Raw genomic sequence first — 228,421 nt, 5'->3', positions numbered from 1 at the left:
AATCCGGGCGTCCGGGGCCATTCCCAGTCGCCCGGATGCATGGGAGCACCGTCCAGCCGTCGCCATTCGCCGTCCTGCGCAAAGCGCGCGAACTCCGCCAGCCGCGCCGCGCGCCACGCTGCCAGTTTGAACGCGTGGGCTTCCAGATCGGTGTCCCGGCCTTCCCAGTCGATCCAAGTGATCGGATTGTCCTGGGCATAAGCGTTGTTGTTGCCGTGCTGGCTGCGGCCGAACTCGTCCCCGGCAGTCAGCATGATCGTACCGGTGGAAACGAACAGCGTGCCGAGCATGGCGCGGGCAAAGGCAGCCCGCCTTGCAAGGACTTCCGGATCGTCGGTCATGCCCTCTGCGCCGTTGTTCCAGCTGAAGTTTTCGCCGTGGCCGTCACGATTGTCCTCGCCGTTGGCCCGGTTGTGGCGGTGCTCGTAGGCGAGGGTGTCAGCCAGCGTGAAGCCATCGTGCGCGGCAAGGAAGTTCACCGAGCGGCAGTCCTTCCCGAAAAGGTCTGCCGAGCCGGCGATCCGCGTAGCCAGCACGTCAACGCCGGCATCGCCCTTCCAGAACCGCCGCACGTCATCGCGATACCTGTCGTTCCATTCGAGCCAGCCCGCCGGGAAATTCCCCAGTTGATACCCGCCCGGCCCGACGTCCCAAGGCTCGGCAATCATCATCCGGTCGGCCAACAGCGGATCGGCTGCAATCTCGGCAAAGATCGGTGCGTCACTCGCAAAGCCGGGGCTGCGTGCAAGGATCGGGGCGAGGTCGAAGCGGAAGCCGTCAACGCCGCAATGGCGGACAAAGTGCCGCAGCGTATCGAGCGCCAGTTGCCGCACGGCGGCATTGCTGAAGTCGAGCGTGTTGCCGCAGCCGGTGTCGTTGATCAGGCTGCCGTCAGGAGCTTTGGCATAGGCCGCGTCGTCCAGCCCGCGTAGCGACAGGACCGGGCCCAGCACATCGGATTCGCCGCTGTGGTTGAGCACGATGTCGAGGATCACGCCGATCCCTGCGGCGCGCAGTGCCGCCACGGCATCGCGCAGTTCCAAAACGCCGCCGGGGCACAGGCGCGGGTCCAGCGCCATCATCGCTACCGGGTTGTAGCCCCAGGCATTGCTCAGGCCGAGAGGGGGCAGGTGCCGTTCGTCGATCCACGCGACGACCGGCATGAGTTCCACGGCGGAAACGTGGAGGCGCTTGAGATGGGCGATAACCGCCGGATGGGCGAGCGCGGCGACGGTGCCGCGCAGGGCCTCCGGCACATCAGGATGCAGCTTGGTAAAGCCGCGCACGTTGAGTTCGTAGATCAGGCCGCCGTGCCGGAACCGCGGTGGGGCAGGGGAGACAGGCTCGTGAAGGCCAACCACCGCCTTGGGCACAATCGCCGCCGTATCCGCGCCGTAAGCGGGCAAACTGGCATCGAAAATGAACGGCTGGTCGAGCTCCATGGCGTAAGGATCGACCAGCAGCTTGGCCGGATCGAACCATAGTCCCGCCGCCGGATTCCAATCTCCCGAAGCGCGGAAGCCATAGCGGCTGCCGCGCAATTCACCGGGCAGTTCGACCGTCCAGTTCGCGCCCACGCGCGTCATCGCCACGTGCTGTTCGGCGTCGCCATCAAACAGGCAAAGCGTCAGAGCTTCGGCATGGGGCGAGCGGACGGTGAAGCGGGTCTTGCCGTCCGTTATCTCGACCCCCGGCTTCACGTCACCACGTCTGGCGCGGTCCGTCCGGTGTGCCGCGCAATCCCGGCGATGGCATCGGCGGCCGCGATCAGGTCGGCCAGCATGTCCGGTGTTTCGCGGTCCAGATCGCCGCCGACCGGTTCATAGCGTTCGAGATAGACGCGCAAGGTCGCGCCTTCGGTGCCGGTGCCGGAGAGGCGGAAGACTACGCGCGAGCCGCCCGCGAACATCACGCGGACGCCTTGATTGCTGCTTGTCGAACCGTCGACGGGGTCAAGGTAAGAGAAGTTGTCGGCCTTGGCGACTTCGAGCGATCCGAAGGTCTGGCCGGGAAGGCGGTCGAGTGCAGCCTTGAGTTCCGCCATCAGCGCATCCGCCTTGTCGGTCGGCAGCGCTTCGTAATCGTGGCGGGCGTAATAGTTGCGGCCGAACTTGGTCCAGTGCTCGCGGGCCAGCTGGTCGACGCTGATCTTGCGGACGGCGAGAATGTTGAGCCAAAGCAGCACGGCCCACAGGCCGTCCTTCTCGCGCACGTGATCGCTGCCGGTCCCGGCGCTTTCCTCGCCGCAGATCGTCGCCATGCCGGCATCGAGCAGGTTGCCGAAGAACTTCCACCCGGTCGGCGTCTCGAAGCAGGGCAGGCCAAGCGCTTCGGCCACGCGATCCGCAGCCGCGCTGGTCGGCATCGAGCGGGCAATGCCCTTGAGGCCCGCAGCATAGCCTGGCGCGAGGTGCGCGTTCGCCGCCAGCATGGCAAGGCTGTCCGAGGGCGTGATGAAGCGATGCCGTCCGACGATCAGGTTACGGTCGCCATCGCCGTCCGATGCCGCGCCGAAGTCCGGGGCGTCAGTGCCGAACATCGTCTCGAACAACTCATGTGCGTGGACCATGTTGGGGTCGGGGTGGTGTCCGCCAAAGTCCTCGAGCGGAACGCCATTGCGCACCGTGCCCTTGGGAAAACCCACGCGGTTCTCGAGGATTTCGGTGGCATAGGGGCCGGTCACCGCGCTCATTGCATCGAACGCCATGGTGAAACCGGCGGCGACGTTGGCGCGGATGGCGTCGAAATCGAACAGCGCTTCCATCAGCTCGGCATAGTCGGCCACGGAGTCGATCACTTCGACGGTGAGGCTTCCGACCTGTGTGCTGCCCAGCGTGTCGAGATCGACATCGGGCGCATCGACGGTCAGCCAGCGGTCGATGGTCTGGGTGCGGGCGTAGATCGCCTCCGTCACGCCTTCGGGCGCTGGGCCGCCGTTGGCGATGTTGTACTTGATGCCGAAGTCCTCGTCCGGCCCGCCGGGATTGTGGCTGGCCGAAAGGATCAGGCCACCGCTCGCGCCGTACTTGCGGATGACGTTCGAGGCGGCGGGGGTGGAGAGGATGCCGCCTTGGCCGACCAGCACCTTGCCATACCCGTTGGCCGCGGCGATGCGGATCGCCTGCTGGATCACCGTGCGATTGTGGAAGCGACCGTCGCCGCCAAGGACCAGCGTGCTGGCGGGCTCGCGCTCGACCACGTCGAACACTGCCTGAATGAAGTTCTCGGCGTAGTTAGCCTGCTGGAAAACCTTGACTTTCTTGCGCAGGCCGGAAGTGCCGGGCTTCTGGCCGGAATAGGGCGTCGACGGTACGGTACGGGTCATTGGTCCTCCGCGATGAGGGCGGCGTAGAGATCCGCATAGGCCTTGCCCGAGCGGTTCCACGAGAAGTCGGTCTTCATGCCGGCGCGCTGCATGGCACGCCAGGTATCGCCTTGCCAATAGAGCGTTACGGCACGGCTGATCGCATCGGCAAGGCTGGCATAGCTGACGCCGTCGAACTGCACCCCCGTCGCCACGCCGCCCATCACCGCCGCCAGATTTGCGTCGATCACGGTGTCCGCCAGCCCCCCGGTCCGCGCCACCACCGGCACGCAGCCATAGGCAAGGCCATAGAGTTGCGTGAGGCCGCAAGGCTCGAAGCGCGAGGGGACGAGGATCGCATCGCCGCCTCCCTGCATCCGATGCGAAAGGCCCTCGTCATAGCCGATGCGGACGCCCACCTTGCCGGGGTGGCGCATCGCTGCGGCGTGGAATGCGTTCTCCATCGCCTTGTCTCCCGAGCCGAGCAGGGCGAGCCGACCGCCGATGCCGACGAGGTGGTCGATGCACTCCAACAGGACGTCGATGCCCTTCTGCCAGGTGAGGCGAGTGATGACGACGAAGAGGGGGCCATCACCCTCATCGAGTCCGAACTCTGCCTCCAGCGCGCGCTTGTTAGTTACCCGTTTGCCTATGGAGAGTTGCCCGAATGCCTTCGAGAGTTGGATATCGGTTGCCGGGTTCCATTGCGCGGTGTCGATGCCGTTGACGATGCCCCGCACACGGTCGCCCCGACTTGTTATAAGTCCTTCCAATCCCATGCCAAATTGGGGTGTGCGGATCTCGCGCGCATAAGTCGGGCTGACCGTGGTGATCATGCTTGCGGCCTCAAGCCCGGCTTTGAGGAAGCCGACGCCGCCGTGGTATTCGACCCCGTCCATCGCCCATGCATGCGGGGGCAGACCGAGCGCCGGGAACACGTCCGCGCCGTAGTGTCCCTGGAACGCCATGTTGTGAATGGTCATCACCGATGGCACGCGCATGCCGCTTTCGGGCGGGGAAAAACGCAGGTATGCCAATGCCATGGCGGCCTGCCAGTCATGCGCGTGGACTAGGGCGAACGTCCGTCCCCTGACCGCGCCGCCGCCAACGTCCGCCGCTGCGCGCCCAAACGCCGCGAAGCGCCGCCAGTTGTCCGCCCAGTCACGCCCTGAGGAGTCGACGTAAGGATTGCCCTCGCGCTGGAAAAACGCCGGTGCATCAAGGACTAACAGGGGGTGGCCGTCGATCTTGCCGCTAACCAGCCGCGCCCTTTCGCCCAAAAGGCTGTCCCAGACGTGAAGCGCGCGGGGGCGGGAGAGCGCCTTCATCACCGCCGGATAGCCGGGCAGAAATGTCGTCATTTCAACGCCATGCGGCGCAACCGCCGCAGGCAGCGCTCCCGCCACATCAGCAAGGCCGCCGGTCTTGACCAGCGGCACCGCTTCCGAGGCGACGGACAGGACCCTGATCGTCATGCCAGCCGGTCGATCATCCGCTTGGTGATAAGGCACACCCCGCTTTCGGAGCGGCGGAAGCGGCGGGCATCGAGTTCCGGATCTTCGCCGACGACGAGGCCTTCGGGAATGCGCACGCCGGAATCGAGGATCACGCGGCTGAGCCGGGCGCCGCGCCCGATGTTGCAATAGGGCAGGATCACTGCTTCCTCGCATGAGGAGAACGAGCCCATTTTTACGCCTGTAAACAACAGGCTGCGTTTCGCGATGGCGCCCGAGACGATGCAATCCTGGCTGATCAGCGAGGAGATCGCCATGCCCCGACGGCCGTCTTCGTCATGCACGAACTTGGCCGGCGCGGCGATGATCTGGTCGGTCCAGATCGGCCAGTCACGATCGTACATGTTGAGCTTGGGCACGGTGTCGGTGAGATCGAGATTGGCTTCGAAATAGGCGTCGATCGTGCCGACATCGCGCCAGTATTCCTCGATTTCCTCGGCCGCGCGGATGCAGGAATTGGTGAAGCGATGCGCCACCGCCTTACCGTTCTTCACGATCTTGGGGATGATGTCGTTACCGAAATCGCGGCTCGAATTCGGGTCGTCAGCGTCTTCCTGCAGCATCTGGAACAGGAACTTCGTCTCGAAAACGTAGATGCCCATCGAGGCCAGCGCCATGCCTTCGTTGCCGGGAATGCCCGGAGGATCGGCAGGCTTTTCAATGAAATCGGTGATCGTGTCGGCCTTGTCGACCGCCATGACGCCGAAGCCGGTGGCCTCCATGCGCGGCACGACCAGGCAGCCGATGGTGACGTCCGCGCCGCTCTCCACGTGCTGGCGGAGCATCAGCTCGTAATCCATCTTGTAGATATGATCGCCCGCGAGGATGACCATGTACTTCGGCGCGTAGGAAGCGATGATGTCGATGTTCTGGAACACCGCATCGGCGGTGCCTTCGTACCAGTGATCTTCCGAAACGCGCTGCGAGGCGGGCAGAATGTCGAAGCTCTCGTTGCGTTCCGGGCGCATGAAGTTCCACGCGCGCTGCATGTGGCGGATCAGCGAATGCGCCTTGTACTGCGTGGCGACCCCGATGCGGCGGATGCCCGAGTTGATCGCGTTCGATAGCGCGAAGTCGATGATGCGCGACTTGCCGCCGAAGTAGACTGCGGGTTTGGCGCGGTTGTCGGTCAGTTCCTTGAGGCGGCTGCCACGGCCCCCGGCAAGGACGTAGGCCATCGCATCGCGGGCCAGTGGCTGAGAGTAAGTTTCGCGCATCCCCTAATCTCCGTTCTTATCCTTGAAATTCGAGTATCAACGTGGCCAGCGGCGGCAGGACCACGAAAGCCGCCCCGCCTTCCGCGTTTACTTGGCCAAGATTGCCGATGCCGCTGCCACCGTAGTCCTGCGCATCGCTGTTGAGCACTTCGCGCCATTCGCCGTCATGCGGCAGCGGCAGGCGATAGTGATCGTGCACCTGCGGCGTCATGTTGCTGATGACGGCCACCGGTTTCGCTCCCGGTGCCTTGCGCAACCAGGCGAAGACCGACCCTTGAGCATCGTCGACGACCAGCCATTCGAAGCCCTCCTGCTCGCAATCGCGCGCGTGCAGGGCAGGGCGGGTGGTATAGACCCGGTTGAGATCGCGGACCCAGCGGCGGACGCCTTCGTGGGCCGGGGCATCGAGCAGGTCCCAGTCAAGCGAGCGGGCCTCGCTCCATTCACGACGCTGGGCGAATTCCTGACCCATGAACAGCAGTTTCTTGCCGGGGTAACCCCACATCATGCCATAGTAGGCGCGCAGGTTGGCGAACTTCTGCCAGTCGTCGCCGCTCATCTTGTTCAGGAGCGAACCCTTGCCATGGACGACTTCGTCATGGCTGAGCGGAAGGACGAAGTTCTCGCTGAAGGCGTAGGTCAGTCCGAAGGTGATCTCGTTGTGGTGGTACTGCCGATGGATCGGGTCACGCGCCATGTACTGCAGCGTATCGTGCATGAAGCCCATGTTCCACTTGAAGCCGAAGCCGAGGTGCTCGCGCGGGGCTTCGTCGAACGCTGGCTTGCTGACGCCGGGCCATGAGGTTGATTCCTCGGCAATCGTCAGGAAGCCGGCGTGGCTGGCATAGACGGCGCGGTTCATCGCCTTGAGGAATTCGACCGCTTCCCAATTCTCGCGCCCGCCTTCGGCGTTGGGGATCCATTCGCCCGCCTTGCGTGAGTAGTCACGGTAGAGCATCGAGGCGACGGCATCGACGCGCAACCCGTCAACGTGGTAGCGCTCGGCCCAGAACAGCGCGTTGTTCACCAGGAAGCTGACCACTTCGCGGCGGCCGAAGTTGTAGATCAGCGTGTTCCAGTCAGGATGAAAGCCGAGGCGCGGATCTTCATGTTCGTAGAGCGCGGTGCCGTCGAAGCGGACGAGTCCGTGTTCGTCGGTGGGGAAGTGCGCGGGCACCCAGTCGATCAGGACAGAGATGCCGGCGCGGTGCGCGCCGTCTACGAAGCGCGCGAAGCCTTCGGGCGGGCCGAAGCGCGCGCTGGGAGCGTAGAGGCCGGTGGTCTGATACCCCCATGATGGATCGTAGGGGTGTTCGGAGACGGGCAGGAATTCAATGTGGGTGAAGCCCATTTCCGCGACATAGGGGATCAGCCGGTCGGCCAATTCGTCCCAGGTGTAGAAGCCCTCGTCATGCGGCTTCTGCCATGAGCCGGGGTGGACTTCGTAGATCGACATCGGCTGGCGGCGGGCATCGACGCTGGCCCAGTGGGCGCGATGTTCGGCATCGCCCCAGTCCATCTTGACCGGGTGTGCGGTGATCGAGGCGGTGCTGGGCCGAAATTCGGCGGCCTGCGCGAAAGGATCGGCTTTCAGCGGCAGGACTTTTCCGTCCGCGCCGACGATGTGGTACTTGTAGGCACGGTGTTCGCCGATGTCTGGGATGAACACTTCCCACACGCCGATGTCCACGCGGCGGCGCATCGGGTGGCGGCGCGCGTCCCAATCGTTGAAATCACCGACCACGCTGACGACTTGCGCATTGGGTGCCCAGACCGCGAAGTGGACGCCGGAGACGCCCTCATGCTCGATCAGGTGTGCGCCCAGCTTGTCGAACAGGCGGTGGTGCGTGCCCTCGGCAATCAGAAAGTCGTCGAGGGGCCCGAGGACCGGGCCGAACGAGTAAGGATCGGTCACCAGCCACTCGTGGGTGCCGGCCTTGCAGGCATAGCGCACCGGCTGGCGCGGGCCCTTGACCTTACCTTCGAACAGGCCGCGACCGTCAACGCGCGTCAGCTTGCCGAGCTTCTTGCCATCAAGCGACCATGCCACCGCTTCCTCGGCACCGGGCAGGACTGCGCGGGCGAACGCGCCTTCAGGCCCTTCGTGAATGCCGAGAAGCGAGAAAGGATCGGCGTGCGTCCCGTCAAGCAGGGCATCGATGGCGCTCGCCGGTGGCTTCATGCTGGCTTTGAGACCCCCCAGATATCGCGGGCATATTCGCCGATCGTGCGATCGGACGAGAACCAGCCTACGTTGGCAATGTTGCGGATTGCCGAAGCGCGCCAGGCTGCCTGCTGTTCCCAGCGGCGATCGATGTTGCGCTGCGCGGCGTGGTAGCTGTCGAAGTCGGCCGCGACCATGAACCAGTCGTGATCGTAGATGCCGCCCATCAGCCCGGCATAGCGCTGCGGATCGTCGGGCGAAAACACACCCGTGGCGATCGCCGCGATGGCCTGCTGCAACTCGCGCGAGGCTTCGATGACTTCGCGCGGGTTGTAGCCCTGCGCGCGCTTGTCCTCGACCTCTTGCGCGGTGAGACCGAAGATTTCGATGTTGGGATCGCCGACGCGGTCCTTGATTTCGATGTTCGCGCCATCGAGCGTGCCGATGGTCAGCGCACCGTTGAGCGCAAACTTCATGTTGCCGGTGCCAGACGCTTCCATGCCGGCGGTGGAGATCTGTTCGGACAGATCGGCGGCCGGGATGATCTTCTCGGCGAGGCTGACGTTGTAGTTCGGCACGAACACGACCTTCAGCAAGCCGCCGACCGAAGGATCGGAATTGACACGGCGGGCGATGTCGTTGGCCAGTTTGATGACGAGCTTGGCGTTGTGATAGCTTGAAGCCGCCTTGCCGCCGAAGATCTTCACGCGCGGCACCCAGTCACGCTCGGGGTGGCTGCGGATCTGGTCGTATAGGGCGACTGTCTCGATCAGGTTGAGCAGCTGGCGCTTGTATTCGTGGATGCGCTTGATCTGGACGTCGAACAGGGCGTCAGGATCGAGGCGGACGCCCATCAGGTCCTTGATGTGCTTGGCCAGCGCAATCTTGTTGCTGCGCTTGACCTCGGCAACGCGCTCGCCAAGCGCGGCATCGTCAGCCAGGGCATTAAGATCGGAGAGCTTTTCGGCATCGTCAAGGAAGGCCGGGCCGATCGCGTCCTTGAGGACCGAGGTGAGGCCCGGGTTGCACTGCTGCAGCCAGCGGCGTGGGGTGACGCCGTTGGTCTTGTTGTTGATGCGGGTGGGATAAAGCTTGTGCAGATCTGAGAAGACGGTGGTCTTCATCAGGTCGGTATGCAGCGCGGCCACCCCGTTGACGCTGTGCGCGCCGGTGAAGGCGAGGTTGGCCATGCGGACGCGACGCTCGCCACCCTCGTCAATCAAACTGATCGCGGCGATGGCTGCATCGTCCATCCCGGCCTTGCGCGCTTCCCGCAAGACGCGGCTGTTGATCGCGTAGACGATCTGCATGTGGCGCGGCAGCAGGCGTTCGAACAGCGGCAGCGGCCAGGATTCGAGCGCTTCGGGCAGGAGCGTGTGGTTGGTGTAGGCAACGGTGGCCTTGGTAACTTCCCACGCTTCGCTGAACTCGAGCCCGTGGACGTCGACCATCAGGCGCATGAGTTCGGCGACGGCAACCGCAGGGTGCGTGTCGTTCAGCTGGATCGCGGCCTTCTCGGGCAGGGTGCGGATGTCGCCATGATATTGGACATGGCGGCGCACGATGTCCTGGATCGAGGCGGAGGTGAAGAAGTACTCCTGCCGCAGACGCAGTTCCTGGCCGGCGGGCGTGGAGTCAGCGGGGTAGAGCACGCGCACGAGGCTGTCGGCACGGACCTGTTCAGCAAGGGCGCCGAAATGGTCGCCGGCGTTGAAGGCATCGAGCCGCAGGGGATCGAAGGCGTGGGCGGTCCACAGGCGCAGGGTGTTGACGCGCTTGCCGCGCCAGCCCACGACCGGCGTGTCGACCGCGCTGGCTTCGACCTTTTCAGCCGGGAGCCATTGGACGGCATCGCCATTGGCAACGACTTCGCCACCGAAGCCGATGATGTAGGCGCTTTCGCGGCGGTCGAATTCCCACGGGTTGCCGTGGCTGAGCCAGGTTTCCGGCAGTTCGACCTGCCAGCCATCGTCGATCCGCTGGCGGAACATGCCGTTCACGTAGCGGATGCCGTAGCCGTAAGCAGGGATGTCGAGGCTGGCGAGGCTCTCCATGAAGCAGGCGGCGAGACGGCCGAGACCGCCGTTGCCGAGCGCTGCGTCAGGTTCGAGGTTCTCGAGCGCCGAGAGGTCGAACCCGTGATCGCGCAGGGCTTTTTCCATTTCCCGCGTCAGGCCCATGTTCGACAGGGCATCGCGCAGCAGGCGGCCGATCAGGAATTCGAGGCTGAGGTAGTAGACCCGCTTGCCGCCCTGCTCATAGGTCTTGCGCGTGGAATCCATCCACTGGTCGATGATGGCATCGCGAAGGGTCAGGACAGTCGCGGTGTACCAGTCATGCGGCTTGGCGGCGCGTTCATCCTTGCCGACGCGGTGGCGCAGCACGTCGATGATCTTTGCGTCGATCTCGCTTGCGCCTGATTGTTTCATGATGCTCATCGCACAAGTCCCACCCTGATTGACGCCAGATGCGCGCTGCTGAGGACAGCGAGCGCCCGGCGTCTGTTGTACCGACCTGTCAGGACAGCGTGCCGCGCTCCACCTTGCCGCGGAGGATGACTGTCGCAGCGCCTTGCATCACACTCTCGAGCAGGACGGTAGGCGAGGCTTGGGCGCAAGGGCAAGCGTGGAGTGTGAGCCAAGTCAGTCATGGCAGAAATCCGTCGCCCCCCATGCACGTTTCGATGGGGCTAGTACGTGTTCTGCCTCGCTTTGTCGGTCAGAATACGTCTGCGCTTCAGAGCATGCGGCGCAAGACATTGTCCTTGATGACAAAATGATGATGAAGCGCCGCCGCAATATGCAGAATCACAAGGCCTGCCATCAGGAACCCAAGAACTTCGTGCCCTTCATGCGCAGCTTCGGCGAGGGCCGAACCCTTGGCAACCGGAAGCTTCGGCCAATCAAACAGGCCATAGATCGAAAGGGGATATTTGCCGGCCGAGGAAAAGATCCATCCGGTGAGCGGCACGACGATCATCAGGACGTAAAGTGCACCGTGCGTCAGGCGCGCCACGTTCTGTTGGAGCTTGCCCATCGTTGCGGGCCATGCCGGCATGGTCCAGGTAAAGCGCCAGCCGAGGCGGGCGAGCGACAGAAACAGAATCAGGATGCCGGTGGCCTTGTGTGCGGGGAAGGGCTGCCAGATATCTTCGATGGCCTCGCCCAAGATTCCGGTCAGGATATTGAACAGAACCAATGCTGCAATGCCGGCATGAAACAGGCGCGCAACTGCATTGTACCGGATGAAATCGTGCGTGCCAGATATCGTGGCCATGACCATTCCCCTCGACTTGAACTGGCTCCAGGATAGTGCGCAGATCTTCGCTCGTCACGTATCCGATTGTCGCAGGCTCTAACGCGTAGGGGCTTGTCAAAATATGACAGATGTCAAGTAATGGGATGCGGCAAATGACGTATGCCTGTTCGCCACTGCAAAAAATATGGTGTCGGCAGAAACCATAGTCCGTGAGGGAACATGCCAACGCCGCGTCTCACCCAAGTCGAGCCCGCTGTCGTCCACAAGATGGCGTCCGTCCTTAAGTGCCAGAAGCCGGAAGTGATCCAGAACCATTTCGGCATCGGGCTCAACACGTGGGTGAAGCTGCGCGAGGGCAAGGCCATCCGCCACTCCGTAGCGGTGCGCCTGTTGCAGCGCTTGCAGCGAGACCAGCTGATCTGACTGCACGGTTCGCCCTCCAAGGCGTCGCCTTACGGGGCTTGAGTTAAAGCTAGTTGCAGTGCACAATCGCCGCGTGCCTCAGACAACAACACAGGCACGCGGGGTCATTGAAATGCAAACTTCCCGGCGCGGCGGGAGCAGACAAGGGGCACAGGCGGGTCGACGGCCGCCCCGGCAGTCGCGAGTGGAAAAGCAGGATCAGGTGGCGGAGCTTCGTGCGCGCCTCGCCGCGGCGGAAGCTGCGAACGAGGCGAAAAGCCGGTTTCTTGCCAATGTCAGCCACGAAATCAGATCTCCACTCAATGCGATCTATGGCTATGCCCAGCTTGTGGAACGGGGCGCACAGGTCGATCCGTTGGCGGCTGCGCGTGTCATTCGCCGCAGCGCCGAACATCTGACAAACCTCGTCGAGGGCCTGCTCGATATTGCCTCGGTTGAACAGGGCGTGGTCCGGGTCGATAACGGCGTCATCCGGCTCGGAGCTCTGGTCGAGCAGGTAGCCGAGATGTTTGCGCCGCTGGCGGCGCATAAGGGGCTGTCGTTCGTCTGCAGCATACAGGGCCGGTTGCCCGAGTTCGTGCGGCTTGATGAACGGCGCGTGCGCCAGGCACTGATCAACCTGGTATCGAACGCGGTAAAGTTCACGCAGCGTGGGGAAATCCGGCTTGTGCTGCGATGGTCCGGCCAGATTGCCACGATCGAAGTTCACGACACCGGTCCCGGCATCGCGCTCGAGCGGCAGGAGCAGATCTTTGCACCTTACGAGCGCGCTGATGCTGCATCCGAGGCAGAGAGGACAGGGGCAGGCCTTGGTCTTGCCATAACGCGCGCTGTCGTGAGCATGCTGGGCGGCGACCTCAAGCTGGAAAGTGCGGTTGGCCGCGGCAGCTGCTTCTCGATCAAGCTTATGGCGCCGCAGGTTTCGGGCATGGTCGATCATGCGGCCGACAAGGTTCGCCCGACCGGCTACAGGGGGGACCGGCGCGCGATCCTGCTGGTCGACGATGACGCTGATCACCTTTGTGTCTTGCGGACCGTTCTTGCCGAGGCCGGCTTCGACGTTTCAGAGGCGGGCGATGGAGCCACGGCGCTGGCATTGGCTGATGCGCAAGCTTTCGACGCCGTGATATGCGATGTCAGCATGCCCGGCATGTCGGGCTGGGATGTCGCCGAACGTCTGCGCGCCAGCTGCGGGCGCGATCTCAAGATACTGATGTTGTCGGCCAATGCGTTCGAGCGCCACGGACTCTCCGGTCAGCAGGCCAGCCACGATGCGTTCCTGCTCAAGCCAGTGGATCTGGGGTCGCTTCTCGACGCATTGGGGCGCCATCTTCAGCTGGAATGGATCCTGCCCGAAGCGCGGGAGGGTGACACTGCCGCGCGTGACCGCGTCGAGGTTTCTGCCGCCACGCGTGAACACGTCGAGAAGTTGAAGGCGCTGGTCCAGATCGGCCACGTCAGGGCGCTCGAAGGAGAGATCAAGGCATTGGCAGCCGCTGATCCGGCTGCAGACAAGCTTGCCGTGCGCCTGTTCGATCATCTCGACCGCTTTGATCTCGCCGGGATCGGAAGGATACTGGAGGACCTGCCCGATGAGTGGCGATAACTTGCGTCGTGATACGGTTCTGGTCGTCGATGACGAGCCGGATTCGCTCCGCTTCCTGACCGACGCACTCGAAGGTGCGGGCATCACCGTGCTCGTCGCCATATCGGGTGCGGCCGCGCTGGACCTGCTGGAGCATGTCGTGCCGGACCTCATCCTGATGGATGCGGTGATGCCGGGTATCGACGGCTTTGCAGCAACCAGGCAGATCAAGGCACGCTCGCAACTTGCGCACGTGCCGGTGATGTTCATGACCGGGCTTACCGAAAGCGAGCACGTGATCGAAGGCTTCGAAGCTGGTGGCGTCGATTACCTCCGCAAACCGGTCAACGTGCATGAACTGCTGGCGCGGGTTCGGGTGCATCTAGGCAATGCGCGGGCAATGCAGGCGAGCGCTGCCGGCCTGGATGCAACCGGACGGCTGATGATGGCTGTCGATCCACAGGGCCGCTGTCTCTGGTGCACGCCGCTGGCTGAACGCGCGATCCTTCGAGCAAGTCCGGAATGGAGCCGGGAGAAGCGACAGCTGCCCGATGCGATCCGGCTGCCATTGCTTCGCGTGCTGGCGCGCAATGCCCCGGGGGCATCTGTGCGGATCGAGCAAGGGGAAAGCGCGCTCGAACTTGTGGTGATTGCACAGTACCGCGACAGCGAAGTGCTGATCCGGCTCAACGAGCTCAATCCCAAGGCCGACGTGGCGCAATTGCAGATCAAGCTGGGATTGACAGATCGCGAGGCCGAAGTGTTGCTCTGGATCAGCTACGGCAAGTCCAACGGGATGATCTCGGAGGTGCTCGCGATCAGCCCGCGCACGGTGCAGAAACACCTGGAACGCATCTACGAGAAGCTGGGTGTTGAAACGCGGGCTGCGGCGGCCGCAGTCGCGCTGAAGGTGCTCGGCACCTGAAGGCGATAACGCCGCCGGAAGGGGAAATGCTCCTCCAGGCGGCGTTGCGCTTCTGGCCAGGCTTCACGCCAACGCGAGGCTTGGCCCAAGATCGATCAGCGGCGCGCCATTTTCCCGCTGCGGGCAGCGAGGGCGAGTTCCTGCACCATCGGTTCGACGCTGGCGACTGCGGCGCGGCGGCACTGATAATCAGGCATCGGCGTCACGATCATGCGGTCAGCCGGATCGCAGGCTTCCGCAGCGGCATCGGCAATGCGGTTGCGAAGACGGCGCATGTCCGAAGGACGGGACAGGTCGAGACCATCGGCCGAGATGGCGATGTTGACGGTTTGGGGGGCAGGTGCGGCAAGAGCGATCTGCGGCGCAGACAGCAAGCCGACCGCCAGAGTGGCGGCGATAAGGGTCTTCATGAGCATTCTCCTGCGTACTGTCTTTTATGTGCGAGTGCCTTTGTGGCCCCGCTTATCATGGTGGACCGTGCGGTTTGCCCGGCTTGTTGATCCGTGCATAAAATAGGCCGAGGGCGCACGTCGGACAAGCCATATTCCCTGCAAAACCCTTGGATTTAAGGGGTTTTGGCTGTTGCCACGCAGCATCGATGCGGCGCGGAAAGGGCAGATTTCATGCATGCCATATCGGCCTAAGAAAGCTGACTTAGGACGATTGTTCAAAATTGTTGGCGGAAGTCAGCCATTTGCCGGAAGGGCTGGAGCAAGATTGCAAAAGGGACCTCCACCCGTGCGCGTCATGCCCTCTGCTTTGTGCGCCGCAGCAATGGCGCAAGAAATTTTTTTGATGATCGGTCAAGAAGTGGCTGTTGGAGTGCCTATCGGAATGCGTCACGCTCTGCCGGGGAGATGAAAATGACCAGAATGATGCGAGCGCTGCAGGTCCGGAATCTGAGTGCTGATCTGTCCGGTGTTGGCATTGTGGATGCAGCGATTCCGGAGCCGAAGCCGGACGAGGTTCTGATCCGGATCGAAGCCGCCGCGCTGGGTTTTCCCGATCTCCTGATGACCCGTGGGGAATATCAGGCAAAACCGGCCTTGCCATTCGTTCCGGGCATGGAGGCCGCGGGCATTGTGGTGCGTGCGCCAAGCGATGGACCTTGGCGTGAAGGCGACCGTGTGATTGCAGGGATGCTCACCGGCGGGGTCGCCCAATTCGGGTGTTTCCCTGAAGGGGCTCTCCTTAGGCTGCCTGAGCGACTCTCGATGGCCCAGGGCGCGGCCTTGCGGGCTGCTTATTTGACTGCCTGGGTGGCGCTGGTCTGTCGCGGAATGGCGCAGGCAGGCGAATGGTTGTTGGTGCACGGGGCCGCTGGCGGCGTGGGACTGGCTGCCGTCGATCTTGGAGTGGCTCTTGGCCTGAAGGTCATTGCCGTTGCCTCTACTCAGGAAAAGCGTGAGGCCATCAGCGACCTCTACAAACCCGCCCACGTGATCGACGGCAGTGCCGGTTTCCGCGAGCAGGTGCTGGCGATCACCGACGGCAAAGGAGCGGATCTTGTCTACGACCCCGTGGGAGGAGACGTTTTCGACGAATCGACTCGCTGTATTGCATTTGACGGTCGTCTGCTGGTCGTCGGCTTTGCAGGTGGGCGCATCCCGGAGGTTCGCGTGAACATGCCTCTGATCAAGGGGTTCTCGGTCGTCGGCGTGCGCGCCGGGGAGTATGGGCGCCGTTTCCCGGACCGGGGCAAGGAGAACGTCGCGCGCATCCTCGAATTGGCGGGGCAGGGCAGGATCCGCCCCCACTTGCACGCGACCTTCGCGCTTGATGACTGGAAGTGTGCGTTTGAGGCGATGGAGCAGCGCAGTGTCATCGGGCGCAGCGTGATCATGCCGCACACCTGAGACGGCCCTGAAGCGGCGAGCGCCTTCGATAGACAAAAAATGGGCCGCACCGTTGCCGGGGCGGCCCTGAAAAGTTTGGGAGAGGATGCCTGAAAGGCCCCTCCGAAATGGGGTAATTGCGCTTTGTGTGCAAGTGCGAAACCCACATGTCCGGTTGCATTTATTGCAATTAAGCAAGTGAGTGCGCGGGTCTGCTTCCAGGATGGCGCGGCGTCGAAAGCCAGAATTCCTGCGTATTTTTTCGATTGTCTCCCATCTGCGCATCCCGTCTGCCGAGCGGTAACGATGCATTCCCTGCACAAAAGGTCAGGTCCTCCACTTTGCAAATGACCTGTTGCGACGGCAATTATTGATTGCTATAACCCATAACAGAAATGGGAGAGAGCACATGCTGTTTGAGCGCATCAATCCAATGACTGGCGCGGTAGCTTCGACGGCCGAGGCCATGCAGGCGTCGGATATTCCTGCAATCGCCGCCCGTGCTGCGGCAGCATTTCCAGCTTGGGCGGCCATGGGGCCAAATGCCCGGCGCGCCGTGTTGATGAAGGCGGCTGCTGCGCTCGAAAGCCGTGCTGATGCCTTCGTCGAGGCCATGATGGGCGAGATCGGGGCAACCAGGGGCTGGGCGCTCTTCAACCTCGGGCTGGCCGCAAGCATGGTGCGGGAAGCTGCCGCGCTGACGACGCAGATATCGGGTGAGGTCATCCCTTCAGACAAGCCTGGTTGCGTGGCGATGGCTCTGCGCGAACCGGTCGGGGTGATCCTCGGCATTGCACCGTGGAATGCGCCGATCATTCTGGGCGTTCGGGCGATCGCCGTGCCACTCGCCTGCGGCAACGCCGTGATTCTCAAGGCATCGGAGCAGTGCCCGCGCACGCACGCCCTGATCATCGAAGCCTTTGCCGAGGCCGGCTTTCCTGAAGGCGTGGTCAATGTCGTCACCAATGCGCCTAAGGATGCTGCCGAGGTCGTTGGCGCACTGATCGACGCGCCGCAGGTAAAGCGTATCAATTTTACCGGCTCGACTGCCGTGGGCAGGATCATCGCGGTGCGGGCTGCACAACATCTCAAGCCCTGCCTGCTGGAGCTGGGCGGAAAGGCGCCGCTGATCGTTCTTGAGGACGCAGACCTTGACGAGGCGGTCAAGGCGGCTGCGTTCGGCGCGTTCATGAACCAGGGGCAGATCTGCATGTCGACCGAACGCATCATCGTGGTCGATGCCGTCGCCGATGCTTTTGCGGAGAAGTTCAAGGCGAAGGTAGCTGCCATGCCGGTAGGCGATCCGCGCGAGGGGACGACGCCGCTGGGTGCGGTGGTGGACGCAAAGACAGTCGCGCACTGCAAGAGCCTGATCGAAGATGCCCTTGCCAAGGGAGCGCAGCTGCTGACCGGGGGCGAGACCACGCACAACGTGTTGATGCCGGCGCATGTCGTCGCGGGCGTGACCCAGGACATGAAGCTGTTCCGCGACGAAAGCTTCGGTCCGGTCGTCGGCGTTATCCGAGCGCGCGACGAAGCCCATGCCATCGAACTGGCAAACGACACCGAGTATGGGTTGTCGGCCGCAGTCTTCACCCGCGACACGGCACGCGGACTGCGCGTGGCGCGCCAGATCAAGTCTGGCATCTGTCATGTGAACGGCCCCACTGTGCATGACGAGGCGCAGATGCCCTTCGGCGGCGTCGGGGCGTCTGGATACGGGCGCTTCGGCGGCAAAGCCGGCATCGACAGTTTCACCGAGCTGCGCTGGATCACGATGGAAACCCAGCCCGGCCATTATCCCATCTGAATTTGCACGATTGCCCTAGAGGAAAGACCATGACCGAACAGCAGAAGATCGAGCGCGCGGAAGAAGATACCGTCGCTTTCACCGTGGAAGACGGCATTGCCTGGGTGAAATTCAACCGCCCGGAAAAGCGCAACTGCATGAGCCCCAAGCTTAACCGCCGGATGAAGGCGGTGCTTGAGGAACTCGAATTCCGCGACGATGTGAAGGTTCTGGTGCTGACCGGCGAGGGTGACGCCTGGACCGCAGGAATGGATCTCAAGGAATACTTCCGCGAGACCGAGGCTCAGGGGCTTGGAGCGGTGCGCAAGTCACAGCGCGAGAGCTATGGCTGGTTCGAGCGTCTGCGCTGGTACGAGAAGCCGACCATCGCGATGATCAACGGCTGGTGCTTTGGCGGAGGTTACGGACCTCTGTTTGGCTGCGACATAGCGATCGCATCTGAAGATGCCCAGTTCGGTCTTTCCGAGATCAACTGGGGTATTCTGCCCGGTGGCGGAGCATCCAAGGTCGCCCAGGAACTGATGCCGTTCCGCAAGGCCATGTACCACGCCATGATGGGTGAGAATCTTACCGGCAAGCAGGCCGAAGATCAGGGCCTTGTCACCGAAGCCGTCCCGGCTGACAAGTTGAAGGCGCGCGTTCTGGAAATTTGCGAAGCGCTCAAGAAGAAGGACACGCATGCTCTGCGTGCAACCAAGTGGACGATGCGCCGCATGGTCGACATGACCTACGACAACGGTCTGGAGTACCAGATCCGTGCGCAGGAAGCGCTGCACAGCTTTGGCGGCGCCGCTGCTCGCAAGGAAGCCACGCGCCAGTTCCTGGATGAAAAGAGCTTCAAGCCCGGACTCGGCACGTTCGACACGAGCAAGGTCAAGGCCTGATCATCATCTAGACGGGCTTCGAAAGGCCCCGGACGCAATCGCGTCCGGGGCCTTTCTGATTTGATATGCCCAGTAAAAGCGGTTGCCTGTCGCTTCGTCAGAAGTCAGCTTGGCTGCAAAGGAGTCTTGTCCATGGTCGCTAAGTTCCGAGTTGTCCTTGCCGCTTCCCTCGTGTGCTCAATGCCTGCCACCGCGAAGGAGGCCGCCTATTCAAAGGCCGAGGCGCAGGTGCTTGACCTGTCGCAGAAGGCCATTGCCATTCGCTCGGTCAGGGGTGAGGGCAACAGGACCATTGATGTTGCCAGGCTCTTCGGTGACGCGCTGGTGGCGGGCGGCTGGAGCGCCTCGGACATCGAGATCACGCCGGTGGACGATACCGCCTACATCATCGCGACGTGGAAGGGCAGCAATCCGGCGCTCAAGCCGCTGGTGATCTCGGGCCACATGGACGTGGTTGAGGCCAAGCGCGAGGATTGGGAGCGCGATCCGTTCGTGCCGGTAGTGGAAGATGGTATCCTTTATGGTCGTGGCGCGAGCGACATGAAGTTCGACGGGGCGCTGGCTCTTTCGACGCTGATCGAGCTGCGCCGACAGGGCTTCAAGCCCAAGCGTACCATCGTCATCGAGTTTTCCGGTGACGAGGAAACGACGATGAAGACCAGCGCGATCATTGCCGAAAGGCTGAAGAACGCCGAATTGGTCATCAATGTCGATGGCGGTGGTGGCTTGCTTGACGAGGCGACTGCCAAGCCGCTGTTCTGGACGTGGCAGGGCGCGGAGAAGACCTATGCCGACTATCGGCTGGAGGTGACCAATCCCGGCGGGCACAGTTCCGCGCCCCGCCCTGACAATGCGATCGTGCAACTCTCGCAAGCATTGGTGAAAGTGGGTGCCTACAAGTTCAAGGCCGAGCAGAACGAAATCACCAAGGCCGCATTCGAGAAAGCAGCGCCGTTTACCGAAAAGCCGGAAGTGGCTGCGGCCATGCGCGCTTTCGCGGCCAATCCCGCCGATGAGAATGCGCTGGCTACCCTGCGCGCCGATCCTGCCATGGTCGGTCTGGTCGGCACGACTTGTGTTCCGACGATGCTTGGTGGTGGACACGCAGAGAACGCCCTGCCGCAGCGGGCCTTTGCCAACATCAACTGTCGCATTTTCCCCGGCCACTCCAAGGAGGAGATCATGGCGGAACTGGGCAAGGTCATTGACGATCCGGTGGTCAAGATCACCGACGTCACGGTCGGTTCGGTGGCTTCGTCGGCATCGCCGCTGCGGCCCGATCTGATGGCTGCCGTAACGAAGGCGATGGCCAAGGCTTATCCCGGCGTGCCGCTCGTTCCCTCGCAATCATCAGGGGCATCGGATTCGATGTGGTTCCGCGCGGTCGGCGTGCCCAGTTACGGCCTCAGCCCGACGTTCTCGAAGGATTCGGAGTCGTTCGCTCACGGCCTCAATGAGCGGACCCGCCTTTCCAACATCCGGCCGGGGATTACCTACTACCTGAGCCTAATCACCGACCTGACGAAGTGATCGAAGCGAGGAAGCCGCGGGCGATGTCCCGCGCTTCTTCGGGGGTGAAGCATCCGGGCGACAGGCACAGTTCGAGCCAGAGCCCGTCCACCAGCGCCGTAACCGCGATGGCATGCCGACGGCGTGCCGAGACCGGCACGCCGCAATCTCCAAGCAGGGCTTCGAGCCGGGCGCGGTAAAGGGCGTATTGCTCGTCATGTTGACGAGCAATGTCCTTGCGTGCCGTGACAAGGCTCCAGAACGCGATCCACGTGGCCAGCAGCGCCGTGTCTGCAATCGGCGGCGCAAAGGATGCCGTGACGAAAGCTTCCAGCCTGTCCTGAGGGGCGGGACCAGCAGCGGCGACTGCCAGGTCGAGCGCTTCGGCAACACGGCGATCGATATGATCGTAAGTCGCTGCAACAAGCGCATCGACACCGCCGAAGTAGTGACCCACCAGGCCGACCGAGGCACCTGCTTCCTGCGCAATGGCGCGTACACTGGCTCCGGCTGCCCCGCTACGGGCAAGCACGCGGGCGCAGGCTTCGATCAGGCTCAGTCGCCGGACGTCAGGTTCTGCACGGCGGAATGCGGGGGATGCTGATGCTTCGCTCATCTCTTGAACATTCTGCCCGTTGTTGTACGATTGTTCAATAAGCTATCTGGATTCGGGCATATGGGCGATCTATCTGGCGCATTCCGCCATATCTCATCGGACGAGGTCGATCCCGACGCGGACTGGAGCCTGCCGGGCTGGCTCTATACCAATCCGGAATACTTTTCCGTCGAGATGGAGCGGGTGATCCGGCCTTCGTGGCAGATCGTCTGCCACGAAAGCGACATTGCGGATGCCGGGGATTACCGGACGCTGGATTACCTGAATGAAAGTGTGATCGCGATCCGTGGCGACGATGGCACGATCCGCGCTTTCGCCAACGTCTGCCGCCATCGCGCCATGCGTCTTGTCGAAGGTCCGGCAGGTTGCGCGAAGAAGCTGGTCTGCCCCTACCACGCCTGGACATTCGAGCCTGACGGACGTCTATCGGGCGTGCCGATGAAGTCGGACTATCCCGCGCTCAAGCTTGAAGACAACGGCCTCGTGCCGGTTGCGGTCGAGATCTGGCGCGGCTTCGTGTTCGTGCGCCTTGTGGACGGAGGCTTCCCCAGTGTCGCCGAAATGATGGCGCCGTTCGAGGAGGAAGTTGCGCCCTATCGCTTTGAGGACATGCGCCGTATCGGCGACGTGCGCCTGCGCGAGCGGCAGGTGAACTGGAAGAATGTCGGCGACAACTATTCCGACAATCTGCACATCCCGGTAGCGCACGACGGCCTCACGCGAATTTTCGGCAAGTCCTACGAGATCTCAGACCACGGCTGGGCCGACCGGATGAAGGGCGACCTTGTTGACAAGCCCTCGGCGAATTTCTGGGAACGGTTCTATCAGACGCATTTGCCGGAGGTGCCGCATCTTCCGCAGCAATCGCAGCGCCGGTGGCTGTATTACAAGCTCTGGCCGAACATGGCGTTCGATATCTATGCGGATCAGATCGACTTCATGCAGTGGCTGCCGCTGACGCCGACGACTTCGTTGCTGCGCGAGATGTGCTTTGCGCTACCGGACGAACGCCGCGAGATGAAGCTGGTGCGATATGCCAACTGGCGGATCAATCGGGTGGTCAACGCGGAAGACACCTGGCTGATCGAACGGATCCAGCAAGGCATGGCGTCGAATTCCTACGGCGCCGGACCAATCGGCAAAAGCGAAGTGTGCCTGCGCAGCTTCGCCCGCAAGATCCGCGCGATCACGCCCGAGGCACGGCTGCACAAAGCGCCGCCGGCCGGCTGGTCGAAGCAGTAATCACAAAAGCTCCGGGGAATTATCGCATGTCCAACCGTTACGACGCATTGATCATCGGCGGCGGCCACAATGGCCTGGTCTGCGCATTCTATCTCGCCAAGGCGGGAATGAAGGTGCGCGTGCTGGAACGTCGTGACATTGTCGGAGGCGCAGCAGTAACCGAGGAATTCCATCCCGGCTTCCGCAACTCGACGGCGAGCTACACTGTCAGCCTGCTGCGACCAAAGGTGATTGCGGACATGAAGCTCCACGATCACGGCTATCGCGTGATCGAGCGGACGATCAGTAATTTCTTCCCCTTTCCCGACACTTACCTGAAACTGGGCGGCGGGCCAGGGCGTACCGAAGCAGAGTTCGCACGCTTTTCGAAGAAGGATGCCGAGGCTTACCCCAAGTATGATGCCGCGCTGGAAAAGGTCGCCAATGTGCTGCGCGACATTTCGCTGCAGACGCCGCCGAATGTCGGCGGCGGGATCTCCGCGCTCAAGTCTGCCGCAATGCAGGGCTGGCCGATCGCCAAGCTCGACATGGCAACGCAGCGTGACCTGCTGGACATCTTCACCAAGTCGGCGCGCGATTTCCTTGATGGCTGGTTCGAAGACGATCACGTGAAGTCGGCATTCGCGTTCGACGCGGTGGTGGGCAACTACGCGGGCGTTTCAACGCCGGGTTCTGCCTATGTCTTGCTCCACCACGTATTCGGCGAAGTGAATGGCAAGCTTGGCGCTTGGGGCCATTCTGTCGGCGGCATGGGGGCGATCACGCAGGCGATGGCCAAGGCATGCGCCGAAGTCGGCGTCGAGATCAGCCTTGAATCGCCGGTGGCGCGGGTTCTGGTGAACAACGGCAAGGCGGCGGGCGTGAAGCTCGAAGGGGGCGAGGAGCTTTATGCGCCGATCGTCGCCGCGAATGTCGGCCCGGCGCTGCTCTACCGGCAACTGGTCGATTCTGCGGATCTCGATGAGGACTTCAACCGCCGGATGAAGGGCTACAAGACAGGGTCCGGCACCTTCCGCATGAACGTCGCGCTATCCGAATTGCCGGACTTCACCGTGCTGCCGGGCAAGGAACAGGCTGAGCACCACACCGCCGGCATCATCATCGCGCCAGGCATGGATTACATGGATCAGGCCTTCATCGATGCCCAGCAGCATGGCTGGTCGAAGAAGCCGATCGTGGAGATCAAGATCCCGAGCACTGTCGACGACAGCCTTGCGCCTCCGGGCCAGCATGTGGCGAGCCTGTTCTGCCAGCAGTTCGATCCGACTATCGATTGGGATGCGCACCGCGAGCAAGTGGCGGATCTGATCATCGATACGGTCACTGACCATGCGCCCAACTTCAAGGGCGCAGTCATTGCGCGCCAGATCCATTCGCCCCTGGATCTTGAGCGCAAGTTCGGGCTTATCGGGGGCGACATCTTCCACGGCACGATGGGTCTCGATCAGCTTTGGGCTGCGCGTCCGGTGCTGGGCCACGGTGACTATCGCTCGCCGATCAAGGGGCTCTACATGTGCGGATCGGGGACCCATCCCGGTGGCGGCGTGACCGGAGCGCCCGGCCACAACGCGGCGCATGAGATCATCCGTGACCGCTCTGTACTGTGGAAGCTGCTGCATCGCGCCTGACCCATAGATAGACCGGCAAGCCGAGCGCGATGAACCCTGCGCCGTAGGTGAGGGCCTCTATCCCGAGGCCCCACGCGGCCCAGGCGATGAAGCCTGCACCCACCAGCGCTGCCGCAACCAGCACGCGCTCTGTCGGCAACAGACGCACCGCTGCGAGCATTGCGAGGAAGTACGAGAGCATCCCCGCAGCAAGGCTGACCGAGGCGATGAAGGCGAACAGGTCGCCCATGCCGCGCCCGTAGTTGAGCAGGGTGACGATGCTCAGCAGGATGCTCGACACGACATGCGAGCGCACCGGCGTTCCCCGGGCACCTTCCGTGGCGAACCAGCGGGGGAAGACGCCGCCTTTGGCCATCGCCCAAGGGACCTCGCCCTGAAGCAGGATGAACCCGTTCAAGGTGCCGAAAGCGCTGATCGCGGCAAAGACGGCCACAATCTGCCCCACGCCGGATCCGAAGAAACGCGCCAGAAAATCGGCTACGGGCGCAGGAGAAGCGGCAGCGGCTTGCATTGGCATGTAGAGCGCAAAGGCTGTGGAAATCCCGATGTAGACGAACCCGGTCAGGGCAACGCCGATCAGGGTCGCTCGCGGGACAACGCTCGCGGCATTTTCGACCTTGTCGGCCGGCACTGTCGCGGATTCGAGCCCAAGGAAGCCCCAGAATGTCAGCCCGGCCGCCGTTGCAACCACCGCGCCCGATAGCGGCACTGCTGGTTGCACGGCTTGCGGTGCGCCAGTCAGCAGCAGCCAGACTGTAAGGGCAATCAACCCCACCAGTGGCACCAGCTTCAGCGCCGTCGTCACAACCGAGACATCGCCCGCGGCGCGGACACCGCGAATGTTCACGGCAGTGAGCAGCCAGACGCAGGCCACCGAAAGCACTGCTGGCAGGCCGGGAATGCGGCCCATGGCCGGCACGATCAGGCTGAGGTTCGATACGACTGCGACAGCGACTGCCCCATTCCCCGCCCAGACCATCGTCCAGTAGGACCACGCGGTGACAAAGCCTCCCACCGGTCCGAGTGCGGCCTGCGCATAGGCATAGGGACCTCCCGCCAAGGGCAGGCGCGCGCCAAGGCGAGCGAATGTGAAAGCAAGGCACAACGCACCGCCAAGCGTCACCGCCCAGCCAATCAGCTGGTTGTGGCCCAGGGGAGCAAGCGTTGCCGGCAGGATATAGATCCCCGAACCGATCATGTTGCCCACGACCAGCGCCAGGGTCATCCAGAAGCCCAGCTTGCGCGTTGCTGTCATAGGCTGCGGGTTCCCTTCATTGCGGTTGGGTGAAGACTAGCGCTTGATCGCGAGGCGTCACCATGTTTGTGATGCTGCTGATGACCAATGTGACCACGTCTTCGCCCCGCATTGCTGCACCGGTCTACGATCCGCGGCTTGTCCGTGCGGCAATCGCCATGAACGAGAACGACTTGCCGACAGCCGAGCCGCTTCTGCGGTCCCTGCTGAAGGATGATCCCTTCGATGTACGTGCTATCCGTCTGTTTGCGGAACTTGCCGGGCGCATCGGGCGCTATAACGACGCGGAGAACCTGTTGCGGAGGGCAATCGAGCTTGCTCCGCAATTCACGGCAGCAAGGGCGAACCTCGCGCTGGTCCTCTACCGCACAAATCGGGCGCCAGAGGCGCTTGAAGAGTTGGCCAAAGTCACGGCAGACGATCCGGACAATGCCGGGCACGCCAACCTGCAGGCAGCAGCCTATGGGCGCATCGGTGAGTTCGACGAGGCGCTAGCACTTTACCAACAGGTGCTCAGGCAAGCGCCCAACCAGCCCCGCGTCTGGATGAGTTATGGCCATATGCTCAAGACCGTAGGGCGGCAGGCCGAGGGCATCGCGGCCTACCGCAAGGCCATCGAACTTCTGCCCGTGCTTGGTGAAGCATGGTGGAGCCTGGCGAACCTGAAGACCGTGAAGTTCACCGATGAGGACATCGCCGCCATGCAGCAGGCACTGGCGCGCACGGATTTGGCCGTAGAGGATCGCTGGCATCTGGATTTTGCACTCGGCAAAGCTTTCGAGGATCGAGGAGAGGCGGAGACGTCGTTTGCGCACTACGCGGCGGGCAATGAATTGCGTCGTCGTCGGATGCCATACCGGGCGGAAGACACGACCCAGAATGTGAACGCTGCGATTGCTGCATTTACGCCGGCAGTTGTCGCAGGTTTGCAAGGGAAGGGGTGTGCAGCGCCTGATCCCATCTTCGTCCTTGGCATGCCCCGCGCCGGCTCGACGCTCGTCGAGCAAATCCTGTCCAGTCACTCGCAGGTGGAAGGGACGAGCGAACTTTCCGACATCGGCTTCCTTGCGCGCAGTGTCGAAGGCTATCCCGAAGCCATTTCAGCTCTCGATGGAGAAGAATTGCGAAAGCTTGGCGAAGCCTACCTCGCGCGAACCCGGGTGCAACGGCATACGGGGCGGCCGATGTTCATCGACAAGATGCCTAACAATTGGCTGCATGTGCCGTTCATCCATGCAATCCTGCCGAACGCCAAGATCATCGATGCCCGTCGTCATCCGCTCGCGTGCTGCTTTTCGAACTTCAAGCAGCATTTCGCTCGGGGGCAGGGTTTCAGTTATTCACTGGACGACATGGGCCGCTATTACCGCGACTATGTGCGGGCGATGGCGCATTTCGATCAGGTGCTTCCGGGCGTCGTGCACAGAGTGATATACGAACGGATGGTAGAGCAGACGGAAGCCGAAGTTAGGGCTCTGCTGGCCCACTGCGGTCTGCCATTCGAGGAGTCTTGCCTGGCGTTTCATGAGACCGAACGTGCAGTGAGGACTGCAAGTTCGGAACAAGTGCGTCGCCCGATTTTTCGCGATGGAACAGAGGCATGGAAGCCTTTCGAGCAATGGCTGAAGCCTCTAAAGTCGGTGTTGGGAGAGGTTCTCGAGGCCTATCCGGACGCGCCGGCAGACTTCGGAACCGACATCGTTGTAAATTAGCCACGCCTGCAGGGTTAACGCTCGCTTCGTGCAGTATCCCGCTTGACGATACGGATCGCGGAAGAGCAGCATCGTCGCGCAAAACAGAAACATGAGGGTAAATTCTGCTATGCGCGAGTACACCAAGATCAATCGTCGTACGCAGTTGGCCAAGGTTCTCATGCTGGCGGGGGCAGCCTTAACTTTCCCTGCGATGGCGCAAGAGGCGCAGACAGATGCTGCGGAGTCTGACCCTAACGTCATCATCGTTACCGCGCAAAAACGCAGCGAAAACCTGCAGAACGTACCGATTTCGATCCAGGCGCTTGGTACGCAGAAGCTGGAGCAACTCGGCGTTGCCAGCTTTACCGACTATGCGCAGCAGTTGCCTTCGGTGACGTTCCAGGCCCTTGGCGGAACGCCAGGTACGAACGTCGTTTACATGCGCGGCGTCGCTTCGGGCGGTGATGGCAATCATTCTGGCTCACTGCCGTCGGTCGGTGTCTATCTCGACGAGCAACCGGTTACCACCATTGGCGGCAACCTTGACGTGCATGTCTATGACATTGCCCGCATCGAAAGCCTTTCTGGTCCGCAGGGCACGCTCTACGGCGCCTCGTCCGAGGCCGGGACGATCCGCATCATCACCAACAAGCCCGATACCAGCGGTTTCTACGGCAGCGTCGATGGAGAAGTGAACACCGTCAACAAGGGCGGGCAGGGCTACAAGCTCGAAGGCATGATCAACGCGCCGCTGTCCTCCAACGCGGCTTTGCGTGTGGTGGGCTGGTATCAGCGCGATGCCGGCTTCATCGATAATGTGCCTGGCACGCGCACGTTCTGCGGCACGCCGACCTTCGACGACGAAGATAACATTAACGGCTGCATCAAGGATGGCGTCAGCGTGAACAACGCGGCCTTCGTCAAGAAGGATTACAATTACACCGACATCTACGGCGGCCGCGCGGCGCTCAAGGTCGATCTGGACGAAAACTGGACCGTGACGCCGCAGTTCATGTACCAGGAAACCAAGAGCCGCGGGTCATATGGATATGATCCGTCGGTCGGCGACCTTCAGGTCCAGCACTTCTTCCCGGAGTTCCGCAACGACAAGTTCTGGCAGGCCGCGCTCACGATCGAAGGAAAGCTTGGTAATTGGGATGCGACCTATGCAGGTGCTTATCTTGATCGCAAGACCTTCCAGTCAAGCGATTACACGGACTATTCGGAAGCTTACGATTCGCTGTATGAATCCGTTGGTGGCCTGGCCAACTACTTCTATTATCAGGATTCTCTTGGCAACACGATTGATCCTCGGCAGAACGTGATTGGCACCGATCACTTCAAGAAATTCAGTCAGGAGTTTCGGGTCGCTTCCCCTTCGACAGAGGCCTTTCGTTTCGTTGGGGGCCTGTTCTATCAGTATCAGTCCAACCTCATTCATCAGGACTACAAGATCAACAATCTTGGTCCGCTTGTTTCGGTGAATGGCTTTCCGGGCACGCTCTGGCTCACGCAACAGAAGCGCGTCGACAAAGACTATGCGATGTTCGGGGAGTTCAGTCTGGACTTGTCACAGACAGTGACGCTGACAGCAGGTGGCCGCGCCTTTATCTATGACAACTCGTTGATCGGTTTCTTCGGCTTCGGCAGGAATCCCGGCAGCGACTTCAACGACACTCCGTTCAACGGTGCCGGCAGCTTCGCCACAGGCGTAGGTAGTTGCTTCACAAGCAACGGCGAACGCCTGTTCACCAAGGACGAGAACGGTGATTGGCAGCGTACCGGCTCGGGCACATTGTTGCCGGCTGTCGTTGCGGGTAGTCCCTGCAACAATCTCGGGCGCGTCATCAATGGTGAGGTCAAGCCGGTCAGGGCGATCGGTTCGGGCGGTACATACCGCTTCAATGCAACTTGGAAGCCGAACAGCGACGTGCTGGCTTACGCTACGGTGTCACGCGGATTTCGTCCGGGCGGCATCAACCGCAGAGGCGACTTCGGCGCTTATCAGCCCGATTACCTTACCAACTACGAACTTGGCTTCAAAACGACGCTGGCGAACGGCCTGCTACGCTTGAATGGTGCGGTTTATCAGCAGGACTGGAAGAATTTCCAGTTCTCTTACCTTGGTCCAAACAGCTTCACAATCATCACCAATGGTCCGAATGCGCGGATTCGTGGCTTTGACTTAGATGCAGCGATTTCGCTGGATCGCCTGAGCATCAATCTGTCCGGTGCCTATACCGACGCGAAAATCCGCAACAATCTTTGCGCCGCCATTGATCCTACCTTCACCTGCTCCGACCCCGATAATTCGCTGCAGGCGCCGGCAGGAACCCGTCTTCCGATCACTCCGCAGTGGAAGATGAGCGGGACCGCGCGCTACACCGTGCCGATGGGCGGGGGCAAGGTCTACGGACAAGTCAACGCGACGTACCAGAGTTCGGCAAGCTCGGACCTTCGCGTTGATTTTGCAGCGGCGCAGGGGCGGCTCGAAGGCTTCGGTCAGGTCAATCTTGCGATCGGGGGTGAGTGGTCGACGTATTCGATCGAAGCCTTCGTGCGGAACCTGACCGACGAGCGCGGCCAACTGTCGCGTTTCGTGCAGTGCGGCGCCTGCACGCAGCGACCCTACATTGTGCCCACAACACCGCGCATGTTCGGGCTGCGGGCCGGCGCTAAGTTCTGAGCTATTGGAGCCCGGTCTGGATCAAATCCGGCCGGGCTCGCCCATCCTGACAAGTTCGGCAAGCGTTTCGGTAACCGGGGCAGCAAGCCCTGCGCGTCTTGCCGCGGCGACGATCTCGCCGTTGATCGCCTCTATCTCTGTTGCGCGACCGGCTTGCCTGTCTTGCAGCATGGATGGCTTGTGCGCGCGGTGGTTGGTCAGCGCGAAATCTGTCTTGGCCAAAAGCCGGTCCCGGTCCATGCGGATACCCTGGGCGCGGGCCACTGCAATTGTTTCTTCTATCACTGCTGTGGCAATTTTTCGGCCTTCAGGGCAATCGAGGCCACCGACCGGGGAGCCGAGTATCGTCGCAAGAGCGTTCAACGCAGCATTGAACGCTGCTTTCTCCCAGATTGCTGCAAGGACAAAGGGATCATGCTGCGCTTCCATCGCTGCAGCATTTAGACATGCCACGGCCTCGAGCGCCGATTCTTCGCCATTTGGCACTAATGATCCCAGCCAGACGTGGCCTGTTCCATGCGCCGCCACGGCGTTGGGAGGCGACAGGTCTGCTGGCCAATCCGTAACGCCAACTAGCGTGCGGTCCGGTCTGAATACTTCCGAAATGGCTTCGGCATTGCCCAGGCCATTCTGAAGCGTCAAAGCGGAGCAGTGCCCATCGGCAAGGTGGGCAACGGATTGAATAGCAGCTCGGCTGTGCATGGCCTTTGTGAACAGCAGCAACAGATCTGCGTGGGGTGCATCGGCTGCCAGTGCAGTGCCGACAGCTACGACGTCTTTGCCGCGTTCGTCGTTCAGCTCGACGCCCCTCTCTGCGATCTGCCCGAGGCGGTCCGCATCAATGTCCACCATTGTGACGGTCCTTCCTGCACGGGCCAGACGTGCCGCGAAAAGGCATCCCATGGCTCCGGCACCCAGCACCACCACTCGTTCCATGCTTCCTCCATGCGTGGTTGGATTACGCCAGATGCCCAACTCCGTTTCACTTATGGGGTCCCGAGCGATATAACAATTGTGCGTATGCCAATCGCGCCGCAGACTTTGCACCCTGTGAACCTCGAGGAGCACGATGCCGACAGTTCGAGAAGTTTCGATAGGGGTGATGCGCGAACTCGGGATGACCACCGTTTTCGGAAATCCGGGTTCGACCGAGTTGCCCATGTTCCGCGATTTTCCGGCAGACTTTCGCTATGTGATGGGACTGCAGGAAAGCGTCGTCCTGGGCATGGCCGATGGATATGCGCAAGGAATGGGCCGCGCGGCGTTCGTCAATCTCCATAGCTCGGCCGGGGTCGGGCATGCTTTGGGAAACCTGTTTACCGCATTCAAGAACCAGACGCCGCTGGTGGTGACGGCGGGGCAACAGGCTCGCTCCATACTGCCATATGAGCCATTTCTTTTTGCAGAACGTGCCAGCGAGTTTCCTCGGCCATTTGTGAAATGGTCGTGCGAGCCGGCGCGCGCGGAAGATGTGCCCGCGGCCATTCATCGCGCGTGGCTGGTGGCAATGGAGCCGCCACGGGGGCCGACCTTTGTTTCGATACCGATTGACGACTGGGACCGCGAATGTGGGCCCTTCGCAGTGCGCAAGGTTCATGCCGCGTGCGCTCCAGACAATCTTGCGCTGGCAGAGTGCGCCAATGCTCTGGCGCGTTCCGATCGCCCTGCGCTGGTTGTTGGAGCAGGTGTTGCGCGCGACGGGGCATGGGACGAGGTCGTCGCGCTGGCGGAAAGGCATAATGCCGCGGTCTGGGTTGCGCCGATGTCCGCACGCTGCAGCTTTCCGGAAGATCACCCGCTCTTCGCAGGCTTTCTCACGGCGGCGCGCGAGGCCATAGTTTCGGCTCTTGCTCCATACGACTTCGTTCTGTCGCTCGGCGGCCCCATGAACTTGTATCATGTCGAAGGGACCGGCCCCCACGTTCCCGAGAACTGCGAAGTCTGGCTGATCGGCGACAATCATGTGCACGCAGCGTGGGGGCCTGCGGGAACGGCAATAGTTAGCAACTGCAAGTTGGCGATTGATGCGATGCTTGCCGAGGACGGCCTCGGGCAACGAGCGGCACCCTTGTCGCGATCGCTCCCCGAACTGCTTGATGGTAAGGTCATGTCCGACGCATTCGTACTGCAGCGGCTCGCCGCGCTGCGTGACCCGCACAGCATCATCGTCGAGGAGGCCCCCTCCAGCCGTGGGGCGATGCATGATCGCTTGCCGATCCTGCACAAGGATACCTTCTATACCACCGCCAGCGGCGGGTTGGGACATGGCCTGCCCGCTGCAGTTGGCATGGCGATGGCGCGCCCGGACGAGAAGGTCATCGCCGTGCTCGGAGATGGTTCTGCCATGTACGCGATCCAGGGATTGCATGCTGCGGTGCAGCATGGCCTTTCGGTCAGTTTCATCATCATCAAGAACAACCGCTACGAAGCACTGCATCATTTCGGACATCACTTCGGGATGCAGGAACTTGTCGGGACCAGGTTTCCGGAACTGGACTTCTGCAAGATCGCCGAAGGCCATGGGCTTTCGGCGCGTAGAGCCGATGATCCTGCGTCGCTTGATGCGGCGCTTGCATGGTCGCTGGCTTCAAGGGAGCCCACGCTTGTCGAGGCGGTCGTCCCATGAACCTGCGCCTGACAGACCTGATTGACGACAGGCCTGATGAAGGCGTGTTCCGGGTCAACCGTGCAATCTTTACCGAACAGCGCGTGTTTGATGCCGAGATCCACCGGTTGTTCGAAGGTGGCTGGATTTTCCTCGGCCTTGAAAGCCAGGCCGGTGAGGCACACGACTTCTTCACAACCTACGCTGGACGTGTGCCGATACTGGTCCAACGGGATGGCGAAGGCATCCTGCGAGGCTTCATCAACTCCTGTCCCCACAAGGGAGCACGCCTTGCGCAGGTCCGACAGGGCAACGCGCGCCTGCATGTCTGCCCCTACCATAGCTGGTCCTTCGACAGCGCGGGCAGGAACAGAGCGGTGAAATGGAAGGGGGCCGGGTGTTACGCGCAGGCTTTCGATCAAGACGATCACGGGCTTGCGCATTTGCCGCAGTTTGCCAACTACCGTGGTTTCCTGTTTGGCAGTCTGGCGGCTGACGTCCCGCCTCTCGCGGACTACCTTGGCGAAGCGGCCAAGTTGCTCGACCTCGTTGCGGACCAGAGCGCGGATGGCGTGGAACTCGTACCCGGTCAGGTTACCTTTACCTTCGAGGCCAACTGGAAGCTGCAACTGGAGAATTGTTCAGACGCTTATCATTTCACGTCTGCTCATCCGTCCTACATCCGGGTTCTGGAGCGACGGCAGAAGGAATTGAGTGCCGACGTGGTCGCTTCCGTCTGGGAAAACAGCGATTACTGGAAAGAGGATACGCAGGGCATCGGCGGTGGCAGTTTCAGCTTTGCCAATGGTCACGTGCTGAACTGGGGTGTGTTTGGCGTGACGCCGGCCATACCCTTGTATGAACGGGCGGAAGCGCTTGCTGCGCAGCATGGCGAGGCAAGGCGCGACTGGATGTTCAACATGCGCAACCTCACGATCTTTCCGAACCTGCAGATCGCAGAGAATGCTTCTAGTCAGCTGCGCGTGATACGTCCGCTCGGGCCGGGGCTTACGGAAATGCGAACCTGGTGCATCGCACCGAAAGGGGAGAGTGATGCAGCCAGGCGTCAACGCATTCGTCAGTACGAGGACTTCTTCAATCCCACTGGCATGGCCACGCCGGACGACACGGTATCGTACGAGAACTGCCAGATCGGCTTTGCTGCCGAAATCGAGCCATGGCTCCAGGGTTATGCACGAGGGATGACCGCGTCTGCCGCAGGGGGAAATCGCTTCTCGGACAGAATTGATCTCTATCCCGAACGCAGTGTGCTGGCGGATTCTCAGCTGTGCGACGAGACGCTGTATCACAGCTACTATCGTACGTGGGCAAAGCGCATGAGCGCGGAGTTTGCAGAGTGACGCCGGCAATGACGCGCAAGGAGGCCGAGGAACTTCTGTATCTGGAGGCCTTGCTGATCGATACAGGGCGCTTCGACGAGTGGCTGGACCTGTTTACTGCAGACGTGGAATTCTGGATGCCCGCGTGGCGTGATGAGACAACCCCAACCTCTGACCCGGATCGCGAGTTATCGCTGATCTACTACAAGGGGCGCCGCAACCTTGAGGATCGGGTCATGCGGCTTACGTCCGGTTTGTCGACTGCTTCCTCACCCTTGCCGCGCGTGGTTCACCAGGTCACGAACGTCCTGTTGTCAGGCGCGGGCGAGGGATGGGCCGAGGTGTCCGCAGCCTTTACCTGCCACCGCCATGACGTGCGGATGAACCGTTCGGACTGCTTCTTCGGACGTTACGAATACCGGCTGGTCAATTCCGACGGACCGTGGCGGATCGCGCGCAAGAAGATCTTCCTTCTCAACGACACGATCCCCACCGTGGTCGATATCAACGCCGTTTGATCAGGCGAGGACTTCCGCAACCGGAAGGTAATCATACCCGAGTTCGCGGGCGACCGCTTCATAGGTCACTTTGCCTTCGTGAACATTGAGGCCCTCGGCAAGGTTGGGGTCGGCCTTCAACGCTGCCTTCCAGCCCATGTTGGCAATACGCAGCGCGTGGGGCAGGGTGACGTTGTTTAACGCGTAGGTGCTGGTGCGTGCGACAGCGCCCGGCATGTTCGCGACGCAATAGTGAACGACCCCGTCGACGATGTAGGTCGGCTCGGCATGGGTGGTGGCCTTTGAGGTTTCGAAGCAGCCGCCCTGATCGATTGCGACGTCCACCAGCACGGCGCCCGGCTTCATGGTAGACAGCATGTCGCGCGTGACGAGCTTCGGCGCGGCGGCCCCGGGGATCAGCACGGCGCCGATGACCAGATCGGCATCGGCAATGAGAGAGGCAAGTGCAGCCTTGCCTGAATAGAGCGTGCGGGCGCGGCCTTCGAAGTGGTTGTCGAGGCGCTCAAGCACGTCAGGATCGCGATCAAGGATGGTGACGTCGGCGCCAAGGCCTACGGCCATTTGCGCCGCGTTGAAGCCGACAACGCCGCCGCCAATCACCACGACCTTTCCAGGCAGCACCCCGGGGACGCCGCCGAGCAGTACGCCGCGCCCGCCATTGGCTTTTTCCAGAGCTGTCGCGCCTGCCTGAATGGCCATGCGGCCAGCAACCTGGCTCATCGGCTTGAGAAGGGGGAGGGTGTTGCCCAAGCCCGTCACCGTCTCATAGGCAATGGCCGTCACGCCGGACTTCACAAGGTCTGCAGTCTGCTCGGGATCGGGAGCGAGGTGGAGATAGGTGTAGAGAATCTGGCCCTTGCGCAGCATTGCCCGTTCAACCGCCTGCGGTTCCTTGACCTTCACGATCATCTCGCAGCCGTCGAACACGGTCCTGGCGTCGGCCTTGATCAGTGCGCCCGCAGCTTCATAGTCCGCATCGTTGGCCCCAATGCCGTTGCCTGCGCCGGTTTCCACCCACACCTCGTGCCCATGAGCAGCCAATTCCCGAACGCTCTCAGGCGTCAGACCGACGCGATATTCGTGGTTCTTGATTTCCTTGACGGTGCCGACGCGCATTGGATCGTTCCCCTGAAACAGGTCTATTCAATGCTGGAAGAGTATCGCGGCGCAGGCGGCAGTTCTTGCCTATTTTTCACGTTGAACACGCTTCAGATGGTGATATTTTCGGCGAAGTACAGAATTATTGGGAAATTTGCCTTTGGACCGTGCAGATCTCGCCCTGCTTGAAGCTCTACAGAACGACTCGTCCTTGTCCGTGTCGGACCTTGCCGAGAAGGTGGCGCTGTCCCCATCCGCCTGCCATCGTCGCATCAAGGCGCTGGAGCAGAGCGGCGTAATTGCGCGTTACGGCGCGGTTTTGGATCCCCGCGCTCTTGGCCTGTCGGTTGAAGTGTTCGTGGAGATTACACTGACCAGCCAGAGCCGCGAGGCAATGGACCGCTTCGAACGCTCGGTCTGCGATTTCGACGAAATTCTTGAATGCCACCTGATGTCCGGTTCGGCGGACTATATCTTGCGCGTGGCGGCAAAAGATCTGGAGCAATACGATTGGGTGCACCGCGAGTGCCTTGCTCGCCTGCCCGGTGTCTCTGCGATGAGATCCAGCTTTTCCCTGCGCCGGATAAAGCAGATGCGGGGATATCCTGTCAGGATTGGCGGACTCAGGAGTGGCGCAGCCCCTTGATATCGCGTTCGCTGATGGTCTTGACCAACAGCACGAACGAATGCGCTGCAATGCGTTCGATCTGCGGCATCCGGGGTTCGAACGGCTTGTCGTGCCCAGCGAAGATGGTCATTCCCTCCATGGATCCGGAAATGAAAAGCGCCACCGTTTCCCGGCTGGCCTCATCCAGATCTGGACGCATTTCGGCGATGATCTCGAGAAGCGGCGCGCGCGCACGGACGTAGAGCTCCTGGATGCGTTCAAGGACGAACGTGTCGTGGTTCGACAGCGCCCAAAGCTCCGGAAAGAAATTGGTCGTCTTCTTCGATCGGATGTCGTCCAGGATAAGATTGCAAACCCGGCGCAGCCGTTCCTCTGCCGGTACGCCCGGCATGTGCACGATCTCGACGAACTCGACTTCGTAGCTGCGGATCACGGCTTCGAGCAGCTCCCGAACCAGGTCTTCGCGGCTTCTGTAGTGGTATGTCAGGTTGCCGAACTTCATGCCGCTAGCAGCCGCGACTCGGCGCATCGACATGGCCCGGTATCCCTCTTCGATCAGGATCGATAGCGCCGTGCGAAGAATGTGTTCGCGCGTTTCATGACCCTTGACGTAGCCACCTTCACGCTTCGGCATGACCATGTCCGTCACGTACTTCGGCGCATCATCAGCCTGATTCATCACAATAACCCTTCATCCTATTCACATCATATCGCCGCTTCGAAAACCTGTCATAAGCTAAATTTAGGTCACTTGACAGATTTGTTGCTCCTCTGAGACTATGGTCCCCAGCCGATGAGCAAGTTCGGCGGACAAGGGAGTGCCGGCATGAGAATTGTTGGGTTGACCATGGCTTTCACTCTGGCGATCAGTGCGGTCGCCGGGGCTGCTGCAGCTAACCCCGGCAAAGAGACATCTCCGTTTCCCAAGGCGCTGCCGGAAGAGCCCATTCCTTCAATCCAGAGTTTGCCAGCAGCCTGGCCCGCAGCATGGGTGCTGATCCACGACTTCCATTTCAGCTCGATCGTCGATGGTCGGGTGATGCTCGTGGACACTACGTCCGAAGACCAGCCTCTGAAGGGAATCGTGCGCGCTGCGCAGTTCGCCAACATGCTCGTCTCTCCTCGGCGCGGAGAGGTCTTGACGGCAGAGACCTTTTACTCGCGCTTGACGCGTGGTGATCGGACAGATGCGATTACCATTTGGGACATGGCCACGCTTCAGCCGAAAGGTGAAATTGTGTTGCCGGGCGGTAAGCGCCAGCAGTCAGTCACCTACCCACAGCTGTTCCAGTTCACCAATGCGGACAAGTGGGCACTTGTCGCAAATTTCACGCCTGCTCAGTCGGTTAGCGTTGTCGACCTCGACTCGCGGAAAGTACTGGCGGAGGTCGATCTGCCCGGCTGCGCGCAGATCTACCCCACCGGTGAGCGTGGGTTTTCAAGTTTCTGCGCTGATGGCTCTATCCTGAGCGTGGCCCTTGGGGCCGATGGGCAGGCGGTGTCCTCCAAGACCGTCGAGAAAGTCCAGGATATCGACAACCAGCCGCTGTTCAGCACTCCGGCATGGGCCGGGCGCACGGCCTGGTTTGTCAGCTATCGGGGGCAGATCAAGGCGTTCGATTTTTCAGGAGATGTTGCGCGCCCGCTGGGCGGCTCCTTCAACATCGGGACCGCCGAAGGTGGCGCGCCGGAATGGCGGCCGGGCGGCTGGCAAGTGATCGCCACCGATGGCGCAGGCAAGCTGTTTGTCCTGATGAGCCCCAATGGCCGCGAGGGTAGCCACAAGGATGGCGGGACCGAAGTCTGGGCCGTCGATACCGCGTCCAAGGCGCGTGTTGCCCGCATTCCCCTGCGCGCAATGGCCTCGGCGATTACGCTGACAAAGGAAAGCAAACCGCAACTTGTCGTCGCTCGCGGTGACGGAGTGATCGATATTCACGATGCCGCAACCGGCGCATTTGTGCGCTCGCTTGGCACTGCAGGTGGTGCCAACCCCATCCTGATCACGGCGCCCTGATATGGCTCCGGTCATTATCTTTCTCGCGATGCTGCTTGCCGGGTCCGCCGTGCACAAGGCAGTCTCTCACCGGCGAATGGCCATCGCAGCGGCACGATTGGTCGGCATGCCCTCGCATGGGCAGCTGTTCTTGATCATCGCGGGTACGCTCGAGGCTACTGCTGCCCTGTGCCTGCTTGCGGCGCCACTTCAGAGGACTGGGGCATTGCTGGGCTCGGTCATATGGCTGGCTTATGCAGCCACGCTCTTGCTGCGTCGTGGACAGAGCTTCGATTGCGGTTGCGATCTTGTGGCCCGTGAAAAGCCGATCGACTGGCCCGCAATTGCTCGTCCCGCGGTGCTCGCCCTGCTTGCCGTTATTGCTTCCACCCTGCCGGCGGCGCCGATCGGACTTGACGCTCCCTTCGCTGCCGCCGGCCTTTTGGCGCTTTATCTCGCAGCTTCTGAACTACTTGCCGTTCCCCATCCACGCTGGAGGAAATCGTGATGCTGACGTCCCAGATTCTCTTGTGGACCGCTGTGGTCGTGCAGGCCTTGTTGATCGCAGCCCTCGCTCGTCAGGTTGGTATCCTCCACGAACGCATTGCCCCAGCTGGTGCGTTGACGCTGCACCAGAAGGTAGAGGTCGGAGAAGTCGCCAGTCCGATGACCGTCACCACGATCGAGGGTGCGCCCATCGAGATCGGCGGCAAGCGGGAAGGGCGCAGCCAATTGCTGTTCTTCGCCTCGCCTGACTGCCCCGTGTGTAAGACCCTGCTACCTGTAGTCCGATCCGCGGCGAATGCCGAAGCCGATTGGCTTGACATTGTCGTCGCTGGGGATGGAACCAAAGCCGAATACCAGCGACTGCGTGACAATCATGGTCTCGATCGCGTGCCGATGGTCCTTTCCGAAGCGCTTGGCAGGGCATTTGGTGTCTCCAAGCTGCCTTATGCAGTCCTTCTGGATGAAAATGGCCGCGTTGCCTCGCTCGGTCTCGTCAACAGCCGCGAGCATCTGGAAAGCCTGTTCGAGGCGAAGGAGCGCGGCGTTGCCTCGATCCAGGAATTTCTCGCACGCCGGAAGGAGGCCTGATCAATGGCTGGCTTCGACAAGTGGACTGAGCGCCTGACCCGCACAATTGCGCGCGGAACATCGCGACGCAGCACTCTCGCCTGGCTGGGGGCGACGATTACCGGTGCGGCAGTGTTTCCGGTCCTGCCGGTCGCTCGCGCGGCAAGCGGATCATCACATGGCGGTGGCGGCAAGCACGCACCCATTTCATCGGGCAATCCGCAGGACCCGGGTGATCAGTCTTCGTGCGATTACTGGCGCTACTGCGCGATCGACGGGTTCTTGTGTTCGTGCTGCGGCGGGACTGTCAGTTCCTGCCCTCCCGGCACCGAGATGTCGCCGATTACGTGGATCGGCACGTGCACCAATCCGGCCGACAACCGCGCCTACGTGATCAGCTACAACGATTGCTGCGGCATTTCCTCGTGCGGACAGTGCTTGTGCAACCGTAACGAAGGGGACCGCCCACAAGTCCGACCGCAATCGAACAACGACTACAATTGGTGCCTGGGCACGGAAAGCAGCATCTACAACTGCTCGACCGCAGTGATCGTCGGCGTGGCGTTGGACGCACCGAAATGAGACTGCTTGTCGGACTGATCCCGGTCATGGCGATGGCGGCGCTGGCGCTGCCCGCCACGGCTGCCACCGACGGCGCGGCAGTGTTTCAGCGTTGCGCGGCGTGCCACACCAAGACTGGTGCGGGCGTGCCTGGTGCTTACCCCCCGCTCGGCGCCGATTTCCGGGCCTTGGCGGTCAAGCCGGCAGGGCGGCGCTATCTTGCGCTTGCAGTGCTGCGCGGTCTCTCAGGCCCGATCACGGTCGAGGGGAAACCCTATCGCGGTGTCATGCCTGCTCAAGTGCTGGACGATGCTGCGGTCGCGGCGGTGCTCAACCATATCGGTACGCAGGTGGCAAAGACCGGGCCGAAGTTCGCGCTGTTCACCGACAAGGAGGTCGCTGCGCATCGCCAATCCGGCGCTTCGCTCTCGGCAGCTGATGTCGCGAAGCTTCATGCAGGAGCCGGTGGCAAATGAAGCGCCTCGCACTCGCTCTGGCCGCCGTCCTCGTTGTGCTTGCAGCGGGTGTCGGCGTCGAGGCGGGTGAGCCGGGAATGCGTGGCGTCAGCAATCCGCAGCAGGCGCGGATCGATTACATGTTGAAGTGCCAAGGGTGCCATCGCCCCGATGGTGGCGGCGATGATCGCTCCAATCCGCCAATGAAGAATGTTGTCGCCCGATTTCTGAAGGTGCCCGGCGGCCGAGAATTTCTCGGTAGGGTGCCGGGTGTCTCGACCGTCGATCTCGACGACGTGCGCCTGGCAAATCTCTTGAACTGGACGCTCTACACTTACGACCCGGCGCACATGCCTGCCGATTTCAGGCCCTACACGGCTCAGGAAATCGGCAGGCTGCGGCGCCACCCCCTGAGGCTGGAAAGAGCGCCGATGAGGGCGCGGCTTGTCGCGGGGTTCGAGCAGGAAAGAACACAAACGCAATCACCCTGAACTTGGGAGCAAAGACAATGAGGGAACGTCTTTTTCGTGGGATCGCGCTGGCTGGGGTAGCCGCAACATGCGTTCTCGTCGCAACACCGGCTCTTGCACAGGATGCCAGGAACGAAGCAGCTGTACCAGAAGGGGAGATCGTCGTTACGGCGACAAAGCGCGCCGAAAGCCTGCAGTCCGTTCCGATTTCCGTGTCGGCAATCGGCGGTGATACGCTCTCCAAATCACGGGTTGTCAATGTTGACAGTCTCGTCACGAAGGTTGCCAATCTCCAGCTGACGTCGATCGTGGGCGACAACACGCCCATTTTCTCGCTGCGTGGCGTTTCTATGTCGGACTACAGCCTCAACCAGGCCAGCCCCGTCGCAACCTATTATGACGAAGTCTACAAGGGTAACTTCGCGTTCCTTGGCGTGGCCATGTATGATCTTGAGCGCGTCGAAGTCCTGCGTGGCCCCCAAGGCACGCTTTATGGCAAGAACACCACGGGCGGGGCGGTCAACATCATTGCCAATAGCGCCAAGCTTGGCGAAACCAGCGGTTACTTCAATGCCGGCTATGGCAATTACAACCGCGTAGACCTGAACGGTGCAGTCAACGTGCCGTTGGGGGAAAAGGCGGCGCTGCGCGTGGCCGGGACCTATGCCAAGGCCGATGGCTGGTTCAAGAACGTGGTGCCGGGAAAGCCGGACCTTGCCTCGACTGACGAGTACGCGATCAGGGCCACCTTGAATGTCGAGGCGAGCGAGACGGTCCGGTTCGTCCTGCGCGCATCGACCAGTCTGCAGAATCCGTACAATTACGGGATCTATGCTCAGCCCGAAGCAGCTAACCGTCCTGGCCTTGGTAAGCGCGAAATCGCTTCGAACATCGATGCCAAGCGTCGGGCGCGTACCTATTCGGTAGCCTTGACCAGCACATTCGACGTATCCGACACGCTGACCGTCACGAGCATCACCGCTTGGGACAAGGGCAGCCTGTTCTTCTACGAAGATACCGATGGCACGGCCGGTGAACTGCTGGAAATTCCCTACAACGACCGTGCGACCCAGTTCGCCCAGGACTTGCGGCTGACCAGCGACTTCGGCGGCCCGTTCGATTTCATCCTCGGTGGCTACTTCCACCGTGAGAAGGTGTTCAACGAAACGACATTCGAGATCGGCAAGGACATTGACTCTGATGGCGTCCCGGGAATCACCGCCGATGATTGTGCGGTCGGCCTTCCTCTCGCGTGCCTCTTCCGCAACCGCTTCGACCAGTTGAAGAAGAGCTATGCGATCTATTCGGACGTGAAATACGAACTGACGGATTCCGTCACGATGCGGGGTGGCCTGCGCTACACGCACGATACCGGCGTCCAGAGCGGCTTCCGATCTGACGCACTTGGCGTGGACGGCACATTGATTGCCAATCTGATCCCGCTTTCTTCGCTGCGCTATTCGCAGGACAATCTCTCGGGCAAGATCGGTTTCGATTACAAGCTTGCCGGCGGCAACCTGCTCTATGCAAGCGTCAGCCGGGGCTATCGTGCGCCCAGTTTCAACGCTCAGGCCTTCTTCGATCCGTCGGAGTTGTCGATCGCCAAGCCCGAGCAGGTGACGTCCTACGAGGTGGGGGCCAAGACCCAATTCCTCGACCGCAAGGTCACGCTCAATGTCGCCGGCTTCTATTACGACTATCGCAACCAGCAGTTCATCAACGTCGACCCGGTATCGGCGGCGCAAACGCTACTCAACATTCCGAAGTCGCGGATCTATGGCGGTGAGGCTGAACTGACGATCCGCGCGAGCGACCGGCTGACGCTTCATAGCGGCATGGGCGTGCTGGCGACAAAGATCCAGCGTGGCAGCGTAAGCGGCGTGAACGTGGCAGGCAACCGCCTGTCCAATGCGCCGACCTTTACCTTCAACGCCACCATCGACCTGACTGTCTTCGACGGCGAAATGGGCAAGTTCTCGCTGCACCCCGACATCGCCTATCAGTCAAGCCAGTTCTTCGAAGTGCTCAATGTTCCCCGCTTGCGCCAGTCCTCCTACGCCCTCGTGGGAGGGCATATCGACTGGGAAAGCGCGGACGGACGATTCAACGCCTCGATCTGGGGGAAGAACCTGACCGACAAGTTCTACTTCACCTCCCGCGTTGATCTGCTGGCAGGCTTCGGCTTCGACTACAACCACATCGGCAACCCTCGCATGTACGGGGTGACGGTTGGCGCAAAATTCTGACATTCTCGCAATATAAGGCGGCAAAGCCGTCAGGAGAGGACCATGGCTGACTACAAGCTGCTGATCGGCGGCAATCTCGTCGATGGCGACATGTCGATGGACGTGATCAATCCCGCAACCGGGGAGCCGTTCTGCACGGTTCCCCGGGCCTCCGTCGATCAGGCAGATGCTGCCATCGCAGCGGCCAAAATGGCCGTCCCTGCGTGGTCAGCTCTGCCTTGGGCAGACCGGCAGGCAAAGCTGCTTGAACTTGCTGACGCAATTGCCGCTCGCAAGGACGAACTGGCTCGGACCTTGACCATGGAACAAGGCAAGCCGCTGGCCGAGGCCATGGGCGAGCTGGCCATGACCGATGGCTACTTGCGCCATTATGCCACGCTGGAGCTTCCCGATCGTGTTATTCAGGACGATGAGGCGGGATACGTCGCAGTCAAGCACCGTCCGTTGGGAGTGGTGGTTGGAATCATCGCCTGGAATTTCCCGCTGCTCGTTGCTTGCTGGAAGATTGGACCTGCGGTTCTGGCGGGCAATGCCATCGTGCTCAAGCCCGCGCCGACAACGCCGGTCTGTGCGCTGATCCTTGGCGAGATCTGCCGGGACGTGTTCCCTGCAGGCGTGGTCAACATCATCACTGATGCCAATGACCTTGGGCCGCATCTGACGGCCCATCCGGACGTCGCCAAGGTCGGCTTCACCGGCTCCACGGCCACTGGCAAGCGTATCGCTGCCAGTGGGGCCGATACGCTGAAGCGCGTCACTCTCGAGCTTGGAGGCAACGACCCTGCCATCGTGCTGGAAGATGTTGACGTTCGCGAAACTGCCCAGGCGATCTTCGGCAATGCCTTTTTCAACAACGGCCAGGTCTGCCTTGCCGTGAAGCGCGCCTATGTCCACGCCGACATATATGACGCGATGTGTGGAGAGCTCGCCCGTCTTGCCGAGGCAGCCGTGGTGGACGATGGTCTGCAACAAGGGACACAGATCGGGCCGATCCAGAACGCGATGCAGTTCGAAAAGGTCAAGGACTTCCTCGCGACCGCGCGCGCAGATGGCACGATCGTTGCGGGCGGTGAAGTGATGGAGCGTGCCGGGTACTTCATCCGCCCGACCATCGTCCGCGACGTGACCGACGGCGACAGGATCGTCGACGAGGAGCAGTTTGGCCCGATCCTTCCCTTGATCGTATTCGATGATGTCGAAGATGTCATCGCACGCGCCAATGCATCGGACTATGGCCTTGGCGGTTCGGTCTGGTCAAAGGATGTGGCACGCGCCGCAGACATTGCATCGCGGATCGAAAGCGGACAGGTCTGGGTCAATCAGCACATCGCGATCGGTCCGCACATTCCGATGGCCGGTTTCAAGTCCAGTGGACTGGGTGTGGAACAATCCGTCGAAGGCCTAGCCGAGTATACCCAGACCCAGGTGGTGAATATCAAGCGATGACGCAGCTTTCCTACGCCAAGGGCGCAACCGATGAGCCGCTGCTGGAAAAAACCATAGGACAAGCCTTGCGCGATGCCGCGCAAGCCTGGGGAGGGGAGCTGGCGCTGGTTTCCCGTCATCAGGGGATCCGGTGGAGCTGGGCGCAACTGGACGCTGAAGTCGATCGGATTGCAACCGGCTTGCTCGATCGAGGAGTGGCAAAAGGCGATCGCGTCGGCATCTGGGCGCCCAACTGCGCCGAATGGACCGTGCTCCAGTTTGCCACGGCCCGGATCGGCGCGATCCTGGTCACCATCAATCCTGCCTACCGCACCAGTGAAGTGGAATATGCGCTGAACAAGGTCGGCTGCACCTTTCTCGTCACCGCCGCCAGCTTCAAGACCAGCGATTACATCGCGATGCTGCGCGAACTGGGGCGCGCCAAGTTGCCGATGCTGCGCGGGATGGTTGCTCTTGGCGATGCGGTCCATGAAGGCTTCGAGCCGTGGGACGCCCTGCGAGCCGAACCTGATCTGAACCGGCTCTTGGTTGTAGACAGGACGTTAAACCAGAATGATCCGATCAATATCCAGTTCACCAGCGGTACGACCGGCTTTCCCAAGGGCGCAACGCTTACCCATCGCAATATCCTGAACAATGGACATTTTACCGCCCGGACAATCAACCTCGCGGCCAGCGATCGCATCTGCATTCCGGTCCCGCTGTATCACTGCTTCGGTATGGTTCTGGGCAACCTCGCTGCGCTGACGAGTGGTGCAGCCATGGTCTATCCTGGTGAGGCATACGATCCCCGCCTGGCGCTTGAGGCGGTGCAGGCCGAAGGTTGCACGGCGCTTTATGGCGTCCCCACGATGTTCATCTCGATTCTGGCGCAGCCCGACCTTGACGCATACGACGTCAGCACATTGCGCACCGGAATCATGGCGGGTTCTCCCTGTCCGGTTACCACGATGCGCCAGGTGATGGATCGCCTCAACATGACCGAGGTCACCATTGGCTACGGCATGACCGAAACCAGTCCGCTGACCACCCAAACGGCAACCGACGATCCGATTGAGGAACGTGTTGGGACTGTGGGGCGCGTCCATCCACACGCGGAGGCCAAGATCGTGGGCCTTGACGGCGAAGTGCTGCCGATTGGCGAGCAGGGCGAATACTGTTCGCGCGGCTATGCCGTAATGCTTGGTTACTGGGATGAACCTGCCAAGACTGCTGAAGCCATCGATCCCGACGGATGGATGCATTCCGGCGATCTCGCAACCATGGACGAGAACGGGTACGTGAGGATTACCGGTCGCATAAAGGACATGATCATCCGCGGCGGAGAAAATATCTACCCGCGCGAGATCGAGGAATTTCTGCTGACACATCCCGCCGTGCAGGACGCGCAGGTCTTTGGTGTCGCCGACGAGAAATTCGGTGAGGAAGTCTGCGCATGGGTTATCGCTCGGGCTGGGGAAGAGCTCGGTCCAGATGATGTGCTTGCGCACTGCAAAGGCCGCATCGCGCATTACAAGGTTCCCCGACACGTCCGCATAGTCGAAAGTTTCGCCATGACCGTAACGGGCAAGGCCCAGAAGTTCGAGATGCGCAAGATGATGGAGGCAGAGCTTCAGTCGTATCGCTCATAAGCGGTGCGACTCGGAGTCTCGGAAGGACCGTTATCTCGAAAATATTGAGTGATTCTTGTCAAATCTCATCGCTGTAGTTCTGAAAGCGATTAACTATATCCAGTAATAATTTCAGACGGCTTCATTGTTTTGAAGGTAAAAAGACTTTTTGGATGTCCTTGGGGTAGACTTCCAAGTGACGAAATTTCAAGAGATTTTTCGATATTTCAGGTCTTCCCTGCTCTTGGAGTTAGCCGGAGGCCAGTCTTGTTAACTTTATTTGTTAAATCTCCAGATGCGACGCATCTGGGGCAAACTTTCTCGGATATGGATGCATCGTGAGTCACGGCAGGCGTTGTGTCGAGCGTAAAAGGTTACCCACAAGTTAACCAATTCAGGCGAATTGCCAGCGAAGACGAACACTGAAGCCAATTCATCCGCTCGGACATGCCGCCCGGCATTTCCGAGGCCGAAGAACTGCGCCCGCACAAGGGCAGGTGTTTTCATCGCAAGGCAAGCGCGCCGAGGTTGCCGCAAGGCAGCAGGGAGCAGTGCGCATGTTGATGCACAAGATCAGGATCGGCTTGACGGCGGTTGCGGCTGCTTGCCCGTCTGCTGTTCTGGCCCAGTCTACCATCGCGGGGCCGACGGCATACGCCGGTGGTACCCCCGTTTCGCTCACCCTGCCAGTTACGGCATCTGTTGGTGGCCGGTGTGGCTTCGCCATTGGCGGCGCACCGTCCGGCAGCTTCGATGCAGGGCAAATTGACCAGTCGGGTTGGTCCAACCAGTTTCCATTCACCCTGAACTGCAACGGCGCAGCGCGTGTGGCGGTTACCTCGGCGAATGGCGGATTGCGCAGCGCCACGCAGCCCTCTGACGCAGGTTATGCCGGCATTGCCCCTTATCAGGTCAAGCTCAACCTGGTCGGTGCCGGCGGGGGGAGCGTGACCGATCAGTGTGAGGCGGCCACTCTTGCCGTCACTGCGAGTGCGCCTTGCTCGTTCATCGGGCCTGCGACGCAAAGCCAAGGGCTGCGGGTTGCGCCCAGTTCGCAAAACCTGGCTGGCGCCTATCTCCAGGTAAGTGCCCCGGCATACACCGGCCCAGCCATTCTGGTTCAGGGCACATATTCCGACACCCTGACCGTGACCGTTTCCGCAGCCTTGTAACCTGACGCTTCCAGCCGGCCCGTTCCCGGCAACCCATCACGCCGCTTGTGGCGGTAACTGAAAGGCCGATTGCCATGAAGACCATGCTATCCCTGCTGGCCGCAACTACCGCAGTTGCAATGACAACAGCCCCTGCACAGGCGCAGACGGTGACGACCGGGACAGTCAATGTCACGGGCAGCGTCCTGGGAAGGTGCTCCGTGGTTGCACCGGGCGGCTCGGCGACCCAGGCATTTACCGGCACTATCGCCCTTGGCGCGCTGGACGCAGCGGACGGCACTTTGGCAACCGGCTTCACCAACACCACCAGCGCGGCCTCGGGCGGAACCCCGGTCGCCACGCGCGTGGTTTGCACTTCGGCCAGCGTCTCTCTTGCGATCGTGGCTGACCGTTTGAGCACGGCTGCCGCCGCCGTTTCAGGCTACTCCAACGAGATCGACTATACCGCCGAAATGCAGGTCGCGCTTGCGGCCGGCGGGAATGGCACCGTGACGTACAGCACCGCCGCTGGCGCCACCGCAGCCAATTCGGCGACTGTCGGCCGTCTCGCGGCTTCGGGCAACAACATAGCCGTGAAGGCCTATGGCTTCTCGACCAGGGGGGGCGCTTCGAACCTGCTCGTCGCCGGCAATTACACCTCCACCATCACCGTAAACATCCAACCCGTGGCCTGATTTGATCGAGCCTTTTTCCAGGAGAAATGAAATGCGTAAGCTTCTTCTCGCGGCGACCGCCGCAGCTGCCCTGTCGGCAGTGCCCGCTTCTGCTCAAAGCGTTACCGGCACCGTCAACATCACCGGCTCCGTCGCTGCCAAGTGCAAGTTCGTGACGTCATCGCAGGACCTGCCGCTGGGCGAACTGGCTGACGCAGACGGTGGCCTCGATACCACGAAGGTTGATGGTCAAACCCGCACGCTCACCGGATGGTGCAACAATTCGGCAGCCACACTCTCTGTCAAGGCGACCGCGTTGACCGGAGACCAGCCAGTCACGTCGGGCGCCGAGGCGGCGTTCACCGATACGGTCAATTACACTGCTTCGGTCTCGGCCAACGGCAAGAGCTTTTCTGACATCAGCACGGATGCTGTCGCCAGCACTGCCGCCAACGTCGACATGTTCTCCGGTAACATCGCCGTTACGTTGGGTTCATCGACGGCAGCCAGCAAGAAGCTCGTCGCGGGTGCTTACACCGGCAAGGTCGAGGTCTTCCTCTCGCCCACCGTCTGATCTGCATTGCGCATGAAGAGTTCATCCAGGAGCACGACGATGAAATCCGCACTGTTCAAGTCCAGCCTGCTTATGCTGCCCCTCTGCGGGATGGCCGCGCCTGCGTCGGCGCAAGAAACGGCTTCCGAAACAGCTTCGGGTCAGGTCGCGGTGACGGGTTCCGTCGCACGGTTGTGCATCTTGGGTGAACCTTCGCGTGCGGTGGTCGATCTCGGCCAGATGGTGCAGACCTCTGGTGCATCCGTCGGACGGATTGCCGCGCTGGCCACGCAATCTGTCTCGCTGCCCGCAAGCTTCTGCAACTTTGCCGGCTCGGTGCTCGGAGTAAGTGCAACTGCATTGCTTGGCGATTCAACAATTGCGCCACCAGCCGGATTTTCACGCGCCGTGAACTACACAGCCACGGCAACCGGCTGGGGTAGTAGCGGTACCGCTGCGACGACCAATGCAGCGGTAGATGGAACGTCTCCAGATTCGGCCGCCACGGGAAGCACGCAGCCTAGCCCGAAGCTGGGTGACATCGAAGTCGCGCTGTCCTCGTTCTCGGCGCCTCAGAACGCTCTGCTTGTTGCTGGAAACTATAGCGGTCTGGTCACTGTAACCCTCGGTCCCGTACCGGTCACGGAGTAAGCGGCCATGAACAGGCTTAGATTTTTCGCAGCTATCGCCGGCGTCGTAATTTCGGCTCCGGTGCAGGCCCAGAGCGCCAGTGACTCGGCCGACTTCGCGGTTGTCGGTAATGTTCCGGCAATTTGCGTCGGCGGCTCGGTTTCGGAAGCCGGTGGCATTTTCGACCTGGGCATTCTCGTCGATACGACCACTGGTTTCCTCCGCTCCGATCTCAGCGCACCCTCCCAGGTGCTGGCGGGGAGCTTCTGCTCGTCCCGCAGTTCGATTGCGGTTGCTGCCACGCCCGTAGTCGCACAGACATTCACGGCCACTGCGCCAACGGGTTTTTCACGTAGCGTTGATTTCACGGCGACGGCGGCGGGTTGGACAACCACTCCCGCCAGCTTCAGCACCGCGTCGGCAAGCAATCCTGCGGCGATCCAGCAACGCACGACTGCATTCAGCGGACCGATCACCGTCAACATTGGCGACTTTGCAACCACCGGAGGCACCGGCCTGCGCCTCGTTGCCGACACTTCCTATCGTGGCACGGTTACCGTGACGCTGACTCCGGAAAGCTGAAGCATGGCGCGCTCTTCTCCCATGTTCGCTCTGGCGTTTTTGCCGGTGTGCGCGATGCCAGCTGCCGCGCAGGAGGCCGCAAGTGCGACTGGGCTTCCCGTAACCGGTTCTGCGCCACAGGTCTGCACCCTTGCAGGTGGCGAACTGCAGGCAGGGCAGCTCGTGAACTTCAATGGCATTTCCGGTGACACTCTGCAGGTTACACAATTGCTGGACCAGCAGACGCTCGCCGCCCGCCCGGCGAGCGCTACTGTGTCATTCGCCGCCGTCTGCAACTACCCGCATCAGATCCGCATCCAGTCCGAAAACAATGGTTTGTGGCCCACCGATGGGCGGCAAGCCACTGATGCACCGGGATTTGCAACGGCTTTGCCTTACGACGCCAACCTCACTTGGGGCAGTTCCTCCGGTCAACTCCAAATGGATGCCCGCATCCGCAGCAATCGCGAGCAGCGCATCGACGTTGACCAGGCGACAGCGGGAACTGTCACCTTGCGCCTCGCCATTCTCGCCGGGGCATCGAATGGCGGGGTGAATGCGCCCGTGCTTGCCGGCGTTTATGGCGATACGCTGCGTATTACGCTGGAGCCAAAATGATGCGCTACATGCTCACAATCACGGCACTCGCGTTTGGCGCTTCGGCCAATGCCCAAGAGATTGATCGCGCGGCTCAAGTGCTCGAACTCAGTGCGACTGCTGGTTCGGCCTGCGTAATCAGCACACCGAGAGCCAGAGCAGTGACCAATGCCAACTTTCAGGCGACGGGCGACGGCAACGCCACGGTCGGGTTGACGCGCCTGGTTGATCCCAACACGGCGCTGCCGCGGGGCGCCAGCTTCGAGCTGGAGATCCCAGCCACTTGCAATGCCTCGCACCGGGTAACTGCCGCGTCGGGCAAGGGCGGATTGGGCAGGGTTGGGGCCGCCGGCCCTCAGGCGCAGGGCTTTGCCGATTTGCTGCCCTACACTCTGCGCCTTGACTGGGCCGGAGCCAGTCAGGAGCGAAGCAGCAATGCTGGCATGCTGGTGCTGGCGGTGGCGAATGGCGCAACGGGCAATCTCGCCCTGCTGGTCAACACACCCGATGGCGGCACGCCGCTGATTGCCGGTGATTATGACGACACGATCGTCATCCAGCTGCAGCCAACCGATTGAATCTATTGCCTGCGGGCAGGGGGAACTTCACGTGAAATCCATTGTCTCGTTTCTGTCTGCTGCTGCCGTTTCGCTGGTGCTGCCGGCTGCCTCGACCATGGCGATGACGGTGCAGCCGGTCGTGATCGATCTCAAGACCTCCGGGCGTGACATGTCGCAAGTCATCACGGTCGAGAACACGTTCGCCAGTCCGCTGCCGGTCGAGCTCACCGTGCAGGAACTCCGCCTGACCGACACCGGCGTTTCACCGACCGGCAAGGATCCCGGAGACCTTCTCGTATTCCCGCCGCAAGCGCTTATCGATCCCGGCCAGACCCAGACTTTCCGCGTCCAATACGTTGGCGACCCGGCTCTCGCCGGCAGCAGGCACTACTATGTGACAGTCGCACAGTTGCCGGTAAAGTTGCCCGAAGGCCAATCTGCGATTCAGATCCTCTACAATTTCCAGGTCCTCGCCAGCGTTGCGCCTGCAGGCGTAAAGCCGAAGCTGGAGGTCACAAGCGCCGAAGTCGGCAAGGACGGGGCCGGCAAGCCAGTGGCTGTCGTGACTGTTGGGAATGCTTCTGCGGTTCACGGTTACCTTAGCGGCAGCAAGTTGCGCATTGTCGAAAAGGATGCGGCGGGGAAGGAGCAATTCCGGCGCACACTTTCTGGTCCTGAAATCCAGCAGACAATCGGCTTCGGCCTCGTGGGCGGTAACCAGACCCGCAAGGTGACTATTCCTGTCGAACTGCCGCTTGCCGTTGGCACGGTTGAAGCGACGATCACACCGGAGGGCTGAGCTCATGCAGGGCCGGTCGCGGCAGATCTTCGCCATAGGAGCCAGCTTGCTTGTTGCGGGCAGGGCTCCTGCCGTATGGGCGGACACGCTCGAACCGGGTCGCGATGGCGCCGGAATGCGCGTTCCTCTTGCACCAGCGACAAAGCTTGCGGCGGCCAATCTGGCAGAGCAATTGCCTGCTCCGGCATTTCGTTCGCAGAAGCTTAATCCGACGGGACGCGCGGTGGTTCTGACGGTGCCTGCCAAGGACGGTGGTAGCTATCTCGGCGACGTCCCGGTGCAGATCGACGTCGACGACCGCCTGTCTTTTCCGGCCGCTCGCGTCGTACAGATCCTGTCCGAACTGCTTGCGCCTGACGTGCTGGAAGGCCTGCGGACGAGCTTTGGCGGCAAGACGCAAGTCAGTGCAGAAGATCTGGCCCCTGTTGGCATTGGCGTAGATTACGATCCGCGCACGCTGGAACTGCGTTTCAGCATTCCCACAGAGCGGCGTGCGTCGCGGGCCGTGTCGGTCTCGGCGCTCGATCGGTCGCGGGTTGGCGAACTGCTGAAGCCTGCAAACTTCAGTGCCTATCTCAATCTCCGCAGCTCGATGGACCTGGTCGAAGATGGGTTTGATCAGGGACTGCGCGAACCGGTCATGCTTGTTGATGGCGCGTTGCGTCTTGGCCCGATCGTCGCGGAAAGCGATGCGATCTGGCAGCCAGGAGCATTGGGCGGCGATTTCCAGAGGCTCGGCAGTCGCTTCGTGTTTGATGACACCCGGCATCTGGTGCGCATTTCTGCGGGCGACCTTGAATCGCAGGCGCGTGGTTTTCAGTCTGCGCCGGACATCGCCGGGATTTCGATCTTTCGTTCCTATAGTGTCCTCAATCCACAACAGGTCGTCCGTCCGCGTGGTGACCGCGCCTTTCGCCTCGACCGTGCATCCACGGTTGAGGTCGTCGTCAATGGTCAGCAGGTCCGTCGTCTGCAACTGGCTCCAGGCAACTACAATCTGCGAGACTTCCCCTTCACGCAGGGGGGCAACGATATTCGCCTGAATATTCTTGACGACACCGGTCGTACGGAAGTCGTCCAGTTCAACCTGTTTGTCGATCAAACGCAGCTCGCCAAGGGTCTGAGCGAATTTGGCCTCTACGCTGGCGTGAAGGCTCCACTCGGTTCGCGCGGCCCGCGGTACAGCGATGACTGGATCGCATCGGGCTATTACCGCCGAGGGCTGACCGATGCCTTGACCGTTGGAGTCAACTTTCAGGCCGACGCTGATAGCCGCATGGGCGGGGTCGAAGCCGTTGTCGGCACGCCGTTCGGCACGCTTGGGACGAATATCTCGTTCAGCAAGGTTGATGGCATCGGGTCGGGACATGCTTTCAACGCCACGTTCCAGCGCCTGATCCAGCGACCGAGCGGCCTCGGCGATACCTTTAACCTGTTCGTTGAACGGCGGAGCCGCCGCTTCGCTCCCGTCTCGTTCTTTCTGCCAGACAATCCCTACAAGTACGAGCTGGGTGGTGGTTACACCCATGCCTTTACCACAAGCTTCTTCGGTGGCGCCGATGTTCGGTTTTCGAAAGGCCGGACCGGCAGGCCCAATGTTCAGAACTACCGTCTGAGCGCGGGTTGGCGGTTTTCAGACCGCGCAACGCTTAACGCAGAGGCGCGTTATCAGGAAGACACGCTGGGCCGGGAGTTCAGCGGCTTTGTCTCGCTCATCGTCCGTCTGGGGCGCTATTCCACTGTCCGCTCCGACTTTGATACGCGCGACAATCGCTTCCGCGCATCGTACCAGACACTCAGCGGTAGCGGCGTTGGCAGCTATAACGTCACCGCCGATGTTGAACGCTCCGACAATGGGGCAGGCGTCTCGGTCAACGCCAATTATTTCGCCAATCGCGCAGAGCTTGGCTTCAGCCATTTCGGCACCTATTCGCGCGGCTTCGGTGACAGTCAGAACCAGCGCAGCACTTTCCGCTTGGGCACCTCGCTGGCGCTTGCCGATGGTGCGGTTTCGCTTGGCCGTCCCATCTTTGACAGCTTCGCCATCGTGCGGCCGCACCGAAGCCTAGGCAAGGCCGACATCGTGGTGGATGCGTCAACCTTCGGCAACGCTGCCAATAGCGGGAGCTTGCGCTCGGCCACGATGCCGAGCTTGCCTTCCTATTCCGAGCGCACTGTGCCTCTCGATGTTCGGGATGCGCCTCCGGGCACTGATATCGGCCAAGGTTCTTTCCGCGTGTTCCCGTCATACCGCAGCGGATACGTCGTTACCGTTGGCTCCGACTACAACGTCACAGCGCTCGGCGTCATGCTCGATCTTGACGGCCAGCCGGTGTCGCTGGTCAGCGGCACGGCCACGGAAGTCGCCCATCCGGAGCGGCCGGCGCAAACCGTGTTCACCAATCGCCAGGGCCGTTTTGGTGCGACCGGCCTTGCACCCGGAAAATGGCGTGTCGAAATGCTCGACGCTGCACGCTCCACATTCGAAATCGAAATCCCCCAGAAGGCAACGGGAGTTGTCCAGCTCGGGGAGATAAAGGCGGTAGAAAAGAAATGATCACTCGGACCGTCATGTCATGCCTGCGCAAGTTCCTGGCTATGGCCGCAGTTGTCCTGATGATTGCTGGTGCCAATGGCGCCTACGCCCAGTCGAACTGCGGCGTTACCGGAAGCGGCGGAAGCACATCCATCCAGTACGATCCGTTTGCGTCATCCGGGCTGCAATCGGTCGATATTCCGCTGACCCTTACGCGCGTTACGGCAGGCGGCGGAAAGAAGACGCAGGAAGCATACTTCGTATTGACGAAGCCCGCAGGAAGCCCCGCCTATCAGGTGCAGGCTACTGTGCCGGGCGGTGGCACCTACTTTGACGTACTGTATGATTCCAACGCGGTGCCAAGCAATCTCCCGGCCATTTCCAATATTCAGACGGGCCAGATTGCCGTGCAGTTCGGCGGGGCTGCCCAGCCGGACACGCTTCAGATCAACCTGCGGGTTACCGTGCCTGCCAACGTCGATCTGATCGCCGGTGGCCTGATTCAGTTCGGGATTCGCTACGTCTGCAAGGGCACTGGCGGCTTGAACGATGTCCTGACGCCAATCGACAGTGCGGCCGCCATCTCGATCAACGTGAATGTCCTGAGCGCACTTCGCGCAAGCTTCGTTGGGACTGCGCTCGATTTCGGCGAGCTTGCCCAAGTCTCGGATGCCCAGGCGTCAACTGTAAAGACTTCGCCGTCAAACCACGTTCGCGTGCAAAGCTCCGGACCTTACACGGTCTCGCTCGGCGTCATGCCGGGAGATGCCCAGCCGTTTGTCTTGACCCCAGGTGGCGCCTCGACGACGGACACGAGTCAGCAGATCCGCTATTCGGTCCGCTTCCTCGGGCAGACCCGGTCTCCCACGAGTACGTCGGCAATCACCCAAACCTGCGCCCGAGCCGGAATTGGCGATGCGATCGAAGACCGTTTGCCGGTGCAGAGCACTCTGATCGACGGCGGAGCGACCAAGGCGATCTCTCCGATCTACTCGGAGAACCTGGTCGTCACGATCACTCCGCTCGTTGCTGGATCAGTTGCGCCCACGGACTGCGGCAGCATCCCGCTGTGAAAGTCAGCGTGGCTCGATACGGAAGCGGATCGAGCCTGCTGCCTTGCCGTTGGCTTCAATCGCTATTGAGCGCGTTTTTGCGGCGGCGTGAGCCACGTCACTGATGAGGACTTCGCCCGAACCGTCGAGGGCAATCGCGCGGCCGTCCACGATCAGCCGGCCCGCAGCAAGCTGCTTGGAATAGGTCGCAACGACGCGATATCCCGCACCGTTATTGCAGAACTCGCGGAGTTCGCTCTTGTTGCCATTGGCGTTGAGCATTGCGCTGGCGCTGTTGTCCACCGAAACGCGGCACACCAGCGGCACTTGCCCGGTGATCGTGATCGAAGCTGATCCTTGCGATGCTTGCACCGCACCACCTGCGGCCACCGTACCCAACGTGGCGAGCGCCAGAGCTACCATCCTGCCAGAAATCATGATGCAATCTCCATTAACACTCAGGCATCATGCATTGGTGGCCGCCAACGTCCGGTTCCGGTTTCTGGTTAACAATTTCCGGGAAAGCTTTAGGAATGGCGGGATTTCGGCGTTTTTTCTCCGCAACGTCCCTAAGTCTGATTACCTAAGCCGTTCGAAAAGTCTGAACGTCCCTTCCTCGCCTGCGGGAACCGCAGCGGCCATTCGCGCATAGAGCCAGACGAAGCTGGCGCGATTTCGCGCGTCAGTCATGACCCGGAAGGAAGCCCGCCATGGCCGCTCGCGCATACTGGCAAGGGCAATTGCGCCTTGCCCTGGTTTCGATCCCGGTCGAAATCTATCCGGCCACGCGCAGCGGTGCGGCCATTTCCTTTCATCAGATCCACGAGCCCAGCGGCAAGCGCATTCGCTATGAGAAAGTGGCGCCCGGCGTAGGTCCCGTTGATCGCGAGGAGATCGTCAAGGGCTACGAGGTGTCCCGCGGCAACTACGTCCTGCTTGATGACGAGGAGATCGAGTCCGTTCGCATCGAAAGCCGCAAGACACTGGAGCTTGTCCAGTTCGTGGGGGCAGATGAAATCGATGCTCTCTATTACGAAAAGCCCTATTTCGTCGTGCCGGCCGATGACCTTGCCGAGGATGCCTACATCGTCCTGCGTGAGGCGCTCAGACAGACGAAAACCGTCGGGTTGGGACAGCTCTCGGTCCGCGGACGCGAACAGTTTGTTTCACTGAAACCATGCGGCCGGGGCCTTATCCTCGAGGTTCTGCGCTATGCCGATGAGGTCCAGCGCGCCCATAACTGGTTCCGCGACATTCCCGCGCGCGATGCAGACCCCGAACTACTCGATCTGGCCGCCAGCTTGATCGAGAAGAAGACCGCGAAGTTTGCACCCGACAAGTTCCATGATCGCTATGTCGACGCGCTCCACGCGCTGATCGACAAGAAGGTCAAGGCAAAGGGTGAGCGCATCATCGAGGACCCCGACGCTGACGAGGCTCCGCGCGGTGGCAACGTGATTGATCTGATGGCCGCGCTCAAGCAATCGCTCGGCCACGACGAAGATGCCGATGAGGGCAGGCCGCGAAAGCGCGCATCGCCGTCACGCCGGAAACGGGCTTGAGCGATGGCCGTCCGCGATCCCCTCGCAGCTTACAACGCCAAGCGCGATTTCACCCGCACCGGAGAACCTTCGGGCAAGAAGGCATCGAGCACGACGGGCAACCTCTTCATCGTCCAGAAGCACGACGCCACGCGGCTTCATTGGGACTTCCGCATCGAGGTTGACGGTGTGCTGAAAAGCTGGGCGGTGACGCGCGGACCCAGCCCTGATCCGGAAGACAAGCGCCTTGCGGTGCAGACCGAGGATCACCCGCTAAGCTACGCCGAGTTCGAAGGTACCATTCCCGAGGGCGAGTATGGTGGTGGGACCGTGATGCTGTGGGATCGCGGAACCTGGGAGCCGATTAAGGGCAAAAGCGCCAAGGACCTTTTAGACGGGCATCTGCACTTTCGTCTCGTCGGGCAGAGAATGAAGGGCGAATGGCTGCTCATCCGCTTGAAGAAGCGGGGCAACGAGAAGCGCGAAAACTGGTTGCTGCGCAAGATTGATGACGCATTTGCCGCGCAGGGAGATCTTCTCGTCGAACGTGCTCTCACCAGCGTGCTTACCGGCCGGACCATGGCCGAGATTGCCGCCGACAAGCGCTCCAGCCATTCGTTGAAGGGGAAGCGGGGAAAAGACTTTGCCGCCGAGATGCAAGCGGCAGCCAAGCACAATGCGCGGATGACGAAGGCGCAGGCACCAGGCAAGAAACGCGGTGCAGCACCACTGCCAGCGTTTCAACCCGTCCAGCTTGCAACTCTGGTCGACAGTGTTCCCGAAGGGCGCCAATGGCTTCATGAGATCAAGTTCGACGGGTATCGGGCGCTGATCGCTGCAAAGGGCAAGGACGTCAGGGTGTTTACCCGCAGTGGCCTCGATTGGTCCGAGAAGTTCTCTCCCCTGATCCGCCACTTCGCTAGCCTCGATCTGCCGTCATGCCTGATTGATGGCGAGATCACGGCATCGGACGCCGAGGGCAACCCGGATTTCTCGCGCCTGCAAGCCGTGCTGAAGCGAGGCCATGGCGAACAGGGCGAAGGCGATGCTCTTTCCTTCCATGCGTTCGATCTCCTTGAACTCGATGGCGAGGACCTGAAACCACTATCCAATGTGGAGCGCAAGCAGCGGCTGTCCGGCCTGTTGGCCGAAGCTTCTCCGCCAATCCATGTCGCCGATCACATCATTGGTGGGGGTGAGAAGCTGCTGGAGGCAATGTGCCGTGCCGGGCAGGAGGGCATCATCGCCAAGCGGGCCGATGCGCCTTATCTGCCAAAGCGGACGCAGAACTGGCTGAAGGTCAAATGCATCCTGCGCCAGGAATTCATCATTGTCGGCATGACAAAATCGAGTGCCCGCCGCCGCCCCTTCGCCTCGCTTCTGCTGGCACAGAGGGAAGGTGATGCGCTGGTATACAAGGGCAAGGTCGGCACGGGGTTCAATGAAGGGCTGCTTGACGAACTGGCCGCCCGGTTTGAACCGCTGCGGCGGGAAGACCGCGCACTCGAAGTGCCCAAGACTGAAGCCCGTGGCGCGTCATGGCTCGAGCCCGTGGTCGTCGCCGAGATCGCTTTTGCCGAGTTCACCGGTGAAGGAAGGGTCCGCCACGCCAGCTTCGTCGGTTTGCGTGAAGACAAGAAGGCCGAGGACGTGACGCCCGAGAAACCTGTGCGGATCGAGAACCCGAAGGAAATCATCAGCATCAGCAACCGTTCGCGCGTGATCTTTCCCGAAAGCGGTCAGACCAAGGGTGATCTGGCAGACTACTACGCACAGCTTGCTCCAGCGATGCTCCCGTTTCTTGCCAATCGCCCGCTAAGCCTCGTGCGGTGTCCGCAGGGCAGGGCGAAGCAGTGCTTTTTCCAGAAGCATGATAGCGGCTCGTTCGGCGAACATGTCCATCATGTCCCGATCCGCGAGAAGGACGGCGATAGCGAAGACTATCTCTATGTCGGCGATGCTGCGGGTATTCTCACGTGTGTCCAGATGGGGACGATTGAATTCCACGGTTGGTGCGCCCGGACTGACGATGTCGAAGCGCCAGACCGCATGGTCATCGATCTGGACCCTGACGAGGGGCTTGATTTTGCGGACGTGAAACGCGCAGCAAAGGATATCCGGTCGCGCCTGTCCGATCTCGGTCTGGTAAGCTTTGCGATGCTTTCGGGTGGGAAGGGCGTGCATGTCGTCATCCCCCTGCGCCGAGATCATTCCTGGCAAGCACACGCCAGCTTCGCCGAGCGTTTTGCCAAGGCCCTGGGGATGGCAGAGCCGGAGCGCTACGTTGCCAACATGAGCAAGGCCAAGCGCAAGGGGCGCATCTTTATCGACTGGTTGCGCAATCAGCGCGGCAGCACCGCAGTCATGCCCTATTCCGCCCGCGCACGCGCCAACGCCCCGGTTGCAGCGCCGATCGATTGGAACGAACTTGATGATTTCGAGAAGGCCAGCGCTTTCACCATTTCCGATGCAGCCGCCCTGTTGAAGCGCAGCGAGGGCAAACTGCTGCGGGGATGGGGTGTGGCAGAGCAGTCCCTGCCCGACGTCTAGGCCCAACCGGATCGTCGAAAAACCGTTGGGTCACACCATTTCTTGCGGACGGATCAGGCGATCAAACGTCGCTTCGTCTACAAGATTGAGCGCCAGCGCCGCCTGTCTCAAGCTCAGATCATGCTCATGGGCGTGCTTGGCGATCTTGGCGGCGTTGTCGTAGCCGATCTCGGGGGCGAGAGCGGTCACAAGCATGAGCGAGCGTTCGACAAGCTCTGCGATGCGCCGCCGATCGGGTTCGATCCCCTCGACACAGCGCTTTGCAAAGCTTTCCATCCCGACCGTCAGCAGGTGCATGGAGCGCAGCACTGCTGCCCCGATCATCGGCTTGAAAACATTGAGTTCAAGATGCCCCTGCATTCCTCCAACGGTCACGGCTTGGTGGTTCCCGATCACCTGCGCGCAAACCATCGTCAGCATCTCGGCCTGTGTCGGGTTGACCTTTCCGGGCATGATTGAGCTACCAGGCTCGTTGGCTGGCAACTCCAGTTCCCCGATGCCGGATCGGGGACCGGAGCCTAGCAGGCGGATGTCGTTGGCGATCTTCGTCAGCGCGACGGCCAGTGTGGCAAGCGTGGCCGACAGTTGCACCAGCGCGTCGTTCGAGGCGAGCGCCTCGAACTTGTTCGGCGCCGTGCTGAACGGTTTTCCCGTCAGAACCGCAATCTCCGCAGCAATGTCCTCAGCAAATCCTTCCGGTGCATTGAGGCCTGTGCCAACAGCGGTGCCGCCCTGCGCCAGGCGAAGCAGGTGAAGTTCGGCGTGCCGTAGATGATCGTGCGCATTGCGCAATTGCTGCGCGTAGCCTGAAAACTCCTGGCCAAGCGTCAAAGGCGTGGCATCCTGCAGGTGGGTGCGCCCGATCTTGACCAGGTCCTTCCAGGCAATCGCACAACCGGCAAGCGCACCGGAAAGCTTGTCCAGCGCCGGGATCAGCTCACTATTCAGCGCTTCCACCGCCGCCACATGCAGTGCGGTGGGAAAGGTGTCGTTCGAGGACTGCCCCATATTCACGTGATCGTTGGGGTGCACCGGACTTTTGCCGCCGCGTTCACCGCAAAGCATCTCGTTGGCGCGCCCGGCGATGACCTCGTTCGCGTTCATGTTCGTTTGCGTGCCGCTTCCGGTCTGCCAGATCACCAGTGGGAAGTGCTCATCAAGTTTTCCTGAGGCCACTTCGGTAGCAGCCTGCTCTATGGCGTTGGCGAGCCTGACATCCAGTCCATGCCGACGATTTACCCTGGCGGCTGCCTGCTTGATGATACCCAGCGCATGCACAATGCCCAAGGGCATCCGCTCCATGGAACCGAACGGAAAATTGTCGATGCTGCGTTGTGTTTGCGCACCCCAGTAGGCGTCGGCCGGGACCCGGACTTCGCCCAGACTGTCGCTCTCGATACGCTGCATACGCTTCTCCGGTCAGGTGCGGTCGAGCAGTCGCTCCACTGTCTCGTTTGCTGTACCCTGCTTGTCGGCTGATGCACCAACTTCGCGTTCAAGCGCGGATCGCAGTCGGCAGATTTCATCATCCGTCAGATGTTCGATGCCGACAAAGCCTTCGCGAGCCTTGTCGACAGCGCGGATAAGCTCGTCCAGCTTTGCCTGCATCGCGGCAGCGTCGCGGTTCTGGCTGTTCTGGATCAGGAAAACCATGAGGAATGTGATGATCGTGGTGCCGGTGTTGACGACGAGTTGCCAAGTGTCGCTCCACTGGAACAACGGGCCGCTCAATCCCCAGCCGATGATGATGGCGAGCGCGATGACGAAGGTTGCGGGGCGTCCGGCCCATCCGGAAACCCGGTTGGCGATGGCGGTGAAAGCCTGGTCCACCGGATCAGTCCTTGCGCACGTGCTCTGGCTTGCCCTTGCGACGTGTCGCGGCAAGCTCCTCCAACTCCTTCTCGGTCATAGATTTTTCCATTGATCGTGACGCCCCTTTGAGGTCATTCTTGTCCGTCTCCCCTCGCTTGGCCGATAGTGCGGCGCCGGCGGCCTTCTGCTGGGCTGCTGATTTGGCTGGCATCGTCATTCTCCGAATGGTTCCCGACGTGAACGTTCGGGCAGGTCCACCGTTCCGGATGCTTGGCCGGTAACTGCGCCAATTTGCGTAGCGCTCGCCGTCGCGCGTGAAGCTACTCTTCGGCAATGGCGGTGGGCACATCTTTGCGCGAGCTTCTGGGGGCAGGGCGAATTTCTGAGGCCTTGGCCAAGGCGGGAGAAGCGCTCCAGGTTGATCCCCGTGATGTGGAGGCGGGCTTTGTCGCCGCCGTCGCTCTGGCAGAGAGCGGGCGGATGGCCGACGCGCTCAAGGCCATTAGTGCAGTGCTCAAGGCCGAACCCGAAAATGCCGAGTATCTTGCTCAACAGGCACGGTTTTTTCTGCTGGCACGGCGAGAGGCCGATGCCCTTGCCGCGGCGCGGGGGGCTGTGGCCGCAGGAAGTTCAGATCCGCTGGTGCTGGATACCATCGGCTGCGTGTTTGCGCGGCTCGGGGCGCATGACGAGGCGTTGCCCCTATTCGAAACAGCCGTAAGATCTGCGCCGGATGTCATTGAATTCCAGTTCAATCTTGGCAGCACCTTGGGATTCTTCGGCCGGGTTGACGAGGCGGCGCGGGCCTATGAAGCCATACTCGCGCGCGAGCCGGGACATGGCCGGGCGCATCTTGCATTGGCGGGACTGCGCCGTACTTCCCCGGAGACAGGCCTCACCCGGATTGCCGCGGCCCTGTCGCAGAATCCCGACTCCGAAGAGGAAGTCAGGCTGCGCTACGCTGCTTTCCAACTCCACGAGGCAGAAGGGCAACTCGACGAGGCAAACGCGCAACTCTCCCTGGGCAACGCGAGGCACAGGGCCAACCTCGGCTACCAGTTCGAGACTGATCAGGCACTGTTCGAGATCATCCGCCGCACCTTCGTTCGCGACCTGCCCTTGATGTCCGACAGTCGCCTCGACGAAGCACCGATCTTCGTCGTCGGCCTGCCTCGCACCGGGACGACGCTGGTTGACAGGATCCTCTCGTCACATGCGGAGGTGACTTCGGCCGGGGAGCTTCAGGCCATGCCGCTGGCGGTGAAGCAGTTGTCCGGGACATCATCGCGGCTGGTGCTCGATCCGGCGACGGTGGAGGCGAGCCGAGGCGTTTCGGCACAGAAGCTGGGGGAGCTTTATCTCGCCCGGGCACGCCAGAACGCCGGGGCCGCCGGTCCGCGGTTCACCGACAAGTTTCCGCTGAATTTCCTGTATATCGGATACATCCTGCAGGCGCTGCCGCGCGCGAGCATCGTCTGCCTGCGACGTGGGGCGATGGACAGTGTTTGGAGCAACTACAAGCACTTGTTCGCGCTCGGCTCGCCCTACTATCGCTGGTCCTACGACCTGATGGACACGGCGCGCTATGTGCTGCTGTTCCAGCGCATGATGGGGTTCTGGCGTCAGCGTTTTCCGGGCCGAATTCATGAAGTTACCTATGAATGGCTGGTGGCGGACCAGGAGACGGAAACCCGCAAGCTCCTGAGCCATTGCGGGCTGGAGTGGGATGCCAACTGCCTGGAATTTCACCGGAATCGCGCTGCGGTTGCCACGCCGAGCGCGCAGCAGGTGCGCCAGCCGATGAATGCACGCTCCGTCGGTCGCTGGCGCGATTACGAGAAGCACCTTGGCGAGGTGAAGGACTACTTCCTCGTCAACGGCATTCCACTCGACTGATTTTCCTGAAGTGCACGAAAAAAGGGCCGCCGGTCTTTCGAGCGGCGGCCCAGTCTTCGCAGGAACTGGTGCCGGCCTGCCGCAGCAGGCCGGCGTAAACGTCAGAAGTTCTTGGTCATTTCGATGCCGACCTTGCGCGGGCTGAGCACCGAGTTGGCGTAATAGCGCGAGACGACGCCATCATTGACGATGCGGCGCGACAGGTCGTTCGAGACCGAGACCACGGCGTACTTGTCGAAGATGTTGTCGGCGTAGACGCGGAACTCGAGCGTCTCGTCGAGACGGTAGGCGATCGAGGCGCGGTGCGTGGTGTAGGAGGGCAGGATCTCGCCGCCGGCACGCGCTCCGACGCGGGTGAAGATGTTGCCGGTGAAGCTGGAGGTCCAGCTCAGCGTCATCTGGTCTTCGCCGACCGGGAACTCGTAATTGAGGCCGAGAGAGCCGGAAACCTTGGTCGAGCCGGGCAGGCGATCTCCGGGCAGGGCATCGAATTCGCCACCCCGGGTCTTGAGCAAGGCAGGTACTGCTTCCGTCAGGTAAGCATCGGTGTAGGACCAGTTGCCCTGAACGCTGAACCCTTCGAAGGGGCGGGCATTGAACGAGAACTCGACGCCCTTCGATACGGCCTTGCCGCCGTTGACGGTGATGCCAATGGCGCCGTTCTCGGTCAGGCCATCCAGCTGGATACCGTCCCAATCAATGTGGAACAGCGCAAGCGTGGTGCGCAGCTTGCCATCGAACAGGCTGGCGCGGATGCCGATTTCCTTGTTCTTGGTGGTATCTGGCTGGTAGGACAGCTCGTTCGGAAGAGCGCAGAGGTTCTGGCCCGGTGGCAGGGGCAGGACGCAAGGAGCGACGCGGTTGACGCCACCGATGCGATAGCCCTTGCTGTAGGTCGCGTAGACCATGAGATCAGGCGAGAACTTGTACGAACCGTTGAACTTCCAGACGCTGCCGCTCTTGCCGGTATCGCCTTCGCGTGAGCGGAAGTTGATATTGGGGAAAGGCTGGAACAGCGGGAGTGCCTGGCCACCGATCACGTAGGCGTCGTAGTTGAAGTAGCGACCGCCTGCAGTCAGCGTGAGGGCGTCGATCGGCTGGAAAGTGAGTTCACCAAATACAGCCTTTTCCTTGGTGTCGGTGCGGACGAAGGATGCGTATTCGACTTCGTCAGGACGGTTTATCCCGGCCCAGGCGGGATAGCCGGGGACGATTTCGCGGTAGTCTGAGTTGGTCTTCAAGCGATTGTAGAAGCCGCCGAGCACCCAGCTGAACGGACCGCCGTGGGTGGAGACCAGGCGGACTTCCTGGTTGAACTGCTCATTCTCGCCGTTCGAGCGGGTATAGCCCGAGAAGGAGGGGAACAGTTCGTAGTCGTAATCGAGATCGAGAAGCAGGTCGGTAACGTCGACCGAGCTCTTGAATTTCTGACGAGTGAAGGCGGTGGCGGAAACGAGCTGGGCGATGTCACCCAGTTCCGCTTCTATTTCAGCGGCATAGAGGTCAGTCGTGCGCTTGGCCGGTTCGAGATAGCGCCATGGAGCTTCGTACTTGCCGGTGCCGAATACCCCGCCGCCGTTCGCTTGCCGACCATTGGTGTCGGTCTGCTGGCGGACGTAGCTGAGCGTCACTTTCAGGCCATCGAAAGGATAGAGACCCAGCTGATTGCGGCTGGTGAAGGTGTGCTCGAAGTTGGCGTCGGCGTAAGTGTAGAAGTTGTCAGCGATCTGCTGCGGCGTGCCGATGGGGCCAAAGAAAGTGCCGGGCCGCGCAGGCTGGGGATTGGACACGCCCGGCTGCTTGAGCAGGTAGATGTAGTCCATGAAGCCCGGATCGTTGTAGTAGCCGGTGGCGGAGCGGAAGGCGACCTTGCCCGGAATGATCGGAACGTTGACCACGCCATCGACGACGAAGCCGGGATCCTTGGCATGGGCGACGTCATAGACGCGGGCGTGGAACAATCCTTCCCAGCGGTCCGGGTCAGGACGGTTGGGAATGTAGCGGATGGCGCCTGCGAGAGTGCCGAGGCCGTAGAGCGTGCCTTGCGGCCCGAGCTGGACTTCGACGCGGTTCATGTCGATGAACTTAAAGTCTTGGTAGAGCGGGATTTCACCAAGGTAGGTGGCGAGGGTGTTGTCACCATTGGCGCCGAAAGTGCTGCTGTCGCTGGCCGAAAGACCGCGCATGACGATGCTGCCGGTCGAACGCGGGCCGGTATCCTGGATCGTGACGCCTGGCGTGAAGGCCGCGAGCGATCGGACGTCGTCGACGCGCTGGTCCTTGAGGCTTTCCGCGGTGACGGCGGAGATGTTGATTGGCGCATTCTGAAGCGAGACCGCACGGCGCGTAGCGGTGACGATGATTTCGTTGCCGGCACCACCGGCCTCTGCGGCTTCCGCGCTGTCGGGGGCCGGTGCTTCCTGTGCGACAGCAGGAAGAGCCGCGATGCTGGCCAGTGCGCTGGCCGAGAGGAGCGCTGCGCGCTTCAGGGAAAACGTCATGAAACCCTCACTTTGTTGTTTTGTATCTTGTGGCTTCAGTCACCCTCATCATCGGTGGAGCGGTGGCTCTGACTTGAGCTCTGTTCACAGCGCCGATGCATTTCTCCCCGGTGGTCGATCCGGAATGGGGCGAAGCTAACCGCTGCATGCGGCGCGACTATGGGTCATTTGACGTACTGCCGCGGCCACCTATGGGAGTTCGCACCTTTGTACGTAGATCGGCCCATCCTCGGACGTCGCGGTCTTGGCCACTATCGCTCATATGGAACGAGCCAGGCTGGATTCTGCGGGGCGAGCGGCTGCATCGGGCATGTCGCGCTCCACCACGATCGTTCCCGAGCGCCGATCTTACAACCAGTGGGCGGCAGTCCAGACGCTTGATGACTTCGCGCATCGCCATACCGGCGCGGAAGCACGACAGGGGCCGGCCTCACGCGTGGTGGCTGCGGCGCTGGGGACGAGTTCGTCGCTGGTCTACGAGGCAATCGGGGCCGCGATCACCCTGCTCTACGGGCTCAAGGTCGGCATTGCGGCGATTGTCACCGGTTGCCTGATCCTGTTCCTGATTGGGCTTCCGATAACCCTGAATGCTGCGCGGCGAGGGATCGACGTCGATCTGATCTCGCGCGGGAACGGCTTTGGCTATCTCGGTTCGACCATCAGCACGCTGATCTACGCCACTTTCACTTTCCTGTTGCTCGCGCTTGAGGCGAGCATTCTGGCTAATGCGCTGCGGCAGGCGACGGGCTTGCCGCTCGAACTCGGGTACTTCGTTTCGACCTTTGTCGTGGTGCCGCTGGCCATCCAGGGCATGCGTTTCATCGCCCGCTTCCAGGCGTGGACGCAGCCCCTGTGGATTGCGCTGCAACTTGTGCCGGTTGCCTACATTGCCTGGAACATCGGCGACGTGGGCGAGGTGTGGAGCGGGTTCAACGGGGTCTACGCGCCACGCTCTGACCTTGTTTCATTCGGCTTTGCGCTTTCGGTCATGCTGTCGCTGCTGCCGCGGATCGGCGAGCAGGCCGGGCATCTTCGCTTCCTGCCCCCGCCGGAGCAGATCGGGGCGAAGCGGTGGTGGAGCGCGGTCCTGCTTGGCGGTTCGGGCTGGGTTGTCATTGGCGGCCTGAAAATGGCGATCGGCGGAGTGCTGGCGGCTTGGGCGGTTGGCCGGGGGATTGCGCCCGATGCTGCGGAATCAGTCAGCCGCATCCATGTGCAGGCCTTCGCCGCGATCGCAGGAAGCCGCGAGCTGGGAGTGCTGCTGGTGTTGCTGTTCGCAGTAGTCTGTCAGACGCGCGCCAACCTGACCAACGCCTTTGCCGGTTCGGTGGCATGGTCAAACCTGTTTGCGCGGCTGACGCAAGGGTACTCCTCGCGGCACGTCTGGCTGCTGTTCAATGTCGGACTTGCAGCCATGCTGCTGTTCTTCGGCATTACCCGTTCGTTCGACGTGGTGATGATCCTTTACGCAAGCCTTGCGGCGAGCTGGATCGGGCCACTTGGCGCGGACCTGGTGGTATCATGGGCTTTGCGGCTCAAGCCGGACCAACCGGAGTTTCAGCGGGCCTATCTTTATGACGTGAACCCGGTCGGCATCGGCGCCATGCTGCTTTCGCTGATCGCATCGGCGGTGTGCCAGCTGGGGTTTGCGGGGGAGGTGGCGCAGGCCTTTTCGCCGGTGATCGGGCTGGTCGTGGCTTGCCTTGCCGCGCCGCTGCTCGCTGCGCTTACGCATGGGCGCTATTACCTTGCTCGCAAGAGAGTGGCCGGGGCTCCGGCGCGGGTCGTCTGCGTGATTTGCGAGAATACTTTCGAGCGAGCCGATACCGCGCATTGTCCGTTCTATTCAGGCGCGATCTGTTCGCTTTGCTGCACTCTGGAGACGCGCTGCCACGACGCTTGCAAGCAGGGTTCCCGCGCCACGGAACAGTTCACCAACATCGCCGAGCGCCTGCTACCCCGCGTCCTGGCGCGCCATGTCCATACCACGACCGGGCATTTCGTGGGGGTGGCAGGCGCCTTCACGCTGGCCAACATGCTAGTGCTGGGGCTGATCGGGCGCGAGTATGCGCGATACTATCCGGCGCTTTCGACCCATGTCTGGTCGATCCTGTTTGCGGTGTTCCTGGTGTTCTTCTTCATGTCGGGCGTGGGCTCGTGGTTCATCGTGCTGGCGCATGAAAGCCGGCGTGCCGCGCTGGACGAGACGCGGCGGCATCTGGCGGAACTGGAGCAGGAAATCGTCGCGCATGAAGCGACCGACGCTGCGCTGCAGAAGGCGCGCGAGGTGGCCGAGAACGCCAATGCCGCCAAGAGCCGCTATCTCGTTTCGGTGAGCCATGAAATACGCTCGCCGCTCAATTCGATCTATGGCTATGCGCAATTGCTGGAGCGGGGGAGCGACCTCAACCCGGGCGAGGTGGGCAAGGTCATTTGCCGGTCGAGCGAGCACCTCTCGAACCTGGTCGACGGGCTGCTCGATATTGCGCAGGTCGAGGCGGGCGTGCTGCGGCTGTCGCGCGATACGATCCGGCTGCCGGCGTTCGTCGAGCAGATCGCCAACATGTTCCGCCCGCAGGCGCAGGCCAAGGGGCTGAAGTTCCGGCTGGAGACGCCCAAGCAGTTGCCCGAGTTCGTGCGGGGCGACCAGAAGCGGTTGCGGCAGGTGCTGATCAACCTGATCTCGAATGCGATCAAGTTCACGCCGGCAGGCGCGGTGACCTTCCGCATCGGCTGGCGCGGCGAGATCGCGACGTTCGAGGTGATCGACACCGGCATCGGCATTGCGCCCGAGGACATGGACCGCATCTTCGGCGCGTTCGAGCGGGGAAACAGCAATTCCGTGGCAGGGCAGCCGGGGATCGGTCTTGGCCTCGCGATCACCTCGACGCTGGTCCATGTGATGGGTGGGGACCTGACGGTCGACAGCACGCTCGGCAAGGGCACGCGGTTTGCGCTGCGGCTGATGCTCTCGCGGCCGGTGACGCAACCGGTGCAGAGCCATCGCGCGGACGTGATCACCGGGTATGAAGGCGAGCGGCGCCGGGTGCTGGTGGTGGACGACGATGCAGCGCAGGCCTCGGTCATCGAGAACCTGCTGCGCCCGCTGGGCTTCGTGGTGACCGGTGCGCGCGACGGGGACACGGCGATAGCGCTGGCGGCGGCGACGCGGCCGGACATCGTGTTCATGGACATTTCGATGCCCGGCAAGACTGGCTGGGAGACCGCCGCCGTGCTGCGGGCGGCGCATGGCGGCTCCTTGCGGATCGTCATGGTTTCGGCCGACGCGCACCAGTTCAGGCGGGGTGGCGATGGACACGATCCGCACGACATGTTCCTGACCAAGCCGATCGAGCTCGACAGTCTGCTCGATGCCCTGTCATGGCAGCTGGACCTTACCTGGACCGTGCAGGACGGCAGCCCGCGAAAATCGGCCCCCGCCTCGACGGTCGAGCTGCACCTGCCAGCTGCCGCGCTGCCCTTCGTACCTGAAATCGAGAGCCTCGCGCGGATTGGCAATGTCCGTGCGATCCAGACCCGTCTTTCCGAACTTGAGGATGCCGTCCCCGATGCAGCCCGCTTCGTCGCACACCTTCGTTCCAGTCTCGAATGCTTCGATTTCAAGGGCCTGCGCGAAGCCCTCCGACGAGGCGTCGTCCATGTTCAATGATGCGATTGCCGGGCAGGCAGGGCGCGACACGGTGCTGGTCGTCGATGACAATCCTGAGTCCCTGCATTTCCTGATCGACACGATCGAGCGTGCCGGAATGACCGTGCTGATCGCCACGAATGGCGAGAATGCGCTGGAACTGCTGGAACATGTCGCGCCGGACCTGATCCTCATCGACGCGATCATGCCGGGGTTGGATGGGTTCGACACGACGCGCGCGATCAAGAAGCAGCCGCGCCTGGCCGACATCCCGGTGATCTTCATGACCGGCCTTACCGAGACTGAGCATGCGGTTCGGGCGCTGGACGCAGGCGGCGTGGACTATGTCCGCAAACCCATCGCGATCGAGGAGCTGCTGGCACGGATGCGGGTGCATCTTGCGGGTGCGCGGGTTTCGCAGGCGGGGCGGTCCGCGCTCGATGCCACGGGGCGGCACCTGTTTGCCGTGGACCGTGCAGGGCAACTGCTCTGGGCAACGCCGCAGGTGGAGCACCTGATGTCCAGCATGGGCGGCGGAGACCGCCTGCCGCCGGACTTTGCCGGGCCGGTTGCCCGCCTGATTTCGCAGCGCGACAATCCGGATGCAACCCTGCGTTTCGAGGCGGGGGCGCAAGTCATCGAACTGGTTCTTGTCGGACCAGTGCGTCGCGACGACGGCGAGGGGCGCGAAGTGCTGGTGCGGTTGAACCTGATCCGCGAAGGGGCCGACCTGGAGCGCCTGCGCGACCGTTATGGCCTGACCCAGCGCGAGGCCGAGGTGCTGCTGTGGATCAGTTATGGCAAGCCCAACCGCGTGATCAGCGAGATCCTGGGGATCAGCCCGCGCACGGTGAACAAGCATCTTGAGCAGGTTTTCGAGAAGTTGGGCGTCGAGACACGCGCGGCGGCGGCGGCTTTCGCGGTGCGGACGATTGCCTGAGATATTGGGTGATAGCGAATTGGCGAAGGGTCCCGCTCTCTTCCTTCGCCATGCTGCGGGAAAGGCGCTAGGCTAGGCAGATGACCTTTGGAGCCCTTTCCCGCAGCGCCTTGCTGGCTTTGCTTGCGGTCGCTCGGCCTGCACTTGCAAGCAGCCATGACGTCACGATAACCCGCGACGATTGGGGTATCGCCCATGTCGAGGGCAGGACCGATGCCGACGCGGTATTCGGTGCAATCTACGCGCAGGCCGAGGACGATTTCCCGCGCATCGAAGCGAACCTGCTGACCGCGCTGGGGCGGCGGGCCGAGGCAGAGGGCGAAGACTTCCTGTGGCAGGACCTGCGACAGCGGTTGTGGATCGATCCGGACGCGCTCAAACGCGACTATGCCTCTTCACCGGACTGGCTGCGCAAGCTGATGGATGCCTGGGCGGCTGGGCTCAACCACTACATCGCGACCCACCCGGAAGACAGGCCGAAAGTCCTGACCCGGTTCGAGCCGTGGATGGCGCTTTCCTTTACCGAAGGATCGATCGGCGGGGACATCGAGAAGGCAGCACTCAAACCCCTGGCTGCGTTTTACGGCGGTGAAGCAAGCCCCTTGGCGCTGGCCAGGGAAATGGTCCGGGATGACGAGCCGCGCGGTTCGAACGGGATCGCGATAGCGCCCAAACGCACGGCCAACGGCAACGCATTGCTGCTGATCAACCCGCATACCTCGCTGTTCTTCCGGTCCGAGCTTGAAATGAAGAGCGGGGAAGGATTGCACGCCTATGGCGCCTCCACGTGGGGGCAATTCTTCATCTATCAGGGCTTCAACGAGAAACTCGGCTGGATGCACACGACCAGCGGGGCGGACAATGTCGACGAGTTTGTCGAACAGGTCTCGCGCAAGGGCGACACGTGGTTCTACAGGCGTGGCAATGCCCTGAAGCCGTTCGTCAAACGGCCCGTCACCCTGCGGTTTCGCAAGGGTGATGGCAGCTTCGGGGAGCGGACTTTCACGACTTATGCCAGCGAACATGGGCCGATCGTGCGAGCCGAATCCGGCGACAGCCCGGACTGGATCGCGCTGTCCCTCATGCACAGGCCGGTGGCCGCGCTCAGCCAGTCGTGGTTGCGCACCGAGGCGCGTGACCAGGCAGAGTTCCTCAAGATTGGGGAGTTTCGCGCCAATTCCTCGAACAACACGCTCTATGCCGATGGCAAGGGCAATATCGCGCTGCTCATGCCACAGTTTGCGCCACGCCGTGATGCGCGGTTCGACTATCGCGCGCCGGTGGACGGGAGCGACTTCCGCGCCGACTGGAAGGGTCTTTATGGTCCCAAAGAGCGGCCCGACGTGGTCAATCCGCAGTCAGGCTGGGTCTACAATTCCAACGATGCGCCGTGGCGTGCGGCAGGCGAGGGGACGTTCGACCCGGCGCGCTGGCCGGCGACGTTCGACCAGGTCGGGGCCAATCCGCGCGGCGACCATGCGCTAGAACTGCTGGGCAAGGCGCAGGGGCTCGATCTCGAAAGCCTGCGCGCGCTTGCTTACGATCCGCACATGCCGCTGTTCGACGACCTGATTGCAGGGTTGCCGCAGGTTGCTGCCACAGATCCGCTGAGCCGACCGGTTGCGCTGCTCAAGGGCTGGGACCGGCGGTGGTCGGCAGGTTCGCAGGCCATGAGCCTTGCGCACTATTGGGGCGACGAACTGGAGGCTGGGGTGCGCCGCACGCTGCCCCGCACAGGCAACGTCTTCGCCGCGATGCGCGCGACGACCGAGCAGCTGCGCACGGCGGCGCTGGCACGTGCTGTTGCGCGCTTGGAGGACGACTTTGGCGGGTGGCAAGTACCCTGGAGCGAGGTCAACCGCTATCAGCGTACCACGTCCGACATCATCCAGCCTTTTGCCGACAACAAGCCGAGCCTGCCGGTGGTGTTCTCCTCCGCGCGCTGGGGTTCGCTGGCATCGTTCGGGACGAAGCAATATCCGGGAACAAGGCGGTGGTACGGTACCAGCGGCAACAGCTTTGTCGCCGTGGTCGAGTTCGGCCCGAGGGTCAAGGCGCTGGCGGTCTCATCGGGCGGCGCAAGCGGACGCGAAGGGGCACCCCATTTCAACGATCAGGCCGAACTTTATGTGTCAGGACAGATGCGGGCGGTCTACTTCTACCCCGAAGACATCAAGGGGCATATCGAGAAGACCTATCGCCCCTGAATGATCGCTTCGGCTTGTGCAAGGTCTTCGGGCGTGTCGACATCAAGGGCAAGCTGTTGCTCCAGCGGGATGGCGGGCGCACCGAGAAGCAACCCTGCGGCTCCGCGATCACCTTGCAGCGAGAGCAAGGCCGGGAAATGCCGCGAGCCGAATATGGCAGGCACCATCGCCCGCTCGGCAACGCAGGTGGCTATGCGATCGCCATCGAACGCACGAACGAGATTTTCGATATGGCTGGTCGGTACGAGCGGCATGTCTGCCAAGGCGATCAACGCGGCGCATGCTTGAGGAATTTCGCCGATGCCGGTGGCGATCGAGCGGGAAAGGGGGGCGCCGGGGGGAGCGAGCGCAAGCCTTTCAAAGCCTTCGACTTCGGGCGTGGCCTCGCAGCAGATCATCAGCTTTCGCCTGAACGGCAAGGCGGCGAGACGGTCACCGAGATGCCGTGCCAATGGCCTGCCTGCCAGCGTCGCAGCAAGCTTGCCACCGCCGAAGCGACTCCCGCGCCCGGCAGCGAGGAAAATGACGACGATGTCAGCGGCTGTCATTGGTCTGCTTGGGCCAGGGATTCTCCTGTCCAGTAAGTCCAATGTGCGAGAGTGTTGTATTCGGCCACCAGTTCGGCGAGCAGCGATATGGCGAGGGTTGCCGGATCGCGGGTGGCCGGGATCAGCCCGACATGGCCTCGCAAACGCGCGATGTGCTCCTTGGGCACGCCGCTCGCCTGCAAGGCCTCAAGCCTTGCGCTGTGCGTGCGCCGACTGCCGATCGCGCCGTGGTAGAAGGCCGGTAGTGCAAGCGCCTGCGGCAGCAGATGTTCTTCCCAATCGCGCCCGTGAAACAGGAAGACGATGGCGGACCAGCGATCGGACGCGGTCAACGGGAGGGTCGTTCGCACCGGGATGTGGGTGGTCGCGATACCGAGAGCAGCAAGGTCCATGCAAGTGCCGATGTCTGGGCATAGTGCGTGAACTTGTGCGCCGAACGCATTGGCCAGTCTGGAAAAAGCCGTGAGATCCTCACCTTGGCCCAACGCATGAATCCGCAAGGCTGGCTGGTAGCAATGGGTCAGGCTCTCGCCATTCCATAGCACTTCCTCCACGTCGCCTGCGACGGTGACGCGATCGCATTCCAATCGGAGCGCAGCTGGCTGGCGCGCTTCCAGCAGATCGAGAGCCGTGCGGATCGACGCGGTGGCTGGGCGCGGCGTGAACAGAAGATCTATGCCGCCGCCACAAGGCAGGCGCAGATCGATATAGGGTGAACCGATTCCGTAGCGGACGACATGCCCCCAGCCGTCGGACAGCGTTTCCAATGCCTCCGCCACCACGGCGTCTTCGATACACCCACCCGAGAACGAGCCCAGCCGCCGACCGTCTGCCGCGACGGCCATTTGCGTGCCGATGCCGCGCGACGAACCGCCGATCACAGCGACCAGAGTGACGAGCACTGTTTCCACGCCTTCATCCGCACAAGCGGACAGAAAGCGAAGAATGTCTGAGGGAGTCGTCGCGACCATGCGTCGCGGGCTATATCAGCTCCAGAGGTAGGCGGCGATGCCGTTTTCCGGTGAGCGAGTAGATCGCGTTCGCCAGTGCCGGGATGACCGGGGGAAGCGCTGGTTCGCCAAGACCCGTCGGCGCGAAGTCGGTCTTTACGAACTCGACCGCGATTTCACGTGGCGCAGCATCAATCCGCATGAGCGGGAAATCACCGAAATTCTCGGCAGTGATCGCACCGTTCTCCTGCACGATCTTCTGGCCGACGAGCGCCTGGCCGATCCCGTCGATCACGCAGCCTTGCGCCTGGTTCAGCGCGTTGATCGGATTGATGACGTGTGCGCCGATATCGCCGGCCACCCAGACCTTGTCGATCTGGATAGCGCCGTCCTTCATGGAAAGATCGACGATCTCGGCGAAATAGCCAAGGTGGCTGAAGTAGAAGCCGAAGCCGCGGCCCTTCTTGCGGCCTTGCCATCCGGCGGACTTGCACACGGCGTCGATCACGCCGCGCGCGCGGCCGGTGTGGAACTTGACGCGTTCGCCCGGGATCTCGCGCGGCGCGCCGAGGGTGCGGCGCATGAATTCGGGGAGATCGAGCCCGGCGGCTTCGGCAACCTCATCCATGAACGACTGCCACACGAACGACATGGCGTTCGAGGTGGGGGCGCGCAGCCAGCCGGTGGCGAGGTTGGTAGCCATGTAACTGACGCCGAGGTCGACGTTGGGCACGACCGGAGCGGGAAACTCGCTCGGCGCCATCTGTGCGGCGCGGATAGGCTTGCCGTCCTTGCCGAAGGTGACGAAGTGGTCCTTGAGCGCGATCAGAGCGCCATTGGCATCGAGCCCGGCGGTGAAGCGGTGCCAGCCGGCGGGCCGGTAGAAGTCGTGGCGGAAATCGTCGGTGCGGTCGTAAAGGACCTTCACCGGCTTTCCGGGCATGGCCTTTGCGACCTGACCGGCTATGACCATGTAATCGTTCATCAGGCGACGACCGAAGCCACCGCCGATCCGGGTCATGTGGATAGTCAGATCGTCTGTGGTCAGGCCGCAGAGCTTGGCGGTTTCCTCAGCTCCACCTGCGGGGGCCTGGCTGGGTGCCCAGATCTCGAGCTTGCCGTTCTGGAACATCGCGGTGCAGTTCTGCGGTTCGAGCGATGCGTGGGCGAGGAACGGGTATTCGTAGTCCGCCTTGACGACCTTTGCCGCCTTGGCGAGCGTGGCGTCAGCATCGCCGGCCTTGAACAGGCTGGCTTGCGGCGCAGCGGCCACGATCCTGGCAGCGTCGGCTTCGTATTTTCCGGTAGAGAAGCCGGTGACGGCGGCATCGTCCCACTTCACGGCAAGCTTTTCGCGCGCCTTGCTGGCTTTCCACCAGCTGTCAGCGATCACGACCACCGTGTCGGACTTGCCCTGCGGAACGAAGCCGCTGTTGACGGCAACGACGCCGAGCACGCCGGGAATGGCCTTGACCGCCGCGTCATCGAACGAGGCGACCGTACCGCCGTGGGCGGGGCATTTGACGATGGCGGCGTGAACCATGCCCGGGAGGCTGGTGTCTATGCCGTAAAGCGGCTCACCCTTGACGATCTTCGGAACGTCGACGCCAGGCTTGGACTTGCCGATGATCGTGAAGGTCTTCTCATCCTTCAACTGGACCTTGGCGAGATCGGGCGGAGTTTCGGTGGCGGCTGCCTTGGCGAGCGAGGCGTAAGTCAGGCTCTTGCCGGAGGAGGCCTGGATCACGGCGCCCTTGGCCGTGGTGAGGGCGGCCGGATCGACGCCCCACTTCTTTGCTGCGGCAGATACGAGCATGGCGCGGGCGGCGGCGCCGACCTGGCGCATAGGCAGCCAATTGCGCGGCGTGGCGGTGCTGCCGCCAGCGGTCTGTACGCCGTAGATCTTTTCGTTCGCGTCGGTCTGCTCGATGCGCACCTGCTCCCACGCGAGGTCCATTTCCTCGGCGATGAGCATCGGCAGCATGACCTTCACGCCCTGGCCGATTTCCGGGTTCTTTGCGCCGATTGTCACGGTGTTATCGGCATTGATGCGCACGAAGGCGTTGAGGACGTCGGCGGGTGCAGTGGCCGTTGCAGCGGCGAGAACGACCGAAGCGTCAAGCGTCAGCGCCGTGCCGCCTGCCAGCGAGGCGGCGATGAAGGAGCGGCGGGAGAGGGCGATCTGGTCGCTCATGCTGCGGTCTCCTCGGCAGGGAGGCCTGCGGCGGTGCGGATGGCGGCGCGGATGCGCATGTAGGTGGCACAGCGGCAGATATTGCCGCTCATCCAGCCGTTAATGTCCTCGGACGTGGGCTTGGGATTCTGTTTGAGCAGTGCGGTGGCAGACATGATCTGCCCGGCCTGGCAATAGCCGCACTGCGGCACGTCGAGCGCGACCCATGCATCCTGCACCCGCTTGCCCAGTTCGTTGAGGCCGACGCCCTCGATCGTGGTGATCGACTTGCCGGCGGCATCGGCGATCGGCGTCTGGCAGGAGCGGACGGCATCGCCATCGAGGTGGACGGTGCAGGCGCCGCACAGCCCCGCGCCGCAGCCGAACTTGGTACCGGGCATGGCAAGGTCTTCGCGCAGGACCCAGAGCAGGGGTTTGTCGGCCTCCGCCTCCACCACGCGTTTGCGGCCGTTTACGGTGAGGGAAATGCTCATCGCCTGAAATCCTTGGAAATTCCGGAAAGACAAAGCGCGAAAGACAAGGCCATCGGCTCGTACCTCATCGAATCTGGACAGGCATCCGGAGATCGTCAAGCGCCTTGTTAATCAGGTCCAGGTTATACGGCGGGGTGACAACGGCATCCTTGGTGTTGGGCGCGGGTGGTGATATGCGCGAGGCAAGATGGCCGCGCTTCCCGAGACGTTTGATACTGATTTGCCTTCCGCACGGCGGCCGGGAACATACGTGCGTGGGACGGAAACGGTCGACGCGATCATCAAGGCGGCGCTCAGCGTCCTGATCGAAGAGGGCGCCGGAGCCTTCACGATCCGCCGCATCGCCGCGCAGTGCGGGATGAAGGTGGGGAACGTCAGCTATCATTTCCCGAAGAAGGAACTGCTGATCCAGACGCTGCTGGATGACATCATCGGCAATTACGACAAGCTGCTGGAGCGCACAGTGCGCCAGCCAGGGCTCGATGCCGAGGAGCGGTTGCGCCTGATCGTGGTGATGTGCCTTGATGACATTGCCGGCAAGCGCACCACGCGCCTGTTCACCGAACTGTGGGCGCTGGCCAACCACAACGAGTTCGTGGCCGATCGCGTGCGCCTGTTCTACCAGCGGGTGCATGAGTTCATTTCAGAATACGTTGCCGAGTTGAACCCCGCGCTAAGCCAGCAGGAAGTGCGGGACGTGGCGCTTTACATCAGCGCTTCGATGGAAGGGGCGACGCCGTTCCTCGGTTATGGCAAGCCGTGGGCCTCTCGGATGAGCACTTATACCGCAATTGCGACACACGCGCTGGTATCGCTTGCCAAGTCGATAACTTCGGCGGAAATTGCCGGTCTGGCCGACCGCAGGTAGCGCATCCTTTCGCACACGCAAAAAAAGCGTTGACCGAATCTGGACATGCGTCAAGTCTCTGCCCTGCGGACTGGCAAAGGGGGCCGAGATGACGCTTGAACGCAAAGTGGCGCGAGTTGTTCTGGGTTCATTGCTGGCCGGAACGCTGGCAAGCGTTCATGCCAAGCCGGCATTCGCCGAAACCGTGGTGCCGGAGGCCGAAGAGCCCGGTGTGATGACCCTGGAGCCGCCCAAGGCGAGCTGGTTCTATGTCCGCGGGGGCTGGGGATCGGCAGGTTCGAGCATCTTCGATGCCGGGACCGGCAAGATGGTCGGCATGGTCAACACCAGCCGCGATTCCGATATGGCGATCGATCCAGCGGGCAAGTTCTATTACGTCGCCGAGACGATCTGGTCGAAGGTCAACCGTGGCACGCGCCAGGATCTGGTTTCGGTCTACGACAGCAAGACGCTGAAGCTGATCAGCGAGATCCCGACGCCGGGGCGCCTGATCGTCGGCGGGTTCACGACCAACTTCGTGCTGACCGACGACGGCAAGACCGCCTACGACTACAACTTCGATCCGGCCTCGTCGGTGAACATCATCGACATGGTGAAGCGCAAGTTCGTGCGTGCGGTGGAACTGCCGGGATGCGCAGGGATGATCCCCAATCCGGGCGTGGGGTTCTCTTCGCTCTGCGCCGACGGCACGATCGCGACAGTGGCAATCAAGGGCGCAACGCAGGACATCACGCGGACCGAGCCGTTCTTCGACGCTGCGGCAGACCCGATCTTTTCGAACACCGTCTATGATCGCAAGAAGAAGCAGGTGGTGATGGTCAGCTACACCGGCCTGATCCGCACGGCTTCGATCGGTGGCAAGGTTGAGGTAAGCGCGCCGTTTTCTATCCAGGAAGCGGGCGGGATGAAGCCAGCTGACGTCAAGCCGCTCGACATTGCCTGGTATCCCGGCGGGATGCAGCCGGTTGCGCTGCACAGGCCGAGCGGTACGCTGTGGGTGCTGATGCACAAGGGCGAATACTGGAGTCACAAGGAAGGCGCCGAGGAAATCTGGGGCGTCGATCTGGCGACGAAGAAGCTGGTCAAGCGCATCCCGGTGGAAGGGGAGCCGGGCAATATCCAGATCACACAGGACGATGCGGCGATGATCATGGTCAACAGCTACAAGGGCAAGGCGCTTGTCATCGATTCCAAGACTGGAGAGGTGAAGCACGAGATCGAGAACGCCGGTGGCGGCTTGATCACCGTCGTGGAGCCGATGTGATCACAGGTGAAGCCTTGAGCATGACTGCGGCAATGGGGATCGCGGGCATGGCCGGCGCGATCGGCGTTGGCGCGGTGTTCGTCGGAGCGGGGATTGCGAAGTTGCGGAGCCGGCGGGTCTTTCCCGGTGTCGTCGCCAACTATCGTTTGCTGCCTGAGGCATTGGTCCCCGCGGTCGCGGCGACGCTGCCGGTTGCCGAAGTGGCGGTTGGGCTTGCGCTGATCGGCGGCGTTCGCTTTGCCGCTGTGCCCGCCGGTCTTTTGCTGCTGGTCTTTGCGGCGGCCATGGCGATCAACATTGGCAGGGGTCGTTCCAAAATTGATTGCGGTTGCGGCCGGTCGGAACTGCGCCAGCCCCTTAGCCGTGCGCTCGTGATGCGGAACATCGTGCTGGCTGGGCTGCTGGTGCCTGCACTGCTGCCGCAGCCGCCGTTCGCTTCGGCGCAATGGCTGATCGGACTTGCGGCCGGTGCAGCGCTTTATCTTCTGACCCTTCTGGCCAACGCACTGGCGGCGCTGGCGCAAGGGCCTCTCGCCATGGAAAGGAATTCGCGATGATGACGGCACTGATCGTTGGACAGGTCCTGTCATGGCTGGTGATCATCGCCTTGGTGGTGGCACTGCTGGCGCTGGCGCGGCAAGTGGGTGTGCTGCACATGCGGGTGGCTCCGGCGGGCGCCTTGCAGACGAGTGGCGGGCCGGCAGTCGGGGGCAAGGCTCCGGCGGTTCCGGCTCATACGCTTGAAGGCAAGGACGTGATCGTCGGCGGGCCTGCCAAGGATGTGCCGTTGCGACTGCTGATGTTCGTTTCAGCAACGTGCCCGCTGTGCAAGGGCCTGATCCCGGCGGCACGCTCCTTTGCCAAGGACGAGCGGGTGGAACTGACCTTCGTCGGCGACGATGACGCGCAGGTGCAGCGCGGACTGATCGCGGCGCAGGGGCTGGAAAACTACCGTTTCATCAACGGTCCCGAGGTGGGGCAGGCGTTCGAAGTGGGCAAGCTGCCGTACGCGGTGCTTTTGGATGCGGAAGGGACGATCCTTTCCAAGGGGCTGGTCAACAGTCGCGAACATCTCGAGAGCCTGGTGGTGGCGCACGAAATGGGGATTGCCACAGTGCAGGATTACATCGGCAAGCTGAAGACTGTTGCCGCAGCTTGACGGCGCGGGCGCATCAAGGATCATAGGGGGCATTCGATGAAGCGTTTCAATCCCGATGCGATGGGCGAGAAGCTGTTGCGGCGCTTTGCCGGTGGAACCTCGCGTCGTGGCATCCTTGCGCGGATGGGGGCGGCGCTGGTGGCGGCGCCGGTCTTCCCGCTGCTGCCGGTGAGCCGTGCCGAAGCGGCCAAGCCTGACCGGTCGCCCGAGGCCAAGACGGCCTTTGCCCGCAGCGCGCAGACGACCGACCAGACCAAGTGCAACTACTGGCGCTACTGTGCGATCGATGGCGCGTTGTGCACCTGCTGCGGTGGCGGCATCCACACTTGCCCGGCAGGCGCAGAGCCTTCGCCGGTTTCATGGGTGGGATCTTGCATCAATCCCGATGACGGCAAGGCCTACATGATCGCCTATCGCGACTGTTGCGGGAAGCCCGCCTGCGGTCAGTGCAATTGTGACAATATCGATCGCGAGACGCAGCTGTATCTGCCGCAGCTCAACAACAATATCATCTGGTGCTTCGGTACGAGCAGCATGGAGTATCACTGCTCTACCGCGATGATGATCGGCGCGGCCTGAGGATCGGGCGATGCGCCTCGTTGCTCTAGCCGGACTCGCTGCGACGCTGGCGCTTGCGGTGCCGGCTGTCTCGGCGGGTGATCCTCGGGCGGAGACCGTGGCGAAAGGGCTGGCGGCAATTGGCGATGCGGAACTGGCCAAGGCCGACTATGTCGAGCATTGTGCCGGGTGCCACGGCGTCCAGGGGCTTTCGGCACCGGCCAAGCTGCCCGAGCTGCGCGGACGCGTCGGTTACATGATGTGCACGGCAGACACGCGGGCCTACCTGCTGCGCCTGCCCAACATCGCCAAGAGCCGAATCAGCGACAACCAACAGCTGGCCGACATGCTCAACTTCATGGTGTTCGGCCTTGGCGGGACAAGCGTGCTGCCGGGGACAAAGCCGTTCACTGCCGCGGAAGTCGGCTACGAGCGCCGGTTTGCCTTGACCTCGGCCTCGCTGGTGCGCGAGCGAAAGCGGCACGTCGAGACGGCAATCGCCAAGTGTGGTGCGCCCGCTTCGTTCCGCAGCTTCTACGGCGGCAGCTGATCAGCGCGGGGCGAGGCCTGCGGTCAGGAAATCGACCAGCTTCTTCGCGATATCACGCTCTGACTGTTGGCCATCAGGACGATGCCAGCGCGAGGGGCCGTTCAATGCGCTGGCCAATGTGAGTGCAGCCAGTTTCGGCTCGCACGGCGAAACCGAACCATCGGCGATCCCTTCGGCCACCAGTTCACGCAAAGTCGCATCGATCCGACGCTTGCGCAGTCGGATGGACTCCCGGGCGTCTGGTGACAGTGCCTCGTTGGCGGTCAGGATGTTGCACCGCCCGAAGTCGTTCATGTTGATTTCGGCGTAGTCGGTCAGGAAGGCGCGGAGGCGGTCGAGGCCGCGTCCGTGATGAACGCGCGCCTCGTCTGCTGCAGCAAGCAACTGGTTCATGCCGATCGTCAGGCATTCGACCAGAACCTGCTCCTTGTTGCCAAGGTAGTGATAGATCGTCGGCTTGGAGATGCCGAGGCTCGCTGCGACGTCGTCGAGCGAGGTCTGGTGGTAGCCTCGGGCGTTGAACATCCGCACCGCGGCCTCGAGCACGGCCATGCGCTTGGCTTCGCGCTCCTCGCTGCGTTCGGCGGCGGTCTTGAAGGGAGATCGTGCGGCCAAGAGCGGTACCCTGCGTGTTCTGCCAGTTGGAAATTGCGCCAAGTCGGCGCTTCTGTCGCGCGCAGGGTAGGGCAATGCGGCGATTGACTCCATACCCTTTGGAACAATACTTACTCACGAGTAGATATTGTTCTGGTCGGTTCTGACTTGTGACAGAACTGATTGAAGGAAGGGATGCATAGGCTATGGAAATCAAGGGGCTGGCAGCAATCGTGACGGGTGGCGCCTCTGGTCTGGGTGGGGCAACAGCGGCTCGACTCGCTGAACTGGGTGCCAAGGTTGCGATCTTCGATCTGAACGTGGATCTGGGCCGCGCCCATGCAGAGGCCATCGGCGGCACGTTCTTCAAGGTCGACGTCACCGATGAGGATGCAGTGGACAACGCCATCCTCGAGGCCGAGGCGATGAACGGCAAGGCTCGGATCCTGGTGAATTGCGCCGGGATCGGGCCGCCCGCGAAGGTCATCGGGCGCGATGGCAAGGCGATACCGCTCAAGGACTTCTCGAAGATCATCCAGATCAACCTGATCGGCACCTTCAACGTGTTGTCGAAGTTTGCGGCCCGCATTTTCGATGCCGAGCAGGTTGGCGAAGAGCGCGGCGTGATCGTCAACACCGCCAGCGTTGCTGCGTTCGAAGGACAGATCGGGCAGGCGGCCTATGCGGCATCCAAGGGTGGTGTCGTCGGCATGGCGCTGCCGATTGCGCGCGAATTTGCCCGCTATGGCATCCGCGTGAACACCATCGCGCCGGGCCTGTTCCTGACGCCGCTGCTGCAATCGCTGCCGCAGGAAGCGCAGGACTCGCTTGGGAGCCAAGTCCCGTTCCCGAGCCGTCTCGGCAAGCCTGAAGAATACGCGCGCATGGTCGAGAGCATCGTGACCAACCCGATGCTCAACGCCGAAGTTATCCGCCTGGACGGCGCGATCCGCATGGCGCCGCGCTGAAAACTGTCAACCGATCCCGCGATTGAGGAGTAAAGCAGAATGGCAATTGGCATCGGCATGGACGCCGCATTGGAAATCGCGGATCGGGTAGAGCGGTTCGTTCGCGAGGAAGTGATCCCTTACGAAAGCGATCCGCGCCGTGACGATCACGGCGCGCCGCTTGACGAGATGGTCATGGAAATGCGCGAGAAGGCGCGCGCGGCGGGCGTGTTGACGCCGCATATCCTGGCCGATGGGCGCCACCTCAGCCAGCGCGAGACGGCGGTCGTGCTGATCCGCTCAGGGCTTTCGCCGCTGGGCATGCTGGCCGTGAACACGCAGGCGCCGGACGAAGGCAACATGTACCTGCTCGGCAAGGTCGGTAGTCCTGAATTGAAGGAGCGCTTCCTCAAGCCGCTGGTATCGGGCGAGGCGCGTTCGGCGTTCTTCATGACCGAGCCGGCAGAGACCGGCGGGGCGGGCTCCGACCCTTCGATGATGCAGACGACCTGCCGCCGCGATGGCAATCACTGGGTAATCAACGGCCGCAAGGCGTTCATCACCGGCGCCAAGGGCGCCAAGGTCGGCATCGTCATGGCCAAGGACGAGGAGGGCGGGGCATGCATGTTCCTCGTCGACCTGCCGGACCCGACGATCGAGATCGTGCGCGTGCCCAATACCATCGACAGCAACATGCCGGGCGGCCATGCGGTGATCGACATCAAGGACCTTCGCGTGTCGGCGGACCAGATGCTGGGCGAGCCGGGCGAGGGCTTCAAGTATGCGCAGGTGCGCCTGAGCCCGGCTCGGCTTTCGCACTGCATGCGTTGGCTGGGTGGGTGCATCCGCGCTCAGGAGATCGCCTCGGACTACGCCAACCGTCGCATGGCGTTCGGCAAGCAACTGATCGATCACGAAGGCGTCGGCTTCATGCTGGCCGAGAACATGATCGACCTGAAGCAGGCTGAACTGATGATCGACTGGTGCGCAGGCGTGCTCGATACCGGCTCGCTCGGTACTGTCGAAAGCTCGATGGCCAAGGTTGCAGTGTCCGAGGCGTTGATGCGCGTGGCGGACAAGTGCGTGCAGGTGATGGGTGGAACGGGCGTGACGACTGATACGATCGTCGAGCAGATGTTCCGCGAAGTGCGAGCGTTCCGCATCTATGACGGCCCGACAGAGGTTCACAAGTGGAGCCTTGCCAAGAAGATCCGCCGCGATTGGCGTCATGCGCAGGCAGGAGCGGCGCACTGATGAGCGGCACGGCGCAGGAGGCAAACGCGGGCACCACCCCGGTACGTGAGGGCTATCGCTTCGACGAGGCGGCGCTTGCGAAGTGGATGGAAGCCAATGTCGAGGGGTTCTCGGGGCCTCTTGAGGTGGAGCAGTTCAAGGGCGGGCAATCGAACCCGACCTACAAGCTGATCACGCCTGCCCGTGCCTATGTGCTGCGCCGCAAGCCACCTGGACCAGTGTTGAAAGGGGCGCACGCGGTCGAGCGGGAGGCGAAGGTGCTCTCGGCGCTCGGGTCTGTTGGCTTTCCGGTGGCGCATGTCCATGGGTTGTGCACCGATGAAAGCGTCATCGGCAGCTGGTTCTACGTGATGGAGATGGTCGAGGGCCGCATCTTCTGGGATGCGACTTTTCCTGATGTTTCCCGCGAGGAGCGTCCGGCCTATTTCGACGCTATGAACGCAACGATCGCGCAGTTGCACTCGATCGATCACGAAGCGGTGGGGCTGGGTGACTATGGCAAACCCGGCAACTACTTCGCGCGGCAGGTCGGCCGCTGGTCGAAGCAGTACCTCGAGGACGAACTTGCCGGCCGCGATCCGAACATGGATGCGCTGGTCGAGTGGTTGCCGACCGCCATTCCCGAAGGCGACGAGACAAGTGTCGTTCACGGCGACTTTCGCTGCGACAACATGATCTTTCACCCCACAGAGCCCCGCGTGATTGCCGTGCTCGACTGGGAGCTTTCGACGTTGGGGCATCCGCTGGCCGACTTTGCCTATCACGCGATGATGTACCACATGCCGCCGAACATCGTGGCCGGGCTGGAAGGGGCGGATCTGACTGCGTTGAATATCCCCAGCGAGGCCGAATACGTCGCTGCCTATTGCCGTCGGACAGGGCGAGACTCGATTGCCTCGTGGGATTTCTACGTGGCCTTCAACTATTTCCGGCTCGCCGCGATCTTCCATGGCATCAAGGGGCGCTACCTTCGGGGCACTGCCGCATCGGCGCATGCCAGGGACCGCGCAGAGGCATTTCCCGTTCTTGCGCGGCTGGCGAGGGAGGCCATGGCGCGCTGCCAGTAAGTGATTGGTTCGAATCCGAACCTTAACAGTTCTTGGTGATTTGCCAGCCGCGACGATTTTTGTGTCTGCCGAACGCGCGTTGCGTTTCGTCGTTTTGGCGAGGGAACTTGCCGCCGATTCGGCGACGGTAGGATACCGCGAGGCAGGCTCAAAAGTGCGCAGGCACTGGACTTGGCGATACTGCCAAAGTGGATGCGATTGATTCTGTCGGCGCTAGTGCGTCGGCATGCTGCAGCGCGAAGGCGTGGCCTGACTAACTGTCAGAGAGGTAAGTAAATCTCCGCGGCAAGCGTCTGCATCTGTCTCCACCCTGGTTTCCGGTTGTTCATTTCCGGTGCAATCTTCCCTTTCTGCGGGCGAATTCGCGGTTAGGAGTTGCCTGACAACAGGGTCCGTCAGGTTGTGCGGGGCAACAGGAACAGTCTACGCCATGCAAGTAGCAGCCAAGCCACTAGTCGAAGTCTTCGAAGCCTTGTCGACTGCGCTCGACGAACTCGACACGCACGGTGAAGCCATGGCCGCGCTCCATCTCGCCATGGCAGTGGAATGCCTCGCCCACAGGCTGGAGGACGACGTTCCGCAGGCTCCGCTGAAGCCCCGACCTGTTCTTCGCCTCATCAAGAACGACTGAGCCACCAAGGGCGCGTTGTCGAACAACGGTTGAACCTCGCCGCGAACTGTCGCGCGCTCGCGCCAATTCGTCGCAACTGCATTGTCTATCTTTGCGATAGAGATAATCGGTCCTGACGGCGCCAATTGCGCAACAGCCTCCTGCATCGACAAAAGGAAAGCTTTGCGCCGCAACAGACGAGGTTTAATGTCTACTAAAAAACTTGAGTATAGAAGCTGGGCAACGGCGGCGAGTCGCCGGACACTGCGCAAGAAAGGGGTATTGCAATCATGCGAGCACAATCGACGGGCACCCTTCGCGCTAACAGGATCGAACGGGGAATGACCGAACCGACCAAATCAGGGGCTGGCAATCAGGGTGAATCCGAAAGCCATCTCGAGGAAAGCATTGCCAGCGTGCGCGAAGCCCTGACCGGGCTGCGTTATGGGGCCGTGCAACTGACCGTCCACGAAGGACGTGTCGTCCAGATCGACGTGACCGAGAAGCGACGGCTCAAGCCGAACTGATCGTCCCACGCATCCAATACCAAAAACACACAGAACTACCGCACCGCTGACCGGACAACCGGAAGCATCGTTCGGGAACACATGAGGTCCTACGATGAATTTCCGCGTCCTTCTCGCGGGTGGCGTTGCGCCGCTCGCCCTGGCTTCGCACGGCGTCTACGCTGCCGAAGCGCCTGCCACCACCACCGCTGCAGTGCCCGCGCCCGAGGACGCCCAGACGACTTCCGTCGGCACGGGGGCCAGAGACAGCGGCGAGATCGTCGTCACAGCGCGTCGGCGCCAAGAAACGGCGCAGGACGTCCCGTTGGCGATCTCCGTCGTCGGCGGCGAGCATATCGACAATACCGGCGCCTTTAACGTCGGCCGTTTGCAGCAGTTGACGCCAACGCTGCAGTTCTACTCCTCGAACCCGCGCAACACCGCGGTGAACATTCGCGGCCTTGGCGCGCCGTTCGGCCTGACCAACGATGGCATCGAGCAGGGCGTCGGCATCTACATCGACGACGTCTATAACGCGCGCGTTGCCTCGGCGACGTTCGATTTTCTCGACGTGAAGCAGATCGAGGTCCTGCGCGGGCCGCAGGGCACGCTTTATGGCAAGAACACGACGGCCGGTGCGATCAACATCACCACCAACCAGCCGACCTTCGACTTCGAAGGCAAGGCTGAAGTCAGCATCGGCAACCTGAACTTCGTGCAGGCGAAGGCTGCCGTCTCTGGGCCAGTCACGGATACGCTGGCGGCGCGCCTGGCGGTGTCATCGACCAACCGCCGCGGCACGATCTATAATGTGACCTCCAAGCAGTGGATACAGGGGCAGGACAACCTTGGTCTTCGGGGCCAGTTGCTGTTCAAGCCTACCGAAGCGCTGAGCATCACGCTGGCTGGTGATTACAGCGAACAGGACGCCGCCTGCTGCGGTTCGGTCTATGTCCGGACAGGGACGACGCAGCGTGCTGCCAACCGCCAGTTTACAGCGCTTGCGGCGGCACAGGGCTACACCGTGCCAAGCGCCAATCCCTATGACCGGTTGACCGATCTGGACGCCACACTGCAGGCTGGCAACAAGATCGGCGGCGTGTCGCTCAAGGCCAAGTGGGACATCGGGCCGGGCACGCTGACTTCGGTCACGGCGTGGCGCTTCTGGGACTGGAAGCCACAGAACGACCGTGATTTTACCGGCCTGCCGATTGTCACCAAGTCGCAGAACCCTTCCCAGCAGGACCAGTACACGCAGGAATTGCGCTACAACTACAGCTCCGACCGCCTCGATTTCGTGCTTGGTGCCTTCGGGTTCTACCAGCGTATCGACACGCAGGGCACAGAGCAGCATGGCAGCGCATCGACGAAATGGAACCTTGCGCCGAGCAACGCCCTTTACAACTCGGACGTGCTGAACGGGCTGACCGCGCTCAACACGCAGTATCTCAAGAATACCAGCGTGGCGGTTTACGGGCAGGCGAGCTGGAAGGTGACGCCCGAGCTGACGCTGCAGCCGGGCGTGCGCGTGAATTACGACAAAAAGGACGGCTTCTACCAGCGGCGGGTGTTCACGGCCTCGGGCAGCGAAATCCTGATCGACGGCACGACCACTCCGGTGAAGACGGCGCAGCTGGGCATCTTCACCCCCCAGACGATCTCGCCCAAGTTCAGCGACTGGAACTTCAGTTACGACTTCACCGCCAGCTACAAGGTTGCGCCGGGCATCCTGTTCTACGCGACTTATGCCAAAACCTTCAAATCGGGCGGCATCAACCAGAACGGCGTGCCGACGGATGCGGCAAACAACCCGATTCTGGGCGCGGCCACGGTCAAGCCGGAATCGGTGCAGCACTACGAAGCGGGTCTCAAGACCGAGTTCTGGGACCGTCGTGCGATCCTCAACCTCTCGGCCTACCGCACGGACATCAAGGACTATCAGGCCAACGTTAACAATGGCCAGTTCGGGGTTCTGCGCGGCTATCTCGCCAATGCCGGTGCGGTGCGCTCGCAGGGTATCGAGGCCGACTTCTCAGTCCGGCCGAGCGAGCGCTTCAATGCCTACGTCAATGGGGCCTACACCGACGCCACGTACCGCAAGTTCGTCGATGCGCCGTGCCCGCCGGAGCTCTCGGGCGGCGCCACCAGCCCGGCCAATTGCGACATCTCCGGTCAGCGCCTGCCCGGCGTGTCGAAGTGGTCGCTGTCGTTCGGGCTCGAAGCCAATGCACCGGTCACCTTCCTCGAGGAGGATGGGCAAGTCTACTTCGGCTATGACGGGAGCTACCGGTCGAACTTCTCGTCGAACCCGACGCCTTCGATCTACACCTGGGTCGATGGCTATTCGCTGTCGAACTTCCGCGCCGGTTTCCGCACCGACAGCGGCTTCGACCTTTATGGCTGGGTACGCAATGCGTTCGATCAGAACTACATCGACCAGCTCTTCGTCGGCCCCGGCAATACCGGCTTGATCGCGGGCCTTCCGGGCGATCCGCGCACTTGGGGCGTCACCTTGCGCAAGAGCTTCTGAGGCTGAACCACCCCGCAGCGCATGCGGTACTCAAAGGCCGGTGGAGCGATCCACCGGCCTCTTTTCGTATCCTCAGTTGTTGCCGCCGATGAAATCACCCAGTTCGCCCAGGATCGAGCCTTCGCCGCGGTTCTGGCCGCCGCGGGAGCCGGCGGCGGCAAGCATCCGTCCGGCAAGCCGGGAGAAGGGCAGGGACTGGATCCAGACCTTGCCGGGACCGCGCAGGCGCGCGAAGAACAGCCCTTCGCCGCCGAACAGGACGGACTTCACGCCGCCTGCAGTTACCAGGTCGAAGTCAATGCCCGGCGTGTAAGCGGCAAGGCAGCCGGTATCGACGTGGAGTTCTTCGCCAGGGCGCAGTTCCTTTTCCACCAGCGTACCGCCCATCTGGACGAAGACCCAGCCGTCGCCATCAAGCTTCTGCATGATGAAGCCTTCGCCGCCGAACAGGCCGGTCATCACGCGGCGTTGGAAGGCAACGCCGATCGAAACACCGCGCGCGGCGGCGAGGAAGCTGTCCTTCTGGCAAATCAGCGTGCCGCCCACGTCCGACAGCTTGATCGGCAGGATGGCGCCCGGCGTGGGCGAGGCGAAAGCAACGCGGGCCTTGCCGTGGCCGTTGTGGGTGAACACTGTCGTGAACAGGCTCTCTCCTGTGACCAGTCGCTTGCCCGCACCGAGCAGCTTGCCCATGAAGCCGCCCTGCTGATCGGCGCTGCCATCGCCGAACACGGTGGTCATTCCGACTGAGCCGTCCTTCCAGACGAGGGCACCAGCTTCGGCGACAGCGCTTTCGCCGGGATCGAGTTCGATCTCGAGGAACTGCAATTCCTGCCCCTTGATTTCGAAATCGATGTCGTCGGCAATGCTTGCGCTGCGGTGATGGGCCCACGGACTATTGGACATTGAGGTCTCCCAAGGATTGATGCGCGCAGATGTAGCAATCCACTGCGCCGATACGAGGGGGCATATCATGTCTTCGTCGGCGCTGTTATGACGCTTGTCGGATCGAGGGGTATTTTCACTATGACGACGCTGCGGCCCGAACGGTATTCTGCGCTTGCCATCATCCTGCACTGGGCGATCGCCCTGTTGCTGCTGTTCCAGATCGGGCTTGGCTGGGCCTTGGAAGACTTGCCCAAGGGCGCGGTGCAGTTTTCGGGATACCAGTTCCACAAGTCGGTCGGCATCGCGATCCTGTTGTTGAGCCTTTTGCGGCTGCTGGTGCGACTGTTCAAGGTGCGACCCTTGCCGGTGCAGGATGGCAAGGCGCAGATGTTGGTCGCGTCCGTCGTGCACGTCCTGCTTTATGCAGTAATGATCGTCGGGCCGCTGACCGGGTGGATCATCGTTTCGACGGCCAAGGTGCGGTTGCAGACGATGCTGTTCGGCAAGGTGCCTTGGCCGGACCTTCCCGTCGGACAGGCCTGGCATGAACCTGCCGAAGTGCTGCACGGTGCCTTGGGCACGGTCGGCATGGCGCTGATCGTGCTGCACGTAGCCGGCGCGTTGTACCACCACTTCAAGCGCGAGGACGTGATTGGCCGGATGCTGCCGGCGGCGATCCGCTCGCACGGCGCGATAGGCGCCGCCGGATTTGCGGCAATCGCTCTTGGTGCCGGAGCGCTGATCTGCGGCCTGTTCCTGTCGTTTTCGGGTAACAAGTCTCCGGCTGCTGCTTCGCCGAGCGAAATAGCTTCCGAGACTGCTGCAGAGGTTCCGGGCGAAGATCCATCGGCGCCGGCGAGTTCAGAACCCGCCGTTGCCGAGAGCGCGGCAGCGACAGCTGCCAAGGCCAATCCGTGGAAACTGGAGAAGGGTGGGCGCCTTGGCTTTGCCGCAGAATACAGCGGCGAGGCGATCAACGGATCGTTCTCGCGCTGGGATGCGACGATCATCTTCGATCCCGAGGACCTGCCGGGATCATCGATCCGGGCGACGATCGACCTCGCCTCGGTCGATAGCGGCGATAGCCAGCGCGACGATATGCTGCGCAGTGACAGCTTCTTAGGCGTTGGTGCACACCCCACGGCGCAGTTCGTTTCCACGAACATTCGGGAGATGGGCGAAGGCCGCTATGTCGCCAATGGAACGCTTTCGCTGCATGGACAACGCAAGCCGCTGGCACTGCGGTTCGCCCTCAAGATCAGCGGCGACAAGGCAACCGCCACCGGCAACGCGACCTTGCAGCGTCTGTCCTTTGGGGTCGGTGAATCCGAATGGTCTGCGACGGATCAGTTGAAGGATGCGGTAAGTGTCAGCTTCAACATCAAGGCGACGCGGCAGGCCCCGTGATGGCACCAGTGTGGCGCAGACCGGCGAAGAAGAACTCGGAATAGGCGCGCGCCCACTCCTCGTTGGCGCGGTCGTCGATTTCCTTGATTGAGCCCGTGAAACGGGCGTGGCCCAGCAGACCTTCCAACCAGAAGCGAGCAGCCAGTCCGGGATCGGCCAGTTCGAGGTTTTGCACGTGCGCAGCTTCGCGGATTTCTTCCGAGATGCTGACAAGGGCATCGGCATACATCGCCTGGCGGTAGTTCACTTCTTCATTGCCGAATTCCTGGTCGCACCAGTCGACCAGTCGCTCCATCATCCGGCCTTCCGCCGAATGGAGCACGCGCATTATCGCGGCGGCGCGAATGCAGAACGCGTCGACGACGGGCAGCCCAGCGCCCAGCTTCATGATCTCGAGCCGACGCTCGATGGTCTTGTGAGCCAGCAACGCTTCGAGAAACTCGCGTTTGCCGGCAAAGCGTGTGTAAATCGTGGCCTTGCCAATATGCGCATGACGCGCGACGCGATCAAAGGTGAAGGCTTCGAAGCCATGGTCCCGCAGGACCTCCCAACCGGCTTCAAGGATTCGCGCAGGAAGACGTTGCGCTTCCTCCAGCGACGGACGACCGCGCTTCGTGGCGGTCCTACTACCCGAAAGATCAGTGGACGGTGAGTTGCTGTTCTGCGAAGGCGGCGAGGGCGGCAGTGTCATGCGGTTGATCCCGCTCGCACAGCCGTTCGGCCATTGCTTCGGCGATCCGGTTGTGAACCGGGCAGGACATCTCCAGTCCTTCGCGATAGGCCTGCCAGAAGCGGAGGCCCGCATCGGTAATCCAGCGCATCTTTCCCACTTTCTCGCCTTTGCGGCGTATCTGTTGGATAAAGTGCCTCAGCCATGGCTGGAGTCAATATACTATAAAATGGGCGAATCCGTTTCATTTATCCGCTCCTGACCCTGCTGAACCGGCGGTCCAGCCAAGCCCAAGCGCCTTTTCTACCGCGATAAATCCGGTCGTCAGTTCGGCGCGAGCGGCGGCAGCGGACATTGCCAACTGCAACGCCTGCCGCTCTGCATCAAGACGGTCGGGCCTGCCAATGGTCCCGGCCTGCAAGCGTTGCTGCTGCAGCTCAACGTTCTTGCGCGCCCGACCTTCCGCATCAAGCGCCTTGCCGAAAGCGACGCGCTGTGCGCCAAAGCGCGCAAGCGAACCTTCGGCATCCTGAAGCGCCGTCAGCACTGTTCTGCGGTAATTCGCTTCGGCTTCAGCATAGGCGCCTTTGGCTGCTTCAACCTGGCGGTTGGCGCGCCCGCCATCGAAGAGGTTCCACTTGATCTGGGGAAGGGCGATGCCGACGATGTTGGCGGGGTCGAAGATGTCGCCGATGTTCTGGCCGCCAAGACCCAGCAGCCCGAGGAACGAGATCTTCGGGAACTTGTCGGCAATCTTCACGCCAACATCGGCATTGGCGGCCGCCAACTGGCGCTCGGCCATGCGAATGTCGGGGCGGCTGCGCAACAGGTTGGCGGGGTCACCAATGGCCACTTTGGCAGGAGGCAGCGGCACCGCGGCCGGAGTTTCCAGCAGGGTGTCGAGCGCACCGGGCTCCTTGCCCGTAAGCACTGCAATCTGGTCCATCAGAACGGCAATCTCGGCGCGGGACTTGGCAACGTCGGCCTCGCTGGCGAAAGCTTGCGCTTCTGCAGCGTTGACGGGCTGTTGCGGGATCGTCCCGGCGGCAAAGCGCTGTTGCGCCAAGGAGACCAGTTCCCGGTCTATGCCCACCTGCCGGTCTTGCAGCGCCAGCATCGACTGCCGCGCCCGCAGGCCGACATAGGCACGCGCAATTTCGGCCGAGAGGGTTACGCGGGCATCGGCAGCACCTGCTTCAGCGGCTTCTGCACGCGCCGAGGCAGCCTCCACCTTGCGCCTGGTGCCGCCGAACAGGTCTATTTCCCACGAGGCGTCAAAGCCGAGATTATAGGCGTTGATCTCGTCTCGCCCGCCGCCGTTTCCGGCAATGTTGCCCGGAACGTTGAGATAGGGAGCGGCAAAGGACGTGTTCACCGTCGGCAGCGCAGCTGTGCGGTTGGCAGCAAGAGCTGCCCTCGATTGGGCGATGCGGGCATTCGCCGCGGCGATGCCGGGACTGCCTTCAAGAGCCGAGGCGACCAACTGGTTCAGAACGGGGTCGCCCAGGCTCTCCCACCACCGCGACGAAGGCGTGGCCTGCGGCATGGCCTCTCCGGCACGGACGAACGTGCCGCGCGAGGCCGCTGCCGGAGCGACTTCTGGAGCACCTTTGTAGTCGGGACCTACGGTCGCACAGCCAGCGAGCAACGCCGCAAGGATCGTGGCGCTGCCGATGCGGCGATAGGAAAGCGAGGCAGTCATCAGTGTGCGGCCTTTGCGTGGTAGCCCTTGGGAAGCGGGCGCAGAAGAAGAACGAGCGGGGAAACGAGCAGGATGCCCAGCGTCAGGGCCATGAAATCATCGTTGAAAGCCATGACCAGTGCATCGCGCAGGATCATGCCGTCGAGCGACCGGAACGCCGCCGCCATTCCGTCGGGGCCGCCGCCATAGCTCATCGCCTGCTGGCTGACCCAGTCCTGGACGTTGAGGTTGTTCGCGCCGAGGGCGCTGTGCAGCGTCCAGCGATGGAACTCCCAGCGCTGATCCTGCAACGTGGCGAGGAGGGCGAGCCCGACCGAACCACCGAGGTTGCGCGCTGCGTTGAACAGGCCCGCTGCGTCACCGGCGTCTTCACGCGCCACGGAACTGATCGCCGCCTGATTGAGGAACATCATGCAGAACACGGTGCCAAGGCCACGCATCAGCTGCGTCTCGACGAAATCGCCGCCGCGCGATTGCGCGGTTAGCGTCACGTCGAGGTAACAGGACATCGCCAGCAGAGCGACCCCGGTTCCGACGATCACTCGCAGATCGACGCGGGAAATCAGGATCGGAAACAGCGGCATCATCAGCATCGCCGGGATGCCGGATATGAAAACGATGCGTCCTGCCTGCATGGCGTTGTAATCGGCAATCGCGGCAAGGAACTGCGGGATGACGTAGGCGGTGCCGAACATCACCGCACCGAGCACGAACGCCAGCACGAATACCGCGGCGAAGGATCGCTTGCGCAGGAGGGCCAGCTTGATGACCGGGCGCTTTGCCTTGAACTGGCCGATGGCGATGAAGATGAAGCCGAGCAGCGTGACTGCGCTCAGTTTCCAGATCAGGGCGGATTCGAACCACTGCTCGCGATGGCCTTCCTCGAGCACCACCGTGACGCCGCCGAGACCGAGGATCAGGCCGATCACGCCGAACCAGTCGGCGTTGACGAGTTCGCCCAATTGCATCTTGCCCTTTGGCAGACCGACCAGCAGCAGGGTGATCAGGATCAGGCTGATCGGCACGTTGACGAAGAAGGCATAGTGCCAACTGAACGTCTCGGTCAGCCAGCCACCCACCAGGGGCCCGAGAACCGGGCCCATGATGACGGTCAGGCCGAACAGGGCCGTGCCCACCGGTTGCTGGTTGGGTGGCAGGCGCGTGGCAATGATGGTCAGGGCGGTCGGGATCATCGCACCCGCAGTGAAGCCTTGTCCGACACGACCAAGGATCATCATGGTGAGCGAAGACGAAAGTCCGCACATCACTGAAAAGCCCGTGAACAGGATCGCCGCGATCAGCAGGAAGCGGCGCAGGCCGAATACACGCTCAAGCCAACCCGTAAGTGGAATGATGATGATTTCTGCCACGAGATAAGCGGTGGCGATCCAGGTGCCTTCGCTCGACGAAGCGCCGATCTCACCCTGGATCGTGGGCAGGGAGGCGTTGACGATGGAGATGTCGAGCGTTGCCATCAGCGAGCCGATGGCGCCTGCGGCCACCGCCAACCAAGCCGTGATGTCGGCCTTTTCGCCGCTGCCGGCGGGCGGCGGCATTGCCGCCTCATCGATGGTTGCCGACTGGCTCACTTCGACGCGACCCGATCCTGTTCGTTGCGGATCGTCTCGATTGCCGACTTTGCCGAACGGGTGTCGACTTCGACCGAGAGCGAAAGGCCAGGGACCAGCACCTTGCGTGATTCAGGACCGGCGTTGATGCGGATGCGCACTGGCACGCGCTGGACGATCTTGGTGAAGTTGCCAGTCGCGTTCTGCGGCGGGATCAGTGAGAAATTGGCGCCAGTGCCGGGCGTGATGCTCTCAACCGTGCCATGGAAATCGACATCGGGGAGGGCATCGACGTGGACCGTGACGGGCTGTCCCGGACGCATCAGGCCGATCTGCGTTTCCTTGAAATTGGCTTCGACGTAGATCGCCTCGGTCGGCACGATCGTCATCAGGCGCTGGCCAGGTTGCACGAACTGGCCGATGCGCACGGTGGAGTTGCCGATCTTGCCACCGATCGGGGCGACAATGCGGGTCGTCGCCAGATCAGTGCTGGCAGCCTCGCGCTGGGCTTGCGCTGCCTTGATCTGCGCTGCGCTCTGCCCGGCCTGGGCACGAGCGCTGGTAACGCGATCATTCGCGGCCGAAAGCCCGGCCTGTTTTGCTGCAACGTCTGCCGCCGCCTTGTCCCGGTTGGCAATGAGCTGGTCGAACGCCTGCTTTGGTTCTGCGCCGCTCGCAACAAGCGGCCGCATCCGGGCAACTTCGCCGTTCAGGTAAGCGAGTTCGCGCTGGGACGCCTGCAGCGCGGCGCGGGCCTGGCCTACCGCGGACTGTGCTTCCTGGATGGCCGCGACAGAGGCTGTTTCGGTAGCGCGGGCGACGTCTACCTGCGCGCTGCTCTGTGCAAGACGGGTGTTGTAATCGGTCGGATCGATCTGGACCAGCAACGCGCCTTGTTCGACCGCCTGATTGTCGCTCACTGCAACGCGGCGCACGTAACCGCCGAGCTTGGAGCTGATCGTGACGCCGTCGGCTTTCACGTAGGCGTCTTCCGTATCCTGCATGAACTTGCCGACAGTCTCGTAATCGTAGAGCGCGTAAGCCCCATAGAGCGCACCGACAACCAGCGCGCCGACCGCGACTCGGCCAATGAATTTCTTGCGGCCAGAGCTGCTTTCCGAAGTTGAAGCGGTGGGGCTGGTATCGGTGGAGACGGCCATTGAGAAATCCATCCAGGAAATTGAACGAAATCGTTCCGTTGCGAATTGCCACTTGGTTCAGTCGCGCAAGGATTTCAAGTGCGGAAATTGCGGCACATAGTGCAAAAACTGCATCCGGCTGCGGCAACGCCGCCGAGACTCAAGCGTTCCTAGGCATTCGGCGGACCTTGCACTTTGGGTCAGATATTGCCGAGAGATCTCGAAACTACCGTCAAAGCCCGGTCATTGATCGACGCAATAAATCAAACAGGGCGAATTTGCTCATTGGAAAAATCCTGAGCCATGCCCTACCTCGCCATTCGTATCCCGGTTCACCAATCCACAACGAGAAGGATTTGAGTCTATGTCGATCGTCGGAACCAAGCTGAAGCCGTTCCAGGCAACCGCTTTCCACCAGGGCAAGTTTGTCGACGTCAGCGACGCGGACGTGCTCGGCAAGTGGGGCGTGTTCTTCTTCTACCCGGCCGACTTCACCTTCGTCTGCCCGACCGAACTGGAAGACCTCGCCGACATCTATGGCGAACTCCAGGGCCTCGGCGTCGAAGTCTACTCGGTCTCGACCGACACGCACTTCAGCCACAAGGCATGGCACGAGACCTCGCCGGCCGTCGGCAAGATCAACTACTTCATGCTGGGCGACCAGAACCACACGATCTCGAACAACTTCGGCATCCTGCGCGAAGGCGTCGGTCTTGCTGACCGCGGCACCTTCGTGACCGATCCGGACGGCACCATCCAGCTGGTCGAGATCACCCCAGAGGGCGTGGGCCGCAACGCTGCGGAACTGCTACGCAAGATCAAGGCTGCCAAGTACTGGCGTGAGAACCCCGGCCAGGTCTGCCCGGCCAAGTGGGAAGAAGGCGCCGAAACGCTGGCTCCCTCGATCGACCTCGTCGGCAAGATCTGATTGTTCTGGCAGGGCGTTCGCCGCGTGGGGTTGAACGTCCTGCCATAGCCACCGGACGGGCCGTGCCGCTTCTGGGCGGTCCGCCGGTTCCACGATCCCGATCAAATTCGAATTGATCTCCCGTGCGCCGACCATTCGGTGACGCGCGGTCAGTATTGTCCAAAGGAAATGACCATGCCCGTTCTTGACGCCGCCACCACTGCCCAGCTCAAGGCCTATCTCGGCAACCTGCGCCGTCCGATCGAGCTGGTCGCCACCCTTGACGACAGCGCCAAGTCTGCCGAGCTGCGCAGCCTTGTCGAGGAAATCGCCGCGCAGTCGGACAGGGTCGCCGCACGCTTCGACGGGGCTGACGAGCGGGTGCCCAGCTTCGCCATCCGGGCAGACGAGGGCAGGGCGGAAGCCGTCTTCGCTGGCCTGCCGATGGGCCATGAATTCACCTCGCTGATCCTCGCGCTGCTCCATGTTGGCGGGCACCCGCCGAAGGAAGACGCCGAGCTTCTCGACCAGGTGCGCGAGCTTGACGGTCCGCTGCACTTCGAGACGTTCTTCTCGCTGACCTGCCAGAACTGCCCTGACGTGGTGCAGGCCCTCAACATCATGGCGGCACTCAATCCCAACGTGACTCACGTCGCCATCGACGGCGCGCTGTTCAAGGAGGAAGTCGAGCGTCGCCAGATCATGGCCGTGCCGACCGTTTTCCTGAACGGCCAACCGTTCGGTTCAGGCCGCATGGACCTTGCACAGATCGTCGCCAAGCTCGATACCAATGCTTCTGCCCGCGCCGCCGAGAAGATTGCCGCCAAGGAGCCGTTCGACGTGCTCGTCGTCGGCGGTGGTCCGGCTGGCGCTGCTGCTGCGATCTATGCTGCACGCAAGGGCATCCGGACCGGCGTCGTCGCGGAGCGCTTCGGTGGGCAGGTGCTCGACACCATGGGTATCGAGAACTTCATCTCGGTCCAGCACACCGAAGGGCCGAAGCTTGCCGCCCAGCTGGAAAGCCACGTCAAGGAATACGAGGTCGACGTGATGAACCTGCAGAAGGCGACGGCGCTGGTTCCCGGCACCGAGGGCGGGCTGCATGAAGTCAAGCTGGAGAACGGCGCCAGCCTCAAAGCCAAGACGTTGATCCTCTCCACCGGCGCGCGCTGGCGGCAGATGGGCGTTCCCGGCGAGGACGAGTATCGCAACAAGGGCGTGGCCTATTGCCCGCACTGCGATGGTCCGCTGTTCAAGGGCAAGCGCACGGCGGTGATCGGGGGGGGCAACTCGGGCGTCGAAGCGGCGATCGACCTTGCCGGCATCGTTGCCCACGTCACGCTGATCGAGTTTGACAGCCAGCTTCGTGCCGACGCCGTACTGCAGTCCAAGCTGCGGTCGCTGCCCAACGTGACGATCGTGACATCAGCGCTGACCACCGAGGTACTGGGAGACGGCGCAAAGGTCACCGGATTGGTCTACCAAGACCGTACGAGCGAGGAAATGCACACGGTCGAACTCGAAGGTATCTTCGTGCAGATCGGCCTTGTGCCCAATACGGAATGGATCAAGGGCGCAATCGATCTTTCGGCGCGCGGAGAAATCGAAGTCGATGCCCGTGGTGCAACCAGCGTGCCCGGGATTTTCGCAGCGGGTGACGCTACCACCGTCCCCTACAAGCAGATCATCATCGCCATGGGCGAAGGTTCCAAAGCTGCGCTTTCTGCTTTCGACTACATGATCCGACAGGGGTAAGCATAACCCTCGGTTACCGAAGGGCTTTCCCCTTTTTGCCCGACGGGTCGCAGAGGCGGCGGCGCAAGCGATTGCGTCGCCGCTTTTTCTGTCTTTGGGGCGTTGTCTGATGTGCATCGCTTCCCTAACGTGTATGTGTCTTGCGCTGTCAATGTGCGGGTGGGAGAGTTTGATGTCGCGTTCGTTCACGTCACTTCGTGTAGGTTCAGCAATCTTGCCAGCCCTTGTGGCGGCCATGCTGGTCCACCAGCCAGCCCGCGCGGGCGAGACCTATCGCGATCTCAATCACAACGGTCGACAGGACGTCTACGAGAACCCGGCAGCCCCTACGGCTCGTCGCGTTGACGATCTGCTGCGGCAGATGACCCTGGAAGAGAAGGTTGCCCTCATGCTCCATGGCACGCTGGCTGCCGAGAAGGGGTCCGGGATCGGGGTAGGGACGGCCTACGACAAGTCGGCAGCGCAAGCGCAGCTTGCTCGAGGCGTGAACAGTGCGATCACCCGCCTGTCGCCCGATGCCAGATCCTTTGCTGAAGAGAACAATGCCATCCAGCGCCTCGCCGAGGCAACGCGGCTCGGCATCCCTGTCACGATCAGCACCGATCCACGCAACCACTTCCAGGTGACAGTTGGCGTCAGTTCGGCGTCCGGTGGGTTTTCGCAATGGCCAGAGACGCTAGGGATGGCTGCAATCGGCGACGAGAAACTGGTCGAGCGATTTGGTCGGCTCGTTGCCGCCGAGTACCGGGCAGTCGGCATCCACATGGCCTTGAGTCCGCAGGCCGATCTCTACACTGAGCCGCGCTGGCCACGCGGCGTGGCAACCTTTGGCTCTGACGCTGCGACGGTTTCCCGCCTTGCCGGCGCCTATGTGCGCGGTTTTCAGGGTAGCCCCAAGGGGCTTGTCCGCTCTGGCGTCGCCACTGTGGTCAAGCACTGGGTCGGCTATGGCGCTGAGCCGGAAGGCTTCGACGGGCACAATTACTATGGCCGCATCGCCCGCCTTGATAACGAAAGTTTTGCCCAGCACGTGGCAGCATTCGACGGTGCGTTGGCCGCAAACTCCGCGGGCGTCATGCCGACTTACGTGATCGCCAACGGTGTCAGCATCGCCGGCAAGCCTTTGCCCCAGGTCGGCGCTGGCTTCAGCAAACCGCTGATCGAAGGTCTTCTGCGCAAGACAAAGAACTTCGGTGGCATCGTGATTTCCGACTGGGGGATCACCAACACCTGTATGGAACCTTGCAAGTCGCCAACTGCGGAAAAGCCGCAAGGCTACAATATCGCGATGCCCTGGGGCGTTGAGGATCTTTCCGAGGAAGACCGCTATGCGATGGGCGCCAATGCCGGGATCGACCAGTTCGGCGGCGTCGACAATCCAGCGCCGCTGCTTGCAGCAGTGAAGCACGGCAAGGTCAGCCTTGCCCGTGTCGACGAAGCAGCGCGGCGCGTGCTAAAGCTCAAGTTCGAACTTGGCCTGTTTGACAACCCTTACGTCGATGTTGGGCAAGCCGGGAAGGTTGTCGGAGATCCGGCGACACAGGCCGAAGCTGACAAGGCGCAGCGTGCCGCGCAGGTCCTGCTTGAAAACAGGAATGCATTGCTTCCCCTGGCACCGGGGCGCAAGGTCTGGCTGTCTGGCGTTAACGCCGAGGCGGCGCGCGCTGGCGGGCTGACGGTTGTGGATACGCTCGATCAGGCCGACGTCGCGCTGGTCCGTGTCGCTACGCCGTTCGAGGTGCTTCACCCCAACCACTTCTTCGGCTCGCGCCAGCATGAGGGCAGGCTCGATTTCCGTGCTGACGATGAAGCAACGAAACTGGTTGAGAAAGCGTCCGCCAAAGTGCCCACGATCGTGGCGGTGGACCTGGATCGCCCTGCCGTACTGACTGCATTCAAGGACAAGGCCGCGGCGATCTACGGGTTGTTTGGAGCTAGTGATGCCGTGCTCGTCGATCTCGTGACCGGCAAGGCGAAGTCGCAGGGGCGCCTGCCGTTCGAACTGCCATCATCGGCAAAGGCGGTCGAAGAGCAGCATCCGGGACGGCCCGACGACAGTGTCGCGCCGCTTTACAAGCGCGGCGATGGCATCGTCCTGCCGTAAAAGGCGCTGAAGGCGGGGGAAATCACAAGGTCACGGCCTTGCCGACTCTTCCTGCCTTCGCCAGAGCGACAGGCGTGAGCGCATCAATCGTCATCGGCGCCGACCGGTCCGGCGCGTCTGTCAGGATCGACGTCGAGGAACTTCTTGCCACCCGCCTGCTCGTGCAGGGCAACAGCGGGTCGGGCAAGTCGCATCTGCTGCGCCGTTTGCTGGAAGAGAGCGCGAGCATCGTCCAGCAGGTAGTGATCGACCCGGAGGGCGATTTCGTTACTCTGGCTGAACCCTTCGGCCACGTCGTCGTTGATGGATCGGCCTATGATGGCCCGGAAATCGCCAAGCTTGCCGCACGCATTCGCAAGCACCGCGCCTCGGTGATTCTCGCGCTGGACGGGTTGGAACTCGAAGCGCAGATGCGGTGTGCAGCCGTTTTCCTGAACACCCTGTTCGATGCCCCGCGCGACGAGTGGTACCCGGCGCTGGTGGTGGTTGACGAGGCGCAGATGTTCGCGCCGGCCGCCGCGGGTGATGTTACCGACGAAGTACGCCGCCTCAGCCTCTCGGCAATGACCAACCTGATGTGCCGGGGGCGCAAGCGCGGGCTGGCGGGTGTTATCGCCACCCAGCGCCTCGCCAAGCTGGCCAAGAACGTTGCCGCCGAAGCATCAAACTTCCTGATGGGGCGCACTTTCCTCGATATCGACATGGCGCGTGCGGCCGACCTCCTCGGCATGGAGCGGCGCGAGGCCGAAAAGATCCGCGACCTCGAACGAGGACATTTTCTGGGCCTTGGCCCTGCGATTGCCCGGCGTCCGGTCAGCGTGCGCATTGCCGATGTCCAGACCCGCGCGCGCAACGTGGTGCAGGGACTGATGCCGCTCCCCAACGCAGCTGGCGCGGAGATGGAATCGATCCTGCTGTCCGAGCCGCTGGCGATGGAACCGCCGCCTCGTGCTCCCGAACCGGATGCGCCGCCGCCGGAAAGCGGCGAGTTGCTCGAGCAGATCGAAGGGTACGTGCCGGCCGCCGAGCAGGTCGAGCCACCTGAGGCGCCCAGCCTGTTCGAGGCGGAGGAAACCGCGGCGAGCATCGCCTCGATCCTGGCGGAGATGGCGGCGGAGCCCGACTGCACATTCCAGCCTGCGTCGCAGCTTTATCAGGACTTCACCGTCCGCTGCCGGATGTTGCGCATTCTGCCTGGCATGGACCTCGGTGCGTTCCGCCGCCGTTTCGCCATGGCGGTTGCCGGCATCCATGACGACAAGGCCGCGCAGTGGCAGGATCTTCTGCGCATTGGCAAGGACGTGCCTGACGATCTGCTCGCGCCGTTCCTGACACTCGCCCGCGCGGCCGTTGAAGGTGCACCATGCCCGGATGACGAGCGTCTCGCCGAAATCTACGGCACGCGCTCATCAGGTCGCATCCGCCGTCTGCTGGAGCATCTCGAGAAGGGTAACCTCATCGTGGTCCGAACCGACTATGGCGGCAGGCGCTCGGTGGGCATCCCGGCGCTCGGCAAGACCACGGCACCAGTCGAGGCCTGAGACTGCCTTACTCCACCGTGTAGAAGTCGATCACCACGCCATCAGGCTTGCGGATGCCGCGCGCTACGAAGACCTTGCGCCGCAACCAGTCGTACGCTCCGGGCTTGACCGAGAAGCGCGGCGTCGTGCGGAAATAGTAGGCGGATGAGTCTACCGCTTCGCCTTTGGCGAGCTTCTCGATCACCTCGGGCGTGGCCGTGCGAACGCCGGGGTTGGTCACTTCGATCACGGTCCCATCGGCAGCCTTCAGGAAGTAGCGTGCTTCGATCGAGGTCAGTCCGCCGGGCAGGATCGCCTGCCAATCGCCGCCGCCCGGGAGCACTTCCCCGCTCAGCGCCGGGCCGCTGACCGTGCCGCCGGTTATGGCAATGAAGCGCTTGCGGGCCGTGTCCACCTCACCCTGCTCCACGGGAGGCGCGAGTGTTGCGGTTACGGTAAAGGCATAAGTCAGTGAAGGTGCAGGTGCGCTAGGGCCACTTTGCCCGAATGCCACCGAGGTCGACAGCGCTGCTACGATAACTGCCAAATAGACCTTGCCCGACATAGACGCTCTCCCAATGTTGCGGCCCAAGTGGTCAATTCTGGAGGATATGTCGAGGGCGCAGCGGCGTCTCCACGTGCTCGGGACGCATTGTGGCTGCAAAAAGGCTTTGCAGAATTAGTATGCTTTACTAATGGACGGAACCGACCGCCGCGCGATACCGCCAGCATTTCAAGCAGACCATAAGCGGGTGCGTGCAAGCGTGAGAAGGGAAATCAGTGGCAACGGCAGAGATCAGCAGACAATCGGTCGTACCCGATCTTGATCTCGATGATCTGGATTCCGTGCTCGGCCTGCATATCGGCACGGTCAACACACTGTTCGTGACTCGCCTCGAGAAGCGTCTCGATCCCATGAGCGTGACCCCCAAGCAGGTTGCCATTCTCTGGCTGGTGAACGCCAATCCGGGCGTGAAGCAAACCGACCTTTCCAAGTTCTTCCAGATCGAGCGGCCGACAGTCCACCAGTTCGTCCGTCAGCTGATCAAGAACAACTTTGTGGTGAATGAGCCCTCGAAGCTCGATCGTCGTGCCGGCGGCTTGTGGCTTACAGACGAAGGGCGCGAGGTCTTGTCGCGCGCCCGTCAGGCGATTGCCGAACACGAGACGGAATTGACTTCGGCCCTGACGGGGAAGGAAAAGTCCGAACTGTTCCGCATCCTCATGAAGCTTTATCTTTCGGCGCCAGCCAAGGATTGACCGTTCAGCAGCGGGACATACCTTGTCAGGCATAATGCCATGATGACCAAAGGATTCCGCTTCATGAAGCCAGTCGCCCTTATCGCCGCCGCTACGCTGGCCGTCGCCGGCAGTGCGATGGCCCAACAGTCATCGGGCGACCCGGTGAGGGGCAAGTCCGTGTATGCCCGTTGCGCCGCCTGTCACGACCTGAACACTGGCGCGACGCGTCTTGGCCCGTCGCTCAAGGGCGTGGTTGGCCGCACGTCTGGCACAATGCCGAATTTCAATTATTCCGAAGCGCTCAAGGACAAGGCGGTTGTCTGGAATGCGCAGACGCTGGACGCTTTTCTTGGTGGTCCGGCGAAGTTTGCACCCGGCAATCGCATGGCTTTTCCTCCGCTGACCAACCCGCAGGACCGAGCCGATCTGATTGCATTCCTGGAGCAGTCAGCACGCTAATTGACGGCCTGGATAGCAACGAGCCTCGCACTCGCCGGTGCGGGGCTTTTTTGTGCCCGGCGCTCAAACAATCACAAACGATCATTCTTGATCGTTTTTGCGCAAAGTGCTACTGAGTCGCTGACCGCGAGATCGCGCAACAGTCTGCAGGATGCCATGAACGCCCACACCCCGATTACTGCCGCCCTTCCGTTCGCCGTGCCGGCCAGCCGTTGGGACGATGCGGTCGCTTCGCAGCTCAGCCCTGCCGAACTGCTGCTCTACCGCTCGAACCTGCTCGGCAGCGATCTGACGGTGACCAACTTCGGCGGCGGCAATACCTCAGCCAAGCTTGAGGAGGTCGATCCGCTTACCGGCGAGAAGGTCGAAGTGCTGTGGGTCAAGGGATCGGGTGGCGACATCGGGTCGATGAAGCTCGATGGTTTTGCCACGCTCTATCAGGCCAAGCTGCTGGGGCTGGAGGCGCACTATTCTGGTCCTGACGATGACGACAAGATGGTCGGCTTCCTGCCGCACTGCACCTTCAATCTGAACGGCCGCGCGGCCAGCATCGACACGCCGCTGCATTCGTTGCTGCCGTTTGCCCATGTCGATCACGTCCACCCCGACGCGATCATCGCGCTGGCAGCGTCCTCAGGCGGCGAAGCGGCGACGCAGGAAATCTGGGGCGGCAAGATCGGGTGGCTGCCGTGGAAGCGCCCCGGCTACACGCTGGGCGTGATGCTGCGTGATTACGTGAAGGCGAACCCGCAAGTTGAAGGCGTGATGCTGGCGGGCCACGGGATCATCTGCTGGGCCGACAGCGCCAAGGCCTGCTACGAGCACACCGTGCAACTGATTGCTGACGCTGCAAACTATCTGAACGCCAAGCTTGGCAGCGCACCTGCCTTCGGTGGCCAGAAGGTTGCGCCGAACCCGGATCGCGCTGCCATCGCCGCAGACCTGATGCCCCGTCTGCGCGGCTTCATGACCGGCGCGCGCCAGAAGCTCGGCCACTTCTCCGACGACGCCGAGGCGCTGGAGTTCACAGGCTCGGCCGACTTCGAGCGCCTTGCTGCACTGGGGACGTCATGCCCCGATCACTTCCTGCGCACCAAGATCGCACCGCTGACCCTTGACCCGGCGCGTCTGCAGGACGATGCCTATCTGGCGCAGAAGATCGCCGATTATCGCGAGATGTATGCGGCCTATTATGAACGCTGCAAGCGCTCCAACTCGCCTGCCATGCGCGATTCCAACCCGGTCGTGGTGCTCGTGCCCGGTGTCGGTCGCATCACCTTCGCCACCGACAAGACCACCGCCCGCCTCGCTGGTGAATTCTATGGCAATGCGATCAACGTGATGCGCGGTGCCGAGGCGATCGGTGATTACATCGCGCTCGATGAGCAGGAAGCCTTCGACATCGAGTACTGGCTGCTTGAGGAAGCCAAGTTGCAGCGTATGCCTGCGCCCAAGCCGCTGGTCGGCAAGATCGCGCTCGTCACCGGCGGGGCAGGGGGCATCGGTGCCGCCTCTGCCGCTCGTCTGCTGCGCGAAGGTGCCTGCGTGGTTCTGGCGGATCGCGCAGCCGATGCGGTCGAGGAAGTGCGCGCTGGCTTTGCCAAGCAATTCGGCAAGGATGTCGTGCGCGCTGCCGTGTGCGACGTCACTGACGAAGCTCAGGTAAAGGCCGCTATCGATGTGGCGGCGCGCGAGTTTGGCGGGCTCGACATCCTCGTCGCCAATGCCGGCATTGCCTCGTCCGCGCCGATCGAGGCGACCACGATCGAGCTGTGGAATCGCAATTACGACGTGCTGGCGCAGGGCTATTTCCTTACCGCCCGCGCTGCCTGGCCGCTGATGAAGCGGATGAAGGAGCAGGGCGGTTCGTCGGTGGTTTTCATCGGTTCGAAAAACGGCGTGGCTGCGGCGACCAACGCCAGCGCCTATGCCTCGGCGAAGGCGGCAGCAAACCATCTCGCACGCTGCCTGGCGCTGGAAGGCGCGCCCCACGGCATCCGCGTCAACACCGTCAACCCCGATGCCGTGATCAAGGGCAGCAAGATCTGGGACGGCGACTGGCGCAAGGAGCGCGCAGGCGCCCACGGCATCGACAGCGGCAAGGAACTGGAAGAGCACTACCGCCAGCGCTCGATGCTCAAGCGCGATGTGCTGCCGGAGGACATTGCTGAGGCCGTCTATTTCCTGGCGTCGGACATGAGCGCAAAGTCCACCGGCAACATGATCAACGTCGACGCGGGCAACGCGCAGGCCTTCACGCGCTAAGTCTTCCGGAGAGGAATAGGACATGACCGAACTGCCGATCTCGGCCGACCTGATCGCCGAACGCAACGCCCTTCACGCCGAGGCGCTTGACGAAGACTACGCCGCGCTTGGCCGCAAGTTGGCCCGCACCGGTATCGATATCGATGCGGTCAAGGACCGCGTCGCGGGCTTTTCCGTCGCCGTGCCTTCGTGGGGGGCTGGCCGTGGCGGCACGCGGTTTGCCAAGTTCCCGATTGCCGGCGAGCCGACCAACATTCACGAGAAGCTGGAAGACTGTGCGGTCATCCAGCAACTCAGCCGCGTTACCCCGCGCGTGTCCCCGCACTTCCCGTGGGACAAGGTCAGCGACTTCAAGGCATTGCGTGAAGAGGCTGCGGCGCTCGGCTTGGGTTGGGACGCGGTAAATTCGAACACGTTCCAGGATCAGGTTGGCCAGGCGCATACTTACGCCAACGGATCGCTTGCCGCGCACGACGCCGCCACGCGCCAGCAGGCAGTCGATCACAACATCGAGTGCATCGAGATCGGCCGACAGCTCGGTTCCACCGACCTTACGGTGTGGGTGGGTGATGGCACCAACTTCCCGGGGCAGCAGGACCTTGGCCGTAGCCTTGACCGCTATCTCGAAGCGGCTTCGAAGATCTATGCGGCGCTGCCCGATGACTGGCGCATGCTGCTGGAACACAAGATGTTCGAACCGGCCTTCTATTCGACCGTGATTAGCGACTGGGGCTCCTCGATCCTTGCGGCGCAGGAACTTGGTCCGAAGGCCAAGTGCCTCGTCGATCTCGGCCACCACGCTCCGAACGTGAACATCGAACAGATCGTTGCCCGCCTGCACCGCTTCGGCAAGCTTGGCGGCTTCCACTTCAACGACAGCAAATATGGCGATGACGACCTCGACAGCGGGTCGATCAACCCGCACCAGCTGTTCCTGGTGTTCAACGAACTGGTCGAGGCGGAACTCAATCCGCGTGACGGCTTCAATCCAAGCTACATGATCGACCAGTCACACAACGTGACCGATCCGATCGAATCGATGCTGTCGAGCGCGGAGACGATCACCCAGTGCTTCGCCAAGGCGCAACTGGTCGACCGCGAGGCGCTGCACGCGGCACAGGAAGCCAACGACACGATGATGGCATTCCAGGCCCTGCGCCGAGCTTACAACGTCGACGTCGCCCCGATCCTCGCAAAGGCCCGGATGGAAGCGGGAGGCGCCATAGACGTGCTCGAAGCGTACCGCATGAGCCAATACCGCAGCCGCAAGGCGCAGGAGCGCAAGGCGGTCGGACTGGGCGCAGGCATCGTCTGATTTGCAATTCCATAAACAGAACACGTCTGGAGAGAGCATGATGAACATCCGCCGGGGCCTTTCGGTCGCCACGATCCTTGCTTGCAGCACGCTGCTCTCGCCAGTTGCCTTTGCCGAGGCTCCTGCTGCCGATCAGGGCGCGACGAGCCCTGATCCACTGGCCCAGCAATTCCAAGACCCGCCAATGGAAGCGCGCCCGCGCGTCTGGTGGCACTGGATGAACGGCAATGTCACCAAGGATGGGATCGCCAAGGATCTCGACTGGATGAAGCGCGTCGGCATAGGTGGCCTGCAAAACTTCGACGCCGGGCTCCAGACCCCACAGGTCGTGGACAAGCGTCTCGTGTACATGACGCCGGAATGGAAGGACGCCTTTCGCTTCGCCGCCAGCGAGGCTGACCGCCTCGGCCTTGAGCTCGCCATCGCGGCTTCACCGGGATGGTCGGAAACCGGCGGCCCGTGGGTGAAGCCTGAAGATGGGCTGAAAAAGGTCGTTTGGGCAGAAACGCGCCTTCAGGGTGGAAAGCGGTTCACGGGCAAGTTGCCGATGCCTCCGGTCACCACTGGGCCTTTTCTGGACATGCCGGATTCAGATCCGCTGGCTGCGATCACCGGCGAGCATGGCTTCAAGGCTCCCGAGCTGTATAGCGATATTGCGGTGCTCGCGCTGCCGGACACGGCAGCGGCAGACGTGCTTCCCGCCTTCAGTTCGGGGGGCAAGCCGATCTCTGCCGCGGAACTGGCGGATGCCAGCCTGCAGACTGGCGTGACCCTGCCCCGTGGTCCGGCAGAGGCGCCGACAACCTTGGTGGCGAGCTACGCCAAGCCGCAGACGATACGCTCTGCGACGATTGCCATTCCCGGCGCGAAAAGCATGTTCGCGGGGCCGACGCTCGACATTCGCCTCGAGTCCAGCATCGACGGCACCGCATGGCAGCCTGTCGCAAGCCTACCGGTCACCGGCGCGCCGTCGACCGTCAGTTTCAAGCCGGTGACAGCGCGTCATTTCCGTCTGGTTTTTATGCCCTTGCCGTTCAACGGCTCCAATATGGGCGATCCTGCGCCTGGTGCCATTGCAGGCGGCTTTGTCGAAATGATCGCGGCGAGCGCGAAGGCGCCGCTCGAGATCAAGCAATTTCGCCTGACTTCCGAAATCGCCGTTGACCAGTTCGAAGCCAAGGCGGGCTTTGCGATCGCACGGGATTACGATGCGCTCGGCGAACCAGACAGGGGTGCCGTCGGCGTTGATCCTTCGAAGGTCATCGACCTGACAGGCAAGATGCGCCCCGATGGCTCACTCGATTGGACGCCGCCAAAGGGGCGGTGGCGTGTGATCCGCTTTGGGTCGAGCCTGCTTGGCACAACCAATCATCCCGCCCCGCCTGAGGCGACGGGTCTTGAGGTCGACAAGTTCGATGGCAATGCCGTTCGTCGCTATCTCGAACACTACATCGGCACCTACAAGGATGCGGCGGGTGAGGATCTCGTCGGCAAGCGAGGCGTTCGCGCTCTCCTGACCGATTCCATCGAGGTAGGCGCGGCCAATTGGACGCCGCGCATGGTCGAGCAGTTCAAGCGACTTCGCGGTTACGATCCGATGCCCTACCTTCCCGCTCTGGCTGGCGTGGTCGTCGGCACGCGCGATCAGTCGGACAAGTTCCTGCGCGATTACCGCCAGACTCTCGCCGATCTCATGGCATCCGAACACTACGGGACAGTTGCCAAGGTGGCGCACGAGAACGGCCTGAAGGTCTATGGCGAGGCTCTCGAGGACAACCGTCCCTCGCTTGGCGATGACATGGCAATGCGCAGTCATGCCGATGTGCCGATGGCCGCCCTGTGGACCTTCAGCCGCAAGGCCGGACCCAACCCCAGCTACCTCGCGGACATGAAGGGCGCAGCCTCGGTAGCGCATGTCTATGGCCAGAACATCGTTGCGGCAGAATCGATGACGTCTGCCTTGGCGCCGTGGGCCTACGCTCCCAATGAATTGCGCCGCATCATTGATCTGGAGTTCGCCAGCGGCGTGAACCGCCCGGTCGTGCACACTTCGGTGCACCAGCCGGTTGACGACAAGGTGCCAGGCATGTCGCTGGCCATCTTCGGCCAGTTTTTCAACCGCCATGAAGCATGGGCCGAACTTGCCCGGCCGTGGGTCGATTACATGGCGCGGTCCTCTCTGCTCCTGCAGGCAGGCCGCAACGTTGCCGACGTTGCCTACTTCTACGGCGAGGAAGGACCGATCACGGCCCTTTATGGGCGCAAGCCGATTGCCGACGCACCCAAGGCCCATGCCTATGATTTCATCAACCGCGATGCGCTGTTCGATGCGATCGAGGTGAAGGATGGAGAGATCGTCGCCAAAGGCGGGGCGCGCTACAAGGCAATCCAGCTTGGCGGATCGACGCGGCGCATGACCGTCGCGACATTGCGGCGCCTCGCCGCGTTGGTCGAGGCGGGTGCAACCGTCGTCGGTCAGGCGCCCGAAAGCTCGCCCGCGCTGACAGACGGCGATGCCGATTTCGCAGCACTGGTCGCGAAACTGTGGTCTGGCTCACCGGTGACGCGGATTGGGGCAGGGCAGGTCATCGCCTCTGCCGATATCGATGCGGCACTTGCGAAGGCGGGCGTGTCGTCGGACTTCCAGATGTCGGGAGCCAGTGCCGATGCCGAGGTGCTGTTCGTCCACCGCACCTTGAGTGACGGCGATCTGTGGTTTCTGAACAACCGCAAGGCGGTGGATGAGCGGGTAGAGGCGCGCTTCCGTATCACCGGAAAGCAGCCGGAACTGTGGCACGCTGATAGCGGGCGTTCGGAGCCTGTATCCTACCGCATCGAAGACGGCGAAACGATCGTCCCACTGACGCTAGGTGCCGAGAGTTCCGTTTTCGTCGTATTCCGCAAACCCGCCAAGGCGAACGCTTTGATGATCAAGAAGGTCGTGCCCACTGCGGTGGCCAAGCTGGACCGGCCATGGCAGGTCGCCTTCCAGGCAGGACGTGGCGCACCTGCAGGAATCACCTTGCCGAAACTGGCATCGCTGAGCGACCAGGCCGATCCGGGTGTCAGGTACTTCTCGGGCATGGCGACCTACACCAGCAGCTTCGTATTGCCCAAGAGCGTCAAATCTGGCGCGCCGCTTTGGCTCAACCTCGGCGAGGTGGGCGAGATTGCCGAAGTATCCGTCAATGGCAAGCACGTCGGCTATGCCTGGCACAAGCCCTACCGGGTCGATCTGTCCGGTGCAGTGCGGAATGGCGTGAACTCGGTAGAGGTCAAGGTTGCGAACCTATGGGTCAATCGCCTGATTGGCGATGCACAACCCGGTGCGAAAAAGGTGACCTGGACGTCGTTCCCGACGTATAGTGCCGATGCAGCGCTCCGCCCGTCAGGGCTGATCGGCCCGGTTACGCTTGAGACAGCGGGGGAGGGGCAGTCGAATCCCTGATTACAAGCTTAAACCCAAGCTCGGAAATCTTGCCTTCCTGCTCGTCTCTTCTGAGCAGGAGGGCTGCGGCCGCCTGGCCCATTTCCTCGATCGGCTGATACACGGTCGTCAGATAGGGCCAGACTGACCGCGCAATCCAGCTGTCGTCGAAGCCGCAGACGGAGATGTCGTCCGGCACTTTCAAGCCTGCCTTCGAGCAAGCTGCCATTACGCCCGCAGCACTGTCGTCGTTGCAGGCGAAGACGGCGGTCGGCCTGGGACTTTGGGCGATCAGGGTTTCGCCGGCGGCAATTCCACCTTCGAAAGAAAACCCGCCATCGGCGTCGATCACCGGCGCGGTGTTGCCGAGCCGCTCCAGTTCGGCGATGAAGCCGTCTCGCCGGCGGGCTGCGGCCCGGTGCGACGCCGGCCCCCGCATGACTGCGAAGCGGCGATGACCAAGGTCCCACAGATGCCTGGCCATGGCAGCAGCTGCTGCAGCGTCATCGATGGCAATTCCAGGACCACGCGCATTATCCAGCGCCGGGGCGATCCGGACATAGCGAATCTTGCGCGCCTCGAGAAAGTCGAGAAGGAGCAGATTGTCCGACAGCGGCGGGGTCAGCACGAACCCGTCGCAGCGATTGTTACGGATCAGAGCTTCCAATTGCGCAGAAAATTGCGCGTTCGGTACGGTGGAATCGATATTGTCGATGCGCAGATGATATTGCTGGGAGCGTACGACGTCATAGACGCCCTTCTGGATCTTCATGGTGTAGTGCGGGCTGGGATTGTCGAGCAGCAGGCCGATGATGAATGTCCGTGATCCGGCAAGCGAGCGGGCGGCTGCATCAGGCACATAGTTGAGCTCTGCAATCGCAGCCTCGACCTTTGCTCGCAAGGTTGCCGATACGTGAGGTTCGCCATTTATGACGCGAGACACGCTTTTGAGCGACACGCCTGAAAGACGTGCCACATCGTCCATGGTGGCCCGGGCGGAGCTCGCCGGAAAAGTCGGGGGGGTCATGCGTCTCTTTTAGGCAATACAGGGATGGAAACCGCTGTGCGAACATTCACAACTTGAAACTTAGTCTTTGTACGGGCGCTCCACAAGAACCCTATTTTACGGATTGGGGTTTCTGTTCGCCTGCTTGACAGCGCTGCCAATAGTCTGGCACGTCCTCGGCCGTCGAGTGGTCAATCCGCTGTGAAGTTCAGGAGATAATGGATGTCAAAGGTATGGCGCCTGTTGGTGGCGGCGAGCACGATGGTGGCAGCTGGCACAACGGAAGCTCAAGCCCAGCAAGCTCCTGCAGTCGACATGAAGGCGGCCGATGCGCGTGCGGCTGCGACGGTCAGGCAGATGACGGCGGACGAGAAGGTGGTGCTGACCCATGGCATCATGCCGCTGCCGCTGGGCGGGCCGACCCCGCCGATTCCGGCCGATGCGATTGCAGGGGCCGGCTACATTCCGGGGATCGAGCGCCTGGGCGTGCCCGCGCTCAAGGAAACCGACGCCAGCCTTGGCGTGTCCTACGTGATGGGCATCCGCAAGGACGGGGCGACAGCGCTGCCTTCGGGCGTGGCGCAGGCGGCATCGTGGAATCCTGACCTGATGTATCGCGGGGGAGCGATGATCGGATCGGAAGCGCGGGCCAAGGGCTTCAACGTGTTGCTGGCCGGCGGCGTCAACCTGATGCGCGATCCGCGCAATGGCCGTACCTTCGAATACCTTGCCGAAGACCCGCTGCTTTCGGGCATGTTGGTGGGCGCGGCGATCCGCGGCATCCAGTCGAACAATATCATCTCCACGATCAAGCACTTCGCGCTGAACGGGCAGGAGACCGGGCGAAAGTACGTCGACGTCAAGATCAGCGAGGGCGCCGCGCGCGAGAGCGACCTGCTCGCCTTCCAGATCGGCATCGAGCAGGGCCAGCCCGGCTCGGTGATGTGCGCCTACAACCGCGTTCATGGCGAACAGGCCTGCGCCAACGACTGGCTGCTAAACAAGGTGCTGAAACAATCGTGGGGCTACAAGGGCTTCGTGATGTCGGACTGGGGCGCGGTGCCGAACCTCGAGGCGGCACTGAAGGGACTCGACCAGCAGTCGGGCGAACAGCTCGATCCGGCCGTGTTCTTCGGCGACAAGCTCAAGGACAAGGCCGCGGCAGATCCTCTGTGGAAGGCGCGGCTCGATGACATGAACCGTCGCGTGCTGACCGCGATCTATGCCTCGGGCCTCGACAAGAACCCGGCCAAGCCCGGCGGCAAGATCGATTTCGCCGCCAATGGCATGGTTGCAGAAGAAGTCGCGCGGCAAGGCATCGTCCTACTCAAGAACAATGGCGCGCTGCCGCTGGCCAAGAGCGCGAAGTCCATCGCCATCATCGGGGGCTATGCCGATGGCGGCGTGCTTTCGGGCGCGGGATCCAGCCAGGTGCATGGCGAGGGCGGCCCAGCCGTGACCCGTCCGATCGGCGGCAAGGGCGTGTGGGCCGGCTTCATCGCCCAGCAGTACCACCGCTCCAGCCCGATGGACGCGATCCAGGCGCTGGCCAAGGACGCCAAGGTCACCTTCCGTGACGGGCGCTACATTGCCGACGCGGTGGAGAAGGCAAAGCAATCCGAAGTCGCCATCATCTTTGCGACGCAGTGGACCACCGAAGGCCTCGACGTGCCCGACCTGTCGCTGCCAGATGGTCAGGACGAGCTGATTGCGGCTGTTGCTGCCGCCAATCCCAACACCATCGTCGTGCTGGAAACTGGCGGCCCTGTGAAGATGCCGTGGCTGGACAAGGTCGCAGGCGTCATCGAGGCCTGGTATCCGGGTGCACGCGGCGGTCCCGCGATTGCCTCGGTGCTGTTCGGCGACACCAATCCTTCGGGCCGCCTGCCGCTGACCTTCCCGGCCAGCGAAGCGCAATTGCCGCGCCCCAGGCTCGATGGCAGCGATTGGGTCGAGCCGGACTTCTCGGGCAATCCCTCATCGGGCAGCGACAAGCTGGTGTCCGATTATGACATCGAGGGCTCGGACGTGGGCTATCGCTGGTTTGCGCGAAAGGGCGCCAAGCCGCTGTTCGCGTTCGGCCACGGCCTGTCGTACACGACGTTCGAAAGCACAGGCCTCAAGCTGAAGGGCATGACTGCCAGCTTCACCGTGAAGAACACCGGCAAGCGCGAGGGCGCTGAAGTTGCGCAGCTTTACCTCGTCGACCGCGCAGGACAGGCCAAGCGCCGCCTCGCCGGGTTCCAGCGCGTGAACCTTGCCGCAGCCGCTTCGCAAAACGTCAGCCTGACCATCGACCCGCGCATCCTTGCTGACTGGAAGGACGGCGGCTGGACAATGCCGGCAGGTGAATACACCTTCGCCCTTGGCAAGGATGCCGAAACGCTGGGCACGCCGGTCAAGGTAAAGCTGCCAGCCAAGACCTGGAAGGATTGAGGATGCGTGTCATTGCAACGCTGGCGTTGGGTGCAGGAATGATGGCCCTGTCTTCAGGTGTCGGCCATGCTGCCAAGCCGTCTTCGACTGTGACCAAGGAGGTCGTCGTTGAAACCGCGTCAGGGCCAGTTCGCGGCACTGAGGCTGCAAACGGCGTCTCGGCCTTCCTTGGCATCCCTTATGCTGCACCTCCCGTAGGGGATAACCGCTGGCGCGAGCCGCAGCCGCCGACGTCTTGGACCTCGGTGCGCGATGCCACCAGATACGGGGCAGATTGCCTCCAGGCGCCATTCCCGCCCGATGCGGCACCGATTCGAACCACGCCTGCGGAAGACTGCCTTTTCGTCAACGTCTGGAAACCCGCATCGGCGAAGCCGGGGGCCAAATTGCCAGTGATGGTCTGGGTCCACGGTGGCGGGTTCGTCAACGGCGGCTCCTCGCCTGCGGTTTATTCCGGCGAGAACTTCGCGCGCGACGGCGTGGTGCTGATCAGCCTGAACTATCGCCTTGGTCGCTTCGGCTTTTTTGCGCACCCGGCCTTGGCGGCTGAAGGGTACGGCGGCAACTTCGGCTATCTCGACCAGATCGCGGCGCTCCGCTGGGTGAAGGCCAATGCCGATAGATTTGGCGGCGATCCGGCGAACGTCACCGTTTTCGGAGAAAGCGCAGGCGGCATGTCGATGCATATGCTGCTGCAGGCTCCCGAGGCGCGTGGGCTGTTCCAGAAGGTCATCATAGAGAGCGGTGCCGGGCGCGAACGCTCCTTGCCGACGCCAACCATTGCAGGTGCAGCCAAGGCCGGTGAGGCTTTTGCCGCCGGTCTCGACGCTGCAGCGCTGCGGGCCTTGCCGGCAGAGAAGGTCACAGGTGATCTTTCAATGATGACCATGTCGCAGCCCTCCTATTCCGGACCGATGGTCGATGCCCGGACCATTTTCGGCAGTCCTGTCGATGCAATCGCCGCCGGACTCTATGCCAGGGTTCCGATCATGGTCGGCGCAAACTCAGCAGACGGGCTTCCCTTCGGTACCGATAAGGGCAAGATTTTTGCCAGCTACGGCGAACGGGAGGCAGAGGCGCGAAAGCTCTATGATCCGACTGGCGACGGCGCACCTTTGCAGGTCGCGGTCATGACCAGCGCTGATCGCACGTTCATCGAACCGGCACGTGCCGTGGCAAGGGCCCTGGCAAAGCGGGGGCAGGCGGCATTCCTGTATCGGTTCGCCTATGCGCATCCGGATTTCCGCAAGGCCATGGGTGGTGCGCCGCACGCCAGCGAACTGCCCTATGTTTTCGACACTGTCGCTGCCCGCACGCAATGGAAGATGGTCCCGGGCGAGCAAGCGGTCGCAACCGCCACGCACAAGCTGTGGATCGATTTCGCGACCCACGGAACGCCGGGACCGGCGTGGCCGGCCGCCACCGCTGACGACACCAAGGTCATGCTTATCGCCGAAGGGGGCGCGAAGCACGTCGAAGACCCCTACCGCGCCCGGCTTGATTTCGTGGAAAGCACTGCCGAGGCAAAGTGAACCGCGCGTTGCCTTTGTGACGGGCGAGGAATGCGCTGGCCCGGTTCCTCGAAGGAACCGGGCTGGACTAACGGTAAAGTGCAGAAGACCCCACCAGTAATTCTACCAAGCGCGTTGACATTCGCGTTCGAGTGTTCATGTCTTTCTCATGCTCTCGCAAAAGACGCGATATACTATCCGGGCGCTCCAGCACCTCTCCGACACGTTCGGACAGGGGCCCGTGCGTCTCGATGCGATCGCCGAGGCGCAGAACATCCCGCGTAAATTCCTCACCGTCATCCTCTCCGAAATGGCGCGGGAAGGGATCGTCATCTCTCACCGGGGGAGGGACGGTGGATACGAACTGGCGCTTCCGCCGGTCGATATCCGCTATGGTGACATCATCCGGCTGACACGCGGCAGCCTTGCGCTGGTGCCTTGCGCGGCGCGGAACGCTCACGAAATCTGCACCAATTGCCTGCCCGAGGCCGAGTGCCGGTTGCGCGGTTTGATGCTGCAATTGCGCGATGAAACGGCAGCTATTCTCGATCGCATGACGCTGGCCGATCCGATTGCGGTCGAGCCTCCTTTCACCGAGGCGTAAAAGACCGCAACTTCACTTGGCGTTCAGGAACCGGCTGGCTATAGGGTCGGCATGACCGTCCTCGATATGCGCCGCCCGTTGCGCTTCGCCGTCCTCGCCGCCGCTACCGTCGCCATGGGCGTGACTGCCGGCTGCGCGGGCGGGGGAAACAAGAAGAAGGACGTGGCCTACGTCGCGCGCGACGTCGATACGCTCTACGCCGCTGCGAAGGACCGGCTTGACCGTGGTGATTCGAAGCAGGCAGCTGCCCTGTTCGACGAGGTCGAGCGCCAGCATCCCTATTCGCCATGGGCACGCCGCGCCCAGTTGATGAGCGCGTTCAGCTATTATGTTGCCCGGGACTACTCGAAGTCGGTTCAGTCGGCCCAGCGCTTCCTGTCGATTCACCCCGGCAACAAGGACGCGCCCTACGCCTACTACCTCGTCGCTCTCTGCTATTACGAGCAGATCTCAGACGTCACGCGCGACCAGAAGATCACGCAGCAGGCGTTGACCGCTATGAACGAGCTGGTGCGCCGCTACCCCAACACCGATTACGCTGCCGATGCACGGCTCAAGATCGACCTGATCAACGATCACCTTGCCGGCAAGGAAATGGAGATCGGTCGCATGTACCAGCGCAGCGGCAAGTGGCTGGCCGGGACGCTCCGTTTCCGTACTGTGGTTGAAAAATACCAGAGCACCAGCCACACGCCCGAAGCGCTTTACCGGCTGGTCGAGAGCTACCTCTCGCTCGGCTTGCCGCAAGAGGCGCAGAAGGCTGCAGCGGTGCTGGGCACCAATTATCCGGGCAGCAAGTGGTATGAGCGCTCGTTCGATCTGATGAACAAGCACGCCCCGGGCACCACCGCCGCCTGACGGCGCTTCAGAACCCGTAGACCAGCGTCAGCCGACTCGTCGTATCCGTGCCAAGCCGGCCGAGTTCCGGTGCGGTTTCGTGCTGCACCATGTACGATAGCCGCGCCTTGAGCTTGCCGATCAGCCGTGAGTCGAGAGCCGCCAAGGTATAAAACGTGCTGCCCTGCGCATCGAAATAGGCACTGGCATCCTGGCTGTATTCGAGGCTCGGCGTCAGCTTGATCTTTGCTTCCAGCGATGCCAGCCCCGCCACGACGGATTCACGCTCGCCTTCCACCGGGTTCGTCACGCGCCACGCCGGTCCCGCCTTGATGCTCAGCTTGGCATCATCGGCTTTCAGCAGACTGTAGCCCAGCCCGCCCGAAATGCTGTAGCGCGAGGCAAAGCCTTGAAAGCGGTCCTGCTCGAATTGGCCGAGGCCGTAGAGATAGCCTCGGCTGTCGAACTTGTAGTTTGGCTCTGCCGAGAAGCGATATTGTTCGCGGGTGACCACGTCCGCCGTTTCCTGGTAGTCTGCTCGGGCAGTGGTGGCGATGCGCCAGTTGGCGCCCTCGGCCAGCAGCTTGAAGCCGCCAACCAGTCCGATGCCCGGAGCATTGCCGGTGTTGGCAAATGCGCCGGCTTCCCCTTCGCCGGCAATTTTCGGTTCTTTTGCGGGTGTCGCCGCGGCCTCTGACTTTTTGGGTTCGCCCTGCCTGCTGGCTGGTGCCGCAACCAGCGCAAAGCTGGACGATTTGCGCGTGGCCACTCTCTCGTCAATCGCTTCTGCGGCACTCGGGAATGCAAGCTTGGCAGCACGAATGACGGCTTCCGCATCGGCGCGATTGCCTGACGCCAGTGTTGCGTCAATCAGATCCGCCACACCTGCCGGCAATTCACGCGAGGCTGTGACTTCGGGCGTTTCCGACGCAATTACAACAGGTTGGGGCGGGGCATCTGCAAGCATTGGGGTGGGTCTCCGTGACCGCGCCCATAGCATGGCATCCTCGATAGATGCCACCGCCTTTTGTCTGATTACATGGCTTCAGGCGAACGCATATGCGCTGGGCTCGCGTATGGCATCGCCCACGGCCTCGAGGAACTGATCGGTCGCGCGGTCCCAGTTGTATCGTGCACCTTGGACGGCCGCGCCGATCCGATCACAGCGCAAGGCCTTCCGGATCGCCAGGCCAAGGTCTTCGTCCAGAGCGCCGATCTGCATTGGCAGGTCGCTGGACGGGCCGTGGCCATCACGCCCGATGATATCAAGCGGCCCCGGCACGGGATAGGCTGCGACCGGCAATCCGCAGGCAAGAGCTTCGATCATGACAAGGCCGAAGGTATCGGTCCTGCTCGGAAACACGAAGACATCGGCCGAAGCATAGGCCCTCGCCAGTTGCTCGCCATGGCGCGCGCCGAGAAAGACCGCCGCAGGATACTGTGCCTTCAGTTTTGCCAGCGCTGGGCCGTCTCCGACGATCACTTTCGTGCCTGCTACATCCGCATCGAGAAATGCCGTCAGGTTCTTCTCGATCGCGACGCGACCGACATTCAGCATGATCGGGCGGGGCAGATCCGCCAGTTCGGGCAGAGGTTCAAGATTGGGACGGAAACGATCCCGATCTATGCCGCGCGTCCAGATCCGGGTCTGGGTCACGCCGTGGCCGGCCAGCTCTGCCGCCAAAGTTGGCGTTGATACCAGCACCGCGCGGCTGGCACCGTGAAAGCGCCGCATGACCGGCCAGAAGCGTTCGGGTTTCAAGCCGGTGCGGACAGCTGCATATTCGGGAAAGCGGGTGTGGAAGGCGCTGGTGAACGGCACGTTGTTGGCCTTGCACCAGCCCCTTGCGCTCCATCCGATCGGACCTTCCGTGGCGATATGCACCACGTCGGGAGCGAAGTCTGCCAAGGTGCGCCGCGTGCCGAACCGGGGAAGCATGGCAAGGCGGATCTCGCTGTAGCCCGGCAGCGGCATCGTCAGGAACTGGCTTGGCGTTACCAGTTCGACTTCGTGACCTCGGGCGATGAGGCGATCGACCGTTGCCGCAAGAGTCCTGACGACGCCGTTTACCTGCGGGTGCCAGGCATCGGTGCAGATCGCGATCCTCATGCCGGTTCCTCCTCAAGCTGCGGAATTGGCTTAAGCGCGGCCTTGACTGCAGCTGCGCGGCGCGTGTCCTCGGCCCAGTCGATGATCGACATGCTGCCGTCGAACTCTTCGGCGAGAGCCGTGCAACTCTCCACCCAGTCACCATCGTTGTAGTAGGTCACGTCGCCGATCTGGCGGATCTCGGCGCAGTGGATGTGCCCGCAAACGACGCCATCGACGCCCATGTCCCGCGCCGCATGCGCCACTGCTTCTTCGAAGTCGCAGACAAACTGGACCGCGTTCTTGACCTTCTTCTTGAGGTAGGCCGATAGCGACCAGTACGGCATCTTGAGGTGCCGGCGCGCGATGTTGAACAGCACGTTGGCGCGCAGCAGCAACGAATAGGCCTTGTCGCCAAGGAACGCCAGCCAGCGTGCATAGAGCACCACGCCGTCGAACCCGTCCCCATGGGTGACCAGCAGGCGACGTCCGTCGGCGGTCTCGTGAATTGTCTCGAGAGCCAGTTCCACCCCGCCAAAGCTCATGCCGGCATAGGGGCGCAGCATTTCGTCGTGATTGCCAGCTATCAGGATCACGCGCGTGCCGCGGTGCGCCATCTTGAGGATGCGCCGGATCACTTCATTGTGGGCATCGGGCCAGTACCAGCCCTTGCTCAGCCGCCAGCCGTCGACAATGTCGCCGACAAGGTAGAGCGTCTCGCATTCGATGGATGCAAGGAAATCCAGCAGCATCGGAGCGTTGCACCCTCGCGTGCCGAGGTGAACGTCGGAAATCCACACCGTGCGCAGGCGGCGCTTGGGCCGGAAGCCGCGTGGTTCGGGCAGATCCAGCCAGGCGGGAGCAGACGAAATCAGATCTGCGGCGGATTTGAACGGCGTCTTGCCGTCGAGTTTCGCATGCGATGCCATGAGCGAACCTTTCTCCATCTGCACAGCTCATTGGCGGATTCGCGTTGCGGCCGTGTGGCACGCTGTCACTCGAATGAAACAAGTGGAGAACGAAACGCTTCAGCGTGCGTGGACGAGCGCGCCACAACCAGCTAGAGAATCGCGCGATGCTCACCAGCCTGTCGATCCGCAATGTCGTGCTCATCGAGGCGCTCGATCTCAGCTTTGCCAGCGGGCTTGGCGTGCTGACGGGCGAAACCGGCGCCGGCAAATCGATCCTGCTCGACGCGCTGGGCCTTATTCTGGGCGATCGCGCCGACAGCGGCCTCGTTCGCAGCGGCGAAGATCAAGCCAGCGTCACGGCCACATTCGAATTTGACCGGATGCCCGCTGCGATCCGCGCCGCGCTGAACGAGGCCGAGATCGAGGTTGAACCGGGTGAGCCGCTGATCATCAAGCGCCGGGTCCGCGCTGACGGCGGCTCCAAGGCCTTCATCAACGACCAGCCGGTCGGCGTCGCCCTGCTGCGCGAACTGGCGCGGAGCCTTGTCGAACTGCACGGCCAGCACGATGATCGTGGCCTCGTGAACGCACGCGGCCACCGCGCCCTGCTTGACCGTTACGCCGGGGCAGACGCGGCAGGCATCAATGCGGCATGGACCAAGTGGCGCAAGGCCGAGGATGCGCTCCACTCTGCCCGTGCCGCAGTTTCGCGCGCTGCCGAAGAGCAGGACCTGCTGCTCGCTCATCTGGCCGAACTCACTGCCCTTGCTCCGGTTATCGGCGAGGAGGACGAACTCGCCGGCCAGCGCGCCGATATGCAGAAGGGTGAGCGGCTTTCGGGCGATCTCGTCGAACTGCAGCGCTTGTGGGAAGGTTCGGACTCCGCCCTTGCCACGCTGCGCAGCGCTGCCCGCCGGCTTGACCGCATTGCCACTGAGCACCCGCTGCTGGCCGAAGCGCTTGAAGCGCTGGACCGGGCGGTGATCGAGGCGAGCGAGGCCGAGGACAAGCTGGCCCGCGCCGCCGAAGCGCTGGCCCACGATCCCGCGCTGCTTGACCGCATCGAGACGCGTCTGTTCAATCTGCGCGCCGCTGCCCGCAAGCACGGCTGCACGGTTGATGAGCTCCCCCACAAGATAACCGAGATGCGCAGCGCGCTCGACGCTATCGAAGGGGGCGAGGCCCAGATCGCCGGTCTCGAAAGGACCGCGCGTGAGGCGGCGCTGGACTACCAGGCCAAGGCCGAGACGCTTTCGGTCCAGCGCGCTGAAGCTGCGCGCAGGCTGGACAAGGCGGTTGCGGCCGAACTGGCTCCGCTCAAGCTCGACGCCGCCAAGTTCCACACGGCGATCCTGAGACTGCCCGAAGATCGCTGGGGCGCGGGCGGGATCGATGCCGTCGAATTCCTGATCTCGACCAACCCTGGTGCGGATTTCGCCCCGCTCGGCAAGATCGCCTCGGGCGGCGAACTCTCGCGCTTCATCCTTGCGCTCAAGGTCGCGCTTGCCGAAGAGGGTGGCGCGGCAACGATCATCTTCGATGAGATCGACCGCGGCGTCGGCGGCGCCGTGGCCAGCGCTATCGGCGATCGTCTGTCGCGGCTTGCCAGCGGTGGTCAGTTGCTTGCGGTTACCCACAGTCCGCAGGTCGCGGCGCGCGGGGACCGGCACTACATGATCGCCAAGTCGTCCGAAGGCACTGTCACCCGCACCTCGGTCAGCTTGCTTGACGACGCGGCCCGCAAGGAGGAAATCGCGCGCATGCTGTCAGGCGCCGAAGTCACCGCCGAGGCGCGCGCGCAGGCCGACCGCCTGCTGGAGCGGGCGTGAGCGAGCCGGACACGATGCTGAAAGTCGAAGTGCTTGATCGCCCGGTCTGGCATTCGCTGGGCGGTCCCCAGAAGGTGCTCGATGTCGGTCATGGTGAGGTTCGCCGCCTTGATCCGGCGTACGGTCCATTTGCGGCAGCCTTGCCCGGTCAAGAGCACTCCCTGGCAGAACACCTGGCCGGGGCGGAGATCTGGCTGGTCGAACCAGAGGCGGTTGCCGCGCCTTTTGGTCTGCACGTCCTGAAGGTAGCGCCGTTGTTGCAAATGATCGCCGATGGCCCGATCGAACCGTATGATGACCCTGAGATCATCCAACTGGGCGAAACGGATGCTGCAGAAATGGCGGAGCTGGCCCTGGCCACCGAGCCCGGTCCTTGGGCGGCGCAGACGTGGCGCTACGGCCAGTTCTACGGAATACGCATCAATGGCCGCCTTGCCGCGATGGCAGGCGAGCGCATGCGCCCCGCCGCCAACCTTGCCGAAGTCAGCGGCGTTTGTACCTGGCCGGAGTTCCGAGGCAGGGGCCTTGCCGCGCGCCTGATCCGCAAGGTCATGGCTGGCATGGCAGCGCGGGGCGAAGTGCCCTACCTGCACAGTTACGCCAGCAACGCCGCGGCGATCCGCCTTTATGAAAGCCTTGGCTTCCGCGCCCGCCGCCCCATGGTTGCCACGCTGCTTGGACCTGCATGATGATCGAGATTTCCGAAGCCGAAGCCGCCAACGAGCTAATGCGCCTCGCGCGCCAGATCGCCAGGCACAACCGGCTTTACCACGCCGAGGATACGCCCGAGATTTCGGACGCCGAGTACGATGCGCTGGTGCGCCGCAATGCCGAGCTTGAGGCCGCGTTTCCGCACCTGATCCGGCCTGATAGCCCGAGCGCCCAGGTCGGGCACGAAGTGGCATCGTCGCCCTTGGGCAAGGTCTCCCACGAGGTTCGCATGATGAGCCTCGACAACGCCTTCACCGACGAGGAAGTCGAGGAGTTTGTCGCCCGCGTTTGCCGTTTCCTCGCGCTGTCCGAAAGCGCGGAAGTGGTGATGACGGCAGAGGACAAGATCGACGGCCTGTCCTGCTCGCTCCGCTACGAGAACGGCAGGCTGGTCCGCGCCGCCACGCGTGGCGACGGGCAGGTGGGCGAGGACGTCACGGCCAACGTCGCGCATATCGCCGACATTCCGCAGGAGCTGAAGGGTGCAGGTCTGTTCGATGTGCCCGCTGTCTTCGAGATCCGCGGCGAGGTCTACATGGCCAAGGCCGACTTCCTTGCACTCAATGCCCGGCAGGCCGAAGCGGGCGACAAGGTCTTTGCCAATCCGCGCAATGCCGCCGCCGGTTCGCTGCGCCAGAAGGACGCCAGCGTCACCGCCAGCCGCCCCTTGCGCTTCCTCGCCCACGGCTGGGGCGCGGCGAGCGAGGTGCCCGCCGCCACACAGTATGAGATGATGCGCAGGATTGCCGAGTGGGGCGTGCCGGTCTCGCCACTGCTGGTCCGCTGCTCATCCGCGGCTGAAATGGTCGCGCATTACCGCCGCATCGGCGAACAGCGCGCAGACTTGCCCTATGACATCGATGGCGTCGTCTACAAGGTCGACCGGCTCGACTGGCAGGAGCGGCTTGGCTTCGTGGCCAAGGCCCCGCGCTGGGGGATCGCCCACAAGTTCCCGGCTGAACGGGCCGAGACGACGCTGGAAGCCATCGACATCCAGGTTGGCCGCACCGGCAAGCTGACGCCGGTGGGTCGTCTGAAGCCGGTGCTCGTCGGCGGCGTTACTGTCACCAACGTCACGCTCCACAATCGCGACGAGATCGGGCGTCTGGGCCTGCGCGTCGGCGATCGCATCGTGCTCCAGCGCGCGGGCGACGTGATCCCGCAGGTGGTCGAGAACCTGACCCGCGAGGACCCGCGCGAAGCCTACCACTTCCCCGACCACTGCCCCGAATGCCAGTCCGAAGCCGTTGCCGAGGAAGGCGAGGTCGACGTGCGCTGCACCGGCGGCCTGATCTGTCCGGCCCAGCGCGTCGAACGCCTCAAGCACTTCGTCAGCCGCGCCGCGCTCGATATCGAAGGGTTGGGCGAGAAGACGATCATCGAGTTCTTCCAGCTCGGCTGGCTTGAAAGCCCGGCTGACATCTTCCGCCTGCGCAAGCGCCGCAGCGACATCGTCGGGCGCGAAGGCTGGAAGGACAAGTCTGTGGACAACCTGTTGGCAGCGATCGAAGGGAAGCGCCAGCCGGACGCGGCCCGCCTGCTGTTTGGCCTCGGCATCCGCCACGTCGGCGCGGTCACCGCCCGCGATCTGATGAAGCGCTTCGTCACGCTGCCGGCCCTGCGCGAGGCCGCCATTGCTGCACGCGAAGGCGGGGAAGCGACTGCAGACCTCCTCTCCATCGAAGGCGTCGGCCCGGTCGTCGTCGAAGCGCTGGGTGATTTCTTCCACGAACCGCACAACATCGCCGTCTGGGAAGACCTGCTCTCGGAAGTCTCCCCACCGCCTTATGTGGTCGAGACAAAGGACAGCGCCGTGGCCGGCAAGACCATCGTCTTCACCGGCAAGCTCGAAACCATGAGCCGCGATGAAGCCAAGGCGCAGGCCGAAGCCCTCGGCGCGCGCGCGGCTGGCTCGGTCTCGGCCAAGACCGACCTCGTCGTGGCAGGACCCGGTGCAGGCTCCAAGCTGAAGCAGGCCGCCGCACTCGGCATCGACGTGATCGATGAAGCCGCCTGGGCCGAAATCGTGAAAGCTGCGGGCTGATGCTGGAGGTGTTGGCCGCAGTCGGCGCTGAAGCGGGAGCACTGCTGAAGCAAAGGCAGGAAACCATCGCCGTCGTCGATGGCTCAACCGGAGGCCTGATCTCGGCAAGCCTGCTCGCCATGCCCGGCGCGTCGGCGTTCTACCTTGGTGGCGGGGTGATCTACACGCTCAAGGGGCGGCGCATGGTGCTCGGCCACGCACCGGGCTCACTGCGCGGCTACACTTCGGCGCAGGAAGACTATGCTCTGGCGCAAGCGCGGCTGATGCGCGAGCGCTACGGTTCCGATTGGGCCATCGCCGAAACCGGCGCTTCCGGCGGCAGTTCACACCCCTTGGGCGTTGCTTCCGGTACCAGCGCGATTGGCGTCGTCGGGCCTGACGGGATCGAGGCCTCGGTGCGATTGACCACGGAGAGCGACGACCGGCTTGCCAACATGCAGGCTTTCACCAGCGCCGCTTTGATATTGCTGCGCGATACCCTGGCGGCTCACTCCGGCGCGTAGCTCGGCTTCCGTTTCTCCAGAAACGCCTGCATTCCCTCGCGGAAATTAGGGCTGGCGGCAGTCATCAACTGGTTGCGGTTCTCGATGGCCATCGCCGCTTCGAGGCTCGGCGCATCAATGGCGAGGTTGAGGCCCTCCTTGGTCATCCGCAGGCCCATGGGCGAAGCTGCCAGCAAATCGTCGACATACGTCTGACCGACTGCTTCGAGCTGGTCGTCAGCCACGACCTCTGAAACCAGGCCGGTCGCCAGCGCCCGCGGTGCATGGATAAAGCGACCGGTCAACATTAGCTCGCTTGCCACCGAAGTGCCGACAAGGCGCGGCAGGAAGTAGCTGCAGCCCATGTCGCATGCCGAAAGCCCCAGCTTGATGTAGGCGGCGTTCATCTTCGCGCTGGTGCCCGCAACGCGAATGTCCGACGCCAGCACGAACGAAAAACCGCCGCCGCAGGCCGCGCCGTGAACGAGGCTCACGATCGGCTGCGGGCAGCGCCGCATCTTGATATAGACGTCGGCGAGGTAGCCCTGAAAGCTGAAGCCGCCCGCGAACGGGATTTCCTCGCGGTTCTCCGCGCGTTCCTTGATGTCGAGCCCGGCGCAGAACGCCTTGCCCGCGCCGCGCAGCACGACGACGCGGGTATCGCGGTCATGGAACAGCTTGCCGAAATAGTCTGAAAGCTCAAGCACCATCTGCAGTGAAATGGCGTTGAGCACCTCCGGCCGGTTGAGCGTCACCCAGTCGGCCGCGCCGCGCTTTTCGATGGTGAAGGTTTCATAGGTCATCGCGCATCTCCCGCCTTAATCGGATGATTAAACGAGAGCGGGCGATGCACAAGCCCCGTTGCGTACTACCAGCGTTTAGACCATTCGGGCAGCACGCCCACCCGGCTCGAGCGAACGCTACCCGCCGCCCGCCGCCGCATCCACAGGATGGACCAGTCACCCCGCACCATCCGCGCCGCCAGTCGCAAGCCCGCCTTGCGATAGGCCGCGCGCACCGTGGCTTCCTGCGTCTCCAGCAACCCTGCCAGTAGAACGCTGCCACCGGGCACTACGGCGCGGGCAAACTCGGGAGCCAGTTCGACCAGCGGGCCGGCCAGGATGTTGGCGATCAACAGGTCGTAAGGGCCAGCCGCTTCCAGCAGCGGATGATCCATGCCGGCGGCAATGACCATTGCCATGCGCCCGGCGCCATCGCCGAGCGGAATCCCGTTGTTGGCCGCGTTCTCCGCCACCACCGGCCCGCAGACCGCATCGATGTCGCTGGCGATGGCGCGCGCCCTTGGCCACAGATGCAGCCCGGCAAAGCCGAGCAGCCCGGTGCCTGTGCCGATATCGGCAAGGTTGCGCACGGTCACGCCCTGCCGCTTCATGTGGCTCAGCATGGCAAGGCATCCCGCCGTCGTCGCGTGCTGGCCAGTGCCAAACGCCTGGCTCGCCGGAATGACAAAGTCCCTCACGCCGCGCTCGTCGAGCGGCGCATACTCGGGTGTATGGACGTGGAACACGCCTTCGCGGATCGGTTCGACGCCCTGCTGGCTCAGGGTAACCCAGTCAGTCTCGGGCAGCTTCTCGATGTTCAGTTTGGGCGGAGTGCCCTCGAACAGATCGGCGATGGCGTTCTGGTCGGCCTTGGTCGGCTTGCGGTCGAGCCATGCTTCGAGCTGCCAGTCCTCGGGCCTGTCCTCGGCGATCTCGCTGCCGGCGATGACGATGTCGTGGTCCCAGTCCCAAGCGTCCTCATGCGCGATCAGCGCAGCCTGAACGACGTCGCGCGGCGCGAAGACGGTGACTTTCCAACTCATTTCGCAAGTGCCTTTTCCAGACGGTCCCGCGCGCCAGCCACCAGTGCCCTGCAGGCGTCCGGGCTGGCCAAGGGCGCCGCGCCGCTCATCCGCTCGAACATCGCGCTGGCAGAGGGATGCGGCGTCAGCAGGATGCCACACTCCAGCGCCTCGACTTGCGCGAAGGTCTTACGGAACATCGCAACGCGCTCGGGGTGATCGGCAAAGCGATAGGTGCCGAGCGGCAGCGCGGTCAGGCTGTCGACGTAGGTGATCGTGCGGCAGTCGTTGCCCTCGCACGATTTCCAGTGCCAGCTGGTCGAACCTTCGGTGTGGCCGGGCGTGGCGAAGGCGGTGATCTTCAGCGGACCGATGCTGAACACGTCACCGGTCTTGAGAATGAAGTCGACGCGGGCAGGGGGGCTGCCATGGATTTCCTGCGCCTGCGGATCAGCGGGGCTGATCTTGCCGCTGCGGATGACCTTGGCCGCTTCGGCGGTTGCCACCACTCGCGCGCCCGTTGCCTTCTGCAACGCAGCCAGCCCGCCGACGTGATCGAAGTGTTCATGGCTGGAGACAATCAGGCCGATGTCCTTCGGGTTGAAGCCGAGCTTCCGCACGTTGGCGAGCACCTGAGGTACGGCATCCTCCACCCCGGCATCGACCAGAATGTGTCCCTGCGGACCTGTGATCAACAGGACCGTCACCCCGCAAGTACCGACATACCATACATTGCCGAAGACACGGGCGGGCGGTGCGGGATCGGAGAAGCCATCCTTGTCTTCGCATGACCGCGCGAGCGCAACGGCATCGGACCGGGCGGGGGGGGCTGGGGGCGTCGCCGCAGTTGCGGCCAGCAGGATGAGAGTTAGGCTCATGCAAGGCCGTCTAGGCACCGCGCTGGGCGAGCGCAACCGGCTGTCCTTTTTTACATCCCGCATACGCTTGCGCAGGCGGTCTTTTCGACTAATAGGACTCGCAATCCGTCGCGGGGGGGCTGTCCTTTCCGCGATCCTTGTACCTAGTCGAGGGGGTATGTTCATGGCGCAGGCGCGCAAGGCACGGCCGATTTCTCCGCATCTCCAGATCTGGCGCTGGGGCCCGGCCATGCTGGTTTCGATCCTGCACCGCATCACCGGCAACGGCCTTGCGTTCGCGGGCCTGGGGCTTCTGCTGTGGTGGATCGGTGCGCTGGCAAGCGGGGCTTCGGCCTATCAGACCTTCCTCGATTACGTGTGGCTCGGCACCGGCGGCGGCCTGCAGACGGTCACGGCGATTCTCGGCAAGATCGTGCTTGTCGGCCTGACCTGGGCCTTCTTCCAGCACGCCGCATCGGGTATCCGCCACCTGATCCTCGATGTGGGTGCCGGGTACGAGCTGGAAACCAACGCCCGCTGGTCGAGCCTGACAATCGTCATCTCGGTCCTTCTTACCATCGCATTCTGGGCCTTCGTGCTGCTGCGCTGAGCGCCGGCACGAACTTCAAGCAAGGAAGGCTTACTCCCATGGGTAACGGCACCTCCATCGGTCGCGTTCGCGGGCTGGGTTCCAGCCACGAAGGCACGCATCACTGGCTCACCGCGCGCCTCACCGCGGTCGGCAATCTCGTCCTGATTCCGTTCCTGATCGTCAGCCTCGCGCTGCTGCCTGACTACACATACGCCACCGTGCGTGGTTGGGTCGCCCGTCCGCTGCCGTCGATCGCGCTGATCCTGATCATGATCAACACCTTCACTCATGCCCGTATGGGCGTGCAGGTCATGCTCGAGGATTATGTCCATGAAGAGGGCGGCAAGATCGCCGCCTGGCTTCTGGTCAATGCAGTGCCCTTTGCGGCTGCTGCCTTCGGCATCCTTTCGGTTCTGCGCATTGCGCTCGGGGGCGCATAAGACATGACGACTCAGCCTGCCTACAAGATCATCGACCACACCTACGACACTGTCGTCGTCGGTGCCGGCGGTTCGGGCCTGCGCGCCACCATGGGTTCGGCCCAGGCCGGCCTGCGCACCGCCTGCATCACCAAGGTCTTCCCGACCCGCTCGCACACCGTGGCGGCGCAGGGCGGCATCGCCGCCTCGCTCGGCAACAACTCGCCCGATCACTGGACCTGGCACATGTACGACACCGTCAAGGGGTCGGACTGGCTGGGTGACCAGGACGCCATCGAATACATGGTGCGCGAAGCGCCGGCTGCGGTCTATGAACTCGAGCACGCCGGCGTGCCGTTCAGCCGCAATCCCGAAGGCACGATCTACCAGCGCCCGTTCGGCGGCCACATGCAGAACATGGGCGAAGGCCCGCCGGTGCAGCGCACCTGCGCCGCAGCTGACCGTACCGGCCACGCGATGCTTCACGCGCTGTATCAGCAGTCGCTGAAGTACGACGCGGACTTCTTCATCGAATACTTCGCGATCGATCTGATCATGGAGAACGGTGAATGCCGTGGCGTGATCGCGCTGTGCATGGACGATGGCTCGATCCACCGCTTCCGCAGCCACGCGGTCGTGCTGGCAACCGGCGGTTACGGCCGTTCGTACTTCACGGCTACCTCGGCTCACACCTGCACCGGTGACGGCGGCGGCATGGTCCTGCGCGCAGGGCTCCCGCTGCAAGACATGGAATTCGTGCAGTTCCACCCGACCGGCATCTACGGCGCAGGCGTGCTGATCACCGAAGGCGCGCGCGGCGAGGGCGGTTATCTCACCAACTCCGAGGGCGAGCGCTTCATGGAACGCTATGCTCCCTCGGCCAAGGACCTCGCCTCGCGTGACGTCGTCTCGCGATCGATGGCGATGGAAATCCGCGAAGGCCGCGGCGTTGGCCCGCACAAGGACCACATCTACCTGCACCTCGATCACATCGATGCAGGCGTCCTGGCCGAGCGTCTGCCGGGCATCACCGAAAGCGGCAAGATCTTCGCCGGTGTCGACCTGACCCGCCAGCCGCTGCCGGTGGTTCCGACCGTCCACTACAACATGGGTGGCATCCCCTGTAACTACCACGGCGAAGTGGTCACCATCGGTGCTGACGGCAACCCCGAAACGGTCGTCCCCGGCCTGTTCGCGGTGGGTGAAGCGGCCTGCGTTTCGGTCCATGGCGCCAACCGCCTCGGCTCGAACTCCCTGATCGACCTTGTCGTATTCGGCCGCGCCACCGGCCTGCGCCTCAAGGAACTGATCAAGCCGGGCACGTCGCACAACTCGCTGCCCAAGGACAGCGCGGACCTCGCGCTGACCCGCCTCGATCACTTCCGCCATGCCAAGGGCGGCTCGCCTACGGCCGAGGTTCGCGTCGAGATGCAGCGCACGATGTCGGCCCACGCCGCGGTGTTCCGCACCGACGAGCTGATGGCCGAAGGCAAGGTCAAGCTTGCCAACACCTACAAGCGCATGGAAGACATTCACGTGTCCGACCGTTCGCTGATCTGGAACTCGGACCTTGTCGAGACGCTCGAGCTGGACAACCTGATCAGCCAGGCTTCGGTCACCATGCATTCGGCCTACAACCGCAAGGAAAGCCGCGGCGCGCATGCGCACGAGGATTTCCCCGATCGCAACGATGCCGAGTGGATGAAGCACACCGCAGCCTGGTTCAATGGCTGGGGCGGCAAGGGCGGCGAGGTCCGCCTCGACTACCGCCCGGTCCACGAATACACGCTGACCGACGACGTCGAGTACATCAAGCCGAAGAAGCGCGTGTACTGACCTGACGCTGGTCCAACAGGGCCAGACGTTTGTCGATCATTGAATGATGTGATGCCGGGGTAGGAATACTCCGGCATCAGTCATTTCTGGCCCGCACGACGGGCAGCCTGGGGAGGCAGTTCGATGAACATTGGTACCAAGCGTGCGAAGTGGGCCTTGATTGCAGGGGCTGCCCTGATCGTCAGCGCGGCGGGCGCGATGGCCCAAGGCATGACGGACATGCCGACGCCACCGGCTCCGCCCGCGCCACCCGCACCTCCGGCTCCGCCGTCACCTCCTGCACCGCCAGCGCCGCCTGCGCCGGGCATGGGGCAGCAAATCGTCATCGTCGAAAGGCATGGCGGCGCGGATGGACAGGACTACGTCCGCACCGTCACTCGCGATGGCAAGACCTTTGTGTTCAAGAGCGACAAGCCCATGTCGGATGTCGACGTGGAGGCCAAGATCGCCCGCGCCGAGGCAAGCATTCCGCCCGTTCCGCCCATGCCTCCGGCCCCGCCGCTCGCCGGCAAGGGCGAGCGCCGTATACAGCGCGTCATCGTGATCGACGGCGAAACCGAAGGCGTGACCGACATCGTTTCCGAGGACGGGCCGCATTGCCGGGGCAAGAATGCCTACGCCAACGTCGACGCTTCCGAAGAAAACGACGGCAAGGTCACCCGCGTGCGGATCCGCACTTGCGGTAATGAGGCAGACATCGAGAAGCATGCCATGGCCGAAGCGCTCGCCGGCATTCGTCAGGCGCGCGAGGAAATCGCCCGCGACAAGACGCTGTCAGACAAGATCCGCAAGCAGGTGCTTGAGGAACTCGACGCTGAAATGGCCAAACTCAAGGCCAAAGGCTGAACAGTAGCGGGTCGTGGTTGGCTGTCAGTCAGCCTTCTGGACGACTGGCTTGCTTTCGAAGCGGATCGGATCGGCGTTGCCCGACTTCGATTTTGACGACTTCTTGTCGTCGTCCTTCTTGCTGTCGGCCTTCTTGTCGCTTTCGGCCTTGGCCTCGGCCGCTTCACGCGCGGACCACAGGGCTGAAACGTCCTTGGGGCTTGCCGCACGCGCCGGATACTTGCACCCGCGCTGTTCGCCCACGCCCTTGAGATAGGCGCGGCGCACCGACCCTGCGTAAATCGCCTCGTTCCACTTGCGCTGCTGGGCGTTGGCTCCGCTGATTTCGCGGATTACGCCACCGAACGGGATCAGCGAGCCGACCAGCGACTTGGCGATGTTGCCCATCTTGAGCGTCGAATTGCCATCGTCGCGCGCCACGTCGATGTCATCGCCCAAGACAGCATCGAGCTTGGTGACCTCTGCCGCGATCGCAGGGCACTTGCGCATGCCGGCAAGATCATAAGGCTTCTGTCGCGCGGCGATGAGGATGTCCGGCACTTCGTCCTTCTTGATGTTGAGGTCGGACAAGGGCTTTGTAACAACATCGCCCGCCGTCACCTTTTCCTCCGAAACCGCAGTCTGTGCGGCGACAGGAAAGGCAATGACGAGCGTGCAAGGCAGTATCGTTGCGAACCGAAGGGCCTTGGTAAACTTCATTTGCTGCTCCCCGTTTAGCAGTATGAAGCCACGGCCCGGCTTTCTGTTCCATGAATTAATGTTAACGGCTTTCGACTATAGCGCGGCAAAGGTGTCGCACTGATCCTCGTCGGCTGTTTCCAGGCCCTTGCGCAGCCACTGCATCCGCTGCGCCGCGCTGCCATGGGTGAACGCGTCCTCGACCGGGCGGCGGCCAGCGGCCTTCATCAGCGTGTCGTCGCCGATCTGGTGCGCCGCGCGCATCCCTTCCTCGATGTCGCCCGCTTCGATACGGTCGCGGTTGCGGCCTGCCCAGACCCCGGCGTAACAATCGGCCTGAAGCTCGAGCGCCACCGAATAGCGGTTGGCCTGGCTCGGGCTCTGGCTTTGCAACTGCCGCACCTTCGCCGAAGTGCCGAGCAGGCTCTGGATATGGTGGCCATACTCGTGTGCCATCACGTAGACGCGGGCAAAGTCCCCGCCGGCGCCCATCTGCCGGTCCATTTCCGTATAGAAATCGGTGTCGATATAGATACCGCTGTCGCTCGGGCAATAGAACGGCCCCATGGCGCTCTGCGCCGCGCCGCAGCCGGAGCGGCCATTCTGCGAGTAGAACACCAGCGTCGGGGCTTCGAACGGTATATTGGCTTGCTGGAACAGCGGCCCCCAGGTCTTGTTGAGCGAGGACAGTGCATTGCAGCTTTCCTTGCTGAATTCGTTGACCGTGCAGCTTTCGGCAAGCGACGTGCCGCCTTGCTGCTCGACCGGTGCCGACATCTGACCCTGCTGCATCGAACCGAGCATCTGCATCGGGTCCACCCCGAACACCACCGCCGCGATCAGCGCAATCACGATCGAACCGCAACCGACCTTGCCGCCGCCCCCAAAGGGAAAGCCGCCGCCGCCGCGCTGGTCCTGGACATTGATGGAACTGTCGAAATCGTCGAGCCGCATGGGCAATCCCCTTTTTTGCGTTTGCGACTGGACAAGCGGCGAGCCGCCCGCGATGCCAGCGCGATCAATCCATCCAGAAACCTCGGAGTAATCGAATGTTCCTGAAGGGCAAGTGCGCGCTCATCACCGGCTCCACCTCGGGCATCGGCCTCGCCTATGCGCGGGCGCTGGCTGCAGAAGGTGCGGACATTGTTCTCAATGGCTTCGGTGATGCCGAACAGATCAAGGCGCTATGCGAAGAACTTGCCGCTGCAAGCGGCGGCCGGGCGATCTTTGCCGCGGGCGACCTGACGAAGCGCGAAGGCACCGAAGCGATGGTCGCCACCGCGCTCGCGGAGTTTGGCGCGGTCGACATCCTGATCAACAACGCCGGAATGCAGCACGTCGCACCGGTCGAATCATTCCCGGTCGATAAATGGGACACGATCATCGCGCTCAACCTCACGGCCGCGTTCGACGCCTGCCGCCTGTGCATTCCCGGCATGAAGGCCAAGGGCTGGGGCCGCATCCTGTTCACCGCCTCGGCGCATTCGCTCACGGCATCGCCCTACAAGGCCGCCTACGTTGCGGCCAAGCATGGCGTTGCCGGGCTGACCAAGACGCTTGCACTGGAACTTGCAACCGACGGCGTGACCGCGAACTGCATCAGCCCCGGCTATGTCTGGACGCCTCTGGTCGAAAACCAGATTCCCGACACGATGAAGGCGAGGGGCCTGACGCGCGAACAGGTCATCAACGATGTCCTGCTGGAGCGGCAACCCACCAAGCAGTTCGTCCAGCCGGAAGATTGCGCAGCGCTCGCGCTGTTCCTGTGCCGCCACGAAGCGCGCAACATCACCGGCGCGAATTACAACGTCGATGGTGGCTGGGTGGCGCAATAAAGGGCAACCACCACCTCCTATGTAAAGTTCTGTTCATCATCCACGCCCCAATTGGGAACTTGCGCCGCGCTCCTGCTTTTGAGAGCAAGGGTCTGCGACGAGACGTGTGGGGTCGGCGATGAAGCGTTACGGGGGCAGCACGATGGCGATACGGGGGGCCTTGGTCCTCGGCGCGCTGCTCCTCGTCTCCGCGCGGCCGGCGCCGAAGAAGCCCGGCCCGGTGGAAATCGCGCTCAAGAGCCATGTCGAGACCTTGGCGAGCGACGCCTTCGATGGACGCGAACCGGGCACCGAGGGTGAAACCAAGACGCTGCGCTATCTCGCGCGTCAGTGGTTCGACATCGGCCTGTCTGCCGGGACCAACATGCCTGGCAATGGCTGGTTCGCCCCGGTCGAACTGGTAGAACGTGAGCCGGTGCTGTCACGCGCCAGCTTCATGCGTGGCCGCAAGCGGGTGAACCTGCCGGCCGACAGCGTGTTCGTGGTGACGTCGGGCCTGCGCAGCCTTGTGCAGGATGCGCCGCTGGTGTTCGTCGGGCAAGCCACGTCACCCGTCACCGCGCGCGCCGAACTGGCCGGGCGGATCGCCGTGATGCTCGACAGCCTGCCGGAGGGCCTTGCGCGAGAGCGGGCAGGCGATCGCGCTGGGCGGTTGCTTGATGCCGGTGCCCTCGCGGTTGTCACCGTTCTTGATGATGAGCGGGGCCTGGAGGACGTGATCGCCCGCCGACGCCGCGCCGGCTACGCCGTGGCAGGGGAGAGAATCGGTAGTGAGATCGAGGCATTCCTGTCGCCCGCAACGGCCGAGGCGCTGCTCGCAGGGACGACACGGCCGACCGTGGCCAGGCTTCAGGCAGATGCCCGGGCAGCAGACTTTTCCCCTTATCTTCTCGGCATATCCGGCACTTTCGAGGCGACCAGCCGCGAGACCCGGATCAAGACCCACAACCTGATCGGCAAGCTGGAAGGCCGCAATCCTTCGGCTGGGGCGGTCTTGATGATGGCGCATTGGGACCATTTCGGCGAATGCGGCAGCGCGCCGGCCGAGGACGTGATCTGCAACGGCGCGATCGACAATGCATCGGGCCTCGCTGTCCTCACCGAGACCGCGCGCATCCTCTCACGCGGCAAACCGCTGGAGCGCGACGTCTATTTCCTCGCAACTACCGGGGAGGAACTTGGCCTGCTCGGCGCGATGGCCTTTGCCGAAAACCCGCCGATCCCGCTCGATCGGTTCGTGGCGGCGTTCAATGTCGACAGCACCGGGCTGGTCCCGCCAGGCGGGCCGATCGGCGTGGTCGGCAAGGGGCTGACCCCGCTCGACCCGCTGATTGCCGATGTCGTCAAGCGCATGAAGCGCAAGCTTGCCGCAGGGGAGGGAGCGAACGCCTATATCCGGCGGCAGGACAGCTTCATCCTGATGCAGCACGATGTACCGGCGGTGATGGTCAGCAATTCCTACGGTGACATGGAGCGGACCGAGCGCTTCATGGAGGATACCTATCATCGTCCCAGCGACCAGCCGGGGCCGTGGATCGACTATGCCGGGATGGCTGATGACGTGAACCTGCAGGTCGAACTGATCCGCGCCTTTGCCGATCCGAAGCGCTACCCGGCACGTGGTTCGGCGGCGCCTGCAAGACGGCCCTGAATTCGGGAACCAAACCCCCTAGCGGAACCGCCCCTTCCTGTTTACATGGGCCGCCACGAATCTCCCCGGACCTTTGGAAGTGGCGCGCATCATGGATATCCCTCTCGGCCTTACCTTCGACGACGTGCTGCTGCGTCCTGCCGAGTCGGATATCGTGCCATCGATGGCCGATACGCGCACGCGCCTGACCCGCGGCATCAATCTCAACATTCCGGTCCTTTCCTCGGCGATGGACACCGTGACCGAGGCCGACATGGCGATCGTCATGGCGCAGCTGGGCGGCATCGGCGTGCTCCACCGCAACCTCTCGATCGAAGAGCAGTGCGCTGCGGTCCGCGCGGTCAAGCGTTTCGAAAGCGGCATGGTCGTCAATCCGATCACCATTTCGCCCGATGCACCGCTGGGTGAGGCTCAGGCCCTGATGCGCCAGCACAAGATCAGCGGAATTCCCGTGGTCGAGGCTTCGGGCAAGCTGGTCGGCATCCTCACCAACCGCGATGTGCGCTTCGCCGACAATCCGCAGCAGCCGGTGCGCGAACTGATGACGCACGAAAATCTTGCCACAGTAAAGCTCGGCGCCAGCGGTGACGATGCGCGCCGCCTGCTGCACCAGCGCCGGATCGAGAAGCTGCTGGTGGTTGACGATGCGTTCAAGTGCATCGGCCTGATCACGGTCAAGGACATCGAGAAGGCCGTGACCTTCCCGGATGCCACCAAGGACGCTGCCGGCCGCCTGCGCGTCGCCGCTGCCACCACAGTGGGCGAAAAGGGCCTGCTGCGCACGCAGGCGCTGGTCGAGGCCGAGTGCGACGTCGTTATCATCGACACCGCGCACGGCCACAACCGTGACGTCGCCCGCGCCGTTGAGGCGGCCAAGAAGCTGTCGAATTCGGTCCAGGTGATCGCCGGCAACGTGGCCACGGCCGAAGCCACCCGCTCGCTGATCGATGCAGGTGCGGATGGCGTGAAGGTCGGCATTGGCCCCGGTTCGATCTGCACCACGCGCATCGTCGCGGGCGTTGGCGTGCCGCAGCTTACCGCCGTGATGGAATGCGCCGAGGAAGCCGAAAAGTCGGGCGTTCCGGTCATTGCCGATGGCGGACTGCGCACCTCCGGCGATGCGGCCAAGGCGCTTGCCGCCGGCGCCAGCTCGGTGATGATCGGCTCGATGCTGGCCGGCACCGAGGAAGCCCCGGGCGAGACGTTTCTCTATCAGGGCCGCGCCTACAAGTCGTACCGCGGCATGGGCTCGGTCGGCGCGATGGCGCGCGGCTCGGCTGACCGTTACTTCCAGCAGGACATCAAGGACCAGATGAAGCTGGTGCCCGAGGGCATCGAAGGCCAGGTGCCCTACAAGGGACCGGCCAAGGACGTGGTCCACCAGCTTGTCGGCGGCGTGAAGGCCGCGATGGGCTACACCGGCAGCCGCACGATCGAGGACCTGCGCAAGCGCGCGCAGTTCGTGCGCATCACCAACGCCGGGCTTCGCGAAAGCCACGTCCACGACGTGACGATCACGCGCGAGGCGCCGAACTACAAGGTTGGCTGAGGATCTGTGAATGACGCCTGCGGCGCGGGTTCAGGCCGCGATCGACCTGCTTGATGCGGTGATCGCGGCGGCGCGCGGGCAGGGTGCCTCGGCTGACCGTATCGCGGCGGACTGGTTCCGGGCGCGGCGTTATGTCGGCTCGAAGGACCGTCGCGCCATTCGCGAACTGGTGTGGAGCGCGATCCGGGCATGCGGCGAAGTGCCGGTGTCGGGGCGCGCCGCAATGCTGCGTCTGGCGCAAGCGGACGCGGCGCTGGCCGGGTTGTTCGATGGATCGAACTATGGGCCTGCGCCGATCGAGGCAGGCGAGCCAGTGGCGATCGGTGGCGTTGCGCCGGCGTGGCTGGCGCAACAGCTCGCCGCTTCTGGCCTTGATGATCAGGAACAGGCCGCGCTGCTGGGAAGGGCGCCGCTCGATATCCGGGCCAACGTCCTTAAGACCACGCGCGACGAGATGCGTCCGCGCCTGCCGGTCGAGGCAGAGCCAACGGTCGCGCCGCAGGGCTTGCGGCTGCCCTCGGGCACGGCCGTCGAATCCTGGCCCGAGTTCGCCGAGGGGCTGTTCGAGGTGCAGGACGCCGGAAGCCAGATCGCCTGCATGGCGCTCGGCGTGCAGCCCGGCGAAGCGGTGGTGGACCTGTGTGCCGGGGCAGGGGGCAAGACGCTCTCGCTCGGCGCGGCGATGGCCAATCGCGGCAAGCTGCTCGCCTGTGACATCGATCGCCCGCGCCTGTCGCGCCTGCCGGAGCGCGCCGCGCGCGCCGGGGTGCTGGTCGAGACGCGCCTGCTCAATCCGGGGCGCGAGGCGGAAATGCTGGCCGACTGGCAGGACCGGGCCGATGCGGTGATGATTGACGCGCCCTGTTCGGGCACGGGTACCTGGCGACGCAATCCGGAGGCGCGCTGGCGGCTCGATGCGAAGGCGATCGAGCGCTACCGTGCGATGCAGGCCAATGTGCTCGATATCGGGGCATCGCTGGTAAGGCCGGGCGGTCGGCTTACCTATGTGGTCTGCTCGCTGCTCGATGCCGAGGGTGCGGACCGGATCGAGGCCTTCCTTTCGTCCAATCCGGGCTGGGATGTCGCGCTGCCGCCGCTGCCTGCGGGCCGGGCGCGCGGGCGCGGCTGGCGGCTTACGCCCTTTGGGGATGGCACTGACGGGTTTTTCTTCGCAACGCTCGTAAGCCGTGTTAACTGAAGCGTCATGGACGCGGGTTCATTCAATGATGGTCCTTCCCAAGGTAACCGGACCAAGGAGCTGCTGATGCGTTACGCCCCCATTGCCCTCGCTCTGTCGCTTGTCGTGGGCGTGACCGGTAGCATGGGCGTGGCGAAGAACTCGGCGGCTGCCGATCCCCGCGTCGAAGTGCTGCTCAAGGATGGCCGCGCCGCGCTCGCCAAGGGTGATGTTTCGGCCGCGACGGACAGCTTCGAAGCGGCCTTGGCTATCGACCCCGCCAGCAATCCTGCGCTCTTGGCGCTGGCCGATGCCGCCCGCCGCGATGGGCTGCAGGGCAAGGCGATCCACTATTATCGCCAGGTGCTTGAACGCGATCCCAACAACGTTGTCGCCATTTCCGGCGAGGGCGGCGCAATGGTAGAGAAGGGCGCTCTCGAAAAGGCCCGGCGCAACCTGACCCGGCTAGAGGGCCTGTGCGGCAAGAGCTGCGCCGAAACCGCAGAACTCTCCGCCGCCATCGCGCGCGGTCCGGCCAAGAAGGTCGTCTCCGCCGAAGCCGTGATCCCGGCCGAGAAGGTCGAGACGAACTGACTCGGTGACCTGTCAGATCAGGTTGCGGAATTCCTCGACGACCTGGCGATAGACGCGCTTCTTGAACGGCACGATCAGTTCCGGAACCTGCTCGGGCTCGACCCAGCGCCACGCCTCGAACTCGGCATGTTCATGGGCATTGAGGTCGATGTCGGTGTCTTCGCCCGAAAAGCGCATCAGCAGCCACTTCTGGCGCTGGCCGCGGAACTTGCCGCCCCACATCTTGCCCATCAGGAAATCGGGCAGGTCATAGAGCAGTTCGTCGCGCGTTTCGGCGATGATGGTCACGAGGTGGGAGGCGACGCCGGTCTCCTCCTGCAACTCGCGCAGGGCCGCGGCGTGGAGGTCCTCGCCATCGTCGATCCCGCCCTGCGGCATCTGCCAGGCGTCCATTTCCTTGTTGTCGATCCGCTTGCCCACGAACACGCGCCCGGCGCTGTTCACAAGCATGACACCGACGCAGGGACGGTAGGGAAGCCCGGCAAATTCGTCGTTCATTTCAACCTTTCCAATAGCAGCCGAACCGCCTTGAAGATCGACTGCATGTCGGCCTGCGCGCTCGGGATCGCCTTGCGTACCTGCGTAAACCCGTGGATCGTCCCTTTCATTTCAAGAAAGACGACTTCTGCTCCAGACCGGATGAGTTCCGCGCCATAGACCCGCCCGCTGTCGCGAATCGGATCGAGGCCTGCCGTCACTAGCACCGTCGGCGGCGTGGTCGAGTGCTCGCCATAGATCGGATAGGCGCGCTTGTGGCCGGTGACGGCCTGGTAGGCGTTGGCGAACCAGTTCATCGAGTCCGACGTCAGCAGGAAGCCTTCGGCGAAATCGAGGAACGACTGGTGATCGGGCTTGTCGTCGGACAGGGGGTAGATCGGCACCTGCATGATCACAGGAACCGCAGCGGGGCTTTCGACCAGCGCCTGCGTGACGACGATCGTGAGATTGCCGCCCGCACTGTCGCCCATCGGGATAAGGCCGGTGATCTCGCGCCCCAGTGTGGCCGAGTTCGCGGCGATCCAGCGCGCTGCCGCCTCGCAATCGTCGGGTGCGGCAGGGAAGGGGTGTTCGGGCGCGAGGCGATAGTCCACCGCGATCACCGGCAGATCGAGTTCTGCCGCGATTTCGGTGCACAGGCTGTGGTGGCTGTCGAGATCGCCGATTACGAAGCCGCCGCCGTGGAAGAACACCACCGCAGGCCCTGCCTCGCGCGTTTCGCGCAGGTCATAAAGGCGCAGCGGAATGTCACCTGCCGGGCCGGGGCAGGTCAGGTCGCGGATCACGGCAAGTTCGCGCGGATCGGCTTCGGCGAGTTGACCCATCGCAATGTAACTGGCGCGCGCAGCCTCCAGACCCATCTGGCTCATCGGCGGGGCATCGGTGCTGTTGAGGAAGCCCAGGAAGGCTTGAACGTCGGGGCGCACGTAGTGGGTTTTCTGATCGGTCATGACAGTTCCTCGTCCCGCAAACAGGATTCGTTATAAACACCGTGGTAAGTTGGCTTTTGCAACTTGACTGGCAAGCGGGATCGGAATCAAGAGCGCAGGAGGATTTTTCGCCCTGCGCAGATTTTCTTCTTTGCGAACGGAACACGAGGGGCATAGGCGCGTGTCAGCACTGGGTGAAACTCCCGGGCGCAGCAGAGGACGATATGGCTACACTAGTTGATGGACCGGACGCGCTGACGGGCGGCAAGGAATCGCCGACCCCCGAAGCGGTGGTCGTGCGCTTCGCCGGTGACTCGGGCGACGGCATGCAGCTGACCGGCGGTCAGTTCACCCTTTCCACGGCGCTGGCGGGCAACGATCTTGCCACTTTCCCGGACTTCCCGGCGGAAATCCGCGCGCCGCAAGGCACGCTGTTCGGCGTCTCTGCCTTCCAGATCAACTTCGGCTCGACCGAGATCGACACTGCGGGCGACCAGCCCGACGTGCTCGTGGCGATGAACCCGGCGGCGCTGAAGACCAACGTCGGCGCATTGAAGGCCGGTGGCCTCATCATTGCCGACACCGGCGAGTTCAACAAGCGCAACCTCGAGAAGGCGAAGTACGAGGTCAATCCGCTCGAGGACGGCAGCCTCGAGAAGTGGCAGCTGCTGGCGTTCGACATCTCGGCGCTGACGCTCGAGGCGGTGAAGCCCTTCGGCCTTGGCAACAAGGAAGCGCTGCGCTGCAAGAACATGTGGACACTGGGCCTTGCCCTGTGGATGTTCGATCGTGACCGTCAGCCGCTGGTCGACTGGCTGAACGCGAAGTTCGCAAAGAACCCGGTGCTGGCGCAGGCCAACATCGCCGCTTTGAACGCGGGCCATGCCTATGGCGAAACCGCCGAACTGGCAGGGCCGCTCAAGCAGTACCACATCGCTCCGGTCGAGAGCGAACCGGGCCTCTACCGCACCGTCACCGGTGCCGAAGCGATCAGCCTCGGCCTCGTTGCGGGCGCGCAGCTGGCCGATCTGCACATGTTCTTCGGCGGCTATCCGATCACCCCGGCTTCCGCGATCCTGCACAACCTTGCCCGGCTCAAGGAATATGGCGTCACCACCTTCCAGGCGGAAGACGAAATCGCCGCAATCGCCTCGGCCATCGGCGCAAGCTATGCGGGCCAATTGGGCGTGACCTCGTCGTCGGGTCCCGGCATCGCGCTGAAGGGCGAGGCAATGGGCCTTGCCATCATGACCGAGCTGCCGTTGGTCATCGTCAACTCGCAGCGCGGCGGCCCGTCCACGGGCCTGCCGACCAAGACCGAGCAGTCGGACCTTTACCAGGCGGTCTATGGCCGCAACGGCGACGCGCCGATGCCGGTGATCGCCGCGCGCAGCGCGTCGGACTGCTTCGAAGTCGCCATCGAGGCCTGCCGCATCGCGGTGGAATACATGACCCCGGTCATGCTCCTGACCGATGGCTACATCGCCAATGCGGCCGAGCCGTGGAAGGTGCCGGATCCGGAAAGCTTCAAGCCGTTCCCGGTGACGTTCCTCGAAGCGAAGAACGGCCCCAACGGCGAACTGCTGCCTTTCGCGCGCGATGAAAAGGGCGCGCGTCCGTGGATCAAGCCCGGCACTCCTGGCCTGATGCACCGCATCGGCGGCATCGAGAAGAACCCCGGCACCGGCAATATCGACTACAGCCCGGCAAGCCACCAGATCATGACCGATGCGCGCCGCGCCAAGGTCGATGGCGTTGCGAACTCGATTCCCTTGCAGGAAGTCAACCACGGCGAGACCTCGGGCAAGCTCGTGGTCGTCGGCTGGGGCAGCACTTATGGCCCGATCTATCAGGCCGTGCGCCGCGCCCGCCGCAAGGGCCTCGATGTCAGCCACGTCCACGTCCGCCACATCTGGCCGATGCCGTCGAACCTCGGCGATCTGCTGCGCGGCTATGACAAGGTGCTGGTGCCCGAGATGAACACCGGCCAGTTCAAGACCGTGCTGCGCGACCAGTTCCTGATCGACGCCCAGCCGCTCAACAAGACCAGTGGCCAGCCCTTCACCATCGCGGAAATCGAAGCCGCGATCGAAGCTGCGCTCGTACAGAATTGAGTTTTTATGGACGAAGTGAAGGCGCGCCAGATGATTGCACAGTTTGCTGCAGAACATCTTGAGCAGATGAAGGGCGTCGATTGGGCTTCGTTCTCGCGGCACCTGAAGGACCGGTTTCCAAGAACCGGGGGCGAAACCTTCGGGTGCGAGGAAGACGGCCAGTATTTTGACGTTGGAGACAATGTCGCTTGGGTCGCTGAGGTGGATGGGGACATCCTGCTAACGGCGTTCGCAGCGACACAGTTGAACGGGCAAGAAATCAAGGATGCCCGCTCGATAGTTATTCAGCGTCCTTGAATGGGATAGATCCATGAACGAGATGACCAAGATCGCGGTCCAGACCACGCTCAAGGACTGGGAAACCGACCAGGAAGTGCGCTGGTGCCCGGGTTGCGGCGACTACGCGATCCTCAAGGCGGTGCAGCGCACCCTGCCGGAAATCGGCGCCGATCCTTCGAACACCGTGTTCGTTTCGGGCATCGGCTGCTCGAGCCGCTTCCCGTACTATGTGGAAAGCTATGGCTTCCACACGATCCACGGTCGCGCACCCGCCTTTGCCACCGGCATCAAGCTCGCCAACCCGGACCTCGACGTCTGGCTGGTGACGGGCGATGGCGATGGCATGTCGATCGGCGGCAACCACACGATGCACATCCTGCGTCGCAACGTGGACGTGCAGATCCTGCTGTTCAACAATGAGATCTACGGCCTGACCAAGGGCCAGTTCTCGCCGACCAGCCGCGAAGGCACCAATTCGCCGACTTCGCCGCTGGGCTCGGTTGACCGTCCCGCGCTGCCTTGCGCCTTTGCGCTGGGGTCGGGCGCTCGCTTCATCGCGCGGGCCTATGACGTGTCGAAGAACCTGCCCGGCGTGCTCAAGGCGGCCCATGCCCACAAGGGCGCGGCCTTTGTCGAGATCTTCCAGAACTGCATCGTCTACAACAAGGACCGCTTCGACGACTTCGTCGCCAAGGGCGTGGCCGACCAGAACCAGCTGTGGCTGACCGATGGCGAGCCGATGCTGTTCGGTTCGGAAAAGTCGGGCGGCGTGAAGGGCATCGCGCTCGACATGGAGACGCTGACGCTCAAGGTCGTCGATGTTGTCGATGGCGATTGGCAGGCGGCGGGCGTGATCGTCCACAACGTCAAGAACCGCGCGCTGGCGCACATGCTGGTGGAAATGCCGTTCGGCCCGTTCCCGATGGCGCTGGGCGTGATCTACGACGATGCCCGTCCGTCCTATGAAGACGTGCTGCTCGGCCAGGACGAACAGGCCCGCAAGGGCAAGGACGCCAACCTCGCCAAGCTGCTCGGCAAGGGCCAGACCTGGACGGTCAGCGGAACGGCTGCCGATCCGGTTTGAGGAGCCAATATTGGACGTGGGCGCTTGATCCGATTTTCTTACGCAAAGACGCAAAGACGCGAAGATGTCGCGGCTTGAGGAGATCGAGGCGCTCGCCCGCATAGCGGTTGATTGTGGATTCCAGTTGCACCGGGACATCGGCCCGGGGCTTCTGGAGTCCGTTTATGAAGCTCTTTTGTTTGCCGCCCTGACCGACCGAGGTTTGAAAGTGGTGCGGCAGGTCTCTGTTCCGATTACCTATAAAGGCGTTGTCGTCGACAACGCATTCAAGGCCGATCTGATCATTGAGGGCACCTTGTTGCTCGAACTGAAATCCACTGAGAGAGCGGCGGCCGTTCATGGCAAGCAGGTGCTGACCTACCTGCGCTTGCTAGACCTGCCTCTCGGCCTACTGATGAACTTCGGACAAGCTACCTTCAAGGACGGCCTCCAGCGCATCGTGAACAATCACAGATGACCCATCCTCCGGACGCAACATCTTCGCGTCTTTGCGGCTTTGCGTGAGACATAATCATGGACAACCTGACGCATAGCCTTGCCGGGTGGGCGCTGGCTGAGACCGGCCTTAAGCGCCGGACGCGCAAAGGTCTGGCAGCGCTGGTGCTGGCGGCGAACATGCCGGATATCGACGTGTTCTTCGGCTGGGCGCCGTGGGCACCGCTCGCCATGCATCGCGGGTTCACGCATGGGCTGGTCGGTGGCGTGGTGCTGATGCCGCCGTTTCTCGCTGCGCTGCTGTGGTTGCTCGATCGCTGGGAGGTCTCGCGCGGGAAGATCGCAGCAGACGCGCCACCGCTGCGCTTCGGTTGGCTGGTGCTGCTGAGCTACTTAGGCGCTATCACCCATCCGCTGCTCGATCTGCAGAACGTCTACGCAATCCAGTTGTTCTCGCCGATGAGCGAAGAATGGTTCCACACCGACGGCCTGTTCATCGTGTCGCCGTGGCTGCTGGCGATGCTGGGCGGTGGGATCTGGCTGGCGCGACGTCGAGAGCGGGGCGGGCAGGCGCTCCTCGCCCTTGCTGCAGGCGCCGTGTTCATCGGCGCGAACATGGGCATTTCGGCGATGGCCTGCCAAGCACTCCTCAGAAGCGAGCCCTATCCGCAGCCCGACCGCGTCTTTGCCTCGCCCGCGCCCTTGCGCTTCTGGAAGCGCGACATGATCTGGCGAGAGAACGGTGTGATCTCTTTCGGCCATTATGATCCGTTGCAGGGTGCACTGCGTGTGACCGGGCAGGGGGCAAGCGTGCCCGACAACATGGCATTACCGCTGGTCCAGCAGGCAGCCCGCGCCACGCCCGACGCGGTCAAGTTCCTTGCCTGGTCGCAGATGCCGGTCGCAAGGGTCAAGACGCAGGGGTGTCAGGCCACGGTCACGTTTGCCGATGCCCGTTTCACGGGTCCGGCTATGGCGCGGAATTTCAACACGGTGGTCAACCTGCCTGCCTGTTAGGGGTCGGGCGTCAGCGTCTCCAGCACGTCGTCGGCCTGTTCTGCCACGGCCTTGGCGGGCTTGTGCAGCAGCGCCGAGGCGAGGAACGCCCAGCCCGCTCCGCCAAGCCACCCCGCTGCAACGTCGGTCGGGAAGTGGACGCCGAGCCAGACGCGGCTGACGGCGATGGCGATGCTCAAGACCATGGCGCTGATGATCAGGGTCCAGCGCACCGAACGGCGCGGGCTCATGGCGGCAAAGGCCAGAGCGATGGCGATGTAGACGACCGCCGAATTGAAGCTGTGGCCGCTGGGGAAGCTCTGCCCGCCAGCCTCGGTCAGGTGCGGCACGATCATCGGGCGGGGGCGGCCGACCGCCAGCTTGACCAGCGAGTTGACGATCCATCCGCCAATGACGGTCGCGGTCAGCAGCACTGCCTCGCGCTTCAGACGCAGGAACAGCAGCGCGGCGAGCACGCCGATCAGGATGAGGTTGCGCAGCAGGACTCCGCCGAGCGCCGTCAGATCGCGCACCGCCTCGAGCAGCCATTGCGGACCGGCGGGCACCAGGTCCGCCCCGCGTCTCCAGAACAGCAGGCCAGCGCTGTCCATTGCCTCACCGCGTCCGGTCATGATCAGCAGGACGACCATCATGAACCCGGCCCAGCACACCGCCGCCGCGATGAGGGCGTGGCGGGGCGAAATCCGCCAGCTTCGCGCCCTTTGGGGCAGGTTTCGTTCGGGGGAGGGTTCGATCATCGGTTGCTAGGAACGAGACATGGGCAAACGTTGTTCCCGCACAACGGTTTGCCATGGGTTGCAAACGTGAAGGAAAGGGAACTGGTGCCATCCTCGACGCAGGCCGAGCCGTCAATCGTCTGGCTCAGGCGCGATCTTCGTCTGGCCGATCAGGCTGCGCTTCTGGCAGCCGCCGAGGCCGGGCCGGTTATCCCGGTATATGTGCTCGATGACGAGACGCCCAGGCACTGCCGCATGGGTGGTGCCTCGCGCTGGTGGCTGCATCACAGCCTTGCCAGCCTGGATGCCAGCTTACGCAAGCGGGGCTCGCGACTGATCCTGCGGCGAGGCAAGGTGCAAGAGGAACTGGCGGCTGTGCGCCGCGAAACCGGGGCGCGGGTCGTCCATGCGTTGCACCACTACGAGCCGTGGTGGCGCAATGCGGAGAAGGCCGTAGCCAAGGCCATGCAACTTGTCCTGCACGATGGGAACTACCTCGCCCCTGCTGGTGCAGTGAAGACAGGAAGCGGCGCGCCGTACAAGATTTTCACGCCGTTCTGGCACGCGCTGAAGGAGCAGATGCCGCCTGCTCATCCGACTGAAGCGCCGCAGAAGCTGGAGGCGCCGGAGCATTGGCCCACGAGCGACAAACTCGATGATTGGAAGCTGCTGCCAACCGCGCCGGATTGGGCAGGCGGGTTTCGCGAGGAATGGACCCCCGGGGAAGAGGGCGCGCGCAAACGTCTTGAAGTCTTCGCCGACCGCGCCGCACGCTACGACGAATGCCGCAATCTGCCTTCGATCGAAGGAACGTCACGCCTTTCCCCACATCTGCACTTTGGCGAGATATCCCCGGCGACGGTGTGGCAGTGGGTCGCCGACGCTGGCGGATCGGTCGACGTGTTCCTGAGCGAGCTTGGCTGGCGCGATTATGCCCAGAACGTGATCGTGCAGTTCCCGGAATATGGTTCGAAAAACGCGCGCGAAGCCTATGATCGGCTGAAGTGGCGTGACGATCCCGAGGGGCTGGCAGCATGGCAGCAGGGCCGCACCGGCTATCCCATCGTCGATGCCGGGATGCGCGAACTGTGGCGCACCGGGTGGATGCACAACCGCGTGCGCATGATCGCGGCGAGCTTTCTGGTGAAGCACCTGCTGATCGACTGGCGCGAAGGCGAGCGCTGGTTCTGGGACACGCTGGTCGATGCCGACTACGGTTCGAACGCGGTCAACTGGCAATGGACCGCGGGCACCGGGGTAGATTCGAACATGTTCGTGCGGATCATGGCGCCGCTCACGCAATCGCCGAAGTTCGATGCTGCGGGCTATATCCGCAAGTGGGTGCCCGAGCTTGCCAGGCTTTCCGACGCGGAGATCCACGATCCGAAGGTTCCACCAAAGGGCTATCCCAAAATGATCGTCCCCCACGCCGAAGCGCGGGCGCGGGCTTTGGCGGCACATGATGCAATGAAGGCGCATGGCTGACCTTGCGCGTTACGCTGCGGAGCCGCATATCCCGCCCATGACTGCACAGACGCCATCGAGGGGACGGCATCTGGTGGCCGGGGGCTGGAACATGTCTGCCGTCGGCCGCTGGTTTGCACTCCTGTTTGCCGGACCGTTCGAGCGCGTTGTCGAAAGGATCGACCGCGGTCTGGTTCTTGGCACGATCCACGCTACCTTGCCGGATGGCAGCCAGCGAACTGTCGGCGGGCGGGGCGAGGGGCCGGTGGCCCGCATCAACCTCCACAGCTGGAATGCGCTTGTGCGGCTGGCCACGGCAGGCTCGATCGGCTGGTATGAAGCCTGGGTCGAAGGCGAATGGGACAGCCCCGATCCGGTGCCGATCTTCGATCTGTTCATGCGCAACGCGGCCACCTTGGGCGACGTCGGCCGCGCCAAAGGCCCGTGGCGGATAGCGGGCAGGGCGCTCAATTTTCTGCGCAAGAATTCGCGAGCGCAGGCACGGCGGAACATCGCCGCGCACTACGATCTCGGCAACGATTTCTACCGCCAGTGGCTCGACGCAACGATGAGTTATTCCAGCGCCTTGTGGGACGGCATTTCAGCTGACGCACCGCTGGCCGAGGCGCAGGCGAACAAGGTTGACCGGCTGGGCGCCAGGCTGGCGCTCAAACCCGGCAGCGAAGTGCTCGAGATTGGTTGCGGCTGGGGTTTTCTCGCGAGGCGGCTGGCCGAGACGACCGGAGCGCGGGTGACCGGCATCAGCCTTTCCGACGAACAGCTGGAATGGGCGCGCGATGCCTTGGCGTCGTCGGGGCTGGGCGGGATCGAGTACCGCCACCAAGATTATCGCGATGTCGATGGCACGTTCGACGCGATCGCCAGCGTCGAGATGGTCGAGGCGGTGGGGCGTGAATACTGGCCGTCCTACTTCGATTGCCTTGCCCGCTGCCTGAAGCCCGGCGGGCGGGCGGCGCTGCAGTACATCACCATCCGTGACGACCTGTTCGATGCCTATGCCGCCAGTGCAGACTTCATCCAGGCCTATGTCTTCCCCGGCGGCCTGCTGATCAGCGAGCGCGAGTTCGCGCGACTGGCGCAGGAACGCGGGCTGACGTGGCAGGATCGCGAGGACTTCGGGCTCGACTACGCGCGCACATTGAAGCTGTGGCGCGAGGCACTAGACCTCGCTGTGGTCGATGGAAGATTGCCTGCCGGGTTCGACGAGCGTTTCGTCAACCTCTGGCGATATTACCTCATGTATTGCGAAGGCGGGTTCCGCGGCGGCGGGATCAACGTCAGCCAGGTGACGCTGGTAAAGCGATGAGCGTCAGGGGCGGCGGAACACGCCGTCACCGCGATAGCGGGCGAGGATGTTGTCGTGGACGATGGGGCTGAGCAGGTTGGCAAAGGCGCAGCCGACGCGGCCGGAATCCCACCACACAACCTCGGCCTGCAGCGCTTCCATGCCGGGCAGGGTCAGCCAGCAGCGATTGCCGGTGTGCATGCGTTGCAGCGCATTGGCGCAGAAACCGCCGAGCGATAGATCGAGTACGACGGTCTGGAAGCCCTTGCCGCCGGACGGCCTGAGTGTTGCCGGAATATTGACACGTTGGCGGGGCGCGCTGCGATCCTCGAGCGCGGCCTGCCCATAGATGTTTGTATTCCAATCCGTCGTCGTCATGCCGGGCGACCTCGACCCATTGCGTTTGCGGCCTGCCGACGGGTCGGCAAACCTTTGCAAAGAATCGCGCGGCAACGTTAATTAGGCGCTATCAGTTCTGGTTAACGCGGATGCGGTGCGGACTGGCAAATTGTTCACCAAGAAGCGTAACGATGCGTTCAGCAACGACTTCCGGAGCCTTGACCGTCTGCGGGTCTTCGCCGGGGTAGGCGCGGGCGCGCATCTTGGTGCGGGTTGCGCCCGGATCGACCACGGCAACCCGGATCGAGGCGGTGTTGCGCACTTCCTGCCCATAGCAGTTGAGCAGGTTATCGAACGCTGCCTTGGTAGCACCGTAGGCACCCCAGTAGGCACGCGGGGTGGCGCCGACGCTGCTCGTCACGCCGATGACGCGGGCGTCCTGGCTCTTGCGCAGCATGCCGTCGAAGCCGGCGAGAAGCGCCTGCGTTGCCAGCACGTTGAGCGTCAGTGCCTGGTTGAACTCGCGCGCATCGATCTGCCAGACCGGGGTAAGCGTCGGCAGGACGGCAGCGTTGATCACCAGGATGTCGAGCGCCTTCCAGCGGCCAGAGATCGCCGTGGCAAGACGGGCGATGCTGTCAGCTTCGGAGAGATCGACCGGAGCAATCGTGGCGCTGCCACCTGCTTCGAAGATTTCCTCTTCGATCTTTTCGAGGTCCTTGGCGTTGCGCGCCACCAGAACGACGTGCGCTCCGGCAGCGGCAAGTGCCTTGGCCGTGGCCGCGCCAATGCCGCGGCTGGCGCCGGTGACCAGCGCGACCTGACCCGCAAGGCTCATCTTACGCGACCTTTCCGACCGGCAGCGAAAGCTGGTCGGGGCTGTCACGATCGGCAAGATCGGTCAGCCGCGTGGGATATTCGCCGGTGAAGCAGGCGTCGCAATACTGCGGGCACGACTTCTTGCGCTCGGCCTCGCCCACGGCGCGGTAAAGGCCGTCGATCGAGACGAAAGCGAGGCTGTCGGCGTGGATGAACTCGGCCATGGCGGCAACGTCCATGCGCGCGGCGAGCAGCTTCGAGCGTTCGGGCGTGTCGACGCCGTAGAAGCACGAATGCTCGGTCGGCGGGCTGGCAATGCGCATGTGGACTTCGGCAGCGCCGGCATCACGCATCATCTGCACGATCTTGAGGCTGGTGGTGCCGCGCACGATCGAATCGTCGATCAGCACGATGCGCTTGCCGGCGACGAGCGCGCGGTTGGCGTTGTGCTTGCGCTTCACGTCAGCGTTGCGCGCGCCGTCCGAGGGCTGGATGAAGGTGCGGCCGACGTAATGCGAGCGGATGATGCCCAGTTCGAACGGAATGCCGGACTGCTGGGCGTAACCGAGCGCGGCAGGAACGCCGCTGTCTGGCACCGGGATGACGAGGTCGGCGTCGGCCGGGCTTTCCATCGCCAGCTGCGCGCCGATGGCCTTGCGCACCTGATAGACCGAGCTGCCACCCATGACCGAGTCCGGGCGGCTGAAATAGACGTGCTCGAAGATGCAGGGGCGGGCGTTGGGCGTGCCGAAGGGGCGGTGGGTGCTGAGATTGCCGTCGAGATCGACCTGGATCAGTTCACCCGGCTCCACTTCGCGCACGAAGTCGGCGCCGACGACGTCGAGCGCGACGGTTTCGCTGGCGAAGACCACCGCGTCACCGAGCTTGCCCATGACGAGCGGGCGGATGCCGAGTGGATCGCGGCAGGCGATCATGCCCTGCGGCGTCATGCAGATCAGCGAATAGGCGCCCTCGATCAGGCGCAGCGCATCGACGAAGCGATCGAGCAGAGTGGGGTAGCGGCTCGTCGCGACGAGGTGGATGATCACCTCGGTATCCGACGTCGACTGGAAGATCGCGCCCTTGCGGACGAGATCGCGCTTGAGGAACATCGCGTTGGAAATGTTGCCGTTGTGCGCGATCGAGAAGCCGCCGGAGGCAAGATCGGCAAAGAGCGGCTGCACGTTGCGCAGGCCCGCGCCGCCGGTGGTCGAATAGCGGACGTGGCCCGAGGCCATCATGCCCGGCAGTTCGGCGATGGCCGATCCGGTCGAGAAGTTTGCCGCGACGTGGCCGATGCCCTTGCGCGAATAGAACTCCCGCCCGTCGAAGCTGGTGATGCCGACAGCTTCCTGCCCGCGGTGCTGCAGGGCATGGAGACCGAGCGCGACTGTCGCCGCCGCGTCACGAACGCCGAGTACGCCGAAGATGCCGCACTCCTCGCGCAGCTTGTCGTCATCGGCGCCGACGTCCCACGGCGTTGCATCGAGAAATTCGTGATCTGTGGTCATGGGTCCCATGGACTCGCGTGGGCGCGTGCGCGCCGGCCGGTTTCTGGCGCCCAAATGGCGACGTTTGCGTGCCTTGGCAAGGGCAAGGTTCGCCGGAGTGGTGGTTCCGGTGGGGAACCGCGAGTCTTCTGGCGCGTAGTTGGGGCCACGAACCGCAGCGGATGGAGATTTCAGGTGAATATGGTCAGGATCATCCTGCTTGCTCTGGTCGCGCTGTTCGTGACCGCCGGGACGCTGTCGTACCTGCTCGGCGTCGTCCTGCGCTGATTGCGGGATTCGATGATATTGCCTGCGACGCACTGCAAAAAATTAACCAGAATGCTGCAATTACGGACCCATGCGCCTCGCACGTTCCCTTGCTGGTCCGGTCAGTACAGCCATCGCCTACTTCGCGCTGGCCTTTGGCGCGGTGGCGTTCGGCCGGTTTACGGGCGGGGTTGCCATGGTGTGGATCGCCAGTGCCTTGCTGGCTGGGCGGCTGATCCATCTGCCGGTCAGGCTATGGCCGCGCTGGCTCATCCCGTGCGGTCTCGTAAGCGCCATTGCGACCGGCTACTTCGGGCTGGGCTGGGCATCCGCTGTGCCCATGGCGCTGATCAACATGGCCGAGGCAGCGGCAGTGGCGCTCGTCTGGCGACGCATTACCGAGGCGTTCTGGCCGCACGACATCCTCGAATGGGTGACCTCGTTCTACCTCGGCATCGGCCTGACCATACCGCTCGTAACCGGGGGCATGGCTTCGTTGGTTACCTGGCTGGGGCTGGGACGGCCGCCGATCGAGAACTTCACGCACTGGATCATCGGCCACGCCCTGGGGCTGGTCGCATGTCTGCCGGTGTTCCACTATATCTATCACCGCCTCGGGCGCGGGCAGAGCTTCCTGCCATCGGCGCGGCAGTTGCCATTGGCGACGCTGGTGTTCGGTACCTTCTTGCTACTCACCGGCCTGGTCTTCAGCCTCGACATGCGGGCGCTGCTGGTCTTCCCGCTGGTGTTCCTGATGATCTCGTCGGCATTGGCGCCGGCGGCGATTACCACGCTGATGCCCCTTCTCCTGATCGGGATGGGCGGCGCGATGACGATCCTGGGGCACGGCCCGATTGCCGGGATGGACGTCGAATTCGGCGATCGCATCCAGTTCTTCCAGCTCTACGTCGGCGTGAGCGTTCTGGCGGCCCTCCCGCTCTCGTGCGAGCGCCATCGCCGGATCATCGAGATGCAGGAGATGCAGACGCGCATCGCCGAACTGGAACGGACCAGAGGCGTGTTCTGAAAGGCGCTTGGGCATACCGATTGCCGAAGACATTGCCGTTTGCCGCGCTCCAGCCTACATCCGCAACCGTCTCCGGCATTCCGGCGGCCTATTCCTGTCTGAGGACTTCTGCTTGATCCTGTCGCCATTCGAATGGACCATCGCCAAGCGCTACATGCTGCCGGGGCGGGGTGAGGCTTTCATCGCGCTTGTTGCCGGCATCAGCCTCGTCGCGGTGATGCTCGGCGTAGCCGCGCTGGTCATCGTGATGAGCGTGATGAACGGCTTCCGCGCCGAATTGCTCGACAAGATTGTGGGGCTGAACGGCCATGCGATCATCCAGGCCTATGGCGGGCGGCTCGATGACTGGCAGGACATTCTCAAGAAGGTCGAAGCAACGCCCGGCGTGACGCACGCCTCGCCGCTGATCGAGCAGCCGCTGCTGGCCAGCTTCAACGGCCGGGTCGAGGCCATCCTCGTTCGCGGCAACACTGCGGGTGACATCAAGCGGCTGGAGGACAAGCGCGTCGACGGGGTGATCGCCTCGCTGCGGCCAGGTTCGGGCAATGTCGCAATCGGCTCGCGCCTTGCCCAGAACCTCGGTGCGCGAGTGGGCGACAGCATCACGATCATCAATCCGCAAGGGCGCTCTACACCGTTCGGGACGGTCCCGCGCGAGATTGCCTACACCGTATCCGCCATCTTCGAAGTGGGCATCTACGACTACGATAATGCCTATGTCGTCATGCCCATCGCCGATGCCCAGACCCTGCTGTTGACCGGCGATTCCATCGGCATGATCGAGGTGACGACGACCAACGCGGACACCGTGTCCCAGACCTTGGCTCCCGTTGCCAAGAGCCTCGATGGCATTGCCGTCGTCACCGACTGGAAGACGATCAACGCCAGCCTATTCGAGGCGCTGGCGGTGGAGCGCGTGGCGATGTTCATCGTGCTGTCGATCATCGTGCTGGTGGCGGTGTTCAACATCCTCTCGTCGCTGATCATGCTGGTGCGCGCCAAGACCCGCGACATCGCGATCCTGCGGACGATGGGCGCGACGCGGAAGAGCCTGCTCAAGATCTTCGTGACGATCGGCTTTGTGATCGGCGCGCTGGGCACGCTGTCCGGCCTGCTGCTCGGCTTCGTGTTCCTGTTCTTCCGCCAGCCGATCGTGAATGCGATCCAGTGGCTTACGGGTCAGAACCTGTGGGACCCGTCGATCCGCTTTCTGACGGAACTGCCCAGCCGGTCCGACCCGGTCGAGATCGCCACGATCTCTTTGATGGCGCTGCTGTTCTCGTTCCTTGCCACGCTTTATCCCGCGCTGAAGGCTGCCAGCACGGACCCGGTTCAGGTGCTGCGTTATGAGTGATCCAGTCGTCAGATTGAAGGACCTGCGCCGTTCGTTCAGCCAGGGCGGCGTGACCATCGACGTCCTGCGCGGGGTGAACCTCGATATCCGCCCCGGCGAGATCGTCGCGCTGCTGGGGCCTTCTGGCTCGGGCAAGTCGACGATGCTGCAGGCGATCGGCTTGCTGGAAGGCGGGTTTTCGGGGCTGATCGAGATTGCCGGGACCAATGCCTCGCAGCTTTCAGGCGATGACCGCACGGCGCTGCGCCGTGATCACCTTGGCTTCGTCTACCAGTTCCACCACTTGCTGCCCGATTTCAACGCCACCGAGAACGTGGTCCTGCCGCAGATGGTGGCGGGCAGGACCCGTGCCGAAGCCGAAACCCGCGCAACCGAACTGCTCACGGCCTTGGGGCTGGCCAAGCGTCTCGATCACCGGCCCAGCCAGCTTTCGGGCGGCGAGCAGCAGCGCGTGGCGGTGGCGCGTGCGCTGGCTAACCGGCCCGAACTGGTGCTGGCCGACGAGCCGACCGGCAACCTTGACGAGGCTACCGCCGATCGCGTGCTGGAGGAGTTCCTCAAGCTGGTGCGCGGCGAGGGCAGCGCAGCGCTGATCGCCACGCACAACGAGCGTCTCGCCATGCGCATGGACAGGGTGGTGCGCCTGCACGAAGGCGTGCTCGAATAGGGATACAACGTCTCCTTCGCGCGTTTTTGGCGTGAAGAAGGAGATCGTATCTCATGAACACCACGATCCGCGCCGAAGCCGCAGATGCGGCCGCATTCTGGAATGACCACGCCGTTGTCCTGCGCCGGGAGGCCGCCGATGGCGTGTTCCACGGCTTTGCCTCGCTGCACGCCGGAACCTTTGCCGACATGGTGCGCATGGTCGCGCGCATGTCCGAAAGCGAGCGGGTGAACCTGGTCATCGAGAAATCCGGCGACCGGCAGTATTCGCCTGCCGAGATTCAGGCCCTCGCACACCGCATCGATTTTCCCGCCTGATTTGCCGTTGATCCGCTCCCCTTGTCGTGCGAACCATTTGCACGACAAGGGGAGAATACATGTCCAGTCTTGATTGGAATGCCGAAGCGACGCTGCACGAACGCAATGATGCCGGCTCGGAAATGCAGTACAATTTCAGCGTCCTCAAGAAGGCGCCCTTGCGCGAACTGGTAGCGGAAGTGGCCGCGATGGATTCTTCGCAGCGCGCCCGGCTGGTAATTGACGTTGCTGGCGGCAAATCGCTCAACGTCGGCGAGATTCTTGAGCTGGCGGCAAGGGAGGGACTGGCATGAGCGGACCTGCGACCATCGCCGACTTCAAGGTGAAGAAGCCCAACGGCGAGATGCTCGACCTTTCCGACAAGCAGGGCAAGGTCCTGCTGGTGGTCAACACCGCGTCGAAGTGCGGCTTCACCCCGCAGTACGATGGCCTTGAGAAGCTATGGAAGGACTACGGCGACCAGGGCTTCGAGGTCCTGGCGTTCCCTTGCAACCAGTTCGGCGGGCAGGAGCCGGGCTCGGCGGACGAGATCGAGAGCTTCTGCAAGGTCAACTTCGGACTGAGCTTCCCGCTCATGGCCAAGATCGAGGTCAATGGAGACGGTGCCGACCCGCTCTATGACTGGCTGAAGAAGGAGGCCCCTGGCATCCTCGGCTCGAAGGCGATCAAGTGGAACTTCACCAAGTTCCTGATCGGCCGCGACGGCAAGGTCGTGCGGCGTTATGCGCCGACGGACAAGCCTGAGAGCATCGCGAAGGATATCGAGGCGTTGCTCTGATTCCTGTTTCGCGCAGAGGCGCAGAGGGGGCAGAGGGCGCAGAGAAGGTGACGGGCTTCGCCCGCGATGTCTCACGCAAAGCCGCAAAGACGCAAAGAGGTTGTGCGCGCCGCAGGCCTCCTTCGCCAATCGACTGAAGGCCAGCAAAACAAAGCGGCTTCGCCGCATGGCGCCATATCTTCGCGTCTTTGCGGCTTTGCGTGAGATATCCCTTTTTTCCCCGCGGCCTCTGCTTCCTCTGCGCCTCAGTGCGAACCATATTTCTTCCTTGCTATCAGAATTGGGGATGAGCGCCGCCAACCCCTCCTGAATCGCCATCCCAGATGTTATATCGGCTGGATGCCCCACGCCCCATTCGTTCCCTTACGCATCTTCTCGTCCTACACGATGCTCGACGGGGCGATCGATCCCAAGGCTATTGCCAAGACGGCGGCGGAGCGCGGGTTCGCGGCGGCGGCGATTACCGATCGCAACGGGCTCTATGGCAGCGTTGCCTATGCCAAGGCGTGCAAGGACATGGGCGTGCAGCCGGTCATCGGCACAATGCTCGCCGTGGCCCGGCCCGAGCGCGAGGGGGCTGCGACGGGGTTCGGGCCTGCGGCGCCGACGGTCGACTGGCTGGCGCTCTATGCGCAGGACGCGCGCGGCTATGACAACCTGTGCCATCTCGTCAGCCGCGCGCACCTTGACCGGCCGCTGGAGTTCGAGGCGCATGTCGTGCTGGCGGACCTTGTCGGGCACACCGATGGCCTGATCTGCCTGACCGCTGCGGGCGAGGGGGCGCTGGCGCGACTGCTGGCTGGGCAGCAGCAGAGTGCCGCCGAGGCCTATCTCGACCGTTTGCAAGAGCTGTTCCCCGAGCGGCTCTACATCGAGATCGCGCGGCGGAACGAGCCGGTGGAGGAGGCGTCCGAGGAGGCGCTGATCGATCTTGCCTATGCGCGCAACCTGCCGCTGGTGGCGACCAATCCCGCCTGCTTTGCCGAGCGCGGGTTCTATGACGCGCACGACGCGATGCTGTGCATCGCCAGTTCCACCCACGTTGACAGCGCCGACCGTCCGCGTTCGAGCAAGGAATGGTGGATCAAGCCTGCGCCGGTGATGGAGGAGCTGTTCAAGGACCTGCCGGAGGCCTTGGCGAACACGCTCGTCGTGGCGCAGCGCTGCGCGGTGATGCCGCCCAAGCGCAAGCCGATCCTGCCGAGCCTTGCCGGTGACCAGGAAGGCGAGGCGCGGATGTGTGCCGAAGACAGCCGCAAGGGCCTCGTCCTGCGGTTGCAACCCTATTACCCTGAAGTCGCCCACGCCGAACTGGAGCGCGTGCTGTGCCTAGGCCCCGATGCCGAGCCGGATGCCGCCGACTATCCGCAGCTCAACGTTGCCGGGGTGTGGGAGGAAGTCCTCGATTACCGCAAGCGGCTCGAGTTCGAGATCGCGATCATCAACCGCATGGGCTTTGGCGGCTACTTCCTGATCGTGGCCGACTTCATCAAGTGGGCCAAGGAGAACGACATTCCGGTGGGGCCGGGGCGCGGGTCCGGCGCAGGTTCGCTGGTCGCCTGGGCGCTGACGATTACCGACCTCGATCCGATCAAGCTGGGCCTGCTGTTCGAACGCTTCCTCAACCCGGAACGCGTCTCGATGCCGGACTTCGATATCGACTTCTGCGAAACCCGGCGCGGCGAGGTGATCCGCTATGTCCAGCGCAAGTACGGGCTGGACCACGTGGCGCAGATCATCACCTTCGGCAAGCTGAAGGCCCGCGCCGTGCTGCGTGATACCGGGCGCATCCTGCAGATGAGCTATGGGCAGACCGACCGGCTGTGCAAGATGGTGCCCAACCATCCGACCGATCCGTGGCCGCTGCCGCGTGCGCTGAACGGCGTGCTGGAACTCAAGCGCGAATATGACCGCGATCCCGAGGTCAAGCGCCTGATCGACCTTGCCATGCAGCTGGAAGGCCTGCCGCGCAACAGCTCCACCCACGCGGCGGGCGTGGTGATCGGTGACCGTCCGCTGGCGCAACTGGTGCCGCTCTACCGCGATCCGCGCTCGGACATGCCGGTCACGCAGTTCGACATGAAGCATGTGGAGGATGCGGGCCTCGTCAAGTTCGACTTCCTCGGCCTCAAGACGCTGTCGGTGCTGCGCAAGGCGGTGGACCTGATGGCCAAGCGCGGCATCAGCATCGACCTTTCGGCACTCGCCTGGGATGACGAGCAGACCTACAAGCTGCTGCAATCGGGCGATACCGTCGGCGTGTTCCAGCTGGAATCCGAAGGCATGCGGCGCACGCTGGCCGCGGTGAAGCCCACAAACTTCGGGGACATCATCGCGCTCGTCTCGCTCTACCGCCCCGGTCCGATGGACAACATCCCGCTGTTCGGACGGCGCAAGAATGGCCTCGAAAGCATCGAGTACCCGCACGAGAAGCTCGCCGGGATCCTAGCCGAGACCTACGGGATCTTCGTCTATCAGGAACAGGTCATGCAGGCCGCGCAGATCCTGGCGGGCTATTCGCTGGGCGACGCTGACCTTCTGCGCCGCGCGATGGGCAAGAAGGTTCAGGCGGAAATGGACGCGCAGCGCCAGCGCTTCGTCGATGGCTGCAAGACCGTGTCCGACATTCCGGCGGCCAAGGCCAACGAGCTGTTCGACTTGATCGACAAGTTCGCAGGCTACGGTTTCAACAAGTCCCACGCCGCGGCCTATGCATTGCTGGCGTACCAGACGGCGTGGCTGAAGACGCACTATCCGCACGAGTTCTATGCCGCCTCGATGTGTTTCGACATGCATCAGTCGGAAAAGCTCTCGGTCTTCGTCGACGACATGCGCCGCAATGGCGTGGCGCTGGCAGGTCCCGACATCAACCATTCCGAGGCCGAATTCACCGTCGAGCGGACGCAGGACGGCTTTGCCGTGCGCTATGCGCTGGCGGGCCTCAGGAACGTGGGCGAAAAGGCGATGGAGCAGATCGTCGAGGAGCGCGAGGCCAATGGCCCTTATGCCTCGCTTGATGACCTGTTCCGGCGCATTCCGGCGGGGTCGATGAACCGGCGGCAGTTGGAAGCGCTGGCGGCGGGCGGGGCGCTCGATTGCCTTGAGCCCAACCGCGCGCGAGTGATCGCCAATGCCGAATTGCTGATGGCGGTGGCGGACGAGGCGGCACGCTCGCGCACGTCGGGGCAGGGCGGTCTGTTCGGCGGGGATGACCACGCCACGCCCGCCACGCGCCTTGCCGAGACGAAGCCGTGGAGCCGGGCCGACCAGATGGCGGCGGAGCGGGAAAACTTCGGGTTCTACTTCGCCGCGCACCCGGTGGAGGAATATCGCGCGGTCGCCTCGGCCAATGGGGCGCGTTCCTATGGCAGCCTGATGACCAGCAGCGGCGAGCCGGGCGGGCGTTCCGGCGCGGTCATGGCGGCGCTGGTGGAGAACGTGCAGAAGCGCAAGACGAAGAAGGGCAAGGACTTCGTCATGGCCGACTTCTCCGACAGCTCCGGGCTTTTCTCGGCCTCGTGCTTCGAGGAATCGCTGGTCGAACCGTTTCAGCAGTGGGCGAAGGACGGGACCTGCGTGCTTCTCAATGTCGAGCTGGACCGGCCCAACCCCGATGAGCCGCCGCGCGTGACGGTGCGCGGGGCGCGACCGCTGGCTTCGGTGACGAGTTCGTCGCGGATGCTGCTCAAGCTGGAAGTGAGCAGGCCGGAGGCGGTTACCGAACTGGCCCTGCTGCTGCCGCGCGGGTCCGGGGCGACGGGCGAAGTGCTGGCGCGGCTGCGAACCGGCGGACCCAAGGAGCCGCTCGTCAGGCTCGGCAATGATTTTAAACTGGACAGCGACTTAATCGAGCGATTGATTCCGATCGAAGGACTCGCCAATGTCGCCCTGACCGCAAGACCGGAAAGGCATCTGCGGCTGGTCGAATAAGAACCGGATGGAGAGAGATATGACTCAGCAGCTTGGCGCAATGCAGGACTGGAAGCTGCGGGTCACTCATCTGATCGACCATGCCGCGCGCGAGCATGCGACCCGCGAGATCGTCAGCCGCTGGGCCGATGGCAGCGAGACGCGGACCAACTGGGCCGGCATCCGTCATGACGCCCTGCGCATGACGCAGGCCTTGCGCAAGCTGGGCGTGCAGCCGGGTGACCGCATCGCTACGCTGGCGATGAATCATCACCGCCATCTCGTTTCCTGGTACGGCGCGGTCGGCGTCGGCGGCATTCTCCACACGCTCAATCCCCGGCTGTTCGACGACCAACTCGAATACATCGTCAATCACGCCGAAGACCGCGTGATGCTGTTTGACCGGCAGTGGGCGCCGATTGTCGAGCGGATGAAGCCGCGCTGGCCGACAGTCGAGCACTACATCTGCTTCGACAGCAGCGAGCCTGCGCTGCATTTCGAGGAATGGATTTCGGGCGAGGACGGCAATGCCGAATGGCACGACGGTGACGAGCGCGATCCCTGTATGCTCTGCTACACCAGCGGCACCACCGGCAATCCCAAGGGCGTTCTCTACGAGCACCGCTCCACGTTGCTGCATGCCCTAAGTGCGATCAGTCCGCCGGTGTTCGGGATGGACTGCCGCTCGGTCATGCTGCCGATCGTGCCGATGTTCCACGCGGCCAGTTGGGGCCTGCCGTGGGCGGGCGCGGCGGCGGGGGCGAAGTTCGTCTATTCGGCGGTCAACGATGGCGCGGTGCTGTGCGAGCTGATGAACCGCGAGAAGGTGACCTGCTCGGCCGGCGTGCCGACGGTGTGGCTGGCGCTGCTGCAGCATGTCGACGCCCACAACGGCGGCGAAATCCCGCCGAGCCTGCAGACCATCGTCACCGGCGGTTCGGCGATGCCGCGCGCAATGATCGAGCGGTTCATGCGCGCGGGGCGCCGGGTGGCCCATGCCTGGGGGATGACCGAGACTTCGCCGATCGGAACGACGGGGGCCGAGACCTGGAACTGGGACGAACTTTCGTTCGACGAGCAGGTCACGGTCAAGGCGATGCAGGGGCGGCCGCCGTTCGGGGTGGAAATCCGCTGCGTCGATCTGGACGATCCCGAGAAGGTGCTGCCGCGCGATGGCACGACGGCAGGGGCGCTGCAGGTTCGCGGTCCGTGGATCGTGAAGCGCTATTTCAAGGCCGAAGCCGACGCGGTCGTCGCCGGGCAGTGGTTCGACACTGGCGATGTCGGCGTGATCCATGCCGATGGCACGTTGCAGCTGACTGACCGGACCAAGGACGTGATCAAGTCGGGCGGCGAATGGATCAGCTCGGTCGAACTGGAGAACGCGGCGATCGGTTATCCGGCGGTGGCCGAGGCGGCGGCGATCGGCGTCTATCATCCCAAGTGGGACGAGCGGCCCTTGCTGGTGGTGGTCAAGAAGCCGGGCATGGAGTGCAACCAGGAGGAAATCCGCAGCTTCCTGAGCGGCGTCGTGGCGAAGTGGTGGGTGCCCGATGCGGTGGTGTTCGTGGACGAGATCCCGCATACCGGCACCGGCAAGATCAGCAAGAAGGACCTGCGCGAGCAGTTCAGGGACTTCGCCTGGGACAAGGTGGCCTGAGCGTGGCCGAGACCTATATCGATCCGAGCCGGGAGAACTTCGAGGTCTTCAAGTCCCTGCCTCGCGATCGGCCGATCCACATGCTCAACCTGATCAAGTATCGCGATCTGGCCGAGTATCCGGAAGGGCATCCGAACCACGGCAAGGGCCTGACCGGGCGCGAGGCTTACGCGATCTACAAGCAGGCGTTTCAGGCGCTGGTCAAGGATTCAGGCGCAGCGATGGTCTGGCATGCGCCGATGGAATGCGTCGTTACCGGTCCGCAGGGCGAATGGGACGAGGCTTTCGTGATGGGCTACCCCGACGCCCGGGCGTTCTTCGCGATGGTGAAGGACGAGGTCTATGCGCGCGATGCCCTGCCGCATCGCACCGCGGCGGTGGCCGATAGCCGGTTGATCCGGTTTCGGGGAGCTTAGTTTTTCGCTGGCCCAGCGTTTTCCTGTTTCACGCAGAGACGCGGAGAAGCAAGGGGAGACGCGGGGAAGAGAAGAAAGTTGGAGGCGGCTGCGCCGCAGGCGCTCTGATCAACTCTGCGTCTCTCCTTCTTCCTCTGCGTCTCTGCGTGAACCATTCCACGCTCGATACAAAAAAGCATCCGCTGGCGAGTGCGGACGGTAACGCCGAGAGGAAGCAGACAGATCGCGCGACCGGTGCGGTGCCGTTGCGGCACGCAAGGGATGGGGCGCGGGACCGGTTGCGAGTGGCCGGGGGGCGGTTCCGTGCCCCTTGTCGGCTCAGCCTGAGGGCGGACATATGTGAAAGGACGAAGCTTTGGCAGCGGCTCGCGGGCTGCCTTGGCTTCTGGCAAGCGGCTGCGTGAAAAGAACCTGTCGTTTGCGCCGACACTGTCACGCAAGTCATGGCGGGTTCCGCATCCGCAGCGTCGCTCAGGGTTCGGCGCCGTGCTATCAGCCCTGGGGTGTCCTGTCTGTCCTTGGGTAACGACAGGTCTTGCCCGGTGGGTCTTGGGCTTTACGCCCCTCGTTGAACCCGCTGCGCACCTGCCGCACCGATCGCGTCGGAAGCATCCGCGCCAGACTCTGGGCCTCAGCTTCCGAAGGGAGAGGAGCGGGTTGGCCTTTTGCCCTCTCCTGACCTGTGGGCAGGGCGTATAACCTATATGGTTCGTTTTGTCAAGGTGGCTTGAGTTGGTTCACGCGGAGACGCGGAGAAGAAAAGGGAGACGCGGAGGGAAAGGGAGAAAAGGGTTTCGCGCAGAGACGCGGGGAGAGCGGAGCGCGCAGAGAAGAAGAAAGGTCTGGAGGCGGCTTCGCCGCAGGCCTTAATTGCCATGCCTTCGCTTCCCTTCTCCGCGTCCCCTTTTCTTCTCTGCGCCTCTGCGTGAAACAGAAAAAAGCCCAGGCCCGGGTCAAGCCCGGGGCGGCGGGGGATTCTGACGCGGGGTCAAGGTGAGAACAGATCGAGTTGGCCGTTGGGGCTGGGCTTTCGAAACTGCGCGCAGTCGAGATCGAGGTGGGCCTTGCCGATGCCGTATTTGCGGCAGGCGACGCGGAAGCGGGTGCGGAGGAGATCGGCCCAGACGCCGTTGGGCTTCATGCGGGTGAAGAACTGCGCGTCGTTGTCCTTGCCGCCGCGAACAGACTGGACGATCCCCATGACTTTCGACGCGCGATCCGGGAAGTGCGTGTCGAGCCATTCCCGGAACAGCGGAGCGACTTCGTGGGGCAGGCGCAGCATGATCCAGCTGGCAGAGCGTACGCCCCGTTCGGCGGCGGCTTCGAGGATGCCTTCGATGAACTGGTCGGTGATCGACGGAATGACCGGGGCGACCGAGACGTGGGTTGGCACGCCTGTGGCAACGAGTTTTCCCAGTGCATCCAGACGCTTGGCTGGGGAACTGGCGCGTGGCTCGAGAAGACCGGACAGGCGCGGATCGAGACTGGTGACAGAGATACCGACCGCGGTGAGGCGATGGCGGGCAAGCTCGGCAAGGAGATCAAGGTCGTCAAGCACGCGCGCGGACTTGGTGGTGATGGTGACGGGGTGGCGCAGTTCAAGACAGAGTTCCAGCACCTGGCGGGTGATGCGGTAGCGTCCTTCGATCGGCTGATAGGGATCGGTGTTGGTGCCCATGGCGATGGGGGCTGGGGTGTAGGCAGGCTTGGCCAGCGTTTCGCGCAGAAGCTTGGCCGCATCGGGCTTGGCGAAGAGCCTTGTTTCAAAATCGAGGCCGGGAGAGAGATCATGGTAGGCATGGCTCGGCCGGGCGTAGCAATAGACGCAGCCGTGCTCACAGCCGCGATAGGCGTTCACCGAACGGTCGAAGGGAATGTCGGGCGAGCGGTTGAAAGTGAGGATCGAGCGGGGGTGTTCCTCGGTGACGGTGGTGCGCAGCTTGGGGCCGGGGCCGTCAATATCCTCGCGCGCGTCGAGCCAGTCGCCGTCAGCCTCGCGGGTGGCGAGGCCGAAGCGGGTGGGAACCTTTGCCGATTGCGCTCCTCTGCCGTGGATTGCCATGGCACGATTGGAACATAAGTGGAACGGAAATGCAATAGCGCTTGGAAAGACTTACTTTTCGAGCAGTCTCGGCATGAGTTCGACGAAGTTGCAGGGGCGGTTTCGGCTGTCGAGCTGTTCGTCGAGAATGCCGTCCCAGCCATCCTTCACCGCGCCGTTCGAGCCGGGCAGAGCGAAGATGTAGGTGCCGCGTGCAACCACGGCGCAGGCGCGGGACTGGATCGTGCTGGTGCCGATGGTCTTGTAGGAAAGCCAGCGGAACAGCTCGCCAAAGCCCGGGATGTCGCGGGTCTTCACGCGATCAAGCGCTTCGGGAGTGACGTCGCGGCCGGTCAGGCCGGTGCCGCCGGTGATGACGACTGCATCGACCGAGCGGTCGTCGATCCAGTTGTTGAGGCGGCTGGCGATGCGGTCGGCATCGTCCTTTTCCATGGCGCGCGCGGCGAGCTTGTGGCCCTTGGCCTTGATGCGTTCGGCGAGGATATCGCCCGAGGTGTCCTCGGACGGGCCACGCGTGTCGGAAACAGTCAGCAGGGCAATGTTGATCGGCTTGAATTCGCGCGAAGTATCAATTGCCACGCGATGCTATCCTTATGTTTTCTGCGCCGGACAGGCCCGGGAACTTTGGCCACATGCCCTGGACGAGCCCCATGCGGCTTTCGGACGGGCCGCCCGCCTGCTTTTCGTACATCCAGTAATTGCGCATGACGATCGAGACGTAGCCGCGCGTTTCCCAATACGGGATCGATTCCATCCACAGAAGGGGATCGCTGCCGCCACGGATTTCGGTATTCCACCGGCTGATCGGCAGAGGCCCGGCATTGTAGGCGGCCATGACCTTGGGCAGGAGGCCCTGCGTCGCGTCGGAATCGCGCAGCTGCTGAAGATACTGCTGGCCGAAGGCGAGGTTGACGTCAGGCAGATCGAGCTGGCGATCGCGTCCGGCCATCATCGGTTCGACGCGGGCCATGTCCTTGGCCGTGCCCGGGCGGACCTGCATCAGCCCCTTGGCCCCGGCGGGGCTGGTGACGGCGGTGCGGAAGTTCGATTCCTGCAGCGAGTGCGCGAAGAGCAGCGCCGGATCGACCTTCCAGCCCGTGGCCGGTGTCCATTTCGGCGCAGGGAACCGCGCGGATTCATCGGGCCGGGCGCCAGCCGGAGCATTGTAGGCCATCCACAGCTGGGTGGAGGGAAGGCCAAGGTCGCGGGCGAGGCGCGAGAGCGGGGCGTACTGCCCGGGCGCACCGATGCGGGCCTGGTGACGCAGGATTTCGTCGGCGAGGCCGTCTTCGCCGATCTCGGCCAGCTGGACGGCGGTGCGGATGTTGGGGACGTCGCGCAGCTGCTGCCAATCATTCTGCGAGAAGTCCGGAGCCACCGGCGGCGTGCTCTCGCGCATGCCCAGTGCTTCGGACGCCATCATCCCGTAAAGCGTTTCGCGGAAACGGGCGGCGTTGCGCAGCGAGGCCGAGACCTTCTCCGGCTTGCGGCAGCGCAGCCAGGCGCGGCTGGCCCAATAATGCGCGGCCGAGGCCAGCTCGTCGTTATGGGCAGAGCCTGCGGTCTTCTCGAACGAATCGGCGGCTGCAAGGCAATCGCCGAGACGCCAGCTGGCAAGGCCTGCGGTCCAGTAGGCTTCGGAAATCCAAGGACCCGAGCCTTCGGCGGCCGTCAGCGAGAGGGCGCGCGCGGTGGCGTCGTCGTTCTCGATATAGAAGGCCCAGCCGACCTTCTGGCGCCATTCGGCGCGGGCAGCGGGAGAGAGCGTGGCGTCAACGCCATCGAGCAGCACGCGCGCACCGACCGGATCGTCAAACTTGATGCGGTCCTGAATGGCAGCGGCGACACCGGCCGGCATCGTCCCGTCATCGATCGGGCGCGGCTTGATGCGCTTCGAGACGTTGGGGAGGCTGACGAGGCGCTGCGCTGCGGGCAGGGCAGGCAGTTCGGTCGCTCCGCGCTTGACGGCAAGGCGGCCAAGCTGCTCGGCCCACGGCAGGTCGGGTGCCTTGGTCAGCACTTCGGTGATCGGCGCGAGCTCTGCCTTGGGCGAGGTAGCGGCGAGCATGTACTGCGCGCGGGCGACGGTGTGCAGCGGTCCGTCCGTGCGCTGGGCGAACAGGGTCTGGACTTGCGTCCAATCCTCCCGCTCGATCGCGGAGAACAGGCTCTTATAGTAGGAGCGGTCGTCAGCGCTCAACAGCGAGGGGACGGCGGTGCGATCGGCGCGGCCACGGAAATAGTCGACCGCTGCGCTGTTGGCGTGAGCCGGGACAGCGGAAAGCCCAAGCGACGAGGTCGCGAGCGCGAGCAGCGTGAACGTCTTGGCGCGAGCCAGCTTCAAATCGTTTCAGTCCCCGTCCATTCGAGCCAGCGGCTCCAGAAACCTGCCTTGAGGGCAGGGCGCTGCAACATGGCTTCGAGATCCCACGCCGGCAGCGCAGGGAGTGGTGGCCCTTCTTGATTAATTGCCCGTAAACTTTGAGCCAAATTCGGCGGGTCGTGGCCGAGAAGCGCTGAAATGCCCGATGCGCCAAGGATCAGCAGCCGCTTGGGGGCCGCCAGCACGATGTGGTGGAGCAGGACGTCGCCAAGGCCGGACTCCTTGTGGACTTGCCAATCGGCCATTGGGACATGTGCGGGAAGGGCCGAGGCGAGGTAGGTCTGTTCGCGGGCAATGCTCATTGCGGCGAGCATGGCATCGAGCAGCCGCCCTGCCCGGCCCGAGAGCAATGCGTCGCCATCGTCGGCCGAGGGCATCGGCACAAGGATCATCAAGTCCGCGCCTTGCGCACCGACCGGAGGCAGGCGCTTGAGCCCCGCCGGGGCGAGCGCGGGTTCGGCAAGCCACCATGGCGCGAAGGTTTCGAGCGTCTGCGGCCAATCGGACTTGGCACTGACCTTGGCGACCTTGGGCGAATCATCGCGCTCTGCCGCGAGTGCGCGCAGCGGCTTCATCGGGGCAGGTGGCGCGGCTTCCCGGGGCTTGCGCGCTTCGGCCAGCCAGTCCTGCGGATCATCGACGAAGGCATGGTCCACGCCCGCATCGCGCCACCAGTCGAGCGCCGCCGTAACGGCAGCATCCCAATCGTGGCCATTCGCGTTAGCGGTATCGGGCAACCTGTCTTTCCTTCCAGTCCAATTTGCGGTCTTGACCTTGCCAGTGCCCTCTTTCAAGGCACATTCGAAATTCAATCGTGCGTTTAGCAGCAGTCGGGAGATATCGAGGCATGAGCGAACGGGAATCGATGCCGTATGACGTCGTCATCGTTGGCGGGGGACCTGCGGGCCTGGCTGCCTCGATACGGCTGAGGCAGGTGAACCCGGATATCTCGGTCTGCATCCTGGAAAAGGGTTCGGAGATCGGCGCGCACATCCTTTCGGGTGCGGTGGTGGACCCGAAGGCGCTTGATGAACTGCTGCCGGAATGGCGCGAACAGGGCTGCCCGATGGCCGAAGTGCCGGTGACCGACAATTGGCACTGGGTGCTGTCGAAGACCGGCAAGATGTCTATCCCGCATTGGCCGATGCCTCCGTTCATGTCGAACGATGGCAACTATACCGGCTCGCTTGGCAACCTGTGCCGCTGGTTGTCCGAACAGGCAATGGAACTGGGCGTCGAGATCTTCCCCGGCTTCCCGGCGGCGGAGATCCTGTTCGACGAGAACGGCGCGGTGATGGGCGTCGCCACCGGCGACATGGGCATTGGCAAGGATGGCGAGAAGAAGCCCGACTACCAGCCCGGCATGGAACTCCACGCCAAGTACACGCTCTTTGCCGAGGGCGCGCGCGGACACCTGACCAAGCGGCTCAAGGCGCATTTTGACCTTGAGCGCGATTGCGAGCCGCAGGTCTATGGCATCGGCATCAAGGAACTGTGGGACATCGATCCCGAAAAGCACGTGCCGGGCCGCGTGATCCACACGCAAGGCTGGCCGCTTTCGGAATCGAATTCGTGGGGCGGCGGGTTCCTCTACCACCAGGCGAACAACCAGGTGGCATTGGGTTTCGTCACCGCGCTCGATTACGCCAACCCATACGTGTATCCGTTCGAGGAATTCCAGCGCTGGAAGCAGCATCCGGAAATCCGCGCGATCCTGGAGGGCGGCCGCCGCGTGTCGTACGGCGCACGTGCCATCAACGAGGGCGGATGGCAGTCGGTGCCGCGCCTGTCGTTCCCCGGCGGCGCGCTGATCGGCTGCTCGGCCGGCTTTGTGAACGTCCCGCGCATCAAGGGCAGCCACACCGCGATGAAGAGCGGGATGCTGGCGGCGGAGTCCATCGCGGCGGCAATGGCCGCGGGCCGCGAGAAGGACGACATGGTCGAATACGACAGTGCCGTCCGCGAAAGCTGGATCGCCAAGGAGCTGAAGAAGGTCCAGAACGCGCAGCCGCTGGTGGCCAAGTTCGGCGGCGAGCTGGGCACGGTGCTGGCGGGCGCGGACATGTGGCTGCGTACGATTGGCGGCTTTGGCATCTGGAAGCCGATGAAGCACCACCGCGACAGCGAGGCGACGCAGCGCGCCGATCTTTACAAGCCGATTGCGTACCCCAAGCCCGATGGCGTGATCACCTTCGACCGCCTGACCAGCGTTTCGTTCTCGTACACCAACCACGAGGAAGACCAGCCGAGCCACCTCGTGCTGAAGGACCCGACGGTGCCGACGCGGATCAACCTGCCGCTCTATGCAGGCCCCGAGCAGCGCTACTGCCCGGCGGGCGTCTATGAGTACGTCGGCGTGGAGGAAGGCAACCCGCGCCTGCAGATCAACGCCCAGAACTGCGTCCACTGCAAGACCTGCGACATCAAGGACATGACCCAGAACATCGAATGGGTGACGCCGGAAGGTGGCGGCGGGCCGAACTATCCGAATATGTGAGGCGCAAATGCTCTCTCCCCGTTCGGGGAGAGATATGAAGGCTTGGCGGCTTGTCCGCCTAGCCGTAGTTGAGAGGGGTATGAAGCGCTGCAATCCCCTCTCCCAACCCTCTCCCCTCAAGGGGAGAGGGCTATGACCCTTCGCCAGACCGCGTACGCCAAGATCAACCTCGCTCTGCATGTGCGGCGGCGCAGGGAGGATGGGTATCATGAGCTGGAGACGCTGTTCGCCTTCGTCGATGCGGGGGATGAGCTGAGCGCTTCGCCAGCGTCGGCAGATTCGCTGCGGGTTGTCGGCGAGTTTGGCGGGGCGCTGGACGATCCGTTCGGGAATATCGTGGCCAAGGCGCTGCATTCGTTGCCGCACGGGTCGGGTTGGGCGGTGACGCTGGAGAAAAACCTGCCGGTGGCGGCGGGGCTGGGTGGCGGGTCAGCGGATGCCGGGGCCATTTTCCGGATGGTGCGGGACAGCCACGGCTTGCCCGAGGACTGGCATGCGCGGGCGGCGCAGCTGGGGGCGGACGTGCCGGCTTGCGTGGAAAGCGTGGCCTGTATCGGGCGCGGGACCGGGACCGAGCTGGAGCCGATTGCCAACGATCTTGCGGGCACGCCGGTTCTGCTGGTCAATCCGCGTATTCCGCTGGCTACCGGGCCGGTGTTCAAGGCCTGGGATGGCGTTGATCGCGGGCCGATGGAGGGCGAGAACCTTCGGCAAATGGCCCTTGCTGGCCGCAATGATCTGGAAGCCCCGGCGCTGACGCTGGTGCCGGAAATTGGCGATGTGCTGGCGGCATTGGCGCGGACGGGGGCTTGGTTGACGCGCATGTCAGGATCGGGCGCGACGTGCTTTGCGCTCTACGATACGCCTGAACTGCGCGATGCGGCCAAGGCGGCAATGCCAGCCGAGTGGTGGACGTTGGCAGGGGCGTTGCGGTGAGCGAGGCCTTCGCCATCCTCGGTCAGCCGCGCTTCGGCGGCATCCTCGTGGTTTCGGACCATGCTTCCAACCACGTGCCGGACGATATTGAGCTCGGCATCGCTGCGGACCTGCTGAACCAGCATATCGCCGTGGACATCGGCGTTGCAGAGGTGGGCGCGTTCATGGCGCAGCGGCCGGGAATCGCGACGTTTCAGGGCGGGGTCAGCCGTCTGGTCTGCGATTTCAATCGCGACGAGCATCTGCCGACCGTCGTGCCGATTGCCAGCGATGGCCATGCGATCCCCGGCAATGCGCTCGATCATGCCGGCCACGAGGCGCGGCTGGCGCGGTTCTTCCGGCCCTATCACGATGCGCTGGCCGACCTTCTGGCTGATGTGCCGCAGGCGCTGATCCTGTCCTTGCACAGCTTTACGCCGCAACTCGCCTCGAGCGACGAGTCTCGGCCCTGGCATGTGGGCGTGCTTTACAACGAGGATGATCGCGCAGCGCGGATCGCAATTCCGCTTCTGGAAGCCGAAGGACTCTGCGTTGGGGATCAGCTGCCCTATTCGGGCAGGCTGCTGAACGCGACAATGAACCGCCATGCCGAGGCGGACGGAAGGCCCTACCTGGGCATAGAGGTGCGACAAGACCTGATCAGCGATGCTAAGGGCCAAGCTGAATGGGCCGAGCGGCTGGCGCGGATTGCCAATCAGGTTGCGGTCGCAATCAGTTAGGTTTTCCGCCACTTTTGGCTGACATAGTTGTAATTAATACTTTCGACAGCGGCCGATTCCGTGGGCTAGGGAACGCTCCCAAGTCGCCCATAAAAACTGATTCCCTGTCCGGAGTTCGCACAATGCCCGCCTATCGTTCACGCACCACCACCCATGGCCGCAACATGGCGGGCGCGCGCGGACTTTGGCGCGCAACGGGCATGAAGGACGAGGATTTCGGCAAGCCGATCATCGCGGTGGTCAATTCGTTCACGCAGTTCGTGCCGGGCCATGTTCACCTCAAGGACCTTGGCCAGATGGTCGCGCGCGAGATTGAGGCGGCTGGCGGCGTTGCCAAGGAATTCAACACCATCGCAGTCGATGACGGCATCGCCATGGGCCACGACGGCATGCTCTATTCACTGCCAAGCCGTGACCTGATCGCCGACAGCGTGGAATACATGGTCAACGCCCATTGCGCCGATGCGATGGTCTGCATTTCCAACTGCGACAAGATCACGCCGGGCATGCTGATGGCGGCAATGCGGATCAACATTCCGGTCGTGTTCGTCTCGGGCGGGCCGATGGAAGCGGGCAAGGTGATCCTCAAGGGCAAGGAGCACGCGCTCGATCTGGTCGATGCGATGGTGGCCGCAGCCGACGATACCATGACCGACGAGGAAGTGGCTGCCGTCGAGCGGTCGGCTTGCCCGACTTGTGGTTCCTGCTCTGGCATGTTCACGGCGAACTCGATGAACTGCCTGACCGAGGCGCTGGGCCTGTCGCTGCCGGGCAATGGTTCGACGCTGGCGACGCATGCGGATCGCAAGCGCCTGTTCCTTGAAGCGGGGCGCCTCGCGGTGGACCTGTGCAAGCGCTATTACGAAGAGGACGATGCCAGCGTGCTCCCGCGCTCGATCGCCAGCTTCGATGCCTTTGAGAATGCGGTGTGCCTCGACATCGCGATGGGCGGATCGACCAATACGGTGCTGCACCTGCTGGCCGCCGCGCACGAGGCGGGCGTGAACTTCACGATGTCGGACATCGATCGGCTGAGCCGTCGGGTGCCGTGCCTGTCGAAGGTCGCGCCGGCCAAGAACGACGTGCATATGGAGGACGTCCACCGGGCGGGTGGCATCTACGCCATTCTTGGAGAGCTGGATCGTGCGGGCCTGATCCACACGCACCTGCCGACCGTGCACAGCCGCACGCTGGCCGAAGCGCTGGATCGCTGGGACATCAAGCGCACCAATTCGCCAAGCGTGCAGGAATTCTTCAAGGCAGCGCCGGGCGGCGTGCCGACGCAGGTGGCCTTCTCGCAGGACCGTCGCTGGAAGGAACTGGACCTTGATCGCGAGACCGGCGTGATCCGTTCGGCGGACCATGCCTTCAGCAAGGACGGCGGCCTTGCGGTGCTTTATGGCAATATCGCGCGAGATGGCTGCATCGTGAAGACGGCGGGCGTGGACGAGAAGATCCACAAGTTTGCAGGCCCCGCCAAGGTCTATGAAAGTCAGGACGCGGCGGTGACGGCGATCCTGACCGGGCAGGTCGTGGCGGGCGATGTGGTGGTGATCCGCTATGAAGGGCCGAAGGGCGGGCCGGGCATGCAGGAAATGCTCTATCCCACCAGCTACCTCAAGTCGAAGGGCCTTGGCGCGGCTTGCGCGCTGTTGACCGACGGGCGCTTTTCGGGCGGCACTTCGGGCCTTTCCATCGGACATGCCTCGCCCGAAGCGGCGGAAGGCGGCGAGATCGGTCTGGTCGAGAACGGCGACATGATCGAGATCGACATCCCGAACCGCACGATCCATCTGGCGGTCAGCGACGAGGAACTTTCGCACCGTCGCGCAGGCCAGGACGCGAAGGGCTGGAAACCGGCGCAGGAGCGGCCGCGCCAGATTTCGACCGCGCTGAAAGCCTACGCCGCGATGACGACGAGCGCGGCGCGCGGCGCGGTGCGCGATCTCAAGCAGCTGGGCATCGATTGATGCGCCGGACGCTGCCAGCGCTGTTGATTTGCGCGGCGCTGGCGGCTTGCTCCAAAGCCGAGGAGACGCCCAAGGGCCGCGTGATCGATTGCGCGGTGGGCGGCGCGGCGAAGTTTCTGCCGGAATGCTTCGTCGAGGATTCGCGGGTTGGCGAGAAGCGCTTCCTGACGGTTCGGCACAAGGCCGGGGGCTTTCGCCGGTTCGAGATGGTGGACGACGGGCGCGGCGTGGTATCGGCCGATGGCGCCGATGAAGCGACCGCGCAGTGGTCCTCCGAAGGCGTGCTCGAAGTTTCGGTGGCGGGGGACCGCTACCGCTTTCCGGCAAGGATGAAGGATGATGCCCCGCAGCCGTGACGCCGTGCTCTCGCAGGTCCTGACCGTGGCGCAGATGCGCGCCGCCGAGGAGGACCTGATCGCGGCGGGTACGAGCGTCGATGCGCTGATGCGCGTGGCGGGGCGCGGCGCGGGCGAATGGGTGCGGCGGATCGCGGGCGGCGGTTCGGTGACCGTGCTGTGCGGACCCGGCAACAACGGCGGCGATGGCTGGGTGATCGCCGAATATCTTCGCGAACATGGCAATGCCGTGCAGGTCGTGCAGGCGCGCGAGCCGGCGACGGATGCGGCGCGCAATGCCAGGGCCTTGTACCGGGGAGCGGTCGTTTCGGCAGATAGCGTCACCGGGGGGGATGTGTTCGTCGATTGCCTGTTCGGTAGCGGGCTGACGCGGGCCTTGCCGGATGAAATCTACGACATGCTCTGCGGATTGGCGGCGCTGCATCGCCATCGCATCGCCATTGATGTGCCGAGCGGGATCGAGAGCGACAGCGGCGCGGCGCTGAACGCTGGGCTGCCGGACTGGACGCTGACGGTGGCCCTGGGGGCGTGGAAGCATGCGCATTTTGCCATGCCCGCGTGTGCGGCGATGGGGGCAACCAGGCTGGTCGACATCGGCGTAGCGCAGGTGCCTGGTGCAGCGCGGGTGCTGGAGCGGCTGCGGCTGACGTCGCCGGCGCCCGATGCGCACAAGTATCGGCGCGGGATGCTCGGGATCGTGGGTGGAGAAATGCCTGGGGCAGCCATGCTGGCGGCGACGGCAGCGCTGCGCGCAGGCGCCGGGTACGTTAAGCTCGCGGCGCAGTCGGCGCCAGCGGGAGTGCCGCCCGAACTGGTTGTGACGAGCGACAGCGCGGCCCTGCTGGCTGACGCGCGGACTTCGGCGCTGCTGGTCGGCCCCGGTCTTGGACGGTCTGATGGGGCGTCGCGCTTGCTCGCCGCTGCGCTTCATGCGGGGCGGCCAACGGTCGTGGACGCTGATGCGCTGGTTCTGTTGCGACCGGCGATGCTTTCGGGCGCGCCGTGTGTGCTGACCCCGCACGAAGGCGAGATGGCGGCGCTGGAGCGGGCGTTCGGGCTTTGGGGAAAAGGCCTGCGGCGGGAACGTGCACTGGCTCTGGCCGAGGTTTCGGGCGCAGTCGTGGTGCTGAAGGGGCCGGACACGCTGATCGCGGCGCCCGGGGGCGAGGTTGTTGTGGCCCCGCGCGCTTCATCGTGGCTCTCGGTTGCGGGAACGGGCGATGTACTGGCCGGCACGATAGCCAGTCGGCTCGCTACGAATGGCCAAGCCTTGCGCGCTGCGGAGGAAGGCCTATGGCTCCACGGCGAAGCGGCGCGGCTGTGCGGGCCTGCGTTCACGGCCGGCGAACTGGCCGATGCCGTGCAGGCGGCTTTTAGGGCCGGTAGCGTTTAGGGAATGTCTTGAATGAGTGAGTCCGGTCTGATCGTGCGTGTTGCCGCGAAGGGGGAAGGCGCAACGGCAGATGGCAGATACGCGGCGCTGGCGGCTCCCGGCGATGTTCTGCAGGCTGATGGTTCGCTGGTCCATGGCCCGAACCACGTCGATCCACCATGCCGGCATTTTCCGGCGTGCGGCGGGTGCCAGTTGCAGCACTTGTCCGAGGACGCGCTGGCCGAATACGTGCACGATCGCGTCGTCGGTGCGGCGAAGGGGCAGGGGATCGAGGATGTGGTGGCCGCTGCGGCGCACATCTCGCCGCCACGTTCGCGCCGCCGGGCGACCTTGCATGCCCAGGCCATCGGCAAGCGCGTGGTCATCGGTTTTCGCGAGCAGGGTTCGCACAAGATCGTCGATATGCGCGAGTGTCATGTGCTGGCGCCCGAACTGTTCGCACTGGTTGCGCCGCTGCGGGCGCTGCTGGAGCAATGGGGTGACCGCAAGCTGGCGGTCGATATCGAACTGGCGCTGACCGATCAGGGCGTTTCGGCGGGGCTGAAGGGCCTGAGCGCCGAGGGGCTGGCGAAGACCGAGGCACTGCTCGACTTTGCGCGGGACAACAGTCTGGCGCGGCTGACGATGGATTCGGGCTATGGGCCTGAGGGGGTGTGGGAGCCGGAGCCGGTGACTGTCACGCTGGGCGGTACGCCGGTTTCGCTGCCTCCCGGCGCGTTCCTGCAGGCGACTGCCGATGGCGAGGCGGCGCTTGTGTCTGCTGCGCGCGAGTGGCTGGCCGGGGCGTCGACGGTGGCCGATCTGTTTTCAGGGCTGGGCACCTTCGCCTTTGCCCTGGCGGGTCCGAAGACCAAGGTGCTCGCAGCCGAAGCAGCGCGCGATGCGCATCTTGCCTGCCAGGCCGCGGCGCGGATGAACGGCCGGCCGGTCCACCCGCTGCACCGCGACCTGTTCCGCAATCCCTTGCGGGTAGAGGAGCTGGATCGCTTTGCGGCGGTGGTGCTCGATCCCCCGCGCGCGGGCGCGCAGGAGCAGGTGGAGCAGATCGCGCTGAGCAAGGTGGCGCGGGTGGTCTATATCAGCTGCAACCCGGCCAGCTGGGCGCGCGATGCGGTGAAGCTGATCGCGGGAGGATACAGGCTGGCGGAGCTGCGGCCGGTGGGCCAGTTCCGCTGGTCGACCCATGTGGAACTGGCCAGCCTGTTCATGCGCGATTAGGTCAGGCGGCGAAGACGATCCTCGCGGCGTGGTAGATCAGCGCCATGAGTGCGATGCTCGACAGCGAGAACAGGATGAAGCGGACCATTACCTTGTTCACGGTCGCCTGCACCAGTGAGTGGATGACGCGCAAGGCCACATAGGCCCATGCGACGGTGGCACTGGTACCATTGCCTGCCCCCGCAACCGCAATGACCAAGCAGACGGCATAGAACAGCGTCGGCGCTTCGTGCAGGTGGTTGTAGTTGTGAGCCTTCCACTGGACGCTGGCGGGTAGCAGATCGTCGAGCGTCTTGGTGGGGTCCTTGGCGAGGTTGTCGGGATCGAGCTTGGCGGCGTTCATGGCCGGAATGCGCGTGACGTACATCCACAGCCACATGACCATGGTCCACGCCATGAGTGCGACAGCCGGTTGCAGGATATGAGCAATCTTCATTGGCATTCTCCCCCTCTTTTGATGTCTTTATCCGTGGCCCATGGTCGCTCCCAAGGCGCGCAATGCCAGGCCGATCAGGCACAGTGTTGACAGCAGGAACAGGCTGAAGCGCACGGGCACGCGGTTGACCGTGGCCTGCCAGATCGAGTGGACGATGCGTAAGGCAACGTAACCCCATGCCAGCACGACATCGAGCGAAGCCGCGCCCATGATCGCAAGGATCATCACGGTCGCGTAGAACAGCGTCGGCTGTTCCATCAGGTGGGTGTAGTTATGCGCCTTCCAGTTGATCTCGTCGGGCAGCACGCCTTCGAGGTCCTGTCCGCGTCCGCCCGGTTTCGCTTTGCCGAGGCCGCCCTTCTGCTTGAGGGCTGGCAGCCGCGTTCCGGCCATCCAGAACAGCATGACAATCGACCACAGCACGAGGACTGCGGCGGGCGTGAGGATTTGCGCCTGCATTTTCAGATCTCCCCCGAGAATTGCCGGGAGAGTGCGGGGTGCGAGTTAGATTGTCAAATGCAACTTATCCCTCGTGCGCAATCACTTGGGCAAAGGCCGCCGGGTCAACGTTGCCGCCCGAGAGCAGGACGGCGGTGCGTCCATCTGCCGCCACCTTGCCAGCCAGCAACGCAGCGAGGCCGGCGGCTCCGCCCGGTTCGACCACGAGCCTCAGCCTGCTGAAGGCATAGCGCTGGGCGGCGCGCACCTCGGCCTCGGTTACGCTCAAGCCCCTGAGACCGCGCGCGGACATGATGGCGAAGTTGATGGGGAAGGTGGCAGGCGTCTGCAGCGCGTCGCAGGCGGTGCGAGGGGCATCGCTGGAGACGCGTTGGATCGCGCCACTGGCGAGGCTGCGGGCGACGTCGTCCCAGCCTTCGGGTTCGACGGGCACGATCTCGGCGTCGGGCAGGGCAAGGGCGAGACCGGCGGCAAGGCCACCGCCACCGCATGGGGTGACGACGCGGGTCGGGCCACCGTCGGCGAAGCACTCCATCTGCGCGGCCAGTTCGATCCCGGCGCTGCCCTGGCCTTCGATCACCCAGGGATCGCCATAGGCGTGTACCAGCGTCGCGCCGCTCTGCGCCACGAGCGTGGCGGCGACGGCGTCGCGATCCTCGCCGCCGGGGCGATCATAGAGCACGACGTCCGCGCCGAGTTCGCGGGTGGCGGCGAGTTTTACCTGCGGCGCGTCGTTGGGCATCACGATGCGGGCTGCGATGCCCAGCCTGCGGGCTGCCCACGCGACGCCTTGCGCGTGGTTGCCGCTGGATACTGCAATGACTCCGCGGCTCCGCTCCTCATCGGTCAGGTCGGACAGCCGGTGCCAGGCGCCGCGGATCTTGAACGCGCCGACCGGCTGGAGGCTTTCGGCCTTGCACCACACGGTGCCGCCCGCCGGCAGTTCGAGCGGAAGCAGCGGGGTTCGTGGCAGAAGCTGCGCCATCTTCTCTGCCGCGCGGAGCACGCCTTCATGCGTTGGTTGGCGGGTTTCGACAGAAGGACTTGGGTTTGTCATGGCTCTCCTCTAAAGGGCCTTTCCATGAATGTCCTGCGCGTTCGGCCCAAGGTCTGGAACGCGGCGGGACAATTGGCATTTGGAGTTACCATGGCAAAAGTTCTCGTCATCGGCGCTGGCGGCGTCGGCTCGGTCGCGGTCCACAAGATGGCGATGAATTCGGATATCTTCACCGGCATTGCGCTGGCCAGCCGGACCAAGTCCAAGTGCGATGCCATTGCAGCTTCGGTGAAAGAGCGCACCGGCGTTACCGTCGATACCTATCAGATCGACGCGGATGACGTTGCCGCGACCACGGCGCTGATCAACGATGTCAAGCCGGTTCTGGTGGTGAACCTTGCGCTGCCGTACCAGGACCTCAACATCATGGATGCCTGCCTTGCCGCGGGCGTCAATTACATGGATACCGCGAACTACGAGCCGATCGACGAGGCCAAGTTCGAGTATTCGTGGCAGTGGGCCTATCAGGACAAGTTCAAGCAGGCGGGCCTGATGGCGCTGCTGGGTTCGGGCTTCGATCCGGGCGTGACCAGCGTCTTCGCCACATGGCTCAAAAAGCACAAGCTCGACACGATCCGCACGCTCGACATTCTCGATTGCAACGGCGGTGATCATGGCCAGCACTTTGCCACCAACTTCAACCCGGAAATCAACATCCGCGAAGTGACCGCGCCCGCGCGGCATTACCTCAACGGTGAGTGGGTAGAGACGCCGGCGCTGACCATACGCCAGCAGTTCGACTTCGAGGAAGTCGGCCCCAAGAACATGTACCTGATGTACCACGAGGAGCTCGAAAGCCTCGCGCATCACTTGCCCGAAATTGAGCGCATCCGCTTCTGGATGACCTTCGGCGATGCCTATATCACGCACCTCACCGTGCTGCAGAACGTCGGCATGACGCGGATCGACCCGGTGATCTACGAGGGCAAGGAGATCATCCCGCTGCAGTTCCTGAAAGCGGTGCTGCCGGAGCCGGCCTCGCTCGGCCCCACGACCAAGGGCAAGACCAACATTGGCGATATCGCCACGGGCCTCAAGGATGGGGAGGAAAAGACCTTCTACATCTACAACATCTGCGACCACGAAGACGCCTATCGCGAGACCGGCAACCAGGCGGTCAGCTACACCACCGGCGTGCCCGCGATGATCGGCGCGGCGATGATGGTGCAGGGCGTGTGGTCGGGCGCGGGCGTGTTCAACATGGAACAGTTCGATCCCGATCCCTACATGGACATGCTGAACAACCACGGCCTGCCTTGGCAGGTCAAGGAACTGGCGGGGCCGCTGGCGTTCTGATTTTCTCTGTAGCGTCCCCGCGAAGGCGGGGACCTTCTTCGGTTTGCGCAGTGCTGGTTGGCACGAGGCCCCCGCCTTCGCGGGGGCGCATTGTTTTGAGGTGAGGCGGAGCATGGAAACCAGAGCCGGCGATCCGGGCGCGTTTGCGCAGTTTGACCTGGAGCGGGTGGACAGCCCCGCGTTCGTTGTCGATGCGGCGAAGTTGCGGGCCAATCTGGCGGTGCTGGCCGACGTGCGCGACCGGGCCGGGATCAAGGTGCTGGCGGCGCTCAAGGCGTTTTCGATGTGGAAGGTGGCGCCGATTGTTGGCGAATACCTCGATGGCGTCTGCACATCGGGCCTGTGGGAAGCCAAGCTGGCGGCCGAGCATTACTCGGGCGAGATCGCGACTTACTGCGCGGCCTACAAGGCCGAAGACATGGGCGAGATCCTGCGGCTTTCGGACCATGTGATCTTCAATTCGCCGGGGCAGCACGCGCGCTTTGGCGGGGAGATCGCTGCGGCGAAGGCTGCGGGCGAGGCGTTCGACATCGGCCTGCGGATCAATCCGCTCCACGCCGAGGGCGAAGTGCCGCGCTATGATCCTTGTGCGCCGCATTCGCGGCTGGGCTTTCCGGTGGACCAGTTGCTGCCGGAGCACCTCGAGGGAGTTTCGGGGCTGCACTTCCACACGCTGTGCGAGCAGGATTTCGAACCGCTCAAGCGCACGTGGGAGGCGCTGGAAGCGCGGATTGCGCCGTTCCTCGGGCAGCTCAAGTGGCTGAACTTCGGCGGCGGGCATCACATCACCCGTGCCGATTACCAACGCGAGGACCTGATTGCGTTTCTGCGCGAGGTGAAGGCGCGGACGGGTTGCGAAATCTACCTTGAGCCAGGCGAGGCGGTGGCGCTCGACGCGGGTATACTGGTCGGCACTGTGCTGGATACGCACTGGAACGGGATGCAGCTTGGCATCACCGACATTTCGGCGACGTGCCACATGCCCGACGTGATCGAGGCGCCCTATCGTCCGGCGATGTTGGGTGAACTGCCGATCGACGAGTACGAAGATGGCGGTGAGGGCGGTGTGCCGGTGCGCCTTGGCGGGCCTTCCTGCCTCGCGGGCGACGTGATCGGCGATTATCGGCTGCCAAATGGGGCCGAACCGGGCACGCGCTTCGCCTTCCTCGATCAGGCGCACTATTCGATGGTCAAGACCACGACCTTCAACGGCGTGCCGCTGCCGTCGATCTGGCTGTGGGACAGCGAGAGCGATGCCTTGGAGAAGGTGCGCGGCTTCACTTACGAGGACTTCCGCGACCGGCTTTCCTGAGGCATGCTGCTCGCTGACAAGAATGTTGGCGGGAGAAGGCGATGGCGGGCGATTTGCTCGATGGCGTGACCAGCGATCCGGTGCGGATGGGCTGGATGGAAGGCGCGCCGCCGCCTGCTGACAAGATTCTGCTCGCCTCGCGCGCGGATCACATGCGGTTTCCGATGATCCGCTGGTCCTATTCCAACATGCGCCAGTTCGTGCCCTCGCGGCGCGTGGCGGCGGGCGGTGAAGGCACGGCATTCGAGCGGGCGATTGACGAGCGGTTGGGGCAGGTCAGCTTCACGCCGCTCAATGCCGATGCGCCCGTCACGTTCGAACAGTCGCTCACCCAGGCGTTCACCGACGGCATCCTTGTCCTGCATCGCGGCAAGGTGGTGTTCGAACGCTGGTTCGGCGTGACCAGGCCGGAGACGCGGCATATCGCCTTCTCGGTTACCAAGAGCTTCGTCGGCACCGTTGCCGAGATGCTGGTGGAGGAGGGCAGGGTCGATCCGGCGGCGCTGGTGGCGGACTACTTGCCGGAATTGGCGAGCAGCGGATTTGCCGATGCGACAGTGCGCCAGGTGCTGGACATGACCACTGCCCTCGATTTCTCGGAGGACTATGCCGATCCCAATTCGGGCATCGGCGCCTACAGCGCGGCATTGGGGCTTACACCGCGCCCGACGGACTATGCAGGGCCGATCGATCTTGCCTCATACCTGCCTACGATCGGCAAGTCCGGAGAGCATGGCATGGGCTTCACCTATCGCACGCCGAATACCGAGGTGCTGGCGTGGATGATCGCGCGGATCGAGGGCAAGCACTTTGCCGATGTGCTGTCGGAGCGAATCTGGCAGCCGCTGGGGATGCTCGGCGATGCGGACCTGATCGTGGATCAGGCAGCAACGGCCTTTGCCGGGGGCGGGCTCAACCTGCGGCTGGAGGACCTGGCGCGGTTTGGCGAGGCGATGCGGCTGGGCGGGCTGGGCGTCATTCCCGAGGCGGTGGTCGAACGGGCGACGCACGGCGGTGACCCGGCACATTTCGACCGCAATCGCTATCCGCAACTGCCCGGCTGGAGCTACGGAAGCCAGTGGAGGATCAGCAACAACAACCGCGGCTGCTTCTCCGCCCGGGGCATTCACGGACAGACTCTTTGGGTCGATCCGGCGGCGGAAATGACGGTGGCACGATTCGCATCGCACCCGACTGCGGCCAACGGCGCGAACGATCCGCTCTCGCTTCCGGCCTGGGCTGCACTGGCCGAAGCCTTAAGTTCCTGATTTTCTGCGATCTGTCTGGATTTGTTTCATTTTCCTGACAGGACTTTGGGGCAGCGTTATTTTCACTTGAGATTCATGCGCAGGGCCTTATTTACCCCCCTCTCGCTGCCCCATGGGGACTTCCAAACCGCAAGGCAGCTTCGTTCAACGTTCCGTTTGGGGGTCCCTTGAGTTGCACATCCATCCTGACGCACTGGCTGTAGTTCGCGCCTCCGCGCCTGAACAACCCGCCATTTTGAACCGTCCGCACGCCGCCGCGCGCGCTGCCCGATTCTTCGTCGAGAAGTTTCCGGGCAAGTCGCTGTACGCGGTGAAGGCGAATCCGTCAGCCGATCTGATCCGCATCCTGTGGGATTCGGGCGTCACGCATTACGACGTCGCCTCGATTGCGGAAGTGCGCCTGGTGCGGGAAACGCTGCCCGAGGCAGTACTGTGCTTCATGCATCCGGTGAAGGCTCCGGCGGCGATCCGCGAAGCCTATCACACCTATGGCGTGCGCGTGTTCAGCCTCGATTCGATCGAGGAGCTGGAAAAGATCAAGGCGGCGACGGCCGATGCAGATGGCAACGTGCCCGAAGACCTGACGCTGTGCGTGCGTCTGCGCGTCTCGTCGGAATATTCGGAACTCAGCCTTGCCTCGAAGTTCGGCTGCGATCTGACCAATGCCGCTGAACTGCTGCAGGCGACCCGCCAGGTGGCGGACTCGCTTGGCGTGTGCTTCCATGTCGGCAGCCAGTCGATGAGCCCGCATGCCTATGTGCAGGCGCTGGAGCGCGTGCGCGCTGCGATTGTCGACGCTTCGGTGCTTGTCGACATCATCGACGTGGGTGGGGGCTTCCCGTCGATCTATCCGGGCATGGAGCCGCCGCCGCTCGAAGATTACTTCGGCGTGATCGACCGTACCTATGAATCGCTGCCGGTTTCGTACTCGGCCGAACTGTGGTGCGAGCCGGGCCGGGCGCTGTGCGCCGAGTACAACTCGATGATCGTGCGCGTAGAACGCCGCCGCGGCTCCGAGCTGTACATCAACGATGGTGCCTATGGCGCGCTGTTCGATGCGGCACACGTCGGCTGGCGCTTCCCGGTGCGCGTGCTGCGCGACGAGGTCGCCAACGACGTCGAGACCGAGATCGAGATGGAGCCGTTCAGCTTCTATGGCCCGACCTGCGACGACATGGACCACATGGAAGGTCCGTTCGAACTGCCGGTGGACATGAAGGTCGGCGATTACATCGAGATCGGCATGCTCGGCGCCTATGGTGCGGCGATGAAGACCGCGTTCAACGGCTTTGGCGCGACGGAAGTGTTCGAAGTGACTGACGAGCCGATGTCGAGCCAGTACCGTGGCGACCGCCGCGATCCGCGTGTCTCGGACAACGTGGTCTCGCTGCGCTGAATTTTCGGCGTCATTGAAGAAACAAGGAAGGCCCTGCCGCGAGGTGGGGCCTTTTTCGTCAGTGCCGCGCGATGACGGCGTGATATAGCGCAGCGATAGAAACCACCCAGAGCGCCACGATGGCGATCAGACCGACGGTGGAGCGAGGCTTGTCGACCAAGCTTGCCCGTTCGCGCAGGTCTTCCATGAGCGGTGCCGGAATCATCCTGACGGCGAGCGCTATGCCGAGCGGCACGAGGATCACGTCGTCCAAGTAGCCGAGGATGGGGATGAAATCCGGGATCAGGTCAATCGGTGACAGGGCATAGGCTGCGACGATTGCGGCAACGACTTTTGCTGCCATCGGCACTCGCGGATCGCGCGCGGCGAGCCACAGGGCGACCACGTTGCGCTTGATGCGCCGGGCCCATGCCTTGAGATCCTGAAGTGCCTTGGCCGCCATCTGCACGAGGTAAGGGCGCGGCGCGCTGTTACAAGCTTCAGTCGAACCCGACGAACCGTGCCGCTTCGTCCACGCTCTTGCGGTTGCTGACGACAGCGTTGGCGGGAAAGGCGGGATCCGGCCAGCCGAGCGCGACGGCCTTCATGATCACCTGATCGTCGGGGATGCCGGCGTGCTCACGCACGACCGGAGATTGCATGATGCCCTGCGAGTTTATCACACAGCCGAGGCCGCGCGACCAGGCAGCGTTGACGAGGGCGGTGGTGACTGCGCCGCAATCGAAGGCGGTATCGTCGCTGCCCGAAAGTTCGCGGTCATAGGTGACGATGACGCAGACCGGCGCGTCGAACTGGCGGAAGCCGCGCAGCACCCAGTCCTGACGAGCGGGCGCGTCGTCGCGGGCGATGCCCATGGCGCCGAACAGTTGCTTGGCAACTTCTACCTGACGATCGCGGTGAACGCCGGCAAAGGGGCTGCCCTTGCGGAATTCGCGGCTGTCAGGCTCGCCTGCGAGGATGCGTTCGGTGTTGCCCTTGCGGATGCGTTCCAGCGGCTCGCCGGTGATGACGTGGAAGTGCCAGGGCTGCGTGTTCATCGAGGTGGGCGAGCGCATCGCCATGGTCAGAATTTCCTCGATCAGCGCGCGCGGGACCGGCTTGTCGAGATAGCCGCGGATCGACCGGCGGCCGAGGACCACTTCGTCATAGGACGGAACCGACATGCACTCTCCCGACATTTAATTGATCGGTTAAGGGTAGCGCGGTGTGCGTGAAAGGCAAGCCCAACGAAAAAGCCCTCCCGGTTGGGGAGGGCTTTTTGACTTGCAGAAGCGCGCAGATCAGGCGGCTTTCCGGATTTCCATTTCCATGCGCTGCCAGATCTCGACCAGAGCCTCGGTCAGCTCGTCCATCATCGCCTCGGTATGCGATGGCCCCGGCGTGAAGCGCAGGCGCTCCGTGCCGCGGGGGACGGTCGGGAAGTTGATCGGCTGGACGTAGACGCCGTATTCGGCGAGCAGGATGTCGCTGATCTTCTTGGCGCGGACAGGGTCACCCACCATCAGAGGCACGATGTGCGTGGTCGACGCCATGACCGGCAGCCCGGCATCGGCGAAGGCCTTCTTGAGGTAGGCCGCTGCGGCCTGCTGGCCTTCGCGCTCCTCGCTCGACGCCTTGAGGTGGCGGACCGAGGCGAGCACGCCTGCGACCAGCACCGGGGAAAGCGAGGTGGTGAAGATGAAGCCGGGGGCATAGGAGCGGATCACGTCGATGATCTTGCGATCTGCCGCGATGTAGCCGCCCATGACGCCGAAGGCCTTGCCCAGCGTGCCTTCGATGATGTCGATGCGGTGGGCCGCCTCGTCACGATCGGTGATGCCGCCGCCGCGCGGGCCATACATGCCGACAGCGTGAACCTCGTCAATGTAGGTCAGCGCGTTGTACTTTTCCGCCAGGTCGCAGATCGCGTGGATGGGGGCGACGTCACCGTCCATCGAGTAGACCGATTCGAAGGCGATCAGCTTGGGCAGGGCGGGGTCCGTCTCGGCCAGAAGCTGTTCGAGGTGTTCGACGTCGTTGTGACGGAACACCTTCTTCTCGGCGCCCGAATTGCGGATTCCCGCGATCATCGAGGCGTGGTTCAGCTCGTCCGAGAAGATCACGCAGCCCGGCAGGATCTTGGCCAGCGTCGACAGCGTGGCGTCATTCGAGACGTAGCCCGAGGTGAACAGCAGCGCGCCTTCCTTGCCGTGCAGGTCGGCCAGCTCTTCCTCAAGCTGGATGTGGTAATGGGTGTTGCCGCCGATGTTGCGGGTGCCGCCCGAGCCGGCGCCGACGTTGTGCAGCGCTTCTTCCATCGCTTCGATCACCTTGGGGTGCTGGCCCATGGCGAGATAATCGTTCGAGCACCACACCGTGATCGGCTTCGGGCCATTGTGGCCAGCGAAGCAGCGCGCATTGGGGTAGGCGCCCTTGTTGCGCAGGATATCGATGAAGACGCGGTAGCGGCCTTCGGAGTGCAGACGCTCGATCGCAGAATCAAAAACCTGATCGTAATTCACCCCGCCGCTCCTTCCTGCAACGAAAGCGCATCCGCGCTTCCGAGGCCCGATCCCGCTGGGCCACCGGCGAATGGGCGGCTTCTACGCCTGTTCAAAACGCATTGCCAGCCTCATTTGCCATAACTGCCCGAAAGTCGGAGCTATTTGGTTGTCTCGGCCTTACGTAGTTCCGGCGCAGGCGTGATCCCGTACTCCGGCCCCTTTGTCATCACCCATCCCGCGTCGTGCGATGGGACGATAACGAGATCCTCGTTCGCCTTCTTCAGGTCCTTGAGCCCCTTGAGCCAGCCCATGACTGCGGACCGGTCTTCAGGCGCCAGCCAGTCTGCCACGAGGCGCGAACGCGGCGTCGGAATCTCGACATTGGCGGCGAGCGAGGCGGTGTCGCCGGCGAAGATGTACTCCCGGCCCGAGGCGAGACGCACATAGATCATTTCTGAAGCAGGGGTGTGCCCCGGCGTCTGGATCAGCACGACGCCCGGGGCAACCGCCTCGATTGGGGCAAACTTGCGCGGGGTATGCAGCAGCTGGGCATTTTCGCGCCAGAGTGCATTGATATTGCCCATCATTCCTTCGGAAACGACAGCTTTGCCTTCGATGCTCTTGAAGCGGGGGTGATCGAGGAATCCTCCGATGTGATCGATGTGCGCATGCGTGAACAGGATCATCGTGGCGCGATCCATCCAGCCGTCAACCAGTTGCTGCGCCCGGTGCCTGTAGATCTCGAAGCCCATGCTGCGGGCATCGTCTTCCGAGATGCCCGGATCGATCACGATGCCGCCTTTGGGCGTCTCGATCTGCCACGCCGTGATGCCGCTGGTGATCTGCCGCAGGCCGGTGCCTGCAGCCAGCGCGGCGCCCGGAACATCCCGCATCGCCACGGTGGCATAGGTTATGGCCGTGGGCTTGCCGCCCGGCATGGCATCGGCCGCCTTGCGCAGCGCGCCGAGGTCAATCCTGCGGGCCGGCACTTGCGGCCCGGCGTTCACCAGAAGCCAGTAATAGGCGAATCCCAGCGCCGCCAGCAGCACGATCATGAACCTGGAAATCCTGCCCAAGACCTGTCCCCCCGGTCGTGCCTGTGTCAAAACGTCTCTATCCGATCGAGCCCGTGCCGCGCCAGTGCCTGGCGCAGGGCTGCCACATCGTCGCCGTTGCGCGTGAACAGGGCAAGATCGGGGCGGTCGCGATGCCATGACTGGCCCTGCGTGAGGGAGGCAATGCGGCGGGCGATGCCGTCCGATCCATCGACGAACTGAACGCCCGGCCCGAAAGCCTCGGCGAGCTCATCCTGCACCAGCGGGAAATGCGTGCAGGCAAGCACGACGGTATCGATGCGATCGCCGCCGGGCATCTCCTGCAGGGCCTGCGCGGCGCGCTGGTAGATCGCCGGATCGACCGGCTCGCCGCGCAGCTTGGCCTCGGCAGCAGCGACCAGTTCGGGCGCGCCATGGCGCAGGAGCAGCTTGTCGCTGGCGAATTCTGCCTCCAGCCGGTCGACGTAGGCCTGCCGGATCGTGGCAGTCGTGCCGAGCAGGCCGATAACGCCGGTCTTCGTCATCGCTGCGGCGGGCTTGATTGCCGGCACGGTGCCGACGATGGGCACTTCGAGCACTTCGCGCACAGCGGCCAGCGCGATGGTGGACGCGGTGTTGCAGGCGATGCACACCAGCCTTGGCCGAAGACGCTCGGTCAGCCTGCCGAGCAAGCCGGAAACCCGCGCCGCGATCTGGGCCTCGGTCTTGTCGCCATAGGGCAGGCCGGCATTGTCGGCGACGTAGATCACTGGCGCCTCGGGAAGGATGCCGCGCACCTTTTTCAGCACGGACAGACCGCCCACGCCCGAATCGAACAGGAGCAGCGGCGCGGCGGCATCGGGTTGGTGAGAAGCGGTCATCTGCCGGGCTTGTATCGGGAATGGCGACAAAATGGAAAGTGGCCTCTTTCGCTTTTGTGAAGGGACAGGATATGAGCGGGGCGTGGAAACGCTTATGCCCCTGCTCGTCGGCTATCTGCTCGGCTCCGTGCCCTTCGGCCTCGTCCTGACACGATTGACCGGGGGTGGCGATCTGCGCGCCATCGGTTCGGGGAACATCGGGGCGACGAACGTGCTGCGCACCGGCAAGAAGGGTGTCGCCGTTGCAACGCTCCTGCTCGACATGGGCAAGGGGCTGGCTGCGGTCCTGCTGGCGCGGCACTTCTGGCCGGGAAGCGAACCGCTGGCAGCACTGTCGGCTGTGCTGGGCCATTGCTTCCCGGTCTGGCTCAAGTTCAAGGGCGGCAAGGGCGTTGCGACGATGATGGGCGTATCGCTGGGGTTCGCCTGGCCGATCGGCCTCGCTTATGCGGTGGTCTGGCTCGGCGTGCTGTTCGCCAGCCGTATCTCCTCGCTGGGAGGGATGAGCGCCGCGCTCGCTGCTCCGGTTGCAGCGCTGCTTCTGGGCTACACGGCTTACGTTCCGGTACTGGCGCTGCTGGCGCTGCTTGTCCTGTTCCTGCACCGCGAGAACATTGCCCGTCTGCGCGCCGGGACCGAGCCCAGGGTCGGCAGCAAGAAGTGAGCGCTGCGGCTGAAGCCACGCTCTCTCGCGACGAGGCCTTCGCCCGCATCCGCCTGCTGCGTTCGCCCAATATCGGGCCGGTCAGCTACAACCAGTTGCTGCGCCGCTTCGGGACGGCCAGTGCCGCACTCGATGCCTTGCCTGATCTGGCAGCGCGCGGCGGGGCACCGTATCGGCCGGCTGCTGCGGACCGCGTGGAGCGGGAAATCGCCGCGGTCCGCAAGGCCGGTGCCCGCTATCTCTTCCATGACGGGCCTGACTATCCGGCGCTGCTGGCCGAGCTCGAAAGCCCCCCGCCGATCCTGACGGTGCGCGGCGATACCGCCTTGCTGCAGCGGCCCTCGGTTGCCGTGGTTGGCGCACGCAATGCCTCGGCTGCCGCTGTGAAGCTCTCGCGCGATTTCGCGGCGGCGCTGGCTGGCCAGGGTTATGCCGTTGTCTCGGGGCTGGCACGCGGCATCGATGCTGCCGCGCATCGCGGAGCGCTGGCGGGCATGGCGACCGGCGGAGGCACCGTCGGGGTGATCGCCAGCGGGATCGACATCACCTATCCGCCCGAAAACGTGGACCTGCAGGAGCAAGTCGCCTGCGAAGGGCTGCTGATTGCCGAAATGCCGCCGGGTACCGAACCCCTCGCGCGGCACTTCCCGCACCGCAACCGCATCATTGCCGGCCTCGCCACCGGCACGCTTGTGGTGGAGGCCGCGCCCAAGTCCGGTTCGCTGATCACCGCACGCCTTGCGGCCGAGGCCGGGCGCGAGGTCATGGCCATTCCCGGCTCACCGCTCGACAGCCGCTCGCATGGTTGCAACCAGCTCATCCGCGAAGGCGCGATTCTGGTGCAGCGGCCGGAAGACGTGGTGGAACTGCTCACAGGCTTTACCGGCCAGCCGCGGTCAACCTTCCGCGAGCATGCGCCAGACTATGGCGCGGCAGGGGGAGACGAAGCGGCAGACATCGCCGGCCTGTTGACACTGGCCCCGATTGGCGTCGACGAGCTGATCCGGCAAAGCGGAGCAAGCGCGGGGGCGGTGCAGATGGCCTTGCTCGAACTGGAACTGGCAGGTCGTCTGCAACGTCACGCAGCCGGAAGGGTCAGCCTCCTGTCCTGAACGACAGGTCAACCAGCCGCTTGACGAACCGCGCCGCATTTCCCCACCCTCGCGCGTACGTACACGTAAGGACTGCTTTTCATCGCCATGCAGCTTGTCATTGTTGAATCCCCGGCCAAGGCCAAGACCATCGAGAAGTACCTCGGCCCCGGCTTCAAGGTTCTCGCCTCCTACGGTCATATCCGCGATCTCCCGGTAAAGGACGGCTCGGTCCGCCCGGACGAGGACTTCGCGATGGATTGGGAACTTTACGGGGACAAGCAGTCCCGCGTGAAGGCCATCACCGATGCGGCCAAGGATGCCGATCGTCTCATTCTGGCGACCGACCCTGATCGTGAAGGTGAAGCAATTTCTTGGCATGTCAGGGAGTTGCTGAAGAAACGTAAGTCGCTTCCTAAGGAAGTCGAGCGCGTCACCTTCAACGCGATCACCAAGCAGACGGTGACCGATGCGATGAAGCGCCCGCGCGAACTCGACCAGGACCTGATCGACGCCTATCTCGCCCGCCGCGCGCTCGATTACCTGTTCGGCTTCACGCTTTCGCCGGTGTTGTGGCGCAAGCTGCCCGGCGCGAAGTCTGCCGGGCGCGTGCAGTCCGTGGCCCTGCGCCTCATCGTCGAGCGGGAGCGCGAGATCGAGGTTTTCAATGCGCAGGAATACTGGTCGGTCATTGCCCGGCTTGAGCAGGGCGGAACCGAATTTGCCGCACGGCTCGTCAAGTTCGATGGTCAGAAGCTCGACAAGCTGACACTGGGTGACGAAGGCGCCGCGATGAAGGCCAAGGCCGTGGTCGAGGCCGGGACCTTCCGCGTCGAAGAAGTCGAGACAAAGCCCACGCGCCGGAACCCTTATCCACCGTTCACCACTTCGACATTGCAGCAGGAAGCCGCGCGCAAGCTCGGCTTCTCTGCCAGCCATACCATGCGCGTGGCGCAGACGCTCTATGAAGCGGGCGCGATCACCTACATGCGTACCGATGGCGTGCAGATGGACCCGAGCGCGATTTCGGCGGCGCGCAAGGCGATCTCCGACCGCTACGATGGGCATTACCTTCCCGAAAAACCGCGTCATTACGAGACGAAGGCGAAGAATGCTCAGGAAGCACATGAAGCTATCCGGCCGACGGATTTCAGCAAGGATCGCTACGGTTCGGGGGACGAGGCGCGGCTCTATGACCTGATCTACAAGCGCGCGATGGCCAGCCAGATGGCCTCGGCAAATATCGAGCGCACCAGCGTGACGCTCCGCGATGGCACTGGCAAGCACGAGCTGCGGGCGACCGGGCAGGTGGTGAAGTTCCCCGGCTTCCTCGCCGTCTATGAGGAAGGGCGCGACCAGAAGGCCGATGGCGACGACGAGGACGGCAGCCTGCTGCCCTCGCTGAGCAAGGGCGATACGCCTGCCAAGCGCGGGGTCGACGCCACGCAGCACTTCACCCAGCCGCCGCCGCGCTATTCCGAAGCGAGCCTGGTCAAACGCCTTGAGGAACTGGGCATCGGGCGGCCTTCGACATATGCGGCAACGCTGCAGGTGCTGAAAGATCGCAACTACGTTCGGACGGAGAAAAACCGTTTCTTTGCAGAAGAGTCCGGGCGACTCCTGACATCGTTTCTTGAGCGGTTCTTCACCCGTTATGTGGCCTACGAGTTCACTGCAGGCATGGAAGAGGAGCTTGACGATGTGTCGGGCGGGCGTGCCGAGTGGAAGAAGGTGCTTGCCGAGTTCTGGCGCGACTTCAAGCCCAAGTCCGACGAGGTGATGGAGAAGAAGCCGAGCGAGGTGACCGCCGAGCTTGACGAATTCCTGTCCGACTACCTCTTCCCGCCGCGCGAAGACGGCAGCGATCCCCGTTTGTGCCCCAAGTGCGAGGCGGGACGCCTTTCGTTGCGCGGTGGCCGTTACGGGGCTTTTGTCGCCTGCTCGAACTATCCGGAATGCAAGTATACCCGCAAGTTCGCCCAGCCCGGCGGAGCTGACGGCGATGGCGGCGGGGACGGCGTGCTGGGCAAGGACCCGGAAAGCGGGCTCGAGGTTGTGCGCAAGGCTGGCCGCTTTGGTCCCTACATCCAGTTGGGCGAAGGCAAGGAGGCCAAACGTGCGTCGATCCCCAAGGATATCGGCGAACTCGATCTTGAGTGGGCGCTGAAGCTGCTTTCCCTGCCGCGCGAGGTTGGCATGCATCCCGAAACCGGCAAGCCGATCACCGCCAGCATCGGTCGTTACGGGCCTTACCTGGCGCATGAGGGCAAGTACGCGCGCCTCAAATCGACCAGCGAGGTGTTCGAAACCGGCATGAACGCTGCCGTGATGCACCTTGCCGCCGCAGCGGCAGGCGCTGGCGCTCGTGGCGGCAGGACGGCAGCGGAACCGCTCAAGGTTTTCGGGCCGCACCCGACGTCAGGGGGCGAAATCAAGCTCATGGCTGGGCGGTATGGGCCTTACGTGACAGACGGAACCACCAACGCGACCCTGCCCAAGGACAAGCAGCCCGAAGCCCTGACGCTGGAAGAAGCGATCACCCTGATCGACGAGCGGGCGGCCAAGGGTCCGGCCAAGGGAAAGAAGGGCGCGAAGAAGGCTCCGGCCAAGAAAGCTCCGGCAAAGAAAGCGGCACCAAAGAAGGAAGCGGCCGAGAAGCCAGCAGCCAAGAAGCCGGCGGCAAAGAAAGCACCGGCAAAGAAGGCTGCGAAGAGCGCCGAGTAAGCGGGCTACCGGCCGTGCCTTAGCGGCGCGGCCGGTAGAGCCAGTATTCCTTGTTGCCGAGGCGGAGGGCCGCGTAGCGTTCGTAGCTGCGCGCAAGACCCTCGGCCATCATCCGGCGGGTATCAAGGTTGGGCAGGTAGGGTTTTTCGTGTGCTGCTCGGGTCAGGATCACTTCCGGCCGGCTTGCCAGGATGCGGGCCATCTCCTGATGCGGGTCAACGCCCACCGCCGGTGCCTCGACATAGGTGTTGAGGTGGTTCGGGAAAATGCGCGTCGTGGGCAGGCAGGTATTGGTCGTGCGATAGAACGCCAGTTCGCCCTCGAAGATGAACAGGCAGCCGTCGCGCAGCTCCTGTCTGATGGCAGTATCCATCGCCTCATACTCTCTGGTGGAGCCGTGCTGCCGGTACTGGTAGACCATCACCACGATCCCGGCGAACGCCCCGAAGCCGAGGAGCAGCCGGCCATACCAGCGTTCTCCCGGTGCCGTGCGGGCGAGAGCGGGGGCAGCAATCACCGCAAGCGGCATCAACACCGGCGCGACGTAGTGATCGTACCATGTGCCGAACAGCAGGAATCCACCGACCGCAGCGAGGCACCAAACCACGATGACGCGTCTGCTGCTCGCCTGCTCGTCCCCTGCGCCGGCCGTGAGCCTGGGCGCGAGGAAGATAGCCAGCCAGAACGGCGTCAGCACCAGAACTTCCTTGGCGAGCCGCCAATAGGCTTTCCATCCGTCGGAATCCCGTTCGAAGATCGAAACGAAGTTGGCGTAGACGAAGGCATCGAGTTGCCCCATGTGCGCATACCAGAGCGCAGCGGCGGCAGTTGGGGCAAGCGCGACGCCAATCCAGAGCAGGCCGGTTGCAGCCAGGCGCTTGAAGGACCAGACATCGGCAAAGCCGCGCGCCAGCAGGATCAGGCCGAACGCGGCACCTTCGAAGATCACCGTGTACTTGATCTGGATGGCAAGCCCCAGCAGCAGCATGACGAGGCAACCCCGCCAGATCAGCGGGGGGTGCTCAGGGCGCTTGACGCTGTCGACCACGCCCCATGCCGCCATGGCGACAAGCAGGTTGTAGAACACCGGTGCCTGTCCCATGCCGGCATTGAAAACCGGCATGAACAGGACATAGGCGGCGCCAGCCAGCCACGCGGCCTTGGGAGAGGCAATCTCGCGCGCCAGACGAGTCAAGACCATGGCCGTCAAGGTGAAGCTGATACCTGCGCCGACCTGGTAGGCGATCACGGGATCGAACGGTAGCGAAACCAGCGCCTCGTAGAGCAGGAACAGGCCGATCGGCTTGCGGTCCCAGATGTCGACATAGGGCACTGCGCCATCGCGCATGCGTTCGGCGACGAACAGGTAGAACTGCTCGTCGATATGGACGACCGGGTTGCCGAAGAGGAAGCTGCGTGTGACGAGGAAAATCAGGGCGAACCCAGCCGCCTCGACCAGCCAGCCGGGCAAAACCTTCGGCCGGCGCAAGTGCCTGATGGCGGACGGGACAAGCCGGCCGGGCAGCGCGCCTACCGTGGCCGCTGCCAAGACGCCGCCAGTTTCGTTCATGCTCGCACTCCGTCCACCATTGCACCCGGGACGTTAACGGGCGAGCTGCCCGTTCCCTTCGCGCGGGCGACGCTAGGGAGCAAACGTCAATTGTCGACGCCAATTCCGTGCTGCAGTGCAGCAAAGCTAGAGAGGGGCGACAGACCGCCCTCTACGACCGACGAGCCGTTAGTAACGGCGATGGCTCAGTCCAGAAACCGGGCCAGCCCCTCTGCTGCGGCGGCATGACCGGCGCGATTGGGGTGGATCGGGATGCCGTCTCCCGACGGCGCGGTGAGACCGTTGCTCCAGGGATCGACCGAACAAGGCACGTGGCTTTTGGACATCGCTGAAAAACGGAAGACTTCCGCGCCTTCCTCATGCGCGACCCTGGCGGTAAGCTTGGCCAGTCGCTTCGCCGCCGCTCGGCTCTGCTTCATCCGTTCGGCACTGATCGCAACTGAAGTGCAAGTGCCCTTGGGTGGCAGGACGGTGATGTAGTCGACAAACACCACGCGCGCCTCCGGTGCCCGCTGGCGCACTTCTCGGACGATGCGGCGCATGCGCTCTTCGTCGGCCTTCCACACGTCCTCGCCGATGTCGCGCCACTTCTGGCAGCGCGCATCGGGCGTGGTCGCCTGCTCGCAGGCAGCGGCAAAGATATTGCCGACAAAGTTCACGTCGTTGCCGCCGATGGTGATGGTGACAAGCCGGGTTTCGGCGGTGACGCTTTCGATCTGCGCCGGGACTTCCTTCCAAGGGCCGAGCACGTGTTCGGTCGTCGCGCCGCTGCAGGTGGCGTCAACCAGCGAGAGCTTGAGCCTTGCCGCTAGCAGGTTGGGGTAATTCAGTGTGCCCCGGCCACAGCGTGGCGGCGTGCCCGGCGTTGTCGGTCCGACTCCGGGGCCGGCCGCGAACGAGCTGCCCAGCGCCACGTAACGCGCACCTTCAGGCAAGGGCGCAGGCTTGGCGAGGACCGGTGAAGCGGCAAGCGCGAGTGCCGCCATGCCCCAGCGCATCACTTGACCCATTCCAGCCCGATTTCCTCGTAGATCTCCTTGGCGTCGGCCCAGCGCTCGTCCACCTTTACGTGCAGGAACAGGTGGACCCTGGCATCCAGCAGTTGCGAAAGCTCCTTTCGCGCCGCTTCGCCGATGGCCTTGATCTTCGCGCCACCCTTGCCCAGCACGATCGCGCGCTGGGTTTCGCGGGCGATCACGATCTGCTGGTGGATTTCGATCGAACCATCCTTGCGGGTGAGATACTTCTCTGGCCGCACCGTGCTGTCATAGGGAAGTTCATCGTGAAGCTGCCGGTAGAGCTGCTCGCGGGTAATTTCCGCAGCCATCAGGCGCTCGCTGGCGTCAGATACCTGATCTTCCGGATAGTGCCACGCGCCTTCGGGCATGAGCGCGGCAAGGCGCTGCTTGAGTTCGGGCACGCCATCGCCGGTCAGCGCGGAAACGAAGAATACCTCGTCGAACTCGGCCTCTTGCGTCAGCACTTCGGCCATGACCAGCAGCGGTTCCTTCGGCGTCGAATCCACCTTGTTCAGCACCAGAAGCTTGCGTTCCGGCCGCCCTTTCAGCGTCTCGAGAATGGGTTCCAGATAGTCGCGCTTCTTCTTGCGCGCGTCGACCACCAGCAGGATCGCGTCGGCTTCGTGCGCACCGTCCCATGCCGCGCTGACCATGGCGCGATCAAGGCGGCGGCGGGGTTCGAACAGGCCGGGCGTATCGGCAAGAATGATCTGCGCCTTGTCCTCGCCGATATCCTCCAGCGCAATGCCCATGAGGCGCGCGCGCGTCGTCTGCGCCTTGGCCGAAACGATCGCCACCTTCTGGCCGACGAGAGCGTTGACGAGGGTGGACTTGCCGGCGTTAGGTGCGCCGAGGACGGCCACGAGGCCACATTTTTCGGTCATTATTCCAGTTCTTCAGATGAGTTGCGGCCACTGTAGGCCAAATGGGCGCGCACCGCCAGATTTAGCCGAAATCCTGCATGAAGGTGCGGGCGGCGGAGGTCTCGGCCTCCTGCTTGCTGCTGCCGGTGGCGCTGGCCGTGCCGACGCCCCTGACCTCTACCGCAACCGTGAACTTCGCGGCATGGTCCGGACCTTCGCGCGCGACCAGGGTGTAGACCGGGGGCTTGCGCCGGTTTCCCGCCGCCCATTCCTGCAGGGCAGCCTTGGGATGCTTGCGCTGGCCGGTGCCCGTGGCCATCGGCTTGTCCCAAACCTTGCGAACGAAGGCGCGTGCGGCTTCGAATCCGCGCTCCACGAAGAGAGCGCCGATCAGCGCCTCCATCACGTCGCCCAGGATATTGTCGCTTTGCTTCCCGCCGTCATCGCGCGCCTGCTTGCCGAGCCGGATGTGAGAGGGGAGGGCGATATGGCGCGCGACATCGGCGCAGGTTTCGCGGCTGACCAGGGCATTGAGCCGCTGCGAGAGCTTGCCTTCGGCGGCATCGCTCTTTTCATGAAGCCACTCGGCAATGACAAGACCAAGCACCCTGTCGCCAAGAAACTCGAGGCGCTGGTAGTCGCGGGCCTCACCCATCGAGCCATGAGTGAGGGCTTCGATCCAGAGGTCGACGCGCGTCGGTGCGCTCCCGGTCAGATCCGTGAGGTAGCCCAGCGTATCAGGCGAAAGCGCGCTCAGAACGTGCCCCCGATACGGTTCCAGCGCGCCGCGGTGAACCAGGTCCAGGGCAGGAACCAATTGGCGCTGCCATCGGTGGACCACATCATGATCGTGGCACGGCCAACGAGATTTTCCTGCGGGACGAGACCGATGCCGCCGCCTTCCATCGCCGGGAAGCGGCTGTCCATCGAGTTGTCGCGATTGTCGCCCATCATGAACAACTGCCCCTCTGGCACAACGACCGGCACGGTGTTGTCGGCATCACGCTGGCCAAGGTCGAGCACGTTGTAGGTCTTGCCGTTCGGCAGCGTCTCGCGGAATTGCGGGTAATGGCAGGCCTGGCTGCCATCGGCCTCGGTCACGACGAATTCGGCAGAGAGGCAATCGGTGTTCGGGCTGACGGGGATGACGAAATCCTCGACCCGCACCTTGGGTACGGCCTGGCCATTCAGGTGCAGAACGCCGTCGATCATCTGCACGGTATCGCCAGGCAGGCCGATCACACGCTTGATGTAGTCGACATCATTGCCGGGCGGCGCCTTGAAGATCGCAACATCGCCACGCTCGGGCTGGCTGGCAAAAATGCGCTTGGGCAGCAGGGGCGCGCTGAACGGCAACGAATAGCTGCTGTAGCCGTAGGGCCACTTGGCGGCGAGGAGATAGTCGCCGTTCTCCAGCCGCGGCAACATCGATTCAGAAGGGATGTTGAACGGCGAGAAGATGAAGCTGCGGAAAATTGCAACGACGATGACCAGCTTGATCAGGAAGACGGGGAAGCTGTCCTCCTTCTTTTCCTTCTTCAGCTTGGTCGGCGCGGGCGCAGGCGTCGCCGGATCGACCGGGGAGGGGCTGCTGGCTTCGGGCGTGTCGTTCATCGTCGCGGTCATGTTGCCAGCAAGGCCCTTCGTCAAGTGTGTTGTTTGTGTAATACAGCGGGCGAAATACGTCTGCGCAGCTTGCGCGCCGATGAACAGCGCGCTTGGCGCGGCGTCCCCGAGAGGGCATTAGGGCTTTTACGCAGTTGCGAAAGGATGAGGTTGGACATGTCGGCAGGCGAGGCACAGCAGTTTTGGACGGCACTCGAGAAGTTGCCACGGCCAACCCTGAAGACCCTGTTTTCGGATACCGCGCGGCTGTCACGCTATTCGGCCACGCTCGATCTGCCCGGCGGGCCGGTGATCTTCGACTGGTCCAAGACGCACCTTTCGCCGGAAGTCGAAGCCCTGTTCGGCTCGGTTGCCGCCGCGATGGACCTTGAAGGGCAGCGCAATGCGCTGATCTCGGGCGAAAAGATCAACAACACCGAAGGACGCGCGGCCGAGCACACGGCGCAGCGCGGGATCGGCAAGGACGCCAGCGTCGAGGAAGCCGAGGCGTTGCACGCCCGGATGCGGATGCTCGTCGAAGCGATCCATGAAGGGGCGCTCGGCGAAGTGAAGAGCCTGATCCACATCGGCATCGGCGGCTCCGCGCTCGGCCCGGCGCTGGCAATCGACGCGCTGACCCGCGATGGCGCAAAGGTTGCGGTTCATGTCGTGTCGAATATCGATGGCTGCGCGCTTGAAGCAGCGATGAAGGCCTGCGACCCGGAAACGACGCTGATCGCGGTTGCCTCCAAGACCTTCACCACGACCGAAACGATGACCAACGCGCATTCGGCGCTGGCGTGGTTGCGTGAGGGCGGTGTTGCCGATCCCTATGGGCGCGTGATTGCTCTGACCGCCTCGCCTGAGAAGGCCGTCGAATGGGGCGTGGATGAAACCCGCGTGCTGCCTTTTTCCGAGACGGTCGGCGGGCGCTATTCTTTATGGTCCTCGATCGGTTTTCCGGTGGCCATGGCGCTGGGCTGGGAAGGATTTGCCGAGTTTCTCGATGGGGCCGCGGCGATTGACCGGCATTTCATCGACGCCGACCTCACCGCGAACGTCATCGTCCGCGCGGCTTTCGCCGATCTCTACTACACGCAGGTACGCGGCTGCCAGACGCGCGCGGTATTCGCCTATGACGAGCGGCTGAAACTTCTGCCTGACTACCTCCAGCAGCTGGAAATGGAATCGAACGGCAAGAGCGTTCTGGCCGATGGCTCTCCGTTGACGCGCGCCAGTGCGCCGGTGACGTGGGGCGGCGTCGGCACCGATGCCCAGCATGCGGTGTTCCAGTTGCTCCACCAGGGCACGCACCTGATCCCGGTGGACTTTCTTGCGGTCAAGACGCCCGGGCATGACCTCGATCCGGCCCATCACGAGATACTGCTGTCGAACTGCTTTGCGCAAGGGGCCGCGCTGATGGCGGGCAAGGCATCTGACGATGGCGCGCGTGCTTATCCCGGAGACCGTCCTTCGGCGACGATCCTGTGCGAGGACCTCAACCCCGCCACCCTCGGCGCGCTGATCGCGTTCCACGAACACCGCACGTTCGTTTCGGCGGCAATGCTGGGAATCAATCCCTTCGACCAGTTCGGCGTCGAACTCGGCAAGGCGATTGCCAAGCAGATCGAGGCGGGCGGCGGCGCCGGCTTTGATCCGTCTACGGAAGCCCTTCTCTCAGCTGCAGGAATTGGCGGCTGATAGTTCGTCAGGCTAACAATATCCGCTAAATGCCTCTGGTCTTGGGCGAGACCAGAGGCCATATGCGCCTTCACCAACAGGAGCGCATATGGCTGAGCAGGACTCTGGGCAGGACTTCGACTACGATCTCTTCGTGATTGGTGCAGGATCGGGCGGTGTGCGCGCCAGCCGCATCGCCGCGAGCCATGGCGCGCGGGTGGCGGTGGCGGAGGAATACCGCGTCGGCGGGACCTGCGTGATCCGCGGCTGCGTGCCCAAGAAGTTGCTGGTCTACGGATCGCATTTCGCCGAGGAGCTGCAGGACGCGGCCAACTATGGCTGGACGGTCGAGAAGATGACGTTCGACTGGCCGACGTTACGTGACGCGGTTCTGAAGGATGTCGACCGGCTCAACACCGCGTATACGAACACGCTTGAAAACAACAAGGTAGAGCGTTTCCTCGAGCGCGCCGAGGTGGCGGGGCCGAACACCGTGCGGCTGGCTTCGGGCAAGGAAATCAGCGCGAAGTATATCCTGATCGCAACCGGCGCCTGGCCGGTCATGCCGGAATTCGAGGGTAACGAGCATTGCATTACCTCGAACGAGGTGTTCCATCTCGAGAAGCTGCCAAAGCGCGTCGTGATCTCCGGCGCCGGCTATATCGCGATGGAGTTCGCGGGCATTTTCAACGCTTTGGGCTGTCACGTAACGGTGGTAAACCGCAGCGAGACGATCCTGCGCGGGTACGATGAATCCCTCCGGGACCGCCTGCTGCAGATCACCATGGCACGCGGGATCGAGTACAAGTTCAATTGCCCGTTCGACCGCGTGGAGAAGCGCGAGGATGGTTCGTTCGACGTCTACCTTGGCAAGCAACCCGATCCGATCCACGCCGACGTGGTTCTGGTGGCGACCGGGCGCCGGCCCAAGACCGATGGGCTTGGCCTGGAAAACGCTGGAATTACATTGGGTTCGGCGGGCGAGATCCCGGTGGACGATCATGGCAAGACCGCGTGTGACAGCATCTATGCCGTGGGTGACGTAACGAACCGCGTGCAGCTGACGCCGATCGCGATCCGCGAGGGCCAGGCCTTTGCCGACCGCGTGTTCGGCGGGAAGGACACTTCAGTGAGCTACGATGCGATCCCGAGCGCGGTGTTCTCGCAGCCGCCGCTGGCCGGCGTGGGCCTGACGGAAAGCCAGGCGCGCCAGGCTTTTGGTAGCAATATCAAGGTCTACTCGTCCGACTTCCGCCCGATGAAGAACATTTTCGGCCATCGGCCCGAGCGGGGGCTTTACAAGATGATCGTCGATGCCTCGACCGAGAAGGTGCTGGGCATCCACATGATCGGGCCGGACAGCCCGGAAATCCTGCAGGCAGCAGCCATCGCGGTGAAGGCGGGGCTGACCAAGGCGGATTTCGATGCGACGGTGGCGTTGCACCCCTCGATGGCTGAAGAGCTTGTTTTGATGCGATAATCTGGAGAATTGCCCGTTTTCCAACTCTCGCAGGCAAACGGGCAACTCCCCCATGACTCCCCTGCAACTCTGCCGAACGCAGGGCCTGCTTCCGCAGGCTGAACGGTAGCGATTTGCAACCGGACATCTCCGCGCTAACCTCTCGCCAGATCGCCGGTTGGGGAGAGCGGAAAATATGGCTGGCACGGTCCTCGTATCGGGTGGCAGCGGCTACATTGCCGGGTTCATCATCCGCCGGCTTCTGGCCGAGGGGTGGACCGTTCACGCCACCGTCCGCTCGCTGTCCCGCGAGGCGCAGTTGCGGCCCCTGCTTGGCGGGAGTGCCGAGACGCTGCGGTTCTTTGCCGCGGACCTGACCGCCGATGCCGGGTGGGCGGAGGCGATGGCGGGGTGCAGCCATGTCGCCCATGTCGCCTCGCCATTCACCACGACTGCGCCGAAGCAGGAAGATGACCTGATCGTACCGGCGCGCGAGGGAGTGTTGCGGGCGTTACGTTATGCTCGCGATGCGGGGGTTACGCGCTTCGTGCAGACCTCGTCCGTCGCCGCGATTGCCTATGGCCATGGCAAGGGGGTGTTCGAGTTCACCGAGAAGGACTGGACCAATCTCGAGGGCGAGGATGTCTATGCCTATGTGAAGTCCAAGACCATTGCCGAGCGCGCGGCGCGGGACTGGGTGGCCGCCGCCGGCGGGGGGATGGAGTTCGTCTCGGTCAACCCGGCGGCCGTGTTGGGGCCGGTGTGGAGCAATGACTTTTCGCCATCGATCGAAGTGGTCAAGCAACTGCTTTCAGGCGCTTTGCCGGGCTGCCCGGACCTTGGGTTCGGGATCGTCGACGTGCGTGACGTTGCGGACCTGCACGTGCGGGCGCTGACCACGCCGGGCCTGGCGAGCGAACGGTTCATTGCGTCGGGACCGTTCCTCAAGATTGCCGACGTGGCAAAGGTGTTGAAGGAACACCTCGGGCCACAGGCGCGCAAGGTGCCGACGCGCAGGCTGCCCGACTGGCTGGTGCGGACGGTGGCGTTGTTCAATCCGGTGATCCGTCAGGTAACGGGAGAACTCGGCAATGTGCGTGGTGCAAGTTCGGCCCATGCGCAGGAGCGGCTGGGTTGGACGATGCGGTCGGTGGAGGTCTCTATCCTCGACTGTGCGCGGAGCCTGATCGAGCGAGGCGTGGTGAAGGTCTAGATGCCAGCGAACCATTGGTAGCCGGAATGATCCTCCCAGTAGCCGCCTCCGCCGCCGTAGAGACCGGCGAGGGTCTCGACCGCTTCGATCCTCATCACATACTTGGCCTGCTTGTAGCCAAGAGCGCGTTCGACGCGCAGACGGATCGGGGCGCCGTGGCCGACGGGCAGGGGCTGGCGGTTCATGGTGTGGGCGAGGATGGTCTGCGGGTGCAGGGCATCGATCATGTCGATGCTTTCGTAGTACGGCGTACCTGAGAAATCATCTGCACAATGAAAGACAATGTATTGAGCGGATGGGGAAACCTGCGCCTGACGCAGCAGCAGGGCAAGCGGAACACCGGTCCATTCCCCGATGGCGCTCCACCCCTCGACGCAGTCGTGGCGGGTGATCTGCGTGCGCTGCGGCGCGGCCTTAAGTTGGGCGAGGGTGAGGCTGAAGGGGCGGGCGACCTTGCCGCCGATCTCCAGCTTCCAGTCGGCGAAGTTGCTGGCCATGTGGGCCTGATACGCGGGCGAGGCGGGCAGGCGATTGCCGTTCATGCGGAATCTGGGCGAAAGATCGGCGCGGGTGAATTCCGGCGCAAGTGCATTGCGATCCGTCACCAGACGCTGGCCGGAGAGGGTGGCTTTTTCACCTAATGTGAGGACCTTGCGGACAGTCGGGGACGCGGTGATCTTCTCGCACCCGGCCAGAAGCAGGCCGCTGGCACCGACGATGGCGTTGCGCCGCGTGACGAGGGTCATGGACGTTCCTTTCGCGGTGCGGGGAGCCGATACCATCCGGTGACGATCGAGCGAAGTTCGTTGAATGGACCGGCCAGCAAAACCATGAGAAGATGGATGAGGATGAACGCCAAAAAGGCTGTCGCACAAAGGAAATGTATCGATCGCGCCGACTGCCTGCCGCCGAAGATATCGAGCAACCACGGGAAGGCAGCATTCAGCGTGGGCGACATGGTCATTCCAGTGAGCACGACCAGCGGGATCAGTACGAAGATGACGCCAAGGTATGCGATCTTCTGCAAGGGGTTGTAAGCCTTGGCTGCTTCGCCGGTGGGGAACCGCAGGCGTGCATGTTCCTTGATGTCGTGCCACAGATGCGCGAGCTTGCGCTCTTCAGGTTTCAGGGAAAGATCGCGCGACAAGTGCTTTGAAAATAATGCATAAATGACGAAAAGAGTAAGCGATATTACCAGCACCCAGGCGAAGAAGAAGTGCCATTGGCGACCTTCGGCCAAGCTGTAGTAATTGGGGATGGTGACGAGAGGCGGAAAGGCCCGGGTCGAGTGTTCCGTCCATCCCAGGAAGCCGGTCGTATCAAGCTGAAAGCTGCCGAGGCGCAGGAAGCCCTGCTGGCCTTGTCTCCCGATTTCCAGCCATGGCGTTTCGAAGGTGGCGCCGTACTTGCCCCAGTAGAGGCGGGGGTGAGCGTTGAAGATCGTCGCCCCGCTCATCAGCATGGCGAAGATCGTGACCGCGTTGGTCCAGTGCCAGATCCTGACCGGCAACCGCGTGCGATACACCAGAGGGCGCGTCTGCGCCGTTGGTGTAGATTCCTGTGACGTTACGATTGCTGGCGCGGTATCCACGGCGGGGTTCCTGCTCCTGTCCTGCCGACAGAGTGCCACATTCAGCAGCGGGGAAAAAGCCTCTGTAACGACGCGCGTGGAAATGCAGCGGATAGGGGCCTGACCCTAGGCCGGATGGCGCGCTGCCAGCGCGATCAGGTCTGTGCGCGAATAGCGGCGCTGGCTGGCGCGGGCGATGCAGGAACGCGGGACCGGGCGCAGCGCGGACCATGCCGCCTTGCCGATGAAGCCGAGCTTGCGGGCGTTAGTAACGACGGTGCGATGGTCCCAGGCATGATCGCCGCGCTTGGCGACCTCGCGCGCAATCTCGCCATAGATGCCGGCTGCGGCGAGGATGGCCCAGCGTTGGCGGCCCTTGAGGCGGGCAGCGCCGATGCGGGCCGAGCATTCGTGGATTTCCGCCGTCTCGCACATCCGCGCGACCAGCCGGGTTAGCGCGGGCCGATAGTGCGGCTTCATCTGTTCGCCGGGCGGTATGTCGAGCTCGGACAGCCAGTCGAGCGGGATGTAGCAGCGGTCGGCCGCGTCATCTTCCTCGATATCGCGGGCGATGTTGGCGAGTTGAAAGGCAAGGCCAAGGTCGCAGGCGCGATCGAGCGTGTCCTCGTCATCCGGCGAAACGCCCATCACCACAGCCATCATCACCCCGACGGCGCCGGCGACATGCCAGCAATAGCGCATCAGGTCTGCCTCGCTGTGGGGCTGCCACTCGGCGGCATCGAGCGCAAAGCCGTCGATCACGGCGCGGGCCATCTCGATCGTCAGGCCAGTTTCGCGGGCGACAAGGCCGAGGGCGTCGAACGCCGGATCGCCGCTTTCGCGCCCGGCAAGGGCAAGGGCGGTTTTTTCGCGAACGATGGCAAGCCGCTCGGCGGCACCTTCCTGAATGCCAAGCGCGCCGCCATGGTCTTGCGCATCGACGATGTCGTCGCAGCGGCGACACCAGGCATAGAGCAACCAGACCCGTTCGCGCGTTTTGCGGTCGAACAGGTGGCTGGCGGCGGCGAAGCTTTTCGAGCCCTTCAGGATTGACTTGCGGGCGTAACTAACGAGTGCGCTGCGATCCTGCATTGCTCAGAGATCTTCGGCCTTCATCGCGAAGATCGGCTTGTGCGGGACGTGTGCTTCCATGCGCGCCAGCAGGATATCGAGGTCGGGTTCGGCGATGATGATTCCGGCATGGGCTTCGCGGATGAAGCCTACCTCGATCATGTGGCGGTTGAAGGCGAGCAGGTGGTCATAGAAGCCATAGGCGTTGAGCAGACCCACCGGCTTGGCGTGGTAGCCCAGTTGCGCCCAGCTGACCGCTTCCCACAGCTCGTCCATCGTGCCCACGCCCCCGGGGATGGTGAGGAAACCGTCCGACAGGTCGGTGAAAGCCTTCTTGCGTTCGTGCATGCCGGGGACGATGTGCAGTTCGGTGCAATCGTGGTTCGAGACCTCGCTGTTAACGAGGGCCTCGGGGATCACGCCGATCACTTCGCCGCCCGCATCGAGCGCGCCATAGGCGACTGCGCCCATGAGGCCGAGCTTGCCGCCGCCATAGACCACGCCGATTCCGCGCCGGGCCAGTTCGGCGCCGATCTGGCGGGCGAGAGTTACGTAACGGGTGTCGGCGGGTGAGGCAGAGCCGCAATAGACGGCGAGACGTCTGATCGAAGTACGGCCGGTCAAGCAAGATCCTCCAGCATCAGTTTGGCGGTGGCCTTGGCCGAACCGACTACTCCGGGAATCCCGGCACCCGGATGGGTTCCCGCGCCGACCAGATACATGTTCGAAATGGCATCGTCACGGTTGTGCGCGCGGAACCAGGCGCTCTGCGTGAGCAGCGGTTCGAGGCTGAAGGCGCTGCCGAGGTGGGCGGACAGGTCAGTCTTGAAGTCCGACGGGGCATAGTGGAACTTCGTTACGATACGCGAATGGATGTCCGGGATGAGGCGGCGGCCAACTTCATCGAGGATGCGCTTTTCGAGGATCGGGCCGATCTCGTCCCAGTCGACCGGGAGCTTGCCCATGTTGGCCACCGGAACGAGCGCGTAGAAGGTGCTCATGCCTTCCGGCGCGACAGAGGGGTCGGTCACGGTCGGGTGGTGGAGATAGATCGAGAAGTCTTCGGGCAGGACGCCGTGCTTGTAGATATCGTCCAGCAGGCCTTTGTAGCGCGGCCCGAACAGAATCATGTGGTGCGGAATGCCCGGCCAGGTGCCTTCGACACCGAAGTGAACGACGAAGAGGCTGGGCGAGAATTTCTTTTTCGTCAAGGACTTTGCGCGACGTTGTGCATGTGGATTATCAGGCATCAGGTCGCGGTAGGAATGGACGATGTCGCCGTTGGAGGCGACCGCATCGAACTTGGCCGACCAGCCGCTTTTCGTCGTGACGCCGGTGACGCGGGTGCCAAGCGTTTCGATATGGGTGACCGGATCGCCCATGCGCACTTCGCCGCCGAGGCGCTGGAAATGGGTGAGCATGCCCTGGATCAGCTTGTTGGTGCCGCCCTTGGCCCACCACACGCCGCCGTCCTTCTCGAGCTTGTGGATCAGGGCGTAGATCGAGCTGGTGTTCATCGGGTTGCCGCCGACGAGCAGGGTGTGGAAGCTGAAGGCTTCGCGCAGGCGTTCGTCCTTCACATAGGACGAGACCATCGAATAGACCGAGCGCCAGGCCTGGTAGCGGGCAAGCGCCGGGGCGGCCTTGAGCATCGAGGCGAAATCGAGGAACGGGACCGAGCCGAGCTTGACGTAGCCTTCCTCGAAGACGCCTGCCGAGTATTGCAGGAACTCGTCGTAGCCCGCGACGTCAGCCGGATTGAGCTTGGCGATCTCGGCGCGGAGCTGGGTCTCGTCGTTCGAATAATCGAAGTTGGTGCCGTCGGGCCAATTGAGGCGGTAGAAGGGCATGACCGGCATAAGCTCGACATCGTCGGACATGCGATGGCCCTTGAGGGCCCAGAGTTCCTGCAGGCAGGCGGGATCGGTGACGACGGTGGGGCCGGCGTCGAAGGTGAAGCCGTCCTTCTCCCAGTGGTAGGCGCGGCCGCCAGGCTTGTCGCGCGCTTCGATCACGGTCGTCTGGATGCCGCCGGACTGGAGGCGGATGGCGAGGGCCAGGCCGCCGAAGCCGGAGCCGATTACGCAAGCGCGCTTCATCGTGGGGTTCCTGCAAGGGTAAGGGGCTTGGGCCGCGCGCCGAGGCCGGTGAGCACGCCGATGGCGTTCAAGATCGGCAGCGGCGGCTTGCCCGCGAGGATGCGGGCCTTGTCGAACACGGTGGTCTTGCCGGCGTAGAAACGCTCGATCAATCCGTGGCGCAGGCTGTAGAAGCGTTCGAGGACGCGGTAGCGCTTGTCCGGCTCGGCGCCCGCAAAGAGCAGGGCCGAGAGCTGTCGCAGGTAGGCGGAGTTGGCCCAGTGTTCGCGCGCCCAGTATTCGCTGAACTGGGCGAGGGCTTCGCCGGACAGGTCCTGCTGCCGCGCGAGGGCGAGGGCGTATTTCACCGCATCAGGCAGCGAGTAGCTGGTCACGGCCTGGAACAGCCCGGCGCGCACACCGGCACGGGCGACGGGGCCGCCGCTTGCGCGCCAGAACGCATCGAAATTGCCGCCGGCGACGACGGGGAGAACGCCCTGTTCCTCTTCCAGCACTTCGGCGACATGCCAGCCTTTGGCGGCAGCATAAGCGTCGATGCGGGCGCGGATGGCATCGGCATCGAGGGCGGGACCATCGGAATAGTAGGTGTCCTCGACGAAGATTTCGTCGGCGGCGAAGGGCAGCGAGTAGACAAAGCGGTAGCCGTCGATCTGTTCGACCGTGGCGTCCTTGACGATGGGGGCTTCGAGGCCGTGGGGGGCCGAAAGGCGGAAGCGGCGGCCGACGAACTTCTGCCAGCCGCCGGTAAGGTCCGTTACGTTACGCAGGCCGCGTGCGTCGATCACGCCTTTTGCCTCGAGCCGGGTGCCGTCGGACAGGGTGGCGTTGGTGGCGCTGCAGGCCAGAGCGCGGACCCCGGTCATGATCGATGCCTCGCCAAGGCGCTGGCGGACGACCTTGTCGAAGCGGTGGGAACTGATCGAGTAGTAGCTGGTCTTGAGGCGACGTTCGTAGCGCGGGAAGTGCACGGTGTATTCGGGCCAGGCGGCAACGACCATGCCGTCGAGCAGTTCGCGCCCGGCCTTGTTCACGTCGGTCCCGAAGAACGACCACACGTGGTTGCCACCGATCGTTTCGCCCTGTTCGACGAGGACGAGATCGAGTTCGGGGCGGGCCTGGCGCAGGGCCAGAGCGACGAGGCCGCCAGCCAGCCCTCCGCCGAGGATCGCGATGTCGCAGTGTCGCACGCTCATGACCATAGCGCTTAGGGGGATGCGGTTGCCGGTGCAACCATGGGCTTGTCGCTGTCAGCTTCACCCGTCAGAAAGGGCATGGATCGGGGGGGGGAGTAGCGGCAAATGGCGAGGATGGTTTCATTGCGGCCCGGCAGGGCGGGGTGGATTGCGGCTGCAGGCGTCGCGCTTGGGATCGTCATCATCCTGCTTGGCATGGCGCGGCCGCCGATCTGCCCGTGCGGAACGATCCGACTGTGGCAGGGCGTGGTGGAATCGGCGGAGAACAGCCAGCAGATTTCGGACTGGTACAGTTTCAGCCACGTGATCCACGGCTTCCTGTTCTACGGCGGAGCGCACCTTCTATGGCGCAAGGCCGGGCTGACGGCGATTTCTCCGCACTGGGCGCTGGGCCTGGCGGTGCTGGTCGAGGGTTCGTGGGAGATCCTCGAGAATTCGCCGATCATCATCGACCGCTATCGTGCCGTGACGATCTCGTACGGCTATTCGGGCGACAGCGTGCTCAATTCCTTTTGCGACATGGGCTTCATGGCACTGGGCTTCGTCTTTGCCGGTCGCATGCCGGCGTTGGTGACGGCGGCAGTGGCCGTGGCGTTCGAACTGTTCACGCTGGCGATGATCCGCGACAACCTGACGCTCAACGTGCTGATGCTGGCCTGGCCGTTGGAGGCGGTGAGGGAGTGGCAGGCGGCGGGCTGATCGAAACCCTGACTGCCTGATTTTCTTGACCGAATGCCTCATTCGCCGGGGCAGTCGGTTGCCAATTGATACGCATCAATGTCACTTTTCCAGACGAGCCGAGAACGGCCGCATATGGCGTCAGACCATGGAGAGGCATGATGAGCGAGCACGCAGCATCGGGCGGCGACTTCGACGTATTGATCGTGGGCGCAGGCATTTCCGGCATCGGTTCGGCCTGGCATCTGCAGGAGCAGTGCCCCGGCAAGACCTATGCGGTCATCGAGAGCAAGGACACTTTTGGCGGGACGTGGGAAACCCACAAGTACCCCGGCGTCCGTTCGGACTCTGACCTTTACACTTTCGGCTATCGCTTCAAGCCCTGGGTCGGCGCGCCGATTGCCAGCGCGCAGGCGATCCTCGACTACATGGGCGAGGTGATCGAGGAAGGCGGCATCGACCAGCACATCCGCTATGGCCACACGATCACCAGTGCCAAGTGGGACAGTGCGAGCAATCGCTGGACGCTGGAGGCTCGGACCAAGGGCGGCGAAACGGTGATCTTCACCGCGAACTTCCTGTGGATGTGCCAAGGCTACTATGATCATCAGGTTCCCTACATTCCCAAGGAGTGGCAGGGCGTTTCCGACTTCAAGGGTCTGTTCGTCCACGCCCAGCTGTGGGACCCGGCGACCGACTGGGAAGGCAAGCGCGTACTGGTGATCGGATCGGGCGCGACGGCGGCGACCGTAGTTCCGGCCTTTGCCGAAAAGGCGCAGGTGACGATGCTGCAGCGCTCGCCCACCTATTTCTATTGCCATCCGAACCAGAACGAGCTGGCCGACCGCTTGCGCCAGATCGGCATCGACGAGCCGACGATCCACCGCGTGGTGCGTGCGCAGATCATGCATGACCAGGCGCTGATGGACAAACGCTGCGTCGAGGAACCCGACGTGGTGTTCGAGGAACTGAAGATGGCGGCGCGCGCCTATGCCGGCGAGGACTTTGCGTTCGAGCCGCACTTCACGCCGAGATACCGGCCGTGGCAGCAGCGGCTGGCGTTCTGCCCGGATGGCGACCTGTTCCGGGCGGCGTCGGAGGGCAAGGTCAAGGTCGTGACCGACACTATCGATCGATTTACCGAGACTGGCGTGCTGACAAAGGGTGGCGAGCTGCTGGAGGCGGACATCATCGTTGCCTGCACCGGATTCCACCTGAAGGTTCTGGGTGACATACCGTTCGAGGTGGATGGCAAGGCCGTGAACTGGGGCGATACCGTAACCTATCGCGGCATGATGTTCACAGGCGTGCCCAACATGGTCTGGGTCTTCGGCTATTTCCGCGCGAGCTGGACGCTGCGCGTGGATATGCTGGGCGATTTCGTTTGCCGCCTGATCAACCATATGGACGAAAAGGGCGTGCGCAAGGTCGAAGTTGCCTTCCGCGACGAGGATGCCGGCATGGACGTGCTGCCGTGGATCGAGGAGGACAACTTCAATCCGGGCTACCTGATGCGCGACATGGACAAGCTGCCCCGGCGCGGCGGTAATGAAGTATGGCGTCACAACCAGAGCTACTGGCTGGAGCGCGAGGCCATTCCAGCGATCGATCTGGACGGGCAGGAGTTCGTCTACGATGGGGTGCGGCGGGATGCGCCTTTGGCGGAAGCGGCGGAGTAGCTAAAGCAAGCGCGCTTCCCGCAGGGGCGGGAAAACTCAGTCCGGTTCTGCTTGTCGAGGCGGGACCGGCAAGGTGTTCCCCAACGCATTTGCGCGCTTCGCGCCAGCCTCGAGTTCCTTCTTGAGGTTGCGGACGTAGTGGTCAAAATCCAGCTGGATCGTATGCCGGCGCGACGCGTAATACTGGCCGGTGTGGTAGGCTTCGTCGCTGGCGATGACGCGGTGCATTTCGGCAGGCGTGGGCGGAGCATAGTCACCCGCAAGATAGGCTGCGACGAGCTTTGACTGCTGCTCGGCGAAATTGACCAGCGTCGGCAAGGGCTGGGCCAGGCCGACGTAGAACAGGTCGGGCACTTCGGGCTTCATGATCCGCTTGAAAAGGGGTGGCGGGCGATTTTCAGCATCGGCGGTAAGTGCAGGATCGTCGAAAAAAGGGAAGCGGATGTCATAGCCGGTGGCCCAGACGATCACGTCAACCTGTTCGCGCGTTCCGTCGGTGAATATGACGCTGTCCCCGTCGAGCCTCTCGATGCCGGGCTTCATGGTCAGGTCGCCTGAGCCCGCACGGAGCAGGAACTCGCCGGAGACGGTCCCGTGGCTTTCGAAGGGGCCGATTTCGGGTTCTGGCAGGCCGTACTGGCTCATCCGGCCGACCAGTTTCTTGATCATGCGAGTGGCCAGCCAGTTGCGCAGCCGCTTGGGCATCCACGACGGTGCCGGGTTCTTGTCGAGCGGCTGGCCGCGGTAGTATTTCGGCAGGACCCAGACCCCGCGCCGGGTGGAGACGAACAGGCGCGAGGCGATCGGGCGCTGCGACAGTTCAGAGGCGATGTCCATCGCGCTGTTGCCCATTCCGACAACGAGCACGCGCTTGCCGACGCAGTCGACCGGATCGAAAGGACTGCGATAGCCGTGGCTGTGGATCTGGGGGCCGGAGAATTGCCCGGGATAATCGGGAATGCGCGCGGCCCAGTGATGGCCGTTGGCGACGACCAGCGCATCGAAGCGCTCGGTCTCGCCGGTGGACAGGCGGATCTCCCAACCGCCTCCGGAACGCCGTGTCGCCTTTTCCACGCGGGTCTTGAACCGGATGTGCGGGCGCAGACCGAAGTGACCGACATAGTCATGGAAATATTGGAGAAGCTGGGCGTGATGGGGATAGTCAGGCCATTCCGCCGGGACCGGGTAATCCTCGAACGCCAGCCGCCATTTCGACGTGTCGATGTGCAGGCTCTGGTAGCAGGCCGACATGCCGTTGGGATTGTTGAAGTACCAGTTTCCGCCGATGTCATCGGACGCTTCGTAGACGACGAAGGGAATGCCATTGTCCTGCAGGCGCTTGGCGGTGGTGAAACCGGAGCAGCCTGCGCCGATGATGCATACGCGCGGGAGCTGGCCCGTCCGCTTACGCGCGACGACGTCGAGCGCGACTTCAGGCGCGACATGCGGTGGTGCGACCGTTCCAGTCTGGGCCATGATCCTGCTCCATTGTTTGGCCTTGCGTGCCTGAAGCAGGGATATCCTTAATCGGGTGATTAAGTCCACCCGGCCGGGTGATCGGTCAAGTTTTGCGTTGGCGGATCGGACGGCCCGCGCGGGCGGAGCGCTTCCTGAGCCAGATGACCACGCCGGTCACGGAAAGCATCGTTACCATCAGGCCGAGCAGGCTGACGAATACCCGGTACGGGAGGCCAAAGACTTGCGCCATGTGCAGCGCAGCCAGCCAGTTGTTGAAGGTGTTGGTGCCGTTGGCGCCGCTCGGCCAGTCTACCGCCTTCAATTCGCCGGTATTGCTGTCGAACGCAACGCGGGTGCCGCCACCGTGGTGGCCGATGTCGGCCGCGGTGGTGAAGCCGTAAACGTACATCCCGCTGGTGGGCACGTGCCAGATCCAGGTTTCGCCTTCCTCCAAAGGAACGAGGCCCTGCTTGTAGGCGACCTCTTCGGCGAGCGCCTTGCCGCGGGCGGTGGCGGCGCGGAAATCGAGGGCAGGGGCATTGCGCGGGGCGGGCAGGGTGTTTTCGAGCAGCACAAGCCGGGCGTCCTGCGCGCCCAGTGCCTGCATCACCGGCACATGGACCTGCGGCAGGTTGAACGACACGCTCGACCAGGCAAAGACCAGCAGAAGCGGCCAGAGCCAGAGGCCTCCGGCGCGGTGCAGATCGAAGTTGAGCTTGTAGGGCGTGGACTTCCAGCGGATGCGCCAACTCGGGCGCCAGCGTTCGAGGAACGGCGTGCGGGCGGGCTTCGGCGCTTTGGGTGGCAGGGTGAGGTAGAAGCCGACGAAGCAATCCAGCGTCCAGATCAGCGCGGCGATCCCGAAAGCGAGCGTGCCGATGGTGCCGAGTGCGAGCGAATAGTGGAGGCGATAGAGGAAGGGCATCAGGTTTTTCTGCCCTTGTGCAATGTTGCCCCATTCACGACGGCCTTGCTCCTGCCCGGTCACGGGATTGAGGAACAGATCGTCCCATTCGGGCACGCCGGGCCCGTGTTCGCGCTCGAGCCCGGTCTTCGGATCGAGCCAGTGAAGGTGCAGGCGCAGGGCCTTGCCGGGTTCGACCGAGAGCGGCAGGAAATCGAGCGCGGCACCGGGATAGCGGGCAAGCACGTCCTCGCGCACGCGCAGGGGATCGGGCGTGCCGGTCCAGCGGGAATTGTGCAGTTCCGGCGCGGTGGCGGCTTCCAGTTCCTCGATCCATGGCAGGAGCGAGCCAGTCATGCCTGCGACCGCCAGAAAGAGTGCGAGGGTCAGGCCCGCCCAGCGGTGGACCACGACCCAGAATGCGCGCCCCGGCAGCGCGAGGCGCCGGGGCGAGGGAATGGCGTGCTGCGCGGTGGTGGCCATCAGAAGGTCATCCTGACCGAACCGGTGACGCTGCGCGGGGCTGCGTTGAACGACTGGTCCCAATACAGGCTGGCAAGATGCTTGTGATTGGTCACATTGGCGACGTTGAGGTTGAAGCTGACATTGTCATTGAGCTTGTATCCTGCCTGCAGTTGGAGGGTGGCGTAGTCGTCCTGACGGATCGTGCCGAGGGCGTTGGTTGAATGGATCGCATCCTGCCAGCGCATGGCCGCGCCAAGCTGGACCTTCTCGACCGGCTCCCACCGGAGCAGCAGGTTGGCAGTGGTGCGCGGCACATAAGTGCGGACGGGATCGCCATTGCGCCCTTCGAGCGAGAGGTGGGTGACGCCGCCCTGCACGGTCAGGCCGGGGGCGATGCGGCCGCCCACTTCCGCCTCGACGCCCTGGCTGCGCACGAAGATGCCGGTGTAGAGGGTCTGGCCGAGATTGGCGTCGTAGCCGGAGGATTCGGCAAGGTTCGACTGTTCGGAGCGGAACAGCGCGAGCGAACCGAACAGTGTCTTGTGTGCGGTTTCCCCCTTCAGGCCGGCTTCCCAGCTCTTGCCCTTGGCCGAGCCGACCGGCTTGAGGTTTGTGCCGAGTTCCTTCTGCGGATTGAAGATGTCGGAATAGCTGGCGTAGAGGTTGACGCCGGGCAGCACCTTGAATGTTGCGCCGAGGAAGGGGCTGACCGCGCTTTCGCTGCGGGCGGCGCTGACGCCGAAGGTGAAACCGGTGGTCTGCACGTCGATGTAGTTGGCGCCGAGGATCAGGCTGAGGCGGTTGGTCAGTTCCAGATCGGTGGCGGCGCGGATGCGCCATTGCTTGTCCGAGATGCGGGCGCTTTCAACGGCATCGCCAAAGGCCGGGAAGGGGACTTCCGTACCGTTCCAGCCTGATTGCAGGGCGGGGAGAGCACCCCAGGCCGGGTCGGTGCCGGGGACGGGGTAGGTCAGGTAGCCGAACTTCGCTGCGGTCCGCTGAACGCCAAGGGTCAGCTTGTGGTCGCGGCCGAAGAGCTTGAAGCTGCCATCGAGGCGATTGTCCCAGATCCAGCCGCGTGCGGTGGACAGGTAGCCGCCGGGGTAGCCGAACAGGCCGAGGCCCGTTTCGGCATCGGGCGTGCCATAGACGTAGAACAGCCTCGAGGGTTCATCGTTGATGCGGCGCGAAAGGTGGGTCTTGACGCTCCAGCCGGGAGCGAAGGACCACGTGGCCTCGGCGAATGCGGTCTGGTCCTTGCTCTTCCAGTAGGTCCAGTCCTGCGTGGTGGAGGTGGAGAAATCCCAGTCGAGCTGGTTGCCTTCGCTGTCGAGCAGGGGAAGCGCGCCCCACAGCACCCCGTGCGAGGTGCCCTGCTGGCGGGCGTAGCCAAATGACAGTGCGAGATTTTCGGCAACGCGGCCATCGACCACCGCCTGCAGCGCGGTGCGGTTCGAGCGGTAGTCGCGCAGATAGGAATCCGCGTTCTGCGCCGCGCCGACAAGGCGGACACCCCAGTTGCCGTCAGAGGTCAGCGGCATTTCGATGTCGACTTCGCTGCGGACCCGGTTCCACGAGGCGGCGGTCAATTCGCCGGTTACGCGGCGCTGCCCGGTGTAATGGCGGCGGCGGTAGTTGATCGTACCGGAGGGATTGCCGACGCCCGAAAGAAGGGCGTTTGCGCCTCGAACGACCTCGATCGAATCCCACATCACGGTATCGAGCGAACCGATGGAAGGCCCCCAGATGTTGGGCAACTGGATACCGTCCACCATGGCTTCGGTGATGTCGAAGCCGCGGGCGTTGTAATAAGTGCGGTCCGTCTCGGCCTCGTCCACGTTCACGCCGGTGACATAGCGCAGGACATCGTTGACCTCATCAAAGGCGAAGTCATCGAGCAGGGTGCGGTCGATGACGGTCACCGATTGGGGCGTATCGATGATGGCGAGGGGGAGGCCGGTTGCGCCGCTTGCCACGCCTTCGGCCTTTTCACCGATCACGGTGATGCGATTCTGGTTGTCTTCGGCCTCATCGGCACAGGCGGGGTGCCCGCCAAGGACCAGCGCGGCAAGGGATGTGGCGGAAAGAAAATGCAAGCGATGCGACACGTTAGGCTCCCGTCTGTGATGGGCGGGCCTTAGTGCGATTCATTCGCAAGAGTCAATGCAAGTAAGAATCATTCGCATTAAAGGCGAATGAACCCTCTTGGATTGGCTGGTTGCCAGTGTCGCCAGACCGCATTAGAAGTGCCGCCATACCCCGGGGAGCCAGTGTGGCTGAGAGGGGCTGGTCACGCAGCCCGACCCGTCGAACCTGAACCCGTTAGCACGGGCGGAGGGAAGGGCAGTGCTGCTGGCAAAGCCATGGCACCCGCGCTCCCGATGCCTGACGAGAGGAGCGCTTGAATGGCCGACATCAACTCCAAGCTGGAAATCGGCGTCACCACCGGGCCGATCCGTGGCAGCCGCAAGATCCACGTGGAAAGCGCGCGCTTTCCCGGCCTGACCGTGGCGATGCGCGAGATTTCGCTGGAGCCTGCGAGCGGGGAGCCGCCGGTGCGCGTCTACGACACGTCCGGTCCTTATACTGACAGCAACGTCATGATCGATATTGCCGCCGGCCTGCCCAAGCTGCGCCACGACTGGATCGTCGGTCGCGGTGATGTCGAGGCCTATGAGGGCCGTGCGGTCAAGCCCGAGGACAACGGCCTGAAGGGACCGGACCGGTCGGCAGGTGTTCCGCCGTTCCCGAACGTGGTGAAGCGGCCGCTGCGGGCCAAGGCCGGGCAGAACGTCAGCCAGATGCACTATGCGCGGCAGGGCATCATCACGCCCGAGATGGAATACGTGGCGATCCGCGAGAACCTTGGCCGCAAGCAGGCCAAGGAAGCGCTGATCCGTGACGGGCAGGACTGGGGTGCCTCGATCCCGGATTACGTGACGCCGGAATTCGTGCGTGATGAAGTGGCGCGGGGGCGCGCGATCATTCCTTCGAACATCAACCACCCCGAAAGCGAGCCGATGGCGATCGGGCGCAACTTCCTCGTCAAGATCAACGCCAACATCGGCAACTCGGCGGTCGCGTCTGACGTGGCCAGCGAAGTCGACAAGATGGTCTGGTCGATCCGCTGGGGTGCGGACACCGTGATGGACCTTTCGACCGGCCGCAATATCCATGACACGCGCGAGTGGATCCTGCGCAACTCGCCGGTTCCGATCGGCACGGTGCCGATCTATCAGGCGCTGGAAAAGGTTGGCGGCATTGCCGAGGACCTGACCTGGGAGATCTTCCGCGATACCCTGATCGAGCAGGCAGAACAGGGCGTGGACTACTTCACGATCCACGCCGGCGTGCGCCTGCCCTACATCCCGCTGGCGGCCAAGCGCATGACCGGCATCGTCAGCCGTGGTGGCTCGATCATGGCCAAGTGGTGCCTGGCGCATCACAAGGAATCGTTCCTCTACGAGAACTTCGACGAGATCACCGAGATCATGAAGGCCTACGACGTGGCCTATTCGTTGGGTGATGGCCTGCGTCCAGGCTCGATCTACGATGCCAACGACGAGGCGCAGTTCGCCGAGCTCTATACGCTGGGCGAGTTGACCAAGCGTGCGTGGGCGCAGGACGTGCAGGTGATGATCGAAGGCCCCGGCCATGTGCCGATGCACAAGATCAAGGAGAACATGACCAAGCAGCTCGAAGCATGCGGCGAAGCGCCGTTCTATACGCTCGGGCCGCTCGTCACCGACATCGCGCCGGGATACGACCATATCACCAGCGGCATCGGCGCGGCCCAGATTGGCTGGTACGGCACGGCGATGCTCTGCTACGTCACGCCCAAGGAACACCTTGGCCTGCCGGACCGCGACGACGTAAAGGTCGGCGTGGTGACCTACAAGCTGGCCGCCCACGCGGCGGACCTCGCCAAGGGCCACCCCGCGGCGCAGGTGCGTGACGATGCGCTGAGCAAGGCGCGCTTCGAGTTCCGTTGGCGCGACCAGTTCAACCTGTCGCTCGATCCCGACACTGCCGAGCAGTATCACGACCAGACGCTGCCAGCCGAAGGCGCGAAGTCTGCACACTTCTGCTCGATGTGCGGGCCGAAGTTCTGCTCGATGAAGATCAGCCAGGAAGTGCGCGAATTCGCCGCCAAGCAGAACCAGCCGATCGAAACTTTCGTCGCGGCTGACGAAGCCGAGGCGGAAGCCGGCATGAAGGCCATGAGTGCGAAGTACGACGAGATGGGCCGCGAGCTTTACATCGGCGCGGGTGGGCGCGAGCACGACTGAACGTAAAGGATCGGGCTTTACGATCCGGTCTTCGAACAGCCGAATTCATACTATACGGGTTGTAAGAGATGACTTAGGCTCCCTCGTTCTGAGCGGGGGAGCCAAGTCATGTTTCACGGCAGCATCAGTCCAGAAATCGCTGAAAGACTTCAGCTGCTTCGCAAGCGTATCGATGCAGCGAAGATTCCGCCGTCCAAGCTGGATGAGACGCTCAATATTGCAACTTGGAATATAAGGGAGTTCGGGAAGAAGCCGCGACTGAAGGCGGCAATACATTATATCGCCGAGATTATTGGGCAGTTTGATCTGGTGGGGCTGGTCGAGCTACGAGATGACCTTACCGACCTTAATCGAGTTCTGGCAATACTGGGGCCGTATTGGGATGCGGTGTATTCCGACGCCATTCTCGATGCGGGCGGAAACCGAGAACGAGTCTGCTACATCTTTGACTCGCGCACCGTCCGCTTCAACGGCATGGCCTGCGAAGCCAGCCCGCCCCGGACAAAGCGTGGCAAGGAATACCTTTCAGAGTACTCGTGGTGGCGCGCGCCTTACGTCGCATCCTTCAAGAGCGGAAATTACGACTTCCTCGCTTTTACCACGCACGTGCGCTGGGGTGATAGCGACGAGGCACGCCTGAACGAAATTCAAGGGTTGGCCAACTGGGTCAAGGCCAAGGCGGCAGAGAAGAATGCAGAGGACCGGGACATAATCGTGATGGGGGACTTCAACATTCCTTCGCGACAGGATCCGATGTTCGCGGCGATTACATCGGGTGGCTTACAACTTCCCAAAGCCTTGGTAAACGATGAGTTCGGAACCAATCTGGCGCGCGACAAGCGCTATGATCAGATACTGCATCTGCCCCGGTTTGCCGACAACTTTACCAACTCCGGCGGGGTGCTGGATTTCTATGCGAGCGATCACAAGCCGTTGTTTCCCGACCTCGACAAGACTGCCTTCACGTATCAGTTGTCGGACCATCTGCCGCTTTGGATTCAGATCAACACGGATATTGATGGAATGCTGCTGGAACAGATCATCCAGCGCAAGTCGCGCTAGGCTGATCGTGTCGCGGAGGGGAACCTAGCTGCCGACCATCCATTGGCTAAGCAACTGGGCGCCAGTTCCGTGTGCCCTCGGGAAGCGATGGAGAAGGCCATGTTCAAGGCCCGCGTTATGCTCGCTGCGGTTGCTGCGACGACTTTGACCGCAGCATGCACCAGCAATGGATATTATGATCGTCCTGGCTATGCAGATGGCTATTACGACCAAGGCTATTACGAGCAGTATGGCCGATATGATTACAACAACCCTGATCCCCGCTATGGCGGCTACTACGCCGACCGCTATTACCGCGACAATGCGCGTTATCGCGAACGCCAGCTGTCCTACGATGACCGGGTCTATCGCGGGCGCGACGGGCGCTATTACTGCCGCAGGTCCGATGGTTCGACCGGCCTGATCGTCGGCGGCCTTGGTGGCGCGGCTGCAGGAGCGATCATCGCCGAGGGCGACAGCAAGCCGCTGGGCGCGATCATCGGCGCGATCGGTGGCGCGGCGATCGGTGCGGCTATCGACAGCCGCAACCGGAGCGACAACCGCAGCAACGTGCGCTGCAGGTAATTGATGGCGTAACCAGCTTGGCGCCGGGTCTTTCGCAGACCCGGCGTTTTGCTATCGCGACAATCTTGCCAACGCTTCGTCGAGAGCGGAGAGAAAGCGCGAGCGATCGGCTTTGGAGAAGGGGGCGGGGCCTCCGATCACGTCGCCACCGGCGCGCAGGTCAGCCATGATCGCGCGGGTGGCGATCTGGCTGCCGATGGAACTGGTGGTGAAGGGTTTGCCCGCGGGAGAAAGCACTGTGCCGCCTGCCTTGAGGCACCGGTCGGCCAGGAGGATGTCGGCGGTGACGACGATGGCTTTGGAACCTGCCGCTTCGGCAATCCAGTGGTCGGCGGCGTCAAATCCATCGCTGACCACCACGCGACGGACAAGAGGATGTACCGGCACGCGGAAGGGCGAGTTGCTGACGACGGTGACTGGCACGTTGCGGCGGAAGGCGACCTTGTAGATCTCTTCCTTGACTGGGCAGGCATCGCCATCGACAAGGATGCGCACGGTTTCGCTGGGCGTTTCAGGCATGATCGTGCAGTAGCTTTGCCGGAGCGGGTTGGCCACTGTCCGATTAAGTTCGCCAAAGTGCGGATGGGGTGCTACAAGAGCGTCGCTGACGTCGAATTTTGCGACGGACTTCGGTATTGACTACCACGCTGGCGCTTCGGTTCTCGCGGGGCCTTCGACGACGATTTCCTTTCAATTGACGAACCACGCACGGCCCGGCGGCACTTCCGTTTCCGGGCAACCCTCGTTCTTGAAAGGAACATCCCATGCCAGTAGGCACCGTAAAATTCTTCAACACTGAAAAGGGCTACGGCTTCATTCAGCCTGACAACGGCGGCGCTGACAGCTTCGTGCACATCTCGGCCGTCCAGGCTGCCGGCATGGCGACGCTCGATAAGGACCAGCGCGTCAGCTACGAAGTCGAGACCGGCCGCAATGGCAAGGCATCGGCTGTGAACCTCGTTTCGGCCTGACCGAAACCAGCTTCGGCATCGACACGCACCGGGGCTTTGCAAATAGCGTGAGCCCTGCCATCGCAACGCGATGACCAACCCTGCCGATGCCGAACTGCAAGTCCGCCTCCGCCGCGCCGCGTTCAACCGCGCGCTGGCGGAGGGGGACCTTGCCGCGATCGCGCCAATCCTCTCGCCCGATGTGGTGCTGATCACCGGCAGCGACAGTGCAGTCATTTCCGGGCGAAAGGCGCAACTGGCAGCCTGGAAGCGCGAGTTCGCACAAGGCCCTCGAACCGTCTACGTGCGCAACACCGAGAGCGTGATGTCGTCGGGAGTAGAGCCGATCGCCATGGAACATGGGCGCTGGAGCGGAACCGTTCGGGAATCCGCCGAAGTTATGGCTGCCGGGACTTTTGCCGCCAAGTGGCGGAAATCTGGCGAAGCCTGGGTGCTGATCGCCGAGATCTTCGTGACGCTCAGCTGATCCCCCGGTAGAGTCCTGATCTGGCGATTTGGCGGATATTTACCAAGGTGACCTGAAATTCGGGCCATGCTGATCCGGCCCGCCACGTCTCAAACTCTCACCCAGTGCTGGTACACGCGCCAGCATCAGCCCGCGGCTGGTCGCAGACGGGATGGCGAGGGCGCCTGGTCCGCACTGTGCCGCCATTGCGAAAGGCCAATTCGCTCCGTCGGTGGGAAATCGTGGACGCTGGCAGATGGCGTCGACCTGGATGCACTGGCAACACAATCCCCCATCCGCTTTGTGTGCGTGACGAGCGTTGACGACGGCATGGTCATTGCGCGTTACCCGCTCGATCGGGACGCGGACGATGCGGTGATTGCAACAAGGCTGGCCGAGATCGTTTCGCGCCATGGAGCGGCCGAGCCCGGATCGGGGCTGGACGTGCGGCTTATGGGTGGGATGCGAGCGTAAGCTCGATAGGTGAATCGCGCGTTTCCGCGTCGGCCTGAGTTGGTTGCTGTATGTCTTCGTCTTCAGCGATCTGAGGATCAGGCGCGTATTCATCCACCGGGTATTCTGCATCGGCGATGTCAGCCGGCACCTCGACTGGCTCCTCCCAGGGGCGTTCCCAATAGGCGACGCGCATGGGGCGATGGAAGATTGGGACCTGCGCGATCGGATAGCTCTCGTAGGTAACGGCTGTGATTTCAGGATAGGCATCCTGCCGCGCTGCGGGATATGACCGCTCTGGCTCCGGCAAGTGCGTCGGGATAGTGCTGGTGGCAGCGAGGCCCAGTCCGGCGCCAATGGCGATCATGACGGTGGCAAAACGATCGAACAACACGAACCCGGCTCCTGCATCCCTCCCTGTGGGAAGGAATGCCGGAGTGTGGCCGAGGTTCCGCCCTGACCTTGGTGCGGAGCGTCAGTTACCGGTCGCCTTGCCTACCTTATCGGCGGAGCCTTCCCAACTGCTTGCCGAAGTCTCGACCGTTCCACGCACCTTGGCGACGGTGCCGGTGCTGTCTGCCTGCTCGACATAATCGGCAGCGGAGCCGACGGCCTTGCCGATGAGCGAGCCTTCCGAACCCGCGTCGGCCTGTGCGGCGGCCGGCTTTGCATTCCACGGATCAGTTGGCTTTTGCTTTTCGGCTTGCCCCAATGCCAGGAAGCCAATGATACCGACCACGCAAATGGCGGGCAGCGGGCGGCGCACAATGGCGCGAGCAATGGCAAACATCTGTTCCTCCCCCTTCGGTCTACAGATGAAGCTACGCAGAAATACTTATCATCGGGTTATTTTCAGCAGAAAGGGCGCCTCCGGTAGGAAGCGCCCTTTGCTGGGATCAGCGGTGCAGCACGAAGCTGGCCTTGCTCACGGGTGAGGCGCTGCTTGCAAGCTGGCGACTTTGCGCCGAACTTCTGGGCAGTCCCGTGTTGCGGGGCAGTCAATCGTTGCTGGCAGCAGCCTTGCTCGAGATCTTCTTCACGTCCTTGACGTCGAAGGTGACCGGACGGCCGTTGAAGCGGCCGGTGACGGTGCGCTTCGTGACCTTCAGTTCGAAGGGAACCTTGCCGGCATAGGCCGAGCCCTTGAGAACCTTGACGTCGCCCTGCTGTTCGGCGGTGTAATCGTACTTCACACCCTGATAGGTGAACGAGCCGGTTTCCGGTTCGGCAGCGAACACGGGGGTGGCGACGAGGACGGCAGCAGCGGCAGCGAGGATAGTCTTGATCATGGCAATATCTCCTGGAAGATAAGGAAAGATTGCCTTCAGCACCCTTATCTTGTTGCGGTGCAGCATACTAATCGTGTGCAGTGCGGCAATTGTATTTGCCGTTCGGTCAGTTGCAGGATTTGCAACTATTCAAAATTCTGTGATAAATCTGAATCTTGCCCGGGATAGCAGCGAACCAAGCTGCCCGTTCATACGTAAGCATGCATAACGATTCGTCGCGGGCGCTGCATCGACTCAATAGCGCCGCAGGCGGGGTCGCAACTTGCCGACCCACGCCTTGGGCTGTCAGCGTTTGCGAACGAACTCGGCCCGGAGGACCAGTCCCTTGATGCCGGGGTACTTGCAGTCGATCTCCTGCGGGTCGCCCGTCAGGCGGATCGACTTGATCAGCGTGCCTTGCTTCAAGGTTTGCCCGGCGCCCTTGACGTCGAGATCCTTGATCAGTGTAACCTGGTCTCCGTCAGCAAGGAGATTGCCGACAGCGTCGCGAACCTCGACAGTGCTGGCGGCTTCACGCTTTGCCGCGAGTTCAGACGCGGGCAACCATTCGCCGCTGTCCTCGTCGTAGACATAGTCTTCGTCTTCGCTCATCTTTCCCTCCATTCGCGCATCCCCGTGGCACGCGGGGGCGCTGCTTGCCAGCAAAAGCGGCATTCGAGGGAGGATATGCTTGGATCGGACAATCGTTCGCCTTGGACCTGACGATGCTGACGCAGCGACCGAGACATTGACTGCTGCGTTCCGTCAGGACCCGGCGATGAACTGGATGTTCGCTGACCATCAGGCCCGGGAGCGCCGGATGCCGCAGCTGATCCGGTGGATGTTCCACGATCACCTGCGGCACGGCATGGTGCTGGGAACGGCCGGATGTGAAGTCGTCACGCTGTGGCGGCCACCGGGCAGCGTTCATGAGCATGCACCGCTGACGCCGCCCGCGCTGGTGCGTTTCATCGCGATGCTCGGCACGGCAGTGCTGCGGGCAGAGCGCGCGGACCGGATGATCGGCAAGCACTTGCCGAAGGGTGAGCGTCAGTTCTATCTGCGCATGGCCGGTGTCAGGCCCGACCGGCAGGGGCAGGGCCTTGGCGGCCTTGCCATCCGGGCTGGCCTTGCCGAAGCCGACGCTGTGGGACTACCGGCTGTTCTGGAAACAGCGACCGAGAGCAATGTTGGGCTTTATCGCTCCATGGGCTTTCAACTGATCGACACATGGCCCGTCGCCAGGAAGGGCCCGACGTTCTGGACCATGGCGAGGCCTGTGCCGTTCAGGTGAAGGCATCGACCATCAGCTTGCCGCCAAGCATGACCATGAGCAGGTAGATGATGGTGTAGAACCGATCAGGCTTGAGCGCGCGGACAACCCGGACAGAGATCAGCGTGGTGATAATTGCCAAGGGAACGAGCAGAGCGGCGGTCACTACCACTTCATGGGTGAAGGCCCCGAGCATGACATAGCTTGGCACCTTGAGCCAATTGATCGCGGCAAACAGGATTGCGTTGGTTCCCGCATAGGTCAGGTGCGGAAGCTTTCGCGGCGTGACCCACATCTGGAATGGCGGACCTCCCGCATGGGCGACCTGGCTGGTGAAGCCGGTGGCCATGCCGAACAGCGCCCCGACCCAGCCCGGCGATGCAGACGCTGCGGCCACGCGATTACCACGCTCGATCCACAAGCGGTAAAGGCCGAACATGAGCGTGATTCCGCCGAGCACGCCCATCAGCGCCTTCTCGTCGATGCTGGCCGCAAGGGCCCAGCCGATGGCAATGCCGACCATGGCTCCCGGCAGCATCCAGCCGACGATCCATTTGTCCCAGGCATGGCGGAAGGACCAGACGCTGACGACGTCCTGAACGATGAGAATGGGCAGGAGAATGGCGGCGGCGGTCGATGGCGGAAGAGCCAGGGCAGCGACGGGCGTGCCAAGGGCTCCAAGACCGGAAAACCCGCCCTTGGCCATGCCGACGAGAATGACAGCCAGCGCGCAGGCGACAAGGGTTGCAGGATCGGAAAGGAGCATGTGTCTATCGGGTCCGTGGCTTCCATGGCCATTCGATGACGCCGCCGGACCACAGCGCAAGCCAGACGAGCACCGGTTGCGCAAACATGCGTGGCACGTGGTAGCCAAGGCCCGCCCCGTGGCCGGGCTTGGCCAGGTCGAGCGCGAAATGGTTGATGTTGGCGGGGAAGACGCACACCGCATAGAGGGCGAGACCGATGGCCGCAGCCCGGCGGATCGGCAGGGACAGCCCTTGCGCCAGGCCAATAGCGCCGAGCAGTTCGGCAATGCCGGTCCACAGCACTACGGCTTCGGGGGCTGGGACCCATGCCGGCATGATGAGCAGAAACGGGCGAGGCGAAACGATATGGATCACGCCCGCCGCAAAGTAGAACAGTGCCAGCGTCAGGCGAGCGGCTGTGCGCATCATGCGCCGGGTTCCCAGCCGGGCGGGGCAAGGGTAAACCCCGCAAAATCAAATCCCGGCGCAACGATGCACGAGACAAGCACGTAGCCGTGATCGCCCGCGAGCGGTTCGGCAGCCTGCCACTGCCCGGCCGGCACGATCCCTTGCAGATCTTGCGTGGCAAGATCCGGCCCGAGCACGCGCGTTATGGGAGTGCTTGCGTCGTGAGGTGCGAGATGGAGCGCCAGGGCATCGCCCGCTTGCCATAGCCAGATTTCGTCCGTGTCGACCTTGTGCCAGTGTGAGCGTTCGTCGGTGGGAAGCAGGAACAGGATGGCCGTGCTTGTCGCGCGCTGGCCCGGCGCGGCGGACGCGCGCCACGTTTCGCGAAACCAGCCGCCTTCGGGATGCGGCGCGAGATCGAGCGCGGCAATGATGGATTGCGCAGTGGCCATGGCGGGACGGTTGCCCGAGGCAGGGCTTGTGTCAATCATTGCGGTGCGATCGAGGGTCTTGCTCACCAGTGCGCAGGGGTGAGCAGCAAGGGGATGGGGGCGACGGTTGCCCAGCCATGCGCAGCAATCGCGCTATTGCTTTCCTTCGCTGCCCTATTTTCGCCGAGCGACCAGGTGATATGCCATGTGCCGCCATCGGGACGACTGGTCGACCCTTCGATTGCCACGACGTAGGCCTCGACACCCGCGCCGTCGTCGACATGGCCAATGATTTCGGCGGTGGTTATGGCTTCAGGAAGGTCGGTGCCCGAGACCGACAGGGTGACGTGATCGGCCACAGTCCGCGCATAGCGCGGGGGAAGGGCGGCAAGCAGGGCTTCGCGCTGGCTTCTGTCCAGCTTCCAGCCCAAAGTCATGCCGCCCCCAGTTTGCTTTTATTGGGGCGTCGTAAGCGCCCCGGTAACCCAGATTACCGTCAATGCACCGATTGCAAGGACCAGGCTGATCAGCAGGACCCAGCGTACCACGTTGAGGCCTTCGCCGCCGCGAGCCTCGTCGGTGGTGATGTGCGTTTCTTCGCCGCGTCGTTCCATGGCGCTTCTCCTTCGGTAGAACCGTACTTGGGGACTCTACGCGCAGGGAACCGCCCTGTTCCGGCAACGTCCGCATGGACATGACCGGAACGGACCTTGATCGAGGTGAATCAGTCGCGCAGGAGTTCGTTGATCCCGGTCTTGCTGCGAGTCTGCGCGTCGACCGTCTTGACGATGACGGCGCAGTAGAGCGACGGGCCGGGGGTGCCATCGGGCAGCGGCTTGCCGGGCATCGCGCCGGGCACGACGACGGCATAGGGCGGCACGCGGCCGATGTGGACTTCGCCCGTGGCGCGGTCGACAATCTTGGTGGAAGCGCCGAGGTAGACGCCCATCGAGAGCACGGCGCCTTCGCCGACGATCACGCCTTCGGCCACTTCCGAACGCGCGCCGATAAACGCGCCGTCCTCGATGATGACGGGGCCTGCCTGCAGCGGTTCGAGCACGCCGCCGATGCCGGCGCCGCCCGAGATATGGACGTTCTTGCCGATCTGCGCGCAGGAGCCGACCGTGGCCCAGGTATCGACCATGGTGCCTTCATCGACGAAGGCGCCGATGTTGACGAAGCTTGGCATCAGCACCACGCCCTTGGCGATGTGTGCGCCCTTGCGCGCCACGGCACCGGGGACGACGCGGAAACCGGCGTCACGGAAGCGGTTCTCGCCCCAGCCGGCGAACTTCGAGGGCACCTTGTCGAACGCAGGGGCGCCGCCCGAGCCGGCTTCGATCACGGCATTGTCATTGAGGCGGAACGAGAGCAGCACGGCCTTCTTGAGCCACTGGTTGACCTGCCATTCGCCGTCAACCTTCTCGGCAGCGCGAGCCTTGCCGCTGTCGAGCAGTTCGAGCGCGGCCTCGACCACCTCGCGCACGGCATCGCTGGCGGGGGTGACATTGGCGCGGTCTTCCCAGGCGGCTTCGATGGCAGCTTGCAGCTGCCCGGTTTCGACTTGGGCGGTCATGGCGTTTCTCCGTGGCGGATCAGTATGGAACAAAATTGCGTGGCGACTAGCCGAGCGATGCCGGATCGGCAAGCGCCGCAATCGTATGATCGAGCCACGCGACGACGTCATCGGTGACCACGTCGATCGCGGCGTCGTCCTTGGCGCGATCGCCCCAGTCGGTGGCGAGATCGAGCCAGACGGTCTGCATGCCGAGCGCCTTCGCCGGGGCGAGGTTGCGTGCCATGTCCTCGACGAAGACCGAAGTCTCGGGATTGATGCCCAATGCTGTGATCATGCCCGTGTAGGCGGAGGGTTCGGGCTTGGGCTTGTAGGCCATGGCGTGGATATCCCACATGCCATCGAAGCTACTCGAAAGATCGAGCCCGGCCAGCACCTTGGCGGCATAGGCGTCATCGCCATTGGTGAAGACGATCTTGCGGCCGGGGAGCGCGGCGAGACGATTTGCCAGGCGTGGTGCGGCGGAAAGCGGGCTCATGTCGATATCGTGGACGAAGCCGAGAAATTCGTACGGATCGGTGGCGTGGTAATGCATCAGCCCGGACAACGTGGTGCCGTGATCGTGGAAGTAGAGCTTCTGGACGCGCCGCGCTTCCATGGCGTCGCAACCGAGTAATTGCTGGATGAACAGGCCCATACGCTCATCGATCTGGTCGAACAGGCGGGTCGACGGGGGATAGAGCGTGTTGTCGAGATCGAAGATCCAGCAGTCAACAATCGTGGGATCGAAGGGCATTTGCGTATTCCAATCCGGAACTGTGTCATTCGGCATTTACGGCGATGGGGTTATCAGCAAGACTTGGGCAAAGCTACCGGAGCCGGGGTGCGGTGATGTCGGAAATTCGCTGGTTTGGTCATGCCGCAGTGGCAGTGCTGGCTGCTGCCTTGGCGGGATGCGGAGGGGGCGGCAGTGTCTCGAGCACGCCTGCGCCTGCGCCAGCCCCGACGCCCACGCCGACACCAGTTCCGACGCCTGCCCCAACTCCCACACCCACTCCCACTCCGGTCAATTTCGATACGGCGGAATATCGCCGGTCGGATGGGCCTTCGTTGCATGGCGCGATCACGGCATGGCAATCAGGAGCGAGCGGGGCGGGGACGACGATTGCGATCGTCGATTCCGGCATCAATACGTCCAATTCCGAATTTGCCGGACGGATCGCGTCATCATCGACCGACGTGGTGCAATCGCGCGGGTTGAACAACGCAGATGACGACCACGGCACGCAGGTTGCCCTGACAGCGGCAGCAGCCCGGAACAATTCCGGGATCGTCGGGACCGCATGGGGTGCAACCATCCAGATGCTGCGGGCCGATACGCCCGGTTCGTGCGCCGCGTCGGATGGCTGCACTTTTGCCGACAGCGCGATCGCGGCGGGCATCAATGCAGCGGTCGCCGCGGGTGCAAAGGTCATCAATCTTTCGCTGGGCGGCGACCCGGCCAACACGACATTGCGGTCAGCGGTTGCGAGGGCCGCCGCGGCCGGCGTCGTGGTTGTCGTTTCGGCAGGGAACGATGGCGACAGCACCGATCCGGCGATCGACCCGAACAATCCCGATCCTTTCGCGCAATCGCTGCTCCAGGCAGGTGGCGGCAATGTCATCATTGTCGGCTCGGTCAATGCCAGCGGCGTGGCTTCGGCCTTCAGTAACAAGCCGGGAAGCTCTGCGGCATCCGTACTGATGGCCCAGGGCGAAGAGGTGTGCTGCGTCTATGAGGGGAGCCAGATCAAGACCGAGACGAATGCGCAGGGGACATTCGTGACAGTGGTGAGCGGCACGAGCTTTGCCGCGCCACAGGTTTCGGGCGCGGTGGCGCTGCTCGCGCAGGCCTTCCCGAACCTGACCGGAGCGCAGATCGTTGACCTGCTGCTGCGTACCGCGCGAGATGCGGGGGCCACGGGCACCGATGCTGTTTATGGCCGCGGTATTCTGGATATTGCGCGAGCCTTTTCGCCGCAGGGCTCGACCGGGCTGGCAGGGACGCGGGTGGCGGTGTCGCTCGACGGGCTGACGGGAACGAGCAGCGGGGCGATGGGGGATGCGTTGAGCGGGGCATCGCTCGGCGCGGTGATGCTGGATGGATACCAGCGAGCTTACAAATTGAACCTTGCGGCGGGTTTGCGCGCCGGGCAGTCGCGATTGCCATTGCATGAAGCGCTGGCAGGTGGGGGCAGGCCGGTGGCGATGGATGCTTCGGGCTTTGCGCTGGCGTTTACCGTGGACCGGCGGTTCGGCGCGGTGCCCTTGCGTCTGGCACCGAGTGAGGGGCAGCAGGCGCGAGTGCTGGCGTCTTCGGTGGTCACGCGGCTCGACCGGTCGCTTGATCTGGCGCTGGGGTGGAAGGTGAGTGCCGAGAGCCTGACCGCGCGATTGCAGAAGCGGTGGGAGCCGCAATTCCTTGTCGCCGGCATGGCGAGTAGCGTGTTCACCCGGCCCGAGATGGGCTTGGCGGCGCGTTATCTTTTGGGCAGCCTGGGGCTGACGGTTTCGGCGGAGCGTAGCGTGCTGGTGCGGCCCGATCCTTTGCGTGAGCGGCGCGAGGATCGGATGACGCAGTTTGGCTTGGCGCTGGATGGCGGGCGAGGTGGGGCGTTCGACTGGCGGCTGGGCCTTAGCCTGATGCGCGAGGAGCGCACGGTCCTCGGCGCGCGGTTTGCCGATGCGCTGGGTGGCGGCGGGGCGACGATGGCGACGTTATCGCCGGGCCTTGGCTGGCGCTTCGGGAAGGGCTGGGCGCTGGGGGCGACGGGCAGCTTGGGCTTTACGCGGATCGACAGCGGGGCGGTGGCGACGAGCGGCTCGCGACTGGTGTCGTCCTCATGGAGCGTCGATCTTTCGCGCGAGGGCGTGGTGGCGGACGGTGACCGACTGGCCTTGCGCGTCTCTCAACCCTTGCGCGTGGAGCGCGGCGGGCTGGACCTCAACCTGCCGGTGGCGTGGGACTACGTGACACAGAGCGCCACTTTCGCCCGCGTGCCGCTGTCGCTGGCGCCGAAAGGGCGGGAGCTTGACGCGGAACTGGCGTGGGCGACGGCGCTGTGGGGCGGCGATGCCTCGGCCAGCGTGTTCTTCCGGAAGGAGCCGGGGCATATTGCCGGTGCGCCGGATGATGGCGGAGTTGCGGTGCGGTGGTCGCGGGGATTTTAGCTGGCGAACGCAGGTAAACCGAGGCCAATTGTGACCGAGCTGGCGTGGGAAGGATCATTCCTAAGCGTAAGCATGTCACTGTCTAAGAGCCCGAACCGAAAGTTGTTGAGCAATACCAGCATGTTGTGATTCACGCCTCTTTGCGAAGAGATGGAGTGAATGGTGACATGGACTGGTATTGCCCGGCGCGAGCATA

205 protein-coding genes and 1 riboswitch (1 of these 206 cut by a window edge) are annotated in these 228,421 nt (G+C 63.2%); of the genes, 122 read left to right on the top strand and 83 right to left on the bottom strand.

Annotation, left to right across the window (positions count from 1 at the left end; translation table 11 throughout):
• The 7 genes from glgX to HGI46_RS13575 form a co-directional block, all read right to left on the bottom strand.
• Positions 1 to 1,700 carry the 5' portion of a glycogen debranching protein GlgX gene (gene glgX / locus HGI46_RS13605; protein ID WP_168904641.1) on the bottom strand. The gene continues 67 nt to the left of window position 1, outside the view, so 1,700 of the gene's 1,767 nt are visible here — the first part of the coding sequence; it begins with the start codon at positions 1,698 to 1,700; its stop codon lies beyond the left edge, outside the window.
• Entirely contained in the window at positions 1,697 to 3,325 is a 1,629-nt protein-coding gene (locus tag HGI46_RS13600) for an alpha-D-glucose phosphate-specific phosphoglucomutase (RefSeq protein ID WP_168904640.1), read from the bottom strand. Before HGI46_RS13600 ends, glgX begins: the two co-directional genes overlap by 4 nt.
• Entirely contained in the window at positions 3,322 to 4,779 is a 1,458-nt protein-coding gene (gene glgA / locus HGI46_RS13595; RefSeq protein ID WP_168904639.1) for a glycogen synthase GlgA, read from the bottom strand. Before glgA ends, HGI46_RS13600 begins: the two co-directional genes overlap by 4 nt.
• The gene (gene glgC, locus HGI46_RS13590) at positions 4,776 to 6,035 is read right to left on the bottom strand and encodes a glucose-1-phosphate adenylyltransferase (RefSeq protein WP_168904638.1); all 1,260 of its coding nucleotides are present in this window, start codon (positions 6,033 to 6,035) and stop codon (positions 4,776 to 4,778) included. The genes glgA and glgC overlap by 4 nt, the downstream gene beginning before the upstream one ends.
• A gap of 16 nt (positions 6,036 to 6,051) precedes the next feature.
• Positions 6,052 to 8,217, bottom strand: coding sequence for a 1,4-alpha-glucan branching protein GlgB (gene glgB, locus HGI46_RS13585; RefSeq protein WP_168904637.1), 2,166 nt, complete (start codon positions 8,215 to 8,217; stop codon positions 6,052 to 6,054).
• Positions 8,214 to 10,637: a glycogen/starch/alpha-glucan phosphorylase gene (locus HGI46_RS13580; protein WP_168904636.1), complete on the bottom strand. Its 2,424-nt coding sequence runs from the start codon at positions 10,635 to 10,637 to the stop codon at positions 8,214 to 8,216. Before HGI46_RS13580 ends, glgB begins: the two co-directional genes overlap by 4 nt.
• A 298-nt stretch (positions 10,638 to 10,935) precedes the next feature.
• Positions 10,936 to 11,475 (bottom strand): cytochrome b, encoded by a 540-nt coding sequence (locus HGI46_RS13575; protein WP_168904635.1) that lies wholly within the window; start codon positions 11,473 to 11,475, stop codon positions 10,936 to 10,938.
• 201 nt (positions 11,476 to 11,676) lie between these two features.
• Here HGI46_RS13575 and HGI46_RS13570 point away from each other — a divergent pair, with 201 nt between their 5' ends.
• From HGI46_RS13570 to HGI46_RS13560, 3 genes are all read left to right on the top strand, one after another.
• A complete protein-coding gene (locus HGI46_RS13570; RefSeq protein WP_168904634.1) occupies positions 11,677 to 11,880 on the top strand; it encodes a hypothetical protein in 204 nt (67 codons plus the stop codon).
• 184 nt (positions 11,881 to 12,064) lie between these two features.
• Positions 12,065 to 13,486, top strand: coding sequence for an ATP-binding protein (locus HGI46_RS13565; protein WP_346766734.1), 1,422 nt, complete (start codon positions 12,065 to 12,067; stop codon positions 13,484 to 13,486).
• On the top strand, positions 13,473 to 14,390 hold the full coding sequence (locus HGI46_RS13560) for a DNA-binding response regulator (protein ID WP_168904632.1): 918 nt from the start codon (positions 13,473 to 13,475) through the stop codon (positions 14,388 to 14,390). Before HGI46_RS13565 ends, HGI46_RS13560 begins: the two co-directional genes overlap by 14 nt.
• A gap of 95 nt (positions 14,391 to 14,485) precedes the next feature.
• Here HGI46_RS13560 and HGI46_RS13555 read toward each other — a convergent pair whose 3' ends face one another.
• On the bottom strand, positions 14,486 to 14,800 hold the full coding sequence (locus HGI46_RS13555) for a UrcA family protein (RefSeq protein ID WP_168904631.1): 315 nt from the start codon (positions 14,798 to 14,800) through the stop codon (positions 14,486 to 14,488).
• Between the two features lie 453 nt (positions 14,801 to 15,253).
• On the opposite strand from HGI46_RS13555, the gene HGI46_RS13550 reads away from it, so the two are divergent.
• The 4 genes from HGI46_RS13550 to HGI46_RS13535 all read left to right on the top strand — a co-directional run bounded on the left by HGI46_RS13550 (position 15,254) and on the right by HGI46_RS13535 (position 20,449).
• Complete coding sequence (locus HGI46_RS13550; protein WP_118074719.1) at positions 15,254 to 16,246, top strand: NADPH:quinone oxidoreductase family protein; 993 nt, start codon at positions 15,254 to 15,256, stop codon at positions 16,244 to 16,246.
• Between the two features lie 388 nt (positions 16,247 to 16,634).
• Entirely contained in the window at positions 16,635 to 18,035 is a 1,401-nt protein-coding gene (locus tag HGI46_RS13545) for an aldehyde dehydrogenase (protein WP_168904630.1), read from the top strand.
• 29 nt (positions 18,036 to 18,064) lie between these two features.
• Positions 18,065 to 18,919 carry a p-hydroxycinnamoyl CoA hydratase/lyase gene (locus HGI46_RS13540; RefSeq protein WP_168904629.1) on the top strand — a complete coding sequence of 285 codons (855 nt, stop codon included), beginning with the start codon at positions 18,065 to 18,067 and terminating at the stop codon, positions 18,917 to 18,919.
• A gap of 180 nt (positions 18,920 to 19,099) precedes the next feature.
• The gene (locus tag HGI46_RS13535; RefSeq protein WP_240946762.1) at positions 19,100 to 20,449 is read left to right on the top strand and encodes a M20/M25/M40 family metallo-hydrolase; all 1,350 of its coding nucleotides are present in this window, start codon (positions 19,100 to 19,102) and stop codon (positions 20,447 to 20,449) included.
• On the opposite strand, the gene HGI46_RS13530 is transcribed toward HGI46_RS13535, so the two are convergent.
• A complete protein-coding gene (locus tag HGI46_RS13530; RefSeq protein ID WP_168904627.1) occupies positions 20,430 to 21,044 on the bottom strand; it encodes a TetR family transcriptional regulator C-terminal domain-containing protein in 615 nt (204 codons plus the stop codon). The two genes, HGI46_RS13535 and HGI46_RS13530, sit on opposite strands and share 20 nt — an antisense overlap.
• A 60-nt stretch (positions 21,045 to 21,104) precedes the next feature.
• Here HGI46_RS13530 and HGI46_RS13525 point away from each other — a divergent pair, with 60 nt between their 5' ends.
• Together HGI46_RS13525 and HGI46_RS13520 are read left to right on the top strand one after the other, a co-directional pair.
• Positions 21,105 to 22,286, top strand: coding sequence for an aromatic ring-hydroxylating dioxygenase subunit alpha (locus HGI46_RS13525; RefSeq protein ID WP_168904626.1), 1,182 nt, complete (start codon positions 21,105 to 21,107; stop codon positions 22,284 to 22,286).
• Positions 22,287 to 22,312: 26 nt separating this feature from the next.
• Positions 22,313 to 23,914, top strand: coding sequence for an NAD(P)/FAD-dependent oxidoreductase (locus HGI46_RS13520; protein ID WP_118073575.1), 1,602 nt, complete (start codon positions 22,313 to 22,315; stop codon positions 23,912 to 23,914).
• Here HGI46_RS13520 and HGI46_RS13515 read toward each other — a convergent pair.
• Positions 23,868 to 25,169: an amino acid permease gene (locus HGI46_RS13515; protein ID WP_168904625.1), complete on the bottom strand. Its 1,302-nt coding sequence runs from the start codon at positions 25,167 to 25,169 to the stop codon at positions 23,868 to 23,870. The genes HGI46_RS13520 and HGI46_RS13515 overlap by 47 nt on opposite strands.
• Before the next feature lie 62 nt (positions 25,170 to 25,231).
• On the opposite strand from HGI46_RS13515, the gene HGI46_RS13510 reads away from it, so the two are divergent.
• Together HGI46_RS13510 and HGI46_RS13505 are read left to right on the top strand one after the other, a co-directional pair.
• Positions 25,232 to 26,881, top strand: a complete 1,650-nt coding sequence (locus HGI46_RS13510; RefSeq protein ID WP_168904624.1) for a sulfotransferase — start codon at positions 25,232 to 25,234, stop codon at positions 26,879 to 26,881.
• 109 nt (positions 26,882 to 26,990) lie between these two features.
• Positions 26,991 to 29,549, top strand: coding sequence for a TonB-dependent receptor (locus HGI46_RS13505; RefSeq protein ID WP_168904623.1), 2,559 nt, complete (start codon positions 26,991 to 26,993; stop codon positions 29,547 to 29,549).
• A 21-nt stretch (positions 29,550 to 29,570) separates the two neighbouring features.
• Here HGI46_RS13505 and HGI46_RS13500 read toward each other — a convergent pair whose 3' ends face one another.
• A complete protein-coding gene (locus tag HGI46_RS13500; RefSeq protein WP_240946761.1) occupies positions 29,571 to 30,710 on the bottom strand; it encodes a ketopantoate reductase family protein in 1,140 nt (379 codons plus the stop codon).
• Between HGI46_RS13500 and mdlC the strand changes: the two genes are divergently transcribed.
• Genes mdlC through HGI46_RS13485 form a run of 3 tightly spaced genes read left to right on the top strand, consistent with a single transcriptional unit; the run spans position 30,667 to position 34,012 of the window.
• Positions 30,667 to 32,175 (top strand): benzoylformate decarboxylase, encoded by a 1,509-nt coding sequence (gene mdlC, locus HGI46_RS13495; protein WP_240946760.1) that lies wholly within the window; start codon positions 30,667 to 30,669, stop codon positions 32,173 to 32,175. The genes HGI46_RS13500 and mdlC overlap by 44 nt on opposite strands.
• Complete coding sequence (locus tag HGI46_RS13490; RefSeq protein WP_168904621.1) at positions 32,172 to 33,515, top strand: aromatic ring-hydroxylating dioxygenase subunit alpha; 1,344 nt, start codon at positions 32,172 to 32,174, stop codon at positions 33,513 to 33,515. Before mdlC ends, HGI46_RS13490 begins: the two co-directional genes overlap by 4 nt.
• An 8-nt stretch (positions 33,516 to 33,523) precedes the next feature.
• Positions 33,524 to 34,012, top strand: coding sequence for an aromatic-ring-hydroxylating dioxygenase subunit beta (locus HGI46_RS13485; RefSeq protein WP_206065726.1), 489 nt, complete (start codon positions 33,524 to 33,526; stop codon positions 34,010 to 34,012).
• Here HGI46_RS13485 and ald read toward each other — a convergent pair whose 3' ends face one another.
• A complete protein-coding gene (ald, locus tag HGI46_RS13480; RefSeq protein WP_168904619.1) occupies positions 34,013 to 35,128 on the bottom strand; it encodes an alanine dehydrogenase in 1,116 nt (371 codons plus the stop codon).
• 142 nt (positions 35,129 to 35,270) lie between these two features.
• Here ald and HGI46_RS13475 point away from each other — a divergent pair, with 142 nt between their 5' ends.
• Positions 35,271 to 35,756 carry an Lrp/AsnC family transcriptional regulator gene (locus HGI46_RS13475; RefSeq protein WP_168904618.1) on the top strand — a complete coding sequence of 162 codons (486 nt, stop codon included), beginning with the start codon at positions 35,271 to 35,273 and terminating at the stop codon, positions 35,754 to 35,756.
• Here HGI46_RS13475 and HGI46_RS13470 read toward each other — a convergent pair.
• Entirely contained in the window at positions 35,734 to 36,378 is a 645-nt protein-coding gene (locus HGI46_RS13470; protein WP_240946772.1) for a TetR/AcrR family transcriptional regulator, read from the bottom strand. The two genes, HGI46_RS13475 and HGI46_RS13470, sit on opposite strands and share 23 nt — an antisense overlap.
• Positions 36,379 to 36,531: 153 nt before the next feature.
• On the opposite strand from HGI46_RS13470, the gene HGI46_RS13465 reads away from it, so the two are divergent.
• The 19 genes from HGI46_RS13465 (at position 36,532) to HGI46_RS13375 (ending at position 54,730) form a co-directional block, all read left to right on the top strand.
• On the top strand, positions 36,532 to 37,755 hold the full coding sequence (locus tag HGI46_RS13465; RefSeq protein ID WP_240946759.1) for an amine dehydrogenase large subunit: 1,224 nt from the start codon (positions 36,532 to 36,534) through the stop codon (positions 37,753 to 37,755).
• Between the two features lies 1 nt (position 37,756).
• The gene (locus HGI46_RS13460; protein ID WP_168904617.1) at positions 37,757 to 38,242 is read left to right on the top strand and encodes a MauE/DoxX family redox-associated membrane protein; all 486 of its coding nucleotides are present in this window, start codon (positions 37,757 to 37,759) and stop codon (positions 38,240 to 38,242) included.
• Positions 38,242 to 38,829 carry a thioredoxin fold domain-containing protein gene (locus HGI46_RS13455; RefSeq protein WP_205525167.1) on the top strand — a complete coding sequence of 196 codons (588 nt, stop codon included), beginning with the start codon at positions 38,242 to 38,244 and terminating at the stop codon, positions 38,827 to 38,829. Before HGI46_RS13460 ends, HGI46_RS13455 begins: the two co-directional genes overlap by 1 nt.
• Positions 38,830 to 38,832: 3 nt before the next feature.
• Positions 38,833 to 39,390 (top strand): methylamine dehydrogenase light chain, encoded by a 558-nt coding sequence (locus HGI46_RS13450; protein WP_118073586.1) that lies wholly within the window; start codon positions 38,833 to 38,835, stop codon positions 39,388 to 39,390.
• Positions 39,387 to 39,845: a cytochrome c gene (locus tag HGI46_RS13445; protein WP_168904616.1), complete on the top strand. Its 459-nt coding sequence runs from the start codon at positions 39,387 to 39,389 to the stop codon at positions 39,843 to 39,845. The genes HGI46_RS13450 and HGI46_RS13445 overlap by 4 nt, the downstream gene beginning before the upstream one ends.
• Positions 39,842 to 40,315, top strand: a complete 474-nt coding sequence (locus HGI46_RS13440) for a cytochrome c (RefSeq protein ID WP_168904615.1) — start codon at positions 39,842 to 39,844, stop codon at positions 40,313 to 40,315. Before HGI46_RS13445 ends, HGI46_RS13440 begins: the two co-directional genes overlap by 4 nt.
• Before the next feature lie 17 nt (positions 40,316 to 40,332).
• On the top strand, positions 40,333 to 42,540 hold the full coding sequence (locus HGI46_RS13435; protein WP_168904614.1) for a TonB-dependent receptor: 2,208 nt from the start codon (positions 40,333 to 40,335) through the stop codon (positions 42,538 to 42,540).
• A gap of 42 nt (positions 42,541 to 42,582) precedes the next feature.
• The gene (locus HGI46_RS13430; protein ID WP_118073589.1) at positions 42,583 to 43,986 is read left to right on the top strand and encodes an aldehyde dehydrogenase family protein; all 1,404 of its coding nucleotides are present in this window, start codon (positions 42,583 to 42,585) and stop codon (positions 43,984 to 43,986) included.
• Positions 43,983 to 45,617: an AMP-binding protein gene (locus HGI46_RS13425; protein ID WP_168904613.1), complete on the top strand. Its 1,635-nt coding sequence runs from the start codon at positions 43,983 to 43,985 to the stop codon at positions 45,615 to 45,617. The genes HGI46_RS13430 and HGI46_RS13425 overlap by 4 nt, the downstream gene beginning before the upstream one ends.
• A 542-nt stretch (positions 45,618 to 46,159) precedes the next feature.
• A complete protein-coding gene (locus tag HGI46_RS13420) occupies positions 46,160 to 46,768 on the top strand; it encodes a hypothetical protein (protein WP_162896005.1) in 609 nt (202 codons plus the stop codon).
• A gap of 74 nt (positions 46,769 to 46,842) precedes the next feature.
• On the top strand, positions 46,843 to 47,442 hold the full coding sequence (locus HGI46_RS13415) for a hypothetical protein (RefSeq protein ID WP_118073592.1): 600 nt from the start codon (positions 46,843 to 46,845) through the stop codon (positions 47,440 to 47,442).
• A 31-nt stretch (positions 47,443 to 47,473) separates the two neighbouring features.
• Complete coding sequence (locus HGI46_RS13410; RefSeq protein ID WP_118073593.1) at positions 47,474 to 47,995, top strand: hypothetical protein; 522 nt, start codon at positions 47,474 to 47,476, stop codon at positions 47,993 to 47,995.
• Between the two features lie 39 nt (positions 47,996 to 48,034).
• On the top strand, positions 48,035 to 48,625 hold the full coding sequence (locus HGI46_RS13405; RefSeq protein ID WP_168904611.1) for a hypothetical protein: 591 nt from the start codon (positions 48,035 to 48,037) through the stop codon (positions 48,623 to 48,625).
• Between the two features lie 6 nt (positions 48,626 to 48,631).
• The gene (locus HGI46_RS13400) at positions 48,632 to 49,186 is read left to right on the top strand and encodes a hypothetical protein (RefSeq protein ID WP_168904610.1); all 555 of its coding nucleotides are present in this window, start codon (positions 48,632 to 48,634) and stop codon (positions 49,184 to 49,186) included.
• Between the two features lie 162 nt (positions 49,187 to 49,348).
• On the top strand, positions 49,349 to 49,783 hold the full coding sequence (locus HGI46_RS13395) for a hypothetical protein (RefSeq protein WP_168904609.1): 435 nt from the start codon (positions 49,349 to 49,351) through the stop codon (positions 49,781 to 49,783).
• A complete protein-coding gene (locus tag HGI46_RS13390) occupies positions 49,783 to 50,340 on the top strand; it encodes a hypothetical protein (protein ID WP_206065725.1) in 558 nt (185 codons plus the stop codon). The genes HGI46_RS13395 and HGI46_RS13390 overlap by 1 nt, the downstream gene beginning before the upstream one ends.
• A gap of 31 nt (positions 50,341 to 50,371) precedes the next feature.
• Complete coding sequence (locus HGI46_RS13385; protein WP_346766733.1) at positions 50,372 to 51,121, top strand: fimbria/pilus periplasmic chaperone; 750 nt, start codon at positions 50,372 to 50,374, stop codon at positions 51,119 to 51,121.
• A 4-nt stretch (positions 51,122 to 51,125) separates the two neighbouring features.
• The gene (locus HGI46_RS13380; protein ID WP_168904606.1) at positions 51,126 to 53,678 is read left to right on the top strand and encodes a fimbrial biogenesis outer membrane usher protein; all 2,553 of its coding nucleotides are present in this window, start codon (positions 51,126 to 51,128) and stop codon (positions 53,676 to 53,678) included.
• Complete coding sequence (locus HGI46_RS13375) at positions 53,675 to 54,730, top strand: hypothetical protein (RefSeq protein ID WP_168904605.1); 1,056 nt, start codon at positions 53,675 to 53,677, stop codon at positions 54,728 to 54,730. Before HGI46_RS13380 ends, HGI46_RS13375 begins: the two co-directional genes overlap by 4 nt.
• A 3-nt stretch (positions 54,731 to 54,733) precedes the next feature.
• Here the strand turns inward: HGI46_RS13375 and HGI46_RS13370 are convergent, their stop codons facing one another.
• Positions 54,734 to 55,147, bottom strand: coding sequence for a hypothetical protein (locus tag HGI46_RS13370; RefSeq protein ID WP_168904604.1), 414 nt, complete (start codon positions 55,145 to 55,147; stop codon positions 54,734 to 54,736).
• 272 nt (positions 55,148 to 55,419) lie between these two features.
• Between HGI46_RS13370 and HGI46_RS13365 the strand changes: the two genes are divergently transcribed.
• Together HGI46_RS13365 and ligD are read left to right on the top strand one after the other, a co-directional pair.
• Positions 55,420 to 56,271 carry a Ku protein gene (locus tag HGI46_RS13365; RefSeq protein ID WP_168904603.1) on the top strand — a complete coding sequence of 284 codons (852 nt, stop codon included), beginning with the start codon at positions 55,420 to 55,422 and terminating at the stop codon, positions 56,269 to 56,271.
• 3 nt (positions 56,272 to 56,274) lie between these two features.
• Entirely contained in the window at positions 56,275 to 58,800 is a 2,526-nt protein-coding gene (ligD, locus tag HGI46_RS13360; RefSeq protein ID WP_168904602.1) for a DNA ligase D, read from the top strand.
• A gap of 30 nt (positions 58,801 to 58,830) precedes the next feature.
• On the opposite strand, the gene fumC is transcribed toward ligD, so the two are convergent.
• From fumC to HGI46_RS13345, 3 genes are read right to left on the bottom strand one after another with little or no spacing between them, the layout of a single operon-like run.
• Positions 58,831 to 60,207 carry a class II fumarate hydratase gene (gene fumC, locus HGI46_RS13355; RefSeq protein WP_168904601.1) on the bottom strand — a complete coding sequence of 459 codons (1,377 nt, stop codon included), beginning with the start codon at positions 60,205 to 60,207 and terminating at the stop codon, positions 58,831 to 58,833.
• A gap of 12 nt (positions 60,208 to 60,219) precedes the next feature.
• Entirely contained in the window at positions 60,220 to 60,630 is a 411-nt protein-coding gene (locus tag HGI46_RS13350; RefSeq protein ID WP_168904600.1) for a low affinity iron permease family protein, read from the bottom strand.
• 4 nt (positions 60,631 to 60,634) lie between these two features.
• Positions 60,635 to 60,823 carry a DUF3008 family protein gene (locus HGI46_RS13345; RefSeq protein ID WP_168904733.1) on the bottom strand — a complete coding sequence of 63 codons (189 nt, stop codon included), beginning with the start codon at positions 60,821 to 60,823 and terminating at the stop codon, positions 60,635 to 60,637.
• A 122-nt stretch (positions 60,824 to 60,945) separates the two neighbouring features.
• Here HGI46_RS13345 and HGI46_RS13340 point away from each other — a divergent pair, with 122 nt between their 5' ends.
• Complete coding sequence (locus HGI46_RS13340) at positions 60,946 to 62,508, top strand: tetratricopeptide repeat-containing sulfotransferase family protein (RefSeq protein ID WP_277346338.1); 1,563 nt, start codon at positions 60,946 to 60,948, stop codon at positions 62,506 to 62,508.
• 101 nt (positions 62,509 to 62,609) lie between these two features.
• On the opposite strand, the gene HGI46_RS13335 is transcribed toward HGI46_RS13340, so the two are convergent.
• Positions 62,610 to 65,009 carry a TonB-dependent receptor gene (locus HGI46_RS13335; RefSeq protein WP_168904598.1) on the bottom strand — a complete coding sequence of 800 codons (2,400 nt, stop codon included), beginning with the start codon at positions 65,007 to 65,009 and terminating at the stop codon, positions 62,610 to 62,612.
• Between the two features lie 262 nt (positions 65,010 to 65,271).
• Here HGI46_RS13335 and HGI46_RS13330 point away from each other — a divergent pair, with 262 nt between their 5' ends.
• From HGI46_RS13330 to HGI46_RS13320, 3 genes are all read left to right on the top strand, one after another.
• A complete protein-coding gene (locus HGI46_RS13330; protein ID WP_240946757.1) occupies positions 65,272 to 68,679 on the top strand; it encodes an ATP-binding protein in 3,408 nt (1,135 codons plus the stop codon).
• Positions 68,669 to 69,598: a DNA-binding response regulator gene (locus HGI46_RS13325; protein ID WP_118073609.1), complete on the top strand. Its 930-nt coding sequence runs from the start codon at positions 68,669 to 68,671 to the stop codon at positions 69,596 to 69,598. The genes HGI46_RS13330 and HGI46_RS13325 overlap by 11 nt, the downstream gene beginning before the upstream one ends.
• Before the next feature lie 80 nt (positions 69,599 to 69,678).
• Positions 69,679 to 71,805 carry a penicillin acylase family protein gene (locus HGI46_RS13320; RefSeq protein ID WP_168904596.1) on the top strand — a complete coding sequence of 709 codons (2,127 nt, stop codon included), beginning with the start codon at positions 69,679 to 69,681 and terminating at the stop codon, positions 71,803 to 71,805.
• Here the strand turns inward: HGI46_RS13320 and HGI46_RS13315 are convergent.
• The 4 genes from HGI46_RS13315 to HGI46_RS13300 form a co-directional block, all read right to left on the bottom strand.
• A complete protein-coding gene (locus tag HGI46_RS13315; RefSeq protein ID WP_168904595.1) occupies positions 71,793 to 72,353 on the bottom strand; it encodes an NTP transferase domain-containing protein in 561 nt (186 codons plus the stop codon). The genes HGI46_RS13320 and HGI46_RS13315 overlap by 13 nt on opposite strands.
• Positions 72,350 to 73,264 carry an XdhC family protein gene (locus HGI46_RS13310; RefSeq protein ID WP_346766732.1) on the bottom strand — a complete coding sequence of 305 codons (915 nt, stop codon included), beginning with the start codon at positions 73,262 to 73,264 and terminating at the stop codon, positions 72,350 to 72,352. The genes HGI46_RS13315 and HGI46_RS13310 overlap by 4 nt, the downstream gene beginning before the upstream one ends.
• A gap of 70 nt (positions 73,265 to 73,334) precedes the next feature.
• Positions 73,335 to 75,497 carry a molybdopterin cofactor-binding domain-containing protein gene (locus HGI46_RS13305; RefSeq protein WP_168904593.1) on the bottom strand — a complete coding sequence of 721 codons (2,163 nt, stop codon included), beginning with the start codon at positions 75,495 to 75,497 and terminating at the stop codon, positions 73,335 to 73,337.
• Entirely contained in the window at positions 75,494 to 75,970 is a 477-nt protein-coding gene (locus tag HGI46_RS13300; RefSeq protein WP_168904592.1) for a (2Fe-2S)-binding protein, read from the bottom strand. Before HGI46_RS13300 ends, HGI46_RS13305 begins: the two co-directional genes overlap by 4 nt.
• 250 nt (positions 75,971 to 76,220) lie before the next feature.
• Between HGI46_RS13300 and HGI46_RS13295 the strand changes: the two genes are divergently transcribed.
• The 6 genes from HGI46_RS13295 (at position 76,221) to HGI46_RS13270 (ending at position 80,369) form a co-directional block, all read left to right on the top strand.
• Positions 76,221 to 76,838, top strand: coding sequence for a TetR/AcrR family transcriptional regulator (locus HGI46_RS13295; protein ID WP_346766731.1), 618 nt, complete (start codon positions 76,221 to 76,223; stop codon positions 76,836 to 76,838).
• Between the two features lie 88 nt (positions 76,839 to 76,926).
• A complete protein-coding gene (locus tag HGI46_RS13290; RefSeq protein WP_168904590.1) occupies positions 76,927 to 78,102 on the top strand; it encodes an amine dehydrogenase large subunit in 1,176 nt (391 codons plus the stop codon).
• A gap of 20 nt (positions 78,103 to 78,122) precedes the next feature.
• Positions 78,123 to 78,659, top strand: a complete 537-nt coding sequence (locus HGI46_RS13285) for a MauE/DoxX family redox-associated membrane protein (RefSeq protein WP_168904589.1) — start codon at positions 78,123 to 78,125, stop codon at positions 78,657 to 78,659.
• Positions 78,659 to 79,261, top strand: a complete 603-nt coding sequence (locus HGI46_RS13280) for a methylamine utilization protein MauD (protein ID WP_240344589.1) — start codon at positions 78,659 to 78,661, stop codon at positions 79,259 to 79,261. Before HGI46_RS13285 ends, HGI46_RS13280 begins: the two co-directional genes overlap by 1 nt.
• 36 nt (positions 79,262 to 79,297) lie before the next feature.
• Entirely contained in the window at positions 79,298 to 79,840 is a 543-nt protein-coding gene (locus HGI46_RS13275; protein ID WP_062346216.1) for a methylamine dehydrogenase light chain, read from the top strand.
• A gap of 10 nt (positions 79,841 to 79,850) precedes the next feature.
• Complete coding sequence (locus HGI46_RS13270; protein ID WP_168904588.1) at positions 79,851 to 80,369, top strand: cytochrome C; 519 nt, start codon at positions 79,851 to 79,853, stop codon at positions 80,367 to 80,369.
• Here the strand turns inward: HGI46_RS13270 and HGI46_RS13265 are convergent, their stop codons facing one another.
• Positions 80,370 to 80,984 carry a TetR/AcrR family transcriptional regulator gene (locus tag HGI46_RS13265; protein ID WP_240946756.1) on the bottom strand — a complete coding sequence of 205 codons (615 nt, stop codon included), beginning with the start codon at positions 80,982 to 80,984 and terminating at the stop codon, positions 80,370 to 80,372.
• Between the two features lie 185 nt (positions 80,985 to 81,169).
• Between HGI46_RS13265 and HGI46_RS13260 the strand changes: the two genes are divergently transcribed.
• The 6 genes from HGI46_RS13260 (at position 81,170) to HGI46_RS13235 (ending at position 87,877) form a co-directional block, all read left to right on the top strand.
• The gene (locus HGI46_RS13260) at positions 81,170 to 81,931 is read left to right on the top strand and encodes an SDR family NAD(P)-dependent oxidoreductase (protein ID WP_168904586.1); all 762 of its coding nucleotides are present in this window, start codon (positions 81,170 to 81,172) and stop codon (positions 81,929 to 81,931) included.
• Positions 81,932 to 81,970: 39 nt separating this feature from the next.
• Entirely contained in the window at positions 81,971 to 83,164 is a 1,194-nt protein-coding gene (locus HGI46_RS13255) for an acyl-CoA dehydrogenase (protein ID WP_168904585.1), read from the top strand.
• Positions 83,164 to 84,231 (top strand): phosphotransferase, encoded by a 1,068-nt coding sequence (locus tag HGI46_RS13250; protein WP_168904584.1) that lies wholly within the window; start codon positions 83,164 to 83,166, stop codon positions 84,229 to 84,231. The genes HGI46_RS13255 and HGI46_RS13250 overlap by 1 nt, the downstream gene beginning before the upstream one ends.
• 430 nt (positions 84,232 to 84,661) lie before the next feature.
• A complete protein-coding gene (locus HGI46_RS13245) occupies positions 84,662 to 84,862 on the top strand; it encodes a hypothetical protein (protein WP_118073622.1) in 201 nt (66 codons plus the stop codon).
• A 320-nt stretch (positions 84,863 to 85,182) separates the two neighbouring features.
• A complete protein-coding gene (locus HGI46_RS13240) occupies positions 85,183 to 85,368 on the top strand; it encodes a YezD family protein (protein WP_118073623.1) in 186 nt (61 codons plus the stop codon).
• Positions 85,369 to 85,462: 94 nt separating this feature from the next.
• Positions 85,463 to 87,877, top strand: coding sequence for a TonB-dependent receptor (locus tag HGI46_RS13235; RefSeq protein ID WP_168904583.1), 2,415 nt, complete (start codon positions 85,463 to 85,465; stop codon positions 87,875 to 87,877).
• A gap of 72 nt (positions 87,878 to 87,949) precedes the next feature.
• Here the strand turns inward: HGI46_RS13235 and HGI46_RS13230 are convergent, their stop codons facing one another.
• Positions 87,950 to 88,783: a TIGR00266 family protein gene (locus HGI46_RS13230; RefSeq protein ID WP_118073624.1), complete on the bottom strand. Its 834-nt coding sequence runs from the start codon at positions 88,781 to 88,783 to the stop codon at positions 87,950 to 87,952.
• 120 nt (positions 88,784 to 88,903) lie between these two features.
• On the opposite strand from HGI46_RS13230, the gene HGI46_RS13225 reads away from it, so the two are divergent.
• On the top strand, positions 88,904 to 90,172 hold the full coding sequence (locus tag HGI46_RS13225; RefSeq protein ID WP_168904582.1) for a YceI family protein: 1,269 nt from the start codon (positions 88,904 to 88,906) through the stop codon (positions 90,170 to 90,172).
• Here HGI46_RS13225 and HGI46_RS13220 read toward each other — a convergent pair.
• The 5 genes from HGI46_RS13220 to HGI46_RS13200 all read right to left on the bottom strand — a co-directional run bounded on the left by HGI46_RS13220 (position 90,147) and on the right by HGI46_RS13200 (position 95,272).
• Positions 90,147 to 90,863, bottom strand: a complete 717-nt coding sequence (locus tag HGI46_RS13220) for a TetR/AcrR family transcriptional regulator (RefSeq protein ID WP_118073626.1) — start codon at positions 90,861 to 90,863, stop codon at positions 90,147 to 90,149. The genes HGI46_RS13225 and HGI46_RS13220 overlap by 26 nt on opposite strands.
• A complete protein-coding gene (locus tag HGI46_RS13215) occupies positions 90,811 to 91,002 on the bottom strand; it encodes a hypothetical protein (RefSeq protein ID WP_162896010.1) in 192 nt (63 codons plus the stop codon). Before HGI46_RS13215 ends, HGI46_RS13220 begins: the two co-directional genes overlap by 53 nt.
• Positions 91,003 to 91,086: 84 nt before the next feature.
• On the bottom strand, positions 91,087 to 92,544 hold the full coding sequence (locus tag HGI46_RS13210; RefSeq protein WP_168904581.1) for an efflux transporter outer membrane subunit: 1,458 nt from the start codon (positions 92,542 to 92,544) through the stop codon (positions 91,087 to 91,089).
• A complete protein-coding gene (locus HGI46_RS13205; protein WP_168904732.1) occupies positions 92,544 to 94,100 on the bottom strand; it encodes a DHA2 family efflux MFS transporter permease subunit in 1,557 nt (518 codons plus the stop codon). Before HGI46_RS13205 ends, HGI46_RS13210 begins: the two co-directional genes overlap by 1 nt.
• 29 nt (positions 94,101 to 94,129) lie before the next feature.
• Positions 94,130 to 95,272 carry an HlyD family secretion protein gene (locus HGI46_RS13200; RefSeq protein WP_168904580.1) on the bottom strand — a complete coding sequence of 381 codons (1,143 nt, stop codon included), beginning with the start codon at positions 95,270 to 95,272 and terminating at the stop codon, positions 94,130 to 94,132.
• A 343-nt stretch (positions 95,273 to 95,615) separates the two neighbouring features.
• On the opposite strand from HGI46_RS13200, the gene ahpC reads away from it, so the two are divergent.
• The 4 genes from ahpC (at position 95,616) to HGI46_RS13180 (ending at position 101,558) form a co-directional block, all read left to right on the top strand.
• Positions 95,616 to 96,179 (top strand): alkyl hydroperoxide reductase subunit C, encoded by a 564-nt coding sequence (ahpC, locus tag HGI46_RS13195; protein WP_118073629.1) that lies wholly within the window; start codon positions 95,616 to 95,618, stop codon positions 96,177 to 96,179.
• A gap of 174 nt (positions 96,180 to 96,353) precedes the next feature.
• Positions 96,354 to 97,913 (top strand): alkyl hydroperoxide reductase subunit F, encoded by a 1,560-nt coding sequence (ahpF, locus tag HGI46_RS13190; RefSeq protein WP_168904579.1) that lies wholly within the window; start codon positions 96,354 to 96,356, stop codon positions 97,911 to 97,913.
• A gap of 172 nt (positions 97,914 to 98,085) precedes the next feature.
• Positions 98,086 to 100,017, top strand: a complete 1,932-nt coding sequence (locus HGI46_RS13185; RefSeq protein WP_240946755.1) for a glycoside hydrolase family 3 N-terminal domain-containing protein — start codon at positions 98,086 to 98,088, stop codon at positions 100,015 to 100,017.
• A gap of 74 nt (positions 100,018 to 100,091) precedes the next feature.
• On the top strand, positions 100,092 to 101,558 hold the full coding sequence (locus tag HGI46_RS13180) for an ATP-binding protein (RefSeq protein WP_168904578.1): 1,467 nt from the start codon (positions 100,092 to 100,094) through the stop codon (positions 101,556 to 101,558).
• Positions 101,559 to 101,565: 7 nt separating this feature from the next.
• On the opposite strand, the gene HGI46_RS13175 is transcribed toward HGI46_RS13180, so the two are convergent.
• Positions 101,566 to 102,102 (bottom strand): DUF3237 domain-containing protein, encoded by a 537-nt coding sequence (locus tag HGI46_RS13175; RefSeq protein WP_168904577.1) that lies wholly within the window; start codon positions 102,100 to 102,102, stop codon positions 101,566 to 101,568.
• 215 nt (positions 102,103 to 102,317) lie between these two features.
• Here HGI46_RS13175 and HGI46_RS13170 point away from each other — a divergent pair, with 215 nt between their 5' ends.
• The 5 genes from HGI46_RS13170 (at position 102,318) to HGI46_RS13150 (ending at position 110,266) form a co-directional block, all read left to right on the top strand.
• Entirely contained in the window at positions 102,318 to 102,797 is a 480-nt protein-coding gene (locus HGI46_RS13170) for a MarR family winged helix-turn-helix transcriptional regulator (RefSeq protein WP_118073632.1), read from the top strand.
• 63 nt (positions 102,798 to 102,860) lie between these two features.
• Positions 102,861 to 103,238 (top strand): cytochrome c family protein, encoded by a 378-nt coding sequence (locus HGI46_RS13165; protein ID WP_168904576.1) that lies wholly within the window; start codon positions 102,861 to 102,863, stop codon positions 103,236 to 103,238.
• 156 nt (positions 103,239 to 103,394) lie between these two features.
• Positions 103,395 to 105,503, top strand: a complete 2,109-nt coding sequence (locus HGI46_RS13160) for a bifunctional rhamnulose-1-phosphate aldolase/short-chain dehydrogenase (RefSeq protein WP_168904575.1) — start codon at positions 103,395 to 103,397, stop codon at positions 105,501 to 105,503.
• Between the two features lie 22 nt (positions 105,504 to 105,525).
• Entirely contained in the window at positions 105,526 to 106,818 is a 1,293-nt protein-coding gene (gene rhaI, locus HGI46_RS13155) for an L-rhamnose catabolism isomerase (protein WP_168904574.1), read from the top strand.
• 40 nt (positions 106,819 to 106,858) lie between these two features.
• The gene (locus HGI46_RS13150) at positions 106,859 to 110,266 is read left to right on the top strand and encodes a glycosyl hydrolase (protein WP_168904573.1); all 3,408 of its coding nucleotides are present in this window, start codon (positions 106,859 to 106,861) and stop codon (positions 110,264 to 110,266) included.
• On the opposite strand, the gene HGI46_RS13145 is transcribed toward HGI46_RS13150, so the two are convergent.
• A complete protein-coding gene (locus tag HGI46_RS13145; protein WP_277346347.1) occupies positions 110,226 to 111,230 on the bottom strand; it encodes a LacI family DNA-binding transcriptional regulator in 1,005 nt (334 codons plus the stop codon). The genes HGI46_RS13150 and HGI46_RS13145 overlap by 41 nt on opposite strands.
• Positions 111,231 to 111,473: 243 nt before the next feature.
• Between HGI46_RS13145 and HGI46_RS13140 the strand changes: the two genes are divergently transcribed.
• From HGI46_RS13140 to HGI46_RS13125, 4 genes are all read left to right on the top strand, one after another.
• Positions 111,474 to 113,687, top strand: a complete 2,214-nt coding sequence (locus tag HGI46_RS13140; RefSeq protein ID WP_168904571.1) for a glycoside hydrolase family 3 C-terminal domain-containing protein — start codon at positions 111,474 to 111,476, stop codon at positions 113,685 to 113,687.
• 2 nt (positions 113,688 to 113,689) lie between these two features.
• Complete coding sequence (locus HGI46_RS13135) at positions 113,690 to 115,219, top strand: carboxylesterase family protein (protein ID WP_240946753.1); 1,530 nt, start codon at positions 113,690 to 113,692, stop codon at positions 115,217 to 115,219.
• Positions 115,220 to 115,367: 148 nt separating this feature from the next.
• Positions 115,368 to 115,802, top strand: a complete 435-nt coding sequence (locus HGI46_RS13130; protein WP_168904570.1) for an Rrf2 family transcriptional regulator — start codon at positions 115,368 to 115,370, stop codon at positions 115,800 to 115,802.
• Positions 115,803 to 115,853: 51 nt separating this feature from the next.
• Positions 115,854 to 116,660, top strand: a complete 807-nt coding sequence (locus HGI46_RS13125; RefSeq protein WP_168904569.1) for an outer membrane protein assembly factor BamD — start codon at positions 115,854 to 115,856, stop codon at positions 116,658 to 116,660.
• Between the two features lie 7 nt (positions 116,661 to 116,667).
• Here HGI46_RS13125 and HGI46_RS13120 read toward each other — a convergent pair whose 3' ends face one another.
• The 3 genes from HGI46_RS13120 to HGI46_RS13110 form a co-directional block, all read right to left on the bottom strand.
• On the bottom strand, positions 116,668 to 117,606 hold the full coding sequence (locus tag HGI46_RS13120) for a DUF481 domain-containing protein (RefSeq protein ID WP_168904568.1): 939 nt from the start codon (positions 117,604 to 117,606) through the stop codon (positions 116,668 to 116,670).
• Positions 117,607 to 117,684: 78 nt separating this feature from the next.
• Positions 117,685 to 118,749: a glycosyltransferase family 1 protein gene (locus HGI46_RS13115; RefSeq protein WP_168904567.1), complete on the bottom strand. Its 1,065-nt coding sequence runs from the start codon at positions 118,747 to 118,749 to the stop codon at positions 117,685 to 117,687.
• A complete protein-coding gene (locus HGI46_RS13110; RefSeq protein WP_206065722.1) occupies positions 118,746 to 119,657 on the bottom strand; it encodes a UDP-2,3-diacylglucosamine diphosphatase in 912 nt (303 codons plus the stop codon). Before HGI46_RS13110 ends, HGI46_RS13115 begins: the two co-directional genes overlap by 4 nt.
• Before the next feature lie 146 nt (positions 119,658 to 119,803).
• Between HGI46_RS13110 and recN the strand changes: the two genes are divergently transcribed.
• From recN to HGI46_RS13090, 4 genes are read left to right on the top strand one after another with little or no spacing between them, the layout of a single operon-like run.
• A complete protein-coding gene (gene recN, locus HGI46_RS13105) occupies positions 119,804 to 121,468 on the top strand; it encodes a DNA repair protein RecN (RefSeq protein WP_168904566.1) in 1,665 nt (554 codons plus the stop codon).
• Positions 121,465 to 122,157, top strand: a complete 693-nt coding sequence (locus HGI46_RS13100) for a GNAT family N-acetyltransferase (RefSeq protein ID WP_346766730.1) — start codon at positions 121,465 to 121,467, stop codon at positions 122,155 to 122,157. Before recN ends, HGI46_RS13100 begins: the two co-directional genes overlap by 4 nt.
• Positions 122,154 to 124,223, top strand: a complete 2,070-nt coding sequence (gene ligA / locus HGI46_RS13095; protein WP_168904565.1) for an NAD-dependent DNA ligase LigA — start codon at positions 122,154 to 122,156, stop codon at positions 124,221 to 124,223. The genes HGI46_RS13100 and ligA overlap by 4 nt, the downstream gene beginning before the upstream one ends.
• Positions 124,223 to 124,726, top strand: a complete 504-nt coding sequence (locus tag HGI46_RS13090; protein WP_168904564.1) for a CinA family protein — start codon at positions 124,223 to 124,225, stop codon at positions 124,724 to 124,726. Before ligA ends, HGI46_RS13090 begins: the two co-directional genes overlap by 1 nt.
• On the opposite strand, the gene HGI46_RS13085 is transcribed toward HGI46_RS13090, so the two are convergent.
• From HGI46_RS13085 to bla, 3 genes are all read right to left on the bottom strand, one after another.
• The gene (locus HGI46_RS13085) at positions 124,711 to 125,508 is read right to left on the bottom strand and encodes an enoyl-CoA hydratase/isomerase family protein (protein WP_168904563.1); all 798 of its coding nucleotides are present in this window, start codon (positions 125,506 to 125,508) and stop codon (positions 124,711 to 124,713) included. The two genes, HGI46_RS13090 and HGI46_RS13085, sit on opposite strands and share 16 nt — an antisense overlap.
• A gap of 65 nt (positions 125,509 to 125,573) precedes the next feature.
• Positions 125,574 to 126,530: a 50S ribosomal protein L11 methyltransferase gene (locus tag HGI46_RS13080; protein WP_168904562.1), complete on the bottom strand. Its 957-nt coding sequence runs from the start codon at positions 126,528 to 126,530 to the stop codon at positions 125,574 to 125,576.
• Positions 126,527 to 127,387: a subclass B3 metallo-beta-lactamase gene (gene bla, locus HGI46_RS13075; RefSeq protein ID WP_168904561.1), complete on the bottom strand. Its 861-nt coding sequence runs from the start codon at positions 127,385 to 127,387 to the stop codon at positions 126,527 to 126,529. The genes HGI46_RS13080 and bla overlap by 4 nt, the downstream gene beginning before the upstream one ends.
• Before the next feature lie 163 nt (positions 127,388 to 127,550).
• On the opposite strand from bla, the gene sdhC reads away from it, so the two are divergent.
• The 4 genes from sdhC (at position 127,551) to HGI46_RS22125 (ending at position 131,059) form a co-directional block, all read left to right on the top strand.
• Entirely contained in the window at positions 127,551 to 127,976 is a 426-nt protein-coding gene (gene sdhC, locus HGI46_RS13070; RefSeq protein WP_168904560.1) for a succinate dehydrogenase, cytochrome b556 subunit, read from the top strand.
• 38 nt (positions 127,977 to 128,014) lie between these two features.
• Positions 128,015 to 128,398, top strand: a complete 384-nt coding sequence (gene sdhD / locus HGI46_RS13065) for a succinate dehydrogenase, hydrophobic membrane anchor protein (protein WP_168904559.1) — start codon at positions 128,015 to 128,017, stop codon at positions 128,396 to 128,398.
• Between the two features lie 3 nt (positions 128,399 to 128,401).
• A complete protein-coding gene (gene sdhA / locus HGI46_RS13060) occupies positions 128,402 to 130,213 on the top strand; it encodes a succinate dehydrogenase flavoprotein subunit (RefSeq protein WP_118073644.1) in 1,812 nt (603 codons plus the stop codon).
• 123 nt (positions 130,214 to 130,336) lie between these two features.
• Positions 130,337 to 131,059 carry a hypothetical protein gene (locus tag HGI46_RS22125; protein WP_240946752.1) on the top strand — a complete coding sequence of 241 codons (723 nt, stop codon included), beginning with the start codon at positions 130,337 to 130,339 and terminating at the stop codon, positions 131,057 to 131,059.
• A gap of 24 nt (positions 131,060 to 131,083) precedes the next feature.
• On the opposite strand, the gene HGI46_RS13045 is transcribed toward HGI46_RS22125, so the two are convergent.
• Together HGI46_RS13045 and HGI46_RS13040 are read right to left on the bottom strand one after the other, a co-directional pair.
• Positions 131,084 to 131,758: a hypothetical protein gene (locus HGI46_RS13045; protein WP_206065721.1), complete on the bottom strand. Its 675-nt coding sequence runs from the start codon at positions 131,756 to 131,758 to the stop codon at positions 131,084 to 131,086.
• Between the two features lie 75 nt (positions 131,759 to 131,833).
• On the bottom strand, positions 131,834 to 132,691 hold the full coding sequence (locus HGI46_RS13040; protein ID WP_168904557.1) for a neutral zinc metallopeptidase: 858 nt from the start codon (positions 132,689 to 132,691) through the stop codon (positions 131,834 to 131,836).
• A 95-nt stretch (positions 132,692 to 132,786) separates the two neighbouring features.
• Between HGI46_RS13040 and HGI46_RS13035 the strand changes: the two genes are divergently transcribed.
• From HGI46_RS13035 to HGI46_RS13015, 5 genes are all read left to right on the top strand, one after another.
• Entirely contained in the window at positions 132,787 to 133,572 is a 786-nt protein-coding gene (locus tag HGI46_RS13035; RefSeq protein WP_168904556.1) for a 3-hydroxybutyrate dehydrogenase, read from the top strand.
• Between the two features lie 118 nt (positions 133,573 to 133,690).
• Positions 133,691 to 135,223 (top strand): M28 family peptidase, encoded by a 1,533-nt coding sequence (locus HGI46_RS13030; protein ID WP_240946751.1) that lies wholly within the window; start codon positions 133,691 to 133,693, stop codon positions 135,221 to 135,223.
• Between the two features lie 91 nt (positions 135,224 to 135,314).
• Positions 135,315 to 136,772, top strand: a complete 1,458-nt coding sequence (guaB, locus tag HGI46_RS13025) for an IMP dehydrogenase (RefSeq protein WP_168904555.1) — start codon at positions 135,315 to 135,317, stop codon at positions 136,770 to 136,772.
• A gap of 10 nt (positions 136,773 to 136,782) precedes the next feature.
• Positions 136,783 to 137,970 (top strand): RsmB/NOP family class I SAM-dependent RNA methyltransferase, encoded by a 1,188-nt coding sequence (locus HGI46_RS13020; RefSeq protein WP_168904554.1) that lies wholly within the window; start codon positions 136,783 to 136,785, stop codon positions 137,968 to 137,970.
• A gap of 66 nt (positions 137,971 to 138,036) precedes the next feature.
• Positions 138,037 to 138,543: a tetratricopeptide repeat protein gene (locus tag HGI46_RS13015; RefSeq protein WP_240946750.1), complete on the top strand. Its 507-nt coding sequence runs from the start codon at positions 138,037 to 138,039 to the stop codon at positions 138,541 to 138,543.
• A gap of 12 nt (positions 138,544 to 138,555) precedes the next feature.
• On the opposite strand, the gene HGI46_RS13010 is transcribed toward HGI46_RS13015, so the two are convergent.
• Complete coding sequence (locus tag HGI46_RS13010) at positions 138,556 to 139,041, bottom strand: RNA pyrophosphohydrolase (protein WP_118073649.1); 486 nt, start codon at positions 139,039 to 139,041, stop codon at positions 138,556 to 138,558.
• The gene (locus HGI46_RS13005) at positions 139,038 to 139,991 is read right to left on the bottom strand and encodes an alpha/beta hydrolase (RefSeq protein WP_168904552.1); all 954 of its coding nucleotides are present in this window, start codon (positions 139,989 to 139,991) and stop codon (positions 139,038 to 139,040) included. The genes HGI46_RS13010 and HGI46_RS13005 overlap by 4 nt, the downstream gene beginning before the upstream one ends.
• A 203-nt stretch (positions 139,992 to 140,194) precedes the next feature.
• Here HGI46_RS13005 and HGI46_RS13000 point away from each other — a divergent pair, with 203 nt between their 5' ends.
• From HGI46_RS13000 to HGI46_RS12980, 5 genes are all read left to right on the top strand, one after another.
• Positions 140,195 to 142,084 (top strand): 2-oxoacid:acceptor oxidoreductase subunit alpha, encoded by a 1,890-nt coding sequence (locus HGI46_RS13000; protein WP_168904551.1) that lies wholly within the window; start codon positions 140,195 to 140,197, stop codon positions 142,082 to 142,084.
• A gap of 6 nt (positions 142,085 to 142,090) precedes the next feature.
• The gene (locus HGI46_RS12995) at positions 142,091 to 142,381 is read left to right on the top strand and encodes a hypothetical protein (RefSeq protein ID WP_168904550.1); all 291 of its coding nucleotides are present in this window, start codon (positions 142,091 to 142,093) and stop codon (positions 142,379 to 142,381) included.
• 13 nt (positions 142,382 to 142,394) lie between these two features.
• On the top strand, positions 142,395 to 143,447 hold the full coding sequence (locus HGI46_RS12990) for a 2-oxoacid:ferredoxin oxidoreductase subunit beta (RefSeq protein ID WP_168904549.1): 1,053 nt from the start codon (positions 142,395 to 142,397) through the stop codon (positions 143,445 to 143,447).
• 64 nt (positions 143,448 to 143,511) lie between these two features.
• Entirely contained in the window at positions 143,512 to 143,904 is a 393-nt protein-coding gene (locus tag HGI46_RS12985; RefSeq protein WP_168904548.1) for a GxxExxY protein, read from the top strand.
• A 56-nt stretch (positions 143,905 to 143,960) separates the two neighbouring features.
• Entirely contained in the window at positions 143,961 to 144,899 is a 939-nt protein-coding gene (locus HGI46_RS12980; RefSeq protein ID WP_168904547.1) for a metal-dependent hydrolase, read from the top strand.
• Here HGI46_RS12980 and HGI46_RS12975 read toward each other — a convergent pair.
• Positions 144,896 to 145,636, bottom strand: a complete 741-nt coding sequence (locus HGI46_RS12975; RefSeq protein ID WP_168904546.1) for a phosphatase PAP2 family protein — start codon at positions 145,634 to 145,636, stop codon at positions 144,896 to 144,898. The two genes, HGI46_RS12980 and HGI46_RS12975, sit on opposite strands and share 4 nt — an antisense overlap.
• Positions 145,637 to 145,720: 84 nt before the next feature.
• Here HGI46_RS12975 and HGI46_RS12970 point away from each other — a divergent pair, with 84 nt between their 5' ends.
• Together HGI46_RS12970 and HGI46_RS12965 are read left to right on the top strand one after the other, a co-directional pair.
• Complete coding sequence (locus tag HGI46_RS12970) at positions 145,721 to 147,100, top strand: deoxyribodipyrimidine photo-lyase (protein WP_168904726.1); 1,380 nt, start codon at positions 145,721 to 145,723, stop codon at positions 147,098 to 147,100.
• Positions 147,101 to 147,137: 37 nt separating this feature from the next.
• A complete protein-coding gene (locus HGI46_RS12965) occupies positions 147,138 to 148,406 on the top strand; it encodes a cyclopropane-fatty-acyl-phospholipid synthase family protein (RefSeq protein ID WP_168904725.1) in 1,269 nt (422 codons plus the stop codon).
• A gap of 3 nt (positions 148,407 to 148,409) precedes the next feature.
• Here the strand turns inward: HGI46_RS12965 and HGI46_RS12960 are convergent, their stop codons facing one another.
• The 3 genes from HGI46_RS12960 to purF all read right to left on the bottom strand — a co-directional run bounded on the left by HGI46_RS12960 (position 148,410) and on the right by purF (position 151,054).
• Positions 148,410 to 148,763: a PilZ domain-containing protein gene (locus HGI46_RS12960; RefSeq protein WP_118074737.1), complete on the bottom strand. Its 354-nt coding sequence runs from the start codon at positions 148,761 to 148,763 to the stop codon at positions 148,410 to 148,412.
• Positions 148,764 to 148,854: 91 nt separating this feature from the next.
• On the bottom strand, positions 148,855 to 149,562 hold the full coding sequence (locus HGI46_RS12955; protein ID WP_168904545.1) for an SDR family NAD(P)-dependent oxidoreductase: 708 nt from the start codon (positions 149,560 to 149,562) through the stop codon (positions 148,855 to 148,857).
• Position 149,563: 1 nt separating this feature from the next.
• Positions 149,564 to 151,054 carry an amidophosphoribosyltransferase gene (purF, locus tag HGI46_RS12950; protein ID WP_118073655.1) on the bottom strand — a complete coding sequence of 497 codons (1,491 nt, stop codon included), beginning with the start codon at positions 151,052 to 151,054 and terminating at the stop codon, positions 149,564 to 149,566.
• Between the two features lie 337 nt (positions 151,055 to 151,391).
• Here purF and HGI46_RS12945 point away from each other — a divergent pair, with 337 nt between their 5' ends.
• From HGI46_RS12945 to HGI46_RS12905, 9 genes are all read left to right on the top strand, one after another.
• The gene (locus tag HGI46_RS12945; RefSeq protein ID WP_168904544.1) at positions 151,392 to 152,327 is read left to right on the top strand and encodes an MASE1 domain-containing protein; all 936 of its coding nucleotides are present in this window, start codon (positions 151,392 to 151,394) and stop codon (positions 152,325 to 152,327) included.
• Positions 152,328 to 152,439: 112 nt separating this feature from the next.
• Positions 152,440 to 153,681: a lipoprotein-releasing ABC transporter permease subunit gene (locus tag HGI46_RS12940; RefSeq protein WP_168904543.1), complete on the top strand. Its 1,242-nt coding sequence runs from the start codon at positions 152,440 to 152,442 to the stop codon at positions 153,679 to 153,681.
• Positions 153,674 to 154,348, top strand: coding sequence for an ABC transporter ATP-binding protein (locus HGI46_RS12935; protein ID WP_168904542.1), 675 nt, complete (start codon positions 153,674 to 153,676; stop codon positions 154,346 to 154,348). Before HGI46_RS12940 ends, HGI46_RS12935 begins: the two co-directional genes overlap by 8 nt.
• A 53-nt stretch (positions 154,349 to 154,401) precedes the next feature.
• Positions 154,402 to 154,665, top strand: a complete 264-nt coding sequence (locus HGI46_RS12930) for a hypothetical protein (protein WP_118073658.1) — start codon at positions 154,402 to 154,404, stop codon at positions 154,663 to 154,665.
• Positions 154,666 to 154,724: 59 nt separating this feature from the next.
• Complete coding sequence (locus tag HGI46_RS12925; RefSeq protein WP_168904541.1) at positions 154,725 to 154,958, top strand: hypothetical protein; 234 nt, start codon at positions 154,725 to 154,727, stop codon at positions 154,956 to 154,958.
• Positions 154,955 to 155,443, top strand: a complete 489-nt coding sequence (locus HGI46_RS12920) for a glutathione peroxidase (protein WP_168904540.1) — start codon at positions 154,955 to 154,957, stop codon at positions 155,441 to 155,443. The genes HGI46_RS12925 and HGI46_RS12920 overlap by 4 nt, the downstream gene beginning before the upstream one ends.
• Before the next feature lie 339 nt (positions 155,444 to 155,782).
• The gene (dnaE, locus tag HGI46_RS12915) at positions 155,783 to 159,373 is read left to right on the top strand and encodes a DNA polymerase III subunit alpha (protein WP_168904539.1); all 3,591 of its coding nucleotides are present in this window, start codon (positions 155,783 to 155,785) and stop codon (positions 159,371 to 159,373) included.
• A gap of 19 nt (positions 159,374 to 159,392) precedes the next feature.
• Positions 159,393 to 161,012, top strand: a complete 1,620-nt coding sequence (locus HGI46_RS12910; RefSeq protein WP_168904538.1) for a long-chain fatty acid--CoA ligase — start codon at positions 159,393 to 159,395, stop codon at positions 161,010 to 161,012.
• Between the two features lie 2 nt (positions 161,013 to 161,014).
• Positions 161,015 to 161,428, top strand: a complete 414-nt coding sequence (locus tag HGI46_RS12905; RefSeq protein ID WP_168904537.1) for a DUF1330 domain-containing protein — start codon at positions 161,015 to 161,017, stop codon at positions 161,426 to 161,428.
• Between the two features lie 988 nt (positions 161,429 to 162,416).
• On the opposite strand, the gene HGI46_RS12900 is transcribed toward HGI46_RS12905, so the two are convergent.
• Genes HGI46_RS12900 through HGI46_RS12885 form a run of 4 tightly spaced genes read right to left on the bottom strand, consistent with a single transcriptional unit; the run spans position 162,417 to position 166,610 of the window.
• The gene (locus tag HGI46_RS12900; protein ID WP_168904536.1) at positions 162,417 to 163,490 is read right to left on the bottom strand and encodes a PA0069 family radical SAM protein; all 1,074 of its coding nucleotides are present in this window, start codon (positions 163,488 to 163,490) and stop codon (positions 162,417 to 162,419) included.
• 51 nt (positions 163,491 to 163,541) lie between these two features.
• Positions 163,542 to 164,069 carry a molybdenum cofactor biosynthesis protein B gene (gene moaB / locus HGI46_RS12895; protein ID WP_168904535.1) on the bottom strand — a complete coding sequence of 176 codons (528 nt, stop codon included), beginning with the start codon at positions 164,067 to 164,069 and terminating at the stop codon, positions 163,542 to 163,544.
• Positions 164,059 to 165,834, bottom strand: a complete 1,776-nt coding sequence (locus HGI46_RS12890; RefSeq protein ID WP_168904534.1) for a lytic transglycosylase domain-containing protein — start codon at positions 165,832 to 165,834, stop codon at positions 164,059 to 164,061. Before HGI46_RS12890 ends, moaB begins: the two co-directional genes overlap by 11 nt.
• Positions 165,831 to 166,610 carry a hypothetical protein gene (locus tag HGI46_RS12885; RefSeq protein WP_168904533.1) on the bottom strand — a complete coding sequence of 260 codons (780 nt, stop codon included), beginning with the start codon at positions 166,608 to 166,610 and terminating at the stop codon, positions 165,831 to 165,833. The genes HGI46_RS12890 and HGI46_RS12885 overlap by 4 nt, the downstream gene beginning before the upstream one ends.
• Positions 166,611 to 166,720: 110 nt before the next feature.
• Between HGI46_RS12885 and HGI46_RS12880 the strand changes: the two genes are divergently transcribed.
• The 7 genes from HGI46_RS12880 (at position 166,721) to HGI46_RS12850 (ending at position 174,962) form a co-directional block, all read left to right on the top strand.
• Positions 166,721 to 168,370: an electron transfer flavoprotein-ubiquinone oxidoreductase gene (locus HGI46_RS12880; protein WP_168904532.1), complete on the top strand. Its 1,650-nt coding sequence runs from the start codon at positions 166,721 to 166,723 to the stop codon at positions 168,368 to 168,370.
• A 132-nt stretch (positions 168,371 to 168,502) separates the two neighbouring features.
• Entirely contained in the window at positions 168,503 to 169,306 is an 804-nt protein-coding gene (locus tag HGI46_RS12875; RefSeq protein WP_168904531.1) for a 4-(cytidine 5'-diphospho)-2-C-methyl-D-erythritol kinase, read from the top strand.
• Positions 169,303 to 170,025 carry an N-formylglutamate amidohydrolase gene (locus HGI46_RS12870; protein WP_168904530.1) on the top strand — a complete coding sequence of 241 codons (723 nt, stop codon included), beginning with the start codon at positions 169,303 to 169,305 and terminating at the stop codon, positions 170,023 to 170,025. Before HGI46_RS12875 ends, HGI46_RS12870 begins: the two co-directional genes overlap by 4 nt.
• Before the next feature lie 122 nt (positions 170,026 to 170,147).
• A complete protein-coding gene (gene ilvD / locus HGI46_RS12865) occupies positions 170,148 to 171,995 on the top strand; it encodes a dihydroxy-acid dehydratase (RefSeq protein ID WP_168904529.1) in 1,848 nt (615 codons plus the stop codon).
• The gene (locus HGI46_RS12860; protein ID WP_118073668.1) at positions 171,995 to 172,351 is read left to right on the top strand and encodes a hypothetical protein; all 357 of its coding nucleotides are present in this window, start codon (positions 171,995 to 171,997) and stop codon (positions 172,349 to 172,351) included. The genes ilvD and HGI46_RS12860 overlap by 1 nt, the downstream gene beginning before the upstream one ends.
• Positions 172,335 to 173,744: an NAD(P)H-hydrate dehydratase gene (locus HGI46_RS12855; RefSeq protein ID WP_168904528.1), complete on the top strand. Its 1,410-nt coding sequence runs from the start codon at positions 172,335 to 172,337 to the stop codon at positions 173,742 to 173,744. The genes HGI46_RS12860 and HGI46_RS12855 overlap by 17 nt, the downstream gene beginning before the upstream one ends.
• Positions 173,745 to 173,756: 12 nt before the next feature.
• Positions 173,757 to 174,962 carry a class I SAM-dependent RNA methyltransferase gene (locus HGI46_RS12850; RefSeq protein WP_168904527.1) on the top strand — a complete coding sequence of 402 codons (1,206 nt, stop codon included), beginning with the start codon at positions 173,757 to 173,759 and terminating at the stop codon, positions 174,960 to 174,962.
• Between the two features lies 1 nt (position 174,963).
• Here the strand turns inward: HGI46_RS12850 and HGI46_RS12845 are convergent, their stop codons facing one another.
• The 3 genes from HGI46_RS12845 to HGI46_RS12835 form a co-directional block, all read right to left on the bottom strand.
• Positions 174,964 to 175,398 (bottom strand): MAPEG family protein, encoded by a 435-nt coding sequence (locus HGI46_RS12845; RefSeq protein WP_118073669.1) that lies wholly within the window; start codon positions 175,396 to 175,398, stop codon positions 174,964 to 174,966.
• 27 nt (positions 175,399 to 175,425) lie between these two features.
• Positions 175,426 to 175,857: an MAPEG family protein gene (locus HGI46_RS12840; RefSeq protein WP_168904526.1), complete on the bottom strand. Its 432-nt coding sequence runs from the start codon at positions 175,855 to 175,857 to the stop codon at positions 175,426 to 175,428.
• Between the two features lie 64 nt (positions 175,858 to 175,921).
• Positions 175,922 to 176,914 (bottom strand): pyridoxal-phosphate dependent enzyme, encoded by a 993-nt coding sequence (locus HGI46_RS12835; RefSeq protein WP_168904525.1) that lies wholly within the window; start codon positions 176,912 to 176,914, stop codon positions 175,922 to 175,924.
• A gap of 90 nt (positions 176,915 to 177,004) precedes the next feature.
• Here HGI46_RS12835 and HGI46_RS12830 point away from each other — a divergent pair, with 90 nt between their 5' ends.
• The 4 genes from HGI46_RS12830 (at position 177,005) to HGI46_RS12815 (ending at position 182,186) form a co-directional block, all read left to right on the top strand.
• Positions 177,005 to 178,210: a saccharopine dehydrogenase family protein gene (locus HGI46_RS12830; protein WP_168904524.1), complete on the top strand. Its 1,206-nt coding sequence runs from the start codon at positions 177,005 to 177,007 to the stop codon at positions 178,208 to 178,210.
• A gap of 112 nt (positions 178,211 to 178,322) precedes the next feature.
• Positions 178,323 to 179,522, top strand: a complete 1,200-nt coding sequence (locus HGI46_RS12825; protein ID WP_168904523.1) for a carboxynorspermidine decarboxylase — start codon at positions 178,323 to 178,325, stop codon at positions 179,520 to 179,522.
• Positions 179,523 to 179,563: 41 nt separating this feature from the next.
• A complete protein-coding gene (locus HGI46_RS12820; RefSeq protein ID WP_168904522.1) occupies positions 179,564 to 180,790 on the top strand; it encodes a serine hydrolase in 1,227 nt (408 codons plus the stop codon).
• A 172-nt stretch (positions 180,791 to 180,962) separates the two neighbouring features.
• On the top strand, positions 180,963 to 182,186 hold the full coding sequence (locus tag HGI46_RS12815) for a type III PLP-dependent enzyme (RefSeq protein ID WP_168904521.1): 1,224 nt from the start codon (positions 180,963 to 180,965) through the stop codon (positions 182,184 to 182,186).
• A gap of 58 nt (positions 182,187 to 182,244) precedes the next feature.
• On the opposite strand, the gene HGI46_RS12810 is transcribed toward HGI46_RS12815, so the two are convergent.
• The 5 genes from HGI46_RS12810 to murI all read right to left on the bottom strand — a co-directional run bounded on the left by HGI46_RS12810 (position 182,245) and on the right by murI (position 186,584).
• Entirely contained in the window at positions 182,245 to 182,628 is a 384-nt protein-coding gene (locus HGI46_RS12810; protein WP_206065720.1) for a DUF1232 domain-containing protein, read from the bottom strand.
• 37 nt (positions 182,629 to 182,665) lie between these two features.
• The gene (locus HGI46_RS12805) at positions 182,666 to 183,349 is read right to left on the bottom strand and encodes a nitroreductase (RefSeq protein ID WP_118074741.1); all 684 of its coding nucleotides are present in this window, start codon (positions 183,347 to 183,349) and stop codon (positions 182,666 to 182,668) included.
• Positions 183,350 to 183,466: 117 nt separating this feature from the next.
• A complete protein-coding gene (gene hemA / locus HGI46_RS12800) occupies positions 183,467 to 184,687 on the bottom strand; it encodes a 5-aminolevulinate synthase (protein WP_118073676.1) in 1,221 nt (406 codons plus the stop codon).
• 140 nt (positions 184,688 to 184,827) lie between these two features.
• Positions 184,828 to 185,724 (bottom strand): MBL fold metallo-hydrolase, encoded by an 897-nt coding sequence (locus HGI46_RS12795; RefSeq protein WP_168904519.1) that lies wholly within the window; start codon positions 185,722 to 185,724, stop codon positions 184,828 to 184,830.
• Between the two features lie 47 nt (positions 185,725 to 185,771).
• On the bottom strand, positions 185,772 to 186,584 hold the full coding sequence (gene murI / locus HGI46_RS12790) for a glutamate racemase (protein WP_118073678.1): 813 nt from the start codon (positions 186,582 to 186,584) through the stop codon (positions 185,772 to 185,774).
• A 94-nt stretch (positions 186,585 to 186,678) separates the two neighbouring features.
• Between murI and plsY the strand changes: the two genes are divergently transcribed.
• From plsY to topA, 3 genes are all read left to right on the top strand, one after another.
• Positions 186,679 to 187,248: a glycerol-3-phosphate 1-O-acyltransferase PlsY gene (gene plsY / locus HGI46_RS12785; protein WP_168904724.1), complete on the top strand. Its 570-nt coding sequence runs from the start codon at positions 186,679 to 186,681 to the stop codon at positions 187,246 to 187,248.
• Positions 187,245 to 188,360: a DNA-processing protein DprA gene (gene dprA / locus HGI46_RS12780; protein WP_168904518.1), complete on the top strand. Its 1,116-nt coding sequence runs from the start codon at positions 187,245 to 187,247 to the stop codon at positions 188,358 to 188,360. The genes plsY and dprA overlap by 4 nt, the downstream gene beginning before the upstream one ends.
• A gap of 87 nt (positions 188,361 to 188,447) precedes the next feature.
• A complete protein-coding gene (gene topA / locus HGI46_RS12775) occupies positions 188,448 to 191,063 on the top strand; it encodes a type I DNA topoisomerase (protein ID WP_168904517.1) in 2,616 nt (871 codons plus the stop codon).
• Between the two features lie 19 nt (positions 191,064 to 191,082).
• Here topA and HGI46_RS12770 read toward each other — a convergent pair whose 3' ends face one another.
• The 5 genes from HGI46_RS12770 to lepB all read right to left on the bottom strand — a co-directional run bounded on the left by HGI46_RS12770 (position 191,083) and on the right by lepB (position 196,129).
• Positions 191,083 to 192,633: a hypothetical protein gene (locus HGI46_RS12770; RefSeq protein ID WP_168904516.1), complete on the bottom strand. Its 1,551-nt coding sequence runs from the start codon at positions 192,631 to 192,633 to the stop codon at positions 191,083 to 191,085.
• Positions 192,634 to 192,818: 185 nt separating this feature from the next.
• Positions 192,819 to 193,643 carry an SGNH/GDSL hydrolase family protein gene (locus HGI46_RS12765; RefSeq protein WP_168904515.1) on the bottom strand — a complete coding sequence of 275 codons (825 nt, stop codon included), beginning with the start codon at positions 193,641 to 193,643 and terminating at the stop codon, positions 192,819 to 192,821.
• On the bottom strand, positions 193,631 to 194,536 hold the full coding sequence (gene era, locus HGI46_RS12760; RefSeq protein ID WP_168904514.1) for a GTPase Era: 906 nt from the start codon (positions 194,534 to 194,536) through the stop codon (positions 193,631 to 193,633). The genes HGI46_RS12765 and era overlap by 13 nt, the downstream gene beginning before the upstream one ends.
• A 61-nt stretch (positions 194,537 to 194,597) precedes the next feature.
• Entirely contained in the window at positions 194,598 to 195,296 is a 699-nt protein-coding gene (gene rnc, locus HGI46_RS12755) for a ribonuclease III (RefSeq protein ID WP_168904723.1), read from the bottom strand.
• On the bottom strand, positions 195,269 to 196,129 hold the full coding sequence (gene lepB, locus HGI46_RS12750; RefSeq protein ID WP_240946749.1) for a signal peptidase I: 861 nt from the start codon (positions 196,127 to 196,129) through the stop codon (positions 195,269 to 195,271). Before lepB ends, rnc begins: the two co-directional genes overlap by 28 nt.
• A gap of 168 nt (positions 196,130 to 196,297) precedes the next feature.
• On the opposite strand from lepB, the gene pgi reads away from it, so the two are divergent.
• From pgi to HGI46_RS12735, 3 genes are all read left to right on the top strand, one after another.
• On the top strand, positions 196,298 to 197,821 hold the full coding sequence (gene pgi / locus HGI46_RS12745; RefSeq protein WP_168904512.1) for a glucose-6-phosphate isomerase: 1,524 nt from the start codon (positions 196,298 to 196,300) through the stop codon (positions 197,819 to 197,821).
• An 88-nt stretch (positions 197,822 to 197,909) separates the two neighbouring features.
• Positions 197,910 to 199,280 carry a glutathione-disulfide reductase gene (gene gorA, locus HGI46_RS12740; RefSeq protein ID WP_118073685.1) on the top strand — a complete coding sequence of 457 codons (1,371 nt, stop codon included), beginning with the start codon at positions 197,910 to 197,912 and terminating at the stop codon, positions 199,278 to 199,280.
• Positions 199,281 to 199,455: 175 nt separating this feature from the next.
• On the top strand, positions 199,456 to 200,472 hold the full coding sequence (locus HGI46_RS12735; protein WP_168904511.1) for an NAD-dependent epimerase/dehydratase family protein: 1,017 nt from the start codon (positions 199,456 to 199,458) through the stop codon (positions 200,470 to 200,472).
• Here HGI46_RS12735 and HGI46_RS12730 read toward each other — a convergent pair.
• The 6 genes from HGI46_RS12730 to crtY form a co-directional block, all read right to left on the bottom strand.
• On the bottom strand, positions 200,469 to 201,218 hold the full coding sequence (locus tag HGI46_RS12730) for a molybdopterin-binding protein (RefSeq protein ID WP_168904510.1): 750 nt from the start codon (positions 201,216 to 201,218) through the stop codon (positions 200,469 to 200,471). The genes HGI46_RS12735 and HGI46_RS12730 overlap by 4 nt on opposite strands.
• Positions 201,215 to 202,045 carry a cytochrome b/b6 domain-containing protein gene (locus HGI46_RS12725; protein WP_168904722.1) on the bottom strand — a complete coding sequence of 277 codons (831 nt, stop codon included), beginning with the start codon at positions 202,043 to 202,045 and terminating at the stop codon, positions 201,215 to 201,217. The genes HGI46_RS12730 and HGI46_RS12725 overlap by 4 nt, the downstream gene beginning before the upstream one ends.
• Before the next feature lie 123 nt (positions 202,046 to 202,168).
• Positions 202,169 to 203,134, bottom strand: a complete 966-nt coding sequence (locus HGI46_RS12720; protein WP_168904509.1) for a phytoene/squalene synthase family protein — start codon at positions 203,132 to 203,134, stop codon at positions 202,169 to 202,171.
• 3 nt (positions 203,135 to 203,137) lie between these two features.
• Positions 203,138 to 203,719, bottom strand: coding sequence for a TIGR00730 family Rossman fold protein (locus HGI46_RS12715; RefSeq protein ID WP_168904721.1), 582 nt, complete (start codon positions 203,717 to 203,719; stop codon positions 203,138 to 203,140).
• A gap of 14 nt (positions 203,720 to 203,733) precedes the next feature.
• Positions 203,734 to 205,212 (bottom strand): phytoene desaturase, encoded by a 1,479-nt coding sequence (locus HGI46_RS12710; protein ID WP_168904508.1) that lies wholly within the window; start codon positions 205,210 to 205,212, stop codon positions 203,734 to 203,736.
• Positions 205,209 to 206,405 (bottom strand): lycopene beta-cyclase CrtY, encoded by a 1,197-nt coding sequence (gene crtY, locus HGI46_RS12705; RefSeq protein ID WP_168904507.1) that lies wholly within the window; start codon positions 206,403 to 206,405, stop codon positions 205,209 to 205,211. The genes HGI46_RS12710 and crtY overlap by 4 nt, the downstream gene beginning before the upstream one ends.
• A 105-nt stretch (positions 206,406 to 206,510) precedes the next feature.
• Between crtY and HGI46_RS12700 the strand changes: the two genes are divergently transcribed.
• Positions 206,511 to 207,104 carry a DUF2585 domain-containing protein gene (locus HGI46_RS12700; protein ID WP_240946748.1) on the top strand — a complete coding sequence of 198 codons (594 nt, stop codon included), beginning with the start codon at positions 206,511 to 206,513 and terminating at the stop codon, positions 207,102 to 207,104.
• 140 nt (positions 207,105 to 207,244) lie between these two features.
• Positions 207,245 to 208,762, top strand: a complete 1,518-nt coding sequence (locus HGI46_RS12695; protein ID WP_168904506.1) for an NAD(P)/FAD-dependent oxidoreductase — start codon at positions 207,245 to 207,247, stop codon at positions 208,760 to 208,762.
• Between the two features lie 36 nt (positions 208,763 to 208,798).
• Here the strand turns inward: HGI46_RS12695 and HGI46_RS12690 are convergent, their stop codons facing one another.
• The 3 genes from HGI46_RS12690 to HGI46_RS12680 all read right to left on the bottom strand — a co-directional run bounded on the left by HGI46_RS12690 (position 208,799) and on the right by HGI46_RS12680 (position 213,697).
• Positions 208,799 to 210,238, bottom strand: coding sequence for an NAD(P)-binding domain-containing protein (locus HGI46_RS12690; RefSeq protein ID WP_168904505.1), 1,440 nt, complete (start codon positions 210,236 to 210,238; stop codon positions 208,799 to 208,801).
• An 85-nt stretch (positions 210,239 to 210,323) separates the two neighbouring features.
• Positions 210,324 to 211,607: a PepSY-associated TM helix domain-containing protein gene (locus HGI46_RS12685; RefSeq protein WP_168904504.1), complete on the bottom strand. Its 1,284-nt coding sequence runs from the start codon at positions 211,605 to 211,607 to the stop codon at positions 210,324 to 210,326.
• On the bottom strand, positions 211,607 to 213,697 hold the full coding sequence (locus HGI46_RS12680; RefSeq protein ID WP_168904503.1) for a TonB-dependent siderophore receptor: 2,091 nt from the start codon (positions 213,695 to 213,697) through the stop codon (positions 211,607 to 211,609). The genes HGI46_RS12685 and HGI46_RS12680 overlap by 1 nt, the downstream gene beginning before the upstream one ends.
• Positions 213,698 to 213,839: 142 nt before the next feature.
• Positions 213,840 to 213,947, top strand: a riboswitch (TPP riboswitch).
• Positions 213,948 to 213,994: 47 nt separating this feature from the next.
• On the opposite strand from HGI46_RS12680, the gene thiC reads away from it, so the two are divergent.
• From thiC to HGI46_RS12665, 3 genes are all read left to right on the top strand, one after another.
• Entirely contained in the window at positions 213,995 to 215,878 is a 1,884-nt protein-coding gene (gene thiC / locus HGI46_RS12675) for a phosphomethylpyrimidine synthase ThiC (protein ID WP_168904502.1), read from the top strand.
• A gap of 108 nt (positions 215,879 to 215,986) precedes the next feature.
• Positions 215,987 to 216,940: an endonuclease/exonuclease/phosphatase family protein gene (locus tag HGI46_RS12670; RefSeq protein WP_168904501.1), complete on the top strand. Its 954-nt coding sequence runs from the start codon at positions 215,987 to 215,989 to the stop codon at positions 216,938 to 216,940.
• 99 nt (positions 216,941 to 217,039) lie between these two features.
• A complete protein-coding gene (locus HGI46_RS12665) occupies positions 217,040 to 217,504 on the top strand; it encodes a glycine zipper 2TM domain-containing protein (protein WP_168904500.1) in 465 nt (154 codons plus the stop codon).
• 51 nt (positions 217,505 to 217,555) lie between these two features.
• Here HGI46_RS12665 and HGI46_RS12660 read toward each other — a convergent pair whose 3' ends face one another.
• Entirely contained in the window at positions 217,556 to 218,023 is a 468-nt protein-coding gene (locus HGI46_RS12660) for a YaiI/YqxD family protein (protein ID WP_168904499.1), read from the bottom strand.
• A 245-nt stretch (positions 218,024 to 218,268) separates the two neighbouring features.
• Here HGI46_RS12660 and HGI46_RS12655 point away from each other — a divergent pair, with 245 nt between their 5' ends.
• The 3 genes from HGI46_RS12655 (at position 218,269) to HGI46_RS12645 (ending at position 219,394) form a co-directional block, all read left to right on the top strand.
• The gene (locus tag HGI46_RS12655; protein ID WP_118073696.1) at positions 218,269 to 218,475 is read left to right on the top strand and encodes a cold-shock protein; all 207 of its coding nucleotides are present in this window, start codon (positions 218,269 to 218,271) and stop codon (positions 218,473 to 218,475) included.
• 70 nt (positions 218,476 to 218,545) lie between these two features.
• On the top strand, positions 218,546 to 218,941 hold the full coding sequence (locus tag HGI46_RS12650; protein ID WP_168904498.1) for a nuclear transport factor 2 family protein: 396 nt from the start codon (positions 218,546 to 218,548) through the stop codon (positions 218,939 to 218,941).
• A gap of 288 nt (positions 218,942 to 219,229) precedes the next feature.
• Complete coding sequence (locus tag HGI46_RS12645; RefSeq protein ID WP_162896017.1) at positions 219,230 to 219,394, top strand: hypothetical protein; 165 nt, start codon at positions 219,230 to 219,232, stop codon at positions 219,392 to 219,394.
• Here the strand turns inward: HGI46_RS12645 and HGI46_RS12640 are convergent.
• The 4 genes from HGI46_RS12640 to HGI46_RS12625 form a co-directional block, all read right to left on the bottom strand.
• Positions 219,372 to 219,767 (bottom strand): hypothetical protein, encoded by a 396-nt coding sequence (locus tag HGI46_RS12640; protein WP_118073698.1) that lies wholly within the window; start codon positions 219,765 to 219,767, stop codon positions 219,372 to 219,374. The two genes, HGI46_RS12645 and HGI46_RS12640, sit on opposite strands and share 23 nt — an antisense overlap.
• Positions 219,768 to 219,848: 81 nt before the next feature.
• A complete protein-coding gene (locus HGI46_RS12635; RefSeq protein ID WP_168904497.1) occupies positions 219,849 to 220,163 on the bottom strand; it encodes a hypothetical protein in 315 nt (104 codons plus the stop codon).
• A 208-nt stretch (positions 220,164 to 220,371) separates the two neighbouring features.
• Positions 220,372 to 220,662 (bottom strand): hypothetical protein, encoded by a 291-nt coding sequence (locus tag HGI46_RS12630; RefSeq protein ID WP_039332377.1) that lies wholly within the window; start codon positions 220,660 to 220,662, stop codon positions 220,372 to 220,374.
• Between the two features lie 285 nt (positions 220,663 to 220,947).
• Entirely contained in the window at positions 220,948 to 221,253 is a 306-nt protein-coding gene (locus tag HGI46_RS12625) for an alkylphosphonate utilization protein (RefSeq protein ID WP_118074748.1), read from the bottom strand.
• A gap of 79 nt (positions 221,254 to 221,332) precedes the next feature.
• Between HGI46_RS12625 and HGI46_RS12620 the strand changes: the two genes are divergently transcribed.
• Positions 221,333 to 221,935, top strand: coding sequence for a GNAT family N-acetyltransferase (locus HGI46_RS12620; RefSeq protein ID WP_168904496.1), 603 nt, complete (start codon positions 221,333 to 221,335; stop codon positions 221,933 to 221,935).
• Here the strand turns inward: HGI46_RS12620 and HGI46_RS12615 are convergent.
• The 7 genes from HGI46_RS12615 to HGI46_RS12585 all read right to left on the bottom strand — a co-directional run bounded on the left by HGI46_RS12615 (position 221,928) and on the right by HGI46_RS12585 (position 225,811).
• A complete protein-coding gene (locus HGI46_RS12615) occupies positions 221,928 to 222,680 on the bottom strand; it encodes a sulfite exporter TauE/SafE family protein (protein ID WP_118073701.1) in 753 nt (250 codons plus the stop codon). The genes HGI46_RS12620 and HGI46_RS12615 overlap by 8 nt on opposite strands.
• A 4-nt stretch (positions 222,681 to 222,684) precedes the next feature.
• Complete coding sequence (locus HGI46_RS12610) at positions 222,685 to 223,089, bottom strand: DoxX family protein (protein ID WP_168904495.1); 405 nt, start codon at positions 223,087 to 223,089, stop codon at positions 222,685 to 222,687.
• Positions 223,086 to 223,520, bottom strand: a complete 435-nt coding sequence (locus HGI46_RS12605; RefSeq protein WP_168904719.1) for a cupin domain-containing protein — start codon at positions 223,518 to 223,520, stop codon at positions 223,086 to 223,088. The genes HGI46_RS12610 and HGI46_RS12605 overlap by 4 nt, the downstream gene beginning before the upstream one ends.
• Positions 223,521 to 223,582: 62 nt before the next feature.
• Positions 223,583 to 223,936 carry a hypothetical protein gene (locus HGI46_RS12600; RefSeq protein WP_168904494.1) on the bottom strand — a complete coding sequence of 118 codons (354 nt, stop codon included), beginning with the start codon at positions 223,934 to 223,936 and terminating at the stop codon, positions 223,583 to 223,585.
• Between the two features lie 18 nt (positions 223,937 to 223,954).
• Entirely contained in the window at positions 223,955 to 224,113 is a 159-nt protein-coding gene (locus tag HGI46_RS12595; protein ID WP_162896020.1) for a hypothetical protein, read from the bottom strand.
• A gap of 110 nt (positions 224,114 to 224,223) precedes the next feature.
• The gene (dapD, locus tag HGI46_RS12590) at positions 224,224 to 225,075 is read right to left on the bottom strand and encodes a 2,3,4,5-tetrahydropyridine-2,6-dicarboxylate N-succinyltransferase (protein ID WP_168904493.1); all 852 of its coding nucleotides are present in this window, start codon (positions 225,073 to 225,075) and stop codon (positions 224,224 to 224,226) included.
• A gap of 46 nt (positions 225,076 to 225,121) precedes the next feature.
• Complete coding sequence (locus HGI46_RS12585) at positions 225,122 to 225,811, bottom strand: pyrimidine 5'-nucleotidase (protein WP_168904492.1); 690 nt, start codon at positions 225,809 to 225,811, stop codon at positions 225,122 to 225,124.
• Positions 225,812 to 225,906: 95 nt separating this feature from the next.
• Here HGI46_RS12585 and HGI46_RS12580 point away from each other — a divergent pair, with 95 nt between their 5' ends.
• On the top strand, positions 225,907 to 228,225 hold the full coding sequence (locus HGI46_RS12580) for a S8 family peptidase (RefSeq protein WP_168904491.1): 2,319 nt from the start codon (positions 225,907 to 225,909) through the stop codon (positions 228,223 to 228,225).
• Positions 228,226 to 228,421 lie beyond the last annotated feature (196 nt).

The organism is Novosphingobium sp. ERW19 (assembly GCF_012641315.1).
In the GTDB taxonomy this organism is placed as follows: domain Bacteria; phylum Pseudomonadota; class Alphaproteobacteria; order Sphingomonadales; family Sphingomonadaceae; genus Novosphingobium.
The sequence above is the reverse complement of the archived record's forward strand: the minus strand, read 5'-3'. Positions and strand labels throughout refer to the sequence as shown.

Bases quoted from the DNA above. Each gene is read 5' to 3' on its own strand.
- HGI46_RS13600 (WP_168904640.1), bottom strand. From the start codon at position 3,325: ATGACCCGTACCGTACCGTCGACGCCCTATTCCGGCCAGAAGCCCGGC.
- glgA (WP_168904639.1), bottom strand. From the start codon at position 4,779: ATGACGATCAGGGTCCTGTCCGTCGCCTCGGAAGCGGTGCCGCTGGTC.
- glgC (WP_168904638.1), bottom strand. From the start codon at position 6,035: ATGCGCGAAACTTACTCTCAGCCACTGGCCCGCGATGCGATGGCCTAC.
- glgB (WP_168904637.1), bottom strand. From the start codon at position 8,217: ATGAAGCCACCGGCGAGCGCCATCGATGCCCTGCTTGACGGGACGCAC.
- HGI46_RS13580 (WP_168904636.1), bottom strand. From the start codon at position 10,637: ATGAGCATCATGAAACAATCAGGCGCAAGCGAGATCGACGCAAAGATC.
- HGI46_RS13575 (WP_168904635.1), bottom strand. From the start codon at position 11,475: ATGGCCACGATATCTGGCACGCACGATTTCATCCGGTACAATGCAGTT.
- HGI46_RS13570 (WP_168904634.1), top strand. From the start codon at position 11,677: ATGCCAACGCCGCGTCTCACCCAAGTCGAGCCCGCTGTCGTCCACAAG.
- HGI46_RS13560 (WP_168904632.1), top strand. From the start codon at position 13,473: ATGAGTGGCGATAACTTGCGTCGTGATACGGTTCTGGTCGTCGATGAC.
- HGI46_RS13555 (WP_168904631.1), bottom strand. From the start codon at position 14,800: ATGAAGACCCTTATCGCCGCCACTCTGGCGGTCGGCTTGCTGTCTGCG.
- HGI46_RS13550 (WP_118074719.1), top strand. From the start codon at position 15,254: ATGACCAGAATGATGCGAGCGCTGCAGGTCCGGAATCTGAGTGCTGAT.
- HGI46_RS13545 (WP_168904630.1), top strand. From the start codon at position 16,635: ATGCTGTTTGAGCGCATCAATCCAATGACTGGCGCGGTAGCTTCGACG.
- HGI46_RS13540 (WP_168904629.1), top strand. From the start codon at position 18,065: ATGACCGAACAGCAGAAGATCGAGCGCGCGGAAGAAGATACCGTCGCT.
- HGI46_RS13535 (WP_240946762.1), top strand. From the start codon at position 19,100: ATGCCTGCCACCGCGAAGGAGGCCGCCTATTCAAAGGCCGAGGCGCAG.
- HGI46_RS13530 (WP_168904627.1), bottom strand. From the start codon at position 21,044: ATGAGCGAAGCATCAGCATCCCCCGCATTCCGCCGTGCAGAACCTGAC.
- HGI46_RS13525 (WP_168904626.1), top strand. From the start codon at position 21,105: ATGGGCGATCTATCTGGCGCATTCCGCCATATCTCATCGGACGAGGTC.
- HGI46_RS13520 (WP_118073575.1), top strand. From the start codon at position 22,313: ATGTCCAACCGTTACGACGCATTGATCATCGGCGGCGGCCACAATGGC.
- HGI46_RS13515 (WP_168904625.1), bottom strand. From the start codon at position 25,169: ATGACAGCAACGCGCAAGCTGGGCTTCTGGATGACCCTGGCGCTGGTC.
- HGI46_RS13510 (WP_168904624.1), top strand. From the start codon at position 25,232: ATGTTTGTGATGCTGCTGATGACCAATGTGACCACGTCTTCGCCCCGC.
- HGI46_RS13505 (WP_168904623.1), top strand. From the start codon at position 26,991: ATGCGCGAGTACACCAAGATCAATCGTCGTACGCAGTTGGCCAAGGTT.
- mdlC (WP_240946760.1), top strand. From the start codon at position 30,667: ATGACCACCGTTTTCGGAAATCCGGGTTCGACCGAGTTGCCCATGTTC.
- HGI46_RS13500 (WP_240946761.1), bottom strand. From the start codon at position 30,710: ATGGGCAACTCGGTCGAACCCGGATTTCCGAAAACGGTGGTCATCCCG.
- HGI46_RS13490 (WP_168904621.1), top strand. From the start codon at position 32,172: ATGAACCTGCGCCTGACAGACCTGATTGACGACAGGCCTGATGAAGGC.
- HGI46_RS13485 (WP_206065726.1), top strand. From the start codon at position 33,524: ATGACGCGCAAGGAGGCCGAGGAACTTCTGTATCTGGAGGCCTTGCTG.
- ald (WP_168904619.1), bottom strand. From the start codon at position 35,128: ATGCGCGTCGGCACCGTCAAGGAAATCAAGAACCACGAATATCGCGTC.
- HGI46_RS13470 (WP_240946772.1), bottom strand. From the start codon at position 36,378: ATGGTCATGCCGAAGCGTGAAGGTGGCTACGTCAAGGGTCATGAAACG.
- HGI46_RS13465 (WP_240946759.1), top strand. From the start codon at position 36,532: ATGAGCAAGTTCGGCGGACAAGGGAGTGCCGGCATGAGAATTGTTGGG.
- HGI46_RS13460 (WP_168904617.1), top strand. From the start codon at position 37,757: ATGGCTCCGGTCATTATCTTTCTCGCGATGCTGCTTGCCGGGTCCGCC.
- HGI46_RS13455 (WP_205525167.1), top strand. From the start codon at position 38,242: ATGCTGACGTCCCAGATTCTCTTGTGGACCGCTGTGGTCGTGCAGGCC.
- HGI46_RS13450 (WP_118073586.1), top strand. From the start codon at position 38,833: ATGGCTGGCTTCGACAAGTGGACTGAGCGCCTGACCCGCACAATTGCG.
- HGI46_RS13445 (WP_168904616.1), top strand. From the start codon at position 39,387: ATGAGACTGCTTGTCGGACTGATCCCGGTCATGGCGATGGCGGCGCTG.
- HGI46_RS13440 (WP_168904615.1), top strand. From the start codon at position 39,842: ATGAAGCGCCTCGCACTCGCTCTGGCCGCCGTCCTCGTTGTGCTTGCA.
- HGI46_RS13435 (WP_168904614.1), top strand. From the start codon at position 40,333: ATGAGGGAACGTCTTTTTCGTGGGATCGCGCTGGCTGGGGTAGCCGCA.
- HGI46_RS13430 (WP_118073589.1), top strand. From the start codon at position 42,583: ATGGCTGACTACAAGCTGCTGATCGGCGGCAATCTCGTCGATGGCGAC.
- HGI46_RS13425 (WP_168904613.1), top strand. From the start codon at position 43,983: ATGACGCAGCTTTCCTACGCCAAGGGCGCAACCGATGAGCCGCTGCTG.
- HGI46_RS13420 (WP_162896005.1), top strand. From the start codon at position 46,160: ATGCACAAGATCAGGATCGGCTTGACGGCGGTTGCGGCTGCTTGCCCG.
- HGI46_RS13415 (WP_118073592.1), top strand. From the start codon at position 46,843: ATGAAGACCATGCTATCCCTGCTGGCCGCAACTACCGCAGTTGCAATG.
- HGI46_RS13410 (WP_118073593.1), top strand. From the start codon at position 47,474: ATGCGTAAGCTTCTTCTCGCGGCGACCGCCGCAGCTGCCCTGTCGGCA.
- HGI46_RS13405 (WP_168904611.1), top strand. From the start codon at position 48,035: ATGAAATCCGCACTGTTCAAGTCCAGCCTGCTTATGCTGCCCCTCTGC.
- HGI46_RS13400 (WP_168904610.1), top strand. From the start codon at position 48,632: ATGAACAGGCTTAGATTTTTCGCAGCTATCGCCGGCGTCGTAATTTCG.
- HGI46_RS13390 (WP_206065725.1), top strand. From the start codon at position 49,783: ATGCGCTACATGCTCACAATCACGGCACTCGCGTTTGGCGCTTCGGCC.
- HGI46_RS13380 (WP_168904606.1), top strand. From the start codon at position 51,126: ATGCAGGGCCGGTCGCGGCAGATCTTCGCCATAGGAGCCAGCTTGCTT.
- HGI46_RS13375 (WP_168904605.1), top strand. From the start codon at position 53,675: ATGATCACTCGGACCGTCATGTCATGCCTGCGCAAGTTCCTGGCTATG.
- HGI46_RS13370 (WP_168904604.1), bottom strand. From the start codon at position 55,147: ATGATTTCTGGCAGGATGGTAGCTCTGGCGCTCGCCACGTTGGGTACG.
- HGI46_RS13365 (WP_168904603.1), top strand. From the start codon at position 55,420: ATGGCCGCTCGCGCATACTGGCAAGGGCAATTGCGCCTTGCCCTGGTT.
- ligD (WP_168904602.1), top strand. From the start codon at position 56,275: ATGGCCGTCCGCGATCCCCTCGCAGCTTACAACGCCAAGCGCGATTTC.
- fumC (WP_168904601.1), bottom strand. From the start codon at position 60,207: ATGCAGCGTATCGAGAGCGACAGTCTGGGCGAAGTCCGGGTCCCGGCC.
- HGI46_RS13345 (WP_168904733.1), bottom strand. From the start codon at position 60,823: ATGCCAGCCAAATCAGCAGCCCAGCAGAAGGCCGCCGGCGCCGCACTA.
- HGI46_RS13340 (WP_277346338.1), top strand. From the start codon at position 60,946: ATGGCGGTGGGCACATCTTTGCGCGAGCTTCTGGGGGCAGGGCGAATT.
- HGI46_RS13335 (WP_168904598.1), bottom strand. From the start codon at position 65,009: ATGACGTTTTCCCTGAAGCGCGCAGCGCTCCTCTCGGCCAGCGCACTG.
- HGI46_RS13330 (WP_240946757.1), top strand. From the start codon at position 65,272: ATGGAACGAGCCAGGCTGGATTCTGCGGGGCGAGCGGCTGCATCGGGC.
- HGI46_RS13325 (WP_118073609.1), top strand. From the start codon at position 68,669: ATGTTCAATGATGCGATTGCCGGGCAGGCAGGGCGCGACACGGTGCTG.
- HGI46_RS13320 (WP_168904596.1), top strand. From the start codon at position 69,679: ATGACCTTTGGAGCCCTTTCCCGCAGCGCCTTGCTGGCTTTGCTTGCG.
- HGI46_RS13315 (WP_168904595.1), bottom strand. From the start codon at position 72,353: ATGACAGCCGCTGACATCGTCGTCATTTTCCTCGCTGCCGGGCGCGGG.
- HGI46_RS13305 (WP_168904593.1), bottom strand. From the start codon at position 75,497: ATGAGCGACCAGATCGCCCTCTCCCGCCGCTCCTTCATCGCCGCCTCG.
- HGI46_RS13300 (WP_168904592.1), bottom strand. From the start codon at position 75,970: ATGAGCATTTCCCTCACCGTAAACGGCCGCAAACGCGTGGTGGAGGCG.
- HGI46_RS13290 (WP_168904590.1), top strand. From the start codon at position 76,927: ATGACGCTTGAACGCAAAGTGGCGCGAGTTGTTCTGGGTTCATTGCTG.
- HGI46_RS13285 (WP_168904589.1), top strand. From the start codon at position 78,123: ATGACTGCGGCAATGGGGATCGCGGGCATGGCCGGCGCGATCGGCGTT.
- HGI46_RS13280 (WP_240344589.1), top strand. From the start codon at position 78,659: ATGACGGCACTGATCGTTGGACAGGTCCTGTCATGGCTGGTGATCATC.
- HGI46_RS13275 (WP_062346216.1), top strand. From the start codon at position 79,298: ATGAAGCGTTTCAATCCCGATGCGATGGGCGAGAAGCTGTTGCGGCGC.
- HGI46_RS13270 (WP_168904588.1), top strand. From the start codon at position 79,851: ATGCGCCTCGTTGCTCTAGCCGGACTCGCTGCGACGCTGGCGCTTGCG.
- HGI46_RS13260 (WP_168904586.1), top strand. From the start codon at position 81,170: ATGGAAATCAAGGGGCTGGCAGCAATCGTGACGGGTGGCGCCTCTGGT.
- HGI46_RS13255 (WP_168904585.1), top strand. From the start codon at position 81,971: ATGGCAATTGGCATCGGCATGGACGCCGCATTGGAAATCGCGGATCGG.
- HGI46_RS13250 (WP_168904584.1), top strand. From the start codon at position 83,164: ATGAGCGGCACGGCGCAGGAGGCAAACGCGGGCACCACCCCGGTACGT.
- HGI46_RS13245 (WP_118073622.1), top strand. From the start codon at position 84,662: ATGCAAGTAGCAGCCAAGCCACTAGTCGAAGTCTTCGAAGCCTTGTCG.
- HGI46_RS13240 (WP_118073623.1), top strand. From the start codon at position 85,183: ATGACCGAACCGACCAAATCAGGGGCTGGCAATCAGGGTGAATCCGAA.
- HGI46_RS13235 (WP_168904583.1), top strand. From the start codon at position 85,463: ATGAATTTCCGCGTCCTTCTCGCGGGTGGCGTTGCGCCGCTCGCCCTG.
- HGI46_RS13230 (WP_118073624.1), bottom strand. From the start codon at position 88,783: ATGTCCAATAGTCCGTGGGCCCATCACCGCAGCGCAAGCATTGCCGAC.
- HGI46_RS13225 (WP_168904582.1), top strand. From the start codon at position 88,904: ATGACGACGCTGCGGCCCGAACGGTATTCTGCGCTTGCCATCATCCTG.
- HGI46_RS13220 (WP_118073626.1), bottom strand. From the start codon at position 90,863: ATGACACTGCCGCCCTCGCCGCCTTCGCAGAACAGCAACTCACCGTCC.
- HGI46_RS13210 (WP_168904581.1), bottom strand. From the start codon at position 92,544: ATGACTGCCTCGCTTTCCTATCGCCGCATCGGCAGCGCCACGATCCTT.
- HGI46_RS13205 (WP_168904732.1), bottom strand. From the start codon at position 94,100: ATGCCGCCGCCCGCCGGCAGCGGCGAAAAGGCCGACATCACGGCTTGG.
- HGI46_RS13200 (WP_168904580.1), bottom strand. From the start codon at position 95,272: ATGGCCGTCTCCACCGATACCAGCCCCACCGCTTCAACTTCGGAAAGC.
- ahpC (WP_118073629.1), top strand. From the start codon at position 95,616: ATGTCGATCGTCGGAACCAAGCTGAAGCCGTTCCAGGCAACCGCTTTC.
- ahpF (WP_168904579.1), top strand. From the start codon at position 96,354: ATGCCCGTTCTTGACGCCGCCACCACTGCCCAGCTCAAGGCCTATCTC.
- HGI46_RS13185 (WP_240946755.1), top strand. From the start codon at position 98,086: ATGTCGCGTTCGTTCACGTCACTTCGTGTAGGTTCAGCAATCTTGCCA.
- HGI46_RS13175 (WP_168904577.1), bottom strand. From the start codon at position 102,102: ATGTCGGGCAAGGTCTATTTGGCAGTTATCGTAGCAGCGCTGTCGACC.
- HGI46_RS13165 (WP_168904576.1), top strand. From the start codon at position 102,861: ATGAAGCCAGTCGCCCTTATCGCCGCCGCTACGCTGGCCGTCGCCGGC.
- HGI46_RS13160 (WP_168904575.1), top strand. From the start codon at position 103,395: ATGAACGCCCACACCCCGATTACTGCCGCCCTTCCGTTCGCCGTGCCG.
- rhaI (WP_168904574.1), top strand. From the start codon at position 105,526: ATGACCGAACTGCCGATCTCGGCCGACCTGATCGCCGAACGCAACGCC.
- HGI46_RS13150 (WP_168904573.1), top strand. From the start codon at position 106,859: ATGAACATCCGCCGGGGCCTTTCGGTCGCCACGATCCTTGCTTGCAGC.
- HGI46_RS13145 (WP_277346347.1), bottom strand. From the start codon at position 111,230: ATGGACGATGTGGCACGTCTTTCAGGCGTGTCGCTCAAAAGCGTGTCT.
- HGI46_RS13140 (WP_168904571.1), top strand. From the start codon at position 111,474: ATGTCAAAGGTATGGCGCCTGTTGGTGGCGGCGAGCACGATGGTGGCA.
- HGI46_RS13135 (WP_240946753.1), top strand. From the start codon at position 113,690: ATGCGTGTCATTGCAACGCTGGCGTTGGGTGCAGGAATGATGGCCCTG.
- HGI46_RS13130 (WP_168904570.1), top strand. From the start codon at position 115,368: ATGCTCTCGCAAAAGACGCGATATACTATCCGGGCGCTCCAGCACCTC.
- HGI46_RS13125 (WP_168904569.1), top strand. From the start codon at position 115,854: ATGACCGTCCTCGATATGCGCCGCCCGTTGCGCTTCGCCGTCCTCGCC.
- HGI46_RS13120 (WP_168904568.1), bottom strand. From the start codon at position 117,606: ATGCTTGCAGATGCCCCGCCCCAACCTGTTGTAATTGCGTCGGAAACG.
- HGI46_RS13115 (WP_168904567.1), bottom strand. From the start codon at position 118,749: ATGAGGATCGCGATCTGCACCGATGCCTGGCACCCGCAGGTAAACGGC.
- HGI46_RS13110 (WP_206065722.1), bottom strand. From the start codon at position 119,657: ATGGCATCGCATGCGAAACTCGACGGCAAGACGCCGTTCAAATCCGCC.
- recN (WP_168904566.1), top strand. From the start codon at position 119,804: ATGCTCACCAGCCTGTCGATCCGCAATGTCGTGCTCATCGAGGCGCTC.
- ligA (WP_168904565.1), top strand. From the start codon at position 122,154: ATGATGATCGAGATTTCCGAAGCCGAAGCCGCCAACGAGCTAATGCGC.
- HGI46_RS13090 (WP_168904564.1), top strand. From the start codon at position 124,223: ATGCTGGAGGTGTTGGCCGCAGTCGGCGCTGAAGCGGGAGCACTGCTG.
- HGI46_RS13085 (WP_168904563.1), bottom strand. From the start codon at position 125,508: ATGACCTATGAAACCTTCACCATCGAAAAGCGCGGCGCGGCCGACTGG.
- HGI46_RS13080 (WP_168904562.1), bottom strand. From the start codon at position 126,530: ATGAGTTGGAAAGTCACCGTCTTCGCGCCGCGCGACGTCGTTCAGGCT.
- bla (WP_168904561.1), bottom strand. From the start codon at position 127,387: ATGAGCCTAACTCTCATCCTGCTGGCCGCAACTGCGGCGACGCCCCCA.
- sdhC (WP_168904560.1), top strand. From the start codon at position 127,551: ATGGCGCAGGCGCGCAAGGCACGGCCGATTTCTCCGCATCTCCAGATC.
- sdhD (WP_168904559.1), top strand. From the start codon at position 128,015: ATGGGTAACGGCACCTCCATCGGTCGCGTTCGCGGGCTGGGTTCCAGC.
- sdhA (WP_118073644.1), top strand. From the start codon at position 128,402: ATGACGACTCAGCCTGCCTACAAGATCATCGACCACACCTACGACACT.
- HGI46_RS22125 (WP_240946752.1), top strand. From the start codon at position 130,337: ATGAACATTGGTACCAAGCGTGCGAAGTGGGCCTTGATTGCAGGGGCT.
- HGI46_RS13045 (WP_206065721.1), bottom strand. From the start codon at position 131,758: ATGAAGTTTACCAAGGCCCTTCGGTTCGCAACGATACTGCCTTGCACG.
- HGI46_RS13040 (WP_168904557.1), bottom strand. From the start codon at position 132,691: ATGCGGCTCGACGATTTCGACAGTTCCATCAATGTCCAGGACCAGCGC.
- HGI46_RS13035 (WP_168904556.1), top strand. From the start codon at position 132,787: ATGTTCCTGAAGGGCAAGTGCGCGCTCATCACCGGCTCCACCTCGGGC.
- HGI46_RS13030 (WP_240946751.1), top strand. From the start codon at position 133,691: ATGAAGCGTTACGGGGGCAGCACGATGGCGATACGGGGGGCCTTGGTC.
- guaB (WP_168904555.1), top strand. From the start codon at position 135,315: ATGGATATCCCTCTCGGCCTTACCTTCGACGACGTGCTGCTGCGTCCT.
- HGI46_RS13020 (WP_168904554.1), top strand. From the start codon at position 136,783: ATGACGCCTGCGGCGCGGGTTCAGGCCGCGATCGACCTGCTTGATGCG.
- HGI46_RS13015 (WP_240946750.1), top strand. From the start codon at position 138,037: ATGCGTTACGCCCCCATTGCCCTCGCTCTGTCGCTTGTCGTGGGCGTG.
- HGI46_RS13010 (WP_118073649.1), bottom strand. From the start codon at position 139,041: ATGAACGACGAATTTGCCGGGCTTCCCTACCGTCCCTGCGTCGGTGTC.
- HGI46_RS13005 (WP_168904552.1), bottom strand. From the start codon at position 139,991: ATGACCGATCAGAAAACCCACTACGTGCGCCCCGACGTTCAAGCCTTC.
- HGI46_RS13000 (WP_168904551.1), top strand. From the start codon at position 140,195: ATGGCTACACTAGTTGATGGACCGGACGCGCTGACGGGCGGCAAGGAA.
- HGI46_RS12995 (WP_168904550.1), top strand. From the start codon at position 142,091: ATGGACGAAGTGAAGGCGCGCCAGATGATTGCACAGTTTGCTGCAGAA.
- HGI46_RS12990 (WP_168904549.1), top strand. From the start codon at position 142,395: ATGAACGAGATGACCAAGATCGCGGTCCAGACCACGCTCAAGGACTGG.
- HGI46_RS12985 (WP_168904548.1), top strand. From the start codon at position 143,512: ATGTCGCGGCTTGAGGAGATCGAGGCGCTCGCCCGCATAGCGGTTGAT.
- HGI46_RS12980 (WP_168904547.1), top strand. From the start codon at position 143,961: ATGGACAACCTGACGCATAGCCTTGCCGGGTGGGCGCTGGCTGAGACC.
- HGI46_RS12975 (WP_168904546.1), bottom strand. From the start codon at position 145,636: ATGATCGAACCCTCCCCCGAACGAAACCTGCCCCAAAGGGCGCGAAGC.
- HGI46_RS12965 (WP_168904725.1), top strand. From the start codon at position 147,138: ATGACTGCACAGACGCCATCGAGGGGACGGCATCTGGTGGCCGGGGGC.
- HGI46_RS12960 (WP_118074737.1), bottom strand. From the start codon at position 148,763: ATGACGACGACGGATTGGAATACAAACATCTATGGGCAGGCCGCGCTC.
- HGI46_RS12955 (WP_168904545.1), bottom strand. From the start codon at position 149,562: ATGAGCCTTGCGGGTCAGGTCGCGCTGGTCACCGGCGCCAGCCGCGGC.
- purF (WP_118073655.1), bottom strand. From the start codon at position 151,054: ATGACCACAGATCACGAATTTCTCGATGCAACGCCGTGGGACGTCGGC.
- HGI46_RS12945 (WP_168904544.1), top strand. From the start codon at position 151,392: ATGCGCCTCGCACGTTCCCTTGCTGGTCCGGTCAGTACAGCCATCGCC.
- HGI46_RS12935 (WP_168904542.1), top strand. From the start codon at position 153,674: ATGAGTGATCCAGTCGTCAGATTGAAGGACCTGCGCCGTTCGTTCAGC.
- HGI46_RS12930 (WP_118073658.1), top strand. From the start codon at position 154,402: ATGAACACCACGATCCGCGCCGAAGCCGCAGATGCGGCCGCATTCTGG.
- HGI46_RS12925 (WP_168904541.1), top strand. From the start codon at position 154,725: ATGTCCAGTCTTGATTGGAATGCCGAAGCGACGCTGCACGAACGCAAT.
- HGI46_RS12920 (WP_168904540.1), top strand. From the start codon at position 154,955: ATGAGCGGACCTGCGACCATCGCCGACTTCAAGGTGAAGAAGCCCAAC.
- dnaE (WP_168904539.1), top strand. From the start codon at position 155,783: ATGCCCCACGCCCCATTCGTTCCCTTACGCATCTTCTCGTCCTACACG.
- HGI46_RS12910 (WP_168904538.1), top strand. From the start codon at position 159,393: ATGACTCAGCAGCTTGGCGCAATGCAGGACTGGAAGCTGCGGGTCACT.
- HGI46_RS12900 (WP_168904536.1), bottom strand. From the start codon at position 163,490: ATGGCAATCCACGGCAGAGGAGCGCAATCGGCAAAGGTTCCCACCCGC.
- HGI46_RS12880 (WP_168904532.1), top strand. From the start codon at position 166,721: ATGAGCGAACGGGAATCGATGCCGTATGACGTCGTCATCGTTGGCGGG.
- HGI46_RS12875 (WP_168904531.1), top strand. From the start codon at position 168,503: ATGACCCTTCGCCAGACCGCGTACGCCAAGATCAACCTCGCTCTGCAT.
- ilvD (WP_168904529.1), top strand. From the start codon at position 170,148: ATGCCCGCCTATCGTTCACGCACCACCACCCATGGCCGCAACATGGCG.
- HGI46_RS12860 (WP_118073668.1), top strand. From the start codon at position 171,995: ATGCGCCGGACGCTGCCAGCGCTGTTGATTTGCGCGGCGCTGGCGGCT.
- HGI46_RS12855 (WP_168904528.1), top strand. From the start codon at position 172,335: ATGCCCCGCAGCCGTGACGCCGTGCTCTCGCAGGTCCTGACCGTGGCG.
- HGI46_RS12850 (WP_168904527.1), top strand. From the start codon at position 173,757: ATGAGTGAGTCCGGTCTGATCGTGCGTGTTGCCGCGAAGGGGGAAGGC.
- HGI46_RS12845 (WP_118073669.1), bottom strand. From the start codon at position 175,398: ATGAAGATTGCTCATATCCTGCAACCGGCTGTCGCACTCATGGCGTGG.
- HGI46_RS12840 (WP_168904526.1), bottom strand. From the start codon at position 175,857: ATGCAGGCGCAAATCCTCACGCCCGCCGCAGTCCTCGTGCTGTGGTCG.
- HGI46_RS12835 (WP_168904525.1), bottom strand. From the start codon at position 176,914: ATGACAAACCCAAGTCCTTCTGTCGAAACCCGCCAACCAACGCATGAA.
- HGI46_RS12830 (WP_168904524.1), top strand. From the start codon at position 177,005: ATGGCAAAAGTTCTCGTCATCGGCGCTGGCGGCGTCGGCTCGGTCGCG.
- HGI46_RS12825 (WP_168904523.1), top strand. From the start codon at position 178,323: ATGGAAACCAGAGCCGGCGATCCGGGCGCGTTTGCGCAGTTTGACCTG.
- HGI46_RS12820 (WP_168904522.1), top strand. From the start codon at position 179,564: ATGGCGGGCGATTTGCTCGATGGCGTGACCAGCGATCCGGTGCGGATG.
- HGI46_RS12810 (WP_206065720.1), bottom strand. From the start codon at position 182,628: ATGGCGGCCAAGGCACTTCAGGATCTCAAGGCATGGGCCCGGCGCATC.
- HGI46_RS12805 (WP_118074741.1), bottom strand. From the start codon at position 183,349: ATGTCGGTTCCGTCCTATGACGAAGTGGTCCTCGGCCGCCGGTCGATC.
- HGI46_RS12795 (WP_168904519.1), bottom strand. From the start codon at position 185,724: ATGATCGTGCTGCTGGCGGCGCTGGGATTCGCCTATTACTGGCTTCTG.
- murI (WP_118073678.1), bottom strand. From the start codon at position 186,584: ATGACCGCTTCTCACCAACCCGATGCCGCCGCGCCGCTGCTCCTGTTC.
- plsY (WP_168904724.1), top strand. From the start codon at position 186,679: ATGCCCCTGCTCGTCGGCTATCTGCTCGGCTCCGTGCCCTTCGGCCTC.
- topA (WP_168904517.1), top strand. From the start codon at position 188,448: ATGCAGCTTGTCATTGTTGAATCCCCGGCCAAGGCCAAGACCATCGAG.
- HGI46_RS12770 (WP_168904516.1), bottom strand. From the start codon at position 192,633: ATGAACGAAACTGGCGGCGTCTTGGCAGCGGCCACGGTAGGCGCGCTG.
- HGI46_RS12765 (WP_168904515.1), bottom strand. From the start codon at position 193,643: ATGGGTCAAGTGATGCGCTGGGGCATGGCGGCACTCGCGCTTGCCGCT.
- era (WP_168904514.1), bottom strand. From the start codon at position 194,536: ATGACCGAAAAATGTGGCCTCGTGGCCGTCCTCGGCGCACCTAACGCC.
- lepB (WP_240946749.1), bottom strand. From the start codon at position 196,129: ATGAACGACACGCCCGAAGCCAGCAGCCCCTCCCCGGTCGATCCGGCG.
- pgi (WP_168904512.1), top strand. From the start codon at position 196,298: ATGTCGGCAGGCGAGGCACAGCAGTTTTGGACGGCACTCGAGAAGTTG.
- gorA (WP_118073685.1), top strand. From the start codon at position 197,910: ATGGCTGAGCAGGACTCTGGGCAGGACTTCGACTACGATCTCTTCGTG.
- HGI46_RS12735 (WP_168904511.1), top strand. From the start codon at position 199,456: ATGGCTGGCACGGTCCTCGTATCGGGTGGCAGCGGCTACATTGCCGGG.
- HGI46_RS12730 (WP_168904510.1), bottom strand. From the start codon at position 201,218: ATGACCCTCGTCACGCGGCGCAACGCCATCGTCGGTGCCAGCGGCCTG.
- HGI46_RS12720 (WP_168904509.1), bottom strand. From the start codon at position 203,134: ATGCAGGATCGCAGCGCACTCGTTAGTTACGCCCGCAAGTCAATCCTG.
- HGI46_RS12710 (WP_168904508.1), bottom strand. From the start codon at position 205,212: ATGAAGCGCGCTTGCGTAATCGGCTCCGGCTTCGGCGGCCTGGCCCTC.
- crtY (WP_168904507.1), bottom strand. From the start codon at position 206,405: ATGAGCGTGCGACACTGCGACATCGCGATCCTCGGCGGAGGGCTGGCT.
- HGI46_RS12700 (WP_240946748.1), top strand. From the start codon at position 206,511: ATGGCGAGGATGGTTTCATTGCGGCCCGGCAGGGCGGGGTGGATTGCG.
- HGI46_RS12695 (WP_168904506.1), top strand. From the start codon at position 207,245: ATGAGCGAGCACGCAGCATCGGGCGGCGACTTCGACGTATTGATCGTG.
- HGI46_RS12690 (WP_168904505.1), bottom strand. From the start codon at position 210,238: ATGGCCCAGACTGGAACGGTCGCACCACCGCATGTCGCGCCTGAAGTC.
- HGI46_RS12685 (WP_168904504.1), bottom strand. From the start codon at position 211,607: ATGGCCACCACCGCGCAGCACGCCATTCCCTCGCCCCGGCGCCTCGCG.
- thiC (WP_168904502.1), top strand. From the start codon at position 213,995: ATGGCCGACATCAACTCCAAGCTGGAAATCGGCGTCACCACCGGGCCG.
- HGI46_RS12670 (WP_168904501.1), top strand. From the start codon at position 215,987: ATGTTTCACGGCAGCATCAGTCCAGAAATCGCTGAAAGACTTCAGCTG.
- HGI46_RS12665 (WP_168904500.1), top strand. From the start codon at position 217,040: ATGTTCAAGGCCCGCGTTATGCTCGCTGCGGTTGCTGCGACGACTTTG.
- HGI46_RS12660 (WP_168904499.1), bottom strand. From the start codon at position 218,023: ATGCCTGAAACGCCCAGCGAAACCGTGCGCATCCTTGTCGATGGCGAT.
- HGI46_RS12655 (WP_118073696.1), top strand. From the start codon at position 218,269: ATGCCAGTAGGCACCGTAAAATTCTTCAACACTGAAAAGGGCTACGGC.
- HGI46_RS12650 (WP_168904498.1), top strand. From the start codon at position 218,546: ATGACCAACCCTGCCGATGCCGAACTGCAAGTCCGCCTCCGCCGCGCC.
- HGI46_RS12635 (WP_168904497.1), bottom strand. From the start codon at position 220,163: ATGTTTGCCATTGCTCGCGCCATTGTGCGCCGCCCGCTGCCCGCCATT.
- HGI46_RS12630 (WP_039332377.1), bottom strand. From the start codon at position 220,662: ATGATCAAGACTATCCTCGCTGCCGCTGCTGCCGTCCTCGTCGCCACC.
- HGI46_RS12625 (WP_118074748.1), bottom strand. From the start codon at position 221,253: ATGAGCGAAGACGAAGACTATGTCTACGACGAGGACAGCGGCGAATGG.
- HGI46_RS12615 (WP_118073701.1), bottom strand. From the start codon at position 222,680: ATGCTCCTTTCCGATCCTGCAACCCTTGTCGCCTGCGCGCTGGCTGTC.
- HGI46_RS12610 (WP_168904495.1), bottom strand. From the start codon at position 223,089: ATGATGCGCACAGCCGCTCGCCTGACGCTGGCACTGTTCTACTTTGCG.
- HGI46_RS12605 (WP_168904719.1), bottom strand. From the start codon at position 223,520: ATGGCCACTGCGCAATCCATCATTGCCGCGCTCGATCTCGCGCCGCAT.
- HGI46_RS12600 (WP_168904494.1), bottom strand. From the start codon at position 223,936: ATGACTTTGGGCTGGAAGCTGGACAGAAGCCAGCGCGAAGCCCTGCTT.
- HGI46_RS12595 (WP_162896020.1), bottom strand. From the start codon at position 224,113: ATGGAACGACGCGGCGAAGAAACGCACATCACCACCGACGAGGCTCGC.
- dapD (WP_168904493.1), bottom strand. From the start codon at position 225,075: ATGACCGCCCAAGTCGAAACCGGGCAGCTGCAAGCTGCCATCGAAGCC.
- HGI46_RS12585 (WP_168904492.1), bottom strand. From the start codon at position 225,811: ATGCCCTTCGATCCCACGATTGTTGACTGCTGGATCTTCGATCTCGAC.
- HGI46_RS12580 (WP_168904491.1), top strand. From the start codon at position 225,907: ATGTCGGAAATTCGCTGGTTTGGTCATGCCGCAGTGGCAGTGCTGGCT.